Below are 228,488 nucleotides of genomic sequence, written 5' to 3' on the forward strand. Positions count from 1 at the left end.
GGAAGGTAAAAGCTGGGCAAGGGTTGTGCGCGGGCGGGGGCGGACGGCGGCGGGCGGGTGGCCGGCGGCACGCCGACGCAGCGAGCCGCCCGCAAAGATTCCTTCGCCCATTCGTAGGGACTCCACAAAGAATTGACGATCCGCTGGACGTCACGACGGCGAGACCTAAGCCACACCGGGACTCTAGTCGGAGCCCAGGAATCCGGGCCTACCCTGGGATACCAGGGGACTTAGGTTCCTCACTGGCGCCCCGAGCACACTCCGTGTGGGCAAGCTCACCCCAGGGAACGGGTCGGCACGCGGTGTCGCCAGTCCCTAAAATCGCCGCATCCATTTGTTACGGCGAAGCGCCAAGGAAGGACCCATCGTGCGCAAGGTGCTCATCGCCAACCGTGGCGAAATCGCTGTTCGCGTTGCCCGTGCATGCCGGGACGCGGGGATCGGAAGCGTAGCCGTCTACGCCGACCCCGACCGGGACGCACTGCACGTACGCGCGGCGGACGAGGCGTACGCCTTGGGCGGTGACACTCCTGCCACCAGTTACCTGGACATCGCCAAGGTCCTGGCTGCCGCCGCCGATTCGGGCGCGGACGCCGTCCACCCGGGGTACGGCTTCCTGTCGGAGAACGCCGAGTTCGCGCAGGCCGTCCTGGACGCGGGGCTGACCTGGATCGGGCCGCCCCCGCAGGCCATCCGCGACCTCGGCGACAAGGTCGCGGCCCGGCACATCGCCCAGCGCGCCGGTGCGCCGCTGGTCGCCGGCACGCCCGACCCGGTCTCCGGTGCGGAGGAGGTCGTGGCCTTCGCCGAGGAGCACGGCCTGCCGATCGCGATCAAGGCCGCCTTCGGTGGCGGCGGCCGCGGGCTGAAGGTCGCCCGCACCCTCGAAGAGGTCCCCGAGCTGTACGACTCCGCGGTGCGCGAGGCGGTGGCCGCGTTCGGCCGCGGCGAGTGCTTCGTCGAGCGTTACCTGGACCGCCCCCGGCACGTCGAGACCCAGTGCCTGGCCGACAAGCACGGCAACGTGGTCGTGGTCTCGACCCGTGACTGCTCGCTGCAGCGCCGCCACCAGAAGCTGGTGGAGGAGGCCCCGGCCCCGTTCCTGACGAAGGAGCAGAACGCCGAGCTGTACCGCGCCTCCAAGGCCATCCTCAAGGAGGCCGGCTACGAGGGCGCGGGCACCTGCGAGTTCCTCGTCGGCCAGGACGGCACGATCTCCTTCCTGGAGGTCAACACCCGTCTGCAGGTCGAGCACCCGGTCACCGAGGAGGTCACCGGCCTGGACCTGGTCCGCGAGATGTTCCGGATCGCCGACGGCGAGAAGCTCGGCTACGACGACCCGGCGGTGCGCGGTCACTCGTTCGAGTTCCGTATCAACGGCGAGGACCCGGGCCGCAACTTCCTCCCGGCCCCCGGCACCGTCACCAAGTTCGAGGGGCCGGCCGGTCCCGGTGTCCGGCTGGACGCGGGTGTGGAGTCCGGCAGCGTCATCGGCCCGGCCTGGGACTCGCTGCTGGCCAAGCTGGTCGTCACCGGCGCCACCCGTGAGCAGGCGCTGCAGCGTGCCGCGCGGGCGCTGGCGGAGTTCACGGTCGAGGGCATGGCCACCGCCATCCCCTTCCACCGCACGGTCGTCGTGGACCCGGCGTTCGCCCCCGAACTCACCGGTTCGGCCGACCCCTTCACGGTCCACACCCGCTGGATCGAGACCGAGTTCGTCAACGAGATCCCGCCGTTCGTGGCGCCGGGCGCGGACGAGGCCGAGGCCGACACCCGCGAGACGGTGGTCGTCGAGGTCGGCGGCAAGCGGCTGGAGGTCTCGCTGCCGTCGTCGCTGGGCATGCCGCTGGCCCGCGCCGCGGTCGCCGGTGGCGCCAAGCCCAAGCGCAAGGCCGCCAAGAAGTCCGGCTCCGCCGCCTCCGGCGACGCGCTCGCCTCCCCGATGCAGGGCACCATCGTCAAGGTGGCCGTCGAGGAGGGCCAGCAGGTCACCGAGGGCGAGCTGGTCGTCGTCCTGGAGGCGATGAAGATGGAGCAGCCGCTCAACGCGCACCGCTCCGGCACCATCAAGGGCCTGACCGCCGAGGTCGGCGCCGCCCTCACGTCCGGCGCCGTGATCTGCGAGATCAAGGACTGACGCGACGGCGATCCGCCCGCAGCGTGAGGGGCTCCCGGCACCGGCCGGGAGCCCCTCACGCGTCTCCGCCCGGCCGGAACACCCCCCGGGCCCGGCCGGGACGCCCCTGGGGGTTGCCCATCACGTCCTCTAGGAGTTGCCCACCACGTCCTCCGGGAAGCTCAGCGACCGGCTGATCCACTGGAGCGCGGCGGGCAGCTCCCGCCGCCAGGTGGCGAAGTTGTGGCTGCCGTGGGCGAGGACGATCGAGTCCGCCGTCATCGGCGGCCGGACGGCCGCGAGGAAGTCCCGGGCCGCCGGGTAGTTCTTCTCGCCGGTCCGGCTCGTGCCCACCAGCACGTTCACCCGCGGCGCGGGCAGATGCCGCAGACGCCACATCAGATCGTGTTCCTGGCGGCGGCGGACCCGGTCGCGGCCGTCGCCGAACAGGTCCCCGGTCGTGGGGTCGTTGCTGGCCTTGTAGTCGGGCGAGAGGGCGGCCGCCGCGGTGTACGTACGGTCGTGCCGCATGGCGAGCTGGAGGGCGCAGCTGCCGCCCGAGGAGTAGCCCAGGACGCCCCAGCCGCCGGGGTCGTGGCCGACGCGGTAGCGGGACCGGAGGGCGTCGGGCACATCCCGGGCGAAGAAGGTCTCGGCCTGCGGGCCGCCCGGCACGTCGACGCACTGGGTGTCGCGCGGCGGCGCGATGGTGGGCCGCAGCATCACGATGACCGTCGGCTGCATCCGGCCCGCCCGGATCAGCCCGGCGGCGGTCTGCGGCAGCCGCAGGTGCTGGGCCAGCAGGAAGGTGCCGCCCGGATAGCCGCTGAGCGCCACGACGACGGGGAACCGCTGGCGGGCGTACTGCGGCTGGAAGTACTGCGGCGGCAGATAGACGTACGCCGGGTCCACCGCCCGGGTCCGCTTGCCGACGATCCGTACGGACTCGACCTTGCCCGCCAGCGACGGGGCCCCCTTCGGCAGCCCGTGCACCTTGTCCAGCCCGTCCGCCCCCGAGGGCTGCACCAAGCCCTTCGACGGGTCCCCGGCGGGCCCGGCAGTCCCGGCGTCGCCCCACTTGCCGACGGCAGCCGGGGCGTCGTCGTACAGGCCGAGCAGCTCGTGCCAGGAGGCGTAGAACTGGAAGTTGGCGTTCACCGCGAGCCCGAGGGCCGCCACGATGGTCAGCTGGGTCGCGGCGATCGCCCCGAGCCGCCCCAGCAGCGCCCGCGGCCCGCGCCCGGCGAACCGCGGCCACAGCCGGAGCGTGAGCCCCACACAGACCACGGCGACCGCGGCCACGGCGTAGAGCAGCGAGCGGCTGGTCAGTCCCATGAGTCTTCCCCAGATGTTCCGCACCGCGCACCGCTCCCCCGGCGGCCCGTCACGGCGCATTCCCAGGCCCCCCGGAACACCCCGGAAGACCTCATTGCGCCTGGTTTGATGCCTTCGCACGGCACGGCGTTGCCGACCGACCGAGGAGTTCGACCGCACGACCACCGGGGTATGCCGGGGCTTCACGCCCGGTCCGCCGGACGGTCACCCGGCGGACGGCGGGGCGGCCGGCGGGCGCCCGGGGAGCCGTATCGCCCCCCCGCGCGCACCCGGCACCGGCACACCCCCCGAGGCCGCAATGGCATCCTGGAGCCACCGGGCCGCGACCGGCCCGGTCGAGGGAGGACGGCGATGGCGACCGACACGGCAGGGCAGCGGCAGTCGACGCAGGGGCCGGTGGCGACCGCACCGGCGCGGACACCGGACGCCCGGCCCATGCGGGCCGATGCGCGCCGCAATTACGAGCGGCTGCTGACCGAGGCCCGTACGGCCTTCACCGAGCACGGCACGGACACCTCACTGGAGGACATCGCGCGCCGCGCGGGCGTCGGCATCGGCACCCTCTACCGGCACTTCCCCAACCGGACCGCCCTGATGGGCGCGGTCTTCCAGGGGGAGGTGGACGCTCTGCTGGCGCACGCCAAGCAGCTCGCGGACGCGCCGCAGCCGTGCGCCGCGCTCGTCGAATGGCTGCGCGCGATCATCACCCACGCCAGCACCTACCGCGGGCTGTCGCGCGCGCTGATGACGGCGTCGGCGGACGAGAGCTCGGGGATGGCGCGGTGCAGCGTGCCGATGCGGGAGGCCGGCGGCGCGCTGCTGGCCCGCGCCCAGCAGGCCGGCGCCGTACGCACCGATGTGAGTATCGGCGATCTGATGCAGCTGACCAACGGCATCGCCCTGGCCGCCGAGGAGTCCCCGGACGACCCACGGCTCGCCGACCGGCTGCTGACCCTCACCCTGAGCGGGCTCAAGGGCGGGGAGCGCAACCGCTAGGACGCGCCCCGAGGGCTCCGTACGGCTGCTCGCCGGTGGCCGGCGCGGCGCGCCCCGGGTGGCGCGCCTCCGGCTCCTGGGGTCAGCGCCGTCGGGGGGCGAGGTCGGCGACCCGGCCGCCCGCGGCCTCGGACAGCGGGGTGGCCGAGCGGAGCTGTGGCCCGCCGGCCCCGCCGCCCGGCGCATGGCTGCGCCGCTGACCCGGCAGCGGGACGTCCCGCCGGGGGCCTCTGCGCTCCCCGGCGCCGTCCATCCCGGGCTGCCCCGGGCCGCGGCCCGCGCCCGAGCCGCCGGCGACGGCGATCTGCACGCCCTGGTCGGCCAGGGCCTGCAGCTCGGTGGCGGCGCGGTCGTCGTGGCCCGGCGGCTCGTCCGTGACGAGCCGCGTGATCACATCCGTCGGCACGGTCTGGAACATCGTGTCGGAACCGAGCTTGGTGTGGTCGGCGAGCACCACCACCTCCCCCGCCGCCTGCACCAGCGCCCGGTCGACGCTGGCGGAGAGCATGTTGGAGGTGGACAGCCCGCGCTCCGCGGTCAGGCCACTGCCCGACAGGAAGGCACGGGAGACCCGCAGGCCCTGGAGGGACTGTTCGGCACCGCTGCCGACCAGCGCGTAGTTGGAGCCGCGCAGGGTGCCGCCGGTCATCACGACCTCGACGCGGTTGGCATGGGCCAACGCCTGGGCGACCAGCAGGGAGTTGGTGACGACGGTCAGTCCGGGCACCCGGGCGAGCCGGCGGGCCAGCTCCTGGGTGGTGGTTCCGGCGCCGACCACGATGGCCTCGCCCTCTTCGACGAAGCCGGCCGCGAGATCGGCGATGGCCGTCTTCTCCGCGGTCGCTAGATGGGACTTCTGTGGGAATCCGGATTCGCGAGTAAAGCCTCCCGGCAGGACCGCACCGCCGTGACGGCGGTCGAGCAGCCCCTCTGCCTCCAGCGCCCGCACGTCCCGCCGTACGGTTACTTCGGAGGTCTGGACGACGCGGGCGAGCTCCCGGAGCGATACGGCTCCATTGGCGCGCACCATTTCAAGGATCAATTGGCGACGTTCTGCAGCGAACACGAAACTGACAGTAACGCCAACGACCGTCTGTTTTCAGCAGGTTGCACCAATTAACGGAAGTTGTGCGCACAGCGGAGCGTGACGTGGTATGCGGTGTGCATATGACGTACGGATGTCGAACTGCCGGGCGGCGCGACCCGCTTGCCACCTGGTCAGCCGCCGTGCGCGGCCCGTACGGCGGCGCTCCGGCCGGGCGGACGGGACCCCGGCCGGCGCAGGGACGTTTCATCCCCAGTGCTCACCGCTGGCACAAAGTTTCCCATCGCCCGACCGCGGTCGGTCCGTTTATCGCCTGATCGCCGGTTACTCTCCGGCAGTCTTGCGGACGTGCAGCTGGCGGGCGACCTCGGCGAGCGAACCGGACAGCGACGGGTAGACCGTGAAGGTGTTGGCGATCTGCTCGACCGTCAGGTTGTTGTCGACCGCGATCGAGATCGGGTGGATCAGCTCACTGGCGCGCGGGGAGACGACCACACCGCCGACGACGATGCCGGTGCCGGGACGGCAGAACAGCTTCACGAAGCCGTCGCGGATGCCCTGCATCTTGGCGCGCGGGTTGCGCAGCAGCGGGAGCTTGACGACCCGGGCGTCGATCCGGCCGCTGTCGACGTCGGCCTGGGAGTAGCCGACGGTGGCGATCTCCGGGTCGGTGAAGACGTTCGCGGAGACCGTCTTGAGGTTCAGCGGCGTGACCGCGTCGCCGAGGAAGTGGTACATCGCGATCCGGCCCTGCATCGCGGCGACCGACGCCAGCGCGAAGATGCCGGTGCAGTCGCCGGCCGCGTACACGCCGGGGGCGGTGGTGCGGGAGACCTTGTCGGTCCAGACGTGGCCGGACTCCTTGAGCTTGACGCCGGCCGCTTCCAGGCCGATGCCCTCGGTGTTGGGGATGGAGCCGACCGCCATCAGGCAGTGCGTGCCGGAGATCGTCCGGCCGTCGGCGAGGGTGACCTCGACGCGGTCGCCGACCCGTTTGGCGGACTGGGCGCGGGAGCGCGACATGACGTTCATGCCGCGGCGGCGGAAGACGTCCTCCAGGACGGCGGCCGCGTCCGGGTCCTCGCCCGGCAGCACGCGGTCACGGGAGGAGACGAGGGTGACGCGGGAGCCGAGCGCCTGGTAGGCGCCGGCGAACTCGGCGCCGGTGACACCGGAGCCGACCACGATCAGCTCTTCGGGCAGCTCGTCGAGGTCGTAGACCTGCGTCCAGTTCAGGATCCGCTCGCCGTCGGGGAGCGCGTCGGGGATCTCGCGGGGGTGCGCGCCGGTGGCGATCAGCACCGCGTCCGCGATCAGGCCCTCGGTCGTGCCGTCGGCGGCGGTGACCGTCACCTTGCGGGAGCCGTCCGGCGCCTGGCCCGGCTCCAGCCGGCCGCGGCCGCGCATGACCCGGCCGCCGGCGCGGGTCACGGACGCGGTGATGTCGTGCGACTGGGCGAGCGCGAGGCGCTTGACACGCCGGTTGACCTTGCCGAGGTCGACGCCGACGACCCGGGCGGGCCGGTCCTTGTAAGGGGTGTCGTCCTCGACGATGATGCCGAGCTCTTCGTACGACGAATCGAAGGTGGTCATCACCTCGGCCGTGGCGATGAGAGTCTTCGACGGCACGCAGTCGGTCAGCACCGACGCCCCGCCCAGACCGTCGCAGTCGACGACGGTCACCTCCGCGCCGAGGGAGGCGGCCACCAGGGCCGCTTCGTATCCGCCGGGTCCGCCACCGATGATCACGATCCGAGTCACGTACTCCATTGTCCCGCACGCCCGTACGTCGCTCTCCCCCGGGGGCGTCGCGGGCGCCCGGGGCGCGCCCGGCCTGGCCTCTTGCACGAACCTCCGTCACCACGAGCCCGGCGGGCTTCCTCCCGTACCCTCGGAACCATGTCGCTCTACGCCGCGTACGCCGGCAACCTCGACGCGCGGCTGATGTCCCGCCGCGCACCGCACTCGCCGCTGCGCGGCACGGGCTGGCTCAACGGCTGGCGGCTGACCTTCGGCGGCGAGCAGATGGGCTGGGAAGGCGCGCTGGCGACGATCGTCGAGGCCCCCGCCTCGCAGGTCTTCGTCGCCCTCTACGACATCGCGCCCATGGACGAGGAGTCCATGGACCGCTGGGAGGGCGTCGGCATGGACATCTACCGCCGGATGCGGGTGCGGGTGCACACCCTCGACGGCGACGAGGCCGCGTGGCTCTACGTCCTCAACGGCTACGAGGGCGGTCTGCCGTCCGCCCGCTATCTGGGCGAGATCGCGGACGCGGCGGAGTCGGCGGGCGCCCCGCACGACTATGTGATGGAGCTGCGCAAGCGGCCCTGCTGACGGCCGGCCGCGGCGGGCCCCGCGCCGCGCGCACCGCCGTACGGGTGTCGCGACGCGCCCGGGACGACATGTTCGGCAAAACCCACAAGACGACGATCCCAGGACCGTGAGCGGCGACATCTACGCGCGTAGGGGAATACCGGCTACCCTCGTCCGCGTGAACGCATCTGTTACCCCGGACATCGCGCGCGACCCGCAGGGTGCCGCCGCCGACGCCGCCGCCCGTCTGCGCGAGCTGACCGGCGCCGAGACCCACGACGTGGCCCTGGTCATGGGCTCCGGCTGGGCCCCGGCCGCCGAGGCCCTGGGCGCGCCCGAGCACGAATTCCCCGTCACCGAGCTCCCCGGCTTCCCGCCGCCGGCCGTCGCAGGACACGGCGGCACGATCCGCTCGTACCGGGTCGGCGAGAAGCGGGCCCTGGTCTTCCTGGGCCGTACGCACTACTACGAGGGCCGCGGGGTCGCCGCGGTCGCGCACGGCGTCCGCACCGCCGTGGCGGCCGGCTGCAAGACCGTCGTGCTCACCAACGGGTGCGGCGGCCTGCGCGAGGGCATGCGCCCCGGCCAGCCGGTCCTCATCAGCGACCACCTCAACCTGACCGCCACCTCCCCGATCGTCGGCGCGAACTTCGTCGACCTGACGGACCTGTACTCGCCGCGGCTGCGCGCGCTGTGCAAGGAGGTCGACCCGAGCCTGGAGGAGGGCGTCTACGCCCAGTTCCCCGGCCCGCACTACGAGACCCCGGCCGAGATCAAGATGATCCGGACGCTGGGCGCCGACCTGGTCGGGATGTCCACGGTCCTGGAGGCCATCGCGGCCCGCGAGGCCGGCGCCGAGGTGCTCGGCCTGTCGCTGGTGACGAACCTCGCCGCCGGCATGACGGGCGAGCCGCTCAACCACGAAGAGGTGCTGCAGGCCGGCCGCGACTCCGCGACCCGGATGGGCAGCCTGCTCGCCCAGGTGCTCGGCAAGCTCTGAAGCGCCGAGGCACTCCGGTGCCGCTGGGGCCTGTCTCCACCGTCGCGTCCCCCGGCCCACGGGCGGACGGGGCGGTGAAGACAGGCCCCACGGCACCGGCCCCGGGACGACGACGGGCGACGGCCGCGGCGGACGCACACCACCCGCCGGGCCGCCCCGCCGCCGTCCCACCGCACCGGCCGGGCCGCCGACCGGCCCGGCCCGCCGCGCGGCGCCGCCGTCCCCGCCCGCTGCCGTCCGGTGGCATTGGCCGGTTCTGCGGCTCCTCTCCCGCGCGCACGGGGTATGCGTGACGAGCCGGGAGGGGTCTCCCCCGGCCGCCGCCCCCGGCGCGCCCCCACCCGCATCCACCGTCAGGAGCATCACGTGGCTACCGATCCCGCGGAGCTGATCAACCGGGCCCAGGCATGGCTGGCCGAGGACCCCGACCCGGAGACCAGGGAAGAGCTGTCCAAGCTCATCGAGGCCGCCGGCGACGAGGAGATCGCGGCCGAGCTGGCCGCCCGGTTCGCCGGCACCCTCCAGTTCGGCACCGCCGGGCTCCGCGGGGAGCTGGGCGCGGGCCCGATGCGGATGAACCGCGCGGTGGTCATCCGGGCGGCGGCCGGTCTCGCCGCGTACCTCAAGGCACGGGGCGACGGCGCGGGGCTGGTCGTCATCGGCTACGACGCCCGCCACAAGAGCGCCGACTTCGCCCGCGACACGGCGGCCGTGATGGTCGGCGCCGGGCTGCGCGCCGCGGTGCTGCCGCGCCCGCTGCCCACCCCGGTCCTGGCCTTCGCGATAAGGCACCTGGGCGCGGTGGCCGGCGTCGAGGTCACCGCCAGCCACAACCCGCCGCGCGACAACGGCTACAAGGTCTACCTGGGCGACGGCTCGCAGATCGTGCCGCCCGCGGACGGCGAGATCGCCGACCGGATCGCCGCGGTCGGCCCGCTGGCGGGCGTCCCCCGCCCCGAGGCCGGCTGGGAGACCCTCGACGAGGCCGTCCTGGACGCCTACCTGGCGCGTACCGACGCGGTGCTGACGCCGGGCTCCCCCCGGGACACCCGGGTCGTCTACACGCCGATGCACGGCGTCGGCCGGGACACCCTCGTCGCCGCCTTCGCACGGGCCGGGTTCCCGGCCCCGGCCGTCGTCGCCGAGCAGGCCGAGCCGGACCCGGACTTCCCGACGGTCGCCTTCCCCAACCCGGAGGAGCCGGGCGCGATGGACCTCGCGTTCGCCACCGCCCGGAACACCGCCGGCACCGACATCGTGATCGCCAACGACCCGGACGCGGACCGCTGCGCCGTCGCCGTCCCCGCCCCCGGCACCCCGGACGGCTGGCGGATGCTGCGCGGCGACGAGGTCGGCGCGCTGCTCGCCGCCCACCTGGTGGCCAAGCGCGCGTCCGGCACCTTCGCGACGACCATCGTCTCGTCCCAGCTGCTGTCCCGTATCGCGGCCGCCTCGTCGCTGCCGTACGAGGAGACGCTGACCGGCTTCAAGTGGCTGGCCCGGGTGGACGGCCTGCGGTACGCCTTCGAGGAGGCGCTCGGCTACTGCGTCGACCCCCAGGGCGTGCGCGACAAGGACGGCATCACCGCCGCCCTGCTGATCACCGAACTGGCCGCGGAACTCAAGCAGTCCGGCCGCACCCTCGCCGACCTGCTCGACGACCTCGCCCTGGCGCACGGCCTGCACGCCACCGACCAGCTCTCGGTCCGCGTCGAGGACCTGTCCCTGATCGCCGATGCCATGCGCACCCTGCGCGCGCAGCCGCCGGCCACGCTGGCGGGCCTGACCGTGACCCGCGCCGACGACCTGGACCGGGGCACGGAGACGCTGCCGCCGACCGACGGCCTGCGCTACTACCTGTCCGGCTCGGCCGAGGCCGGCATCGAGGCCGCCCGCGTGGTGGTCCGCCCCAGCGGCACCGAGCCGAAGCTCAAGTGCTACCTGGAGGTCGTGGTCCCGGTGGCCTCCCGCGAGGCCCTGCCCGAGGCCCGGACGAAGGCCGCCGCGGCCCTGGCGTCCGTCAAGCGGGACCTGGCGGCGGCGGCCGGGATCTGAGCCGAGGGGCATGCGGCGACGGGGCGCCGACGGCGCTCCGTGCCGACGGGCCGGGCGGTGAGGCCGGCTCGTCGGCGCCCGCCCGTCGGCTTCGGGCCATCGGCACCGGGCGGGCGGCGTGCGCCTGTTGGCGTCGGCTCGTAGGCATCAGCGCGTCGGCGTCTGCCCCTTGGCGTCGGCTCGTAGGCACCGGCCCGTAGGAACCGGCCGGACAGCACCGCCCCCGGGGCGTACCGCCCGCGCTACAGCACCGCCATCACGATCAGCCCGACCGCGCCCACCACCATCGGGGCGAGGGTCTCGTACGACCAGCGGACCACCGGCTCGCCCTGGGCGCCCTCGCGGTCCGCGGCGCGCTCCTTGACCTCGCGGAGCTCGACGAGGGCCTGGTCGGCGACGGCCCGCTGCACCGAATCGTCCTCACCGGCACCGGCGTGCGGCCCGAACCGCGGCCCGGAGCCGGCCCCGCGGCGCGCCTGCCTGCTGGCCTTCTTGCGCTGCCGCAGCGAGACCGGGATCGCCCACAGCTGGTAGGTCGTGCCGTCGCTGCTGACCACCTCGGTGGAGAACGCCGCGCGCAGCGTCTCGACCGCGCCCCACGGCAGCGTGACCGTGCGGAACGGGTTGCGCACCGTCAGCCGGTCCGCGCCCGCCCGCACCAGCGGCCGCAGCGTGTAGGCGATCACCAGCGGCACGCCGAGGAGCAGCGCGAACACCGCCATGAGCTTGGTGTGCGCGACGCCCTGCAACAGCGCGTCGCCGCCGAGCCAGCCGCCGAGCGCGAGGAGCAGCACGCCGCCGGCGAGGGCCGCCGGCGAGCGGTAGCTGCGGTCCGCGTACTGCTGCTGGGGCGGGGTGGACCGGTCCTGGGTCGTCATGCCGCCGATTCTGCCTGACCGTCCGGATGCCGGACATTGCGTTACGGCATCATTCGCCCGCGGGCCGGAGGCCGCCCGCGGCCCGGGGACGGCCGCGTCCGGGACCCGGGACCGGGCACGACGTCCCGCCGGCGGCCGCGTACCGGCCGGATTAGGACGGCCGAAGGGGATGACATGGCGCTACGCGCGTAGATATGCTCCCCTCGTGACCATGCCCATCACTGTTCCCGCATACGGCAAGGAAGCCGCGGGGCGTCTGGCGTCAATGGCGGACGTGACCGCCGACGACGGTGCGCTGCGCCGCTTCCTCCACGGCCTCCCGGGCGTCGACGCGGTCGGCCTCGAGGCCCGCGCCGCCACCCTCGGCACCCGCTCGATCAAGACGACGGCGAAGGCGTACGCCATCGATCTCGCCATCTCGATGATCGACCTGACGACCCTCGAAGGCGCGGACACCCCGGGCAAGGTCCGGGCGCTGTGCGCGAAGGGCGTCCACCCCGACCCCACCGACCGCACCAGCCCCAAGGTCGCGGCGATCTGCGTCTACCCGGACATGGTCGCGACGGCCAAGGAGGCGCTCGCCCTCGCCGGCAGCCCCGACGTTCACGTAGCGTCCGTCGCCACGGCCTTCCCGGCCGGCCGCGCCGCGCTGCCGGTCAAGCTCGCCGACACCCGGGACGCGGTCGCGGCCGGCGCCGACGAGATCGACATGGTGATCGACCGGGGCGCCTTCCTCTCCGGCCGCTACATGGACGTCTTCGAGGAGATCAAGGCCGTCAAGGAGGCGTGCGCCCGCCCTGGGGGCACCTCCCAGTCGGAGACTGGGGGAGGGAGCGCCGCGCACCTCAAGGTCATCTTCGAGACCGGTGAGCTCCAGACGTACGACAACGTCCGCCGGGTCTCCTGGCTGGCGATGCTCGCCGGCGCCGACTTCATCAAGACCTCGACCGGCAAGGTCGCCGTCAACGCCACCCCGCCGGTCACCCTCCTGATGCTGGAGGCGGTCCGCGACTTCCACGCCGCGACCGGCGTGCAGGTCGGCGTGAAGCCGGCCGGCGGCATCCGGACGACCAAGGACGCGATCAAGTACCTGGTCATGGTCAACGAGACCCTCGGCGAGCCCTGGCTGACCGCCGACTGGTTCCGCTTCGGCGCCTCCAGCCTCCTGAACGACCTGCTGATGCAGCGCCAGAAGCTCAGCACCGGCCGCTACTCCGGCCCCGACTACGTCACGGTGGACTGAGGCTCCCATGACCTTCGATTACGCACCCGCACCCGAGTCCCGCGCGGTCGTCGACATCGCGCCGTCCTACGGCCTGTTCATCGACGGCGAGTTCGCCCCGGCCGCCGACGGCAAGGTCTTCAAGACCGTCTCCCCGTCGACCGAGGAGGTCCTCTCCGAGGTCGCCCAGGCGAGCGCCGACGACGTCGACCGCGCCGTGCGGGCCGCCCGCAAGGCGTTCGAGAAGTGGTCCGCGCTGCCCGGCGCCGAGCGCGCCAAGTACCTCTTCCGCATCGCCCGGATCATCCAGGAGCGCTCGCGCGAGCTGGCCGTGCTGGAGTCGCTGGACAACGGCAAGCCGATCCGCGAGTCCCGGGACGCCGACCTGCCGCTGGTCGCCGCGCACTTCTTCTACTACGCGGGCTGGGCCGACAAGCTCGACCACGCCGGCTACGGCCCGAACCCGCGCCCCCTGGGCGTCGCGGGCCAGGTCATCCCCTGGAACTTCCCCCTGCTGATGCTGGCGTGGAAGATCGCCCCGGCGCTGGCGACCGGCAACACGGTCGTCCTCAAGCCCGCCGAGACGACCCCGCTGTCCGCCCTGTTCTTCGCGGACATCTGCCGCCAGGCGGGCCTGCCCAAGGGCGTCGTCAACATCCTCACCGGCGACGGCTCCACGGGCGCCTCGCTGGTCGGGCACCCGGGCATCGACAAGGTCGCCTTCACCGGCTCCACCGAGGTCGGCAAGGCCATCGCCCGTACGGTCGCGGGCACCGACAAGAAGGTCACCCTGGAGCTGGGCGGCAAGGCGGCGAACATCGTCTTCGACGACGCCCCGCTGGACCAGGCCGTCGAGGGCATCGTCAACGGCATCTTCTTCAACCAGGGCCAGGTCTGCTGCGCGGGCTCGCGCCTGCTGGTCCAGGAGTCGGTGGCCGACGAGCTGCTGGACGCCCTCAAGCGCCGGATGCGGACCCTGCGCGTGGGCGACCCGCTCGACAAGAACACCGACATCGGCGCCATCAACTCCGCCGAGCAGCTGGCCCGGATCACCGCGCTGGCCGACGCGGGCGAGGCCGAGGGCGCCGAGCGCTGGTCGCCGTCCTGCGAACTCCCCTCCTCCGGCTACTGGTTCGCCCCGACGCTGTTCACCGGCGTCACCCAGGCGCACCGCATCGCCCGGGAGGAGATCTTCGGCCCGGTGCTGTCCGTGCTGACCTTCCGCACCCCCGCGGAGGCCGTGGAGAAGGCCAACAACACCCCCTACGGCCTCTCCGCCGGCATCTGGACGGAGAAGGGTTCGCGGATGCTGTGGATGGCGAACAAGCTGCGCGCGGGCGTCATCTGGTCCAACACGTTCAACAAGTTCGACCCGGCCTCGCCCTTCGGCGGCTACAAGGAGTCGGGCTACGGCCGCGAGGGCGGCCGGCACGGTCTGGAGGCGTACCTCAATGTCTGAGACGACTGGCCGACTCGCCGTCTTCAAGACCTACAAGCTGTACGTCGGGGGCAAGTTCCCCCGGTCCGAGAGCGGGCGGGTGTACGAGGTGACCGACTCCAAGGGCACATGGCTCGCCAACGCGCCGCTGGCCTCCCGCAAGGACGCCAGGGACGCGGTGGTCGCCGCCCGCAAGGCGTTCGGCGGCTGGTCGGGCGCCACGGCCTACAACCGCGGGCAGATCCTCTACCGCATTGCCGAGATGCTGGAGGGCCGTCGCGAGCAGTTCACCGCCGAGGTGGCCGCCGCCGAGGGCCTGTCCAAGGCGAAGGCCGCGGCGCAGGTGGACGCGGCGATCGACCGCTGGGTCTGGTACGCGGGCTGGTCCGACAAGGTCGCCCAGATCGCCGGCGGCGCCAACCCGGTGGCCGGCCCGTACTTCAACCTGTCGTCTCCCGAGCCGACCGGTGTGGTGGCGGTCCTGGCCCCCCAGGACTCGTCGTTCCTCGGCCTGGTCTCGGTGATCGCCCCGGCGATCGTCACCGGCAACACGGTGGTCGTGGCGGCCGCCGAGAACGCCCCGCTGCCCGCCCTCTCGCTGGCCGAGGCGCTCGCCACGTCCGACCTCCCGGGCGGCGTGGTCAACATCCTCTCGGGCCGCACCGCGGAGCTGGGCGCCCCGCTCGCCGCCCACCAGGACGTCAACGCCCTCGACCTCGCGGGCGCCGACGAGGAGCTGGCCAAGGAGCTGGAGACGGCCGCGGCCGACAACCTCAAGCGGGTCCTCCGCCCGGCCGCGCCGAACTGGACGGCCGACCCCGGAACCGGCCGCCTGCTGAGTTTCCTGGAGACGAAGACGGTGTGGCACCCGATGGGCGTTTAGCCCTGCTCTGGCGGCCTTATGACAGGCCGTCACCAATGCCCCAGCGGGGCCTCGCCGAACGGCGGGGCCCCGCACGGCTGTCCGATCCTTTAACTACGATTGACCTCACAGCACGCCATCGACGTTAAACGGGGGAGATTTCGTGCCGGAGCAATTCAGCGCTGCCCAGGAAGCGCTGCACAAGTTCGCCAGGAGTGCCGATCAGCGGGCCGAGAAGGTGCGGTCGATCCGCAGCAGCCTCGCCTCCCACTCCGTGCACCGCGAGGCTTTCGGCAAGCTTCCGGAATCGGAGGAGATCAGCAAGGACTACGAGGAGCGCCAGGAGGACACCCTGGAAACCCTCGAGGACATCGCCACCTTGCAGGAGAAGATCAGCGAGGGCGTCACGACCACCGCGCAGTCCTACCAGGACAGCGATGACGAGACCGTCCAGGCGTTGAACAGCGTGCACCACGGGGGTGGCAACCGATGAGCGGGCCCGCATCGACGGCGGTCGACGCCTACAACAAGGTCAACGACTGGATGAGCGGGATGAGCGGTCTCGTGGACGAGATCATGCGTCCGCTCGTCGAACCGCTCGCAGACCAGCTGGAGTTCGTGACCGGCGACCCCGAGACGCTCAAGGAAGCGGCCAAGCTGTGGCGCGACAAGGCCGCCGACCTCCGGGACGTCGTGGCCGACCAGCGCCGCGACCGTTCGGATCTCGCGCACGAGTGGACCGGCGAGGCCGCCGAGGCCCTCCAGAACTACCTGGCCGAGCTGGAAACCGCCATGGAGGCGGAAGCCGATGACATGGACAAGACGGCCGAGGTCCTGGAGGGGGCTGCCGAGCAGGCCCAGTTCGCCCAGGAGATGGTCGAGGCCATCATCCAGGAGCTCATCGAATGGGCCCTGATCACACTGGCCGCGGCGTTGGCCCTGACCGTCGTGACCGCGGGTCTCTCATGGGCCGGCGAGGCCGCGATGGCCGCGACCGAGGCCAGCGTCGCCACGAGCCGTATCGCCGAAGTGGTGTACAAGCTCGGCAGCAACCTCAAGTCCCTCTCCAACATTCTGAAGTTGCTCAAGCGGGCGAAGAATCTGACGAAGCTCTCCAAGGTCAAGAAGATGAAGCCCTGGACCTGGAAGCACATGAGCGACCCGGCGCAGAGGGAGGCGTTCCTGATGGGACAGGGCGCCAAGAAGGCGCTCAAGGCCATCAAGAGCCCGCTGAAGGCGGGCGCCGCCATCGGGATGGGCGGTCTCGGTTTCAGCGGCACCCCACTGGGCGCCGCGGCGGGAGTCGCCGTCGATCACGCGGCCGAGAAGGTCGATGAGTTCCTGACCGGCGACAAGTCCTCCTCGTCCGGCGACAACAGCTCGCCGCTGCCCGACTTCGGCTCGCCCCGGCCCGCGCACAGCGAGGTGCATCTGCCGCCCGCGCCGGACTTCGCCCCCTCGCGCGACGTCCAGGAGCCGGTCTCCCCACTGGGCGGCGGACGGCCCACCGCCCCGGACCCGGGGTTCGCGTCGCTGCCCGACCAGCCCGTCGCCCAGGACCCGCTCAGCCGCTACCGAGAACCGGCCGTCGAGGAGAATCCCGGAGTGACCACCATGCCGGCGCCGGCCCGGACGACCGCGCCCCGCGATCCCGACAACCCGTTCGGCTGAGCCGCACACCAGACGAGAGGAGCGGCACCGGATGAAGCCGTTTTACCGCGACTGTTTCCCCCCTTTCCTCCAGCCGGGGGAAAGGCTGATCATCGCCTCGGACTACTGCCACAATTCGGCGCTGCCCTTCGTCCCTGCCGGGCTGCGCACCCCGCGCCCCCCGTCCCCTCTCGAACAGCGGGTACGGGGCGCGCTGGGGAACGCTCTGGGCAAGGTGACGAAGCCGCTGGGCCCGGCGATCAGCAACCGACTGGCGAACAACCCCGTGACGCGGGCCGTCAGCGGGTCCGCCGGCAACAGCGCGCCGCGGCCCGTCGGCAAAGAGGGGGAATCCGTCGCCACGTATGCCGCCGGAGACTTCGGCAGCAACGGCGGGAGGCGGCCGGACCGCGACCTCAGCGAGGCGGTGTTCGAAATTCAGGACACGATCGAGGACGCCGCGTCCGACGCCATCGAGCACATGATGTACGGCAAGGTCATGGAGGGCGGCTGGTCGAGCATGGCCGGGCGTTTCCTGGTCGATCTGACGAACGCGGGCGACGAGCCCAGGTTTCAGGCGCTGACCGACCGCCGGCTGATCGTGCTCGTGAACCGCAACAAGAGCTGGCTGGACGGCACCCCGAAGTGTGATCTCGGGGTGGCGGTGCCCCGTACGAACATCGCCCGGGTCACCGCGCATTCGAAGGCCGTCACCAAGGGACGGTTCGACGTCACCTTCACCGACGGTTCGTGGATCGCCCTGGGCAGTCTGCACCGCGAGAACATGGAGGGCGTTGTCGCCGCCTTCCACCAAGGCGTCTGATCACGTGTTCCAGGGAAGCTGACCGCGTGCCGAAGACGGACCATGCGACGCCCTGCCGCCAGTTCCTCCACCCTGGCGAAGTACTACGGGAGGCCCGGGACTACCACGAGTACCCGGATCTCCCGCCCGTGCCCGCACACCTTCGGGCGCCCCGTAAGCGGCCGCCGCGCGCCAAGGGTCTCCTGGGGAAGCTGAGCGACATCCTCGACAAGGCGTCGCAGCCGTCCGCGGGTGCGGTCACCCCCGGCCGGCCGTCGGACAGCCGCCTGCTCAACAACAGGCTGATCGACAACCGGATGACGCGCGCGGCCGGAAATGTCGCGGAAAACCTGAACGAGGCCCAGGACAACATCGAGGACGCCCTCGACGACGCCGCGAACCGCGCTTTGTTCGGCAAGACCATGGAGGGCGACTGGTCCAGCATGGCCGGCCGGTTCCTCGTCCAGGTCAGCAACGCGGGCGGCTCGCCCCGGCATCAGGCACTCACCGACCGGCGGCTGTTCGTGCTGACGGACCATGCCACGGGGTGGCGGGAGCGCGAGCCGGAGCTGGAGGTCGCGGCGCCGATACAGCTGTCGAACATCGCGGAGCTGCGGCCCAGGCCGCGTATGACGTTCCCCCGCGGCCGCTTCGACCTGGTCTTCGTCGACGGCTCGTGGCTGGCGCTGTGCTGTTCCTTCCAGGAGGACATGCAGGCGCTGGTCACGGCCTTCCACGGGCGCTGAGCCCGGAGGGCGGGGCGGCGGGCGCGACAAGCCCGGTGGCTGAGGAGCCGCCGGGCCGGCGCCCGCCGCCGCCCCGGTCTCACCCCGGCAGTACCCGCGTCAACGTGCCCACCAGCGGCAGGTCCTTGAGTGCGCCGCCGTTCGAGAGGGCGCCGGTCAGGAGCGTGGTGCCCACCGGCTTGAAGTCGGCGATCTGGGTGCTGACGGCGTTGGCCAGCGGGTCGACGGGGGTGTTGGCCAGCGGGTCCACCCGGAGGTTCTTGACGGGGGCGAGTCCGCCGCCCGCGGTGTTCAGCAGGGCGCCGGTCAGGGCCGAGGCCGTCGCGCCGGTGTCGCTGCCGCGCTGCGCGGACGCGGGGGCGGCGGACGCCGTGGCCGCACCGCCCGTCGCGAGCGCGGCGCCCGCCGCGGAGATCACCAGCCCCGCCCGCAGCAAAGTGCAGGGAAAGCGGCTGGGCTTGGGACGTGCGTGGGAGGGCATGGGCACCTGCCTGGGGTCGAAGAGGGTCGAAGCGCTGTGCGAGCGAGAGCAGTCGGGTAATCGATTGACTGCGTAGCGTAGTTGAGTCGGAGGGGGTCGTTCCACCTCGCGCGCCAGGGGTACCCCACACGGCCCCATACGCGACAATGGCTGCCCGTGAGCTCCCACTCCTGCCCCCCGCCGCCCTCCACTCAGCTCTCGACGCCGCGCGAGCGGGGAGGCGGCCCCGCCCGGGGCATCCTGCTGACCGGCCCTTCGGGTTCCGGCAAGACGTCGCTGGCCGAGCGCAGCGGACTGCCCGTCCTTCGTCTCGACGACTTCTACAAGGAGGGGACGGACCCGACGCTGCCGCAACTGCCCGACGGCGGCGGGGCCGACTGGGACGCGCCGCTGTCCTGGGACGCCTCCGCCGCGGTCGCGGCCATCGACGCCCTGTGCCGCGCGGGGCGCACCGAGGTCCCGGTCTACGACATCGCGGCCAGCGCCCGGGTCGGCGTGACGGGGCTCGACCTCGGCGGCGCCCCGCTGTTCATCGCGGAGGGCGTCTTCGCGGCCGATGTCATCGAGGACTGCCGGGCGGCGGGCCTGCTGGCCGACGCGCTGTGCCTGCGCGGCCGTCCGACGACCACCTTCCGGCGGCGGCTGGCACGGGATCTGCGCGAGGGCCGCAAGTCGGCCCCGTATCTGGTCCGCCGGGGGCTGCGCCTGCTGCGCAGCGAGCGGTCCATCGTGGCCCGGCACACCGCGCTGGGCGCGCACCCCTGCGCCAAGCCGGAGGCACTGGCCCGGATAGCGGCGGCGCGGGCGGTGGACGCGGTCGGCGCGGCCGTCCGTTCCTGAGCACCCTGCGGCACCGCCCCGCCGCCGTTTCCCGGCGGACGCGAGGAAGCGGGTTCGGGCAGACCCCCCGGCCGCCCGAACCCGCTTCCTCTTTCCCCGTTATCCCCCGTATCCCCCGATACGTCCGGCTTTTTCGGAATGCTCCGCTTCCGCCGGTTCCCCCGTATCCCCTTTTCCCCTGTTCCCCTCGGGCGTCCCCCCTGGTCCCCCCTCGGGCCCCCGATCCTCAGGCCACCAGCTCGCCGAAGGACTCCTCCTGGTCACGGCCGAAGCTGAGGACCTCGTCCTCGCGCAGCCGGCGCAGGGCGCGCCAGATGCTGGACTTCACCGTGCCGACACTGATGTCGAGAATGTCCGCGATCTCCGGGTCCGTACGGCCCTCGTAGTAGCGCAGCACCAGCATCGTGCGCTGCGTCTCGGGCAGCCGGACCAGCGCCTGCCACAGCACGGCGCGCAGCTCGGTGCCGCGCATCGCGTCCACGTCGCCCGCCGTCTCCGGCAGCTCCTCGGTCGGGTACTCGTTGAGCTTGCGCCGACGCCAGGCGCTGATGTGCAGGTTGGTCATGGTGCGGCGCAGGTAGCCGCCGAGCGCCGCCTTGTCGCTGATCCGGTCCCAGGCCCGGTAGGTCGAGAACAGCGCGCTCTGCAGCAGGTCCTCGGCCTCGTAGCGGTCACCGGTCAGGTGGTAGGCGGTGGCGAACAGGGAGGCGCGGCGCTCCTGGACGTAGGCGGTGAAGGCCGCTTCGGCCTCCGCCGTCTCCGCCGGGGAACGCCGTTCCCCCGTGGCCTCCCCGTACTCCGCTCCCCCGTTGTTCCCCCCGTGGGCGGCGTTGCCCCCGTGCCCCCCGTTGTCCCCGTCGGTCCCGTTGACCGTGACCGTCGTGGCGTCGATGGCCACCATGTACGGCGGCCGCTGGCGCCCGATGCCGCGGGCGCAGCCCCGAAGGGAGCCGCCCCCGGTGACACCGGACTTCTCGCCGGTCCTGACGACGTCGTGGAGCCGCGTGATAACTGCGCTGTTCTTGGTGCCGTGCAGTGTGTTCATCTCGCGCCCCCCGTCGTAGAGCCAGCTCGTTCGGTGTGTCGGGGTGTTGATCTCTCCCGATGCCCCAAAGACTGCCAACCCAGTTTCATCGCGTTGTCCGCCGACTGTCACAGGCCTGTCACAGGGGTGGGTGCGGCGCGTCGCGGACGGCCCGCGGGTGCGGGGCTTGTGTACGAGAGCGCCACTGGTCGATCTCCAGGCGTCCCATGGGCCAGAATGGCGAGGTGCCTTTCCTGTTGCTGATCGAGGACGACGACGCCATCCGCACGGCCCTCGAACTCTCGCTGTCGCGCCAGGGCCACCGTGTGGTGACCGCGGCGACGGGCGAGGACGGCCTGAAGCTGCTGCGCGAGCAGCGCCCGGACCTGATCGTGCTGGATGTGATGCTGCCGGGCATCGACGGTTTCGAGGTGTGCCGGCGGATCAGGCGAACGGACCAGCTGCCCATCATCCTGCTCACCGCGCGTAACGACGACATCGACGTCGTGGTGGGCCTGGAGTCCGGCGCCGACGACTATGTCGTCAAACCGGTGCAGGGGAGGGTGCTGGACGCCCGTATCCGGGCCGTGCTGCGGCGTGGCGAGCGCGAGTCCAGCGATTCGGCGACGTTCGGCTCGCTGATGATCGACCGGTCGGCGATGACGGTCACCAAGAACGGCGAGGACCTGCAACTGACCCCGACCGAGCTGCGGTTGCTGCTGGAGCTGAGCCGCCGGCCCGGCCAGGCGCTGTCCCGCCAGCAGTTGTTGCGGCTGGTGTGGGAGCACGACTATCTGGGCGACTCGCGCCTGGTGGACGCGTGCGTCCAGCGGCTGCGCGCCAAGGTGGAGGACGTGCCGTCCTCACCGACCCTCATCCGTACGGTCCGTGGCGTCGGCTACCGGCTGGACTCGCCGCAGTGAGGGAGCGTGCCACGAGCGGCGCGGCGGCGGACGGCGGTGCGGACGGCGGGACCGGGGACGCCGGCGCGGCCGGGGACACCGGCAGGCCCTCGGCGGGGCGGCGGATGCTGCGGATGCTGGGCCGCCCCTCGGGGCTGCTGCGCTGGACCAGTCTGCGGCTGCGGCTGGTCGTGGTCTTCGCGCTGGTGGCGCTGACCGCCGCGGTCTCCGCCTCGGGCATCGCCTACTGGCTCAACCGCAACACCGTCCTGGACCGCACCCAGAACGCCGTCCTCAAGGACTTCCGCAAGGCGCTGGAGGACAGCACCCGGTCGCTTCCGCTGCACCCGCGGTGCGCCGAACTCCAGGACGCCGCCCGGCAGATGGCGGGCGGGCCGCAGAACTACGCGGTACTGCTGATCGGGGTGGACCGCGAGGGCAAGGACTGCGCCGCCACCACCGACAAGGACCTGCTGACGCTCGGGAACGTCCCGGTGCCGCTGCGCAAGGCGGTCAACGAGGTGCGCCCGGTCGACGACGCCAACCGCTACCCGCACCACCTCTACTGGCAGCGCAAGCAGATCGAGGACACCCCCTACCTCGTCGCCGGGGCGAAGGTGATCGGTGGCGGGCCCACCGGCTACATGATGAAGTCGCTGGCCGCCGAGCGGCAGGACCTCAACTCGCTGGCCTGGTCGCTGGGGATCGCGACGGCGCTCGCGCTGGTCGGCTCGGCGCTGCTGGCACAGGCCGCGGCGACGACGGTGCTGCGGCCCGTCCAGCGGCTGGGACACGCCGCGCGGCAGCTCGGCGAGGGGCGGCTGGACACCCGGCTGCGGGTGACCGGCACGGACGAACTCGCCGACCTCTCCCGGACGTTCAACCGTACGGCGGAGCGGCTGGAGCAGCGGGTCGAGGAGCTGAGCGGGCGCGAGGCGGCCTCCCGGCGGTTCGTCGCGGACATGTCGCACGAACTGCGGACGCCGCTGACCGCGATCACCGCGGTCTCCGAGGTGTTGGAGGAGGAGGCCGACGCCCTCGACCCGATGATCGCGCCGGCGGTGCAGCTGGTGGTCAGCGAGACCCGGCGGCTCAACGACCTCGTGGAGAACCTCATGGAGGTCACCCGCTTCGACGCGGGCACGGCCCGGCTCGTGCTCGACGACGTCGATGTCGCGGACCAGGTGACCGCCTGTATCGACGCGCGGGCCTGGCTGGACGCGGTCGAACTCGACGCGGACCGCGGCATCGTGGCCCGGCTGGACCCACGGCGGCTCGATGTGATCCTGGCGAACCTGATCGGCAACGCCCTCAAGCACGGCGGCTCGCCGGTGCGGGTCTCGGTGCGCACGGAAGGCGTGCCGGACGGCGGCGGGAGCGGCCGGACGGGCAGCACGGCCGTCTCCGCCGGTGGCGGCGCGGCCGGGGCTGCCCCGGCCGACACGGCGGCGGCCGGGGCGGCGGACGACGGGACGCAGGAGTCCGGGCGCGCCCCGGACGAGGGGCGGTCCGGGAGCGGGGAGCTGGTGATCCGCGTACGGGACCACGGTCCCGGCATCCCGGAGGAGGTCCTCCCGCACGTCTTCGACCGCTTCTACAAGGCGAGTGCCTCCCGGCCGCGGTCGGAGGGCAGCGGGCTGGGCCTGTCGATCGCCATGGAGAACGCACACATCCACGGCGGGGAGATCACCGCGGCCAACTTCCCCGAGGGCGGCGCGGTCTTCACCCTGCGGCTGCCGATGGACGCCTCCCCGCTGACGGACGGCGACCGGCCCGGCGGCCCGGCCGGTGAGAGCACGGAGGGCGGGCGATGACGCCGACCAGGCGGAACGGACGGCGCGCCGCCGCCGCGGCGGTGCTCGCTCTCGCCGTCGCGGGCTGCGGGATCCGGGGCACGTCCGTACCCGTCGACGCGGGCGGCGCGCCCACCCGGGTGAGCTGCAAGGCCCCGGCGATCCCGGCCCGGCCGGACGCGTCCGGCGAGAGCACCTCGACGATCGTGTACCTGGTGTGCGGCTCGGCGCTGGCCCAGGTCGAGCGGGCGGTGCCCCCGGCCAAGGGCGCCGATCCGCGGCTGCCGACGGCCCGTGCGCTGCTGGACGAGCTGCGGCGCAAGCCGTCCGCCGACGAGGAGAAGGCCGGTTTCAGCAGCGCGCTCCCCCAGGACCTGAAGGTCTCGGGGCCGCGCGACGGCGATCCCTCGGACGCGCTGCGGCTGAGCATCCGGCCGGACGACCTGCCGTCGTTCGCACTGGCGCAGCTGGTGTGCACCTACGGCGCGAGCACCGCGCTGGGCCGCACCCACGCGGCGGTGCTCGGCGGTCCCGGCGACGACACGGCGCACCGCTACGACTGCTCGGCGGACGTGCTGGCCAATCCGGACATCGCGGAGAACGCCGGCTGGGGCGACCCGCTGTCGGAAGAGAGCTGAGACGGGGCGCCGCTGCGGGGCCGGCGGCGCTCCCGGAGGGGCCCGTCGGGGCGGAGCGAGACGGGCGCGACCGGGCGGAACCGCGGCCACCGCTCCCGGCGTCCTGGCCTGTGTGCAGCCCCATGGCCCCGGCGCGACCGCCGGCCCCCGTATGCGCGTCACCGGACTTCTCCTCCTCGTGGCGCATCTGTCGATCGTCGGCTGGCTGACACTGCGTCCCCGTTCGGTGCCGTGGGTGCCCGCCGCGAACCTCGAACCGCTGGCGACGATCCGGGCCGAGCTGGCCCGCGGCCTGTCGTGGGAGGTCGTCCAGCACCTCGGCGGCTCGGTGCTGCTGCTGGCGCCGCTGGGCGTGCTGCTGCCGCTCTCGGCGGGCCGCCTGAACGTTTCGCCCCTGGTGTCCCTGACCCGTACCGCCTTCGCCGGGGCGATGATCGCGCTGGCCATCGAGCTGCTGCAGTCAGGGGTGCCCGGCCGGGTCCCGGACATCGACTCGGTGCTGCTCGGCACCCTCGGGGTGGCCGTGGTGCACCTGGCGGTCGTCCCCAGGGCCCGCCGCCGGCTACGCCGCAGGTACCGGCATCTCGGGGCCGCGACCCCGAGAATCCCCAGGGTCGGACTGGCCCCGCAGGCTGACGCTCTCTCCGGCAGCCGGACCTACCTTTGAGACATCGGGGTACACGCCCCACGAAGTCGAGAAGGAGTCGCCCTCATGGCCGCCGCACTGGTCCGCCCCCGCAACAACCGAATGATCGCCGGAGTGTGCGCGGGCCTGGCCCGTCGCTTCGGTACGACCCCGACCACGATGCGCGTGATCTTCGTGGTGTCGTGTCTGCTCCCCGGCCCGCAGTTCCTGGTCTACCTGGCGCTGTGGATACTCCTCCCGTCGGAGGACAAGGCCACCGGCGCCGCCTGGTGACCCTCCCGGGGCGGCCGCCCGGCGCGCACCGCTGATCCGGTGCTCCGCCCGCCCGCGCCCCGGCTCCCCGTCCGCAGATGACGGTGCCCCGTCCGTACGCGAGGGCGTACGGACGGGGCACGGCGCAGCGCCCGTCCCGGGGACGGGCCGCGTGTCAGCCGCCCAGGAGGCTGCCGGGCTGCAGGCCGCCCAGGAGCTTGTTGCCCTGGGACTTGACCTTGGTCTTGACGTCGTGGCCGGCCGGCTTGGCCTTGGTGAGGCCGGAGACGGTCTTGGCGGCGTCCTTCACCGGCAGGCTCTTCAGCACCCCGGTGGTGTCGGTGCCGACCGCCGGGGCCGCGCTGGCGACACCCGCGGCGGTGACGGCGAAAGCGGCACCGAGCGCGACGGTACCGAGAGTCTTGATGGTTCCCTGCTTCATCGAATTACGTCCTCGTGATGGGGGCTTGACCGGCAAATCAACCTAGTGATGCGGCAACCGGCGCCGCAAACAGCCACGAGGAAGGAAAAAACGGCCGGTGGACATTCCACCGGCCGTTGCGCTATAAGCTCGCACTGTTCCCTTACGCAGAGTCAGAAGCCCTGCTGGCGGGGGCGGTTGCACCCTGCGGACGGAACAGCCATTCGGCCCGCAGTTCCGCGTAACCAGGCTTGATGACGTCATTGATCATGGCCAGACGTTCATCGAAAGGAATGAACGCTGATTTCATCGCATTGACTGTAAACCACTGCATGTCGTCGAGCGTGTATCGAAATGTCTTGACCAGGTGCTCGAATTCCCGGGACATGTTCGTGCCGCTCATCAGCCGGTTGTCGGTGTTGACCGTGAGCCGGAACTGCAGTCGGCGCAGCAGGCCGATGGGGTGCTCCGCGTAGGAGGGAGCGGCGCCGGTCTGCAGGTTGGAGGTCGGGCACATCTCCAGCGGGATGCGCTTGTCCCGGACGTACGAGGCGAGCCGGCCGAGCTTGACCGAGCCATCGTCGGCGACCTCGATGTCGTCGATGATCCGGACACCGTGGCCCAGCCGGTCGGCGCCGCACCACTGCAGGGCCTGCCAGATGGACGGCAGGCCGAAGGCCTCACCGGCGTGGATGGTGAAGTGGTTGTTCTCCCGCTTGAGGTACTCGAACGCGTCGAGGTGGCGGGTGGGCGGGTAGCCGGCCTCCGCGCCCGCGATGTCGAAGCCGACGACGCCGGTGTCGCGGTAGCGGTTGGCGAGTTCGGCGATCTCCAGGGCGCGGGCGGCGTGCCGCATCGCGGTCAGCAGCGCGCCGACCCGGATGCGGTGACCGTTCTCCCGGGCCCGCCGCTCGCCCTCGCGGAAGCCCTCGTTGACGGCCTCGACGACCTCTTCGAGGGTCAGCCCCTTTTCGAGGTGCTGCTCGGGCGCGTACCTGACCTCGGCGTAGACGACACCGTCCGCGGCCAGGTCCTCGGCGCACTCGGCGGCCACCCGGACCAGGGCGTCGCGGGTCTGCATGACGGCGCAGGTGTGCGCGAAGGTCTCCAGGTAGCGCTCCAGGGAGCCGGAGTCGGCCGCCTCGCGGAACCAGACCCCGAGCTTCTCCGGGTCGGTCTCGGGCAGGCCCTCGTAGCCCGCATCGCGGGCCAGGTCGACGACCGTGGCCGGCCGGAGCCCGCCGTCGAGGTGGTCGTGGAGCAGCACCTTGGGGGCACGGCGGATCTGTTCACTGGTCGGGAGTGTGGTGGTCTCGCTCGTCATTTCGGCACTCTAGCCCCTACGCGCGTAGATCTCATCGAACGATACGTAACAGTGACCCGTCCACGGGGTGGCGCGCACGCCGCCTTCTGCCATCGTTCTGGTCATGGCTCAGCAAGCACTGCCGGTGCGCGAGGCCCGGCTGGGAAAACCGCTGGGAACGGCCGGCAAGGAGGGGGCGCGCGAGGCGCTCCGGTGGCGGAGTGGCGGCGGTCGGAGCACCGGCCGGGAGGTGAGCGGGGTCGCTCTTCTACTGCCCGGAGGCGGCCCGACCGGGGTGCGGCGCCCTTCGCCGGTGGCGGCACTGGCGGTGCGCCCGCTGGCGGTCCGGCTGGCGAAGGCCGGGCGCCCCGAGGGCCTGACGGCCCATGTCGTCCGCTACCGCTGCAACGGCTGGAACGGCCCCGACGCCCATCCGGCACGTGACGCGGCCTGGGCCCTGGACGAGGTGGTCCGGCGCTACGGCGATGTGCCGGTCTGCCTCGTCGGCACGGGCATGGGCGCCCGCGCCGCCCTGCACGCCGCGGGCCACCCCGCGGTCAACTCCGTCCTGGCACTGGCCCCTTGGCTGCCCGGCCCCGGCCGGGACGACGAGCGGCCCGACCCGGTGAAACAGCTCATCGGCCGGCAGGTCCTGCTGGTCCACGGCACCAACGACGAACGCACCGACCCCGACCTGTCCTACCGCTACGCCCAGCGCGCCAAGAAGGTCAACCGCGACACCTGCCGGTTCGAGGTGCACTCCGACGGCCACTCCCTGCACCAGCACCGCGCCGAAGTCCTCGCCCTGGCCGCCGACTTCATGCTCGGCTCCCTCTTCGCCCGCGACTACGCCCGCCCCGTGAAGGACGCACTGGCCGCCCCACCGCCGCTCGGCCTCCGCATGCCCCTGGCCGCGGGCTTCGGGGCGTCGTTGCGGCATTGAGGGTGGGCGCTGAGGGCGAGGCGTGGAGGGGAAGAGGTGCCGGGGGCCAAGGCGTCGAGGAGCGGAGAGGTCCAGGTGCCGGGCGTCCAAGTCGGGCGTCGAGGAGCGGAGAGGTCCAGGTGCCGGGCGTCCAAGTCGGGCGTCGAGGCGACGGCGCGCCGCACCTCCCCCCTCCCTCCGCCCGCTCCCCTCACCGCGGCAGCAGCTTCCCCCGGCGGCCGAGCAGGAACTTCTTGAAGGCGGCGACCGGTGGGGTGTCGGGATGGCCGTCCAGCCAGGCGACGCCGATCTCGCGGACCGCGCGGGGCGCCGTCACGGTCAGTTCGGCGACGCCGGGGCGGGGGACGGCCGGCGGTGGGAGCAGGGCCACGCCCAGCCCGGCCGCGACCAGCCCGCGCAGCGTCTCGGCCTCCTCCCCCTCGAACGCGATCCGCGGCGTGAAGCCCGCCTCGGCGCACAGCGCGTCGGTGATCCGGCGCAGTCCGTAGCCCGGTTCCAGGGTCACGAACAGCTCGCCGGCGGCCTCCGCGAGCCGGATCCGCTTACGGCCGGCCAGCGCGTGGTCGTCGGGGACGACGAGGCGCAGCTTCTGCTCGTCGAGCCGGCGGGCGACCAGGTCCGGATAGTCGGGCACCGGCGACGTCAGGCACAGATCGAGGTCGCCGGCCCGGAGGCGTTCGATCATGGCCTCGCCGTAGTTCTGGACGAGCTGGAAGCGGACGCGCGGGTGGTCGGCGCGGAAGCTGCGGATCAGGCCGGGCACGGTCTCCGAGCCGAGGGTGTGCAGAAAGCCGAACGCCACCTTCCCGGCGGCGGGGTCGACGTCGGCGCGTACGGACTCCGTCGCCCGTTCCAGGTCCGTCAGCGCCCGCTCGGTGGAGGCGAGGAAGGCGCGGCCGGCCGGGGTGAGGGAGAGCGTGCGGCCGTGCCGGGCGAAGAGGGCGACGCCGAGGTCCTCCTCCAGGCGGACCAGCGCGCGGCTGAGCGTCGGCTGCGGCATGCCGAGTTCCAGGGCGGCGCGGGTGACGTGTTCGTGCCGGGCGACGGCGGTGAACTGGGCGAGCCGCGGGGCGAGGAGCACCGCCCAGGAGTCGCCCCCGAGCTCGGCCGGCTCCCCCGCCTCCGCGCTCCGCGGCGCTCCGGCAAGATCTTTTCTGTTGCGACCTTGCAACAGCGGCCCCTGCGACCTCGGATCATGTGTCACAGCATCGATTATGCCGTTTCTATGCATTGGACGCATGAAACCTGGCGGCCTACGTTCGAAGCATGCCTCCCGCTGATACCGGGGCGTCCGTCACCGTCCGTGCGGCCGCCTCTCCCCAGTCGTCCACTGACACTTCTCCTTCCGCCGCCGCCCCCGACCCCGAGTCGGGCAAGCTGCGGCCGGGCGGCCCCGGCTACCGCCGGATGAGCTTCGCCCTCTTCGCCGCCGGAGTCGCGACCTTCGCGCTCCTCTACTCCACGCAGGCGCTGCTGCCCGCGATCTCCACCGACCTCGGGGTCAGCCCGGACCAGGCGAGCTGGACCGTGTCCGCGGCCACCTTCGGCCTGGCCCTCGGCGTCATCCCGCTGAGCGCGGTCTCCGAGCGCTTCGGGCGGCGCACGCTGATGACCGTGTCCCTCTCGGTGGCCGCGCTGATCGCGATGCTGGTGCCGTTCGCCCCGTCGCTCGGCGCGCTGATCGCGCTGCGCGGCGTCCAGGGCGTCGCGCTGGCCGGGCTGCCGGCGTCGGCGATGGCCTTCCTGGCGGAGGAGGTACGCGCCAAGGCGCTGGTGGCGGCCATCGGACTGTTCGTGGCGGGCAACAGCATCGGCGGCATGTCCGGCCGGATCGTGACCGGCTGGGTCGCCCAGGCGTGGGGCTGGCGGGCCGCGCTGGCCGCGGTGGGTGTGCTGGCTGTGGTGTGCGCGGTGACGTTCCGGCTGCTGGTGCCCAAGGCCCGGCACTTCGCGCCCCGTTCGGTGGGCCCGCGGGCGCTGGCCCGTACCCTCGGCGGCCACCTCGCCGACCCGCTGCTGCGCCGCCTGTACGCCATCGGCGGGCTGTTCATGACGGTCTTCGGCGCGGTCTACACGGTCATCGGCTACCGCCTGGTCGCCGAGCCGTTCAACCTCCCGCAGGGAATCGTCGGTTCGATCTTCGTGGTCTACCTGGTCGGTACGGTCTCCTCGGCCGCGGCCGGCAAGCTGGTCGCCCGCACGGGCCGCCGCGGCGCCCTCTACCTGGCCGTCGGCACCACCTCGACCGGTCTGCTGCTCTCCCTCTCCGACTCCGTGTACACGGTGCTGGCGGGGCTCATCCTGATCACCGCGGGCTTCTTCGCGGGCCACGCCGTCGCCTCGTCGTCGGTCAGCCGCACCGCCAAGACGGCCCGCGCGCAGGCGTCGGCGCTGTACCAGTGCGCGTACTACATCGGCAGCAGCCTGGGCGGCGCGCTCGGCGCCGCCGCCTTCCACGCCGTCGGCTGGGAGGGCACCGTCCTCCTCGGCCTCGTCGCGATGCTCGGCGCCGCCTCGATCACCCTCTACGCCACCCGCAAGGCCGTGGCCGAACGCCGCCTCCTGCACCTGGAGAAGGCCGCGTAACCCCCGCAGTCCGAAGGGCCCGTCCCGCCACCTGACCTGGTGGGGCGGGCCCTTCGTCGTCAACCGACGCGAAAGAGCCCCGTGTCGACGGTCAGACCGAACGGCTCGGGGAGGCGGAGCGGGACCCGCGGCGGTCCGCAGGTCCCGTTCACCCGTACGAGGAAACCGCAGGTCAGGAGATGCGTTCCAGCACCACCGGGGTGGCGGCGAAGGCGGCGTCCTCGGGGCCGACGAGGACGCCGCCGTCGAGGGCCTCCAGGGCGTAGGGGAACTTCTCGGGGGTGTCGGTGTGCAGGGTCAGCAGGGGCTGGCCGGCGGTGACGGTGTCGCCGGGCTTGGCGTGCAGTTCGACGCCCGCGCCCGCCTGGACCGGGTCCTCCTTGCGGGCGCGGCCGGCGCCCAGGCGCCAGGCGGCGAGGCCGACGGCGTAGGCGTCGAGGGTGGTGAGGGTCCCGGAGGAGGCGGCGGTGACGACATGCTGTTCGCGGGCCACCGGGAGGGCCGCGTCGGGGTCGCCGCCCTGGGCGGTGATCATGCGGCGCCAGTGGTCCATGGCGGAGCCGTCGGCCAGCGCCTTGGCCGGGTCGGCGTCCTTGAGGCCGGCCGCGTCGAGCATCTCGCGGGCGAGCGCCAGGGTCAGTTCGACGACGTCCTGGGGGCCGCCGCCGGCCAGCACCTCGACGGATTCGCGGACTTCGAGGGCGTTGCCGGCGGTCAGGCCGAGCGGGGTGGCCATGTCGGTGAGCAGCGCGACGGTCTTCACGCCGTGGTCGGTGCCCAGCTCGACCATCGTGGAGGCCAGTTCGCGGGCGTTGCCGAGGTCCTTCATGAAGGCGCCGGAGCCGACCTTGACGTCCAGGACGAGAGAGCCGGTGCCCTCGGCGATCTTCTTGGACATGATCGAGGAGGCGATCAGGGGGATGGACTCGACGGTGCCGGTGACATCGCGCAGCGCGTAGAGCTTCTTGTCGGCGGGGGCCAGGCCGTCGCCGGCCGCGCAGATCACCGAGCCGACGTCGCGCAGCACGTCCAGCATCTCGGCGTTGGACAGGCTCGCGCGCCAGCCGGGGATCGCTTCGAGCTTGTCGAGGGTGCCGCCGGTGTGGCCCAGGCCCCGGCCGGAGAGCTGCGGGACGGCCGCACCGCAGGCGGCGACGAGCGGGGCGAGCGGCAGCGTGATCTTGTCGCCGACGCCGCCGGTGGAGTGCTTGTCCGCGGTGGGGCGGGGCAGCGACGAGAAGTCCATGCGCTCGCCGGAGGCGATCATCGCGGCCGTCCAGCGGGCGATCTCCGTGCGGTTCATTCCGTTGAGGAAGACGGCCATCGCGAGGGACGACATCTGCTCATGGGCGACCTCGCCCCGGGTGTAGGCGTCGATGACCCAGTCGATCTGATCGGGGGTCAGCTCACCGCGGTCGCGCTTGGTACGGATGACGGAGATGACGTCCATGGACGGTTCCTTTCGAACGGGTAGGTCCGTTCTACACGCATAGACGCCGGGGTGGCCAGGGGCGCCGGGCGGCGGCCCCTGGGGTGGCGCACCGCATCGAGTCGCCGGTGTCGGCTACCGCCCCAGGGATGGTTCCGGCCGGGTCGGATCAACCGAACGCCTCCGCCGGAAGCCGCGGACCGCTTCCTTCGTCGCCGATGTTGTGGTCGCCGGGATCTTCATCGGCTTCGGGACCGTCAACGTCCGACATGGTCAGGCGCGCGCCTCTGCTCTTCGCGACCCGGTGCACATCGGTGAGGGAACTGGTCAGCTCAACTGCCAGCAAGTGAAGCTCTCCGGGCGTCCACGTCCGGGCGTCAAGGAGATGGCGTGCCTCCTTGATGAGTCCGGCGGCGGAGTCCAGCTGCGCTTCCTCCATCTCGTCGGCGATCCGGGACACGTAGCCGGTCCCGTCGCCCACGAGGAAGCACGGGTTTCCGTCCGGGCTCGACCAGGGCAGGAGGCGGGCGGTGTCGGTCGTACTCATCGGGCTGCCGCCTCCAGTCCGTGAATCCAGCGCGGACCGGAATCGAGTCCATACGCCGCGAACCACAGCGCTCGCCGCCGCCCGTACTGCGCGCGTCGCTCCTGCCGCTCCTCCGGGGTGAGGACATACGGACGGACCAAGGCTGCGTCCTCGCCCCGCAGCATCCCCTCCCTCCCGCCGGGCATACGGGCAAACCTGAGTGTCGGCGCCTCCTCACACGTCACGGCGGGGAGAGCGCCGAAGGGGCGGTGACGCCCCCGTGCGGGCAGTAACAGACGCAGCAGCGATTCGAAGATCCTGGCGATAGTCTTCGCCATGTCGTCAACCTCCCAGGGGTTGAGGGCCACGCCCCCGGGCCGTTCGCGCGGTCGCGGGGGTCTCTTGTACGGCGTTTGTTCAACGGTCTTCTGCTCGTTTGCCGTGATGGTGTGGTGCCTCACCAGTGCACAGCCTCGGGAGCCTCCGCGGGCGCCCGAAGACCGGACATTTGGCCGGACGCTTTCGGGCGCGGGCTGGTGCTTTCGCCGTCGAGGTATGGGCGAAGTCGCTACGGTGAGAAGAGACTCCGGGCACAGAAGGAGACATGCATGGCGGTAGAGACGTGAGCACGCTCGGTCGGGTGCGCAAGCAAGCCGGGTACACGCAAGAGACCTTCACTGCCGCGTTCCCCCGAGAGGCTGCACGTCTGGGGATCAAGGCTTCGGTGAGCGTCCGCCAGCTTCGCCGTTGGGAAGGCGAGTCACCACCGCCGTTGCCGCATCCGAGTCAACAGGCTGTGCTGGAAGCGATGTTCGGCCTTCCGCTCTGCGAGATGGGATTCGACGTACCGGCGCACAGAGCCGCTACTGTCCAGCGGATCGGTGACGATGGAGATGTGAAGCGTCGAGCATTCGTCACCGGTACAGGGGCGGTCGCGGCAGCGGCCGTGCTCCCTGACCGGCATGGTCCGCGGATCGGCGCGAGCGACATGACAGCGCTCCGAGCCGACCTGGCCGACCTGTACGCAGTCGACCACCAGACCGGCGGGATTCCTGCCAAGGTGCGTGCGAAGCAACTCGAACGACGCCTCACGCAGACACTGAAAGACTCCGTCTACACGACCAAGATCGGCCGTGATCTTCAGGCAATGCTGTCTGAACTACACAGCAATCAAGCTTGGTACGGCTACGACGGTGGCCCAGTCAGCGCGGCACGCGCGGATTCCTTAGAGGCCCTGACTGCTGCCCAGCTTATTGGCGACGAACTGTTGCAAATTTCAGCACTGGAAACGCTGGTGCTGATCGACATCAAGGCAGACCGGACGTGGGAAGCCGCGTCGGCCGTCGAGACCGCCTATAGCCTGGCCGGCAAATCTGGCGCCGGGCCTGCCGTTCATCTCGTGATTGCGCTTCGCGAAGCGAATATCAGCACACATGTCGGAGATACGGCTGCCGCCCGCCGTGCACTCAGCCGCGCACTCTCCTACCAGAGTCGCAACGAAGCAAAGGGAGAGATTCCCGATTGGGCGCGCTTCGCCGGCCCCGTGGAAGTCGACTACGCCACAGCGGACATGTACGTGAGAGCAGCAAATCCCCGGCGTGCAGTGCCATTCTTGCGCGCTGCCGTGGATGGCCTCGGAGGCAGTTACGCGCGTAATACGGCGTGGTACAGGTCCAAGCTGGCTTGCACCCTTCTGGATGCCGGCGAGGTCGAGGAGGCATGCACCGAAATGGCGGGCGTACTCGAATCGTGCGGAGAGATCGGCTCCAGTCGCCTCACCAGCCGTATCCAGGATTTCCGAAAGACCCTCCACGCTTTCGACACCACCGCGGCCCGCGACGCCTCGGAGCAAATCCAAGAAGCTATGCGAGGGGGCCACACATGACCACGCCAGAGGCGATCACCGTCGAGCCCTTGGATGGCCCGGCCGCAGCACGGTCCGAGTCCGCAATCAGGCTCGTCTACGCCGAGGTCTTCGCTGAGGCACCGTACGAGGAAGGACTGGAAGCAGTAGAGGCGACCTTCCGCCGGTTCCGGTCCCAGGCCCGCAAGTCCACTTTCCGCGCTGCGCTGGCCCGTACCGCCGGCGGTGAGCCGGTGGGCATCGCGTACGGCTATCCGCTCAGTGCCGCGACGGGTTGGTGGGACCATCTGGTAATTCCCGCCTCGGCCGATCTGCGGCGAGAAGACGGGCAACGCACTTTCGGCCTCATGGAGTTCGCGGTGCGAAGGCGCTGGCGCCGGCACGGGGTCGGCCAGCGGCTGCACGAGGCGCTGCTCGCCGGTGGGAACGAAGAGCGCGTACTGCTCAACGCGCTACCAGAGGCCGAGGCGGCACAGTCGGCTTATCGGTCCTGGGGTTACCGCAAGGTGGGCGAGGCTCGTCCTTGGGAAGGTGCGGCACTCCATGACGTGATGCTCCTCCAAATCCGTTGAGAACTCAGCCCGATGGCGTGGTCGTCTCCAGCCAGTGAAGATACGCTTCCGCCCCCGCAACGATCGGAGCTGCGGAGACTTCCGGATTCTGCCAAGGGTGGTGCTTGAGCAGATGCGCCTCGGCCTCGTCGTACCGGTCGGCGCGGGTCTTGCGGACGAGCTGCCATTCCTCGCCCGAGCCGAACTGGCCCTGGTGCCAGAACGCGGAGCCGACCGGCCCGACGATCTGCGCCCTGGCCGCAAGCCGTGCGGAGACGACCGACTCCCGCCCCTCACCCCTCCAGATGCCCCGCCCCGAACGCGTCCGGCAGCAGCTCCGACAGCGGGCGGATGCCGGCCGCCGTGTCGACGAGGAGGTCCGGGCCGCCGTGTTCCCACAGGAGTTGGCGGCAGCGGCCGCAGGGGACGAGGAGGTCGCCCGCGCCGTCGACGCAGGTGAAGGCGGTCAGCCTGGGTGCCGGACCGTCGTTGGTGGACCGGCCCGCGAAGAGGGCGGAGATCAGGCCGCATTCGGCGCAGAGGGCGAGGCCGTAGGAGGCGTTCTCGACGTTGCAGGCGGCGATGGTGCGGCCGTCGTCCACGAGGGCGGCGGCGCCGACGGGGTAGCCGGAGTACGGGGCGTAGGCCCGGGACATCGCGTCCCGGGCCTGCGCGCGCAGTGCGGTCCAGTCGACCGGCACTGGTGGTGTCATGTGCCTTGTCCTCGGCGGTAGGGCCTGCCGTTCGCCTTCGGGGGCCGCAGTCGCTGGGCGGAGAGGGCGAGGACGAGCAGGGTGGCGATGTACGGGCTCGCCTCGACCAGTTCGAGGGGAACGGTGTCGGCCAGGAAGTACCAGCCTATGAGGACGACGGCGGCCACCGCCGACAGCGCGGCCTGGGTGCGCTTGGCGGCGCGGAACTTCAGCAGGGCGATCACCGCCAGGAGCGCGGCCAGGCCCAGCAGCAGGGCGTGGACGGTCGGGCCGCCGCTGCGCAGCTGCATGGCGTCCATGAAGCCGAACAGGCCCGCGCCCATCGCGACGCCGCCCGGCCGCCAGTTGCCGAAGATCATCGTGGCGAGGCCGATGTAGCCGCGGCCGCCGGTCTGGCCGTCCTGGTAGAAGTGCACCCCGATGGAGAGGAACGCGCCGCCGAGGCCGGCCAGGGCGCCGGAGACCAGAACCGCCGCGTACTTGTACGAGTAGACGTTGACGCCCAGCGACTCGGCCGAGATCGGGGCCTCGCCGCAGGAGCGCAGCCGCAGGCCGAAGGACGAACGCCACAGCACGAAGAAGGTGCCGACGAACAGCGCGATCGTCAGCAGCGTCAGCCACGAGACGTTGGTGACCGCGGCGCCGAGGATGCCGGCGAGGTCGGAGACCAGGAACCAGTGGTGCGCCTCCAGGGAGTTCAGCGCGTCCGACAGGCCGGGGACGGTGAAGCTCGGCATGTCGGCCATCGGCGGGGACTGCTTGTCGTTGCCGCCGGCCAGCATGGCCGCGCTGCCCTCCTGGCCGAACCACAGGGTGGCCAGGTACTGGGTGGCGCCCAGCGCCAGGATGTTGACCGCGACGCCGGAGACGATGTGGTCGACGCCGAAGGTGACGGTGGCGATGGCGTGGATCAGGCCGCCGAGCGCGCCGCCGATGATGCCGGCCAGCGCCGCCGCCCAGGGGCCGTGCTGCCAGCCGACCCAGCCGGCCGCGAACGAGCCGAGCATCATCATGCCTTCGAGGCCGATGTTGACCACGCCGGCCCGCTCGGACCACAGGCCGCCCAGACCGGCGAGGCCGATCGGCACGGCGGCGCTCAGCGCGGCGCCGAACTGGCCGGTGGAGGTGAGGTCCGCGGTGCCGGTGACGGCCCGCAGGACGGAGAGCGCGACCAGCGCGCCGGCGATGATCAGCAGGATCCAGGGGTAGGTCAGCTTGCGCCGCCCGCCCTTCCCGGGGACCGCGAGCTTCGTCGCGGTCTTGAGGTCCGTACTCACGCCGACACCTCCGGCTTGTCGCTCTTGTCAGACTTGTCGGCGTTGGTGGTGCGGGACAGGGCGGCCAGCTCCTCGCCGACCTTGCGCTGCTGCAGGCGCAGCCCGTAGCGGCGCACGATCTCGTAGGCGATGACGACGCAGAGCACGATGACGCCCTGGATGACGCCGACGATCTCCTGCGCGTAGCCCTCGAACTCCAGGCGGGAGCCGGTGCGGTCGAGGAACGCCCACAGCAGGGCGCCGAAGGCCATCCCGACGGGGTGGTTGCGGCCGAGCAGGGCGATGGCGATGCCGGTGAAGCCGATGCCGGCCGGGAAGTCCGTGCCGTACTGGAAGGACTCGCCGAGCAGGGTGGGCATGCCGACCAGGCCGGCCGCGGCGCCCGACAGCAGCATGCTGCTGACGACCATGCGCTTGACGCTGACGCCGCTGGCCTCGGCGGCCGACTCGGAGGCGCCCACGGCGCGCAGGTCGAAGCCGAAGCGGGTGCGGTTGATGCCGAACCAGTACAGCGCGCCCGCCAGCACCGCGATCACCACGAAGCCGTAGACCGGCTTGGGGTGGGTCGGGAAGGAGAAGAAGTGGCTGGATTCCGGGAGGAACTTGGTGTGCAGGAGGTTGCCGTCCTTGATGGCGAGGCGGCCGTCCTGCAGGAAGTAGCCGATGACCGAGGCGGCGATGGCGTTCAGCATGATCGTGGTGATCACTTCGCTGACGCCGCGGGTGGTCTTCAGCAGACCCGCGATGCCCGACCAGATCGCGCCCACCAGCATCGCGATGACGATGAGCAGGATGATCTGGATCGCGCCGGGGAGGGCGATGGCCCCGCCCACGGCCGCGGCCGCGAAGGCCGCCAGGCGGTACTGGCCGTCGACGCCGATGTTGAAGAGGTTCATGCGGAAGCCGATGGCGACCGCCAGCGCCGAAAGGTAGTACGGCACCGCCTTGTTGATGATCCAGACCTGGCTGTCGCTGTAGTGGCCGTAGTCGGCCATGATCCCGTAGGCCCGGAAAGGGTTCTCGCCGGACGCGAGGAAGACCAGCGACGAGATCACTATCGCGGCGACGATGGCCAGGACGGGCGCGGCGATCGCGAGGATCACCTTGTCGCGGGTGGCGCTCCGGGCGATGGCGTCCACCGCGGGGTTCTTGGCGGGGCTCTTGGCGGAGGTGGTCACTTCTGCTCACCGCCCTGCTCGCCGGCGCCGTTCGGCGCGGCCTTCTCGGGCGCACCCGTGCCGGGCGCACCGCCTTCCTGCGCGCCGTCCTCCGGCGCGGTGAGGTGGCCGCTGGCGGCACCGGTCATGGCGGAGCCCAACTCCTCCGGGGTGATGACGGCGGGGTCCGCGTCCGCGACCAGCCGGCCCCGGTACATCACCCGCAGGGTGTCGGACAGCCCGATCAGCTCGTCCAGGTCGGCAGAGATCAGCAGCACCGCCAGGCCCTCGCGGCGCGCCTCGCGGATCTGTTCCCAGATCTGCGCCTGCGCGCCGACGTCCACGCCGCGGGTGGGGTGGGCGGCGATCAGCAGCTTGGGCCGGTGGCTCATCTCGCGGCCGACGATCAGCTTCTGCTGGTTGCCGCCGGAGAGCGAGGACGCGGTGACCTCGATGCCGGGGGTGCGCACGTCGTACTCGGCGACGATGCGCTCGGTGTCCTTGCGGGCACCGGCCAGGTCGAGCAGCCTGCCCTTGCTGTTGGGCCGCTCGGTGACGTGGCCCAGGATGCGGTTCTCCCACAGCGGGGCTTCCAGCAGCAGGCCGTGGCGGTGGCGGTCCTCGGGGATGTAGCCGACGCCGCCCTCGCGCCGGGCGCGGGTGGAGGCCCCGGACAGGTCGTCGCCGTCCAGGACGACGGTGCCGTGGTCGGGGGTGCGGGTGCCCATGACGGCCTCGACGAGCTCGGCCTGGCCGTTGCCCTCGACGCCGGCGACGCCCAGCACCTCGCCCTTGTGGATGGTGAAGGAGATGCCGTCCAGGACGGTGCGGACCACGCCGTCGGAGTCGGTCGCGGACAGGTGGAGATCGCGCACGCGCAGCATCTCCTCGTCCGTGACGGTGGACTCGCGGGTCTCCGGCGAGGGCAGTTCGCTGCCGACCATCAGCTCGGCGAGCTGCTTGGGCGTGGTCGCGGACGGCTCGACGGACGCCACGGTCGTCCCGCGGCGGATGACGGTGATGTCGTCGGCGACCGAGAGCACCTCGCCCAGCTTGTGCGAGATGAAGATGACGGTCAGGCCCTCGGACTTGAGCTCGCGCAGGTTGTCGAAGAGCGCGTCGACCTCCTGCGGGACCAGGACGGCGGTCGGCTCGTCGAGGATCAGGGTGCGGGCGCCGCGGTAGAGGACCTTGAGGATCTCCACCCGCTGGCGGTCGGCGACGCCGAGGTCCTCGACGAGGACGTCGGGCCGGATGTTCAGGCCGTACGCGTCGGAGAGTTCCTTGATCTTCGCGCGGGCGCCGGCACCGATGCCGTGCAGCTTCTCCGCGCCGAGGACGGTGTTCTCCAGGACGGTGAGGTTGTCGGCCAGCATGAAGTGCTGGTGGACCATGCCGATGCCGCGGGCGATGGCGTCGCCCGGGGTGTGCAGGGCGACCTGCTCGCCGTCGAGCGCGATGGTGCCCTCGTCCGGCTTCTGCATGCCGTAGAGGATCTTCATCAGGGTGGACTTGCCGGCACCGTTCTCGCCGCAGAGGGCGTGGACGGTACCGCGGCGCACGGTGAGGTGGATGTCGTGGTTGGCCACGACGCCGGGGAACCTTTTGGTGATTCCGCGGAGTTCTACAGCGGGGGCGTCCGGGACGGCCGGGCCACTGCGCGTGGATGCTGCGTTGATGGCGCACTCCCCTCGGGGATGACGGTGCGGAAAGGACGAAGAGCGGGAAAGCGGGACCGGAAGGTCACAGGGGGACGCGGGGACCGCCCCCGGGGCCGTCGCTGCGGCTCCGGGGTGGATCGTCGTCCCTGGCTACGGCGTCTGACTACGGCGTCTCCTTGACCTTCACCTTGCCCTCGATGATCTTCTTCCGGGCCGCGTCGATCTGCGGCTGGATGTCCTTGATGAAGCCGCCCGAGGTGGCGAGCGAGACGCCCTTGCGCTTGAGGTCGTAGGCGTGGATGCCGGTCAGCGGCTTGTGGTCCTCGTAGCTCTTGATCAGGTCGAAGACGGCCACATCGACGTTCTTCACGACCGAGGTCAGGATGTGGTCCTTGTACTTCGCCAGGCCGGGCTGCTGGTACTGGTCGGAGTCGACACCGATCGCCCAAACGCCCTTGTGCCTGCTGACCTCCTCGATCGAGCCGGCGCCCGACTGCCCGGCCGCCGTGTAGATCACGTCGATTCCGCTGTCGGTCATGCCCGCGGCCTTGGCCTTGGCGGCGGCCGGGTCGTTGAAGCCCTTGTCGTTGTTCGGGTAGAGGTACTGCGAGACGACCTTGGCCTTCGGGTCGGTGTCGCGTACGCCCTGCTCGAAGCCGGCCTGGAACTTCTGGATCAGCGCGTTGTTCACACCACCGATGAAGCCCACCTTGTGGGTCTTGCTCTTCAGCGCCGCGGCGACGCCCGCCAGGTAGGAGCCCTCGTGCTCGGCGAAGACCATGGCGTCGACGTTCTTGCCCTGCGGCACGGCGTCCACGACACCGAAGCTGGTGTCGGGGAAGTCCTTGGCGACGTTCTGCACGGACTGGCTGTAGGCGAAGCCGACGCCGATGACCGGGTTGTATCCGGCCTCGGCGAAGGACGACAGCCGCTGCTCGCGGTCCGCCTCGGTCTCGCCGTTCTTGGCGGTGAGCATCTTGACCTTGACGCCCAGCTTCTCCCGGGCGTTCTCGGTGCCGCGGGCGGCCGCCTCGTTGAACGAGTGGTCGTCCCGCCCGCCGATGTCGAAGGCCAGTCCGACGCCCGCGTGCTTGGCGCGATTGGCCTCGGCGAAGCTCTGTCCGCACGCGGTGGCGGTGAACGCGAGACAGCTGGTGGCGGTAGCCGCGGCGGCAATCCTGATGACCCGACGCACGGGGCCTTCCCTTCGCTCTAAGCGCCCCCTTTGGCGCTGGCTTGTGGGAGATTAACGCGCGTAGACCTGGCGCAAAACCCTCCACTGCGCGGACGTTATCGATTCGAGGCGTAGGGCACATGGGGGAAACATGGCCGGGCGAATTGCGAAGCCCGTCCCGGCTGGCTGCCGAAACGGGCCTATATGCGTTCTTTACGGGCATCGCCCGCTATATGAATTCGGTCTTCAGTGGCCTGCGGGGAGCCGCGCGGCCCCCGGAGTTCAGTCCGCCAGGTCCCCGTCCAGCAGCGCGCACGCCGTGAAGAGTTCCGCGCCCACCTTGATGGCCTGTTCGTCGACGTCGAAGTCGCCGCGGTGCAGGTCGCGGCGGGTGGGGTCGGCGGGCGGGTGGACGCCGAGGCGGGCCATGGCGCCGGGGACGTGTTCGAGGTACCAGGAGAAGTCCTCGCCGCCGAGGGACTGGTCGGTGTCCTCGACGGCGCCCTCACCGCGGCGGGCGGCCATCGCGGAGTGCAGGAGCTGGACGGTGACCGGCTCGTTGACCACCGGCGGCACCCCGCGGACGTAGGTGATCTGCGGCTTCGCGCCGTGCAGTGCGGCCACCTCGTCGATCGCCGCGTGCACCAGGTCGGGGGCCTTGCGCCAGGCGTCGAGGTCGAGGCAGCGGACCGTGCCGGAGAGTTCGGCGTGCTGCGGGATCACGTTGCAGGCGTGGCCGGAGGCCAGCCGGCCCCAGGTGACGGCGAGGCCGGCGCGGGCGTCGACCCGGCGGGACAGCAGCGCCGGGACGTCCACGGCGACCCGGGAGGCAGCGGTGACCATGTCGGTGGTCAGGTGCGGGCGGGCGGTGTGGCCGCCGGGGCCGTCCAGTTCGACCTCCAGGCGGTCGCAGGCGGAGGTGATCGGGCCGGTGCGGAGCCCGATCCGGCCGGCGTCGACGCGCGGATCGCAGTGGACGGCGAGGATACGGCCGACGCCCTCCAGCACGCCGGACGCGATCGCGTCGGAGGCGCCGCCGGGCAGCACCTCCTCGGCGGGCTGGAAGATCAGGCGGACCGGGCGCGGCAGGGCGCCGGCGCGGGCGAGTTCCGCCAGGACCAGTCCGGCGCCGAGGACGACGGCGGTGTGCACGTCGTGGCCGCAGGCGTGGGCGCGGCCGGGGACCGTCGAGGCGTAGTCGACGGTCTTGGTGTCCGGGATGGGCAGGGCGTCGATGTCCGCGCGCAGGGCCAGCAGGGGGCGGTCGGGGTCCGCGGCGAGCGCCTGTCCGTCGGCCGTCGCGTCCGGGGTGCCGATGTCACAGACCAGGCCGGTGCCGACGGCCAGTACCCGGGGCCGCAGGCCGGCCCTCTCCAGCCGTTCCTTGAGCGCCGCGGTGGTGCGGAACTCCTGGTTGCCGAGCTCGGGATGCATGTGCAAGTCGCGGCGGAAGCGGCCGAGTTCGGCGCGCAGCGCCTCGGGGAGCGCGCCGGGGAGCTGGTCCCCGGCGGGAGTACGGGCGGTGCCGGCATCGCGGGAGATCGAGTGGTTCACCCCTGGAAGGTTAGGGCCCTCCATGGGGCAACTGTCCCTCGATCAACAAAAGTTCAGCCCGTTAGGGGAAGGAAATCTAGGCCGCTCGGCGCATGGACGGCTGAGGCGACGGGTATGCACTAGGGCTTCCCGCGCACCCGTCACCCGGTGGCCATCCGCTGGGTGAACGGCAGTCGCTGCACGTCACGGGCGGTGCCGGTGACTCCGTCGAGGAAGCCCTGGGCGCGCGGTGAGGCGTGGGCCGTCAGCCACTCCGGGTCGATGTCGCAGACCGCGACCTTGACCTCGGTGCCCAGCAGGGCGAGCGGCAGGGTGTGCACGACGGTGGAGGGGAAGCTGACGATCAGCCGCCCGATCGGGCCGCGCCTGGCGATCAGCTCCAGCGGCAGGTCGGGGCGGACGATCTCCAGCCCGGTCTCCGCCACCAGCCGGCGCAGCTTGTCGGCGCTCTCCTTGCGGTGCGCGAAGTAGCGGGTGGCGCCGTGCGTACGGGCCAGCGCGCCCACCGCCGCCAGGTAGCGGTCCTCGTCCACGACCCCGGTCTCCACCAGCGAGGTGCCGACGATGTCGGCGGCGCGGGTGAGCCGGGGCGGGCCGAAGCGGCCGCGGGTCCAGGCGAACTCGTTGGCGGTGACCTCGACGCCCGGCGGCGCCTCGACGGGCATCGAGCTGAACAGGCCGACGCTGCGCCGGCCGCCCTCGGGCTGCGGGGTGAGCCGGCGGCGGGCGGTGGCGGAGAACGGCGCGAAGACCAGGTCCCGGGCGCCGCGCCCGCTGCCGTTGCGGTGCCAGCGCACCAGGCGTTCGCCGCGGGCGAGTTGGGAGATGAACTCCATGGTGGCGGTGCCGTCGTCGACCACGACCAGGTCGCGCGCCCGGGTGAGGGTCAGCAGCAGCTGGACGTAGCGGGAGAACGGGTCGCCGATCACGATGCGGCGGGCGCGGCGCAGCAGCGGGGTGAGCCCGCCGATGGTGCGCATCGGCGCGGTGGGGCCGCCGCGGGCCTCTTCCCAGCGCACCGTGTGGCCTTCGTCGCGGGCGAGTTCGGCCATCCGGCGCAGCTGTCCGCGGGTCATCGGGTCGTGCGGGGAGAGCACGACGACGGTGAGCGAGGTGGCCTGTGCCGTGTGCGCCCATTCCAGGACGTTCAGCAGCTGCACCGGGCTCTCGACGAACGCGAGGGTGCCGGTGCCCCGGGCGGGGGCGTCCGGTCCGGCGCCGGTCCGTGCGGTCCGGGGCCGCTGCCGTGGCACCCCCAGGAGACGACGGGCGGGAGAACCCGTCGTCTCCTGGGGCGGGGCCCCGGCGCCAGGTGTGACGGACCCGGCGCGGGCCCCTTCGGGTGAGCTCACCATCGCTCCCGTCGGTCGGGCGGCCCGGCCGTCAGACCGCCGCCGGCTCGGCGCCGGCCTCGGCCTCGGCCTCGGCCACCACGCCGGCGACCCGGCGCAGCTTCTTCATCGGGCCGAGCTCGCTCTCGTAGACCTTCTTGACGCCGTCACCGAGGGACTCCTCGATGGTGCGGATGTCGCGGACCAGGCGGGACAGGCCGCCGGGCTCGACGGAGGCGGCCTGGTCGGAGCCCCACATCGCGCGGTCGAGGGTGATGTGGCGCTCGACGAAGGTGGCGCCGAGGGCGACCGCGGCGAGGGTGGTCTGCAGGCCGGTCTCGTGGCCGCTGTAGCCGATCGGGACGTTGGGGTACTCCTCCTGCAGGGTGTTGATCATGCGCAGGTTGAGCTCCTCGGCCTTGGCCGGGTAGGTGCTGGTGGCGTGGCAGAGCAGGATGTTCTCGCTGCCCAGGACCTCGACGGCGTGCCGGATCTGCTTGGGGGTGGACATGCCCGTCGAGAGGATGACGGTGCGGCCGGTGGCGCGCATGGCGCGCAGCAGGTCGTCGTCGGTGAGCGAGGCGGAGGCGACCTTGTAGCAGGGCACGTCGAACTTCTCCAGGAAGGCGACGGACTCGACGTCCCACGGGGAGGCGAACCAGGCGATGCCGCGCTTCTTGCAGTACTCGTCGATGGCGCGGTAGCCGTCCTCGTCGAACTCCACGCGGTGGCGGTAGTCGATGTAGGTCATCCGGCCCCAGGGGGTGTCGCGCTCGATGTCCCACTGGTCGCGCGGGGTGCAGATCTCCGGGGTCCGCTTCTGGAACTTGACGGCGTCGCAGCCGGCGTCGGCGGCGGCGTCGATCAGCGCGAAGGCGTTCTCCAGGTCGCCGTTGTGGTTGATGCCGATCTCGCCGGTGACGTAGACGGGGCGGCCGGGGCCGGCCTCGCGGGAGCCGAGGGTGCGGAGACGGGAGTTGCTGCTCATGGGGAGATTCCTTCGTGTCGATCAGGGGGTGTGCGGGTGGATCTGGGGTGTGCGGGGGTCGGTGCGGGTTACAGGGACGGGCCCAGCAGCCAGCCGGCGATCTCGCGGATCGCGCCGCTGCCTCCGGGCGTCGCGGTGAGCGCGCGGGCCGCGCCGCGCACCACGTCGTGCGCCCCGGCGACCGCCACGGGCCAGCCGACGAGGTCGAAGCACGGGAGGTCGTTGACGTCGTTGCCGACGTAGAGCACGCGCGCGGGGTCGACGCCCGCTTCCTCGCACCACTGCTTGAGGGCGAGGTCCTTGCGGTCGATGCCGTGCAGGACGGGCACCCGCAGCTTGCGGGCCCGGGCGGCGACGACCGGGTTGGTCTCCGTGGACAGGATCAGCAGCTTCAGCTCCGCCCTGCGCAGGGCGGCGATGCCGAGGCCGTCGCCGCGGTGCACCGCGACGATCTCCCGTCCGTCGGCGTCGATCAGCACCCGGTCGTCGGTCTGGGTGCCGTCGAAGTCGAGGACGACGGCGTCGATGTCGTCGAGGGTCGGCAGGGCGCCGGGGCGCTCGGCGTCCAGCAGCGGCGCCAGCGCGCGGGCGCGGGCCAGGTCGTGCGGGTCGTCGATCTCCAGCACCCGGGCGGGGTCGGTGCGCACCAGCTCGGTGCGGCCGAAGAAGCGGTGGCCGCCGGCGCGGAAGCCGGCCGCGTCCATGGCGTAGGCGGCGCCGGTCTCCAGCAGGTCCTGGGGGCGGTCCTGGCGGCGCGGCCGGAAGGACTTGTCGTGGTTGACGCCGTGGCCGCCGTCGGCAGCGGTCGCGCCGCCCACCGCGGGTTCGGCGTCGCGCCAGACGAAACCGTGGAACGGGGCCACGGTCAGCGCGCTGTCGGCGCCGTCCTCGACGACCGCCGCGGCGACGCCGTCGATGTCCTCGCGGGCGAGGAACGGGCTGGTGCACTGGACCAGCAGCACCGTGTCGACCCGGGTGCCGTGCTCGGCCTCGTAGGCGTCCATGGCGTGCAGGACGGCCGCCTCGCTGGTGGCGGTGTCGCCCGCGATGTCGCCGGGGCGCCGTACGACGACCGCGCCGGCGCCACGGGCCGCGGCCGCTATCCCGGCGTCGTCGGTGGAGACCACGACGTCGGTGACCAGGCGGGCGGCGCGGCACTCGCGGACCGCGCGGGCCACCAGGGGCACGCCCCCGACGGCGGCGAGGTTCTTGGCGGGCACGCCCTTGGATCCGCCGCGGGCGGGGATGACGGCCACCACGGTCGGGGGGCTGCTCTGCGGGTTCGGCGGCATGTCGGGCTCCTTCGGGGGGCCGTACGGGCCCCGGGGGCTGACGGGCGGCGGGAGGGTCACAGCTGCCCCCAGCGGCGGATGGCGGGGGCGACGCGCTGGACGCCGTGGCGGTAGGCGCCGCGGGCGGCCTCGCGGACCGTCTCGCGGGCGACCCGGCGCAGTCCGCCGGTCTCCTCGGGGGCGTCCGCGTGGCCGGCGAGCGGCTCGCCGTGCGGGTCCAGGCCGTGCCGGGCGAGGATGCCGGGGAGGTAGCCGGGGGCGGTGCGGGGTGTGTAGTACGGGGTGATCGGCGGCAGCCGGTCGGCGGTGCGCAGCGCGGTGACCCGGGTGCGGGCGGCGTCGAAGGCCCGCTCGTACTCGCCGTCGGCGGCCACGCCCTGCCGGGCGAGCCAGTCGGCGTCCGGCTCCGGGCGGTGTCCGGCGTCCAGCTCGTCCCAGGAGGCGAGGCAGCCGGAGCCGAGGAAGTGGTGGTTGCCGAGGACCTCGCGGACGCCGAGGTCGGTGAGGACGGCGGTGGGGATGCCGCGGTGCAGCGACTCCAGGGCGGCGGTCGAGCTGACCGTCACCATCAGGTCGGTGCGGTCCAGGACCTCGCCCATGTTGCCGTACACCAGGCGGCAGTTGGCGGGCAGCGGGCCGGGGGCCTTGGCGGCGAGCTTCTGGTAGGGCAGTTCCTCGATGTGGGTGGTGTGCTCGCCCGGCTTGCTGCGGAGCTTGACCAGCACCTCGCGGTCCGGGTGCTTGCGGGCGTGCTCCACGGCGCGGCGCAGCAGGTACGTCCGGTCGGCGCGGCTCTCCGGGACGGAGGGCTGGGCGGCGAACACCACGGTGTACGGGCGCGGGGTGCCGGTGGCGCCGTCGGCGCGGTAGCGGTCGCCGCCGAGGAACGGCAGGGCGCACTCGACGACGCTGCCGTCGTCGGCGCCGACGCCGCGGTAGACCTCGCGGAACCGGTCCGCGTCGTGCCGGGAGTTGGCGAGGACGACGTCCGCGCCGTGCCGCAGCAGCAGCCCGTCCGCGAGCTTCTCGTAGACCACGCCGACGTAGCCGGTGACGACGACGGGGCGGGTCGCCGCTCCTCGCCAGGCGCGGGCGAGGCCGTGCAGCATCGCCTGCACCGCGCCGCCGACGCAGGCCAGCACGACGACGTCGTAGCGCGTACGGTCGACGGACCGCACGAAGTCGACGCCCCGGATTTCGCGCAGCGAGTCCGCACGGGCGCCGACCTCGTCGAGCTGGCGGACCGTGGGGGTGGCGCGGCCGCGGAGGAGGTAGCCGTCGAGCCGGATGTCCGATTGGATTCGGTACGCTGTCAAAGCGCCCCATTTCCATCGGGTATCCGAGTCGGCGAGTACGGCGACCCGCGGCGAAGAGTGGGTACGTGATGGCACGTCCAAGACGCTAGGAAGCCATTTGGTTTGTCGGGCCAACTGGGTCGCAACAAAGGGTTAACAGCGGGTCGACGAATGGCTAACCGGCCCGGCGGCCGACCCGGTTAACCATCCCGCCATTCTTCGTTCACCTTCAGGTCCGCACCCGGTAAAGACGAATGCCGCCTCCGCACCTAACGTCACCCGGGTGGTTAAGCTCTCCGTCATCGTGCCGTTCTACAACGTGCAGACATACGCGCCCGACACCCTGAAAAGCCTGGCGGCCAACGCCCGCGACGACTTTGAATTCCTGCTCGTCGACGACTGTTCCCGCGACGAGACCCCGGAGATTCTCGCGCGCGCCGAGCGCGAGCTGCCGGGTGCCAGACTGCTGCGGCACGAACGAAACGGCGGCCTGGCCACCGCCCGGAACACCGGCCTGGACGAGGCCCGCGGCGAATACGTCGCCTTCCTCGACGGCGACGACTGGCTCACCCCCGGCTATTACCCCCAACTCCTGCACACCATCGAGGAGTTGGGGTGCGACTTCGTCCGCACCGACCATGTCCAGTGCACCGCCCGCGCGCGCACCGTCCACCGCGTCCCGCACGGCCGGCGCTCGGTGGTGATGGACCCGCGCGAGGTGATCCTGCCCGCCGACCGCTCCACCTCGGTCGACTACGCCTACGCCTGGGCCGGGATGTACCACCGCAGGCTGCTGGACGAGGGGGTGCTGCATTTCAAGGACGGGCTGCGCACCGCGGAGGACCGCCCGTGGATCTGGCGGCTGCACCGCGAGGCGAAGTCCATGGCGGTGGTCGGTCTGCTCGGTGTTTTCTACCGGCGCGGCGTCGCCTCCTCGCTCACCCAGATCGGAGACGTCCGGCAATTGGACTTCATTCGCGCATTCGACCAGGTGATCGAGGAAACGGCGCAGGACCGCGATGCGGCTCTGCTGCTGCCGAAGGCGGTGCGCACCTATTGCGCGATCATTTCCCACCACCTCGGTTCGATCGAACGTTTCGAACCGCAGGTCGCCCGTAAATTGCGTTCGATGAGCGCCGCGGCCATGAAACGCATGCCGCAGGACGTACTGAAGGAAGCCCTGGATTCGATGGATGTGCAGCGTGCGTCCCGGCTGCGGCGGCTGCGCCGCCGTCCCTCCTCCACGGCGGAGGTCGCGGCCTGATGTCCACCCGACCGCGTACCCAGATCTTCCTGGCGTCCACGCTCTACGGTGCGGCGACGCTCGCCGCCGCGCTGGACGCCGACTGCTTCGCCCCGGCCGACCGCCGGCTGCTGCTGCTCAGCAACAACGCGGCGACCCCGGAGACCACCGCGTCGCTGGACACCATGCCCGGCTTCGAGCGGCTGCGCGGCCGCTTCGGCCGGGTGCTGTCGTGGAACGAGACGATCAGCCCCTTCCACCCCGGCGGCTGGTCGCCGCGCGCGGACGACGCCCCGCTGTGGGAGCGGCATCTGCGGCTGCTGTGGGGCCTGGGCGACGACCAGGTCGAGCTGATCGTGGAGTCCATCCAGGTCAACCCGGCGCTGGCCCTCGCCCAGCTGTTCCCCGACGCGCCCATCGACGTCTACGCCGACGGGCTGATGAGCTACGGGCCCACCCGCAACAAGCTCGACCCCCTGATCGGCACCCGGATCAACCGGCTGCTGCACCTGGACCTGGTGCCGGGCCTGACGCCGCTGCTGCTCACCGAGTTCGACGTCCCGGCGCACACCGTGCCGACCGACGCCTTCACCAAGGTGCTCGCCGAACTCTGTGACGCCAGTGGCGAGGTGGCGGTGCCGGAGGGCGGTGCGCTGCTGCTCGGCCAGTACCTGTCCGCGCTGGGCATCCTCACGCCCGAGGAGGAAGAGGAGCTGCATGTGCGGATGGTGCGCGGCGCCGCCGAGCGCGGCCACCGCGAGATCGTCTTCAAGCCGCACCCGTCCGCGCCGGCCCGCTGGTCGCGGCTGCTGGAGCGGGAGGCCGAGAAGCTGGACCTCGCGCTGACCGTGCTGGACACCCCGGTGCTGGCCGAGGTCCTCTACCAGCGGATGCGGCCCGCGCTGGTCGTCGGCTGCTTCTCCACCGCGCTGCTGACGGCGGCCACCTTCTACGGCCTGCCGACCGCGCGGACCGGCACCGGCCTGCTGCTGGAGCGCCTCACGCCGTACCAGAACAGCAACCGGGTCCCGGTCACGATCGTGGACGCGCTGGTGCCCGACCTGGGCGACCGCAGCGCCCACCCGCGCGCCTTCGCCACCGCCGAGAGCGTCGAGGGCCTGGTCACCGCGGTCGGCTACGCGATGCAGCACCAGATCTACCCGCAGCTGCGGCCGGCCGCCGAGCGCTACCTCGCGGCCCATCTCGACCAGGTCACCTGGCGCTACTTCAAGCGCCGCCGGCTGACCGCGCTGGCACTGCCCGGCGCGATCCCCTCCCAGCTGTCGTTCATTCCCCGCAACCCCACCGTCCGCAAGGTCGCGCGCCGGGCACGGGCGGTGCAGCGGCGGCTGAAGAAGCGGGCCGCGTTCGGATGAGCGCGCCCCAGCTGGCGCCCGGCGCGCCGCCCGGCGCGCCGGATCCCGCCACCACCGCCCCCCGGGCCGCGATACCGGGGCGCGGCCGCGGAGGACCCTCGCGGCTGCGCGCCCTGGACGGGCTGCGGCTGCTCGCCGCCCTGATGGTCGCCGCGTACCACTTCGGCGGCCGCAACGGCGAGATATCCCAGGCCTGGGGCGGCTCGCCCGCCCATCAATTCCCCACCGCCGCCCCGCTGTTCGCCTACGGCTGTCTGGGCGTGCAGATCTTCTTCGTGATCAGCGGCTTCGTCATCTGCCTCAGCGGCTGGGGCCGGACGCTGCGCGCGTTCACCGCGTCCCGCGTCTCCCGCCTCTATCCGGCGTACTGGGCCGCGATCCTGCTGGTGACCGCGGTCTTCGCGCTTCCCTGGGTCGCGTACAAGGCGCTGCCGCCCAGCGAGGTGCTGACCAATCTGACCATGCTGCAGCAGCCGTTGGGCGTGGACCGGGTGCTCGGGGTGTGCTGGACCCTCTGGGCGGAGCTGCGCTTCTACGCCCTCTTCGCGCTGTGCGTGGTGCTGCCCGGCGCCACCCGCGGCCGGGTGGTGCTCTTCTGCGCGGGCTGGACGCTGGCGGCCGCGCTCGCGCAGGCCGCCCACCAGCCCTTCCTCGACACCGTCCTGATGCCCGAGTACGCCCCGTTCTTCATCGGCGGGGTGGGCCTGTACCTGCTGCACCGCTACGGTGCCCGCGATCCGATCGGCTGGGCGATCGTGCTGGTCAGCTGGCTGACCGGCCAGCACTACGCGGTCGCCGGGCTGTGGCACGCCCCGTCGGCCGACGCGTTCTCCTACCGCTCGACGGCCGGCATCATCGCCGTCGTCACCCTCGGCTTCGCCCTGGTCGCGGCGGTCGCGCTGGGCAGGCTGCGGTGGGCGAACTGGCGCTGGCTGACCGTGGCCGGCGCGCTGACCTACCCGTTCTACCTCGTGCACGAGCACCTGGGCTGGGTCGTGGTGCGGGCGCTGCACCACGGCCTGGGGCTGCCCTCGTACGCGACGCTGCCGCTGACCGTCGCGCTGATGCTGCTGCTCGCGTGGGTGCTGCACCGCTTCGTCGAGCGCCCGCTGACGCCCGTCCTGAAGCGGTCGATCGACCCGCGGCACTGACGCCGGGCGGCCGGCGCCCGCGACTCCGCGGGCGCCCGCCCCTCGGCGCTCAGCCCCGCGCGTCCGGGCCCATGGTGACCTCGATGCCCGCGACGATGATCCGCAGCCCGGCCTCGAAGCTCGCCTCCAGATCGCCGAACATCGTCCGGCCGGCCTGCGCCGCCAGCGGAAACTCCCGCCCGAGCTGCCGCTCGCGCTCGGACTCGTCGTAGGCCGGGTCGCGGATCTCGCGCTGTCCGGGCACCGGGTGGACCGACTGGTCCTCGATCACCGCGCCCACGGTGAAGTTGTACGCGGCCCACCAGGCCCGCACGGCCTCTTCCAGGGTGAAGCCCGCCGCCGTCAGGCAGGCCATCAGCGAGTCGAGCGGCCCGGCGGCGGAGCCGTCGGTCATCCGCGTGCCGCTGAAGACCTTGCCGCCGTCGCGGTAGCCGAGCAGCTCGCGGCGCACCGTCCGGCAGGCGCCGACGAGCATTTCCTGCCAGGTGCCGGTGCGCGGGTCCGCGCCGGACCCGCCGCCGTCCAGATTCCCGGCCATCCGCCGGATCATCTCGGTGGCCATCTCGTCCAGCAGTTCCTGTTTGTTCTTGAAGTGCCAGTACAGCGCGGGGGCCTGGACGTTCAGCTCCTTGGCGATACCTCGCAGGGTGAGCCCGTCGAGGCCGACCTCGTTCAGCAGCCGCAGTGCGGTGTCCACGACCTTTTTCCGGTCGATGCGCGAAACCATGTTGACAACTTAACACCGTTAAGCCCATCCTCGGGACATGGCACTTAACAACGTTAAGGAAACCTTTGGCGCCGCTCTGCCCGACAACGGCACGGCGGTCGACGTCCTGATCGTCGGCGCGGGCCCGACCGGCCTCGCTCTGGCGATCGACCTCACCCGGCGCGGCGTGCGCACCCTGCTCGTCGAGCGGCAGGAGCGGCTCTCCCCCGGCGCCCGCGGCAACGGCATGCAGCCGCGCACCCAGGAGGTCTACGACGACCTCGGGGTGATCGACGCGGCCTTCGCGGCCGGCGGCCTCTACCCGCCGACCGCCCGCTGGGAGAACGGCGAGATCGTCGAGATCACCGAGATGATCGAGCGGGTCGAGCCGACCCCCGACAACCCGTACTCCAACGCCCTGATGGTGCCGCAGTACCGCAACCTGGAGGTGCTGCACGCACGGCTGCGGGAGCTCGGCCAGGACGTGGTCTTCCACACCGAACTCACCGCGTTCGACCAGGACTCCACCGGTGTGACGGCCCGTCTGCGCCACACCGACGGGACGGAGCGCACCGTGCGCGCGGCCTATCTGGTCGCCTCCGACGGCGGGCGCAGCACCGTACGCCGCGCGCTGGGCGTCAAGATGAGCGGCCCGGAGCTGGAGCCGGTCGGCGTGCTGCTCGCGGACGTCCGGGTGGACGGCCTGGACCGCGACCACTGGCACCGCTGGGAACTGCCCAACGGCGGCTTCGTGGGCATGCTCCCGCTGGCCCGCACCGACCGCTTCCAGACCATGATCGCGTCCTTCAACGGCACGACGGACACCTCACCCGAGACGATCCGCGCCGAACTCGCGGCCCACACCCACCTCGACGCCGAGCAGATCCGCGAGGTCGTGTGGTCCTCCCTCTTCCGCCCCCGGGCGGGCCTGGTCGACAGCTACCGCACCGGCCGCGTCTTCCTGGCCGGCGACGCCGCGCACATCCACTCCCCCGCCGGCGGCCAGGGCCTGAACACCAGCGTCCAGGACGCCTACAACCTCGGCTGGAAGCTCGGCCAGGTGCTGCGGCACGGCGCCCCCGACAGCCTCCTCGACACCTACGAGACCGAGCGCCGCCCGATCGCCGAGAGCATCCTCGACACCAGCACCCGGCTGCACCGCTCCCGCGAGCTGCGCCGCGGCCGCGACCTGCACCAGCTCGGCATCGGCTACCCCGACAGCCCGCTGACGCGGGAGCTGCGCACGGATCTCCCCGAGGGCGTCCCCGCCGCCGGCGACCGGGCCCCCGAGGCCCCCTGCACCACGGCCGACGGCACGCCCACCCGGCTCTTCGACGTCTTCCGCGGCCCGCACTTCACCGTGCTCGACCTGGGCGGCACCGGCATCGACGCCGGCGCCCTGCCCGCCGACCCGGCCCTGCTGCGCGTCGTCCGCGTCGGCGGCCCGGCCCCGGACCTCATCGACTCCGACGGCCACATCCGCGACGCCTACGGCGCCGCCCCCGCCGTCCTCCTCATCCGCCCCGACGGCTACCTCGCCCTCGCCACCCCGCCCGAGAACGCGACGGCACAGGTGACCGCGGCCCTGGAGACGTACCTCGGCACGGGCACGGAAGCGGTACCGGCGACCCGGTGACCGCGGGCGGCCGGCGCGGGGCCAACGTCCCGACGGCGGCCGAGTCCCCGCAGCCGCGTCCCCGCGAGAAGCCGCCCCCACACCCGAGGCCGTACCAGCGGACATCCGCTCGTACGGCCTCGCGCCGGGGACGAACGGGCCGGCTACAGAACCAGCGACAGCAACAGCACGCACCCGATCCCGACGACCGAGATCAGCGTCTCCATCACCGACCAGGTCTTCAGCGTCTGGCCGACGTTCATCCCGAAGTACTCCTTCACCAGCCAGAATCCGGCGTCGTTGACATGGCTGAAGAACAGCGAGCCGCACCCGATGGCCAGCACCAACAGCGCGGCGTGGGTGGTGCTCATGTCCGCGGCGAGCGGGCCGACCAGCCCGGCGGCGGAGATGGTGGCCACCGTCGCGGAGCCGGTCGCGAGCCGGATGGCGACCGCGATCAGCCAGGCCAGCAGGAGCGCGGAGATGTGCCAGCCCTGGGAGACGTCCAGGATCATCTGGCCGACGCCGGAGTCCACCAGCGTCTGCTTGAAGCCGCCGCCCGCGCCGACGATCAGCACCACGCCGGCGATCGGGCCGAGCGACTTCTCGACGGTGGCGGCGATCCGGCCGCGGGTGAAACCGGCCGCCCGGCCCAGCGTGAACATCGCGACGAGCACGGCGGTGAGCAGCGCGATCAGCGGCGAGCCGACGACGTCGAACACCCTCTGGACGGTGTGCCCGGGATCGTCGACGACGATGTCCACCAGCGCCTTGGCCAGCATCATCACCACCGGCAGCAGCACGGTGGCCACGGTGATCCCGAAGCCGGGCCGCTGGTGGAGGTCGTCGGAGGCGCGCTCGGGCACCATCTTCTCCGGCGGCTGGATGTCCACCCAGCGGGCCGCGTAACGGGAGAAGACCGGACCGGCGATGATCGCGGTCGGGACGGCGACGACCACACCGAGCGCGAGGGTGACCCCGAGGTTCGCCTTGACGGCGTCGATCGCGGCGAGCGGGCCGGGGTGCGGGGGGATCAGCCCGTGCATGACGGACAGGCCGGCCAGGGCGGGGATGCCGATCCGCATCAGCGAGAAGTTGCCGCGCTTGGCGACCAGCAGCACCACCGGGATCAGCAGCACGATGCCGACCTCGAAGAAGATCGGCAGCCCCACGATCCCCGCGATCAGCACCATCGCCCAGGGCATCGCCCGCCCGCCCGCCTTGGCCAGGATCGTGTCGACGATCTGGTCCGCGCCGCCCGAGTCGGCGAGCAGCCGCCCGAGGACGGCGCCGAGCGCGATCAGCACGCCGGTGCCCGCGACGGTCGTGCCCAGCCCCGTCGAGAAGCTGGCGATGGCCTTGTCCAGCGGGGCGCCGGCCACCGCGCCGAGCACCAGCGAACCGATGATCAGCGACAGGAAGGCGTGCAGCTTGAACTTCGTGATGAGCAGGACGATGACGGCTATGCCGGCCAGGACGGCGATGCCCAGCTGCGCGTGACCGGCCGAGGTGATCGGCTCGATCGCGTCCGCTGCGAGCATCTCGACGCTGAGATGTGTCACGGCGATTCCCTTGGTTGGACGGAGGGGGCAGGGAGGGAGAGGCGGAAGGGTGTGCTGCGGTACAGGTCCGTGTGCGGGGCGGGCCGTCAGGCCGGGGCGGTCATCGCGCGCAGGGCGGCCACCGCGCGCCCGGCGATCTCCTGCGGGCTGCCGGACACGTCCACGGCGACGCCGGTCTCGCCCGGCCCGAGGGGTTCGAGCGTGGCGAACTGGGAGTCGAGCAGCGCCGTCGGCATGAAGTGGCCCGTGCGCCCGGCCATCCGCTCCCCGATCAGCGCGCGGTCCCCGGTGAGGTGCAGAAAGACGACGCCGGGGGCGGCGGCGCGCAGCCGGTCGCGGTAGGCCCGCTTGAGCGCGGAGCTGCTGACGACCCCGCCGTGCCCGGCCCGCGCGTGGGCCCAGGCGCCGATGGCGTCCAGCCACGGGCCGCGGTCGGCGTCGTCCAGCGGGATACCGGCGGACATCTTGGCGATGTTGGCCGGCGGGTGGAAGTCGTCACCCTCGGCGTACGGGACGCCCAGCCCGGCGGCCACCAACGGGCCGATGGTGGTCTTGCCGGTGCCGGCCACGCCCATCACGACGATCACGTCGGGGGTGCTCATCCCGTGGTACCTCGCTGTCTTCATCGACCTCGTGCGGCCCCCACTGAAACCCATTAGGTACGACGTATTCAAGAGCCTGTGACGCAAACGTCATACTTAATTGGCCGGGGTGCGGGAACGTAGGCTTGCCCCATGGAAAACGAGGGGAAGGGACTGCACGCCCGTGTACTGGAGTCCCTGGGGCCCGCGATCACCGCGGGCGACTACCCTCCGGGCACGGTCCTGCGCACGGACGAACTGGAGCAGCGCTTCGACGTCTCCCGCACGGTCATCCGCGAGGCGGTCCGGGTACTGGAATCCATGCGGCTGGTCGCCTCCCGGCGCCGGGTCGGGGTGACCGTCCGCCCCACCGAGGAGTGGAACGTCTACGACCCGCGGGTGATCGGCTGGCGGCTGGCCGGCCGCGACCGCCCCCGGCAGCTGCGCTCGCTGACCGTGCTGCGCTCGGCGATCGAACCGGTCGCCGCGGGCCTCGCCGCCCAGCACGCCACCCCCGAGCAGTGCGCCGAACTCACCGAACAGGCCATGGGCATGGTCGCCACCTCACGCGGCCAGCAGCTCGACGCCTACCTCGTCCACGACACGGCCTTCCACCGCGTCATCCTGACCGCCTCCGGCAACGAGATGTTCGCCCGGCTCGGCGATGTGGTCGCCGCCGTCCTGACCGGCCGCACCCAGCACCACGTGATGTTCACCGACCCCGACCCGGCAGCGGTCACCCTCCATGTCCAGGTCGCCGAGGCGGTACGCACCGGCGACGCGGCGCGCGCGGAATCCCTGACCCGCGAGATCACCGCAGGCGCGATGGCCGAACTGGACGTCCTGGCACCGTAGTTGCCCCCGCCCGGACGACGCACCCACGCCGCCACCGGCCCTGCGCCCTACGCCCTCCCCGACTCAGAACAACGGCTGCTGCCCCGGAAACGGCGGCTCCTCCGGATCGAACAGCTTCTCCGCCGGCGCCATCATCGGCGCGATCCTGCGCGACCCCGGGCAGGAGACCAACTCCAGCACCGTCCGCCGCCCAGGCGGATCATGACGAGCGAAGCGCCCGCCGACAACGGCGATCTCTCGAGTACACACGGGGCACGCACGGCGGGGTGACGACATACCCACAGTCTGACGCAGCCCCACGCGGCGGTCACAAGCTCCCGTCCCGTCCGGCGCCGGCGCGGCGCCCCGGCCACCCGCCGTGCCGGGGTACCACCCCCGCAACTTCCCCCTCAGAACGCATTAGTGGGCACATAAGTCCCCCACACCCCCCGCAGCGCATCGCACACCTCGCCCACCGTCGCTCTCGCCCGCAGGGCCTCGCGCAGAGGGTAGAGGACGTTGTCGGTGCCCTCGGCGGCCTTGCGCAGGTCGTCGAGGGCGGCGGTGACGGCGCGGGTGTTGCGGCGGTTCCGGAGTACGGCGAGGCGTTCAACCTGTTGGGCCTCGATCGCCGGGTCGACCCGCAGCGGCTCGTACGGCTCCTCCTCGTCGAGCTGGAAGCGGTTGACGCCGACGACGACCCGCTCGCCGGAGTCCGTCTCCTGGGCGAGGCGGTAGGCGTTGCGCTCGATCTCGTCCTTCTGGAAGCCCCGTTCGATGGCGGCCACCGCGCCGCCCATGTCCTCGACCCGCCGCATCAGCGCCACGGCCGCCTCCTCCACCTCGTCCGTCATCGACTCGACGGCGTAGGAACCGGCGAACGGATCGACGGTGGCGGTCACATCGGTCTCGTGGGCGAGCACCTGCTGGGTGCGCAGCGCGAGCCGGGCCGACTTGTCGGTGGGCAGGGCGATGGCCTCGTCGAAGGAGTTGGTGTGCAGCGACTGGGTGCCGCCGAGCACGGCGGCGAGCCCCTGGAGGGTGACCCGGGCGAGGTTCACCTCCGGCTGCTGGGCGGTGAGCTGCACCCCCGCGGTCTGGGTGTGGAAGCGCAGCATCAGCGACTTGGGGTTCTTCGCGCCGAACTCCTCCCGCATCACCCGCGCCCAGATCCGGCGCGCGGCCCGGAACTTGGCGACCTCTTCGAGCAGCGTCGTACGGGCGACGAAGAAGAAGGAGAGCCGGGGCGCGAAGTCGTCGACATCCATGCCGGCGGCGACGGCGGTCCGCACATAGGCGATGCCGTTGGCGAGGGTGAAGGCGATCTCCTGCGCGGGCGAGGCGCCGGCCTCCGCCATGTGGTAGCCGGAGATGGAGATGGTGTTCCAGCGCGGGATCTCGGCGCGGCAGTAGCGGAAGATGTCCGCGGTCAGCCGCAGGGAGGGCTCCGGCGGGAAGATGTAGGTGCCCCGCGCGATGTACTCCTTGAGCACATCGTTCTGCACGGTCCCGTTGAGCCGGTCCGCGGCCACCCCTTCCTCCTCCCCCACCAGTTGGTAGAGGAGCAGCAGCAGCGCCGCGGGCGCGTTGATCGTCATCGACGTGGACACCTTGTCCAGCGGGATGCCGCCGAACAGCACCCGCATGTCCTCGACGGAGTCGATGGCCACCCCGACCTTGCCGACCTCGCCCGAGGCGATCGGGGTGTCGGAGTCGTGGCCCATCTGCGTCGGCAGGTCGAAGGCGACCGACAGGCCCGTGGTGCCATGGGCGATCAGCTGCCGGTAGCGGGCGTTGGACTCGCGGGCGGTGCCGAAGCCGGCGTACTGCCGCATCGTCCAGGGACGTCCGGTGTACATCGACGGGTACACCCCGCGGGTGAAGGGGTAGCTGCCGGGAGCGCCGAGGCTGCGCTCCGGGTCCCAGCCGTCCAGCGCCTCCGGCCCGTACACCGGTTCGACGGGCAGCCCGCTCTCGTTGTACCGCTTCCCGCCCGACTCGTGCGCCATGGGGTTACGCCTCCCGCTGGGTTGACCGGCACCGGGGATACGCCGTGCTCACAGCATGCCCGCAGGTTCGCCGCCCCGCAGCCCTGGGAAGAGTCTCCGAGGGCCGGTCGGGCCGCTGAGATCCGGGGGTTGCGCATGCAGCGGAGCAGTGGAAGACGTACGGCGCCCGCGGTGGCCGCCGTGCTGGTGGCGGCGGCGCTCGTGGTGGGCTGCCGCCCGGTGACGGTCACCGGAGCCGGTTCGCCGCACGCCGGGGCGAGCCGCTACGCCCCCACCACCCCCGCTCCCCCGCCGCTGGGCCATCAGGCGCCACCGGCCCCGGCCGGGCACACCGCCTCGCCGCGTCCGCACCGCTCCGTCCACCCCTCGCCCCGGGCCCGGCGCGCGCTCATGGCGGCCGGGGCGCGCGGTGCGCGGGTCCGCGAACTCCAGGCGCGGCTGGCCCAGCTGGGCCTCTTCGACCACGCCCCGACGGGTTACTACGCCTCGGTGACCGCCGCCTCGGTCCGCGCCTTCCAGCAGCGGCAGGGCCTGCCGCGTACGGGCAGCGTGCAGCCCGCGGCCTGGCGGGCGCTGCGGTCCCATACCCGCCGGCCCGCGCACGACGAGCTCTACCCGCCCACCGCCAGGCCGGTCGGCGCCCCCGACCCGCGCTGCATGACGGGCAGGGTGATCTGCATCAGCAAGCGGAGCAACACCCTCACCTGGCGGGTCGACGGCCGGATCGTCTCGGCGATGGACGTGCGCTTCGGCTCGCAGTACACCCCCACCCGCGAGGGCGTCTTCACACTCACCTTCAAGAGCCGCCACCACGTCTCGACGCTGTACCACACGGCCATGCCGTACGCGATGTTCTTCAGCGGCGGCCAGGCCGTCCACTACTCCGCGGACTTCGCCGCCCGCGGCTACCGCGGCGCCTCGCACGGCTGCGTCAACGTCCGCGACAGGGCCAAGATCGCCGCTCTCTTCGAAACGGCGAAGAAGGGAACCAAGGTGGTGGTCTATCACTGACCCGCACACCCGCCATGGATCCTCGGCCGCGCTCTTCGTTCTCTGACGGAAGAGACACTTGGGCCACCCCCACCCACGGATCCCGCTCCGCGAGAGCGGCGCCGGCTTGGGCGCAAGAGAGAGGGCGCGGGCAGGGCCGGGGGAACGTGCCCCGCCCGCGCCGATGCGCTGAGCCGCAGGTACGGGGGGAACCCCGGCTCGTCGCGCAGCCGATGACCAGTCGGCTCACTCATTACTGCGCCGGGGGTTCGAAAAACGTCACACCCGGGGTCCGCCGCCGGGATCAGGGCGCATCCGCGGGCGGGGTCCGGCGCCGTGGAGCGCACTGCGGCGGAGGGGGAGGAGGGTGGAGCAGGGTGGCGGAGGGAGTCAGGGCGGAGTGACGGCGACGCCCGTGGCAGCCGGCGGCTGCGCCGCGTGGCGCGGTGCCCGGGGCGTGCGAGTCCGGCCTGGATTCCGACGGGGGGTTGCAGCCGCCCGTGACGAGGAGCCCTAGCCGCCCGTAGTGGCACTCGGCGTGGCTTTGCCCGGGTTCGGGGCGGTGGCCGAGGGGGTGGGGGCCGGAGCGGGGGTGCTGGAGCCGGGGGTGGTGCCGGGCGAGTGGGAGGGGTGGCCTTCGTCGTCCTCGTCGCCGCCCGACCCGCCGCTGCTCTGGCCGGATCCGCCGGTGTCGCCGGCGCCGCCGACGAAGCCGTCACCGCCGCCCGAGCCGCCGAGGTTCTGGTACCGCGCCAGGTAGGCGCGGCAGAAGACGTGCACCTTGTCCGCGCCGCCGGCCTTGCGTTCGAGGCTCCGCAGGGTGTCGCGGTCCATGGCGTCGCGCTTGCCGGACTCGTAGTTCCGGCAGAGGGCGAGCAGGAGGTTCTTCTGGCCGCCCTGGCCGGGCAGGGTTCCGCCGCCGGGCGTGCTGTGATCGTGCCCCTTGCCGCCGCCGGGGGTGCTGCCGGGCGTCCTGCCGGCGCCGGGGCTGCTGCCGGGGGTGGGCTTCTCGCCGGGGGACGCGGTGTCCCGTCCGCCGGGGGTGGCGTCGGGGGTCTGCGCCGTGGTGCCGTCGGTCTGGGCGCCGGGCTCGCCGGTGCGGAAGGGGCCGGGGGTCTCGTCGGCGGAGACGCTGGAGGCGGGTGCCGGGTCGCCGCCCCGGAAGGGGTCGGGCAGGACGCCGGTACCGGCCGCGACGGCGACGCCGCCGATGGCGCAGGCGGCGAGGGCCACGGCGAGGCCGCGCCGGATGGGGCGGGCGAGCCGGGTGCGTTCGGTGCGGTCCGCGGCATGGGCGGTGTGCCCGCCGGTCACGACCGGGTCGGCGGCGGCGCCGCGGGCGCCGGCGCCGTGGGCGGCCCGGTGGAATGCGGCGACGGCCGCCTCTTCGCCGGGCAGCTCGACGGTTTCGGGTGTCCTGGCGGCGACCGCGGCGGCGGCCGCCAGGAGCTGTGCGAGCTCCTCTGCGCCGTGGCCGCGCCGGGCACTGACCGGCTCACCGCGCAGCAATCGCTCCGCGGTGTCCTTGTCGAGCCAGTTGTACCGGTCGTCGGCCATCACATGTCCTTCTGCGTTCGTGCGGCCGTTTCCGTCACACCCGGTACGTACGATTCCGCCACGCCGTCGCGGCGTCTTCTGCCCTGAACAGGCACTCCGTTCACCGTTCCGCCACCTCCGTACCGGCCCGTACCGGGCCCGCCGGAGGGGGCTTCGCCACCGTGGCCGGCGCCGTTGCCGCCGCCGTCCCGGCTGTTGTCCTGATGTCCGTCCCGGCCGCCGTCCGGCTCGTCGTCGAGCAGTTCGGCGAGCCGCCGCAGCCCGCGGTGCGCCGCGGTGCGCACCGCGCCGGGCCGCTTGCCGAGCACCTGCGCGGCGTTCTTGGCGTCGAGTCCGACCACCACTCGCAGCACCACCGCCTCGGCCTGGTCCTGCGGCAGCCGGGCTATCAGCCGCATGGTGCGGCCGGTGCCCAGGGCTTCGAGGGCCTCGCCCGCGGTGTCGGAGGCCCCGGGGGTGTCGGCGAGTTCGCTCTCGTCGCCGCCGATCGCCGGGCGGCGGCCGCGCATCCTGATGTGGTCCAGGGCCCGGTTGCGGGCGATGCGGGCGGCCCAGCCGCGGAAGCGGTCGGCGTCCCCGCTGAAGCGCGCGAGGTCGCGGGTGATCTGGAGCCAGGCCTCGGACGTGACGTCCTCCACGTCCGGTTCGCTCACCAAGGTCCGTACATATCCCAACAGCCGGGGATGTACGGCGCGGTAGACGGTACGGAACGCCGCCTCGTCACCGTCCTGTGCCGCCTGCACGGCCACCGTCAGCCGACGGTCGTCCGGCTGAATGTCGTCCCCTCGCACGGGTCCATCCTGTCGCACGCGGAATGTCCGCCGCCCGGTCCTTGCTGCATTGCTGCTTCGCTCGACCGCGCCACCGGCCCTGATTCCCGTTCCCTGCATCGTCCGGGCGGGCGGCACCCCGCCGTTCGGCACCGGAACCGGAGCGGCCACCGCCCGCCGCGGCAGGCCGGAAACCGTCGGTAACCCGGATCTTCCCGCAGACCGTATCCCGTGTGGGCAAACGATCAGAACCCGGGAGGCGGGCGCCGTCCGCCACGGCGGAGCCCCCGAGGCGGGGACGCCGGACCCGCGACGCGACGGCCGGGCGCGTGCCCGGACGCGTGGGGACCTCCCGGCGAGGAGGGCTTGCCCGCGTCGCGTCCGGCGGCCCGAAGATCGCTGTGACCTGCGTGGACGTGCACGTTACGGGCCCGTGCCCGGCCGCGTCCAGACCACGAGCCGTACCCCTTCCCGTACCCCGTGTGACGCTTTCGCGTCGTCTGGCGCTGTACGGATTGAGGGCCGTCACCGGCCCTTCGCGAAGACGGCCGGGGCCTCTCCTGTGGGGGGTGGCGGCCCCGGTCGTCCTCGTTCTCTCACTCGTTTCTTACCGGGCCGTCACTGCCCCACCCGGTTGGCCAGCGCCTTGAAGTCCGACCAGGACAGGGCGGGCGTCCCCGGGTCCCAGGTCTTCTGCGCCAGTGCCGCCAGCGGCAGCCGGATGCCGGCCGCCACCTGCTCGACCGTCTGCGCCTGCGCCCGGTCGCACCAGATCGCGAAACGCGCCCCGGGAATCCGGTCCGGGCCGGTCATGCCGGCGGGCACCGCCACCGGCCGGGTCCCGCGGATCACCCGCGGGGTCCAGCTCTCGTAGATCCGCTGGCCGGTCGGGTAGACGAACTGGTTGGGCTCGCCGAGCACGTAGTAGAGGTACTCGTCGTTGAAGTTCATGACGTCGCGGCCCTCGCGCAGGAAGTCCGCGGGGTCGCGCTTGCCGGCTTCCTTGCCGGTCCAGTAGTCGACCATCCGGTTCTTGTCCGCGCTCACGACGCCGCCGGTGAAGAACCCGTCGTTCCAGGCCTCCACCCGGTTCTTGCCCTTGGCCTCCACGGTCTTCTGCCGGTCGTTGAGCCAGCCGGTCGTCAGGTCCTCGATGGTGCCGCGGGAGCCGTACTTCTTCTGTGCGGCCCGCGCCAGCTGCGGATACGAGGTGGCCGGCGAGGACGCCATCAGCGCCTGGTACTCGTCGCCGCCCAGGTGCCAGTACGCCGGGGCGCCCTTGGGGTTGGTGAACAGCTCGGCCATTTCCTTCAGCAGCGAGTCGATGAGCGGGGCCGACTTGGGGTTGGAGATGTCGATCGCGCCGGAGATCACCCGGCCCCGGGCGTTGCGCAGCTGCAGGTCGGGATAGTGGTCGAGGACGGCGCCGAGGTGGCCGGGCGAGTCCAGCTCCGGGACGACGGAGATGTGCAGGGTGCGCGCGAGCGCGATGATCTGGCGGACCTGGGCCTTGCTGAGGTGGTCGGGGGAGACGATCTCGGGGTGGGTGTCGCTCTGGATGCGGAAGCCCTGGTCGTCGGAGAAGTGCAGCTGGAACTGGTTGAGCTTGAGGTCGGCGATCTCCCTCAGCCGGGCCTCGATCCAGTTCTGGGAGAACGGCTTGCGGGCGTTGTCCAGCGACATGCCGCGCTGCGGGCGGTCGGGCCGGTCCTCGATGGTGCCCTCGGGAAGCCCGCCGGCGGCGCGGACGGCCTGCTTGACGGTGCGGGTGCCGTAGAAGATCCCGGCGTCGGTGGGGGCCGTGAGGGTGAGCTTGGTGCCGGCGGCGGTGAGGGTGTACGCCTCGTCGGCGGCGCTCTTGACGGGGACGTTGTTGTCGCTGTTCTTGCCCGTCAGCTTCACCTCGACATCGCCGGGGCGGACCTCCTGGTCGCCGTAGACGAGGCCGAGGCCGAGGTCGTTGGCCATCCGCTGGGCCTCGTCGGCGACATTGCTCTTCTCGCCGGCCGGCACCACCACGCGGGCCCCCTTGGACGGGCGCCAGCCACGTCCGTCGGCCTGGCGGAACTCGCGGACGGCCGGGACGACCTGCGGCTTTCCGGTCACCGGCGCCCAGCTGGGGGTCGCGGCGGAGGAGGGGTTCATCTTGGCGCTGGTGCTTCCGGGCGGCTCCGTGTCGGCGCCGCCGGAGCAGCCGGCGAGCAGCAGCGCACCGGCGAGCGCGACGGCCGGCAGGGCGGCGCGGGCCGCGGGGCCCGGGCGCGTCCCCGGTGTCGTCAGGGGGCGCGGGGAGGCCGAGGGCCGCGGGGCGCGCGGCGGCCGCATCGGATTCGACATCGTGCAATCCTCACTTTTCGGGGCGAAGGTATTGCCAGGTGTGCGGAGCCGGTCGTCCACCGAACGCACGAAAGCTCTCTCATCCGGGTGAAATTCGCGCATCCATCGGACAGCGAACGACAAGCATCGTTAGCGTGGCGGTTCCAGTCGTCACCCCCTTCACAGGGCCTCCTGGAACCGCCGGATACCACCGGGGTGTCGTGCCATCCGCACCACCGTCACACCTACCATCGCTTCCTGCGCGTCCCGGCTTCGGTCCGTTTCCCCCAGCTTCCTTCAGTCGTCCGTCCCGCACCCGTCGAACCGATCCATTCGCACCCGTCCGAGGAGCCCACGCTGTCCGGTGACACCCCGGCCGCCCGGCCGACGACGCTGCCCATGCCGCAGCCCCCGCGGTGCGGCATATCTGCACGGGCCGCCGGCTCCGCCCTGCCCCGCCCCCGCCGCGAGGAGCTCGGGCTCGCCCGCTTCAACGCCCTCACCCGCGGCGACACCCTCACCGCGCTGCTGAGCTGCTGCGGCAGCCGCCGCTGGGCCGAGCGGGTGGCCGCGCACCGCCCGTACCCGGATCCGGAGTCGCTGCTCGCCGCCGCCGACGAGGCCTGCTACGACCTGACCGCGGCCGAACTGAACGAGGCGCTCGCCGAGGAGTCCCTCTCCCCGCAGCCGCTCGTCGGCGCCCGCGGGCCCGGCACCCTCGCCGCCCACACCGCGCTGCGCGCCGCCCACGCCGAGTACGAGCGGCGTTTTCGTCATGTCTTCGTCATCTGCCTGGACGGCTACCGCGACGACGAGCTGCTCGACCAGGTGCTCTCCGCCCTCCGCACCCGGCTGGGCAACGAACCGGACGAGGAGCGGGCGATCGCGGCGGACGAGCTGCGGCGGCTGGCCCGGGGCCGGCTGGCGCGACTGCTCAGCACCGGGCCGTAGCGAATCGCGACTTTTGCCCGGAAAACCGCCTTTTCCTGCTGGTGTGATAGCCCGTTGGTGCCTGTTTGATCACACCTAAGGACCCCCGCGCGAGGAACCGACAGCTCGTCGATACGATGACGAGCGGCCGGTGGACCGTACCCGGCCGGGCCCGACCGACAGAGAAGCCGGCTGGCGCCCCAATCCCCGCTCCCGGAGGGTTATTCCGTGCCGGCTGGAACGCTGTACCGCGGCCGGGAAGGCATGTGGTCCTGGGTGGCTCACCGAGTCACCGGCGTCCTCATCTTCTTCTTCCTGTTCGTACACGTCCTCGACACCGCTCTCGTACGCGTCTCCCCCGAGGCGTACGACAACGTCGTGGCGACTTACAAGACGCCGATCGTCAATGTGATGGAGTACGGCCTGGTGGCCGCCATCCTCTTCCACGCGCTCAACGGCCTGCGCGTCATCGCCGTGGACTTCTGGTCGAAGGGCCCGAAGTACCAGAAGCAGATGCTGTGGACCGTTGTCGGCGTCTGGGTCGTACTGATGGCCGGTGCCTTCTACCCCGTGCTGCAGCACACCCTGCGCACGCTGTTCGGGAGCTGACGCGAGATGTCTGCTGAAACCACCTCCGCAGGTACCACCGCGGCGGGCGCGTCCGACGGCGTCTCGCTCTACGACGTGGACCACCCGGCTCCGGTCATCGAGGCGCCGCGCAAGCGCACGAAGAAGACCGGGCGTGCGTCCCGGGGCAACTTCGAGCTGCAGGCCTGGCTGTTCATGCGGCTGTCCGGCATCGTGCTGGTCGTCCTGGTCCTGGGCCACCTGCTGATCCAGCTGGTCCTCGACGGCGGCGTCTCCAAGATCGGCTTCGCGTTCGTGGCCGGCCGCTGGGCCTCGCCGTTCTGGCAGGTCTGGGACCTGCTGATGCTGTGGCTCGCCATGCTGCACGGCGCCAACGGCCTGCGCACGGTCATCAACGACTACGCGCAGCGGGACAACACCCGCTTCTGGCTGAAGATGCTGCTGTACACCGCGACGGTCTTCACCGTCCTTCTGGGCACGCTGGTGATCTTCACCTTCGACCCGAACATCTCCTGAAGCCGGGGCTGACTGGAACCATGCAGATCCACAAGTACGACACCGTCATCGTCGGCGCCGGTGGCGCGGGCATGCGCGCGGCCATCGAGTCGACCAAGCGCAGCCGCACCGCGGTCCTGACGAAGCTCTACCCGACCCGCTCCCACACCGGCGCCGCCCAGGGCGGTATGGCCGCCGCCCTCGCGAACGTCGAGGAGGACAACTGGGAGTGGCACACCTTCGACACGATCAAGGGTGGCGACTACCTGGTCGACCAGGACGCCGCCGAGATCCTCGCGAAGGAGGCCATCGACTCGGTCCTCGACCTGGAGAAGATGGGCCTGCCGTTCAACCGCACGCCGGACGGCACGATCGACCAGCGCCGCTTCGGCGGTCACTCCCGCAACCACGGTGAGGCCCCGGTCCGCCGGTCCTGCTACGCCTCGGACCGCACCGGCCACATGATCCTCCAGACGCTGTACCAGAACTGCGTCAAGGAGGGCGTGGAGTTCTTCAACGAGTTCTACGTGCTCGACCTGCTGCTCCAGGACGTCGACGGCGTCAAGAAGTCCGCGGGCGTCGTGGCGTACGAGCTGGCCACCGGCGAGGTGCACGTCTTCCAGGCGAAGTCGATCATCTTCGCGTCCGGCGGCACCGGCAAGTTCTTCAAGGTGACCTCCAACGCGCACACCCTGACCGGCGACGGCCAGGCCGCGGCCTACCGCCGCGGGCTGCCCCTGGAGGACATGGAGTTCTTCCAGTTCCACCCGACGGGCATCTGGCGCATGGGCATCCTGCTGACGGAGGGCGCCCGTGGTGAGGGCGGCATCCTCCGCAACAAGGACGGCGAGCGCTTCATGGAGAAGTACGCGCCCGTCATGAAGGACCTCGCCTCGCGTGACGTCGTCTCGCGCTCCATCTACACGGAGATCCGCGAGGGCCGCGGCTGCGGTCCGGACGGCGACCACGTCTTCCTGGACCTGACCCACCTGCCGCCGGAGCAGCTGGACGCCAAGCTCCCGGACATCACCGAGTTCGCGCGGACCTACCTCGGCATCGAGCCCTACACGGACCCGATCCCGATCCAGCCGACCGCGCACTACGCCATGGGCGGCATCCCGACCAACGTCGAGGGCGAGGTGCTGGCCGACAACACCACCGTCGTGCCGGGCCTGTACGCCGCCGGCGAGGTGGCCTGTGTCTCCGTGCACGGCGCCAACCGCCTGGGCACCAACTCGCTCCTGGACATCAACGTCTTCGGGCGCCGGGCCGGCATCGCGGCGGCGGAGTACTCGGCCACGGCCGACTTCGTCGAGCTCCCCGAGGACCCGGCCAGGCAGGTCGTCGACCAGGTCGAGCGGCTGCGCAACTCCAACGGCACCGAGCGGGTCACCGAGATCCGCAAGGAGCTGCAGGAGTGCATGGACGCCAATGTGATGGTGTTCCGCACCGAGCAGACGATCAAGACCGCGGTCGAGAAGATCGGCGAGCTGCGCGAGCGCTACCTGAACGTGTCCGTCCAGGACAAGGGCAAGCGGTTCAACACCGACCTGCTGGAGGCCATCGAGCTGGGCAACCTGCTCGACCTGGCCGAGGTCATGGCGGTCTCCGCGCTGGCCCGCAAGGAGTCCCGCGGCGGTCACTACCGCGAGGACTACCCCAACCGCGACGACGTCAACTTCATGCGGCACACCATGGCGTACCGCGAGGTGGGCGCAGACGGCGCCGAGTCGATCCGCCTCGACTACAAGCCGGTCGTGCAGACCCGCTACCAGCCGATGGAGCGTAAGTACTGATGAGCACCCCGACTCTCGACAAGAACTCCGCGGCGCCGGCCGCGGCCGAGGACGGCGCGTCGCACCTGATCACGGTCACCTTCCGGATCCGCCGGTTCAACCCGGAGATCTCGGAGGAGGCCAGCTGGGAGGACTTCCAGCTGGAGATCGACCCCAAGGAGCGCGTCCTGGACGCCCTCCACAAGATCAAGTGGGAGCTGGACGGGTCGCTGACCTTCCGCCGCTCCTGCGCCCACGGCATCTGCGGCTCCGACGCCATGCGCATCAACGGCCGCAACCGCCTCGCCTGCAAGACGCTGATCAAGGACATCAACCCCGAGAAGCCGATCACCGTCGAGGCCATCAAGGGCCTCACGGTGCTGAAGGACCTTGTCGTCGACATGGAGCCCTTCTTCCAGGCGTACCGGGACGTGATGCCGTTCCTCATCACGACCGGCAACGAGCCGACCCGTGAGCGGCGCCAGTCCGCCGAGGACCGCGAGCGCTTCGACGACACCACCAAGTGCATCCTGTGCGCCGCCTGCACGTCCTCGTGCCCGGTGTTCTGGAACGACGGCCAGTACTTCGGCCCGGCGGCGATCGTCAACGCGCACCGCTTCATCTTCGACTCGCGCGACGAGGGCGGCGAGCAGCGCCTGGAGATCCTCAACGACAAGGACGGGGTCTGGCGCTGCCGGACCACCTTCAACTGCACGGACGCCTGCCCGCGCGGTATCGAGGTCACCAAGGCCATCCAGGAAGTCAAGCGGGCGCTGATCACCCGCCGCTTCTGAGCCCTGCGGCGATCCGGGTCCCGACCCGGCCGCCGAGCAGAGCCGGCACGTCCCGAAGGGCCTCTCCTCCGTATCCCCGGAGGCGGGGCCCTTCGGCCTGTCCGTCCGCCGTCTCCCGCGCCGGGTAGACCAGCACCGGCGGCAGCGCGTCGTCCACCAGCGCCAGCGGGTGGTCGCAGCAGAAGTACGAGGGGACGAAGACCAGCCCCCGGCCCTGCAGGTGCAGGTCCCGCTCCACCGGATAGCCGACCTCCAGCACCGGCGGCCGCCAGCGCATCGGCGCCCCGAACGTCCGCAGCATCGCCTCCACCCCGGACTGCGCCACCGCGTGCCTGCGCAACTCCCGGTCCGCGCCCACCCGTTGGGCGATCCGCTCCCAGGCCGGCGCCACCGCCAGGTGGTGGTACGTCCGCAGGCTGCGCGCGAGCTGCCGCAGCGCGGCCGGCTCGCCCTCGCCGATGCCGCGCGCCCACCCCGGCAGCGCCCGGTGTCCCGACAGCCGCGTCACCTCGGTCCGCAGCCGCTGCCGCGGGGTGCTCATCACGGCCTCCAGGCCCGGCTCGACCCCGTACTGGGACGCGGCCGGGGTGAGGAAGTCCGGGAAGTAGCCGTACGGCGGGACCAGCGCGAACAGCGTCCGCAGCGGCCCCGGCCCGTGCCGCACGGCGTGCTGCCGCCAGGCCGCCAGCGCCGGATCGCCCCGGCTCTCCCGCAGGGTGTGCAGGCTCAGCACGGTCTCCCAGAGCGGATCGGCCCCGTCGGCCACGCGCGTACGCGCCAGATCCTGCGCGGTGAAGTGCACTCGCAGCACATCGTCCCCCTGCTTCCGCTGCCGCCGCGCCGCCCTGCCCCGGCGGCGTGGACACGAGGATCTGTCCGACGCGTACACGGAGGCAAGCGGAACCGGTGGGTAGCATTGGGGAGTTTGGGGTGCGGGCGGTTCGTGGGGCGGGAGAGGAACGATCCCTTGGGGGGCGGGAGTTGGGTGGGCCTTGCTGGGGCGGTTGTTGAATGATCCTTTGGTGGGGCGGGTGTTGAACGATCCCGCTCCGGTCCGGCCCGCTACCGCTCCCCCTCAAGGACCTTGTCCAGGAAGGCATCCAGGTTCCGCACGGTACGGGCGATCCGCTCCTCCAGCGGCAGCGTCTCCTCGTGCCGCCCGGCGAGCTGGGACTTCTTGCGGCCCCGTACGTAGAGGGAGCAGGCGAGGTCGGCGCACAGATACGTCCCGACCGTGTTCCCCTGCCGCCCCGAGGGACCGGCCCGGCGCGCGGCGAGCAGGCTGACACCGGACCCCGGGTGCCCGGTCACACAGACCGAGCACACCGTCGTCTTCGTAAAGCTCCGCCGCACGCCCTGCGGCACCCGCAGCGTCACCCCGACCAGCGCATCGCCGCGCGGCGCCACCAGATAACTGCGGTCCGGCGCCCCCGGATCACGCCAGCCCAGAAAATCCAGCTCCCCCCAGGGGAGTTCGGACAGCCCCACCGGCAGATGAATCCTGCTCGCCTCCCCCTTCGAACAATTCACAAAGGAGGCGCGTATTTCTTTTTCACCAACGGGGTCCATGATCTGGGAAGTTAACAGCGGGGACACGGGGACGTCATCCCGTTATTTGCTGCCGGGCCCCTGAAGGCGGCATTCGTGCTGGTCTCAGGCGCCCGACCGCATCATCACGGCGTGCTTCGTCCTGTCTGTGAGCTTCGCCTGCTGTGCCCGTGCGAGGCGCTCAGGGCCTGCCTCGTCACGACCGCGTGCTGTCTTGTCCCAGTCCGCCGGCTTCAGGAAGAACATCTCCTTGCCTCCCGGCATCACCATGACGCCGCCGAAGGGCAGGTCGCCGGCGAGCCACACACCCGCTTCCGTGCTCTGCGGCCAGCGGCGGCGGCCGGTCGCGTTGACCGCCAGCATCAGTGGCGCCCCGTGCTGTCCGCGCGTCGTCACACGGATCTCGAAGACGTTGCCGTACCGGGTCCGCCGCTCACTCTTCTTGACGACCCGTGGATGGAACACCATCGGATAGGCGCGAAGTACTCTCGCGCACTGGAACACCCGCAGCCCGTGAGCGAAGCGGTACACCGTGTAGATGAAGAGGAACACCCCGGGAACGATGGGCACGGTGAGAATGACGGAGTTTGACCCGGTCGCGCGGGACAATGCGACCGGGATTGCCACCAACAACGCGGTGATCAGAAGACGCAGAGCAAAGAGCCCGATCAGGGCACGGTAATTAGCCTTCAGCACCTGCACCACGTCCGGAGCCTCGGGTGGTGCCGGTGTGCGCGCGTCGTACGGCATGACATTCTCCTTCTGGATCAGCCCACAGCTATCCGAACGGGTTCTTCGTCGTATCGGCCGCGGCGCCCGAGCCCGTAGCACCGGCCCCATCCGCCCTTTCGGCAGGCGACGGGTCTGTGAACGACACCGTATGCCCGACACCCAACAGCACATCCCGGTATTCGTCGGCCAGTTCCAAAGCTGGCGTGACCAGCTGCACCACGACGATGTCGGACGTGCCGGGGCCGGATACCGCGATCGTGCCCTGCCAGACCGGCTCCTCGGAGAAACTACCGTCCTCCTCGGGAGGCCTACCCGGCGCGACAGTGCTGCGAGTCTCGACAGCGAGGAAGCCCGTGCCGCACGGAAGCTCCAGAGGCTGCGTCCTTGTCCGGTTCCTGGGCGGCCGCCACCGCCAGGTCGGCCAGCGCCAAGGTCGCGTTCACGCCCGACGCAGATACGGTGGAGAACGTCAGAACGGACTGGGCGAAACCGCACTCGTCATCGGGGTGCACCCCGATAGCGCAGCCCTGAACGTCATGAAAATTCAGCGCCGTCACCACACCGGCGTAGAGCCGGAGCACGCGCTCTGCCTCGCCCCTGGTCTCCTCAGGCAGGGCGAGGATGTCGTTCACCAGCGCCGTCAGCTTCTCGATCGGAGGATCGAGGTCCAACGGCATGTATCCGTGTGGAAGCCCGTACCAGTAGACCGGGGGCAAGCTGGTCGTCGGTTCCATAGGGAGTTCAGTCACTACCGCATTTCACCTTTCGAGGAGGGCATCAACCCGGCTCACAGCAAGCCGAACAAGCCGGCGATGTCATGCGCTGTAGCGGCCGCCTTGGTGCTCTCCGCGGAATTGTGGCCCGCCCCTTCCTCCGGAAGGACTCCCAGACTCTCCATGGACGACATCATGTTGGCCCCGACGTTCAATCCGCCGGCACTGAGGGCGCCCATCATTTTGGCGGAGCCGCTGGCGGACGCACGAGCCGCGTCCCACGCCTCGGTTGCCTCGGAAACCGCGTTCGACTTGAAGGCCGGGACAATTTCCCTGCAGAACGCTGCTCCCTTTTCAGCGCCCGTCACCCCTACCCCCAGCCGTCCGGCCAGACCCACACCGTCGGCGACTTCCCGCCCCGCAGCAGCAAGTGCCGACCCTCCGGGGATCATGCCAACGGTGTCTCCGGCCATCGAGGCATACGCCGAGAAGATCTCCATTCCGCTCCCCTTGAACATCAAGGCGTCTCTGAATTCAGGATCGGAGAGGTTCTTGGTCATGGACGCCGCGCTCGCCACCACCGCAATGCCGGCGAAGAGCGGGGTCAGCGGCGTCGGAAACAGCGCCAGCAAGCCAGCGATTGCCCCGATGGTCCCGGCATGCTCATACAGGAAATCGCCGACTTCTTTGATGCCGTTCCAGATCGCGTCGACGGCCTTGCTCAGCCAGTTCGGTTCCTTCGGGGCAAGCTTGTCCGTGGCGCCGTCGAGCTCGCCGGCGACCGTGCCTGCCTGATCCGCGTGGGTGGTCTCCAGGGTTCGGGCCTTGGAGATGACGTCGCTGTACGACTCATTGGCCTTGTCCAGCTCGGCGGCCGCCGCATTGAGGTTGTGTTCCGCCGTCCGGAGCCGTTCCGTAGCCGCGTCAGCCTCGGCCTGGGACGGGAACTCCTGGCCGGCGATCCTGAGGTCCGGGTGCTGTGCGGCCTGGGCGTGCTTCGACTTGGCGTGCTCCACCGCGGTCTTCTTCTCGGCGGCCGCTTCGTCGTACTTCCGCGCCAGATCGCGGTTGGAGGAAAGGTGCTCGTCCCAGTTCTTCAACTGGACTGCGGCCTTCTCCAATGAGCGGGCCGCGTTCTTGATGTACGTCGGCAATTCGCCGTCGAGGGCATCACGGAACGCTTCCGCCGCGTCGCCCTGCCAGTAGCTGCTCTCGCCTATGAGCTTCTGGATCTGCTGGTGGCAGCTGCGCAGTGCGGTCGCCGCAGTGCTGACCTTGTGCTGCAGCGCGCCGACTTCGGCGGGCACACCGGGCACCGGGCACCGGGCACCGGGTTCCACCCAAGATGCGTGTATGGGTTCTGCGTCATTACTTTGCAGCCCCACCGGAAGTTTTCTTGGCGATCTGTGTGAGCGTCTTCTCCAAGGCGTCCTCGACCTCTTGATAGTTCTGTTTGGTCGCCTTCACACCCTCGCTGATGGCATCGATCATTTTCTTGGTCTGCTCGGACCCGTACTTCCAGCGCTCCTGAAATCCGTCGCACGCTTCGTCGAGCCGATCGGTGCCAATCTGGTCGGCACGTACATGCGCCAAAGCCGAACGAGCTTCATTGAGTTCACGGACACAGCCCTCAAGCGTGGTGAGGAACTGTCCCAACTGGTTTACGTCCGTTGCAAATTGCTTTCCCATGAAGCTCAATTCCCCAATTGATGTAGCTACTGCATGTTCGATGCGTGTCCGAGGCATGCGCCGCGGCCAGTTGGGAGCGGACGACCGTGGCAGCGCTATGTCCCGGGCTCAGCCCCAGGCCTGGTTGCGGGGGTTGTTGCGGCGGCGGACGGCGACCACGACGCCGATGATGATGCCGGCGACGAGGACCACGCCGAGGCCGATACCGCCGTAGAGCATGATGGCCTGCTTGCCGCCCATGGGGGGGTCGGGGTCGAAGTTCTGGCCGGCCGGGTTCTGGGTGGAGTCCTTGGCATCGGGCATCGGCAGCGGGCCCTGCGCCGGGCCTGCCGGGATGTCGCGCCGCAGGGCCGGGCCGGGCTGGATGAAGCCGTAGCCGTAGTGGGTGTCGGGCAGCTTGAGGTTCTTGTCCTTCTCGGCCTGTGCCAGTCCGGCGGTCTTCACCAGGCGGTTGGCGATCTGGCCCGGCGTGAGATCGGGGAACTTCTGCTTGAGGAGGGCCGCGGCCGCGGAGACGTAGGCCGTGGCGGCGGAACTGCCGTCTGCGGACGTGCGGTAGTCGGAGTCGCTCTTGCCCATCGCCACGGGGACCTTCACGCCGGGGGCGAGCAGGTCCATGTCCGAGTTGTAGTTGTTGTCGTCGGAGGCTTCGCCGTACTCGTTGACCGAGCCGACACCGATCGCCCCCTTGCAGCCCACCGGGTAGCTCTTCCGGGACCAGCCGTCGTTGCCCGCGGCCGCCACGACCACGGCACCCTTCTGGAGGGCGTACTGGATGGACTCGCACGTGTCACCCTCCATGTCCCCGCCATAGGACATGTTGATGACGTCCGCACCGTGGTCCACGGCCCACCGGGTGGCCTGTCCGCTGTTCTTGTACTCCGGGACGGGAAGGATCTTCGCGTCCGGCGCCAGCCCCTTGACGCCCTCGGAGCCGTTCGGGCCGTGTCCGTGCCCCGCGATGATCCCGGCCATGGCGGTGCCGTGGTCCCGGATGTCCTCACTGCCGGAAAGATGCTTGGCGCCCTCGGCTTCCGTCGCCTTTCCGAAGTCCGGCCCGGGAAGGAACTGGCCCTTCAGGTCCTGGTGGGTCGTGCGGAAGCCGCTGTCGAGCACGGCGACCGTCACGCCCTTGCCGGTGGCGTCCTTCCAGAGCTGCTGGGCCCCGAATGCCTCCAACGGCCACAGATCCTTGCGCACCTGGTCTGCGGAAGCCGTACCGCCCGAGGCAAGCAGCAGCGCTCCGGTCAGCGCAGCACCCACCGTCGCGCGCAGTGTTCGGGGGACCCTCATCCTTCGCTCCTTCTTGCCGTGCTGTCCGAGCGGCATTTGTTCCGTCTGAGGAAAGGCCCCGCACACGTGGGAGTGCGGGGCCGTGCCTCTAGGCCGCAGGTGACGTTATCGCCGCCTCATTCGATGACGCGAGGGGCCACATTACGTTGCGGGGTCCAGGTCTCCTCGTCCTCGACGAGGTAGTCGGGGCGCTGTCCGGTGGTGCGCTCCTTGTCCCCCTTGCCCTTGCCCTTCGCGCCGGCGGCGCCTGCCATACCGGCCTGGTTGCCGCCGCGGCTGCGGTGCAGCCCGGAGCCGCCCTGCTTGGTGCCGCCCGCCGGGCCGCCCGGCTTGCCGACCAGTCCGCCACGGGTACGTGCCTGCGGACCGCCACGGCCGGCCGCGCCGGCGGCGCCCGCCTTGCCCGCACCGAGCCCGGCACCCGGCATACCGCCGCCGCGCATACCGCCACCGCCGCGCATACCGCCGGCGCCGATGGCACCCGCCGCGCCGATGGCCCCGGGCCCCAGCGCACCGCCGGGGAAGCCGCCGCCGGTACCACCGGACACACCGTGACTGCCGCCGGTCATCCCGCCGTTGATGGCACCGGGACCCGTCGACGGAGCGAGGGTGCCGCCCTGCACGCCGTCCAGCCCCGTCGTCACCGGCACCTCGGGCCGCGTCACGTGGTGCGGGCTGTCGAAGCCCTTCGGAACGGCGTGGCCGCCCGCGCCGTTGGGCGTGTCCGAGTCAGACGACGACTTCTTCGGGTGGGTGCCGCCGACCACCGGCATCCGCACGGGAGGCGGCGGCGGGGTGGAGGACGGCGGCTTCGGCCAGTCGTCCCCGGGACCGCCCGGCTCGATCCCCTCGTTGAGCCGCTTGCCGTGCCCCTCGTAGTGCGCCGCCAGTTCGTCCATGACGATGACCGCCTCAACCTGACGCTCCTTGCTCAGGGACAGGTTGTCCCGGTTGAGCTCCAGCGCCATGCGGGTGTCCATCTTCGGGTTCTGCATGTCCCGCTTGAACTGGCTGTCGTCGCCGCTGTCGTCCTTGGCCCGGTCCATGAGACCCGGGTCATGGATCTTTGACATGGTCTGCTTGGCCTGGCGCAGGTTGTGCGCGACACCGACCTCGGGGCCCGAGGAGCGCGAACCGATGAGCGTGGACTCGACGTTGCGGGAGTGCTGGTAGGTCCGGTCGATCTTCTCCAGGACCTTGCCGGCCTCCCTGCGGAAGGCCTCGGCCGCCGAGCCCTCCCAGTGCGCGGTGGCGTGATCGACGGCGTCCATGAAGGACTTGCGGATGCCGCCCTGGCCGTCCTGGCCGCCGAGCCGGTCGGCGGAGGCGCGCCAGTGCTGGCCGGAGGTCTCGATCGCCTCGGGGTTGGCGTTGGCGATCATTGCGCGGAGTGCGTTGATGCCGTGGTGATGGAAGTCGGAAGGCGAACGGGGGGTCAGATGCTGCCCCTTGAACGACTTCAGCCGCTCTTCACGCTCCTGGTTCTTGCGCTGCTGCTCCATCGCCTTGGCGTTGTCGTACTCCTGCTTGGCGTCAACCATGCAGGCCCCCCTTCATCTCAGCTCCGTCTCTCGTCCGTGCGTCCAGCGACCAGGTCAGCCGTTCATCGACGTCTTCGTCTCGTGCTCCTGGTCCTCGTAAGCGCCCCGGCTTGCTTCCGTCTTCTCACCGAACTTGTGGATGAGGTCCTGGAGCGCATTGATGACCTGCGACATGTACTCCTGCATGCCGTCATGGGCCTGGGCGAGGCTCCCCGCCTCCAGGAAATCGACGCCGAATGCCGACTTCGGGATCGTCGTGCTGTATTTCACCTTCTGGCTGGGTTCATCCATATCGGCCCGAAGGTGCCGGAGCTGGCGCACCACGCCGTCCAGTTCGTCGAGATCGACCTTGAACCGCTCGCTCATTACCGCTCTCCCCGTTCCCCGATCGCCCCGCCCGCACTGCCCTGCAGAGCCGTCACGCCAGGGACAATATGAAGTCAATAAATACTAGGGAGTTGGCCGCTGTCGCTGCAAGATCGAATGTCGGTATCTGTCCGGATTAACGCAGGATGGCGCCGCACTTTGTAGAGGGGTTGTTACCTTCACGGCGCAACCGATCCATTCGGTGATCACCGTAGCGATCACGCCCGCAGCGAGGCCAGTTCGACCACCGTCACGTCCGGTGGGGCGCCCAGACGTACCGGGGGTCCCCAGGCGCCGGCGCCGCGGGTGACGTAGAGCTGGGTGTCGCCATAGCGCTCCAGGCCGGCGACGGTGGGGTTGGTGGCGGCGGCGATGTAGGTGAAGGGCCACATCTGGCCGCCGTGGGTGTGGCCGGAGAGCTGGAGGTCCACGCCGAACCGCACGGTGTCGTGGATGGTGACCGGCTGGTGGGCCATCAGGACGACGGCGCGGGACGGGTCCCGGCCGGACAGGGCCTGGTCGTAGTCCGGGCCCGCCTGTTCGGTCTGGCCGGTGACGTCGTTGACGCCGGCGAGGTCGAAGCCGGGGAGTTCGGTGCGGGCGTTCTCCAGCGGGTGGATGCCCAACTCCCTTACGTGGTCGACCCAGGAGCCGGCGCCGGAGTAGTACTCGTGGTTGCCGGTGACGAAGTAGGCGCCGTGGCGGGCGCGGAGGCCGCGCAGGGGCTCGGCGGCCGGGGCGAGGTCGGCGACGCTGCCGTCGACCAGGTCGCCGACGATGGCCACCAGGTCGGGGTTGGTGCGGTTGATGGTCTCGACGACCCGCCGGGTGTGGGCGCGGCCGAGGATCGGACCCAGGTGGATGTCGCTGACGACGGCGATCCGGAACCCGTGGGCACTGCGCGGCAGCTTGGCCAGTGGCACGGTGACCCGCTTCACGACCGGCCCGGCGAGGGTGGTCGCGGTGCCGTAGCCGACGGCGGCCGTGGCGGCGAGCGAGGCGCCCGCGGCGACCGCCCGGGAGAGGAAGAGCCGGCGGGGCGGCGGGGCGGTCGGCGGCAGGGCGGGGGTGCCCGCCGGGAGAAGCGTGGGAGAGGGGGAGGGGGACGGGCAGGGGGAGGGAGACGAGGCCGGAGACGGGGCCAGGTCCTCGCGGGCGGGGGCCCGTGTGGCGGGCGGCGGCGGTGTCGGTTCGGCCGGCTCGCGGGTGCGGAGGAGGCGGAGGCCCGCCGCCCGGACCGCCTCGCCCGCCAGCAGCGCGAGTGTGAGGTAGAGCACCAGCGCCAGCCAGAGGTAGCCGGGCCAGGCCAGTGCCCGCTGGAGGGGGAAGGGCGCGCCGGCCCGGCCGGCCAGCAGGGCGGCGAGGGTGAGCACGGGGAGGACGAAGGCGGCGGCGGTGCCCGCGCGGCGGGGGCGGCTGCCGGGCGTGGTGGTGTCGCGGACGAGCCGGCACCACAGGTAGCGGTGCACGCCGAAGAACAGTCCGAGGACCGGGATCACGATCAGGGCGAAGATCACGGCGTCTCCCCGTGCCCGGGGTCAGGAGGCGGACGAGGTGGGGGCGGGGGGCTGGTCGGACGTGCCCGGTGCGGCCTCGCGGCGCAGGGCCCGGACGCCACGGAACCCGATCACGCCGATGGCCGTCCCCAAGAGAAAGGAAGCCACCGCGAGCGCGAGATGCACCCAGAAGTAGGCAGTCGGGTCACCCGCAGCATCGAAGGCGAGGCCGCTCCCGTCCTTCCAGAGGTTTTTGACGAAAGTGATCCAGATGAACCAGCTCCACACCCCGAAGGCGAGCAGGAACCAGGACACGGGGCGAGAGAGCTTCATACATCCCAGTATGGGCAGCGGCTCCATCCGGCGGTCGGCAGGGGCACTCTTCCGTGGGGTGCTGTCGGCGTCCCGGACAAAGACGGGTACGTTCACCGACGTGCCGACGACCTTCTGTGCTTCCACGGCTTCCACCGATCCGACCGCCCCCACCGCATCGGCTGCCCCGGCCGCGGCCGGCCGTGCGGCGCGCACCGGCCTCCCCCTGCGCACCGCCGCCGCGCTGGCCGCCTCCGGACTGCTGGCCTCCCCGCTGCTGGCCGGCACCGCGCACGCCGATCCCAAGACCCCCGCGCCGCCGGCGAAGATGTCGCAGATCGGCGGTGACCGGCTGGGCACGCCCGGCGTCCAGGTGGCGCCGCGGCCCGGCTCCCCGAAACTGCCGGGGCCGGACGAGCTCACCGCCCGCTCGTGGATCATCTCCGACGCCGCCTCCGGCAAGGTGCTGGCCGCCAAGAACCCGCACTGGCAGCTCGCGCCCGCCAGCACGCTGAAGATGCTGTTCGCCGACACGGTGCTGCCGAAGTTCCCCAAGGACCAGAAGCACACGGTCAAGCCCGCCGACCTGGCGGGCATGGGCGCCGGCAGCAGCCTCGTGGGGATAAAGGAGAACCTGAGCTACACCGTCCACGACCTGTGGCTGGGCGTCTTCCTGCGGTCCGGCAACGACGCGGTGCACACGCTCTCGGCGATGAACGGCGGCACCGAGGCCACCGTCCGGCAGATGCAGAAGCACGCGAAGGAACTGAACGCCAACGACACCCATGTGGTGACGCCGGACGGCTACGACGCGCCGGGCCAGGTCTCCAGCGCGTACGACCTGAGCCTGTTCGCCAGGTCGGGGCTGCAGAACGCCGACTTCCGCGAGTACTGCTCGACGGCCAGCGCGCAGTTCCCCGGCGACAAGGGCAAGGGCGGCAAGCGGGCGACGTTCGGCATCCAGAACACCAACCGGCTGCTCAGCGGCGATTACGACATCAAGCCGTACCCGGGGATCGCGGGGGTGAAGAACGGCTCCACCACCAACGCGGGGTCGACCTTCACCGGTGTGGCCCACCGCGGCGACCGCAAGCTCCTCGTCACGGTCATGAACCCGGAGAAGAAGGAGCACAACGAGGCCTACCGGGAGGCCGCCAGGCTGCTCGACTGGGGCTTCGCCGCGGCCGACAAGGTGGACCCGGTCGGCCGGCTCGTCGGCCCCCGGAGCGAGGACGACGGCACCGGCGCGGTGAGCGCCAAGGGCAAGGGCAAGGGCGCGGACAAGAGCACCCAGGCCGCGCTGAACGGCACCGGCGGCGCGGGCGGCGCCTGGACCGCGGTGGGCATCGCCAGCGCCGTGCTGGCGGTGCTGGGCGTCGTGGCGTTCGCCGTCCGCCGGCGCCGGCCGCTGCGGGGCGGTCAGTCCCGGAAGTGAGCGAGGGGGCGGTACGGGCGGGAGGCGGGCCCGGCCGGGTGCCCGCCCCCGTACGGGCCCGGCACGGTCCCCGTACGAGCCCCGAAGGCGGCCGGTCTCAGGCCGCCCGGGGCCGCTCCCGCCCCTCCGGTCGCTCGGGCCCCTCCGGCCGGTCCGGCTCGTCCGGCACCTTCAGCTCCGTGTCCTGCTCGTGTTCCTCCCCCTCCGTGGCCGTCCAGGAGGCGCAGTACACCAGCAGCTTGGCGGTGAAGTTGATCCACAGCAGGAGTGCGATCGGGGTGCCGAAGGCGCCGTACATGCTGCGCGAGGCGACGCCCTGGAGGTAGCCGCTGAGCAGCAGCTTCAGCAGTTCGAAGCCGACGGCGCCGAGCAGGCCGGCGATCACGACGGCGCGGCGCGGCGGGTGGACGCCGGGGAGCCTGGTCAGTATGTAGGCGAGCAGCAGGAAGTCCGCGAGGACGGCGATGACGAACCCGGCGGCCGAGAGCAGGATGCTGCCGATGCCGTTCTCCGGCAGGCCGATCGCCTCGGCCACCTTGCCGACCGCGGCGCTGGCGAAGGTCGAGCAGGCGAGGGAGAGCACGGCGACGCCGCCCACGCCGAGCAGCAGCACGCCGTCGCGGAGCTTGCCGACGAAGAAGTTGGCCTTCTCGTTGTCCTTCTCCCATACGGCGCGCAGGCAGTCGCGCAGCGACTCGACCCAGCCGATGCCGGTGAGCAGCAGCGCGGCAGCGGCGACCAGGCCGATGGTGGTGGCGTTGTCGACGAGGGCGGCGATGTCGAGCTGTCCCGAGATGCCGGGGAGCTGCTCGGCGATCTTGTCTTCCAGGGTGTGCAGCCGGGCGTCGCTGAGCAGGGCCGCGCCGATCGCGGCGGCGACGGTGAGCAGCGGGAAGAGCGCGACGAAGCTGGTGAAGGTGATCGCGGCGGCGAGCCGGGTCCAGTGCACCCGGAGCATCCGCTCGTAGGCGTGCCACAGGTGCGTGGTCATCAGCCAGCTGACGGCCGGTCCGATCACCGGCAGTTTGCTCAACCAGTCCATGGCGTTCCCCTCGTGCGGTCCCAGGCGTCCGGTGCCCTGGTGACCTTGTGCCCGCCGGTGTGTGCAGGATGTCAGGCGGCCGGCCGGGCCGATCGGAAGGACGCGCCCTGACCTCCGGGTATCCGGGCAGCGGGGCGCCCGTACGGGAGCGGGGGGGGGCGCCGCGGCAGACAGTACGGGCGACGAGCCGGCCGCTCCACGGGCAGCCGGCACCGCTCAGCCGTTCAGCCGCTCAGCAGGACGGGGCAGGCGGCCGGGAGAGGTCCACGGCCTGGCGCGGGACGGCGGCGGTCTGCGGTCCGAAGGGGTACTCCCGCTCAAGGCGCCACACCGCGTCCGGGCCCTGCTCGTAGAGCGCGAAGCCGCTTATCGTCCAGGTCGCGCAGAAGTCCCTGAGGCCGGCCTGGGCGCGGTCCATGGACTCCTCGTCGGTGCCGTGGGCGACCGTCACATGCGGGTGGTAGGGGAACTGCAGCTCCCGTGCGCAGGGGCCGGACGCCGTGCGGATCCGGGCCTGGAGGGCGGTGCAGCCCGTCACGCCCTCGGTGACCTTGACGTAGACGACCGGGGAGAGCGGCCGGAAGGTCCCGGTGCCTTCGAGGCGCAGCGGGAAGGGGCGGCAGCCGGCCGCGACCTCGGAGAGGTGGCGTTCGATGCCGGGCAGCGCCTCGGTGCGGACCTCGGTCGGCGGGAGGAGGGTGATGTGGGTGGGGATGCCGGGTGCGGCCAGGTCCCCGAAGCCCTCGCGCTGCCTCTGGAGGAAGCTGCCGTACGGCTCCGGGACCGCGATCGAAACGCCCAGCGTTACGGTCCCCACGGCGTTCTCCCTCCTGACGTATGGGCGGCGCGCTCGCGCACCTTCTTAGTGTGCCGGGTGCGCGCCCCTCGCGGGGAGCGTCCTCGGCCGTCTTGTGAGCGGACGCAGGAGCCGCCGCGGGTGGGGGCCCCTGGTCCGGTGGCGTCCACGCGGCCCGGAGCGGCCCGCCTCAGGGGTGCTCCGGGCCGTGCGCCGACGGTCGGCTCAGTGCTTGGCCGGCAGCAATCCGAGCCGGTCATAGGTGGTGGCGAGGGTCTCGGCGGCGACCCCGCGGGCCTTCTCCGCGCCCTTGGCCAAAATCGCGTCCAGGGTCTCGGGGTCGTCGAGGTATTCCTGGGTGCGGTTGCGGAACGGTGTGACGAAATCGACCATCACCTCGGCGAGATCCGTCTTCAGCGCGCCGTACATCTTGCCCTCGTAGGACCGCTCCAGGTCCGGTACGGAGGTGCCGGTGAGCGTGGAGAGGATCGACAGGAGGTTGCTGACGCCCGGCTTCGCCTCGCGGTCGAAGCGGATGACGGTGTCGGTGTCCGTCACCGCGCTCTTGACCTTCTTCGCGGTGACCTTGGGGTCGTCGAGCAGGTCGACGATGCCCTTGGGCGAGGAGGCGGACTTGCTCATCTTGATCGACGGGTCCTGAAGATCGAAGATCTTCGCCGTCTCCTTGACGATGTACGGGTTGGGGATGGTGAAGGTGTCGCCGAAGCGGCCGTTGAAGCGGTCCGCGAGGTCGCGGGTCAGCTCCAGGTGCTGGCGCTGGTCCTCGCCGACCGGGACCTGGTCGGCCTGGTAGAGGAGGATGTCGGCGACCATCAGCACGGGGTAGGTGAACAGGCCGACCGTCGTGCCCTCCGCGCCCTGCTTGGCGGACTTGTCCTTGAACTGGGTCATCCGCGACGCCTCGCCGAAGCCGGTGACGCAGTTCATGACCCAGGCGAGCTGGGCGTGCTCGGGCACATGGCTCTGGACGAAGAGCGTGCAGCGCTCCGGGTCGAGGCCCGCCGCCAGCAGCTGGGCGGCCGCGATCCGGGTGTTGCGGCGCAGCTCCGCCGGGTCCTGCGGGACGGTGATCGCGTGCAGGTCGACCACCATGTAGAAGGCGTCGTGCGACTCCTGCATGGCCACCCACTGGCGCACCGCGCCGAGGTAGTTGCCGAGGTGGAAGGAGCCGGCGGTGGGCTGGATGCCGGAGAGCACGCGCGGACGATGCTGCATGGCGGAGCCATTCCCCTGGGGCTGGTGATGGGCGACGGACGGGCGATCAAGAGCCATGGCACCGATTGTCTCAGGTCGGCAAGGGGGCCGGGGCGCATGGTGGCGCAAGCCCGCGGCAGGGGCGCGCGGACGGGGTGGGCGCGGCCTCGCGGCGGCGCGGCGGCGGCCTGTTCGAGGCGGGCGGGAGCTGGGATCGTGGGCCGTGCGTCGTGGTCCGCACCGTGCGGGCCGGTGCACCGCCCCGGATCTCCGCCCCGATCTGTGAGGACCGCCGATGACCGACGACCGCCGCCCCGCTCCCCCGTCCGGTGGCGCCGCCTGCCCCGCACGACCGGGTGGGGCGCCGCACCGGCTCGCCCCCGGAGGCGCCGGCCGGGCCGCGGCCGACGCGCGGCTGCGGGCCGCCGGGGCGGTGGTCCCGGTGCTGCTGCCCGGGGACGTGCCCGCGGTCGCCGTCACCCGTCACGAGGTGCTGCGCGAGGTGCTGGCCCACCCCGAAGTCGCCAAGAACGCCTGCCACTTCACGGCCCTGCACGACGGCACCGTGCCGCCCGGCTGGCCGCTGGCCACGTTCGCCACCGTCGAGGGCATGACCACGGCCGACGGGGACGATCACCGGCGGCTGCGCGGCCTGGTGACCCAGGCGTTCACCGCGCGGCGGGTGGCGGCGCTGCGGCCCCGGGTGGCGGAGCTGACGGCCGGGCTGCTGGACGGGCTGCCCGCGGCCGCCGCGGCCGACGGCACGGTGGAGCTGCGCCGGCACTTCGCCTATCCGCTGCCGATGGCCGTGATCTGCGAACTCCTGGGGGTGGAGGCCGCGTTGCGCGACCGGCTGCACGAGCTGTCGAACCTGATCGTCGGCACGGCGGAGGGCGCGCAGGCCGCCCACCGCGAGATCATCGCCGTCCTCACGCAGGTCGCCGAGGCCCGGCGGGCGGACCCGGGCGACGACCTGACCAGCGCGCTGCTCGCCGCCCAGGAGGAGGACGGCGACCGGCTGAGCGCCGGGGAGCTGGCCGGCACCCTGCTGCTGATGATCATCGCCGGGCACGAGACCACGCTCAATCTGATCACCAACGCGGTCCGGGCGCTGTGCACCGACCGCGGGCAGCTGGAGCTGGTCCGCGGCGGGCGGGCGACCTGGGACGACGTGGTCGAGGAGACCCTGCGCCACGACAGCCCCGTCGCCCACTTCCCGTTCCGCTACCCGGTACGGGACCTGGAGATCGGCGGCACCCTCGTCCCCCGCGGCACCCCGATGCTGGCCTCCTACTCCGCGGCCGGCCGGGATCCGGAGGCGTACGGGCCCGGCGCGGACCGGTTCGACGTGACCCGGCGGTCCGCCGCCCGGCACCTCTCCTTCGGCCACGGGCCGCACTACTGCCTGGGCGCGCCGCTGGCCCGGCTGGAGGCCACCGTCGCCCTGGAGGCGCTCTTCGCCCGCTATCCGGCGCTGGACCTCGCCGTCCCGGACGCGGAGCTGCCGCCGCACCGGAGCTTCATCGGCAACAGCACCCACGTCCTGCCGGTGCGGCTGGGCGGCTGAGCGGGGGGACGGGGCCGGGGGCGGGGCCAGGGTCGGGGCCGGGAGCCACGGCTCCGCCCTCCCCGGCCCCACCGCCGTCAGGTGACCGGCAGCCCCGGCGCCGGGTAGCCGGCCATCAGGTCCGCGACCTCGCCGCGGATCACGGTCAGCGCCTCCTCGTCCCCCTTGGCCGCGGCCCGGACGCTGCGGTCGATCCACTCGGCGACCAGCGGCATCCGGTCCGTCCCCAGCCCGCGGGAGGTGAGGGACGGGGTGCCGATGCGGATGCCGGAGGGGTCGAAGGGCTTACGGGGGTCGAAGGGGACGGTGTTGTAGTTGACGACGATGCCGGCCCGGTCCAGGGCCTTCGCCGCGGCCTTGCCCGGCACGCCCTGCGCGGTGAGGTCGATCAGCACCAGGTGGTTGTCGGTGCCGCCGGAGACCAGGTCGTAGCCGCGGACCAGCAGCGCCTCGGCGAGCGCCTCGGCGTTGGCGACGACGGCGTGCGCGTAGTCGCGGAAGGACGGGGCGGCCGCCTCGCGCAGGGCGACCGCGATGGCGGCGGTGGTGTGGTTGTGCGGACCGCCCTGCAGGCCGGGGAAGACGGCCTTGTCGACGGCCTTGGCGTGGCTCGCCCGGGACATCAGCATGGCGCCGCGCGGGCCGCGCAGGGTCTTGTGGGTGGTGGTGGAGATGACGTCCGCGTGCGGGACGGGCGAGGGGTGGGCGCCGCCCGCGATCAGGCCCGCGATATGGGCGATGTCGGCGACGAGGACGGCGTCGACCTCCCGGGCGATCTCGCCGAACGCGGCGAAGTCGATGGTGCGCGGGACGGCGGTGCCGCCACAGAAGATGATCTTCGGGCGCTCCTTGCGGGCGAGGTCGCGCACCTCGTCGAAGTCGATCAGCGCGGTGTCGGGGCGGACGCCGTACTGGACGCCGCGGAACCACGTACCGGTCGCCGAGACGCCCCAGCCGTGCGTGAGGTGGCCGCCCATCGGCAGCGCCATCCCCAGCACGGTGTCGCCGGGCTCGGCGAAGGCGAGGTAGGCGGCGAGGTTGGCGGGCGAGCCGGAGTACGGCTGGACGTTGGCGTGCTCCACGCCGAAGACGGCCTTGGCCCGCTCGACGGCCAGGGTCTCGACGCGGTCGATGTTCTGCTGGCCTTCGTAGTAGCGGCGGCCCGCGTACCCCTCGCTGTACTTGTTCTGCAGGACGGTGCCGGTGGCTTCCAGGACGGCGGCGGAGACGTAGTTCTCGCTGGGGATCAGTCGCAGCGTGTCGGCCTGGAGCTGCTCCTCGGCGCCGACCAGCGCGGCGAGTTCGGGGTCGGCGGCGCTCAGCGCGGGATGCGGAAGGGGCCGGGACGTGCGGGACTGGGACATGCTGTCCTCCGGGGCGGTCGATCGGTGGTCCGGTCGTGGTCCCGGGGTGCCCAGGCGGGGCGGCACCTCGTGATGGTGGCCGCACACCGCTTCCTCGAGGTTGCTTCCTCGTACGCCAGTCGCGGTGCGCACCGCTGAGTCTAGGACACCCTCCGGCGCCTTCCGGCGGATCTTCGCAGGCCGGTGGCGCGGGGCGGGGCGCGACAATGGAAGGGGACGCGGCACCGCCCGCGCCCCACGCTCTACCGAACGGAGTCACCGGTGACGTCCACGGAACGCGGCATCGCCGCCGCCGAGGCCCACAGCGCGCACAACTACCACCCGCTGCCCGTCGTCGTGGCCACCGCCGAGGGCGCCTGGATGACGGACGTGGAGGGCCGGCGCTACCTGGACATGCTCGCCGGGTACTCCGCGCTCAACTTCGGGCACGGCAACCGCCGCCTGCTCGACGCGGCCAGGGCGCAGCTGGAACGGGTCACCCTCACCTCCCGCGCCTTCCACCACGACCGGTTCGCCGACTTCTGCACCCGGCTCGCCGAGCTGTGCGGGATGGAGCTGGTGCTCCCGATGAACACCGGCGCCGAGGCGGTCGAGACGGCGGTGAAGACGGCCCGCAAGTGGGGCTACGAGATCAAGGGCGTCCCCGACGGCCGGGCGAAGATCATCGTCGCGGACAACAACTTCCACGGCCGGACGACCACCATCGTCTCGTTCTCCACCGACCCCGAGGCGCGCGCCGGCTTCGGCCCGTACACCCCCGGCTTCGAGAGCGTCCCGTACGGCGACCTGGCCGCGATGGAGGCCGCCCTCGACGACACCACGGTCGCGGTGCTGCTGGAGCCGATCCAGGGCGAGGCGGGGGTGCTGGTGCCGCCGCCGGGCTACCTGGCGGGCGTACGCGAGCTGACCCGCGGCCGGAACGTGCTCTTCATCGCCGACGAGATCCAGTCGGGCCTGGGCCGCACCGGCCGGACCTTCGCCTGCGAGCACGAGGGCGTGGTCCCCGACATGTACGTGCTGGGCAAGGCGCTGGGCGGCGGTGTGGTGCCGGTGTCGGCGGTGGTCTCCTCCCGCGAGGTGCTCGGCGTCTTCGCACCGGGCGAGCACGGCTCGACCTTCGGCGGGAACCCGCTCGCCTGCGCGGTGGCGCTGGAGGTGCTGGCGATGCTGCGGACCGGCGAGCTCCAGCAGCGGGCCACGGAGCTCGGCGAGCATCTGCACGGCGAGCTGGGGCTGCTGGTGGGCGGCGGCGCGGTGGACGCGGTGCGCGGCCGCGGCCTGTGGGCCGGGGTGGACATCAACCCGTCACGCGGCACCGGCCGGGACGTCTCCGAGCGGCTGATGGAGCGCGGCGTGCTGGTCAAGGACACCCACGGCGCCACGATCCGGCTCGCACCACCGCTGGTGATCAGCAAGGAGGACCTGGACTGGGGGCTGGACCAACTGCGCGGCGTGCTGGAGGGATGAGGCGGAGACCGGGAGGGATGAGGCGAGGCCGGACGCGGGCTTCCCTCGTGCGCCGCCCCCCCGCGAACGGCTGCCCTGTGAGCGACTCCGATGTGCCTGCGGATGCCGTGAGTTCGGCCAGTGACCGGTGAGGTCGGTGAGGTCGTACGGGGGTTCCGGACGCCGCCGCCGTCTACCGTCGCTCACCGGCCGGTGGTGTCAGGCACCCTCCCGCTCCTTCGTCTCGCCGCTGGCTGCCGCCCGGCTGCGACGACGGCCGAGCAGAGTGCTTCCCACCACCACCAGGCCGATGGCGATGACCTTGGCCGCCCCGTAGTAGCCGGACGCCGGCTCGTCGGGGGTACCGGGCAGCCGGAAAAACACCCATGCCGCCACGAGCCCCCCGAAGACGATCAGCCCGACGGCCCCCCACGTCCCGAGATCCCCCCACCAGGGCCCCGGGCCGTAACCCCGCTCGTCGCTCTGCTCAACGTCCTTGTCGGCCATGGTTCGTTCTCCCCGGCAGGTGGTCGCGATCGCGGGGAAAGACGCGGGCCCGGCACGGAAGGTTCACCGGGGCGTGCGGTCCTCGATCGTGACGCCGCCTGCCGCATGGCGACTCGTCCGCTCCACGCACCGCGCTCCTGCTCCGGCCGGGTGCCGGAACAGGAGCGCTTCTGCCCTTACCGGCGTGGGCTACTTGCCGTTCCCGCCCTGCGGCGACGGTTCACGCGGAGCCTCCGGGGGCATCGGGCCGCCATCGTGTTTGCCGCCGTCCTCCTCCATGTCCGCCGGGTGGCGGAAGGGCACACCGCGCCAGCCTTCGGGGTCGGGCGTGCGCGTCTCGTAGGTCTCGACGCTCACCACGCTCATTCAGGCTCCGACCGCGGCCGGTGAGATGTGGGCGGCCCACAGGCCGGTCTGTTCTTCCGTCATCGTGTGTCCGTGGCCGCAGAGCATTCGCTGATGTCCGATAGCCGTCCGTCCAGCGGCAGTTCAACGGGCGGTCGCTGTACCGAATGGGGCTTGTCATCACGTCTCCGCGGGGTGAACGACTTGTCTTCCCGACGGTAGGGAGAGCTCCATCAGGAAGGCGAACCGGCGCCCTCCCGTGTACCGGACACATTGGCGCTCCATTCGTGCTGCGACGGCCTCGTCGGTGTCGCCGGGAGTGTCCCTGACGGATGCCACCGTGTGGAGAATGGCGTGTGTGTAGTGAATCTTCCCATCAAGCGGGTGGAACCCGGCGAGCAGGAACCTCGAAGACGAGTTCACGACCGTCCTCCTCATCCCACTGCTCTCCGACTTCAACGAAGCCGAAGCCCGAGATCGTGGCCAGGGATGCCACGTTGTCGGGGCTGATCGTCGCCCGCACAGTCGTGACTGCGGCTTCAGCCGCTGCCCGGTGGAGCAATTCGATCAGTGTGGATCGGGCGTATCCCTGGCGACGGAAGTCGGGAGCGACGGAGTAGCCGATCTCGACCATGCCGACCTCATCAGGCGGTCCGTGGAACCCGGCATGTCCGACGACGAGACCGTTGTCGCCGACGACCGCTTGTCGCACCATCCACCGCGCCTGGCCGGGATCGGCGGCCATCTGGTTGAGCCGGAACCGCCATAGCCACCGTGCTCTGTCGGTCATGAAGTACCTGGTCAGCGAAACCCCAGCCACCCTGCTGGCTTCGGACAGGTCACCATCGAGCAAAGCGGACATCGCCCCGCCGGACAGCTCGACAAAACGTACGCACCTCGGGCTCCGCGTGAACGGTCCCCCGTAATCGGCTTCATCTGTCACCTACGGATGCTCGCTGACTGACCCAAAGGGCGTCCAACGATTTCGGAGCAGCCCAACAGCTACCCCGCGACGTCATCCACCACCACGCCCCCACCCCGGTGAACCTTCGCGGTCACAGCACTAGCCGCGGATCACATGCGGCAGGAACCGCGCGTACTCGTCGGTGACCGGGCCCGCCGATTCGCGGATGCCGAGGCCGGCCGCCTCGTTTTCGACGACCCAGGCGCCGAGGACGACGCGGTTGCCGTCGAAGTCCGGGAGCGGGGCCAGTTCCTGGTAGCAGCAGGGGTCCTTGGGGGCGCGCGGTGCCGGTTCGGCGCCGGGCTGGTGCAGGGTGACGCCGGCGCCCTCGCGGCCGAGGAGTGGCTTGGCGGCGTAGCCGCGGGTGTGGGCCAGTTCGCGCGGGCCGTCGAGGTAGGCGGGCAGCAGGTTGGGGTGGCCGGGGTAGAGCTCCCACAGGATGGCCAGCAGTGCCTTGTTGGAGAGCAGCATCTTCCAGGCGGGCTCGATCCACAGGGTGGTGCCGGTGCCCCCGCCGTTGTCGAGGGTGTCCAGGACGTGCGGGCCGAAGTCGTCGGTGGCCAGCCACTCCCACGGGTAGAGCTTGAAGCAGGCCCGGATGAAGCGCAGCCGCTGGTCGACGAAGCGGCCGGACAGCCGGTCCCAGCCGATCTCCTCCACCGGAATGGCGGCCGTCTCCAGGCCCGCCTGCCGCGCCGTCTCCTCCAGGTAGGCGACGGTCATCAGGTCCTCGCCGAGTTCGTCGTCCGCGGAGTGCGCGAAGTGCAGCGGGGCGCCCGGCGGCAGCAGCGGGGCCTGCCGCTTCCAGGCCGCCACCAGCCGCTCGTGCAGCGAGTTCCACTGGTCGGCGCCGGGGAAGCGCTCCTCCATCCAGAACCACTGCGGTCCTGCCGCCTCGACCAGCGAGGTCGGGGTGTCGGCGTTGTACTCCAGCATCTTGGCCGGGCCGCTGCCGTCGTAGTGGAGGTCGAACCGCCCGTAGAGGGAGGGGAGTTCGTCCCGGCGGCGCCAGGACTCGGCGACCAGGCGGGCCAGGCGCGGGTCCTCGATGCCGAGGTCGGCCAGGCGGTCGTGCTCGACGAGGTGCGCGGCCGCGGCCAGGCACATGCCGTGCAGCTCCTCGACGACGTCCTCCAGGGCCTCGACCTCGGGGAGGGTGAAGGAGTAGTAGGCGCTCTCGTCCCAGTAGGGGCGCAGCGAGTCGTCCGGGTAGCGGGTCAGCGGGTAGATCAGGCCCTGTGCCTCGACGGTCTGCTGCCAGCCGGGGCGGGGCTCGATGAGGTGGCGTTCCATGCCGTTCCGGTCCGCTCAGCCGCCGTAGGAGCCGTGCCGGCCGCCGCCCGAGCCGGAGCAGCCGAAGCCGCCGCGGTTGACAGCCGTGGTCTTGCTGAAGGTGCCCTGGTCGGCGTACTTGCCGCCGGCGTTGTCCGGGTCGTAGTACCACTGGCCGTCGACGGGCTTCTTGCCGAGCCCGCCGCCGCGGCCGGACGTGCCGCTGCCGCCGGTGCCGGTGCTGCCGGAGGACGAGCTGCCGCCCGCCGAGCAGTTCGTGGAGTCGACGATGCGGTAGCCCTTGAGGGCGTCGTAGCTGTTGCGGTCCACGCAGCGCTTGTCGGGCTCGGAGCCGCAGGACGTCAGCGCGGCGGCCAGGGCGCCCATGCCGCCGAGTATGACCGTGCTGGACCGCAGCCGCCGGCGTGCTTTCTCTGCCATGTCGTGCCTTCCCCCGTGAACATCTGTTGGAGCGGGGCCAGCGTAGACGGCACCTGTGGGGCCGCCGCAAGGCGGGAGGCCCGGTCCGGCGGGGGACGCGCCGCGGGCCTGCCGGCCGGCCTGCCGGCGGGGCGCGTGCAGGCGCCGGGCCGCCCTCGGGGAGGACGGCCCGGCGGTGTGGGTGCGGGGTGGGGGACGGCGGATCAGGGGCCCGCGAGGACCGTCTGGGTGTCGGTGTCGGTGGAGCCGGTGAAGTTGGTGTCACCTCCGTAGACCGCCGTGATGGTGTAGACGCCGGTGGTCAGCGGGGTGCTGACCGCGGCGACACCGGAGCCGTCGAGCGTGCCGGTGAGGCTGATGGTGGTCACGCCGTCGGTGACGGTGAAGGCGACCGTCCCGGTCGGGATGCCGCTGCCCGGCGCCACCGCCGAGACGAACGCGAGGATCGCGACGTTGTCGCCGGAGTTGGACGGGTCGGGGAACGAGGTGGCCGTGATGGTCGTGGCCGCCTGGCTGACGGTCTGGGTGTCCGTGCCGCTGGAGCCGCTGAAGTTGGCGTCGCCGCTGTAGGTCGCGGTGACGTTGTGGACTCCGGCGTCGAGTGTGCTGGTGGTGACGGTCGCGACGCCGCCGGAGACGGTGCCGGTCAGCGTGCCGCCCCCGCCGCCGTCGATGACGAAGACGACCGAGCCGGTCACCGTCCCGGCGCCCGGGGGGACCGGGGTGACCGTGGCGGTGAAGGTCACCGTCTGCCCGAAGACCGACGGGTCGGGCGCGGACGTGACGGTGGTGGTGGTCGACGCCGCCGTCACCGTCTGGGTGTCGGTGCCGCTGGAGGCCGCGAAGTTGACGTCGCCGCTGTAGGTCGCGGTGACGGGGAAGGTGCCCGCGTTCAGCGCGCTGGTGGTGACGCTGGCCGTCCCTCCGGAAAGGGTGCCGGTCAGCGTCGGGCCGCCGCTGATGGCGAAGGTGACCGTGCCCGTCGGGGTGCCCGTCCCCGGCGCGACCGGCGCCACGGTGGCCGTGAAGGTCACCGACTCGCCGACCACGGACGGGTCCGGGGCCGAGGTCACCGTGGTGGTGGTCGACGCCTGCCCGACCGTGTGGGTGTCCGTGCCGACGGAGCCCGTGAAGTTGGCGTCGCCGCTGTAGGTCGCGGTGACCGCGTACGCGCCCGCGGTCACCAGGCCGGTGGTGCTGACGCTGGTGGTGCCGCCGCTGAGCGTCCCGGTCAGCGTCACCGTCGTCACGCCGTCGGTGACCAGGAACACCACCGTGCCGGTCGGGGTGCCCGCCCCCGGCGCGACCGGCGCCACGGTGGCCGTGAAGGTCACCGACTCGCCGACCACGGACGGGTCCGGGGCCGAGGTGACGGTGGTGGTGGTCGCCGCCGCCGTCACCGTCTGACTGTCCGTACCCACCGAGCCGTTGAAGTTGGTGTCGCCGCTGTAGGTCGCCGTGACGGAGTACGTCCCGGCGGTCGCCAGGCCACTGGTGCTGACGCTGGTCGTACCGCCGCTGAGCGTCCCCGTCAGCGTCACCGTCGTCACGCCGTCGGTGACCACGAACGCCACTGTGCCGGTCGGGGTGCCCGCCCCCGGCGCGACCGGCGCGACCGTGGCCGTGAAGGTCACCGACTCGCCGACCACGGACGGGTCCGGCGACGAGGTCACCGTGGTCGTCGTCGACGCCTGGCCGACCGTCTGGGTGTCCGTGCCGCTGGAGGTGGCGAAGTTGGCGTCGCCGCTGTACGTCGCGGTGACGGTGTACGCGCCGGCGGTCACCAGGCCGCTGGTGCTGACGCTGGTGGTGCCGCCGCTCAGCGTCCCCGTCAGCGTCACCGTCGTGACCCCGTCGGTGGCCACGAACACCACCGTGCCGGTGGGCGTGCCCGCTCCCGGCGCGACCGGCGCCACGGTGGCCGTGAAGGTCACCGACTCGCCGACCACGGACGGGTCCGGCGACGAGGTCACCGTGGTGGTCGTCGCCGCCTGCCCGACCGTGTGGGTGTCCGTGCCGACGGAACCCGTGAAGTTGGCGTCGCCGCTGTAGGTGGCCGTGACGGTGTACGCGCCCGCGGTCACCAGGCCGTTGGTGGTCACGCTGGTGGTGCCGCCGCTGAGCGTCCCGGTCAGCGTCACCGTCGTCACGCCGTCGGTGGCCACGAACGTCACCGTGCCGGTCGGCGTCCCCGCGCCCGGCGCCACCGGAGCGACCGTCGCCGTGAACGTCACCGTTTCCCCGACCACGGACGGGTCCGGGGCCGACGAGACCGTGGTCGTGGTCGACGCCTGGCCGACCGTCTGGGTGTCCGTACCGACCGAGCCGGTGAAGCTGCCGTCGCCGCTGTACGTCGCCGTGACGGTGTAAGCGCCCGCGGTCACCAGGCCGTTGGTGGTCACGCTGGTGGTGCCACCGCTGAGCGTCCCGGTCAGCGTCACCGTCGTCACGCCATCGGTGGCCACGAAGGTGACCGTGCCGGTCGGCGTCCCCGCGCCCGGCGCCACCGGCGCGACCGTCGCCGTGAACGTCACCGTTTCCCCGACCACGGACGGGTCCGGGGCCGACGAGACCGTGGTGGTCGTGGCCGCCTGGTTGACGGTCTGGGTGTCGGTGCCGCTGGAGCCGTTGAAGTTGCCGTCACCGCCGTAGGTCGCTGTGACCGTGTGCGTCCCGACGCTCAGGGCGCTCGTCGTGACGGTCGCGACGCCGCCGGAGAGGGTGCCGGTCAGGGTCGGGCCGCCGGTGATCACGAAGGTGACGGTGCCGGTCGGCGTCCCCGCGCCCGGCGCCACCGGAGCGACCGTCGCGGTGAACGTCACCGGCTGTCCGACCACCGACGGGTCCGGCGACGACGTCACCGTGGTCGTCGTCGACGCCTGGTTGACCGTCTGGGTGTCCGTACCCACCGATCCCGTGAAGCCGGCGTCGCCGCTGTAGGTCGCCGTGACCGTGTACGTCCCGGCGGTCACCAGGCCGTTGGTGGTCACGCTGGTGGTGCCGCCGCTGAGCGTCCCGGTCAGCGTCACCGTCGTCACGCCGTCCGTCGCCACGAACGTCACCGTGCCGGTCGGCGTGCCCGCACCCGGCGCGACCGGCGCCACGGTGGCCGTGAAGGTCACCGGCTGCCCGGTCACCGACGGGTCCGGCGACGACGTCACCGTGGTCGTGGTCGCGGCCTGCCCGACCGTCTGCGTGTCCGTACCCACCGATCCCGTGAAGTTGGCGTCGCCGCTGTAGGTCGCCGTGACCGTGTGCGAGCCGACGCTCAGGGCGCTCGTCGTGACGGTCGCGACGCCGCCGGACAGGGTGCCGGTCAGGGTCGGGCCGCCGCTGATGACGAAGGTGACCGTGCCGGTCGGGGTCCCCGCGCCCGGCGCCACCGGGGCCACCGTCGCCGTCAACGTCACCGGCTGCCCGGTCACCGACGGATCGGGCGACGACGTCACCGTGGTCGTCGTCGCGGCCTGGTTGACCGTCTGGGTGTCCGTACCCACCGATCCGGCGAAGTTGGCGTCGCCGCTGTAGGTCGCCGTGACCGTGTGGAGGCCGGCGCCCAGCGCGCTGGTGGTGACGGTCGCGACGCCGCCGGACAGGGTGCCGGTCAGGGTCGGGCCGCCGCTGATCACGAAGGTGACCGTGCCGGTCGGGGTCCCCGCGCCCGGCGCCACCGGGGCCACCGTCGCCGTGAACGTCACCGGCTGCCCGGTCACCGACGGGTCCGGCGACGACGTCACCGTGGTCGTGGTCGCTGCCTGGCCGACCGTCTGGGTGTCGGTGTCGCTGGAGCCGGTGTAGTTCGCGTCCCCGCTGTAGGTCGCGGTGACGGTGTAAACCCCCGCCGTGACCAGCCCGTTGGTGCTGACCGTGGCGACGCCGGCGCCGTCGAGGGTGCCGCTGAGGGTCACGGTCGTGACCCCGTTGGTGATGACGAAGCCGACGGTTCCGGTCGGCACCCCGCCGCCGGGGAACACCGGCCCGACGAAGGCGGTGAAGTTGACCGTCTGTCCCGTCACGGAGGGGTCGGGGAAGGACGTGACCGTGGTGGTCGTGGCCGCCTGGTTGACGGTCTGGGTGTCGGTGCCGCTGGAGCCGTTGAAGTTGGCGTCACCGCCGTACGTCGCCGTGACCGTGTGCGTACCGGCCGACAGCGCACTGGTGCTCACGCTCGCCGTGCCCCCGGACAGGGTCCCGGTCAGCGTCGGGCCACCACTGATCACGAAGGTGACCGTGCCGGTCGGCGTCCCCGCACCCGGCGAGACCGGGGCCACGGTGGCCGTGAAGGTCACCGACTGCCCGACCACCGACGGATCGGGCGACGACGTCACCGTGGTGGTCGTGGACGCCTTGTTGACCGTCTGGGTGTCGGTGCCGCTGGAGCCCGTGAAGTTGGCGTCACCGCCGTACGTCGCCGTGACCGTGTGCGTACCGGCCGACAGCGCACTGGTGCTCACGCTCGCCGTGCCCCCGGACAGGGTCCCGGTCAGCGTCGGACCGCCACTGATCACGAAGGTGACGGTGCCCGTCGGCGTCCCCGCACCCGGCGGCACCGGGGCCACCGTCGCCGTGAACGTCACCGGCTGGCCGACCACCGACGGATCGGGCGACGACGTCACCGTGGTCGTCGTCGCCGCCTGCCCGACCGTATGGGTGTCCGTGCCGCTGGAGCCGTTGAAATTGCCGTCGCCGCTGTAGGTCGCGGTGACGGTGTGCGTACCGGGCGAGAGCGCGCTGGTGGTGACGCTCGCCGTGCCGCCCGAGAGAGTGCCGGTCAGGGTCGGGCCGCCGCTGATCACGAAGGTGACGGTGCCGGTCGGGGTCCCCGCGCCCGGCGCGACCGGGGCGACCGTCGCCGTGAACGTCACCGGCTGGCCGACCGCCGACGGGTCGGGCGCCGAGGTCACCGAGGTGGTCGTGGACGCCTTGTTGACGGTCTGGGTGTCCGTGCCGCTCGACCCGGCGAAGGTGCCGCTGCCGCTGTAGGTCGCCGTGACCGTATGGGAGCCCACGCTGAGACTGCTGGTGGTGACGCTCGCCGTGCCGCCCGAGAGGGTGGCCGTCAGCGTGGGGCCGCCGGAGATCACGAAGGTCACCGTGCCGGTCGGGGTGCCCGAGCCGGGCGGTACGGGGGCGACCGTCGCCGTGAAGGTCACCGCCTGCCCGAAGACCGACGGGTCCGGGGACGAGGTGACCGTGGTGGTCGTCGGCAGCAGGGTCGCCTGCACGGTCTGGGTGTCGGTGCCGGAGGACGGATTGAATTGGGCATTGCCGTTGTAGGTCGCGGTGATGGTGTGGTTGCCGACGCTGAGACTGCTGGTGGTGACGGTCGCCGTGCCGCCGGAGAGCGGGGCCGTCAGGGTGCCGCCCCCGCCGCCGCTGATGACGAAGGTGACCGTGCCGGTCGGGGTCCCAGCCCCCGGTGCGACCGGGGCCACCGTCGCCGTGATGGACACCGGCTGGCCGAAGGTCGACGGGTCCGGCGAGGAGGTGACGGTCGTGGTCGTCGACGCCTTGTTCACGGTCACGGAGGCCAGGCCGCTCGATGGCGAGAACAGGGCGCTGCCGTTGTAATTCGCGGTGATGGTGTGGAAGCCGACACTGATGTTGCTGACGGTGACGGTCGCGGTGCCGCCCACGAGCGTGCCCGTCACGGTGGGCCCGCCGGTGATGACAAAGGTGACGGTGCCGGTGGGGGTTCCCACACCCAGCGGGATGACCGTGGCGGTCAGGGTGACCGGCTGGCCGAAGACTGCCGGATTGGGTGAGGCCGACGCCAAGGTGAAGGTGGGTGCCATGAAATGGCCCTCCGAAAGGTATGAGGGTGGCGGGCCGTTCAGCTCCCCGTCGTGCGTGACGCTCTGCGGGAAGTGGGCATCACCTGGGGAGCGAGCACGACAGCAACAGCCGACGCCCATGCGCCGCTGTCTGCCGCGGTCCTCCGCCAGGTGGGCAACCCGCCGGTCGATAGCATCAGTAGGCGCGCAGATCAGGCCACCACGCCAGAGCCGGTTCGCGCATTTGCCCTGAATGGCGCAGCGCGCGGCGGCTCGCGCGACATCACGCGGCGCACCCTGCGGGGCGCGGCCGTGCGGGACGTCGGCACGGGTGGCGGACGCCCGGCACGCGCCATCCCCGCGAGCCGCTGCCGCGCCACGGTCAACATCTCCGCACAACGGCGCAGTTGGGGAGCGGGAGGCGCACCATGGGATCTCGGGGACGGCGTCGCAGGGAGCGCCGTAGGGCAGAACCGCAGGCCGGGGTGCCCGTCAGCCCGCCGCACGGAGGAGGCAGACCATGACCGAGCGCACCCACGTACCGGGACAGCTCCCCGGCGATCTGACGCTGCGGCATCCGGCGCCCGCGGACCACGCGCGGCTCCAGGTGGCTCTGGTCGGGTGGTGGGACGGGCTGGGCGGTGAGGCGGGCGCGCTGCAGCGCCGGTTGCTCGTACCGCGCCTGTTCCTGCAGCACTTCGCCGACACCAGCCTCCTCGTCGAGCGCCCGGACCGGACCCTGCACGCCTTTCTGATCGGCTTCCTCTCCCAGTCGGACCCCGCGACCGCGTACATCCACTTCGTGGGCGTCTGCCCCGAGGGCCGGGGGGACGGCGTCGGCAGCGCCCTCTACGAGCGCTTCTTCGCCGTGGCCCGCGCCGCCGGCCGCAGCCAGGTCCGCTGCATCACCAGTCCCGACAACCGCAACTCCGTCGCGTACCACCGGCGCATGGGCTTCCGGCTGGAGCCGGGGGACCGTACCGACGCCGAGGGCGTGCCGGTGCACGAGGACTACGACGGGCCGGGGCTCGACCGGGTGTCGTTCGTACGGGAGTTGTGAGCCGGGGCACCGCAGGTGGGCACGGTAGGCGCCGGTAGATGCGTGGGCACCGGTGGGCACATAGGCATGGGTAGGCACCGGTCCGCTCGCCCGCCGGTGCGCGCCGCCCGCTCCCCCGCCCGCACGCCCCCGCTACTCCCCCGGCGGCAGCGCCCCGAGCAAGGCGTCCAGGGCGCCGGCGAAGGAGTGGTCGGGCGGCGTGCCGTACGCCACCACCAGGGCGTCGCGGGTGGCCGGTGGGGCGGTCGGGTCGTGGAAGCGGTGCAGGCCCTCGAGGGCGAGGCCGTGCCGGCGGGCGGTGTGCAGGACGGACTGCTCGGTGCCGGGCGGGAGTTCCAGTACGGCGTGCAGGCCGGCGGCGATACCGGAGGCCCGGACCTGGGGCGCGCGGTCGGCCAGGGCGGCCACCAGCTGATCGCGGCGGCGCCGGTAGCGCAGCCGCATCCCGCGCAGATGGCGGTCGTAGGCGCCCGTGGACAGGAACTCGGCGAGCGTGAGCTGGTCCAGCGCGCCGGACTGCCATTCGCCGGTGCTCTTGAGGGCGAGCACCGGATCGACGAGACGGTCCGGCAGCACCATCCAGGCCAGCCGCAGCGCGGGGGCGAGGCTCTTGCTGGCGGTGCCCAGGTAGACGACGTGTTCGGGGTCCAGGCCCTGGAGGGCGCCGACCGGCTGGCGGTCGTAGCGGAACTCGCCGTCGTAGTCGTCCTCCAGGATGAAACCGCCGGTGGCGCGCGCCCAACCGACCGCGGCGGCCCGGCGGTCGGGGTGCAGCGGTACGCCGGTGGGGAACTGGTGGGCGGGGGTCAGGAGGGCCGCGCGGACCTCGTCGAGGGCGGTCAGCTCCTCGGTGCGCGCGCCGCGTTCGTCGACGGGGAGCGGGACGGTGCGCAGGCCGGCGCGGGTGATCACGGCCCGGTGGAAGTCGAGGCCGTACGACTCGACGGCCAGCCGGCCGGGGCCCAGGGCGCGGCTGAGCAGGGCCAGCCCCTGCATGAAGCCGGCGCAGACGACGATGCGCTCGGGGTCGGCGCGGACGCCGCGGGCGCGGGCGAGGTAGTCGGCGAGGACGGTGCGGAGTTCGGGGCGGCCGCGGGAGGTGCCGTAGCCGAAGGCTTCGCTGGGGGCGGCGGTCAGGGCGCGGCGGGCGGCGGCCAGCCAGGCCGTGCGGGGGAAGGCGGAGACGTCGGGGGTGCCCGGGGTGAGGTCGAAGCGCGGCCGGTCGGCGCGGTCGGCCGGGGCGGGGGCGCGCCGGGCGGCGGGCGTGGCACGCGGCGTCGCGCTCCCCCGGGCACCGTCGGGGAGGTGCACCCAGGCGACGCGGGTGCCGGAGCCCTGGCGGGCGCTGAGCCAGCCCTCGGCGACGAGTTCGGCGTAGGCGTCGGCGACGGTGTTACGGGCCAGGCCGAGGTCCGCGGCGAGCGAGCGGGAGGACGGCAGGCGGGTGCCGGGGGCCAGCCGCCCGGACCGTACGGCCTCCCGCAGCGCCCGCAGCAGCGCGGCGCGCAGCCCGCCGGGACCGGTGAGGTCCAGATGCAGATCACGGCCGAAAGTGGCCCACGAATCCTCCATGGAAATGGACCATACCGCTGCGCCATTTCCGTCGTAGCGTCGAAGGCATGACGACACGGACATCACAGAAGACGCAGGTCACACCGACAACGCAGGCGACGGCGTCCGGGACGGCTGCGGCTGCGGCTCCGGGAGCGGCGCACCGGCACGGCCCCCGCCTGCCCTGGTCGAAGCTCGCTCCGGAGGTCTACCAGGCCATGCTGGCGCTGGACGCGGCGGCGACGCAGGGCCTCGACCCGACGCTGGTCGAGCTGGTGAAGATCCGGGCGTCGCAGCTCAACCACTGCGCGTTCTGCATCGACAAGCACATCAAGGACGCCCGGAAGGCCGGCGAGACCGAGCAGCGGATCTACCTCCTCGACGCCTGGGAGGAGGCCACCGGCTTCTACTCCCCCGAGGAGCAGGCCGCCCTCGCCCTCACCGAGGCCGTCACCCTGCTCACCGAGGGCTTCGTGCCCGACGCCGTCTACGACCGCGCCGCCGCCCGCTTCGGCCCGGCGGAACTGGCCCGGCTGCTCGCGCTGATCACCACCATCAACGCCTGGAACCGCTTCGGCGTGTCCACCCGGATGACCCCGGGCCGGGCATGACCGCCACGGACCGCGCCCCGGCCGCCGCCGCGCTGCGCGCCCTGCACCACGGGCCCCGCCTGCCCCTGGTCCTGCCCGGCCCGTGGGACGCGGCCAGCGCCCGGGTCTTCGCGGACGCCGGCTTCCCGGCGCTCGCCACACCCAGCGCGGGCATCGCGGCCTCCCTCGGCTACGAGGACGGGCGGACGCCGGACGACGAGATGTTCGCGGCGATCGCCCGCATCGTGCGGTCCGTGGACATCCCGGTCTCGGCCGATGTGGAGGCCGGATACGGGCTGCCCGCACGGGAGTTGGCGGGCCGTCTCGCGGACGCGGGGGCGGTGGGCTGCAACCTGGAGGACACCGACCCGGCCACCGGCGCCCTGCGGGACCCGCGGGAACAGGCGGACCTGCTGGCCGCGGTGCGGGCCGAGGCGGGCGAGGGGCTGGTGATCAACGCCCGGATCGACACGTATCTGCACGGCGACAAGGGCATCGAGGAGACGGTCCGGCGCGGCCGGCTGTACGCGGCGGCGGGCGCCGACTGCGTCTATCCGATCCTCGCCCCGCCGTCGCTGCTGGCCGATCTGGCCGCCCGGATCGGCCTCCCCGTCAATGCCGTGGTGACCCCGGACGGCCCCACGCCCCGCGAACTCGGCGCCCTCGGCGCGGCCCGGATCACCTTCGGCCCCGGCCTCCAGCATCGCGCGATGGCCGCGGTGACGGGGATGGCGGAACGCTTGCGGGAGGAGCTGGCGGCGGAGGGGTGAGGGCCGAGCGCCGGCGGCCGGCCCGCACGGGCGCCGGGGAGGAGGCTGGGCCCGGCGGCCGACCCCGCTCCCACTCCCCGGCCCCCTACCGCTCGTCGGTCCCCGGCACCTTCCCCGTGCTGAGCGCGACCCGGTTCCAGGTGTTGATGGTGAAGATCAGCGCCAGCAACTGGGCCAGCTCCGGCTCCTCGAAGTGCCGGGCGGCGCGCTCGTAGACCTCGTCCGGCACCCCGCCCCGGGCGACCAGCGTCACGGCCTCGGTCAGCGCCAGCGCCGCCCGCTCCTTCTCGGTGAAGAAGTGCGCCGCCTCCTGCCAGACCGCGACCATGTGCAGCCGCTCCTCGCTCTCGCCGGCCTTGCGGGCGTCGGAGGTGTGCATATGGAGGCAGTACGCGCACTTGTTGAGCTGCGAGGACCGGATCTGGACCAGTTCGACCAGGGCCGGGTCCAGGCCCTCGCGAGCCGCGGCGTCGAAGCCGATCAGCGCCTTGAACGCCTTCGGGGCGGACCGGGCGAAGTTGACCCGGGGGCTGCGGGGCGCCGCCCCGTCCGCCGCGGTCGTTTCCCTCGTCGTGTGCGTCGTGTTCCCCGTGCCGGCTGCGTCGGTCCGTGCGGTAGCTGTCTGCGTCATGTCTCAAATCTAGAAGCCCGTGCGACCGGCTGTAGGGTGCATTTCCATGCCGGAATCATGGGTCAATCTCGCCGAGAGCCTGGGCGCCGATCTGCATCTGGAGCTGACCGGCGCCGGCAGCCGCCGCGCGGTCCTCATCCGGGCGCTGCGGGACGCCGTACGGTCCGGACGGCTGGCCCCCGGCACCCGGCTGCCGCCCTACCGCTCGCTCGCCGCCGACCTCGGCCTGGCCCGTAACACCGTCGCCGACGCCTACGCCGAACTCGTCGCCGAGGGCTGGCTCAGCGCCCGCCAGGGCTCCGGCACCCGCGTCGCCCGCGTGCACCTCCCGGACGGCGCCCGGGAGCGCGCGGAGCCGCCGGCGCCCGCCCGCGCCCCGGCGAGCCACCCCGCGCACACCTTCCTCCAGGGACAGCCGGACGCCGCCTCCTTCCCCCGCACCGCCTGGCTGGCCGCCGCCCGCCGCGCGCTGACCGCCGCCCCCCACGACGCCTTCGGCCCCGGCGACCCGCGCGGCCGCCCCGAACTGCGCCGCGCCCTCGCCGACTACCTGGCCCGCACCCGGGGCGTCCGCACCGACCCCGAACGCATCGTCATCTGCTCCGGCGTCGCCCACGCCCTGCGCCTGCTGCTGCCGGCCGTCCTCCCCGGCCCCCTCGCCGTCGAGGCGTACGGCCTGCCCTTCCACCGGCAGCTCCTGACCACGGCCGGCATCCGCACCCACCCCCTCGACGTCGACGAACACGGCGCCGGCACCCCGCGGTTGACCGCCCTGGACGGCGTGGGCGCGGCCCTCCTCACCCCCGCCCACCAGTTCCCCACCGGCGTACCGCTGCACCCCGACCGCCGCACCGCCGCCGTCAACTGGGCGCGCGCCACCGGCGGCTTCCTCCTGGAGGACGACTACGACGGCGAGTTCCGCTACGACCGCAAACCGGTCGGCGCCCTCCAGGGACTGGACCCCGAACACGTCCTCTACCTGGGCTCGGTCAGCAAGAGCCTGTCGCCCGCGGTGCGCCTGGGATGGATGGTGCTCCCGGACCGCCTCGTCGACCCCGTACTGGCGGCCAAGGGGGAGCGCGAGGGCTGGGCGGGCGTCACCGACCAGCTCACCCTCGCGGAGTTCCTCACCCACGGCGCCTACGACCGGCACATCCGCCGGATGCGCCAGCGCTACCGCAGGCGCCGCGACCAACTGACCGACGCGGTGACCGGCCACGCCCCGCACCTGACCGTCACCGGCCTCTCCGCCGGCCTGCACGCCGTCCTCCAACTCCCCGACGAGGCAACGGAGTCGGACGAGGACCGCGCCCTCGACGCCGCCCGCCGCCAGGGCCTGGCCCTCGACGCCCTCTCCGGCTACCGCCACCCCGCCGCCACCGCACCGCCCCGCCACGGCCTGGTCGTCGGCTACGCCGCCCCCACCGACGGCGCCTTCCCGGCCGCCCTGGAGGCCCTGCGCCGCGCGCTGACCCGGGGAGCCGGGGGCTGACCTCTCCCGGCCTACTGGCCCGCGAACTTCCGGCTGATGTCGTGGAAGACGCGCTCCGCCTCGGGACCCAGGTGCGGGCCGGCGAGCCAGGTGTGGGTCTTGGAGCTGATCGAGGTGTTGGACACCAGCGTCAGCTTGCCGCCGTGGTTGACGAACCAGCCGCCGCCGGAGGTGCCGCCGGTCATGGTGCAGCCGATGCGGTTCATGGCGGGCGTGCCCTGCTGCATGACGAGGCGGCCGGGGCGGGCCGGGCAGTTCATCATGCGCGCGCCGTCGAACGGGGGCGCCGCCGGGTAGCCGAAGGCGTCCAGCGAGCCGATGCGGTCGGCGGAGGGGGTGTCGAACGCGACCCGGGCGGCGGCGCCCACGGTCTCCTGGAGCGATTTTCCGCTGCCGTTCTCCGGCTTCACGTGCAGCACCGCGAAGTCGTAGGCGGAGCCGCCGTTTCCGGTGTCCTCGCTGCCCATGTTGATCCACTCACCGGACGTGGTGATCCAGTCGGCCCAGAACCGGCCGTAGGGGGTGACCTGCTGGGAGGGGGTGGCGCCGACCTGGTTCATCGGCACGCCGTTGTCGTTGTAGGACGGCACGAAGACGATGTTGCGCATCCAGCCGCCCCGCTTGCCGGAGTGCACACAGTGCCCCGCGGTCCACACGAGATTGGACTTGCCCGGGTGCGCCGGGTCCTCGACGATCGTGCCGGAGCAGACCATCGGGCCCTTCGGACTGTCGAAGAAGATCTTCCCGACCGGCGCCATGTGCTGGTGGTACGGGCGGGCGACCTGCTCGGCGGTGACCGGCTGCGGCTCGGGGTCCGTGGCGTCGAACTCGCTTCCCGCGCCGGTGGCCTGCACCCCGATCTCCGGCGAGTTCTTCGCCTCGGCCAGCCGGTCCGCCTTCCAGTGGTCCTTGATGACGGGGTTGGCGAAGTCCGAAGCCCTGCGGGCCCACTTGTCCCAGTTCTGCCAGCCGCCGTCCTTCCACTTCTTCAGATCGTCCAGGCCGGTCGGCATGCCCTTGGGGATCTGCAGGCCCTGCTGGTCGGCGGCCCCCGAGGCGGCCGCCTTGTCGTCACTGGGACCGCAGGCGGTGACGGTACCGGCGAGCAGCGCGACCAGTGCCGCGGCCGTGGCGGTGGAGCGGCGGATGGATGGCATGGAGCGCGGTCCCCCTGATACGTGACGGCGCCGGGCGAGCGGCGATCCGTAATTGTCATGTCCCTCATCGGACTGCGCCCTACTATGCCGTGACGCCACGCCCGCCGGGCAACCAGGTCCCGGCGCCCCGACGGACAGAACGGGACGTACGCGATGCCCCTCTCGCCGCCCTCCTTCCGGACGGAACGGCTCCTGCTCCGCCGGTTCACCCCGCACGACGCCGAGTCGCTCGTCGCGCTGCACGGCGACCCCGACGTGATGCACTTCATCGACACCGGACGCCCGGTGCCGCGCACCCACGTCCTGGAAAAGACCCTGCCGGACTTCCTCGGCGCGCCCGAAGACGCCCCCGAAGGCCACCCCGACGACCGTCCCGGAGGCCACCCCGGCAATCGCCCCGAAGACCACCCCGCCGGACTCGGCGTCTGGGCCGCGGAGGTGACCGCCACCGCCGCGTTCATCGGCTGGTTCGCCCTCCTGCCGACCGCCCCCGGCCGCACCGACGAGGCGGAACTCGGCTACCGCCTGCACCGCACCGCCTGGGGCCACGGCTACGCCACCGAAGGCGCCCGCGCCCTGGTGGACCGCGCCTTCACCACCCCGGCCGACCCGCCCCTGCAGCGCATCACGGCCACCACCATGACGGTCAACCACGCTTCACGCCGCGTCATGGAAAAAACCGGCCTCCGCCACCTCCGCACCTTCTTCGACCCATGGCCGGACTACATCGAGGGCGCCGAACACGGCGACGTGGCCTACGCCCTGACCCGCGAGGAGTGGGCGGCCACCGCCGCATAGGCGCTCGGCCCCGCCCTACCCCTCCTCGCGCAACACCAGGCCGAGGAGGCCGGGGAAGCGGGTGTCGAATTCTTCGCGGCGGAGGCGGTTGAGGCGTTTGGGGCCCCGGTCGCGTTGTTCCACCAGGCCGGCGGCGCGGAGGACGGTGAAGTGGTGACTGAGGGCGGCCTTGCCGACGGGTACCTGGAAGCTGCCGCAGCTGTGCGACCAGTCGGCGGCCGCGGCCAGCTCGCGTACGAGCTGGAGGCGTACGGGGTCGGCGAGGGCGGCGAGGGCGGTCTCGACGGGGACGTCCTCGGGGTGGGTGTGCGCCGGCAGGGCGCGGTGGCTGCTGCGGTCCGGCATTTCTCGGTCCCCCTTGCAGAGTGTTCGATCCAGATCTTACAGTCGGAGTGTTCGCATTTCATTGAACACTCATGAGGGGGCGTGTGCCGTCATGCATGCGGTGGAGTTCCAGGAGTACGGCGGTCCCGAGGTGCTGCGGGTCGTGGCGGCCGAGGTGCCCGAGCCGGGGCCCGGACAGGTGAGCATCGATGTCGCCTACGCGGGGGTGAACTTCGCCGATCTCAAGGCGCGCGCCGAGGGCTACCGCGTCCCGCGGCTGCCCTTCCGGCCGGGGCTTGAGGTGTCCGGGCGGATCCGCGCGGTCGGCGCCGGGGTCGAGGGGCTGCGGCCCGGGCAGGAGGTCGCGGCGCTCACGGACGGCGGCGCGTACGCGGAGACCGTCGTCGCCGGCGCGGCGACCGTGTTCCCGCTCCCGCCGGGGGTCGGCCTGCGCACCGGGGCCACCCTGCCGACGGTGCTGCCCACCGCGCACGCCCTGGTGCACGAGGTGGGCCGGTTGCGGGCCGGCGAGACGGTGCTGGTGCAGGGCGCGGCGGGCGGGATCGGCACGGTCGTGGGCCAGTTGGCGAAGGCGGCGGGGGCGGGCGCCGTCCTCGGTGTCGTCTCGGACGCGTCGAAGGCGGGGCACGCGCGCGCCCACGGCTACGACGAGGTGTTCGTCGGCCCGGACTTCGACGAGGAGGTGCGGCGGGCGACGGGCGGACGGGGCGTCGATCTCGCGCTGGACCCCGTCGGCGGGGAGACCTTCCGGCGCGGCATGGACGCGCTCGCCGTCTTCGGGCGGCTGGTGTCGTTCGGCAATGCGAGTTCCGCCGCGCCGTGGCAGGTGGGGCAGCCCGAGCTGTATCCGCGGGGGCACGCGGTCGCCGGGTTCTCGATCCTGTCCCTGGCGCAGACGGCGCCCGAGGCACTGCGGGCGCTGGCCGGGCGGGCCTTCCGTACGGTCGCCGAGGGCTCCGTGCGGCTCCCCGTGACGGCGGAGTTCCCGCTCGCCGAGGCCGCGGAGGCGCACCGGCTCCTCGGCAGTCGCAGGAGCACCGGCAAGCTGCTGCTGCGGGTGGGCTGACGGCGCGCTACGCACGGAGGACGGGCCCGGACGGAGGGCGGGCCCGGACGGCATACGCCCCCGTCGCCACCGCGCTACCGCCGCCCCGCCCTGGGGTCCCGGTGGGCGGGTGCGTGGGGGCGGCCGGGCCGGGCGTAGCGGTAGTCCTGGAGTTGTTCGGCGGTGGGGTACCACTGCTTGCCGCAACGGCCGCACCACCAGCGCCAGTTGTCCCAGTCGGTGTTGGTGTGCGTGGTGTCCTTCCAGAGCACAGCGTCGCAGTCGGGGGTGGGGCAGGTCGGGGGCGGCGGCATGGCGGGCCTTTCGTCGGCGGGGCAGCCCAGCCTGGTGGGCCCGCCGACGCGCCGTGCGGCAGTCGGCCCGCCGCCACCCGAACGGGGTCGTCCGGCTCCGGACGGCGGAAAACGGCCGCGGGCCGCCGCACGTGCGGTGCGACGGCCCGCGGACCGCCGGCAGGAGCCGGGTGGGGTGGTCAGCCGCTGACCCGGTCGTAGTAGCTCCTGGCGGTCTTCCGGCACTGCCGGCGCTCCGCTTCCGTCTTGTGCGGCTGGACGGCGCACTGGTGGTTCATGTCGAACAGGAAGGCCTTGTCGATGCGGCGCTCGTGCGTGGAGTGCCGGAACGCCGTCTTCCCCATCATTTTCTTGTAGTTGCGGTAGCCGAAATCATGTCGTGCACATGACATCTTGAAGTTGAAGCCGCCCGGCTTGTCCACGAGCCTGGTGCACCAGTCGGTGCTCCAGACGAAGTCCCAGCGGTCGATGCCGGACGTGGCGAGTGCGCGCGTATGGCGCCAGTCCTCGACGCTCGTCGTCGTCGAGCGGGTCAGCTGGTAGAGCCGCTGGTACTTCGCCTGCCTGCTCGGACCGGCCTTCGCCGCGGCGGCGCCGTCGGCGGCGATGGCCGCGCCCGGCCCGGCCAGCAGCACGCCGGCCGCCATGGCCGAGGCGAAGATCCCTCGCGTGATGAGCATGTCGTCCCCGTTCTCTTTTCAGATGTAGCCCTGATCGCGCCGGCGGAAGCAGGGGCGATCAGGGAGGCGACACCATCATCCGGCGCGGGCTCGCGGCGCCGCCATCGTCTCTTGGGGAGGTGTCCGCCGGGACAAGGTCACCGGCTCCGGCCGGGCAGAGCACGCCGTGGTGGATGACCGCGATGCGGTGCGCCCGCCCGGCACCACGCACGACGAGGTCCTGTCGTCATGCTGCCGCCGTCGCCCGGGAGCGACGGCGGCAGCATGACGACAGGACCTCGTCGGTCACGCGATGTCAGTACTTGCTGATGCAGGAGAGCGTGACCCGCCCGGTCTGGGCGTTGGGGATGCCGTGCTTGATGCTCCAGGCCTCCACCCGCCACTTCACCGCACGCATCTCGGTCGGCGTCGCACGGTCCGTCACCAGGACCTGCTGGGAGCCGCCGAAGTTGTGCGTGTGCAGCGCGCCGCCGCTGGTCGACTTGAACACGTGCTTGATGTTGCCGATGCCGCCGGAGGAGATGTAGACCGTCTTGCCCGCGGGGCAGCGCTTGGTGCCGGACTTCTTCTGGCTGAGCTTGTCCGACGCCTTTCCGACCCGCCACCCCTGCGTGCTGCAGTAGCCGTACACCTTGCTGAGGTTCCGGCCGTTCCCGTAGGTCGAGGTGACCTTCCACTTGACGGACTTGCGCCAGGTGGGGACGGTGCGCGTCGAGATGCCGTCGGGCGTGTGCCGCCACACCCGGGACACCAGGTGACCGCCCTTGGGCTTCCACGACACCCGTGAGGCACCGGCCGCCGAGTCCCAGATCCAGGCGGTCTCGCCCTTCTTGCGGCAGTTGAGGGTGCCGCTCTTCGAGTGGAATCCGCCGGCCTTGACGACCACGGCGTGCTGCTTCGCGGCGGCCGGGGCCGCGTTCACGGAGCTGGCCTGCGCCGACTCGTTGCCCAGCACCGGCGTCAGGACAGCGGTACCGACGGCGAGCGCACACGCCGACGTCACCACTCGACGGGAGAGTCCCATACACGTCCAATCTCTTGCGGATCTGTCATGTCTGTCATGAACACCGCTCACAGTAGGGCGCGCTTTCAGGCCCCGCTATTGGCCGAAAGGGCAACGCCGAGCCCGTCGCGGGGCTTCGGCGCAGGCGCCCGTACCGTCCCTTCGGACAATATCGGTGCGCCGCCAAGTGCCTTACTGTCTGCGGGAGTTGGTTGCAGGAAACCAGGTAGGCACCACCCACGGAGGTAGTCAGCACGTGTTGAAGCAAACGGGGAAGGCGCTCCTCGTCGGCGCCACCGCGGCGCTCGCCGTCACGACCGCGGCGCCGGCCCACGCCGGGACCGGGGCCCAGGACGCGGCCGCGGCCGCGAGGATCAGCAAGCACCAGGAGGTCCGCTGCGTCCAGCACAGCGGCCGGGCCTGCACGTACTCGGCCTCCTTCTTCTACTGGAACAAGAAGGGCTCCGGCTCGCGCGGCCTGAACTACCTCCAGTCGGCGCGGTCCCCGTACAAGGCCGGCAAGGCCCGCTGGCTGTACAAGCAGCCGGGCGGCCGGACCCATGTCGGCCAGAGCTGGCGCAGGGCCCACCAGGTTCCGCGCGGCAACGCCGCCGAGGTCGAGTGGGGCAAGGTGGGGGCGGCCTCGGGGCCGAAGCTCCGCAAGGGCACGCTGGTCTGCGTGCAGTGGGCGCATGTCGCGAAGAAAGCGTGCCACACGCTCAAGTAGCGGTCGCCGAGGGGCGGTCGACGCAAGGAGAAGGGGGGTGCCGCACCAGGTGCGGCACCCCCCTCACGGGTCGCGGGTCAGGCCGGGACGGCTACTTGGGCAGCCATGCCTGCCACGTCGACTTGTGACCCTTGATCCACTTCTTCGCCGCGTCCTCGGGGGACATCTTCTTGTCGGCGATGTCGAGGGCGACCTCGTTCTGGTCGGCCTGGCTCCACTTGAAGTTCTTCAGGAAGGCCGCGGCCTTGCCGCCGTGCTTCGCGAAGTTGGTGTTGAAGTACTTCTGCAGCGGCGTGTGCGGGTACCCGCACTTGATCTTCTTCGGGTCGGCGTCGCAGCCCTCCTTGTACGCGGGCAGCTTCACCTCCGTCATCGGGACCTTATCGAAGAGCCACTGCGGCTTGTACCAGTACGTCAGGAACGGCTTCTTCGCCTTGGCGAACTGCTTGATCTGGGTGATCTGCGCCGCCTCGGAGCCCGCGAACACGACCTTGTAGTCCAGGCCGAGGTTCTTCACGAGCGCCTTGTCGTTCGTGACGTACGACGGGGAGCCGTCCATCAGCTGTCCCTGGCCGCCGCTCTCGGCGGTACGGAACTGCTTGGCGTACTTGTTGAGGTTCTTCCAGTTGGTGATGTCCGGGTGCTTCTTCGCGAAGTACGTGGGGACGTACCAGCCGATGTGGCCGGTCACGCCGACACCGCCGCCGGCGGTGATCGTCTTCTTGTCCTTGACGTACCGCTGTTCCTGCTCCGGGTGACCCCAGTCCTCCATGATCGCGTCGACGCGGCCCTGGCTGAGGGCGTCCCAGGCCGGGACCTCGTCGATCTGGACCCGGTCGACGCGGTAGCCCAGCTCGTGCGTGAGCAGGTACTCGGCGACCGACACGTCCGCCTGGGCTCCCACCCAGCTCTGGACGGAGAGCGTCACGGTCTTGGCGCCCGCCGCGTTCGCGTACGGGGACGCCTGCTTGGTCATGTCGGCGGCGCCGCACCCGGAGAGGGCCAGCAGGGCACCGACCGCGGTCATGGTGCTCACTGCACGCGTGCGTTTGCGCATGTCACGCTCCCTTCGTCGAGCCGGATTCGCGGCGGGCCGTGGGCTGCGTCACCCGGTCCAGCACCAGACCGAGGCAGACGATGGCGACGCCGCCCACCATGCCGGTCGCCAGGTCGCCCTGGGCGATGCCGAACACGACGTCGTAGCCGAGCGCGCCACCGCCGACCAGGGCGCCGATGACGACGACGGCCAGGACCAGGACGACCGCCTGGTTCAGGGCGAGCAGCAGCGCGGGGCGGGCCAGCGGGAGCTGGACCTGCCGCAGCTGCTGCCAGTTGGTGGCACCGAGCGACTGCGCGGCCTCCATCGCACCCGCGTCGACCTGGCGCAGGCCCTGCGTGGTGATGCGGATGACGGCGGGCAGCGCGTAGACGACGGCCGCGGCGACCGCGGGGGCGCGGCCGATGCCGAAGAGGGCGACGACCGGGATCAGGTACACGAACTGCGGCATCGTCTGGAAGATGTCGAGCACGGGGCGCAGCAGCCGTTCGAGACGGGCGCTGCGGGCGGTCGCGATGCCGATCGCGAAGCCGAGGACGACGGTCACGGCGACGGCCGCGAGGACCTGCGCGAGGGTGTCGAGGGACTTGTCCCAGACGCCCAGGACGCCGATGCCGGCCATGGCGAGGACGGCGGTCAGCGCGGTCTGCCAGGTGCCGATCAGCCAGGCCAGGGCCGCGACCACGAGCAGCACCGACCACCAGGGCAGGCCCTGCAGTCCGTCGCGGACCGGGTTGAGGACCCAGGTGGTGAAGTGCGCGGCCCAGTCGGCGGTGCCGCCGACGACGGGCACGCCGGTGTAGAGGTGGTCGACCATCCACTCCTTGGCGGTGTTGACCGGCTCGACGATGTCCACCGTCCAGCCCGTCGGCCAGTCCAGGAGCCCGGCGAACCGCGCGGCGAGCGCCACGACGACGGTCGCCGCACCGGCCAGGGACCAGCCGCGCCAGCCGCGCAGCACCGAGGTGTCCTCGGCGTCGGCGCCCAGGCGCTCGCCCGCGGCACCCGTGACGCGGTCGAGGACCACGGCGAGGAGCACGATCGGGATGCCGGCCGCGAGGGCCGCGCCGACGTCCACGGAGCCGAGCGCCTGGTAGACGCGGTCACCGAGACCGGCGCCACCGATCATCGACGCGATGACGGCCATGGAAAGCGCCATCATGATCGTCTGGTTGAGGCCGAGCAGCAGCTCCTTGCGGGCCAGCGGGAGGCGGGCCGAGAACAGGCGCTGGCGGGCGGTGGTGCCCAGCGAGGTCACGGCCTCCATCACGCCGGCGTCGGCGCCGCGCAGGCCGAGCGCGGTGAGCCGGGCCATGGGCGGGGCGGCGTAGATGACGGTGGCGAAGACCGCCGCGGGGACGCCGACGCCGAAGATCAGGGCGACCGGCAGCAGGTACGAGAAGGCCGGCAGGACCTGCATAGTGTCGAGGACCGGCCGCAGGATGCGGAAGACCCGGTCGCTGAGACCGGCGGCGAGCCCCATGAGCATGCCGAGCACGACCGACGCGACGACGGCCACGACCATCAGGGCCAGCGTCTGCATCGTCGGCACCCACATGCCGAGCAGCCCGCACAGGCCGAACGAGGCCACGGTCAGGACCGCGAGCCGCACGCCCGCGACCCGCCAGGCGATCAGCGCGGCGCCGGCCACGACACCGGCCCAGCCGAGCGCGAGCAGCAGCAGGTAGACGGCGCGGACGGAGATCACCACGGCGTTGCTGAGGTGACCCAGGAAGTAGAGGAACAGCCAGTGGCTGTCGCGGTTGTCGATGATCCAGTCGCTGGCCTTGCCCAGCGGGCCGGAGAGGTCGACTGTCAGGGCGTGCGGCCACAGGGTGCTGGGCCACTGCGCGTGGACCAGCGGGACCAGGACCGCCGCGATGACGGCGAGCAGCAGGAGCTTGGCGAGGCCGCGGCGGCGCAGCAGGGCCTGCACCGGTCCGGTCTTGGTGTCGGTGCCGAGCGGCCGGGGCGTGGTGGCGGGGGCGGTGGTGCTCATGCGCGCCCCCGCTTCACGGTGCCGGTGGGGATGTTCAGGGCGGCGCAGCGCTGGGCCTCGCGCCAGTGGCGCAGCAGGCCGGCGCGCAGCCGGGCCCGCGGGGTGGCCGCGGGAGCTCTGGAGCCGACGGCGCGCACGGCGCCGCGGTGGGTGGTGGCGGCGTACATCATGCGGCCACCTCACCGTGCGGGGCGCCGTCGAGCCGGGCGACCACGTTCAGCAGGCACGCGTGGTCGACGATGCCCAGGCAGCGGCCGCCGTCGACGACGCGGGCCGCGCCGCCGGAGCGGGCGACCGCCTCGATGGCGTCGGAGATCAGGGTGTCGGGCCCGAGCGCGGGGCCCTCGTCGGCCTCGCCGTCCTCGGCCGGACGCATCGCGCGGCGGACGGTCAGCACCTGCTCGCGCGGCACGTCCCGGACGAAGTCGCGGACGTAGTCGTCGGCCGGGGAGCCGACGATCTCCTCGGGGGTGCCGAGCTGGACGATCTCGCCGTCGCGCATCAGGGCGATGCGGTCGCCGATGCGCAGCGCCTCGGCGAGGTCGTGGGTGATGAAGACCATCGTCCGGCCCTCCTCGCGGTGCAGGCGGACGACCTCCTCCTGCATGTCGCGCCGGATGAGCGGGTCGAGGGCGCTGAACGGCTCGTCGAAGAGCAGGACCTCGGGGTCGGCGGCGAGCGCGCGGGCCAGGCCGACGCGCTGCTGCTGGCCGCCGGAGAGCTGGCCGGGACGGCGCTTCTCCATGCCGGCCAGGCCGACCTTGTCGACCATCTCGTTGGCCTTTTCGCGGCGCTCCGCCTTGCCCATGCCCTGGATCTCCAGGCCGTAGGCGACGTTGTCGACAACGGTGCGGTGCGGCAGCAGGCCGAAGTGCTGGAAGACCATGGCGGCGCGGCGGCGGCGCAGTTCGCGCAGCGCGTTGCGGTCCATGGCGCAGACGTCCTCGCCGTCCATCTCCACCTCACCGCTGGTCGGCTCGATCAGCCGGGTCAGGCACCGCACGAGGGTGGACTTGCCGGAGCCGGACAGGCCCATGACGACGAAGACCTCGCCCTTGTGGACGTCGAAGGAGACGTCGCGGACGGCGGCCACACAGCCGGTCTGCTCACGCAGTTCCTGGACGCTCAGTTTGGCGACCGAGGTGTCCTCGGGTATGCGCTCGGCCTTGGGGCCGAAGACCTTCCAGAGGTGACGGACGGAGAAGACGACCTCGCGGCCGTCCGCTGCGGAAGCGGACTCGGGCGTGCGGGCGTTGGGTATCTCGGATGCGCCGGCGGCGGTGGTAGCCATCACGCATCACCTCCTTGGGTCGGAGCCTTCTGAAGCAGTTCGGCGCACTTCTCCCCGACCATGAGCACGCCCAGCATCGGGTTGACCGCGGGCATCGTCGGGAAGACGGAGGCGTCGGCGATGCGGATGCCGGACAGGCCGCGGATCTTCAGCTCGGGGTCGACGACGGCGAGCCGGTCGTCGGCGGCGCCCATCTTGCAGGTGCCGGCCGGGTGGTAGACGGTGTGGGCCGCCTTGCGGACCAGCTCGCTGATCTCCGCGTCGTCGGTGACCTCGGGGCCGGGGAAGACCTCGCGCTTGAGCCACTTCTTGAACGGCTCGGCCTGGGCGACCTTGCGGGCCAGCTTGATGCCGTCGACGAGGGTCTGTCCGTCGTAGTCGCCCTCGTCCTCGAAGTACTTGAAGTCGAGAGCGGGCTTGGCCTCCGGGTCGGCGGAGGTCAGGTAGAGCCGGCCGCGGGAGCGGGACTTGGGGATGTTCGGCGTCATCGACACCCCGTGCTCGGGGCGCTCGTAGCCCAGCCGCTCGGGGTTGTCGGTGAACGGGATCTGGTAGAAGTGGAACATCAGGTCGGGGCCCTTGTGCTCCGGGTCCCGCTTGACGAAGAGGCCCGCGTCGGAGTCCATCGCGGAGTTGCCCGGGATCGGTCCCTTGGTCTCCCAGACGATGACCGACTCGGGGTGGTCGATGAGGTTCTCGCCGACGCCCGGCAGGTCGAGCACGCAGGGCAGGCCGAGGGCTTCCAGGTCCTTGCGCGGCCCGATGCCGGAGTGCATCAGCAGCCGCGGGGTGTCGACGGCGCCGGCGCAGACCAGCACCTCGCGGGCGGCCTCGACGTAGACCTCCTCGCCGTCCTTCGTGCGGACGTGGACGCCCTTGGCGGTGGTGCCGTCCAGCTCCAGCTTGTGCGCCCAGGTCTCCAGCATCAGCGTGAGGTTCGGGCGGTCGCCGGCCTCGATGTGCGGGTGGAGGTAGGCGACGGAGGCGGAGGAGCGCTTGTTGTTCTCCGGGTGGTAGGAGAGGTCGAAGAAGCCGACGCCCTCCTCGAAGGGCCGGTCGTTGAAGCCGACGACCTCGGGGACGCCGAGGGCCGTCTTGGTGGCCTCGATCCAGTCGCTGGCGATCTCGTTCTGGTCCTTCTTGGCGACCCGCACGATGTTGTTGCGCAGCTTGCCGAAGTAGGGGTCCATCTCGCGGGCGTTCCAGCCGGTGGCGCCCGCCTCCTCCCACTCGTCCCAGTCGGACGGCAGCGGCTTGAAGGAGATCAGCGTGTTGTGGGAGGAGCACCCGCCCAGGACCTTGGCGCGGCTGTGCAGGATGTGCGAGTTGCCGCGCGGCTGCTCGGTCGTCGTGTACTCGTAGTCGAGGTCCCCGCCGAGGAGGCCGAGCCACTTGCGCAGCGTCAGGACGTCCTCGCGGTCGATGTCGGTCGGGCCGCCCTCGATGACGGCGACCGTGACGTCCGGGTCCTCGGTGAGGCGGGAGGCGATGACGGAACCGGCGGTGCCGCCGCCGACAACGACATAGTCATACACAGGCATTGGGGGTGCTCCTTCTTACAACGTGCGTGGTGCGGGTGGTGCTGTGACGGGGGCGGGTGTCAGCCCGCGAACCAGCGCACCGGCTCCGGCCGGAGGTTTTCGTAAATGTGCTTGCTCTCGCGGTACTCGTCCAGACCTGCGGGGCCCAATTCCCTGCCTATGCCGGACTTGCCGAAGCCGCCCCACTCCGCCTGCGGGAGGTAGGGGTGGTAGTCGTTGATCCAGATCGTGCCGTGCCGCAGCCTCGCTGCGACCCGGCGGGCGCGCGCGGTGTCGCCGGAGAAGACCGCGCCGGCCAGGCCGTACTCGGTGTCGTTGGCGAGCGCCACGGCCTCGTCCTCGGTGGTGAAGGTCTCGACCGTCAGGATCGGCCCGAAGGTCTCCTCGCGGATCACCTTCATCTCACGGTGGCAGCCGTCGAGCACGGTCGGCGCGTAGAAGTAGCCGGTGGCCGGGCGGACGTCGGACGGCTCGGGGCGGGCGCCGCCGCAGCGCAGCTGGGCACCCTCGGCGAGCGCGGAGGCGACGTACGCCTCGACCTTGTCGAGCTGCTGCTGGGAGACGACCGGGCCGCACTCGACGCCGTCCTCGGTGCCGCGGCCGAGCTTGATCTTCTCGGCGCGGCGGGCGAGTTCGGCGACGAAGCGGTCGCGCACCGACTCCTCGATGATCAGCCGGGCGCCGGCCGAGCAGACCTGGCCGCTGTGGATGAAGGCCGCGTTCAGCGCCTGGTCGACGGCGGTGTCGAAGCCCTCGTCGGTGGCGCAGGCGTCGGCGAACACCACGTTGGGGTTCTTGCCGCCCAGCTCCAGCGCGATCTTCTTGGCGCCGGCCACCGCGGCGGAGCCCGCCTTGGTCCCGCTGACCAGGCCGCCGGTGAAGGAGAACAGGTCGACGTCCGGGTGCTCGGCCAGCCGCTGGCCGACCGGCAGGCCCGCGCCGGTGACGAGGTTGGCGACACCGGCCGGCAGTCCGGCCTCGACCAGCAGCTTGATCAGGTGCACGGTCGACAGCGGGGTGACCTCGCTGGGCTTGATCACAAAAGTGTTGCCGGCCACGAGGGCCGGCGCGATCTTCCAGCTTGCCTGCAGCAGCGGGTAGTTCCAGGGCGTGATGAGCGCACAGACACCGACCGGCTCGTGCACGACGACGCTGTGCACATCGGGCGATCCGGCGTCCACGACCCGGCCGCCGCTCTCGTTCATCGCCAGGTCGGCGAAGTAGCGGAAGGCGTTGGTGACGTCGTCGACGTCGACCCGGCCCTCCTCCAGCGTCTTGCCGGTGTCCCGGCTCTCGATGAGGGCGATCTCCTCACGGTCGCGCTGGAGCAGGTCGGCGACCCGGCGCAGCAGCGCGGAGCGTTCGGCGACGGCCGTGCGGGGCCAGGCGCCCGCGCCGTTGTCGAAGGCGCGGCGGGCGGCCTCGACCGCGGCGTCGGCGTCCTTCGCACCGCCCTCGGAGACCAGCTGGAGCGTCGTCGCGTCGGCGGGGTCGAGGACCTCCCGCGTTTCGCCGGATGCGGCCGGGAGCCACACCCCGTCTACGTGAATGGTCTCGATTGACGACACGTCGTTCTGCCTTCCGGTTACCGATCTGTTCCCACTGGTGCAACCACTGGTGTCACCAGCAACGGGGACCCCTCCCCTGAAGCCGCGTATCTATGCCCACAGCTTCATGGAAAGTGACTCGACTCACTGAATGTGCGGCGGAATGTCCCGGAACGTACCCTGAATAGCCGTATGTACTTGCCGGACTGTCCCCTCGGGACCGGAGGTACCGAGATGACCAGCAGACGGCGTGCCGCCGGCATCACGGCGGCACTGACCTGCGGCGTTGCCGTCATCGCCGGATTCGCGGGACCGGCCGCCGCGGCGGCCCCGGCCTCCGACGGCGGCGAAGGCGACCTCGCGGACAAATCCGCCCAGCAGATCTCCGACGAGTCCCTCCGGCAACTGCTCACCGCGCAGTCCCTGCGGTTGCGCACCGAGACCAGTGCCGATCCCACCAAGCTCGACCTCACCCTCGACCGCGCCGGCAACTGCACCGGCTCCGTCAGCAAGGGCGAGTTCGGCCGCGTCGACCTCGTCAAGCGCGGCGAGCAGGTCTGGATGAAACCGGACGCGGCCTTCTGGAAGACCCAGTTCCCCGGCAGGAAGGGCGACGACGCCGCACAGCGGTACAAGGACACCTATCTGCACGGCACCACCAAGAACGCGTTCCTGCGGGGCGTGACCGCCGCCTGCGACCTCAAGGCGTTCCAGAAGTCGGCCACGGGCTCCGGGAAGCCCTCGTCCGGCACCCCCTCCCCCTCGCGCTCCGCCCCCCTCACCAAGGGCCGCCCGACCACCGAGGACGGCGCCCGCGTCCTCCCGGTCGTCAAGAAGGCCCACGGCGCCGTCCAGACCCTCTACGTGGCCATCGACGGCAAGCACTACCCCCGCAAACTCACCGCCGAGGTCGACCACGAGACCGGCACCATCCTCCTGAGCGACTACGACACCCCCGTCTCCACCAAGACCCCCGCCCCCGGCGAGACCGCCGACATCTCGGCCCTGGAGGACCTGATGAAGGGCTCGCAGGGCGCGTGACCGGCGCGCACGGTACGTAACCGTTCGTACATACGTATCGTTGAACCGTGCGGCTTCCCGCGCCCGCGCGGCAGCGGGGAGGAGCGGCACGGTGACCATCGCACTGACCGACAGGACCGAGATGGCCGAGAGCGGCGAGAACGGCGAGCTGGACGACCTGTTCGAGCGCCTGGAGCAGATGCACATCCCCGAGGGCTACAAGGTCGAGATCGTCGAGGGGACCATCTACATGGCGCCGCAGCGGGGCACGCACTGGGAGACCATCGCTGACATCTACGAACAGCTCCGCGCGCGGTATCCAAGGAAGCGCGTGCTGTCCGACGTGCGCATCGACTTTCCCGGCCATCTGAACGGGTTCGCCTCCGACCTGGTGGCGCTGGCCGAAGAGGCCACCAAGAACGACAAGAACCAACCGCGTTACCAGGACATCGAATTCGTCGCCGAGGTCATCTCCCAGAGCACCGGCAAGAACGACTACGGCCCGAAGAAAACCGCTTATGCGCTCGCCGAGGTACCGGTCTACCTGATCGCCGACCCCTACCTCGGCCGGTGCCGCGTGTTCACCGACCCGCAGGACGGCGACTACAAGATCGACCTCACCGTCACTTACGGCATGCCCATCGACCTCACCCACACGGTCGTCGGCCTCACCCTCTCCACCGAGGAATTCCCCCGCGACTGACGCCGGCGGCCGCCCGGTGGCGTCACCCGCGCTGCCGAACCGGAGGGGACGGGGGCGGTGGGGCGGATGAGAATGCAGGCATGGGTGACACAGCGGTGAAAGCGGTGCTCGAAGGCGGTCCCGAGGAGCTTCCCGAGCGGATCGTGCCGGTCGATCCGCCCGGGGGCGAGCTCAAGATCCCGTTCCGGAACGGCTACGAGCACTTCCGGGCCACCACCCGGCAGCAGCACACCGCCGAGGGGCCCCTGCCCGTCTACGAGTGGTGGGAGCGCACGGAGCTGCCCGGATAGGGACACCGACCCCGCCCCCGATCCCGCCCCCGTGGGCCCGGCCCGGCCGGGCAACGCGCGCGCTCAGTTGCCGGGAACGAAGCTCCGCAGCATGTTCTGCTGGGTCCATTCCTGGTCCGGCCAGTCGGCCTCGGGGCCCAGGACGAGGAGGGCGAACTGGCGGCCGTCGCCGACGGTGAAGGCGCAGTCGACGACCTTGACGCGCTCGTCGAGGCGCTCGCTGTCATAGGCGTAGACCAGTTGGGTGGCGTCGGTGCCCGGCCCGGGGAAGCCCAGCGGCCCGAGGCTTATTTCCTTGTATCCGGGGTTGCCCGCCAGCCCCCGCGACGCCGTCTCCAGCGCCTCGTACGGGGTGGTGTCCGGTTCGCTGATCTCGAAGATCTGCACCAGCTTGCGGTCGTCCGGCGACGTGTAGAAGACCCCGGTCTTGCGCTCGCTGCGCTTCCAGGTGCGGGGCACCACGAGCGTGAAGCCCTTGGTGTCGTGGACGAGGCGGTAGCCGCTGGGGATTTCGGTGGAGAGAGGGCCGGGGGACGTGGTGCTGGCCGTGGCGCCGGTGGGTGCGGCGGTGGTCGGGTGCTGCGCGGCGGAGGTCTTGGTGCGGGCCGCGGGGCGGGCGGCGGCCGGGTCGTCGCCGGAGTGCCCCCACAGCAGATAGCCCCCGCCCACGGCCGCCGCGATCACGGCCACCGCCGCACCGGCGACCAGCCCCGTACCGCGGCGCCGGTAACCCGGCATGGGCACGGGATCGGCGTACGCCCCGGGGTCGTACGTCCCGGGGTCGTGGAACCAGTCGGCGGGAGGCTCGGGGAGCGCTGAGTGCGGGTCGGCGCCGCGGGCCGGGCCGAAGTGCGGGTCAGGGGAAGGCGGCGGGTCGGAGGAAGGAGGCGGGTCGGTGGCGGGAGGGGAGGCGGAGGACGGTGAGGCGGAGGACGGTGAGGCGGAGGACGGGGGCTCGGTGGCGGGCCGGGGGACGGCGCCGCTCGGCGTACCGCCCGCCGACGGCGTGAAGTTCGGCCGGGGCGGCGTCGGGCCCGTGTAGGGCGCGGGCGGCGGGCTGCCGTCCTCCCAGCTCTGGGTCTCGTCGTTCCAGCGGGCCTGGCCGCCACGCGTCATGGTCAGCCTCCCGCAAGGGCCGCGACCGCCTGGCTCACCGCGGCACCGGAGGCCAGCAGGCCCACTACGGCACCGGCGTCGGCCAGCGCCGTACGGAGCCGCGCCAGCCGGCCGGGACCCGCCGCGCCGCGGTCCGCGATCTCCGTCTCGGTCTCGGCGAGTTCCCCGCTCAGGGCCGTGATCTGCGGGCTCTCCACCGCCCGGGACAGATCGTCGCGCAGCGCCCGGACGGCGCGCAGCAGCTCTTCCTGCACCGGGTCCGCGGGGGCGGACCCGCCCTCGTAATGAGTCACGGTGTTGTGGTCGCCGATGGCGAAGGCACCCCGGACGCTGCCGATGTGGATGCCGTTGCCGCGCTCGTCAGCCGTTGCCACGCTGGGTACTTCCCTTCTAATCGGAGTCGCGATGGGGCGTGTTGTGGGTGATCGTGTTGTGGTCGCCGACGCCGACGGCGCCCTGTGCGGACTCGATGTAGACGCCGCCCTCGGCGACATGCACCACCCGCTGCTCGAACTCGGCGGTCTGATAGCCCGCCTCGCGCAGCGCCGTGGTCACCCCGGCCACCACCCGCTGCTGAACGGTCCCCAGATAGCGGGCGACGTCCATGTCCTGGAAGAGCGACGACTCACCGAACGAACCCAGCTCGCGTACGGAGGCACCGGGGCCTTCGGGGAGCGCCACACCATGTCCCGCGGTGCCCAGCTGCCAGCTCGGCAGCAAGCCGCGCAGCAGCGTGAGGGGGGCATTTCCGGCGGAGCGCGGGGTGTGGGACAGCGCCCACACCGCCTTGCCGAAGCGGTCGTGGTGCCGGTACTGGTGGGCGAGCCGGTCGGCGTCCTGGAAGAGCTGCCGCAGCGGCAACAGCACATGCGGTGCCACCTCCAGCATCAGCATCCCGCCCTGCGTGTGCACCCGTACGAAGAGCGTGGTGACGATGCCCTCGTCCCAGCCGCCGATCCGGATGCGCAGGAAGTGCCGGCGAGTCTCCCCGCCCTCCTCCACCGCCGCCGCGCGGTGCCCCTCGAACTCCGCCGGTGCGTACGGCGCCGCAGCGCGGGTCGGCAGCCCCTCGGCCGGCAGGAAGACGCACTCGTCGATCTCCAGCGCGCGCAGTCGGTCGCGCACCGCTGCCGCCCCCGGCGAACCGTGCGGTGACGGCACCCGCAGCGCCGCCACCAGCGGGATGATCCGGGCCAGGATGGCGCCGTTGTCCAACGGTTCGGGATCGCGGTCCGCCCGGGGGTTCAGCTCCACCGCCAGCGACCAGGTCTTGTACGGGTATCCGGCGCCGCAGAACGGGTGGGCGGCCCGGTACATCACCAGCGGCCCGTGCTGCTCGACCCGCACCCGCTCCCGCAGCCGCCGGGAGCGGTGGCTCCGGGCCCGTTCGGCAGGGTCGGACATGACGTCGGGGAAGCGTTCTCTGGACAGTTCGTGCGCCAGCGCACGGGCGAACTGGCCGCGTTGCAGCGCGACGATGACAGCCAGCGCCAGCGGCAGCAGCAGCGCGATCCACACCGGCAGCAGGGTGGTGACGCCAATGCCGCCCCCGAGTGCGGAGGCGACCATTCCCTGGCTGAGGGCGCCCTCCGACGGCGAGCTGCCGTACGAGCCGGAGCCGTCCGGGGCGCCGCTCGTCAGGGGGTTGAGGGCATCCGGGAGGGGCAGGAACATCCAGTCCACGTTCACGTTGGCCCCGCCGCACGCCACCACCAGCAGCGACAAGCAGTAGAGCGTCAGCGACAGCCGTCCGTACCAGCACAGCACGAAGGCGCACAGCACGGCGAGCCAGCGCGGAATCGGTGCCCGGCGGACGGCGCGGCCGAGTGCCATCAGGACGATGGGGAACAGGTAGAGCACCACGAGGCCCGCGGACAACGGGATGGCCGCGATCCATAACAGCAGGATCGCTGCCGCCCAGCTCAGTTCCAGCCGCCGGGCGCGCAACGCATGGGCCAGGACCCGGGCGGCGTCGATGCCCAGGGAGGGCGCGGCGAACCGCTCCTCGTGGATGTACAGCTCGTCGATGACGGTGTCGCGGAAGGTGTCGTCCAGGTAGGCGCCGGCGCACAGCAGCCGGGTGGCCTCGCTGGCACCCGGCGGGGTCGGCGGCAGCGGCGGGGGCCCGGCGCCCTCCGGTGTCCGGTCCGACCGCCGGGGGCCGTCGGGCTCTCCTTGCTGCTGAGGCACATCCGTACGAGCCATCACCCTCCCCCGGAACACCAACTGACCGCCCCCGTGCCGGAGTTGGCGAGCGAGCTGCCGGTGGCCGGGCACAGGACGGCGCGAAGCCGCAGCATAAGCGAGCGGAGCGCTCCGTGTCAGCGCGATAACGCAAAGTTGCTCCGCGGCCTGCGGACCATCCGGCTGCGCGCCTTCCCTGCGGGGGTCAGATGGCCGCGGGGAACTCCCCGTCCTTGAGAGCCGCGACGAAGGACGACCAGCCGCCCGTCGGGAAGACCAGCACGGGGCCGTGGGGGTCCTTGCTGTCACGGACGGGGACGACGTCGGGGATACCGGGGGCTATTTCGATGCAGTCCCCGCCGTCGTCGTGGCTGTGGCTGCTCTTCGTCCAGGGGAGCGACGCTTCGAGGCAGTTGCCCCCGTTGTTGTCGCTGTAGCTGCTCTTCATCCAGGTGAGCGACACCTCGATGCAGTTGCCGCCGTCGCGGTCGCTGTAGCTGCTCTTGGTCCATATCGCTGTGCTCAGCCAGTGCTTGTCCATGGTCCCCGTACCCTTCCATGAAGTCGCCGATCAGAGCGGCGGATTCGGAGGCTGACAGAGCATCCGCCCTGAGCACATCATAGGTCTGGCTATGGCGGGCATAGACGGCCGGATCGTCGTGGAAATGGCCGCGGTCCAGCGACTCCGAGTAGACCCACTGCTCCCCGTCCGGCAGGACGATCAGAGTCATGGAAGTTTTGGGCCGGATGAGTTCAGGACGGTGGGCCGGGGCGATCTGGATGCGGATGTTGGGGCGCTGCCCCACGGCCAGCAGATGTGCGCACTGGCCACGCATGACGTCTGCGCTCCCCACCACGTTACGCAGGCAGCTCTCGTCCAGGACCGCGACGTACAGGGGGCCGCCACGACCGAGGTAGCGCCCCTGTCGGCTGAGTCGCGCCCTGACCCGCTCTTCCGCCTTGTCGCTGCTCTCCAGGTCGGCGAACAGCCCCCATGCGTACTCTTCCGACTGCAACAGCCCCGGCATGACTTGCGCTTGATACTCCCGCAGGGCCACCGCCTCGGCATCCATCTCCGCCCGCCGCTCGAACCAGTCCGGATGCTGCACCTCCGGGTACCAGTCGATCCGGCCCCATAACCGCAGCAGCACTCCGCCCGTCTGGAGCAGCTCGTCGCACTGCCTGGCGAAGGATTCCTGCGGTACGCGCGTGCCCGCCTCCACGCGGGCCACCTGTGAACGGTCGCACGGGATCTTGCGCGCCAGCTCCTCCTGCGTGTACCCCGCCGCCTCCCGGAAGTGCTTCAACACCTCCCCGAACACGGCGGCATTGGTGGCTGCCGGTCCACTCGCGGCGTTGCGTCGTCGTCGGCTCACCGCATCCCCCTTGGTGCCAGATCGTGGGTGTCACGCGTCCGACGTTGCGGTCCCGCACTACGGGGCGCAACGCTTAACACACCCAACGTAACGGGTCGTCCGGCCGACTGTGCCGCCTTCTCGACCAACCAACCTTTGGGAGTCATTGAGCATGAGTTACGACCGGGATGCCGCCCCTATGTGGCCGGGGCTGCGCCTGCTGCCGTGGGAGGGCGAAGGCGGGAAGCCGTGCTTCTTGTCGGCGGACGGGGCCGGGGGTGTGCTGTCGCGGCTGGCCGACGAGATCGAGGCGGAGCAGCTGTGCGACGGTGCCGACGTCCTCAAGGGCGCGGTGGCCGTACTGGACGACGGCAAGGCCGGGGAGCATGCGCTGCGGCTGGCGTTGCGGGCGACCACGCAGTCCTTTGGCAACGTGCTGCGGGTCGCCGACAGCCGGGGCGCGCGTCTGCCGGTGGCGTCGGACGGTGACTGACCGGGCCCATACGACCGAGCCCGCACGGCCGTTGCAGGCCGTGCGGGCTCGTAGGTGCTGCGGTGCCGCCCCGCGTGGGGCGGCCGCGGCGGTGGGTCAGCCGAGGAGGCCGAGACCGCGGACGGCGTCGCGCTCCTCCGCCAGCTCCTGCACCGACGCGTCGATGCGCTCGCGGGAGAAGTCGTTGACCTCCAGGCCCTGGACGATCTCGTACTTGCCGTCCTTGGTGGTGACGGGGAAGGAGGAGATCAGGCCCTCCGGGACGCCGTAGGAGCCGTCCGAGGGGATGCCCATCGAGGTCCAGTCGCCGGCGGCGGTGCCGTTGACCCAGGTGTGGACGTGGTCGATGGCGGCGTTGGCGGCGGAGGCGGCGGAGGACGCGCCGCGGGCCTCGATGATCGCCGCGCCGCGCTTGGCGACGGTCGGGATGAAGTCCTCGGCCAGCCACTTCTGGTCGTTGACGACCTCGGCGGCGTTCTTGCCCGCGACCTCGGCGTGGAAGATGTCGGGGTACTGGGTGGCGGAGTGGTTGCCCCAGATCGTCAGCTTGCGGATCTCGGAGACCGGGGTGCCGGTCTTCTTCGAGAGCTGCGACAGCGCGCGGTTGTGGTCCAGGCGGGTCATGGCGGTGAAGCGCTCGCGCGGTACGTCCGGCGCGGCGGCCTGGGCGATCAGGGCGTTGGTGTTGGCGGGGTTGCCGACGACCAGGACCTTGATGTCGTCCGCGGCGTGGTCGTTGATGGCCTTGCCCTGCGGCTTGAAGATGCCGCCGTTGGCCTCCAGGAGGTCGCCGCGCTCCATGCCCTTCGTACGGGGGCGGGCGCCGACGAGCAGCGCGACGTTGGCGCCGTCGAAGGCCGCGTTCGGGTCGTCCGAGATGTCGATGCCCTGCAGCAGCGGGAAGGCGCAGTCGTCCAGCTCCATGGCGGTGCCCTCGGCGGCCTTCAGACCCTGGGGGATCTCCAGGAGGCGCAGCTTGACCGGCACGTCCGCGCCGAGCAGATGACCGGAAGCGATGCGGAAGAGGAGTGCGTAACCGATCTGGCCGGCGGCGCCGGTCACGGTCACATTGACGGGAGTGCGGGTCATGGCGATCTCCTGCGCGGTGTTTTCCGGGGGCAAGCCCCTGGACCACCATGGTTGGCGGTGGGTGTCCCTGCCCGGCTATCGAGGTCTCTTGGTATCGAGAGACCCGGCCGTCAGGCTATCGGAACCCCGCCCGGCACAGGCGACGGGCCGGTGTGGAACACCTCACCGGGTGCTTCGGGGCGTCCGTACGGCCGCCCGTGGCACAGCCGTACGCAGTCTCGGCCGGCCCGGCATGCGGGCAGTGCGGGTGGTGCGGGAAAGGGGCGGCGGCCGCCCGCTCAAGGAGGGGGGAGTGCGGGCGGCCGCCGAGTTGTGCCACACCCGTGGGGGGAGTAACCGACGCCTGCCCGGGATCCCGGAGGGCATGCCCCCTGAATTTCGGACACTCTCCGGGGAGGGCGGTGGGGGTCCGCGCGGTGGGGCGGGCGCGGGCCGGGAGCGGGACGGGAGCGGGACGGGAGCGGGACGGGAGCGGGACGGGCGGGCCCCGGCCGGGCGGGCCCCGCGCCGACCCGCTGCTGCATCAGGGAGCAGTTCGCCGATTCTCCTTGAGCTCAGCCAGCACCTTCCTGCTGGCAGCCGTGAAAGGATGGTCAGCTCCGAGGCTGTTGGTCCGCCTTTCCACGACGTCATTCATCAGGCCCACCGCCGCCTCGAAGTGTCCGAGGCCATCTTGAATTCGGGCGTATAGCTGTTGCGCCGAAAGCGCGATGGGATAATCGGGCCCGAATCGACGTTCATACGTGTCCGCGACCAGCCGAATCTCCTCATCGGCCTCGCCAAAGCGCCCGAGTACGTAAAGCGCCCAGGCATGGTTGTGTCGTGCTCCCAGCGTGACTGTGTGCTCCGGCCCCAGGTGCCGCTCGCATTCCGAGGGCTTTGCTATTAGTCCAAACCGCGGACCACCAAGGCCGTGAGGACCGTGCGCCAACTCAAGGTCAACATCGTTGCACCATCAAACTGAACAGACAAGCGACCCTCGATAAAATTTTCCCCTGGCATATGCCATCGTCCATTTTTCCTGCGTAGCACCAGCGTTTGCTCTGGCCGCATCGAGCTTCAGGCGTTAAGCTCCAAAAGCCCTGGTAACACCCGAAGGAGAGGAGTGCCTGTGACCAGGCCTTGGGAAGCTGACCCTACAACGCGGTTCAAGAGGCGGCTGGGAAAATCCCCACAGGAGTTAGGGCACACCACGGACAATCCCGACTGTCCCGATATCTGGGAGCTGGAAAATGGGGATGTCGCCATCATCGGCAGGGATCTGACAGGCTCGCTCGGTAAAAATCTTCCGGCAGGAGTATCGGTGGGCGACGACGAACGACTCGTGGTCATCCCGAGGAGCATGATGGTCGCGGCGAAGCCGGATATCCCAAGTGTTTGAGTCGTTCCAGCGAACTACCTCAGAGTATTTGGATCGGCCAAGCTACCACAAGGACTTTCGTCGCCATCATGAGAGCGGCATCCGCTTCTTGAAAAAGCTTGAGCGTGGGCAGAATTTCAAGGAGCGAGGGTTTCCCAGCTGGGAAGCCTTTGCGGCCGGCGAGTGGAATAGAGCGCTCTCCCTGATTGAGGAGAAGCGTGAAGTCTACGCCGCTCAGTTCCAGAAGGCTGCTGGGCTCGGAATTCTGGAGCGTCGGCTTCGCGTAGTGGAGTTCCCTGTTACACCGTACGTACAGTGGGAATTGTTCGTACTTCGCCTACGGGTAGAACTGGGCGACAACATCCGAGTGATGGATGCCCGCAATATCTCAGATATCGAAGTCGATCACCTCGTGCCGGAAGTCGTGATCCTTGGCGACGAGGTCATGTATGAGGTGGTTTACGACGACGATGGGAATGCGGCGGGAGCCAATCGGATCGCGGACCGGATGACGATTGAAGAAACTTCCGCCGGCTTCGATGTGCTTTACGGCCAAGGGGAAGATTTCACAGAGTTCTTCAATCGGGAAATTGCGCCACTCGATCCTCCGATGGTCGTTCATTGAGTGCCTCCTCCGAGGCGGAGATCCGCTTACGCAAGGACACTCGCCCCATTGGGGAAGACGGGCGCTCCGCAGAGTCTGCGGAGCGCCCGGCCCGGTTTGGTGGCCGCCTGGTGTCGTCCCGGGCGGACTAGGCGAGCCGGAACGTGCGCGGGAGGTTGCTCACCTGCTCGGCGCTTCCGTGGCGGAGCCGGACCGGCCGGTCTGCCCGGCCTGGCCCGGCTGCCCGGCGGGTGTGGTCGGCGCGGCGGGCGTGGCCGGAACCGGACGGGCGCAGCTCTTCGTGCCCGCCATGGTCGTCTGGCAGGCCGCGACCTTCGCCGGGTCACCGGACACCGCGACCATCGGGGTGTAGGCGTCGCCGCCGCGTTCGGCGCGCGCGGTGGCGCTGTGGCCGCCGGCGCTGACGGTGGCCTGATCGCCCCGGGCCGCGCGGCTGATCCGCGCCCAGGCGGTGTGGCAGACGGCGCTGTAGCGGACCTCGATCACCGAGCGGCCGGCCACACCGCGGGACGGGGTGGTCGCGTGCGTTCCGCCGCAGCCCATCTTCTCCGGGTCCTTGCCCACGCAGCCGTCGCCGGTGCAGCGCACGCCCGTCGGCAGTGTCGGCTGCGCGCTCGGCGCGGCCGCGGGGGCCGCCGCGGCCGACACCGGCTTCGCGGGACCGGTGGACGGCTTCAGCAGCAGGACGGCGCCGCCGGCCACCAGCAGGGCGCCGATCGCGCCGGCGGCGAAGACGGCGGTCCGGCCGCGGCGGGCCCGTCGGGCGGCGGGCGGGGCCGGGGCGGGGGCCGCGGCCGCCTGCCACTCGGGGAAGTCGGTGCTCGACGGGGCGTGAGGGAACCCCTCCTGCGCCGGCGGTCCGTCCGGCGCCGCGGCCTGGGCGGCCTTCGCGCCCTTGCCGGCCTTCGCCGCTGTCTTCGCGGACTTCTGCGCGGGCCCGGTCTGTGCCGGGGCGGTGTCCAACTCGCCCAGGGCGGCGCGCGCCTGGGCGACGCTGATCGCCTCCATGGTGACGTCCTGCCGCATCTCGGCCCGGCTCCAGGCCCGTTCGGCCAGTTCCCACAGCGTGGTGAGGTGCGAGGGCTGGGCGCCGGTCGTCTCGGCGAGCGCGACCACCGCGCGCAGCGGCGGCAGCAGCCGCCCGTTGAGATAGCGCTCCCAGGACGTCTTGCTGTAGCCAGTTCGGTCCGCGACGGTGGCCACACTCAGCCCGCTGCGGTCCACGAGCCTGCGCAGCTGACCGGTGAACTCCCCCACCTGAGGGTCGAGTTCTTCCGGCAGCGCCTTCCAGCGAGGCATTGCCTCCCCCTACTCCCCCGCATACGTGCGACAGCGCGGCTCCCCCGGCCCGCGCTCCTTGCTCCCCGCACGGTTTGCCCCCGGTCAGGGCGACAGGGTCCGTGCAGGGGCGCACGGCGGCATCCGGGCAGAGGTCACCCGCCCGTACACGCCGTGGCCCCTGCAGTGTCGCATTTCGACCGGACTGCTTATGGGTTCCGTACGTTTTCTGACAAGAACAGCCCACGCACCCCTCTCGGTGGCCTACCGTGCGAAGCACTCCCGTGTCCCGCCGCCCGCCGGATAGAGACACAGCCTGATGCCCTCGGGCCCGCGCGCCGCCGCCATCGGCGTGACGAGGTACGCCTCGGCGTCGAACCGGTCCACCACCCGCACCGACCGCGGCCGCGCCCCCGGCACCGACACCTCCAGCCGGTCCCCCACCCGGCCGTTGCGGAGCCGCCCCCAGGCCGCGCCGCACGCCCTGCCGTAACGGAGCTGAACGTGCTCCCCGCGGGCGGCAGTTCGCTCCACGGGCGTAAGCACCAGGTCCGGGAGTTCGCAGAACATCGACTCCGGGTCCTTGCCGTCGCAGCCCGCCGCCCGGCAGCCGGTCACCTCGGACGGCGTGGGCGCGGCCTCCTGCGGCCGCCCGCTCCCGGCGGCCTGCTCCCCCGCCCAGAAGGCCAGCGCGACCACGACCGTCACCAGACCCGCACCGGCACCGGCGGCCACCGCCACCACCCGCCGCGACGGCCGCGACGGCCGCGGCGGGGACGGCGACGGCCGCGTCGGGACCGGCGACGGCTGCGGCGGGGCCTGCGGCGACCGTGGCGGTGGCGGCGGTTGCGGCGGGGGCGGCGGCCGGTGCTCCCGCCGGGCCGGGGCCTGCCCGCCGGTGTCCGGCCGGGCGCGTCCGCTCCAGGCCGCGTCCGCCAGTTCCCACAGCGCCAGCAGCCCCCCGGACGGCTCCCCCGCCAGCAGGCACAGCGCCTCGACCGCGTCGCGCGGCGGCAGCTTCTTCGCGTTGAGGTAACGCTCCCAGGACGACTTGCTGTACGGCGTCCGCTCGGCGAGCCCGGCCAGGGTCAGCCCCGTACGCCGCCGCAACTCCCGCATCCGCTCGGCCAGTCGGGCGCCCTCGACACCGTCCCGCGGCTCCCTCGGCCCGCCGCCCGGCGCGTTCACCGGCGCAGCACCTTCCAGGTGTCGGGGCCCACGATCCCGTCCGTCGGCAGCGCGGCCCCGGCCTGCAGACGCTTGACGGCGCGCATCGTCCGCCCGCCGACGATGCCGTCCACCGCGCCCGGGTCATAGCCCTTGCGATGCAGCAGGCACTGCGCCTCGACGACGTCCCAGCCCGTCGCGCCGCTGCCCAGGACGGCGGTGTCCGTGCGGCTGTGCCCGGCGGAGAGGGCGCCCGCCCGGCGCGCGACCGAGCAGCCGAAGACCTCGCCCGGCCGGTGGGTGAACGTCGGTGCGGCCCCGGGCGCGGCGGCGGCCGGGGCGGTGCCCGGGGCGCTGCCGATGCCGGTGGCGTCCTGCCAGAGGCGCACCACCAGCAGCGCCGCACCGGCCATCACGAGCGCCGCCAGCGCGCCCAGCGCCAGCGGCCCGAGGGGAAGCCGGCGGCGGGGTGGTGGCGGCGGCGCGGGAGTGGGTGCCGCAGGCGGGGCGGTTTCGGCGGGCGGGGCCTCGTCCCGGCCGGGTGGCCCTGGCTCCGGTCCCGGTCCCGGCCGCCCGGCCCCCGGGTCGGGCCGTTGGGCGCGCCAGGCCGTCGCGGCGACCTCGTGCAGCGCCAGCAGCCGGGGCGCGTCGGCGTCGCAGAGCCGCGCCAGCGCCGCCACCGCCTCGCGCGGCGGCAGTTTCTTGCCGTTGAGATAGCGCTCCCAGGACGACTTGCTGTACGAGGTCCGCGCGGCGAGCGCGGTCAGGCTCAGCCCGCTGTGGTCCTTCAGCCGCCGCAGGTGGACGACCAGATGCCGCACCCGGTGGTCCAGCGATGCGGGCAGCCCTTTCCAACGCGACATGTCCCACCCCGTACGCGTGCGGTGTCCCCCGAGGCGATGGCCCCCTGTGCCGCCGATGATGGCGCGGATACGGCCTCCGTTTTCCGGTTTTTACCGTTTCCACGCGGCATCCGGACCTCCTCGCCACCTTGGCCGGCGTCCCACCGGGGCGTCCCTCCCGGTCACGTCCCCGCAGGTCACAGCCGGGACGTCCCACGGGATCCGCATCCGGCGGCGGACGGATCGGGGCACCGGCGGGCGGGCGCACGGCCGGTGGCGCGCCCCCGACCGCACGGCCCGCCCCGCGCCGCCCGTGCCGCGGCCCGTGCGCCGCCCGCCCGCCGCGTACGACGCCCGGCGCAGCACGACGGCGGCCCGCCCGCTCCTGGAGGAGCAGACGGGCCGCCGAGCGGGCGCCGTGGGCCGGGTGGCTACCAGACGGTGAAGTGGACGATGTCGTCCAGGAACGGGATGTGGATCCACGGCTTGGGCTGCACCATCAGCGCCAGCATCACGATCACGAAGCCGAGCCCCCCGTAGGTGGCCATGTCCGTGAAGCGGGAGCGCACGGCCAGCATCCCGACCGACGGCAGCGCCCACCGCAGCACCGCCCCGGCCAGCAGGGAGAGCCCGATCACGATCGCCCCCCAGCGGAAGGCGTCGAGCGCCTCCAGCAGCAGCCCGAACGCGACCCCGCTCATGACGCTCAGCAGCGGCCACTGCCGGGCGGGCGCGGGAAAGTCGCCCGAGGCGGCCCGCCCGCCGCCTTCCGGCCGGGCGGTGTCGCGGGTCAGCGTCGGGAAGCGGCGCGAGGAGCGCTGCGGCTCGGAGGCCCCGTCCGAATGCGCTTCGGCACCCATGGCTGGCAGTCCCTTCCGGTGTCCGGATGCGTCTGTCTCTTCGAGACCGGAGGTCTCTCGGGACCAGACTCTCAGATCTCGCGCGCTCAGCCCGCCGCGCGCTCGGCGGCCTCGACCACATTGACCAGCAGCTGGGCGCGGGTCATCGGGCCGACACCGCCCGGGTTGGGGGCCACCCAGCCCGCCACCTCGGCGACGCCCGGGTGCACATCGCCGACGATCTTGCCGGCCTCGTCCCGGCTGACGCCGACGTCCAGGACCGCCGCGCCGGGCTTGACGTCCTCGGGCTTGATGATGTGCGGCACACCGGCGGCGGCGACGATGATGTCGGCCTGCTTGAGGTGCGCGGACAGGTCACGGGTGCCGGTGTGGCACTGGGTGACCGTGGCGTTCTCGGACTTGCGGGTCAGCACCAGCGGCATCGGGCGGCCGATGGTGATGCCGCGGCCGACGACGACCACGTGCGCGCCCTTGACCTCGACGTCGTGGCGGCGCAGCAGCTGGACGATGCCGTACGGGGTGCACGGCAGCGGGCCCTCGATGCCGAGCACCAGGCGGCCCAGGCTCATCGGGTGCAGCCCGTCGGCGTCCTTGGCCGGGTCCATCAGTTCCAGGACACGGTTGGCGTCGATGCCCTTAGGGAGCGGGAGTTGGACGATGTAGCCGGTGCAGGCCGGGTCCTCGTTCAGCTCGCGGACGACCGCCTCGATCTCCTCCTGGGTGGCGGTCTCCGGCAGCTCCCGCTGGATCGAGGCGATGCCGACCTGGGCGCAGTCGCGGTGCTTGCCGTTGACGTACCAGCGGCTGCCCGGGTCGTCGCCCACCAGGAGCGTGCCCAGACCGGGCTGCACGCCCTTGGCCTTGAGCGCCTCGACGCGGGTGGTCAGCTCGGACTTGATAGCGGCTGCGGTGGCCTTGCCATCCAGGATCTGGGCAGTCATACCCCCCATCTTCCCGGATGGGGGTGGCCGCGTTCCAATCAGGGCATGCCCCGCGCGCATGGCCGGAATTGATCATTGCACTTGCACAACAGCTGTGGGCCTTGACTGGACAGAGTGAATGCGCAACTAGAAGGATTGACGCACAGTGCCGCAGGCTATGTCGGGGGGTGGCCAGTGAATCCTGTTTTTCCTCCGCGTCACGCCGCGTCGCGCGACAGTCACCCAACGGAGGAAAACAGCAGATGAGTTTCGGCGACCCGAACAACCCCTACGGCCAGCAGCCGCAGGCGCCGCAGGGCCCGTACGGTCAGCAGCCGCCGGTCCCCCCGCAGGGCCCGTACGGCCAGCAGCCCCCGGCCCCGCAGCAGGGTCAGCCGGGCTACGGCTACCCCCAGCAGGCCCCGCAGCAGCCGTACGGCTACCCCCAGCAGCAGGTCCCGCAGCAGGGTTACGGCTACCCGCAGCAGGCCCCCTACGGCCAGCCCGGCATGCCGGGCATGGGCATGCCGACGGGGTACGCGAGCTGGGGCGCGCGGGTCGGCGCCATGCTCATCGACGGCCTGATCATCGGCGTGGTCCCGAGCATCCTGTACGGCATCGCCATCGGGATGGCGGCGAGCTCCGCGTCGGACTCCGCGGCCTCGATCCCCGACACGTCGGCCTGTGCGCCCGGTGACACCCAGTGCGTCACGGACGCCATCAACGCGGCGTCGTCCACGTCCAGCAGCAGCGCCATGCCGGTCGCCGCGCTCATCCTGATCACGCTCGCCGGCCTGGTCACCTTCGGTGCCGCCCTCTTCCTGTGCGCCAAGGAGGGCAAGACCGGCCAGACTCCGGGCAAGAAGGCCCTGAACATCCGGCTGGTCAAGGAGACGACCGGTCAGCCGCTCGGCTTCGGCATGGCCTTCGTCCGCAAGCTGTGCCACGCCGTGGACGGCCCGCTGTGCGGTCTCGGCTACTGGTGGCCGCTGTGGGACGAGAAGTCCCAGACGTTCGCCGACAAGATCGTCGGCACCGTGGTCGTCAAGACGCAGTAAAAGGACGCCACTCGTGAGCTACCCCAACCAGAACCCTTACGGTCCGCCGCAGGGCCAGCAGCCCGGTTACGGCTACCCCCAGCAGCCCCAACAGCCGTCGCCGTACGGCCCCTACCCGGGCGGCGGCGGGATGCCCGGGCAGCAGATGCCCTACCCGACGGTGATGCCCGGCGGTCCCAAGGCCGCCCGGGTGATGCTGTTCGTCCTCTCCGGCCTGAACCTCATCGGACTGGTCCTCGCCGTGATGGGGCTGGGCGGCGTCAGCAAGGCGTCGCACAACGTCTCGCCGTACACCACCGCGGACAGCATCACGGCGATGAACGTCGGCAAGGGCGTGCTGATCGCGGTGATCGTGGTCATCGTGGCCTTCACCGCGACCGCGATCACGCTGGCCCTGCAGTTCGCCAACGGCGGCAGCGGGGTGCGGGTCGGCACCATCGTCTTCGGCGTCGGCACCATCATCCTGAGCCTGTTCAGCTTCCCCATCGGCCTGGTCCACACGATCCTGGGCATCCTGGTCGTGGTCTTCGTCTCCAAGGACGAGAGCAACGCCTGGTTCAACCGGCCGCGTTACTGAACGCTCCGGACACCGCGAAGGGCCGCACCCCGGCAGGGTGCGGCCCTTCGCGTCGGTGCCGGCGGCTCAGTGGAAGAAGTGCCGGGTCCCGGTGAAGTACATCGTCACGCCGGCCTTCTCGGCGGCCTCGACGACGAGCTCGTCGCGGACCGAACCGCCCGGCTGGGCCACGGCCTTGACGCCGGCCTCGGCCAGCACCTCGAAGCCGTCGGGGAACGGGAAGAAGGCGTCGGAGGCGGCGTAGGAGCCGCGCGCCCGCTCCTCGCCCGCCCGCTGCACCGCGAGCTTCGCCGAGTCCACGCGGTTGACCTGGCCCATGCCGACGCCGACCGTGGCGCCGTCCTTGGCGAGCAGGATCGCGTTGGACTTCACGGCCCGGCAGGCGCGCCAGGCGAAGGCCAGCTCGGCCAGCTCATCGGCGGACAGCGCGGCCCCGCTGGCCAGCGTCCAGTTCGCCGGGTCGTCGCCCTCGGCCTGCAGCCGGTCGGTCTCCTGGAGCAGGGCGCCGCCGTCAACGGGCTTGACCTCGACGGGGTTCGACGGCGCGTCGGGACAGCGCAGCACCCGGATGTTCTTCTTGCGGGCGAGGATCTCGACCGCGCCGTCCTCGTAGCCGGGGGCCACGATGACCTCGGTGAAGATCTCGGCGACCTGCTCGGCCATCGCCACGGTGACCGGGCGGTTGACGGCGATGACGCCGCCGAACGCGGAGAGCGGGTCACAGGCGTGCGCGTTGCGGTGCGCCTCGGCGACGTCCGCGGCGACCGCGATGCCGCAGGGGTTGGCGTGCTTGATGATCGCCACGCACGGCTCGGCGTGGTCGTACGCGGCCCGGCGCGCGGCGTCGGTGTCCGTGTAGTTGTTGTACGACATCTCCTTGCCGTGCAGCTGCTCGGCCTCCGCGAGCCCGCCGCTGCCGTCCACGTACAGCGCGGCACCCTGGTGCGGGTTCTCGCCGTAGCGCAGGACGTTCTTGCGGGCGTAGGTGGCGCCGAGGAACTCGGGGAAGGCGGAGTCGTCGGCCGGGGCGTAGCCGTCGGCGAACCAGGAGGCGACGGCCACGTCGTAGGCCGCGGTGTGCTGGAACGCCTCGGCGGCCAGCCGCTTGCGGTCGGCGAGCGCGAAGCCGCCGTCGGCGACGGCCGCCAGCACGTCGGCGTACCGGGCCGGGTTGACGACCACGGCCACCGACGGGTGGTTCTTGGCGGCGGCGCGGACCATCGAGGGGCCGCCGATGTCGATCTGCTCCACGCACTCGTCGGGGGTGGCGCCGGAGGCGACGGTCTCCCGGAACGGGTAGAGGTTGACGATCACCAGGTCGAAGGGCTCGACGCCGAGATCGGCCAGCTGCCGGCGGTGGTCCTCCAGGCGGAGGTCGGCGAGGATGCCGGCGTGCACCTTCGGGTGCAGGGTCTTGACCCGGCCGTCCAGGCACTCGGGAAAGCCCGTCAGCTCCTCGACCTTGGTGACCGGCACCCCGGCCGCGGCGATCTTCGCGGCCGTCGACCCGGTCGAGACGAGCTGGACGCCCGCCGCGTGCAGCCCCTGCGCCAGCTCCTCCAGCCCGGACTTGTCATAGACGCTGACCAGCGCGCGGCGGATGGGCCGCTGCGTACCTTCGGTGGCGGTCACGAGATACGTACCTTTCGTCCCTCAATGCGGTAGCCGTGCCGGGCCAGACGCCCCACGACCTCGACGAGCAGCGATCGCTCGACTTCCTTGATGCGCTCATGCAGCGCGGATTCGTCGTCCTCGTCCCGGATCTCGACCACGCCCTGGGCGATGATCGGGCCGGTGTCGACCCCGTCGTCGACGAAGTGGACGGTGCATCCGGTGACCTTCGCGCCGTACGCGAGCGCGTCGCGCACGCCATGGGCACCGGGAAAACTCGGCAGCAGCGCCGGGTGGGTGTTGACCGTGCGGCCGCCGAAGCGGGCGAGGAACTCCTTGCCCAGGATCTTCATGAAGCCGGCCGAGACCACCAGATCGGGCTCGTGCGCGGCGGTCGCCTCGGTGAGCGCCGCGTCCCAGTCCGCCCGGCTCCCGTAGTCCTTGACCCGGCAGACGAAGGTGGGCAGCCCGGCGGCCGCGGCACGCTCCAGGCCCGCGATGGCACCCCGGTCGGCCCCGACGGCCACGATCTCGGCGCCGTACTCCGCCGGACCGAGATCGGCGATGGCGTCCAGCAGCGCCTGCAGATTCGTCCCGGAACCGGAGACGAGAGCGACGATGCGGGCCGGCCGCCCCGTCGGGGTCACGCCCGGTACCTGGGGGGCGGAGGGCTGCTGGGCGGGGGGTGGGGAGGAAGCCACGGCGGGGCTCTTTTCCGATCTCGCGTGCTTTGTGTGGTCGTACAAGACTGCGGGTGCCGCAGATCCGGGGAACCCTACGAAGGCGCCGACCGTCAGCAACGATACCGGCACACCGCGCGGCCCCCACGGGACGGGGGCGGGCACGGGAGGTAGCGTCGGGCGTAAGACTGCATGCAGTTCGTGATAACCCGGCGCCGGCGCGAAGGCCCGCGCGCGGACGAGACAAGGGGAAGACGCACTCCTGATGACGGACCGACGCCGCCGCGCGGCCCTCCTGCTCCCTCAGCCCGCGACCGCCCCCGGGGCGGTGCTGCTGCGCGACCGCAAGTCGTCGTCCTCGTCCCCGGAGCCCGCCGCACCGGACTCCCCGAACGCCGACCGGGACGACAACCCGTTCGCCCCGCCGCCGCCCGACGCCCCCGACCAGGAGTGGCGCCCCCGCCGCCCCGCGCAGACGCCGGAGCACCACGACGGCGACGAGGGCGAGCCGCGGCAGGACGAGTCGACGCCGCGCTGGGGCAGCCAGTGGAGCCCCCGGCAGCCGGGCCGGCAGAGCGGCGGCTTCGGCACCCGCCCGGGCGGCCGCAACGGCCAGCAGGGCGGCGGCACCGGCAACTCCGGCAACTCCGGCGGGCTGCGCTGGGACCCCACCGACCCCGCCCAGCGCCGGGCGCGCTTCGCGCTGCTCGCGGGGATGTGGGCATTCTTCTGCGTGCTGTTCAGCCTGCCGGAGCTCGCCCTGCTGCTGGGCGCGCTGGCGCTCTACTGGGGCATCAGCTCGCTGCGCGCCAAGCCGAACACCGCGAAGGCCGACGCCGCGGCCACCACCGCCGCCATAGAAGGCCGCCCCGCCCCGGACGCCCGGCCGGGAGGCGCCCCCACCTCGCCGGGCAGCACCCGGCCGCAGGTCACCGCGGCGATCGCGGGCCTGGTCACCGCCTCCCTGGCGCTGATGATGGTCGCCGCCACCTTCACCGTGCAGATCGTCTACCGCGACTACTTCACCTGCGTGGACGACGCCCTCACCCAGTCCGCCGGAAAGTCCTGCGAACAACTGCTGCCGCGCGAACTGCGCCCGCTGCTGAGCACGGGTACGGAGCGGTAGGGCTCGCGTTCGGGCTCGCGGTAGGGCTCGCGTGGGGGCAGGGCTGTGGTGGGGCCGTGGTTCCGTGGGCCGTGGTTCCGTGGGCCGGGAGGGGTCTCCTGCTTGCCGTGGATGCGCCGGTCCGGCTGAGTCCGGCCGTGCGGTAAGGGCCGGACTCAGCCGTTCGGGGTGACGGGGGTGGCGGGGGTGGCGACCGGTTCCCCGGTGGAGGGTTCGGGGACGGCCGGGATCGCCGCGGCGGACGATTCCACGGCGGACGGTGGTGCGTCTGCCGGGTCGGCGGCCGGGAGGGCGTCGTCGGCGGGGGCGGTCTCGTCGGCCCTGGGGACGGTCTCGTCGCTGTTCGGGGCGGCGGCGTCGGCTCGCGGGGCGGCAGCCTCGGCGGCAGGGGGCGTCGCGTCGCCGTCGTCCGTACGGTCGGCCTTGCCCTCGCCCGAAGCCCGGCCATCGCCCGTGGTGGCCTGACCCTTGCCGCTGCCCTTGCCGGGGCAGGTGTCCTCGTCCCGCGGTCTCCGTCGGCCCGTGTGCCGGTGCCAGGCCCGTAGTCCGATCGCGCCGGGGATGCCGGTCAGGGCGGTCCAGGCCGCCGCCGCGAGGCCCGTGCGCCACCAGCTCGGGCCGAAATCGGCGAGCGCGCCGGTGCCCAGCGCACCGCCCGAGAGACCCGCGAGCACCGCCGCGATCACACCGCAGAGGCCGGCACCCAGGGCCGCCGCGCAGGCGGTCGTCCACCACGTCCAGGGGAGTTCCGGGGCGTCGGGCGCCGCCGTCGCGGGACGGGTCACGAAGCGGGCGACCGAGCGGGCCAGCAGCGCCCCCGCGACCAGGGGCACCACGACCGCCGCCCAGGTCAGCGGGTTTCCCGGGCCGGCGTCCGGCAGCCCCCCGAGCAGCGGCAGCTGCGGCAGCGCCGGGTGGGCCGAGGTGCCCAGCGGGCCGACCGCACTGCCCGCGCCGACCGTGAAACCCGGGCCGAGTCCGTAGGCGGCGCCCCAGACGGCCGCGTTCGGGAGCAGGACCAGGCACAGCAGCAGGACCGTGGCGCGGCTCGCCCAGTCGGGCGCCAGCTGGAGCAGGTCCTGACGCACCCGGCCCGCGTGCAGGCCGAGGGAGAGCAGGGTGAGCAGGGCGCCGGAGACCAGCAGGCCGCCGAGCGCGGCACCGGCGGCGCGCTGCGCGGCGGCGAACCGGGGGCCGGCGAAGAGGCCGCGGACCCCGTCCGGCACCGCGGCCACCGCGCGCAGGGCCCAGGCGGGCAGCAGGTCGGCGCCGGGGTGCCGCAGCAGGTACCAGCCCGTCCCGCCGAGCGTGGCGACCGCGGTGGCCGGGACGAACGCCAGCGCGCTCAGCGGCTCGGCGCTCAGCTCCCCGGCGGAGGCGTAGATCAGCACCGCGGCCGCGATCAGCAGGTAGCCGGTGAGCAGTGCGCCGAGCAGGGTGCGCGGCACGACCGCCGGGACGGGTCCCGTACCGGCGCCGAGGTCCGGACCGGGGGCGGTGCGGCCGTCCGTCGCGGTCGCCAGGGTGTGGCGGGCGGCTCGGTGGAGCAGCCAGACCGGGAGGGCGGCGAGCAGCAGCGGGGTCACGGCGACCGGGGCGGCGAGGCGGCCCGTGGTGCGTACGAGGTCCCCGCCGTGCGCCATCAGCCACAGGTCGGCGGCCAGGTGGAGGGCCCGTGAGGGGCCGCTGTCGGGGGCCGGGGAGGCGACCCACAGCAGCAGCACGGCGACCGCCAGCGCGCCGAGGCCGAGTCCGGCGGCGGTCACGCCGCCGAGGAAGGCCGCGCCGATCGCGGAGGAGCGCTGCGCGGCGGCTCGGCCGTGCGAGGAGAACGTAGGGCCACGATCGGTCGGCTGGCTCACGCGGCCATGCTGCCAATAACTGACGTTTCATCCCCGCACTGGCGATATGCCCGACGTGTCGCGCCGGATCCCGTGACGCGGTTTTCCACACTGCTGTGTATGACCCAGCGCGAGCAGGCCGCCGCCGCCTTCGACGACCTCCACACCCGGCACGCAGCAGCGCTGATGCGGCAGACCTACCTGCTCACCGGGCGGCCGTGGCTCGCCCGGCGGGCCGTGGAACAGGGCTTCCGGCTGGCCTGGCAGCGCTGGCCGCAGGTCGCGGTGGACCCCGATCCGGCCGGGTGGGTGCGGGCAGCCGCCTACGAGTACGCGCTGAAACCGTGGCACCGGCTGTGCCCGGGGCTGCGGACCGCCCGCACGCCGCGGCAGTTCGCGGCGACCGGCGACCCCGCGGACCGGGCGCTGCTGCGCGCGCTGCTGAGCCTGCCCGCCCCCTACCGGCGGGCGCTGCTGCTGCACGACGGGGTCGGGCTGGGGCTCTACGAGACCGCCGCGGAGATCGAGGCGAGCACGCCGGCCGCGGCCGGGCGGCTGACCCATGCGCGCGAGCGGATCGCCGCGCGGCTGCCGGAGCTGGGGCTCGACGGGCATCCGCCGGTGCGTCAGGGGGAGCTGCTGCGGACCCGGTTCACCGCACTGACGGCCGCTCAGCAGGTGACGCCCACCGCCGCGGAGCGGGTACGCAGCGACGCCGAACGCAGCGGTCTGCGGACCACGCGGGCGGGGTTCGGGCTGGCCGGGGCGTTCGTGCTGGTGCTGCTGGTGATGATGATCGCGACGCCGGACCACTACACGCCGTCGCCGCACAAGCCCCTGGCGACCGCCCCGCAGATCCGCGTCTCACCGTCCGGGCGCCGTGGCACCCACGCGGACTTCGAGAAGACGGACACCGGGAAGGCGGACGTCGGCAAGGCGGGCGCCAGGAAGGCGGACGCCAGAAAGACGAGCCGCAGGAAGCCGCCCCGCAAGAAGCACCGCGACGCCGGCGTGCGGAAGCTGCTGCGTGAGCTCCGTGAGGCCCGGCTGGCGCCCGACGTCCGGTAGGCGGGCCGGTCCCGCCCCGGAAACGCGACACCGCCGGACCCTGGCGCCACGAGGGCGCGGGTCCGGCGGTGTCGAGGGCGGTGGCCGTCAGGAACGGGGTACGTCCCCTTCGGCGCGGGCGCCGGGAGGCAGTCAGCCGCCGAGGATCTCGCGGGCCAGCCGCGCGGTCTCCGACGGGGTCTTGCCGACCTTGACGCCGGCGGCCTCCAGGGCCTCCTTCTTCGCCTGGGCGGTGCCGGAGGAGCCGGAGACGATGGCGCCGGCGTGGCCCATGGTCTTGCCCTCGGGCGCGGTGAAGCCCGCGACGTAGCCGACGACCGGCTTGGAGACGTTGGCCTTGATGAAGTCGGCCGCACGCTCCTCGGCGTCGCCGCCGATCTCACCGATCATCACGATCAGGTCGGTGTCGGGGTCCGCCTCGAACGCCTGGAGGGCGTCGATGTGGGTGGTGCCGATGACCGGGTCGCCACCGATGCCGACGGCCGACGAGAAGCCGATGTCGCGCAGCTCGTACATCATCTGGTAGGTCAGCGTGCCGGACTTCGACACCAGACCGATACGGCCGGGCTTGGTGATGTCGCCCGGGATGATGCCGGCGTTGGACTGGCCGGGGGTGATCAGGCCGGGGCAGTTCGGGCCGATGATCCGGGTCTTGTTGCCCTTGGCCTTGGCGTACGCCCAGAAGGCGGCGGAGTCGTGCACCGCGATGCCCTCGGTGATCACGACGGCCAGCGGGATCTCGGCGTCGATCGCCTCGACGACGGCGGCCTTGGCAAAGGCCGGCGGCACGAAGAGGACGGACACGTCGGCGCCGGTCTTCTCCATCGCCTCGGCGACGGAGCCGAAGACGGGCACGTCGGTGCCGTCGAAGTCGACGCTGGTGCCGGCCTTGCGCGGGTTCACACCGCCGACGATGTTGGTGCCGTCACCGAGCATCAGCTTGGTGTGCTTCATGCCAGTGGCACCGGTCATGCCCTGGACGATGACCTTGCTTTCCTTGGTCAGGAAGATAGCCATGGTTGTTGTGTCCTCGTCCTTTACTTAGCAGCCAGCTCGGCGGCCTTGTCGGCCGCGCCGTCCATGGTGTCCACGCGCTGCACCAGCGGGTGGTTGGCCTTCGACAGGATCTCGCGGCCGAGCTCCGCGTTGTTGCCGTCGAGGCGCACGACCAGGGGCTTGTTGACGTCCTCGCCCTTGGACTTGAGCAGCTCCAGGGCCTGGACGATGCCGTTGGCGACCTCGTCGCACGCGGTGATGCCACCGAAGACGTTGACGAACACGGACTTGACGTCCGGGTCGCCGAGGATGATCTCCAGGCCGTTCGCCATGACCTCGGCGGAGGCGCCGCCGCCGATGTCGAGGAAGTTGGCGGGCTTGACGTTGCTGTGCTTCTCGCCGGCGTAGGCGACGACGTCCAGGGTGCTCATGACGAGACCCGCGCCGTTGCCGATGATGCCGACCTGGCCGTCGAGCTTGACGTAGTTCAGGCCCTTGGCCTTGGCAGCGGCCTCGAGCGGGTTGGCCGCGTCCTTGTCCTCCAGGGCCTCGTGCTCCGGCTGGCGGAACTCGGCGTTCTCATCCAGGGACACCTTGCCGTCGAGGGCGATGACGTCACCGCTGGCGACCTTGGCGAGCGGGTTGACCTCGACGAGGAGCGCGTCCTCGGCGACGAAGGTCTTCCACAGCGTCACCATGACGTCGGCGACCTTCTCGGCGACCTCGGCCGGGAACTTCGCCTGGGCGACGATCTCGCGGGCCTTCTCGATCGTGACGCCCTCGTTGGCGTCGACCGGGACCTTCGCGAGCTCGTCGGGGCGGGTCGCCGCGACCTCTTCGATGTCCATGCCGCCGGCGACGGAGGCCATGGCCAGGAAGGTGCGGTTGGTGCGGTCGAGGAGGTACGAGACGTAGTACTCCTCGGCGATCTCCGGAGCGGTCTCGGCGATCATCACCTTGTGGACCGTGTGGCCCTTGATGTCCATGCCCAGGATCTGACCGGCCTTCTCGACCGCGTCGTCCTCGCTGGTGGCCAGCTTCACGCCGCCGGCCTTGCCGCGGCCACCGACCTTCACCTGCGCCTTGACGACCGACTTGCCGCCCAGCCGCTGGGTCGCCTCGCGCGCCGCCTCAGGCGTGTCGATGACTTCACCGGCCAGCACCGGTACACCGTGCTTGGCGAAGAGGTCCCTCGCCTGGTACTCGAACAGGTCCACGCGCGTCCGTCCCTTGTCTTCTCAGAATCGCCGTAGTGATCGCGGTTCGTTCGTCTGCGATGGGCGTGCCGCGAAGGGCAACGTGACGGCGCTGTCACTGAGGGAGGCGTACACGGTGACCGGATACGCGGCATGTCCGTCCCGCAGGTTATCGCCGCTGGACGTGCGGCCCTAAATCGCAGATCACACTCCAGCGGTGATTACCATCACAGATCTTTTGGCCAAGTTACGCCTTCTCGGGATTTCTGCATGTCGTCGGCCGGTTTGTCGTGAGGTGGCTTGTCCGGGGCGGGATTGTCCGGAGGGGTGCCCCCCGGGGGGCCGGAGGGTGTCCGGGGGGGGGACCGGAGGGCGTCCGGGGGCCGGGGTGCCCGGGGGCCTGGGCGGTTGCGGGCGGTGCCGGGCGGAGGGCGTCGGGACGTACCGCCCGTGGGCCGTCGGCCGGACGACGACCCGCGGGCGAGGGCCCGGCCCGGCGAAGACCCCGACACCCCGCGGCCCGTTGTCACTCGGCGGACGGGCTCACGTCGCGCATCCGCCGCGATCTCCTCCCGGTACGCCTCTGTGCGCCCCGGCTCCGGCGATTCCGGTTCCGGTGGCGCGGGAATCCGTAAGGGCAGGGGAATCCATGGGGTCACGGGAATCCGGGGACGCGGGAATCCGTAGGGGCACCCGAATCGCGCCGCACCGAAATCCACGGCGCCGTCGCCTCGCCCCGCACCCAGCGGGCCTCCGCAGGCGGGTCGGAAAGACCGCTTGACCCTTCAACTTCGCGCTGCAGACACTGTCTTGACCATCCACGGGTACACAGGCACCAGGAGCCACACCCACTTCAGGCACTGCCGGCTTCGTCCCGCTTCCCCCTTTCTCGCTTTCCCGGACCCCTCTCACCCGGCGCCGGGAGCGACCTACGGCGCGGCGGGTCCGGCGCCGGGCAGGGCACAGACCACCGCGGCGGCCGAAGCCGCGGTCGACGTAGGAGGTACGGCCGATGGCCACTCCCCTGACCGCGAGCAAGCTGATCGCGGCGCTGCGCGACGAGGGCCTGGTGGTCCACGAGGTCCGCGACTGGCGCGAGCACAACCGGAACTCCAAGGGCCCCTGGGGACCGACGCACGGCGTGATGCTGCATCACACCGCCACCCAGGGCACCGACAGCTCGGTGAACCTGTGTTACGACGGGCGCTCCGACCTGCCGGGGCCGCTGTGCCACGGCGTGATCGACAAAGCGGGCGAGGTCCACCTCGTCGGCAACGGCCGCGCCAACCACGCCGGACTCGGCGACGCCGACGTCCTGCGCGCGGTGATCAACGAGGACTCGCCCCTGCCGCCGGACAACGCCGCGGACACCGACGGCAACCGCTACTTCTACGGCTTCGAATGCATCAACCTCGGCGACGGCAAGGACCCTTGGCCCACGGAGCAGCGGGTCGCGATGGAGAAGGCCGCGGCGGCGATCTGCCGGGCGCACGGCTGGACCGAGCGCTCGGTGATCGGGCACCTCGAATGGCAGCCGGGGAAGGTCGATCCGCGGGGCGCCGGAGTCGGGATGGACGACCTGCGGGGCCGGATCAAGAAGCGGCTGGCGAAGCCGCCGGAGGGCTCGCCGGAACCGCAGCAGCCGGCGTACGAGCCCTTCCCCGGCCAGGCGTTCTTCCGGACCGGGGCCCGCAGTCCGGTGATCACGGCGATGGGCGAGCGGCTGGTGGCCGAGGGCTGCGGCCATTACGAGGTCGGCCCCGGCCCGGAGTGGACGGAGGCGGACCGGACGTCGTACGCGGCCTGGCAGCGCAAGCTCGGCTTCCACGGCAAGGACGCGGACGGGGTGCCGGGGAAGGTCAGCTGGGACCGCTTGCGGGTGCCGAAGTCGTAGGCGGGGGTGCCGGATTGGCGTGGGGTGTGGGGTGTAGGACGTGGGGCGGGCGTGGGGCGTGGGGCTGGTGCCGTCCGGCAAGGGGGCGGTCCTGCGGTCCGGGCGCTGCTCCGCACGGCCGTGGCACGGAAAACACCAAAGCCGGGCGGTCCTCCCCCACAGAGGACCGCCCGGCTGTTCATGGGTGTTCCGGCGTCGGCCGCCGCCGCGGCCGATCGACCGGTGGTGTCGGCCTGGGGCCTCAGACCGCCTGGACCGGCAGGGCCGGGAGCGCCGGCAGGGCCGGGATGTTGGCGGCGTTGGTCAGGTCGGCCAGGTTGGCGGGCACGGCCGGGGCGGCGACGGCGTCGGCCAGGCGGGCCGGGACGGCGTCGGTCACGTGGGCCGGGACGACGTCGGTCACGTGGGCGGGCACGGCGGGCACGGCCGGAACCGCGTCCGTCACGTGGGCCGGAACCGCGGGCACCGACGGAACGGCCGGGACGGCGGGGACGGCCGGGACGGCGGGGACTGCGGGAACGGCCGGGACGGCCGGCAGGGACTTGACCGGGGTCAGGCCCTGCACGCCGGCGACGGCCTTGCCTGCGGTGCCCTGGGCGTCGGTCGCCACCACGGCCGTCAGGCCCTGCGCGAACGGGGTGACGTCGGCGGCGGCGCCCCCGGCGAAGGCCACGGCGTCGGTCGCCCTGCCCTGCACGAACGGCACCGCGTCGGCGGCCACACCCTGGGCGAACGGCACCGCGTCGGCTGCGGCACCCCGCACGAACAGCTGCGCCTGGCCGCCGACCGTGAGCACGAACGGGGTCGCCTGGCCGGCCGCGTCACCCGCGAGGTGACCGGCACCGCCGACCGCGCCCTGCGCGACCGGAACGACCTTCACGACGACCCGGCGGGCGACGGGCGGCAGCACGTCGGAGGCCGCCTGGTCCACGGCCGGACGGGCGGTGGCCAGGGCACCCTGCGCCTGCTTCGTCAGCTGCTCGGGGCGTACGCCCGCACCGGCGAGACCGGCGAGCAGGTTGTCGGCCGAGCCCGGAGCCTTGGGCAGCGCGGGGGCCTTGGGCAGCGCCGGGGTGGCGGGCAGGCCCTGGGGCAGGCCGCCGGGGAGGTGGGCGGAGGGGACGCCGGGGGTGGCGGGCAGCGACGGAACGGCGGGCAGCGTGCCGTTCGTGAGGCGGCCCGCGGTGCCGAGGTCCGCGGTCTTCGCCGCCTTCTTGACGGTCTTGACGGCCTTCTTGGCCTTCTTCAGGCCGGCGGCCTTCCGCACCTCACCGGTCTTCGGCAGGCCGGCGCCGTGGGCCTGCTTCTGCACGCCGTCCACCGCACCGGTGACGTCGCCGACCTGCGGCAGCTTGCCGGTGGGCAGGTCCTGGGCGGACACGTCGCCGCCGAGCGCGCCGGTGGCCTTGCCCGCCGTCTCCTTGGCGGTCGTGGTGACGGACTTCGCCGTCTTCGTCACGGTGCCGGCCACGCCACCGGCGGGCAGCTGCCCGGCGGTGTCGGTCACCGTCCCGGTGGCCGGCAGGTCCGAACCGACGGGCAGCTCGGCGGCGTTGGCGGCGACGGAGCCGAGGGCCCACAGGCCGGTGGCGGCAGCGGCGACGACGATGGAACGGCGGATGTTGGAGCGCATGGAGGTGAAGTCCTTCGAATTCAAAAAGGGGTGAAAGGGCAGACCTGTCCCGCCCCCGCGCGGCAGGTCAGTTACAGACGCGGAGCGGTCTGCCCTAGCCCGGGAATTCGAGGATGTCTTCGGCACGCCGACGCGTCGGAGCGCCATCGGCCGTGCGGACGCCACCGGGCAGCAGCCGGAAGCGCAGGGAGTCCGCCGGGGAGGCGGCGTGCTGGTCCCCGGCACGGGGACCGTGGCCGTCGCCGGCGGTGTGCGGGGCAGGCGTCATCGGGGCCTGCGGGCACGGGCCCGGAAGGCCGTCATGGCCCGGGGCGTGCTGCTCGTGGGCGGCGGCCGAGGGGTGCCCGGCGGCCGGCAGGGCCAGGCCCTCGACGAGGTGCGACGGCTGGGCGGCGGGCGCGTCGGCAGCCTGGCCAGCGGTGCGCTGACCGGCCGTCGGGACGTCGCCCTGCGCACCGCCGTGCTGGTGCCGCTCGCCGTCTCCGGGGCGCGTGGTGTCCGCACCGGACGGGAGGTGCACGGGCAGCGCGGCGCCTGCCGAGTCCCCGACCTCCCGCACGACGCGGCTCACCGGTCCGGTGACCCGGCCGGTGACCGGCGCGGCCTGCTCTGCGGCGGGCCGTACGGTCTTCGCCACCGCGCCGGACGCGGCGTGGGTGCGCTCGGCGAGCTTCGCGCCGGACGCCTTGCCCCGCCGTTCGAGGGCGGAGCCGGAGCCCCGCAGGCGGGTCGCCGCCCCGTCCCGGGTGGCGGCCCGGTCCGGGGTGGACGCCTCGGCCGCGGCCTTGGCCGGGGCGGAGGCCCCGGTCAGGTCCGCACTCCGCGTGCGGTCCGCGGCATGGGCGCCGGGACCGAAGGCGAAGCCGAGGGCGACAAAGCCCACCAGGAAGAGCCCGGCCAGCAGCGCACGCCGCGCGACCACCGTGCGCGACAGGCGCACGGCGGCAGGCAGGGCGAACACAGCAGACAAGGAGGGACCTTCCCCTACGGACGGGGACAGCCGGGCCAGGCGGCCTCGGCGTCACGCGCGTCGCGGGCGATCGAGCGATGGCCTGATCCTTGCACGAGGTGCCAGGTGCCGCGCAACTCCCCCCGGGGGTCCTGTCACCGTTGCTCCGCCATGTCCGGTATGGGCAGCGGCCGCTTCTCGATCGCGGCCGCCATCACGTCGGGAAACAGGTCCGGGGTGCAGGCGAACGCCGGTGCGCCCAGGGCCGCGAGGGCCGCCGCGTGGTCCCGGTCGTAGGCGGGCGCCCCCTCGTCGGAGAGGGCGAGCAGCGTCACGAACTGCACGCCGGACGCCTTCATCGCCGCGACCCGCTTGAGCATCTCGTCCCGGATGCCGCCCTCGTAGAGGTCGCTGATGAGGACGACGACGGTTTCGGTGGGGCGGGTGATGCGGGACTGGCAGTAGGCGAGCGCACGGTTGATGTCCGTGCCGCCGCCGAGCTGGGTGCCGAAGAGGACGTCGACCGGGTCGTCCAGTTGGTCCGTCAGGTCGACGACCGCGGTGTCGAAGACGACGAGCCGGGTGTCGAGGGCCCGCATGGAGGCGAGCACCGCGCCGAACACCGAGGCGTAGACGACCGAGGCGGCCATCGAACCGGACTGGTCGATGCAGAGCACCACGTCCTTCTTCACCGACTGCGCCGCCCGGCCGTAGCCGATCAGCCGCTCGGGCACGACCGTGCGGTACTCGGGGAGGTAGTTCTTGAGGTTCGCCCGGATCGTGCGGTCCCAGTCGATGTCGCGGTGGCGCGGCCGGCTGATCCGGGCGGAGCGGTCCAGGGCGCCGGTGAGGGTGGCGCGGGTGCGCTGCGCCAGCTTCTTCTCCAGCTGCTCGACGACCTTGCGGACGACGGCGCGGGCGGTCTCCTTGGTGGTCTCCGGCATGACCTTGTTGAGCGAGAGCAGGGTGCCCACCAGGTGCACATCCGCCTCGACGGCCTCCAGCATCTCCGGCTCCAGCAGCAGCACGGACAGCCCCAGCCGGTCGATGGCGTCGCGCTGCATCACCTGCACCACGGACGACGGGAAGTACGTACGGATGTCGCCGAGCCAGCGGGCCACCCCGGGCGCCGAGGCCCCGAGCCCCGCCGACCGCCGGCCGCCGGTCCCGTTGGCGCCGTTGGCCTTCTCCCGGCCGTAGAGCGAGGCCAGCGCCCCGTCCATCGCCGCGTCCCGCCCCCGGAGTTCACACCCCGTCCCGTCCGCCCCACCCCCACCGAGCACCATCCGCCACCGCCGCAGCCGCTCGGGGTCGGGGGTGGGGGCCGGGGCAGTGGTCGCGAGGGTGGTGGTCGGGTCCGGTGTCGTGCGGGTCATGTCCGTGCCCCCGTGAGGTCGTCGGCCGGTCGGTTGGTGTCCGGGTGTGCGTCAGGCGGGGCGTGGCCGGGCTGGTCGCACGGGCCGAGCGGCGCGTGGCCCGGCGCGGCGCCGACGCGATGGGGCGCGATGCCCGATCCGTCGCCCGGTGCGTCACCCGGCCTGTCGCCCGGCCTGTCGCCCGGGGCGTCGCCCGACACCTCGGCAGGCTCGTCGTCGAAGCCGTGCGCTCCGATGCCCAGGAGCATCCGCAGGGTGGGCAGGACGGCGGCGGCGCGGTCGCGGTCCAGGCCGGGGCCGAAGCCGGGCGCCGCGGCGTCCGGCGGGTCGCCTGCCGGGTGGCGGGACGGGGCCGTGGGGCCGCGCCGGACGAGTTCCCCGAGGGTGCGCCGCACGCCGGTTTCGTACTCCGCGAAGGTCCGGCGCAGCAGCGGCAGGACGTCCGTGAACGCGGCGTCCGGCACCCCGGTCAGCCAGCCGTCGACCAGCGTCAGCAGCCGTGCGTCATGGACCAGCAGCATGCCGCCGTCCCCGCCGCCGACGAACCCCTCGATCCAGCCGGCGGCGTCGGTGGGCGGGGTGCCCGGCGAGAGGGCGAGCCGCATCAGGCGCTCGGCTCCGCCGTCGCCCAATTCGCCCTCGTCCAGCAGGAGTCTGGCCGCCCGTCCGCGGATCAGACCCGGTACCGCGTCGCGTGCGCTCACCGCCCGCAGCACCCCGGTCCACCGCGCCCGCAGGTCCTGGGGTCCGGGGCGCTGCCCGGCCTCCGGCCGGCCGAGGAGGCCGACGGCCTGGTGGGTGGCGTCGAGATGAGCGCGCCTTTCGGCGGCCCCGTCGGCGTCCAGGCCCAGGCAGGCGGGCGGCAGTCCGACGAAGACCCGCTCGGCCAGGCCCGTCGCCACCTCGCGCAGCGCCGCAGCGTCCGTGCCGCGCACATCGCCGTAGCGCACGGACCGGACGAGGGCGGGCAGCGCCTGGGCGAGGTGCCCCACGTCCGCGTCGAGTGCGGCGCGGTCCGACAGGGCCCGCATCACCACCACGAGGGCGTCGGGGAGTCCGGCCAGCAGGCAGCGCTCGGCGAGCGCCGTGACCCCGGCGAGCGCGGCCGCCTCCGACGCCTCGGACGCGGCCTTGGCCGTGGCGGCCGCCCGTACGGTCGTGCCCCAGATGCCGGCTTCCGCGACCCGCACCGAGAGTTCGGGCTCCCAGCACAGCCGCCAGGTCTCCCGGAAGGTGCCGGTGCTGCCGCGGGAGTGGCAGGGCTCGCCCCAGGGGATGCCGAGCAGCCGGAGGCGGTGCAGCAGGCGGCTGCGGCCGGCGTCGGTCTCCTTGCGCAGGTCCAGCTCCAGTTCCCGTTCCCGGGCCTCGGGCTTGAGCCGCAGGGTGCGCTGGCTGCGGGCGATGTCCCGTTGCAGCGGCACCGCGGGGGCGTCCTCCGGGACCTCGCCCAGCACCTCGCCCACCACCAGCCGGTCGTGGATCAGCGAGGACGGCGCGTCGGTGCCGTCCCCCATGACGGCCCGGACGGCGTCGTCGAGTTCGGTCAGCCCGGCCAGCGGGCGGCCCCGTACCGTGGCCAGCCCCTCGGCGAGCCGCACCGCTTCGATGACATGCGCCGACGAGACGGCGTAGTCCTCCTCCCTGAGCAGCCCGGCGACCTTGGTCAGCCAGCGTTCCACGGGGCGGTCGGGGGCGCTGAAGAGGTGGCCGTACCAGCCCGGTGAGGCGATGCCGGCGCCGTAGCCGCTGTGGCGGGAGAGCCGCCGGTGCGTCCAGGGCACCCAGGTCACCGCCACCTTCACCTTCGGCAGGCCCTTGAGGAGCCGCCGGTCGGCGGCCATGGTGGTGCGCCGCGCCAGGGCGGGTACATGCCAGGCGCCGCACACCACGGCGATGTCGTCCCCGAACTCCCGCCGGGCGGCGCGCAGTCGCAGCCGCATATGGGCCTCGCGCACCGGGTCGCGGTCATGTCCGCCGTCGCCGTACGCCTCGCGCAGCGCGCCCATGGCCTCGGCCAGCGCCGCGAACGGGGCCAGCGCATCGGTTCCGGAACCCTCTCCGGCCCCGCCCCCGCGGTGCTCGACGACGTCCTCCCACCAGCGCTCGGGATCGTCGTACCCGGCCGCCTCGGCCAGCGCCCGGATCGGATCGACCCGCACATCGGCCTCGCCGGGAGCTTCGCCGGCAGCCTCATCAGGAACCGCGTCCTGCTCCTGCCCGACAGCCCCCTCCCCCTTGTCTGCCTTATCTGCCTTGTCTGCCTTGTCTGCCTTGCCCGTCTCCCCCGTCTCTTCCGTCTCTTCCGTCTCCCCCTTCTCGTCCTTCCCGTCCTTCCCGTCCTTCTCCTCCGCCGCCAAGGAGTGCGCCGCGGGGAGGTCGATGAAGCGGACGGGGACGCCGTGCTCAAGGGCCCAGCGCATCGCCACCCACTCCGGGGAGAACTCGGCCAGCGGCCAGAACGCCGCGCGGCCGGGGTCGTCCTGCGCATGGGCGAGCAGGGCGACGGGCGGACGCATGTCCTCCTGGGCGGCCAGCGGCACCAGCGCGTCCGCCTCCGGGGGCCCCTCGATCAGGACCGCGTCCGGGGTGCTCTGGTCGAGGGCGGCGCGCACCGCCCGCGCCGAGCCGGGGCCGTGGTGCCGCACCCCGAGCAGCACCGGCCCGGTCATGCGCTCACCTCACGGCAGGCGCGGTAGAAGTCCTTCCAGCCGTCGCGCTCGCGCACCACGGTTTCGAGGTACTCCTGCCATACGACCCGGTCCGCCGCCGGATCGCGGACCACGGCTCCCAGGATGCCCGCGGCCACGTCGCCGGAGCGCAGCACACCGTCACCGAAGTGGGCGGCCAGCGCCAGCCCGTTGGTCACCACCGAGATGGCCTCGGCCGTGGAGAGGGTGCCGGAGGGCGACTTGAGCTTGGTACGGCCGTCGGACGTGAGGCCGGCCCGCAGCTCTCGGAAGACCGTGACGACGCGGCGGATCTCGTCCAGCCCCTCCGGTCCGCCCGGGAGGTCCAGCGAGCGGCCGATCTGCTCGACCCGGCGCGAGACGATGTCCACCTCTTCGTCCGGGGTCGCGGGCAGCGGCAGGACGACGGTGTTGAAGCGGCGGCGCAGGGCGCTGGAGAGTTCATTGACCCCGCGGTCGCGGTCGTTGGCGGTGGCGATCAGATTGAACCCGCGGACGGCCTGCACCTCCTGCCCCAGCTCCGGGATGGGCAGGGTCTTCTCCGACAGGACCGTGATGAGGGTGTCCTGGACGTCGGCGGGGATACGGGTCAGTTCCTCGACGCGCGCGGTCATGCCCTGTGCCATCGCGCGCATCACCGGACTGGGCACCAGCGCCTCGCGGCTGGGGCCGTTCGCGAGCAGCTGGGCGTAGTTCCAGCCGTAGCGGATCGCCTCTTCGGGGGTGCCGGCCGTGCCCTGGACGAGCAGGGTGGAGTCGCCGCTGACGGCCGCCGCCAGGTGCTCGGACACCCAGGTCTTCGCGGTGCCGGGTACGCCGAGCAGGAGCAGGGCGCGGTCCGTCGCGAGGGTCGTCACGGCGACCTCGACGATCCGGCGCGGGCCGACGTACTTGGGTGTGATGACCGTACCGTCCGCGAGCGTGCCGCCGAGGAGGTAGGTCGCGACCGCCCACGGCGAGAGCCGCCAGCGCTCGGGCCGCGGCCGGTCGTCGGCCGCCGCGAGGGCCTTGAGTTCCGTCGCGAAACTGTCCTCGGCGTGCGGCCGCAGCGCGTCGGCGCCGGTGGTGTGCGGCGTCGTCCCACCGCTCGGATTGATCTCGTCGTCCGTCGTCGTGAAGCTCTTCTCGGACATGGTTCCCCCTCGTCGCAACATGTGCGGCCGGACCCGGAAATCCCTGCGGCCGCTTGCGATGACAAGCCTGCACCACGCCACTGACAATCCCCCGAAAAACCCATCCTGAGCTGCGAGTTCACCGTCGGCGACGGCGATTGTCAGTGGGGCGCCGTAGCGTCGGTGACATGAATCCGCAGGGGGAACGCTGGACGACGGATCAGGTGCTCGCACTGGCGCCTGACGAGGCTTCGCGCAAGGCGGGCGGCAAGCTCGCGGCGCCGGGACCGTGGTCGGAATCGGGCGCGGACGCGAGCGCGGTGTGGGGACAGTGCAAGGGCAGCGGCAAGAAGCCGTACCACACAGTCGTGGATCTCAACGGTCCCGCCTTCAAGTGCAGTTGCCCGAGCCGCAAGTTCCCGTGCAAGCACGCGCTGGGGCTGCTGCTGCTCTGGGCGGGCGGCGGCCCGGAGGTGGCGGCGGGGGAACCGGCGCAGTGGGCGGCCGAGTGGCTGGCCGGGCGCCGTGCGCGCGAGGAGCGGTCCGCCGGCCCGGCCCCGGGCGGCGGCGCCGCGTCGCGCGCGCCGGCCGACCCGGAGGCGGCGAAGCGGCGGGCGGAGCGCCGGATGCAGCGGATCGGCGCCGGTGCGACGGAACTGGAGCAGCGCCTGGAGGATCTGCTGCGGTCCGGGCTGGCCGCGGCCGGCCACGCCGGCGGCGGGCTCTCCCGGCCGGGCGGCGGCCCCGGCGGCTCCTGGGACGAGACGGCCGCCCGCATGGTCGACGCCCAGGCACCCGGGCTCGCCTCGCGCGTGCGGGAGCTGGGGGCGGCGGTGGCCTCCGGTCCCAACTGGCCGGCCAGGCTGCTGGAGGAGTGTGCCCTGCTGCACCTCCTCGACCAGGGGTTCCTCGGCATCGAACGGCTGCCGGCGCCCCTCGCGGCGACGGTCCGCTCGCGCGTCGGGCTGACCACGGACGCGGCGGATCTGCTGGCCGGCCCCGAGGCGACGACGGTCCGGGACCGCTGGCTGGTGCTCGCCCAACAGGACGCCGACGACGGCAGGTTGCTCACCCGCAAGATCTACCTGCGCGGCGAGCGGACCGGCCGGATGGCGCTGCACCTCTCCTTCGGCGCCAACAACCGCCCTCTGGACCTGGCCCTGCCGCCGGGCCTGGTGCTCGACGCGGACCTCGCCTACTACCCGGGCGCCCGCCCGCTGCGCGCCACCCTGGGCGAGCGGCACGCCCCGGCGGCCCCGGGGCCCGTACCGCCCGGCTGCGGCGTCGATGCCGCCCTGGCCGCGTACGGCGACGCGCTGCGCGACGACCCGTGGCTGGACTCCTGGCCGGTGGTCCTCTCCGAGGTCACCCCGGTCCCGGGCCCCGACGGCGAGAGCTGGCAACTGGCCGACGCGGACGGCGAGTCGGCGCTGCCGCTGGACCCGCGCTGCCTGGGCCGTACGAGCCTGTGGCAGCTGGCCGCCATATCGGGCGGCGCGCCGATCACGGTCTTCGGTGAATGCGGCCACCGCGGCTTCCTCCCGCTGACCGTATGGGACCCGTCCCCGGTGTCCCTGTGATCCAGGACCCCGCCGCCCCGCCGGCCACGGCCTCCCGCCACCCGCACACGCCGTCCACCACCGAGCCACCGAGGAAGGGCATGACGACCACCACCACGCCCACGTCACCCACGTACACCGGCCCCATCAGCCCGGCCGCGCCTGACAGTTCCGCCCCCACTCCGCCCGCCCCGACCTCCCCGGCTCCCTGGGACGAGCTGGTGAGCGCCGCGCTCCTCGGGACCGAGCGGCGCACGCCCCCGGTGGCGGTGCGCTCCGGGCAGGGCGCCGCGGCCGCACTGCTCGACGCGGCCGCGGTGAGCACGGTGCGCCGGCGCGCCGCGCTCCGCCCCGCACCCGCAGGTGAGCGCCCCGCCCCGGCCCCCGCCGACCCGCGGCCCCCGTTGCCGCCCGCCGCGCGCCGCCGGCTGTCGCTGCTGCTCGCCGACCGCGGCGGCGGTGGAGGCGGCAGCCGCCGCGGCACCGCCCCCGACCTCACCGAGCTGCTCCCCCAGTGGCTGGCCGCCGCCGGCGAGTACGGCTATCGCGCCCCCGAGGCGCTGCTGCCCGCACTCCTCGACGCCGCCCGCGCCCGTACGGACCTGCGGCCCGCCGCGCTGGCGCTGGCGGGGCCGCGCGCCCTGTGGCTGTCGCGGCTCAACGCCGAGTGGAAATTCGCTCTCCGGGGGATCGGCGGCCCGGCCGAGCTCTCCGGCGACGAGAGCCCCGACGGCGTGCAACGCCACTGGGGGGAGGGCTTGTTCGCCGAGCGGGTCGCCCTGCTGACCGCGCTGCGCCGCCAGGACCCACGGACCGGCCTGGCACTGCTTTCCACGACCTGGTCCACGGAGCGGGCCGAGGACCGCCTGATGTTCCTCGACTCGCTGCGCGAGGGCCTCTCCGCGACCGATGAGCCCTTCCTCGAACAGGCCCTGTCCGACCGCAGCCGCAACGTCCGCGCCACGGCCGCCGAGCTGCTCTCCACGCTCCCCGGGTCCGCCCTCGCGGCCCGGATGGCCCAGCGTGCGCGCACCTGCGTCGGCCCGGACCGTACGGCGGGTGCGCCGGCGATCACCGTGGAGGCGCCCCACGAGTGCGACGCGGGCATGCAGCGGGACGGCATCGCGCCCAAACCGCCCGCCGGGCGCGGCGAACGGTCCTGGTGGCTGGGCCAGTTGGTGGAGGCGGCCCCGCTGGACGGCTGGCACGGCCGGTTCGGGGGCCGCGACGCGGCGGCGATCGTCGCGCTCCCGGTGGGCGACGACTGGCGGACGGAACTGCACGACGCCTGGTGCCGCGCCGCCGTGCGCCAGCGCAACGCCGACTGGGCGCGGGCGCTGCTAGGCGCGCCGGGCGCACCGTCCCAGGCCGCCGAGGTCGCGCCGGCCGGCTCGTCGCGGGACCTGACGAAACTGCTGACCGTGCTGCCGGACGCCGAACGCGCCCGGTGGGTGGCGGAGTTCATCGCGGTCCACGGCCTGTCGGAGGCGTTCCGGATGCTCGGCGTGTGCGCGGTCCCCTGGGCCGAGCCGCTGGGCGGCGCCGTCGTCGACGCGCTGGACATCGCCCGGGACGCGGGCAGCTACCCCTGGAGCTTCAGCGGGGTGATGGGCCTGGCCGAACGCTGCCTGGACCCGGCCGCGGCGGACCGTCTCGACCTGCTCACCGCCGTCACGGACGAGCCCGAGGGCGCCTCACCGGGCTCCGGCGGCTACTGGGCCGAGTCCTTCCAGCGCCTCGTCGGCACCCTGCGCCTGCGCGCCACCATGCACGCGGAACTCACCGCCCCCTCACCCACCGGCCACAACGCCCCGGACGACCACGACCCGCTGGCCGCCCCCGCCGACGCCCACACGAACCCCCGGACCGGGCCCGGGGCCGGGACCGGCGGCGAGGCCGCTGCCCCACCCCGCCCCACCCGACAGCCCCTGGCCCCATGACTGTCCGCTCCATGATCGTCCGCCTCATGACGAGACCCCTGCCCCGCGCCCCAGCCACCCCATCGGCGTCGGAGCCAACGCCCATGCCAACGCCAACGCAGGCGCCGACGCCCGCCTCAGGCGTCCCCGCCGCCTCAGACCGCCAGCGACCGGACGTTCGCGTTGACCCACTCCACGATCGAGGCCGTCGTCGCGCCCGGCGTGAAGATCTCCGCGACGCCCTGTGCCTTGAGCGGGGGGATGTCGGCCTCGGGGATGATGCCGCCGCCGAAGACCTTGATATCCGCGGCGTCGCGCTCCTCCAACAGGGCGATGACCTTCGCGAAGAGGGTGTTGTGCGCGCCGGAGAGGATGGACAGGCCGATCGCGTCGGCGTCCTCCTGGATCGCGGTGTCGACGATCTGCTCCGGGGTCTGGTGCAGCCCGGTGTAGATCACCTCCATACCGGCGTCGCGCAGCGCCCGCGCGATGACCTTGGCGCCCCGGTCGTGCCCGTCCAGGCCCGGCTTGGCCACGACCACACGGATCGGACCCGACCTGCCCGCCGCGCCCTGGTTCCCCGCCTGCGCTCCGTCATGCCGAGCCACACTCATCACTGCCTCCAAGCCATGCACGGCACTGTGGTGCCGCCGAGCCGACAATCGATCGCGCGACCGCGATCCGGCGGCCACGAGCGTGAACGAACGTTATCGCCAGCATCGCGTACCCAGCCGTTTCGTGACATCCGGGGAGGGGGAAATCACACACGGGACACGTTCGCTACGCGCCGTGTTCCGCGTGTCGTGACGCCATGGCCGGGCGGATCCGTACGCGCGGGGCGGGCGCTCGGGGAGTCGCAGCCGGGCCACCGCGCCGCCGGGCGCGCATCAGGGCGGGTACGCCGCATGTCCGCCGTCGCTGCGCATGGCTTCCCACGAGGGCATACGGGGGTCGAAGCCGCCTCCCGCGTGCCGTTCGGGAGGTCGGCCATGCAGGCCCTGCCCTTTCTCTCCGCACCCCTGGTGTTCGCGCGCCTCTTCGCCGAGCCGCTCCGGCGCGCCCGCCGGCTCCCCACCCGCACCCCTTCCCTGCTCGTGCGCAGCACGGTCGTGGAGCTGGCGGTGCTCGCCGGTCATCTCCTCCTCTACCCGACCGGCATCTCCCAGGAGCGCCCCGCGCCGGGAGCCGCCCCGCACCCCGCGACCGGCCCCCCGGAAGGGCACCCGGCGCCACAGCCCGTGCCGTCCGCGCCCGGCACACCCGGCACGCCCGGCGTGCCGTCGATGCTGCCGACGGAGGGCCGGGCCCATCCCCCGGTCCTCCTGCTCCACGGCTTCATCGACAACCGCTCCGTCTTCCTGCTGCTGCGCCGCTCGCTGCACCGGCACGGCTGGCGCCATGTCGAGGCGCTCAACTACTCCCCGCTGACCTGTGACCTGCGCAAGGCGGCCGAGCTGCTGCGCCGGCACGTGGAGGAGGTGTGCGCCCGGACCGGCCATCGCCGGGTGGACATCGTGGGCCACAGCCTGGGCGGTCTCATCGCCCGCTATTACGTGCAGCGGCTCGGCGGCGACACCCGCGTCCGTACGGTGATCACACTCGGGACCCCGCACTCCGGGACGGGCGTCGCGCCCTTGATGTCGGCGCACCCGATCGTCCGCCAGATGCGGCCCGATTCCGAGGTGATTGCGGAGTTGTCGCTTCCGGCGCCGCATTGCCGGACGCACTTTGTCGCTTTCTGGAGCGAGGAGGACCGGGTGATGGTTCCCGCCACTACGGCCAGAATCAATCACCCGGATTTGCATGCGTTCAATGTGCATGTCGCCGGTGTCGGACATCTCGCCCTGCCGGTCAACGGCACCGTCGCCGCGGGCATCCGCGACGCGCTGGCCTCGGCGGATCCGGCCGAAGGGGCCGCGGACGTCATATCGGTGGCCTGACGCCGCCACGGAACGGGCGGCCCGGTCATGCCCCTGCGCGCCGCCGGAACGGCGCCGCGGGACCGTTCCGATCATGGCGCGTTGCCGAACAATCCTCGAACGGGGTGCCAAGAGCTCGCATGGGACTGCCGAAAGGCGGCCAAATGCCCGGTCCGGCCGAACCCAAAACCTGTGGAAGATTGTCGCCGCCGCGTACCGCCGGGTACAGTCGCCGCTAATTCTCCTGCTGCCGAGGCGAAAGAGAAGTTGGTGAACGACCGTCACCCATCGGGGGCCCCGCTCCCGACCGGATCTGCTTCTGACGCCTCGTATGCGCATTATCCGGCCTACGACACCTACGAGCAGCAGCATTCCCCCTCGGGCAGCGCCGAATACGGCGATGGCGACCCGCTCTTCGGCTCGCTCCCCGGCTCGTACGAAACCGGCATGTACGACACCGGCTGCTATGACACCGGGACGCACGGCGCGGTTGCCCACGGCATGAGCGCCTACGGCACGGGCACCTTCCACACCGGCGGGTACGACACGGGGACGTACGACGCGGCGGGCTACGGCACCGGCGCCTACGACACCGGCGGCTACGCCCCGTCGCAGTGGGACACCGGCGCCTACGAGACGGGTGCCTACGACAGCGGCGCCTATCCCGCCGCCGACCCGCACGCGGCCGCCCCGGGCTACGACCCCTACGCGCACACCGCGTACGACGCCCCGGCGCAGGACGCGACCGCCTACGCGTCCCACGGATACGACACGGCGGCCTCGTACGAGACGACCGGCTACGAAGCCACCGCCTACGGGCACGGCGGGTACGACACCGGGAGCCACCCCACCGGCACGTACGACACCGGGAGTTACGCCGCCGTCGGATACGACACCGCCGGCGCCTTCGACACCGGCGGCCACCAGGCCACCGCGCTCCAGGAGACCGCCGACCACGAGGCCACGGCGATCTGGACGACCACGGACCGGAACCTCATCGCCGGCATCCCGGCCCAGGCCGGCCCGCCGCCCGAGGACACCGTCCTGTGGGACTCCACCCCCTGGAACGACACCGCGCACACCGACGCCGGCCGGCACGACGGCGAGCAGTTCGACGCCGACGTCTTCGAGGCCGGCCGGCCCGGGACCGACGGCACCTCCCCCGACGAGGGCGGCTTCGGCCACACCGGCGGCTTCGACAACGCCGCCCGCGCCGAGGACGGCGAGGCCGCCGCCGTGGCGGAGGCCATGACGCAGGCCATGCCGGTCACCCCTCCGGCCCCCAGCAGGCGGCGGGTCGCCGGGCCGGACGCCGGCACGACCGTCCGCGGCCGGGGCCGCAAGCGCCCGGTGAAGCGGTCGGCGCTGCTGACCGTCGCCGTCCCCTCGGTCGCCGCCATGGGCGTGTGCGCCGTGGCAGCCGCCGCCGTCACCGGATTCACCGGCGACGACAAGGGCGACGCGACCGCCCAGGCCGCGCCCGACCCGGGAGCCGTCAAACCGTCGGCGGCCAACAACAAGCTCGACACCCAGCTCGCCGGACTCAGCGCCAGCGCCGACGACTTCCGCGACCGGGCCAGCCGTACCCAGGAGCGGATCGACCTCAAGCAGCGCCAGGATCTGGAGCGCAAGCGCAAGGCGGAGGAGGCGGCCCGCAAGGAGGCCGCCCGCCCCAAGTTCGTGCTGCCGGTCACCCAGCACGGCCTGAGCGCCACCTTCGGCCAGGCCGGGGTGAACTGGATGTCCGTGCACACCGGCATCGACTTCCCGGTCAGCTACGGCACCCCGGTCATGTCCGCCACCGACGGCACCATCCGCACCCAGTGGAACTCCGCCTACGGGAACATGGCGATCGTGACGGCGCCCGACGGCACCGAGACCTGGTACTGCCACCTGAGCAGCACCAAGATCCGTTCCGGGTCGGTCAAGGCCGGGGACCAGATCGCCTATTCGGGCAACTCCGGCAACTCCACGGGACCGCACCTCCACTTCGAGGTGCGCCCCGGCGGCGGCGCGGCGGTCGACCCGCAGCCCTGGCTGCGCGACCACGGCCTCAACCCGAACTGACCGGCGCACCGCCGGGTGACGGAGCCCGTCACCCGGCCCGCGCGGCTCCTACAGCTTCTCCACCGGCGCGTACCGCAGCAGCAGCCGCTTCGGCTTCTCGCCGCCGAAGTCGATCGTCGCCTCGGCGTTGTCGCCGCTGCCCTTGACGCCGACGACCGTGCCCAGCCCGAAGCTGTCGTGGGTGACGCGGTCGCCGACGGCCAGGGAGACCACCTGGCGGTCGCCGGAACGGCGGGTCGCGAAGCCGCTCGGCCCCTTGGCGCGCGACGACAGGGCGGAACCGAAGCCGCCGCCTCCACCGCCCGCCGACATGCCGCCCATCGACGCGGAGGGCGTCGCCTGGCCCGTGCGCTTCCACTCCAGGTAGTCGGCCGGGATCTCCTCCAGGAACCGGGAGGGCGGGTTGTACGAGGGCTGGCCCCAGGCGCTGCGCATCGTCGAACGGGTGACGTAGAGCCGCTCGCGGGCGCGGGTGATGCCCACGTAGGCGAGCCGGCGCTCCTCCTCCAGCTCCTTGGTCTGGCCCAGCGAGCGCATGTGCGGGAAGACGCCGTCCTCCAGGCCGGTCAGGAAGACGACGGGGAACTCCAGGCCCTTGGCGGTGTGCAGCGTCATCAGCGTGATCACGCCGCTGCCCTCTTCGTCCTCGTCCGGGATCTGGTCGGAGTCGGCGACCAGCGCGACCTGCTCCAGGAAGTCGGAGAGGGTGCCCGGATTCTCCTCCCCTCGGTCCTGCTCGAACTCCAGGGCCACGGCGGCGAGTTCCTGGAGGTTCTCGATCCGGGTCTCGTCCTGCGGGTCGGTGCTGGCCTGGAGTTCGGCGAGGTAGCCGGTGCGCTCCAGGACGGCTTCCAGGATCGTGGCGGGGCCGGCGCCGGACTCGACGATGGTGCGCAGCTCCTCCATGAGGACGTTGAAGCGCTTGACGGCGTTGGCGGAGCGGGCCGCCATGCCGTACGCCTCGTCGACCCGGCGCAGCGCCTGCGGGAAGGTGATCTTCTCGCGCGCCGACAGGGCGTCGATCATCGCCTCGGCGCGGTCGCCGATGCCGCGCTTGGGGACGTTCAGGATGCGGCGGAGCGGGACGGTGTCCTCGGGGTTGGCGAGCACCCGCAGGTACGCGAGGACGTCGCGGACCTCCTTGCGCTCGTAGAAGCGCACCCCGCCGACGACCTTGTAGGGCAGCCCGACCCGGATGAAGATCTCTTCGAAGACACGGGACTGGGCGTTGGTGCGGTAGAAGACCGCGACGTCGCCGGCCTTGGCGTCGCCGGCGTCCGTCAGCCGGTCGATCTCGTCGGCGACGAACTGCGCCTCGTCGTGCTCGGTGTCGGCGACGTAGCCGGTGATCCTGGGGCCGGCGCCCGCCTGCGTCCAGAGGTTCTTGGGGCGGCGGTTCTCGTTGCGCTCGATGACGGCGTTGGCGGCGGACAGGATCGTCTGCGAGGAGCGGTAGTTCTGCTCCAGCAGGATCGTCGTCGCGTCCGGGTAGTCCTCCTCGAACTGGAGGATGTTGCGGATCGTGGCGCCGCGGAAGGCGTAGATCGACTGGTCGGCGTCGCCGACGACGCACAGTTCGGCGGCGTCCTCGGCGGGGCCGACCAGCTCGCGGACGAGGGTGTACTGGGCGTGGTTGGTGTCCTGGTACTCGTCGACGAGGACGTGGCGGAAGCGGCGGCGGTAGTGCTCGGCGACGTCCGGGAAGGCCTGGAGCAGATTGACCGTGGTCATGATGATGTCGTCGAAGTCCAGGGCGTTGGCCTCGCGCAGCCGCGCCTGGTACATCGCATACGCCTCGGCCAGCGTCTTCTCGAAACCATCGGCAGCCGTCCCGGCGAAGGTCTCCTCGTCGATGAGCTCGTTCTTGAGGTTGGAGATCTTCGCGCTGAAGGACTTGGGCGGGTAGCGCTTGGGGTCCAGGTCCAGATCGCGGCAGACCAGGGCCATCAGGCGCTTGGAGTCGGCGGCGTCGTAGATGGAGAAGGACGAGGTGAAGCCCAGCTTCTTGGACTCGCGGCGCAGGATGCGGACGCAGGCGCTGTGGAAGGTGGAGACCCACATGGCGTTGGCGCGCGGGCCGACCAGCTCCTCGACGCGCTCCTTCATCTCGCCGGCGGCCTTGTTCGTGAAGGTGATCGCGAGTATCTGGCCGGGGTGGACATGGCGCTCGGCCAGCAGATGAGCGATGCGGTGGGTGAGCACCCGGGTCTTGCCGGAGCCGGCGCCGGCGACGATCAGCAGCGGGCCGCCGGTGTGCACCACGGCGGCCTTCTGCTCGTCGTTGAGCCCCTCCAGCAGCGCCGCGGGGTCGATGGCGGGGCGGGCGGCGCCGTCGCGGTAGTACGCCTCCTGGGGCGGGGGCGCGTCGAACCTCCCGCCGAAGAGGTCGGCGGGGATCTCCTCCGGGGCCGGGCCGTGCTCGTCCTCGGGGGGCGGCGGGGGCTCCCCCTCGTCCTTGTGGCCGAGGTCCGCCAGGAAGCTGTCGTCAAAGAGGCTGCTCATCGCCCACCGAGTCTAGGCCGCCGCACCGACAGCCCGCCGCTGAGTCGCCCGATGCGGGCCGCTCCGGGGGCGGGCCGTGGCACCGCGGCAGGTCAGGCGGCCGGGAGGTGCGCGGACCGGTCGGCGGCTCGTCTACCCGAAACCGACATCTGTCACGACAACCCCCGCATCGCGTTCAGGTCACGAAAAGGTTTCGGGCATATCGAACATCAGCCTTCACAGGAGCCACACGAGTTGGCTAACGTCCTCGCTCAGGCAGCCCGCCTCCCCGTGGACGACAGGTCCGCACGGGCCGCCCACGCCGAGTCCGGCCCTGCCCTCGGGCACCCGGAGCCGGGGACCCACCAGCACCACCGGGGTGAATCGGTCCGGACAGCCGCCGTCCGCGGACATCCGGACCGTAGGGCAAGCCTTCCGTCAGCGACACCGCCCGAACCCGACAGCTAACCCGGTAGGCGGTCCACGGAAGGAGTCGCCGGCCTTGGCGTCGCATCGCAAGCCGCGCACCAGCATTCTCACCTCGCCCGGAGGACGACGAACGGCGGTCGGGCTCACCTCCGCCGCCCTCGCCTCGGCCACGCTGCTCTCGCAGTCCGCCGACGCGGCCCCCCGGGCGCCCAAGCCCACCATCGAAGAGGTCAAGCAGAAGGTCGACGGCCTCTACCGCCAGGCCGAGGTGGCCACCCAGAAGTACAACGCCGCCAAGGAGCGGGCCGAGACCCAGCGCCACACCGTCGACAAGCTGCTCGACGCCGCCGCCAAGCGGGCCGAGGAGATGAACGAGTCCCGGCGCCGGCTGGGCACGTTCGCCTCGGCGCAGTACCGCACCGGGGGCATGAACCCGACGGCGCAGCTGATGCTGGCCAAGGACCCGCAGCAGTTCTTCGACCGCAGCCACCTCATGGAGCGGCTGACCGGCCGGCAGAAGCAGGCCGTCTCCGACTACCAGGAGCAGCAGGCGGCGGCGGCCCGGCAGCGGGCGGAGGCGACCCACAGCCTGGAGCGGCTGCAGACCTCGCAGGCGTCCCTCAAGGAGTCCAAGCAGTCCGTCCAGGCGAAGCTGGCCGAGGCCCGGCAGCTGCTGTCCCGGCTGACCGCCCAGGAGAAGGCGCGGCTGGCGGAGCTGGAGCGCAAGAAGGAGGCCGCGGCCAAGCGCAAGGCCGAGGAGGAGGCCCGCAAGCAGCAGGAGCGCGAGCGGCAGCAGCAGCACGACGGGGGCGGGCAGAGCGGTGGCGGCGCCGACGACGGCTCGTCCGCCGGACCGTCGTCGAGCCAGGCCGAGAAGGCGCTCGCCTTCGCCCGCGCCCAGATGGGCAAGCCGTACGTCTGGGGCGCGACCGGGCCCAGCTCCTACGACTGCTCGGGGCTGACCCAGGCCGCGTGGAAGGCCGCCGGCGTCAGCCTGCCGCGGACCACCTGGGACCAGGTCAAGGTCGGCCAGCGGGTCGCCACCAAGGACCTCAAGCCCGGTGACCTGGTCTTCTTCTACGACGACATCAGCCACGTCGGCATGTACATAGGCGGCGGCAAGATGATCCACGCACCGCACCCGGGCGCCAGTGTCCGGGAGGAGTCGATCTACTACATGCCGATCTACGGGAGCGTCCGCCCGGGCTGAGCCCCGGCCCCGCGCCCCCTCCGAACCACCCCCCACGGCCACCCCCCACACGCCACCGCGCGGCCCCCGCCCTTCCGGCGAGGAGGGCGAGGACCGCGCGGTGTGCTGTGGCGGGGCCGTCCGCCCGGCGGCCGGAACCCGGCCGGCCGCCCACCGCGCTCAGGTCCAGAGCACGGCGATGAAGATGTTGGCCACCGTCAGCGCGCCGACCGCGCCGAAGAGCGGCGCGTCGACCTTCTCCTCGTCGCGCTTGACGTAGACCAGCGCCAGGATGACCACCAGAACGGCCATCTTGATGCCGAGCTTGACGGTGTTGAGGCTGTGGCCCTCGGCCTGGTTGAGGCCGACCAGCACGATGCCGGTGACCAGCATCGTCAGCGCGCCGTGCAGCATCGCCGGCACGAAGCGGGCGGTGCCCGCGCCCATCGCCTTCATCTGGGTCAGGAAACCGCCCAGCAGCGAGGCGATGCCGATGATGTGCAGGCCGACGAAGATATTGATTACTACGTCCATAGTGTCGGATCGTAGCCGCCGCATAGCACGGCCCTTCCGGCAGGGCGTCCGCAATCGCCGCTTCGGTCAGGCCGGACCCGCTCCCGGCCGCGTGACCACGGCGCCACGGTCACCCACGCACCATCCACGGTCGAAAGCGAACAATCCCGGGCAAGGGGACTCGTCGCCGCGACCCGCAGGCTTAGCGTCCTCCTCCAGGCGGCCGACTCCCCGCCCTCGCCGGGCTCCCACCGGCGTCCTGTCGGCCGCCCCGCCGAGAGGTGCGGCGGCGGTCCGTTCCCTCGTTACGGACCGCCGCCGGGCCCACGGCTCGAAGGGAAGGAAGTGACGGCCACCGTGGCCTCGCACCGCAAGCCCCGGCAGCATCCGCTCGCCGCGTTCACCGGCGGCTCACGCAGCGCACGCACCGCCCGCGCGGCCGCCACCCTGGCCCTGGCCGGCGCGGCCACCGCCACCGGCTTCGACGGCACCGGCCAGGCCGCGCCCCAGCTCACCCCCGCCCAGGTCAAGGACCGGGTCGACGCGCTGTACCAGGAGGCAGAGGTGGCCACGCAGAGCTACGACGGCGCGAAGGAAGCCGCCGGCACCGCACGCGAGGAGCTCGGCAGACTGCAGGACGAGGCCGCCCGCAGGACCGCCCGACTCAACGCCGCCCGCACCGAACTGGGCACCATGGCCGCGAGCCAGTACCGCTCCGGCGGCGTCGACCCGACCGTACGGCTGCTGCTGTCCGCCGACCCGCAGCGCTATCTGGACGGCGCCGCGGTCCTGGAGCGGGCGGGCAGCCACCAGGCGACCGCGGTGGCCGGCTACGCGCGCCGGCTCGGCAGCGTACGGCAGGTGCAGCGGCGCGCCGAGGACACCGCGCAGCGGCTGGCGCAGACCGAGGCGGCGCTGAAGAAGCACCGGGTCACCGTCGTCCACAAGCTGGGCGCCGCCGAGCAGTTGCTCAACCGCCTGACCGCTGAGCAGCGGCAGCGGATGGCGGCCCGGGGCGGCGCACACGGCGGCGCGGCGCACCGCGCGGAGCGCGCCGCGGGGCACGGGGACGGCGTCGCCGAGGCGGCCCGCACCGGCGCGGGAGCCGCCGCGGCCGCGGCGCAGGCGCCCGACTCCCGGGCCGCGCGGGCCGTCGCCTTCGCCTACGCCGCCCTCGGCAAGCCGTACGTCTGGGGCGCGACGGGACCCTCCGGCTACGACTGCTCGGGGCTGACCCAGGCCGCCTGGCGGTCGGGCGGTGTGTCGCTGCCCCGTACGACCTACACCCAGATCAGCTCCGGGCCGCGGGTCGCCAGGTCCCAACTCGCCCCCGGCGACCTGGTGTTCTTCTACTCCGGCATCAGCCACGTGGGGATCTACGTCGGGGACGGCAAGATGATCCACGCGCCGCACCCGGGGGCGCCGGTGCGGATCGCGCCGATCGACCAGATGCCGTTCGCGGCGGCGACCCGGCCTGCCTAGGGGGTGTCGGCCATGGTCCGAACGGCACTCCCTAGCTTCCGTGCTGGGCGCTGGGGCGCTGAGGCTCGGCCCTGAGCTGGGTCCCCAGCCACTGGAAGACCTGCGGCACCTGCTGCTTCCACACCGCCGTGGTGTGGCCGCCGGCGCCCGAGATCTGCTGGACATCCACCGTGGTCGGGAACCGCGCCAGCTGCCGAAGACCGAGACCGGCCTGGTAGCCGTCGCCCGCCGCGCCCGTCACGTACAGGGCCGTGCGCGGCGGCCGCCCCATCGCGTTGGCGGACTTCAGGATGTGCATCGGGTTGGACTCGATGCGCAGCTTGGGGTCCTTGCCGGCCAGGGAGTCGCGTTCGAGGGCCGGGTCGTTGTAGCCGGACAGGGAGACCGCGGCGCGGTAGCGGTCCGGGTGGGACAGGGCGAGCTTGGTGGCGCAGTGGGCACCCGCCGAGTAGCCGGCCAGGGCCCAGGAGTCCGGCTTGTCGCCCGCCCGGAAGTTGTCGATGATCATCTTGCGGACGTCGACGGTCAGCCAGCTGTCGGCGTTGACCTTCCCGGGGAGGTTGACGCAGCCGGTGTCCGCGCCGGGCAGGAGGTTGGTCCGCGGCGCCACCAGGATGACCGGCCTGATCTGACCGCGCTGCATCAGCGGCTGGAGCTGCTCGGCCACCCGCAGCGAGCCCATCCAGGACTTCGCCGACCCCGGGTAGCCGGGCAGCAGCTCGACCACCGGGAACTTCTTGTTCCGGTAGGCCGGGTCGTTGTACTGCGGCGGCAGCCATACGTACACCTCGCCCGCCACGCCCGAGATCCGGCCCCTGAGGTCGGTCATCTGGACCCCCGGGCCCACCTGGGGGTCGTCGGCGGGGCGGAAACGCTGGAGCTGCTTGGGCTCGTTCCTGATCTGCTGCCCGCCCATGCCGTCGGGGCCGAGGTCCCGGGCCGCCTCGACATGGCTGCCGGTGCCGAGCAGGTCGTCCCAGGTGTCGTAGAGGTTGTTGGCGTTGTTGACCATGACGAAGACCACGGTGATGGCCGTGACCTGGGCGAACAGCAGCATCAGCAGCCGGGCGAGGCCGCGCAGCAGGGGCGGCCCGGCTATTCGGCCCCACAGGGCGAACGGCAGCACGAAGGCGACGATCAACAGCGTGACCGAGGTGAGGAAGAAGGGCGTGCCCGTCAGGCTCATCGGGATCTCGCTTCCAGGACAAACTACGCGAAGGACGTGGGGATGGTTCCGCCCCCGCCTTCGGCAGTGAGCCTCTCCGCGCCCTTAGATGGTGATCCGCGTGGTCCTGGTTGCCCGTCTTCAGCCGTTCTTTACGTTCCGCCCCGCGGCGGCCGCCTCATCCGGCCGCCGGACGGCCCTCGCAGGTCAGACCAGCCGCCGGGCGGCGGCCCAGCGGGTCAGCTCATGGCGGTTGGAGAGCTGGAGCTTGCGCAGCACCGCGGAGACGTGGGACTCCACGGTCTTCACGGAGATGAACAGCTGCTTGGCGACCTCCTTGTACGCGTAGCCGCGGGCGATCAGCCGCAGCACCTCGCGCTCGCGCTGGGTGAGGCGGTCCAGGTCCTCGTCGACCGGCGGGGCGTCCGTCGAGGCGAAGGCGTCCAGCACGAAGCCGGCCAGCCGCGGGGAGAACACCGCGTCGCCGTCGGCGACCCGGAAGACCGCGTTCACCAGGTCCGTGCCGGTGATGGTCTTGGTGACATAGCCGCGGGCGCCGCCGCGGATGACCCCGATGACGTCCTCGGCCGCGTCCGAGACGGAGAGCGCCAGGAAGCGGACCGGGCGCTCCGTGTCGCCCATCATCGCGGCGCTGCGGCGCAGCACCTCGACACCGCCGCCCCCGGGGAGATGGACGTCCAGCAGGACGACCTCGGGGCGGGTGGCCGTGATGACCGTGAGCGCCTGGTCGACGTCGGCCGCCTCCCCGACCACCTCGACGCCGGTGCGCGCGGTCTCGCCGATCTCGGCCTGGACGCCCGTACGGAACATCCGGTGGTCGTCGACCAGCACGACCCGTACGGTCCGGCCCCCGGCCGTCCCGCCGCCGGCCGCTTCGTCGCCGGCCCGGTCCTGCTGTGCGCCCTCGCTGCTCATCTCTTCCGCCCGTCCCTCGGTGTCTGCCCCGTCATCATCCCGTGCTCCCGCCCGCGGTGCCGCCACCGGCCGTCGCCCGCCCGGCCCGGTCAGGTGCCGCTCTCCGCCGGGCGTTCCATCTCCAGCTCGACGACCGTGCCGCCCTCGGGGGCGGAACGCAGCCGGGCCGTACCGCCGTTGCGCTCCATGCGGCCGATGATGGACTCCCGTACGCCCATCCGGTCCTCGGGGACCGCGTCCAGGTCGAACCCGGGGCCGCGGTCGCGCACCGAGACGAAGACCGTACGGCCCTCGACCTCGGCGTACACCTGCACCGCGCCGCCCTCGCCACCGTACTTGGCGGCGTTGACCATCGCCTCGCGCGCGGCCTGCATCTGGGCGCCCAGCGCCTCGTCCAGCGGGCAGTCGCCGACGACCACGACCTCGATGGGGACGCCGTGGTGGTCCTCCACCTCGGCCGCGGCGGCGCGGACCGCCTCGGCGAGGGTGGCCGGTTCCTCGTCCTCGTCCTTGCCGCGGCCCTCGGGTTTGTAGAGCCAGGCGCGCAACTCCCGCTCCTGGGCGCGGGCCAGCCGTGCCACCTCCCTGGGGTCCTCGGCGTTGCGCTGGATCAGGGTGAGGGTGTGCAGCACGGAGTCATGGACATGGGCGGCCACTTCGGCGCGCTCCTGGGCGCGGATGCGCATCAGCCGTTCCTCGGAGAGGTCCTGGGTGATCCGCACGAGGTACGGGCCCGCCAGCAGCGCGATGCCGACGACGACGGCCAGCGTGGCCTGCAGCACCGAGCCGAGATGGCGCACCGACCCCTGCAGCACGACGATGCCGGTCACCCCGACGCCGACCAGCAGCACACCGGCCGCGCCGCGCAGCACCGGCAGCACGCCCTTGCGGCGGCCGAGCTCCAGCCACTGCGCACGGCGGGAGTTGTCGGCCTGGCGCCACACCAGCGCGACACCGGCGCCGATCAGCAGCACCGGCCAGACGTAGCCCCTGGCCTGGCCCACCTGGAATCTGGAGGCGACGACCGCGGCGCCGATGAGCAGCGCGATCAGCGCGAAGACCTGGCCCTTGTCGGGCTTGTGCCGCCGCAGCCGCTTGCCGCCGGCCGCGGCGGGGTGCCGGTGGTCCACTCCCCCGACGCCGAGCGGAACGAAGAACCAGAACGCGGCGTACAGCAGCGCGCCCATCCCGTCGGCCAGGAACAGGGCGACGAACACGATCCGCACCCAGGAGACCGGCAGCCCCAGATGCCCCGCCAGACCGCGCGCGACACCGCCGAGCATCCGCCCGTCGGCGCTGCGGTACAGCTTGCGCACGGGCGGCTCGTCAGGGTCCGGCGCCGGGGCATAGGTCGTCTCGGCGCGGCGCGGAGCGGTGGTCATGCCCCCGATCGTCACACGACGCCGGGGCCCGGGACATCAGGGGCGACCCTGAATACATCCCTGACGTTTCGGGTCAGCTCTTCGGGTCGGTGCGGCGGAAGCCGTCCTTCACCACCGCGAAGACCTTCTCGAACTTGGCCCAGTCGGCTTCCGGAGCGGAGACATAGAGCGCGTACTCCTTCGCGCCCTCACGACCGAAACCGAGGTCGATCCCCCGGAACGTGCGGGCCCGGCCTCCGAAGGTGAATTCCCAGATCGCGGCGGGGTCGCCCTGGAAGGTCGTGGGCTGCATCCGCAACTGCTTGTAGACGGGGTAGAGCTTCTTGAAAGCCACCTCTACAGCCTTGAAGTGCTCCACCTGATCGGGCGAGGAGAAGTCCAGAGCACTCAGGGTCAGCCGGGCGCGCTCGGGCTCGGAGGCATAGACGATCTGCCGGCCGCCGTCCTCGACCTTCCGCGTCCAGCCGTCGGGCACCGGAAGGGTCACCCCCACCCCGGCCTCCGTGACCTTGTGGTAGCCGTCGGGGAGCGCCGGTGGCGGTCCGATGCTGCTGGCGGGGCGGTTGGGAACCGGGGCGCCCTTGCCGGAGGCCTGCTGGGACACGCCGTCGGCATCCTGGTGCATCAGGTACCAGGCCGCGCCGGCACCGCCGCCGGCGAACAGCATCCCGGCGGCGCTCCAGACCAGGACCCGCACCACACGCCGCCCACGGGACATGGTCCCTGCCTGCGTCTCCGTACGGTCCCCCGCGGCCGTGCCGCCGCCGGCCGTGTCCGCGAGGGACAGGGGACCGGTCTCGGCGGCGCCGATGCCCGTACCCGTGCCCGTTCCCGAGCCCGTGTCGGAGTCCGTGCCCGCGGAACTCCCGGCGCCGGTCCCGGTCCCGGTGCCCGTCCAGGTGCGGCCCGACGCGGTCGCCGTCCCGTTGGCGTGCGGCACCGCACGGGTCGGCGCCTCCGTCTGCCCGGTCTGGCCGCCCGTCCCGGTCGCTTCCTTGTCCCCGCGGCCGATCGTGCCCAGAGCCAGCGTCGGCCAGCCGAGCAGCGCCGTTTCCGCCTCGGCCTCGACGGCCCGCAGGGCCTGCTCGACGACCTCGGCCGTCGGGCGGTCGGTCGGCTCCTTGGCGAGCAGCGCCTCGATCAGCGGGCTCAGCGAACCGGCGTTGCGCGGCGCCTCCAGCGGGTCCATGGCGATCGCGTACGCCGTCTCGACCGCGGTGTCCTTGCGGAACGGGGGCTTCCCCTCCACCGCCTGATAGAGCGTCGCACCCAGCGCCCACAGGTCGGAGGCGGGACCGGGGCTGCCGCTCCTGACCCGCTCGGGCGCCAAGTAGTCGATGGAGCCGACCAGTTCGCCCGTCTTGGTGAGCGTGGAGGTGCCGCTGGCGACCGCGATGCCGAAGTCGGTGAGCACCACCCGGCCGTCCTCGCCGAGCAGTACGTTGCCGGGCTTGACGTCACGGTGCAGCACACCGGCGGAGTGCGCGGCACGCAGCGCCGCCACCATGCCGCGTCCGATCCGGGCGGCCTCCCGCGGGGGAACCGAACTGTCCTGCCGGGCCGCTTCCTTGATGAGGTCCCCGAGGGTCGTCGAGGGGACGTACTCCATCACGATGCACGGCATCCCGGCGTCGTCCACGACGTCGTGCACCCCCACCACATTGGGGTGGTTGATGCGCGCCGCGGCCTGCGCCTCGCGGGTGGTGCGCTCATAACGCCTCGCCAGTTCGTCCGCGTCCAGATGCGGCGCCACATGCAAACGCTTGATCGCGACCTGGCGCCCAAGGACTTCGTCCCGGGCACGCCAGACGGTGCCCATACCGCCCTGGCCTATCCGCTCAACCAGGCGATACCGCCCGGCGACCAGTCGCCCCTCGTCCACCGACGCCGCCTCCGTCACCGCACGCCCCTCCGGAAACCCGTACGTATCCAGGGCGCAACGATAGTCGCCCCGGCCGGCGGAAAGCCCTCCCCCCACCGCGCGCCCGCGCAGGTGTTCGTGCGCGAGCCGGAGGCGCCGGGGCATATGCGAAGCCACGAGGGGTTTCGGGACCCCCCTGGGGCATCTCGGGGCCGCCGGCGGAAAATCTCAGGGATCTGCCAGGGTTTCCACGGATGCCCCACCTCCCCGGCCCAGGTCACCATGGGTCCATGAACGATGCAGCCCCCGGCGAGGAGCCGGCACCCGCCGGCCCCGCCGACACCCCCGCGCCGCACGCCCCGCTGCGCCGCAGCCGGCGCCACAAGGTGATCGGCGGCGTGTGCGGCGGGCTCGGCCGCCAGTGGGATCTCGACCCGGTGATCTTCCGGATCGTGCTCGCCGTGCTCTCCGTCGGCGGCCTCGGCCTCATCGCCTACGGCTTCGCCTGGCTGCTCATCCCCCTCGACGGCGAGGACGAGAACGAGGCCCGCAGGCTGCTCTCCGGCCGCGTCGAGGGCTCCGCGCTGACGGCCCTGCTCTTCGCGCTCGTCGGCTGCGGGCTGTTCCTGACGACCCTCGCCAAGGGCAGCATGCTGTCGTTCGCCATCATGCTGACGCTGGCGGCGGCCGGTTCCGCGTACTGGTCGCGGCGGCGCCGGGAAGTCGAGGCCAAGGGGCCGGAGTCGGTGGACGCCGCCACCGCCCAGGCCGTCGCCGACGCCCCGCCCGAGACCACGGCACCCCCGGTGCCGACCGGCCCGTCCTGGTGGCGCAACCAGCACTCCAAGGGCGGTCCGCCCTATCTGTGGGGGCCCGACAACACCCCGCTCCCGCTGGACATCACCTACCGCCACGAGCACGGCGCGGGTGCGCCGGCGGACGGCCGGCCCCGCGCCCGGTCCGACGCCGGCGGCCCGCCCGGCCCGTCCCCGGAGGGCGCCCCCTCCGCCCTCTCGCCCCGGGCAACTCGCCGCAGTGGCCACCCGATCGGCGGCTGGACGTTCCTCCTCGCCCTGCTCGCCGGCGGCGCCACCGCCTCGACCGTGTTCCACCAGGAGGGCTTCGTCCCCTCCCTCCAGGCAGGACTGGCGGCCGCACTGGTCGTCTTCGGCCTGGGACTCGTACTCAGCGCCTGGTGCGGACGGACCGGCGGCGGCACGGTCTTCATGGTGGTGCTGACGGCCCTGCTGCTGGCGGGCGCGACGGCGGTGCCCGACAACCTCACCACCGACTGGCGGAAGAACACCTGGTCCCCCACCACCCTGGCCGCCGTCCGGCCGCATTACGAGGTCGGCTCCGGAGAAGGGACGCTGGACCTCTCCGGCCTTCCCCTCAAGGGCGGCCATACGGTCCACACCAGCGCCGAAGTGGGCTTCGGCCGCCTCCAGGTGACGCTGCCACGCGGTGTCACCACCCGCCTGCACATCTCGCTCGGCCTCGGCGACGTCCAACTGCCCGGCGAATCGCCGCACGACGTCAACCTCTCGGCGGGCGGCGAGAGGACCCTCACGCTGCCCGCCGACGGCCTCAAGAAGGGCGAGAAACCACGCGGCTCGCTGGTGCTCGACCTCCACATCGGCGCGGGCCAGGTCGCCATCGAGCGCCCGACACCGTCCTCCGCCCCCACGACGCCCGCCGCCTCCACCCCCACCCCCGCGGCGCCCGACCCGGCCACGCCCACACCGGAGATACCCGACGCGGCGACCCCCACCCCACCGACACCCGGCCCGGCGGCGCCCGCGCTGCCGACCGCCCCGACCCCCGAGGGAGCCCCCGAGTGAAGCGCCACCGCTTCGAACCGGCCCGCCTGATCTCGGGCCTCACCGCCCTCACCCTCGGCACGGGCTACGGCCTCGACGCCCTCGGCCACTGGCACGCCCCCGGCCTCTGGCTCTTCCTCGCCCTGCCCGCCGGCCTGCTCCTCTCGGGCCTCACCGCCGCCATCCGTGCCACGACCCGCCGCGACACACCGCCGCCCACCGAACCGCCGCCCGCGCCCCACACCTGACGCGCCGGGACGAGCCCGGACGCACCGACACGGCCCGACGTCGCCGCCCTTGACGCCTGTCCCGGCGCGCTCCTGAGCGGCAGGACCGACGAGGCGGGAAGGAGCCCGGGGCCGCCACATCCAAGAGGTGCCGTGCCCACCCAAGAGGTGCCGTGCCCACCCAGGAGGTGCCACGCCCAGAAAGTGCCGCCCAGGAAATGCCAAAGGCAGCCTGCCCCCAGCCGAAGGGAAACCCGCCCCCAACCGAACAGCCGCGCCCGTCCGAACAGCCGCGCCCAGCCCACCAGCCAGGTCCGTCCGAACGGCTGCCGCCGGCCGGACGGTCGCCTCTAGCCGAACAGCTGGGTCCCGTGGCGCCTGCGGCGGTGTGACCAGGCCGCGTCGAGGGACAGCATCGGGGTGCCGGCCAGGATGAGCGGGACCCAGGCCATCAGGTAGGCGAGGTCGTTGCCGTAGTAGTACGGCGTGGTCGCCCAGCTCACGGTGAGCCACAGCGACAGCGAGATCAGTGCACCGCCCAGGGCCGCCAGCCGCCCCAGCAGTCCCACGAGCGTCCCGAGGCCCACTGCCAGTTCACCGGCCGCGATCGCATAGCCGAAGCCCACCGGGCTCTTCTGCGCGAGGTCCACGAGCTGGGGCAGCGCCGCCGTGTCGTGGACCTGGCGCAGCATGTCGCCGATCGACCCGGAGCCGCTGGGTGCCAGGAACGCCGGGTCCAGCAGCTTGTCGATGCCGGCGTAGAGGAACGTGGCGCCCAGGAACAGCCGCAACGGGAGCAGCGCATGACGCCCCAGTCGGCCCCGCGCCCCGGCGGAGCCCTCGACGGCCACCCCTCCCAGTTCGGCACCGATCGTGCGATTCGCGTGAACCATGACGTCCGCCTCTCCGTTGCCTCCGGGCGCAGACGATTGTGCCCCCGGCCACGCCTCCTGGGGAGATACGTACGCACGTGCGCGAGAGGTTCAACGAAGCGACGCACTTCCGGCGGCGGGGGCACACACTTTCGTCACGCGGCGGCGGCCGACGACGCCCGAAGCCTCCGGCGCCCTGCCCACAGCCCCTCGCCCCGAGCCCGCCGCCCGCACCTCCCGATCACCGCGCCGCACCTCCCGGCCACCGCGCCGCACGATCCCGGCCGGAGCCCCCTCCCCCGACCACCGCGCCCACACTCCCGACCGCCACCCTCCCGGCCACCGCGTTCCCGCCCCGCCGGGCGCCGCCCTCAGTCCAGGACGTCGACGGGGTAGCCGTTCGACTCCACACCCGCCGCGGTGATCACCCGGACCGTGACCCGGCCCGGCTCGACGTCGACCGGCACCGGCACGGTCAGCACCCCGTCCGTGGGGTTGGCGAAGCCGCCGGCCACCGGCACCAGGGGGACGGGGACATGGACATCGCCGATCCGCACCACGGTCCGGGCGAGCCCGTCGGGGGACCCGGCGCCCGGCGGGACGAAGCCGGCGCCGCGGATCTCGATGTCATCGCCGGTACGGACCGGCGCGGCGAGGTCGCCCAGCTCTCGGGAGCGGACGACCGAGAGGATCACCGGCCGTCCGCCCACCACGGCCTTCCCCCACAGGGAGGTCGCCCCGGAGAGCGCCAGGAGCACCACCAGGCCCCAGGGCAGTTGCGGCACATGCCCCGGCTGCCCGGCCAGCCGCACCAGGGCGTACACCAGCACGGACGCGTTCACCAGGACGTACTGCACGTCCAGGAGGCTGCCCCGGCCCGCGTCGTCCGCCAGCAGGTCGGCGGCCCGCGGCCGCCCGGCGGGAACCTTCTGCAGCCGCCCCGACCGCACCCGCGCCGACACCAGCCCGTACGCCACCACGGCCACCCCGCACCCGATGGCGAGCACCGCCAGCAGGGAGCCGGAGCGGGCGAGTTCCAGGTCCCGGAGCAGGGCGCTCCGCTCGTCCGGCGCGGCGGTCGCCGCCAGCTGCACGACCGTCGTCAGCACGATGTAGAGCACCGCGGCCGCCCAGCCCGTCGCCACCGTCCGCGAGGTGGACAGCCGCCCGTCCTCACCGATCAGCGGCGCCAGCACCCCGCCGTGCGCGCGGTGCCACCAAGCGGTCGCCGTCAGCAGCAGCGCGAGCACGACGGCCGCGAGCAGCCCCGCCGTACGGGTCACCGTCCAGCCGCCGCCGAGGGCGGTCAGCGCCTGCCCGAGCAGCAGCGCGATCACCGCGCCCCAGACGACCAGCAGGGTGCGCTTGCGTACGGACGTCAGCCAGGTGGTTCCCTCGGCGGCGCCCCGCTTGGCCACCTCCCGGGCGGACAGCGTCAGCTCGTCGGAGACCCACTGCCGGGCCGCGCCGGCGGAACGGGCGAGTCCGGCCGGCACCCCGTGCCCGGCGGCGAAGTCCTCGCGCAGCGCTATGAACGCGGCGACCGCCTCCCGGTGCCCCGCACGCGCCCCGTGCGGGCACTGTCCGCACCGGCACTCGCCGCCGGCGGCGCGCTCCGCGCCGTCCCCCGGCTCGCCCGCTCCGGCCATCCTGCCCGTCGCCTCAACCGACACGTCCGTTACCGCCCCGCCGCCGCTCGCCGCCAACTTGTTGGGTACAGAGGCGAATTGTGCCCCAACCGGCCGGGGCGGATATCAAACGTCCTGCTGGCGGCGGGTGGTGGGCGCATCGGCGCGTTGACGTACGCGAAGCGGCAGCCACGGCCGTCACACGCGCCCCACTGGATACGCACCGATGTACGCAGGGTTCCGCACATCTGACCGGCCCCCGACCAGGAAGTCCCGGCGTTTCCCCTATTCGGGCGAACCGGGGCACGGCGACGGCTGAGCGCCCCGCGCGCTGCGCAAGCTCCCGCCGTGTGCCAAATACACCGGACTCTCGCCTGCCATCACCGCGTTGACCTGGACGAACCATCGGCCCCGGACAGCCGTACGCAACCGCCCGGATGCCACGAACCCGGCGGACGCCACGAACCCGGCGGACGCCATGCGCTCGACGGACCCCATGAACGCAACAGGACCTACGCACTCGACGGCCCTCATGAACGCAACAGAGCCCATCCGGCGGCCCGGCCCCCTCAACACCCCGCGGCCCGGCGCCGCCCCCGTCCCCTGCATTCCCCACCTCCCCCGCGTCCCCGCACCGTCCTCCGGCGCCTGGGGGCCGGGATTCTGGCGGCCGTCGCCTTCCTGCTGCTGAGCGGGGCGGCCGCGCTGCTCGTCGGCGTGCCGTCGGCGACCGCCCAGGACCGGTACCGCCGTACGCCGGACGGCGACAACTGCGCCTACGCGGGTACCGCGCCCCCGGTGGACGTGCCGACGGGCTTCCCCATGCCCCGCCACTGGCACTTCCCCTGCACCGGCAAGAAACCCCCGCCGTCCCGCACACCGGCTCCTCCCCCACGGAGCCCGAAGCCCGCACCGCCACCACCACCGCCACCACCCGCCCCCAGGCCCAAGCCGACACCACCACCCCCACCGCCCCCACCGCCACCGCCGTCCCCAACTCCCCATATCCGCCCCGCGGCGCCGCCGCCCGAGCCGAAGCCCAGGCCCAGGCCCACGCCCTCCGTCCGCCGTCCGTCGCCTCCGCCCGTCCTGCCCCGCAGCTACGCGCCGGTGTCCCACAAACCGCGCGCCGGGCGCTCCGTGGTGACCACGACCTTGCTGATCACCGCGCCGGCCGTGCTGGCCGGCGCCGCCCTCCGTCCCCGTTCGAGCTCCTCGTCCGGTTCCGCCGGGCGCCGTTCCTCGTAGGAGGTCCCATGTCGCAATGGCTGGTGCTGACTCTCGCCATGGTCGTCGCCTGTGGCGTCGTCCTGACCATCACCGTCCTCAAGGAGCGCCGGATCAGTGAGGACGACGACCCGACCGAGACACCCGATGTGATCGAGTACCTGACGATGATGGTGGGGGTGGTGTACGCGATCGTGCTGGGCCTGGCCATCGCCGGTGTGTGGGAGGCCAGGAGCGCGGCCGAGGACACCGTACGGACCGAGGCCCAGGCGCTGCACGAGGTCAGCGCGCGGGCGCGGGCCTACCCCGCGCCGGTGCGGGACCGCATCCGCTCGGACGTCGACGCGTACGTGTCCTACGTCGTGCACAAGGAGTGGCCGGTCATGGCCGAGAAGGGCGAGTTGACCGACCGCGGCACAACGCTGCTGACGAAGGTCCGGGCGGACGTCACCGACTACCACCCGCGCAACGACTTCGAGGGGCAGTCCTACCAGCCCCTCGTCGACCAGGTCGCGGTGGCCGACGGCGCCCGCTCCGCCCGTGCGGACGCGGCCGATTCGACGCTGCCGGGCGTGGTGTGGTTCGGGCTGATCATCGGTGGCGCGATCTCGGTCGGCGTCATGTTCACCCTGCAGATCCGGCGCTCGGGGCGGGAGTTGCTGATGGCCGGGCTGTTCAGCGCGTTGATCGCCTTTCTGCTGTTCCTGGTCTGGGACTTCGACGCGCCCTTCAGCCGGGGCATCGCCGCGACCGCCGCACCGTTCGTCGACCTGTTCCCGCATCCGTGAGACGCGCCGGGGACCGGGGAACGGCCATCCGTCCCCGGGCCCCGGCCGGCCAAGGGATGCCGCCCCCGGCACGCCCGGAAGGTGCCGTCCGGTACGCCCAGAGGCGCGCCCCCTAGCCGAAGAGATCCGGCTCGCTGCGGGCGATCTGCTGGTACAGCGGCTGGTAGTTGATCCAGGCCACCAGGTCGTTGCCCAGCTGTTCGCGGGTGCGGACGGCGTCCTGGTGGTCGATCAGGACCGGCTTGCCGGCGGCCTTGGCGGTGAGCTGGACCTGGCAGGAGCGTTCCATCGTCAGGAACCACCACGCCGCCGCGTCCACCGAGTCGCCGACCGTCAGCAGGCCGTGGTTGCGCAGGATCACGGCCTTGTGCGGGCCGAGGGCGGCGGCGATCCGCCGGCCCTCCGCCTCGTCCACCACCACGCCCGTGTAGTCGTCGAAGAGCGCGTGGTCCTCGTAGAACGCGCAGACGTCCTGGGTGATCGGGTCCAGCAGCTCGCCCAGCGCGGCGAGCGCCCTGCCGTACGTGGAGTGGCTGTGGGCCGCCGCGACGACGTCGGGACGGGCCCGGTGGACCTGGGCGTGGATGGCGAACGCCGCCTGGTTGACGTGGTAGCGGCCCTCGACGACCTTGCCCTCCGCGTTCACCAGCAGCAGGTCGCTGACCATGATGTGCCGGAACGACATCCCGAAGGGGTTGACCCAGAAGCAGTGCGGGAACTCCGGGTCGCGGGCGGTGATGTGGCCCGCGACGCCCTCCTCGAAGCCGTGGTGCCCGAAGAGGCGCAGCGCCGCGACCAGGCGTTCCTTGCGATGGCGCCGCTCGGCCTCCACGGTCTGATGCGTCGGCGGCATCGCGAACTGCAGCTGGTCGGTGGGTATGGGGGTCGGCTCGGGCATCGCGGCTCTCCTCCTGGCACGTACGGCTCTTGATGCTCGATGCGGAAGCTACCTTCCACTACCGCAGGTAACCAGGGCCGGGGACGAGGGGAATGCCCCGGCCCGCGGGACGCGGACACGACGAAGCCGCCGCCCGGTCGGTCCGGACGGCGGCTTCCTCAAGCGGTCGCACGGGGTCGCTCCCCCGCGACGGGCGGGATCACCCGGCGAACGGGATCACCCCGCGGGCGGGATCACTCCCACTCGATGGTGCCCGGCGGCTTGCTCGTGACATCGAGGACGACGCGGTTGACGTCGGCGACCTCGTTGGTGATGCGGGTCGAGATCCGCGCCAGCACGTCGTACGGCATCCGGGTCCAGTCCGCGGTCATCGCGTCCTCGGAGGACACCGGGCGCAGCACGATCGGGTGGCCGTAGGTGCGGCCGTCGCCCTGGACGCCGACCGAGCGGACGTCGGCGAGCAGGACCACGGGGCACTGCCAGATCTCGCGGTCCAGGCCGGCCGCGGTCAGCTCCTCGCGGGCGATGGCGTCGGCCTCGCGCAGCAGGTCCAGGCGCTCCTTGGTGACCTCGCCGACGATGCGGATGCCCAGGCCGGGGCCGGGGAACGGCTGGCGGTGGACGATCTCGTCCGGCAGGCCGAGCTCCGAGCCGACCATCCGGACCTCGTCCTTGAACAGCTGGCGCAGCGGCTCGACGAGCTGGAACTCGATGTCGTCGGGGAGTCCGCCGACGTTGTGGTGCGACTTGATGTTGGCGGTGCCCGTGCCGCCGCCGGACTCGACGATGTCCGGGTAGAGCGTGCCCTGGACCAGGAAGGCGACTTCCTCGCCCTCGGCGCCGGCCTCGGCGACCAGCTCGGCCTGGGCCTGCTCGAAGACGCGGATGAACTCGCGCCCGATGATCTTCCGCTTCTGCTCGGGGTCGCTGACCCCGGCCAGCGCGGTCAGGAAGCGCTCCTCGGCGTCGACGACCTTCAGCTGGACGCCGGTGGCGGCCACGAAGTCCTTCTCGACCTGCTCGGACTCGCCCTTGCGCTGGAGGCCGTGGTCGACGTAGACGCAGGTCAGCTGGTCGCCGATGGCCTTCTGCACGATGGCGGCGGCCACCGAGGAGTCCACGCCGCCGGACAGCGCGCAGATGGCGCGCTTGGTGCCGACCTGGGCACGGATCGCGGCGACCTGCTCCTCGACCACGCTGGTGGTGGTCCAGCTGGGCTCGATGCCCGCGCCGCGGTAGAGGAAGTGCTCCAGGACCTGCTGGCCGTGCGTGGAGTGCATGACCTCGGGGTGGTACTGGACGCCGTAGAGCTTCTTCTCGTCGTTCTCGAAGGCGGCGACGGGCACCACGTCCGTGGACGCGGTGACCGTGAAGCCCTCGGGGGCGGCGGAGCAGGCGTCGCCGTGGGACATCCACACCGACTGCTCGGCGGGGGTGCCCTCGAAGAGGGTGGATCCGGGGCGGGAGACGGTCAGCGGGGTGCGGCCGTACTCCCGGGCTCCGGTGTTGTCGACGGTGCCGCCGAGGGCGGTCGCCATGAGCTGGAAGCCGTAGCACATGCCGAAGACCGGGACACCGGCCTCGAACAGCGAGCGGTCCAGGCGGGGGGCGCCGTCGGCGTAGACCGACGAGGGGCCGCCGGAGAGGATGATCGCCTTCGGGTTCTTCGCGAGCATCTCCGCCACCGGCATGGTGGACGGCACGATCTCGCTGTAGACCCGGGCCTCACGGACTCGGCGGGCGATGAGCTGGGCGTACTGCGCGCCGAAGTCGACTACGAGGACGACGTCCGGGGCAGCGGCAGGGGGCGCTGATGGCACTTCGGCGGCCTTCCGGCGGTGTGGAGCAGGGGTTGGACTTTCGATTCTAACGGGCTCATACTGAGCCCCATGTCCAAGCAGCTGACCTTCGTCTTTACCTATGGCACCGGCCCGTCCGGCTGCCATGGTCGTGCTGCTTGATCCACTGACGAGCAACTTCCCAGGCGCCCCGGGCCGACAAGGTCCGGGGCGCCTGCGTCTGTCGGGACCGATCGTCGGCTCCGGGGCCCGCACACCCCAGGAGACACGGACATGAGCCCGCAGACCACCACCCCCTCCACCGGCGCCCGCACCCCGGAAGCGGCCGGGATCATCCAGGACGCGCGGCAGCGGATCGATGATCTCGACGGCCGGATCATCGGCCTCGTGCAGGAACGGATGGCCGTCTCGGCCGTCATCCAGCGCGAGCGCCTCTCCTCCGGCGGCCGCCGGGTGAACCTCTCCCGCGAGATGGAGATCCTCGCCCACTACCGCGACCAGCTCGGCAAGCCGGGCACCGCGCTGGCGATGACGCTGCTGGAGCTGTCCCGGGGCCAGATCTGAGGCGGGCGGAGTACGGGGCGGCCGCCGCCCTGTCGGGGCCGCCTCGTGGCTGATTCTGGACGGTATGCGGTCGGTTTCCGGGGGGCCGGGGCGCGTGGTGCTACGCGTGCGCCCCGGCGCAGCTGCCGGATCTGCGTTCGGTTGCCGACTCACCCGTACGGCGCGTGACCGGCCGCCGCGAGGCTTCGTTGTTCCCGGTGCCACGCCAGCCAGGCGCGGCCTGCAGGACTACGCGTAGACGCCGCCTCACGGGCGGAACCCGGAGCGATGAGACGCCGGCCGCCAGCCGCGGCCCGCGTCGTGGGACCTCGCCCCGGTGCCGTGACCGGTCAGCAGGGGACAGCAGCCCGGTCACATCCGATGGGGTGGTCGGTCCTGGGGACGCCCGGGACCGACCGCATCCGGTCGAAACGGTTGCGCCAGGTGAGGCGTATCCAGGACGATGCTTGACGAACGACCTGCCGCTTCCGGTACGGACCCGGGCACGACCACGGGCACGGCCGGCGCGGACATTCGCACCCCCCATGCACCACCCGAGAGCCAGCGGCGCTACCCCCCCCCAGCGCCGCCCCTCGGTGCCGGCGCCGCCCTGACGCCGGCACCGAAAGCAAAGGGCCCCGTGGCCGTCCGCACACCCCCCTCGCGGACGGCGTCCGGGGCCCTTCGCATGGGGTGGTGCGCCCGGCGCACGGCCCTCGTGGAGGCCGTCCCGCGCGCTGCCGCCGCGGCTTCCTGTGGGGAAGCTGTGAGACCCCTGTGACGGATGTGACCGGCATCACGACAGGCTTTCTTGTTGAGCAGGCAACCTTTTTCGGCCATGGCTGGTCATGTACCTGCAATCGCACGGCCCTACCGCGCCCCACCGCGACGGCCCGCTGCCCACGTGTGCCCCCCACGGCACTTCGGCCCCGAGAGGTCTTCCCGATGAAGCTTCGCCGTGCCCTGACGGCTGCCGCCGCGACGGCCGTCATCGCCCCTGCCGCCCTCCTGGCGGCCCCCGCCGCGTTCGCGACCGGCCCCGACACCGGGACGAGCGCGAGCGCCGAGCCGACCCCCGGCACCCCCGGCCCGGAACACTCCGACGACACCACGACGCAGCCGGCGGCCCCGGGTGCCGGTGACGGGAGCACGCCGGGCGACGACACGGCCGGCGACGGCACCACGACCGGCGAGGAGGCCGGGACGGGCGACGGGACCGGGAGCGGGACCGGGTCCGGGACCGGCGAGGACTCCGGGGACGGTGACGGCACCGGGTCGGCCGGGCCGGCCGGCCCGGCCGACGCCACCAAGCCCGGCGGCGCCACCGAGCCCCCGGCCTCGGGCAAGCCCACCGAGCCGGGCGAACCCGGGGACGCCGACTGCACGGTCGACGACGCCGCCATCAAGGTCACCGTCGCCGGCCTGCCCTCCAAGCTCGTCGCGGGCGGCGGCTGGCAGGGCTTCCGCGTGCACCTGGCCAACACCACGGACCGCACGCTGGACGAGGTCTACCCGGTCCTCTACGCCGTGCCGACCGGGAACATCGACCACCCCAGGTCGCAGCTCGACCTGGAGTACCGGAACCCCGATACCGGCACCTGGACCTCGTTCGACGAGTGGACCGACGGCGAGTACTTCGGCTGGTTCCGGCTCGACGCGCACCAGACCGCCGAACTCGAACTGCGTATCCGCGCCGACAAGGGCGCCACGGCCGGTGACGGCTTCGCGCTGGTGGCGGGCGACTACCAGAACGAGGACGGCTCCTGCGGCTGGTCCGAGGAGCAGTGGTACGACTTCACGATCCTGCCCGCCGGCAGCAAGCCGGGGAAGATCCCGCCGGCCGGGCCCGGCAAGCCCGGCAACAAGCCCCGTCCGCAGGGCGGCGGGAAGCCCGTGAGCGCCGCCAAGCCGAAGGCCGGCCTGGACAAGCTGCCGGTGACCGGCAACCTCGCCGAGACCGGCGCCTCCTCCGCGCTGCCGGCGCTCGGCCTGGCGGGCGCCGCCGCCGTGGCCGTCGGCGCGGGCGCCGTCTTCGTCGTCCGCCGGCGCAGGGCGGACGGCGGCGCCGCGTAACGGCGGGGCACTGAGCTGAAGGGCCGCACCCGGGGACGGTGCGGCCCTTCTTCGTACCCCCTGGGACTTCGTCCCCCTGGGTCAGGACTTCTTCGGCGGCACCGTCGGGACGGCCAGGAACGGGAGGTTCAGCGCTCCGAAGGCCCTCGCGGGGACGGCGGGGCTCACCGGCTCGACGGGCGCCAGCCGCCGGTAGGGCCGGCCCTGGGCGGGGCGCGGGTCCGGCTCGCCCTTGTTGGGCCACAGCGACATCGCGCGCTCGGCCTGGGCGGTGATGGTCAGGGACGGGTTGACGCCGAGGTTGGCGGAGACCGCGGCGCCGTCGACCACCGAGATGCCCGGGTGGCCGTAGAGGCGGTGGTAGGGGTCGATGACGCCGGTGTCGCCGGAGTCGCCGATCGGGCAGCCGCCGAGGAAGTGCGCGGTGAGCGGAGTGCCCATCAGTTCACCGATGTTGGAGCCGGCGAAGCCGTTGATCTCCTCGGACAGCAGGGTCGCCGCCCGGGTGGCCTCGGGGATCTGGTTCGGGTTGGGGGCCCCGTGCCCCTGGCGCGCGGTGAGCAGGCCCTTGCCCAGCCCCTTCGGCTTCCGGTACGTCGTCAGGGAGTTGTCCAGGGACTGCATGACCAGGCCGATGATGGTCCGCTCCGACCAGCGGCGGTTGGACAGCGAGCGGAGCGCCAGCCAGGGGTGCCGGGCCACGTTGCCCAGCCAGCCCGCGACGCGTCCGGCGGGCCGGTAGGGGACCTGGAGGATCGTCATGCCCCCCATCGCGTTGGAGCCCTTGCCGTAGCGCACCGGCTCGATATGGGTGTTCTCGTCGGGGTGGATCGACGACGTGATCGCCACGCCCTTGGTGAAGTCGGCCTTCGCCGCGCCGTGCCGCTTGCGGTAGCGGCGGTTGTCGGTCTGCGCGCCCACCAGCGCCTCGGAGTTGGTCCGGGTCAGCGAGCCGAGCCGGCCGGAGAGGTGCGGGAGCCGCCCGCTGTCCTTCATCCGGTGCAGCAGGCTCTGGGTGCCGTAGGTGCCGGCCGCGAGGACCACGCGCCGGGCCGTGAACGTCCGGCCCGCGCCCTTCTTCTTGTTGTCGGTCGGCAGCGTGCCGACGGCGAAGCCGCCGCGGGAGTCCTCGGTGAGCGTGACGACGGAGGTCATCGGGTGGATGACGGCTCCGGCCCGTTCGGCGAGGTGGAGGTAGTTCTCGTTGAGGGTGTTCTTCGCGCCGTGGCGGCAGCCCGTCATGCACTCGCCGCACTCGGTGCACGCCGTGCGGGAGGGGCCCGCGCCACCGAAGTACGGGTCCGCGACCTCTTCCCCGGGCGCCGCCTTCGCGGTCCCGTCCCCCTCGTCGCCGACGGCGTCCCGGCCGTCCCCGAAGAAGACGCCGACCGGCGCCATGTGGAAGGAGTCGCCGACGCCCATGGCCTGCGCGGTCGCCTTCAGGTGCACGTCGGACGGCGTCATCGTGGGGTTGAGCCGTACGCCCAGCATCCGCTGCGCCTGGTCGTAGTACGGCTTCAACTCCTCCTGCCAGTCGGTGATGTGCTTCCACTGCGGGTCGTCGAAGAACGGCTCGGGCGGGACGTAGAGGGTGTTGGCGTAGTTCAGCGAGCCGCCGCCGACCCCGGCGCCCGCCAGGACCATGACGTTCCCCAGCAGGTGGATGCGCTGGATGCCGTAGAGGCCGAGGGCGGGGGCCCACAGGTAGTTCTTGAGGTCCCAGGAATTCTTCGGGAGCGTCTCGCGGGTGAAGCGGCGGCCGGCCTCGAGGACGCCGACGCGGTAGCCCTTCTCGGTCAGCCGGAGGGCGGAGACCGAGCCGCCGAAGCCGGAGCCGATGACGAGCACGTCGTAGTCGTATCCGTCGGCGCGGGCGTCCCGCGGCTCCGGGGCGTCCCGGGTGCCGGGGGCGTCCCGGGTGCCGGGGGCGTCCCGGCCGCCGCTCCCGTCCTGGCTGCGGGCAGAGTTCTCCTGGGGCACTGGCTCTCCCTGCTGAAGTGTTAGCGGAGTCGGAACGCCTTCATCGCGCGCAGGCTGCGGGTCATGAACTCGGCGTACTTCTCGTCGGTCATCCCGAAGGCCGGCGCCAGCGGCATCAGGCGCTGGTGGGCGACGGTCTGCGCCTCGGTGTACTTGAGGATGCCCTCGGAGCCGTGCCGGCGGCCCAGGCCCGAGTCCCCCATGCCGCCCATCGGCGCCTGCACGCTGGCGTACCCGGCGGCGTAGGACTCGTTGACGTTGACCGTGCCGGTGCGCAGCCGGGCGGCGACCGCGCGGCCGCGGGGACCGTCCTTCGTCCAGACGCTGGAATTGAGCCCGTACGGGGTGGCGTTGGCGAGCGCCACCGCCTCGTCCTCGTCGCGGAAGCGGTAAATGGAGACGACCGGGCCGAAGGTCTCCTCGTCGCAGACCGCCATCGGGGCCTGGACGCCGTCGAGGATGGTCGGCTCGTAGAAGAGCGGGCCGATGTCGGGGCGGGGGCGGCCGCCGGCGACCAGCCGGGCGCCCTTGGCGACGGCCTCCTCGACGTGGCGGGTGACGGTCTCCAGCTGCCGCTCGCCGACCAGCGAGCCCATGTCGGCGCCGTAGGCGAGGGAGTTGCCCAGCCGCATCGCCTTCGTACGGGCGGCGAAGCGCTGGAGGAAGTCGTCGGCGATGGACTCGTGGACGTAGAGCCGCTCGATGGAGATGCACAGCTGGCCGGCGGAGGCGAAGCAGCCGCGGACGGCGCCGGCGGCGGCCTTCTCCACATCGGCGTCCTCCAGCACCAACATGGCGTTCTTGCCGCCGAGTTCGAGCGAGACGCCGACCAGCCGGGCGGCGGCGCCCTGGGCGACCTCGCGGCCCGTACGGGTCGAGCCGGTGAAGGAGACGTAGTCGGCGTGCTCGACGACGGCGGGGCCGACGACCGGGCCCTCGCCCAGCACGACCTGCCAGACGTCCTCGGGCAGCCCGGCCTCGATGAGCTGCTCACGGGCCCACAGCGCGGTCAGCGCGGTCTCCGTGTCGGGCTTCATGACGACGGCGTTGCCCGCGACGAAGGCCGGCAGGGCGTCGCCCACGGACAGCTCGAAGGGGTAGTTCCAGGGGGCGATCTGCCCGACGACGCCCCGGGGCTGGCGGAGCTCGGTGACCTTGGTGAGGGTCGGTACGACGCCGGTGCGGGCCTTGGGCTTGAGGTAGGCGTGGGCCCGGCGGCCGTAGTGGCGGGCGGTGACGGTGACCGCCTGCACCTCCTCGTGGGCGTGCAGCCGCGCCTTGCCGGTCTCCAGCTGGATCAGGTCGAGCACCTCGGCCTGCCGGCGCAGCACCAGGTCGTGGAAGCGGAGCAGGACCGCGGCGCGCTGCTTGACGGGGACCTTGGCCCAGCGCTCCTGGGCGGCGCGGGCCCGCTCGAAGGCGGTGGCGACGTCCTCGGGGGTGGACTCGGGCAGGTCGGCCAGCTTCTCCCCGGTGAACGGGCTGTGGTTGGCGGTGCGGCCGGTGCCGACCACGCCACGGGTGAGCCGGGCGGCGACCTCGGGGGTGACCACGTCGGCGGCGGTGCGGGCGCCCGCCGGCGCGGGGGCGACCGGGTTGCCGCCCTCGGGCGCCCCGGGGGCCTCGGCGGTGGCGGTGGCCGCGGGGGCGTCGGCGGGGGCCTCGACGGGTGCTTCGGCGGGGGCCTGGGCGGCGGTGGAGGCGGCTGTTCCGGTGTCCTGCGAGTCCGTCATGTCGGCGAGCGTATGCCTCCCCGGACGCTTTGTGTACCCGGCAGTAATGAGTTTTCACGCGGCACGCACAATCGTGCCAGCGTCCGCTGGCCGCAAGGGGGCTGGTCTGGGGCGACCGGCGCCCCGGGGTCACGCCCCGGTCAGCCGGAACGCGTCCAGCGCGGTGTGGAGGTGGCGTGCGGCCTCGGTGCGCGCGCCGACCGGGCAGGAGATCCACACGTCGACCGTCCGGCCGCCCTCGTCCCAGCTGAGGTCGTCGGTGTACCGGGGGCCGCCGTCGGCCGCACCGCCGTCCCAGACGAACTCCCAGCGCCCGGCCCGCAGCCCGTGGCGGGTGGTCCCGGTGACCCGCCCCCGGCGGTAGCCGCGGTAGTGGGCGGGCCCCTGGGCGTCCGCCGTGCGCATCGCCCCCAACGGCCCCTCCGGCAACCGCCGCTGCACCTGGACGCCGATCCGGATGCGCCGGCCCCGGGAAGCGTAGTAGACGCGGCCGTTCTCGTAGGAGCGGGAGAAGCCGTCCGGTACGGCGAGCACGAAGCCGACGGGGTCGCGGACGAGGCGGTAACCGGCGGGGAGCGTGGCGGTGGCCCCCGGGGCGGGCGGCGGGGTGACCGTGACGGTGGGCCGGGCACTGCCGGGGGCCGGGCGCCGCGCCGTCCCCGCGCCGGAGGCCCGCGGGGAGGGGCCGCCGGTGCCGTCGCCCGTGCCGTCGCGGTGCGTCAGCAGGAGGGCGACGCCCGCGCCCGCGCCGCCGATCACCAGCGCGGCGAGCGCCACCAGCACGGCGGTGCGGAGGCGGCCGGTGTGCGGGCGGACGGCCGCGGCCAGCGCCCGGTCGTCGAGCGCCGCCGGGATCGGCAGTCCGGGCGCCCGGCCGCCCGCGCGCCCGCCCTGGCCTCCGCCGCCGCTCCTGCTGGGGGCGGCGGCCAGGGCGGGGTCGGTGGGGGCCGTGGGCGGGGCGCCTGAGGGCAACGGGGCCTCGGGGGAAGGGGGTTCGCCTGAGGGAGGGTCGCCCGGGGGACGTTCGGCGGGCCGTGGTTCGGCGGGCCGCGGGAGGCCGGTGGGTGGCGGGTCGCCGGGTGACGGGTCGCCGGACGGGGGTTCGCTCGGCGGGTGTTCGCTGGGCAGGTCGTCGCCGGGGCCGTCGTGCGGGGAGTCGTGGGCGTCGGGGGCGGGGTGGCGCGGCGGGTGGTGCGGTCCGGCGCCGGGGCGGGGGCCGGCCGGGCCGCCGGGCGCGCCCGCCACCGCCGCCGCTTCCCCCTCCGCCACCGCTGCCGCGGGCCCCCGCTGGTGCCCCCGCTCCGGAGCCCGCCCCGACCGCAGATAGCCGCGCAACAGCCGCTCCGTCTCGGCGATCCCGAGCCGGCGCTCCGGATCGCGCTCCAGCAGCCCCGCCACGACGGCGTGCAGCGCCCGTGCGGCCTCCGGGAAGGCGATGTCCTCATAGACGACGGCGTGCAGCACCCCGCCCAGCGAGTCGCGGTGGAACGGCGAGGTGCCGCTGAGCGCGGCGCACAGCAGCACCCCGAGCGACCAGAGGTCGGCCTCGGGCCCCGTGCCACGGCCGGACATCCTTTCCGGCGCGGTGTATTCGGGCGAGCCGACGAAGCCGCCGGTGTCGGTCAGCGTGGGGACGCCGGGGACCTGGGCGATCCCGAAGTCGGTGAGCACGACCCGGCCGGTGCCCGACTCCAGCAGGACGTTGGCGGGTTTGAGGTCACGGTGCAGCACCCCGCGGGTGTGCGCGGCCCTCAGCGCGCCCAGCAGCGCGATCCCGATCCGGGCGGCCTCCCGCGGCGCGACCGGCCCGCCGCTGCGCAGCCGGTGGTCCAGCGACGGCCCCTCCACCAGCTCCATCACAATCCACGGCCGCCCGTCCTGCTCGACCACGTCGTGCACGACGATCACATTCGGGTGCTTGATCCCGGCGACCGTCCGCGCCTCCCGCATCGCCCGCTCGCGCTGCACCCGCGGCCCCGGCCCGGCCGGCTCCTCGCCGTCGTCCTCGTCCACGTGCAGTTCCTTGACGGCGACCTGACGGCCCAGCAGCTCGTCGGTGGCGCGCCAGACCGTCCCCATGCCGCCGCGGCCCAGCCGCGCTTCCAGGCGGTACCGGCCACCGATCAGCCGGCCCTCGCCCCCGAAGATCCCCATGTCCCCATCTTTCCGGCACCGGCCCCCCTCCGGAAGGGCGGCACCTCAGGACCGGCCACGACCGCGCCTCCCCCGCCGCAGGGACCAGTCATGGCCGCCCCTCCCCTGCCGCCGCGCCAAGCCGCCGTGATCCACTGCCCCCATGGAGGCAGTTGTTGCGAGCGTGGTGGCCGTCGTCGGCACCCTGCTGGGTTCCGGCGTCACCCATTTCTTCCAGAGCCGGGCGGCCGAGCGCAGCGAGCAGTTCGCCCGCGCCGAGCGGCTGCGGCAGGAACGCATCGACGCGTACTGCGCGTACGCGGGGGCGCTGCTGGACTACCGGCGGGTCCTCGTCCACCGCTGGTTCGTTCTCCACGAGGAGGACCGCTGCGACGAGGACTCCCCCGAGCTGCGCGAGGAGGTGTACAAGACCCGCTACACCGCCCAAGAGGCCATGTTCCGGGCCCAGATGGTGACCGACGACCCCCGGATACTCGAACGCAGCGAGCAGGTGATGGCCGAGACCACCGAGCTGCACTGGGCCCCCGACCGGGAGGCCCTCACCGCGCTGCGGGCCACCACCCGCCAGGGCATCCGCGACTTCATCGCGGCCACCGCCCGGCAGGTGCGCTGACCACCCGGAAGCCGGACCACACGAGACACGGGGTGGAACCTCCACCGGCTCCCCCACCGTCCTTGACACAGTGAGGCTGTCGTACGGGAACGACCGGTGCGGCGGCTACGAGAGGCGGATCGGGGGTCGGTCATGGTGATGCAGGACGGCGGAACGGTGGACGTCCGCCCGGACGCCGATCCCGGCCGGGCCGCCCCGGAACACGGCGGCGCCTACCTCGCGACCGCGCTGTCCCTGGCCCTCTACTCGTGCGTCCTGGTCGCCTGGACGCTCTACGGACTCGCCCAAGGGGAGGGCAGCGTCTGGGACTTCCTGGAGGGCCTGTTCAACCCGGGCGCCTCCCCCGCGACGCAGATCCTCGGACCGTACGAATGGGCCTTCTCCGTCGGGTTCCTGGTGATCGCCGGACTGGCGCTGGCCCGGCGCCGGGTGGCGCGCTCCGCGGCGCTGCTGACCGGATGCGTCCTGCTCGCCGTCTCCCTCCGGGAGGCCGTGGGCCTCTTCGACGCCGCCTACCGCGATCAGTACCGCCTCGACCCGCTGGGCGGGTGGGTGCTCGCCACCCGCGGGCTGGGGCTGGTGGTGGCGCTGGTCGTCCTCTTCGCGCTCTTCCCGGCCACCGAGCGCCGGGACGGGCACCGGTCCGCCCCCGGAACGGCCGGCCCGGACGGCTGGCGGCTCCGCTCGTCCCGGATCTGCGGGGTGCTGTTCCTGCTGATGAGCCTGGCGCGGATCGGCTGGACCGTCTTCACCGTGGCGGCCCCCGAGGTCGACGCGCGCCGCTATCTGCGCGGAGTGGTCGACGGCTCGCTCCTCGGCACCCTCGACCTGGCCGCGCCCGGCGATTTCACCACCGTCGGCTCGGTGCTCGTGCTCCTGGTCCTGGGCGTCCTGGCCTTCCGCGGCCGGCGGGACGTGCGCGGGGCGCTCATGATGTTCGCGGCGCTGGAGCTGTACATGACGGTGCGGACGGTCGTCATGCTGACCGTCACGGACTTCTTCAACCGCTCCTTCGAGACCCCCGAGGGCGCTCTGTCCCTGGCCACGACCGCCTACGCCCTGGCGGCCATGACCTCGGTCGTCGTCCTGACCACCACCCGCGGCTCCACCCCGTACCCCGGCCTGCGCACGGAGGGGGTCCGGGCGGCGGCGGTGGGGCGGGGCGGGGGGTTGTAGGGACGGGTCCGCGGCGCACGGGCGTAGCGTGGTCGGTACGTCCTTCTCGCGGGGGTGGCCATGGAGTTGTCCGAGGAACCCGGCATCGGTGAGCGCATCGCGCGGCTGCGCGCCCGCCGGAAGCTGACGCAGGAGGCCCTCGCCGAACGGGCGGGCCTGTGCGTCGACATCGTCCGCAAGCTCGAACAGGGCGTGCGCCGCACGGCGCGGCTGACCACGCTCAACGCGCTGGCCAGAGCCCTGGACGTGGAGCCGTCGGCCCTCGTCGGACAGCCCGCCACCTTCGAGGGGCGCACCGAGGGCGAGCAGCCCTCCGTCCTGGCGCTGCGCCAGGCCGTGGCGCCGGTGTCCGACCTGCTGGGCGACGATCCCGACCCCGAGGACCCGCCGGGCATCGCGGCGCTGCGGGCCTCCCTGCGGTCGACGGAACGCATCCGCCGCGACGGGCGGATGGCGGAAATCGGCGCGCTGCTGCCGCAGTTGATCAGGGATGCGAAGGCCGCCGCCCGCGCCACCACCGGCGCCGAGGCCGCCGCGGCCCACTCGGTCCTGGCCGAGGCGTACCAGGTCGCCGCCACGACGCTGACGGCGCTGGGCAAGGAGGACGCCGCCTTCACCGCCCTGGAACGGTCGATGTCCGCGGCGGCCCAGGGGGACGACCCCCACCTGGAGACCGTCGGCTTCTCCAGCCTCGCCTGGGCGCTGACCAAGCAGGGGCGGCTGGCCGACGCCGAACGCGTCGCGCTGAGCGCCGCCGAACGCATCGAGCCGGGCTTCCGCTCGCCGCCGCTCGAACTGGCCCTGTGGGGCATCCTGCTGCTGCGTGCGGCGACGGCCGCGGTCCGTCTGGAGCGGCGCGACACCGTACGGGACCTGCTCGCGATGGCGAGCGCGGCCGCGGCCGGCATCGGCACGGACCGTCTCGACTACGCGACGCCGTTCGGCCCGACGAACGTCGGCGTGGCCCGGGTCAACTTCCTGGTGGAGATGGAGGACAGTGCCGAGGCACTGCGCACCGCGCGCACCGTACCCGAGCTGCAGACGCTGCCCCCGACGTGGCGTGCGCGCTTCCACGTGGACCGGGCCCTGGCCCTCGCCGATCTGCACAAGGACGACGGCGCGCTCCAGGCGCTGCTGACCGCCGAGCGCACCGCCCCGGAGTGGATGCGCTACCACTCCACGAGCCGCCGCCTGGTGGCCGACCTCCGCCACCGCGAACGACGACGCACCTCACCGCTCACGGAGCTGGCCGACCGCCTCGATCTCGACGGGTAGGACAGGGCGTCCCAGCAGGGGCGGAAAGTGGCACAGCGCGTCCCTGTCGGGGGCGCCGGCCCTTCCCTAGCGTGGCCGCGCCGTCAGGACGACGGCCCCGGCGGCCGCCGCGAACGGCCCCGGGCCACGCCACCCCGCGAAAGCAGGCCCCCGTGCCCGACGTTCCCCCGGCCCGCAGCCCCCTCCGCACGCCCCCGCGGACCGCACAAGCGGAGGGCGCCCGATGAGCACACCCCCCACGCCCCGGCTGCTCCCCTGGGCCGGTCCGGACGGCAAACCCTGCTATCTGCTCACGGACCGGGACGACAGCCTTCTTTCGGAGCGGGCCGATCAGGTGGAGGCGCTGCAACTGCGGATGGGGGCCGGGTTACTGGAGCACGCCCGGGTTCTGATCGACGATCCGTCGGTGGACTCGCGGCAGTTGCGGTTTTTGTCGGCCCAGCTCAGCGCGGCGCTGGGCGACGTCCTGCGCGTCGCACAGAGCCGCGGCGCGCGCTCCGGACGCCAGGAAGAGGCGCCTGACCAGGTCTTTTGAGGGCGCACCAGAGGACTTTCGCCGCGTGCGGGAGAGATCCCCCTCCGAACCGCCCCCGCACGCGCGAAGCGGCCGCCGCGTGTGGGGGTCGCGGCGGCCGCCGATGTGAACTGCAACGCGTACTGGGCCTGTGGCCTCTTCAGTGGTGCAGCATGTGAACAACTCTGCCCGTGGGGGCTTCCCCGCGGCATCCTCCAGAGGTCGCGGGATCACCCCCGCCGCTCGGCGGGGGTGCGGGTCCGCCGCAGGGCGGTCCCGGGGGACAGGGAAACGGAATCGCGCGGCGCAGGGCGGTTCCGCAAGCTCGGGCGGTGCGAAGGAGAAAGGGGCGGCCGGTGATCCGTGTCGCTGTGGTGGACGACGAGCGGCTCGTCAGGTCCGGACTGCGGATGATCCTGGGGACCGCCCCGGACATCGAGATGGTCGCGGACTGCGGCGGCGCCGAGGCCGTGGAGACCGTGCTGCGCTGTGCGGCCGACGTCGTGCTGCTGGACATCCGGATGCCGGACGTGGACGGGCTGACCGTGCTGCGCCGGCTGCGGGCCGCCCCGGAACCGCCCGCGGTGGCGATGCTGACCACCTTCGACGCCCAGGAGTACCTGACGGCGGCGCTGCGCGAGGGGGCGGCCGGGTTCCTGCTCAAGGACTCCGATCCGGAACAGCTCGTACGGGCCGTGCGGACGCTGGCGGCGGGCGGCAGCGTGCTCGACCCGGGCGTCACCCGCGCGGTGATCGGCGGCTATCTGACCGCCGAGGACCAGGCGTCCGCGAACCGGGCGGTGGACGGGCTGACCCCGCGCGAGTCGCAGGTGCTCGCCCTGCTCGGGGAGGGCCTGGGCAACGCCCAGATAGCCGACCGGATGGGGCTCGCCCCCAGTACGGTCAAGGACCATGTGCGCGCCCTGCTGGGGAAGTTGGGCGGGATCAACCGCATCCAGGCGGCCATCGTCGCCGACCGCGCCGGCCTGGTGACGGGCGACCCGCGGGGTGCGTGGTGAGCGCCGCGTGGGTGCGGTGGCTGCGGTACAAGGCCGCCCCGCTGGCGGTCCCGGTGCTGCTCGCGATCGCCGACGCGATGCTGGTCAACGGCATCGACCTCGACCTGGAGGTGGGCGTCTCGATGGGGGCCGCGGCCGCCCTGCTGGTGCGCCGGCGCTTCCCTCTCCTCGTCTTCCTCTTCACCCTTCCCGGGCTCTACATCGGCTACATCTGGTTCGCGCCGATGATCGCGCTCTACACCCTGGCCGCCCGCCGGCCGGGCCGGGCCCGGCTCGTGATCTGTGCGCTGCTGCTGATCGCCGCGCACTTCCTGCCGTATCCGATCTCCGACTTCGAACTCACCGCGTACCGGGAGAACACCCTGGTGCTGATCGACGCGAGCGTCACCTCGGCCGCGCCCATCGCCCTGGGCCTGCTGATGCGCACCCGCAGGGAACTGGCCTCCCGCGTCGAGGACCTGACCCGCAGTCTGCGCCGGGAGGACCGGCTGCTCGCCGACCGGGTCAAGACCACCGAACGCGCCCGGCTCGCCCGCGAGATGCACGACGTGGTGGCCCATCAGGTCAGCCTGATCAGCCTCCAGGCGGGGGCGGTGCAGGTCAGCACGGACGACGCGGAGGCACGGGCGGGCGCCCGGACCATCCGGGAACTGTCCGTGCGGACGCTGGAGGAGCTGCGGCACATGGTGGGCGTGCTGCGGGCGGACGGCGGCGAGGCGGAGGCCCGCGACCTGGCGCCCCAGCCGGACCTGGAGGAGCTGCCGCGGCTGATCGAGATGAGCGCGCTGGATGTGACGTACGAGCGCGGCGTGGTGGCCGGCGCCGGCGGGGCGAACGGCGCCAAGACGGTGGAGCGGGCTGCCTTCCGCACGGTTCAGGAGGCGCTCACCAACATCCGCAAGCACGCGCCGGGGGCGCGGGTGCGGGTGCGGGTGGACCCGGTGGACACGGTCCGGGGTGCGGACGGGGCCCACGGGCCGGAGGGGGCGGACGGTGCGGAGGCGGCCGAGGAGGGCCGTACGGCGCACGGCCTGCGGGTGGAGATACGCAACGGACCGCCGGACGCGACGGCGCCGGTCCCCGGGCTGCCCGGAGGCGGACACGGGCTGGTGGGGCTGCGCGAGCGCGCCCAGAGCCTCGGCGGGACGCTGGAGGCGCGGCGCACCTCGGACGGCGGCTTCGTCGTACGGGCGGAGTTCCCGTACGCGGCGGGGTGAGTCGGCGGACGAGCCGGATGGCCGTACGGGGCGCGCGGCCGGGCCAGGGGTGCATCCCGGCGTGGGTGTCCCGGCGGGACCGACAGGGGTGTCCCGGCGGGGTGGTGCGGAGGTGTCAGGCGGAGAGCGGTGCGGCGGCCTCGTCGACGGCGGTGCTCAGGTCCGGGTAGACCTCGAAGAGCCGGCGTACGCCCAGCGCGGCCAGCACCCGGTTGACGTGCGAGCCGTCCACGGCGCCCTGGGCGGGGAGGATCAGCCGCAGCCGCCCCTGACAGGAGCGCATCAGCCGGCGGGCGGCGATCAGCACGCCGACGCCGCTGGAATCGCAGAACCGCACCTCGGAGAGGTCGAGCACCACAGATCTCCGGCCGTCCGCCACCGCGTCGTGCACATGCTGGCGCACCGCGGGTGAGGTGACCAGGTCCATCTCACCGGACACCTGGAGCACGGCCCATGGGCCCTTCTCGTCCTCTGCCACCTTCAACGACACGCGCTCGAAGCCTTTCGCTCGCTTTCGTACCGGATGAACCGGGGCGGTATCCGGAACTCGCCCTTCCCCGCCTCGACTGCCCGGCCCCTCTCCCCTGAAACTCTTCCGAATCCTTGGCGCACCAGGCCGTCCGCCTAAGGCTATGCCCCGGCGGGCGCAGCTCTTGGCCGACATCCGGTCACACACGGATAACACATGGCCCTATGTGCGCAGGAACGATCCGCATCGATCCGCTGTGATCGGGCAGTATCGCCACAAAGCGCGGGCACCGGCCCGTCAGGGCTTTACCATCCCCGTACCCCTCGGGGATCGGTTTGCCGCAAAGGCGCGTGCGGTGTCGGACCCTCGCATTACATTCGAGGGCACGACGGGTGCTGTGAGAGTGCGCACAGGTCCGGACAGGCGCAGGTGCAGGTGCAGGAGTGACGGCCGAGGTGTGAGCCCGGAGGCGACGGGCAGGGATGGGGATCCGATGGGACACGACGCCCCACCGCGGTGGGACAGGCGGATGCAGCAGCGGCTCGCCCACGGCGAGGCGGCGGCGCTCGGCGAGCTCTACGACCGCTTCGCCTCCCTCGTGCACAGCCTCGCCCACCGCGTCCTGGACGACGAGGACGCCGCCGACCGCGTCACCCGCGAGGTCTTCGGCTACATCTGGGAACACCCGGACTCCTACGACCCCAAGCAGGGCCCGCTGCGCTCCTGGGTCGCCGGCATCACCCGCCACCAGGCCGTCCAGCGCCTGCGCCAGACGGAGGCGGCCTCGGCGCGCGACTGCGGACCCGACGCCCCCGCGCCCGCCGAGATAGAGGAGAAGATCCGCGAGGCGTCCACCGCCGCCCGCGCCGACTTCATCGTCACGTCCATGCCCGCGCCCCTGCGGGCCGCCCTGGAACTGGCGTACTTCCAGCGCCGGGACTACCGCCAGACCGCCGCCGACCTCGGCGTCACGGAGGACGAGGCCCGGCGCCGGCTCCGCCTGGGCCTGCAGCTGCTGTCCACCGCCCACAACCACCAGGCCCTGCCGCCCGCCCACCGCACGGCACCCGCCCCGCACTCCGCCCCCGGCGCGACCCGTGCGCCGCACGCTCCCCGCGGGCCGCGCCCGTCGCACACCCAGCACACCCAGCACACCCAGCACACCGGCCAGGGGACCTCCGCACCGCCCGGCGGCCCTGGCCATGGGCGGTCCCGGTGAACGGCCCGGACGAGTGGGACGACCACGAACTCCCCAGCAGCCCCGGCGAACGCCCGCGCATACCGTCACCGCGCACCGCGGCCGAGGACCTCGGCCCGCTCCCGGACGCCCAGCCGGCCCCCGTCCGCGACCCGGTGCAGGACACCGGCGGCGGCCCCCGCGAACCGGAAGCCGAGCCCGTGACCGAGCTGCCCGCGTCCGTACCCCTCCCCGCGTCGGCGCCCGCCCCGCCGCACAAGGTCCTCAAGTCGCTGCTCGGCGCCTGGGCCCTGTCGGCCTGCTCCGCCGAGGAGACGGCCGCGGTCGAGGCCCATCTGACCGACTGCAGCCTCGTGCGCGGACGAGGCGCTGCGGCTGCGCGACGCCGTCGGACTGCTGCACCCCGCCGACAGCCTCGACCTCGACCCGCTGCTGCGCTCCCGTGTGCTGGAGGGCTGCCTCGGCCGCCGTCCGGCCCGTATCCCGGTGCCCGAGTGGGCGACGCCGTACGACGCGGAGACCGCCAAGCTGGACGCGCTGCTGCGTGACATGGGCGAGGCGGAGTGGCGCGCGCCGGTGCGGCTGCGCTGGTTCGAGGGCGAGCGCCCGGTCGAGCGGGAGACCACCGTCGCCGGTGTGATGGGGCATCTGATGGCGGTGGACGGCTTGGTCGCGACGGCCCTCGGGCTGCCCGACCCGCTCGGCACGGCCGCCCCGCCGGGCACCCCCGACCCCCTCATCCGTACGGAAACGTTCTGGCGGACGCCGGAGGGCGAACCGAACCCGCTCGCCCTCCGCGCACCGTGGCGCGACCAGAGCTACGCGCTGATACGGCAGGTGTCGTTCGCCGGTGACCGGGTCGCCGAACTCGCCGTCCCGTACGGGGAGTTCCGGCTGGCGCTGCGCGACTCGTTCCTGGACCGCGCCTTCGAGTGCTGGGTGCACGCCGGGGACATCGCGGAGGCGGTGGACTATCCGTACGAGGCCCCGGCGTCCGGGCACCTCCACCAGATGGTCGACCTCGCCGCCCGGCTGCTGCCCAGCGCGCTGGCCGACCGCCGGCGGGCCGGGCTGGCCGCGCCGCCGCAGCGGCTGGTCGAGGCGGGCGCCCCGGGCCGGACGCTCCATCTGGAGGTCGAGGGCAACGGCGGCGGCCACTGGTACATAGCGCTGGACTCACCGGCCGCGCTCGGCACCCCGGAGCGCACCGTCGCCCACATCGCCCTGGACAGCGCCGAGTTCTGCCAGCTGGCCGCGGGCCACATCTCTCCCGAGGAGGCCGCGGCCGGACAGAACGGCGAACGGGACGCGATCCGCGAGGTGCTCTTCGCGACCGCGTCGCTGTCCCGGCTCTAGAGGGCGGGGGCTCGGGGGGCCGGGCCCGGGGGCGGGCCCCCTCGCCCGTAAGGGGCGGTCGAACGAGTCCCGTAGGGGGTCCGAGCGCCCCTTCGGGGCCACAACGCGGGAGGCGCGGAAGGTATTCCGCGGCGGAGGCACTCCGCGCCGGAAGGCGCTCCCGCAGCGGAAGGCGTCGCGCGGCAGAGCGCGCTCCGCCGCGCCTGGACGACGCCCTACGCGAAGACGACCGTCCGGCTGCCGTTGAGCAGCACCCGGCGCTCGCTGTGCCACTTCACCGCGCGGGCCAGTGCCTGGCACTCGACGTCCCGGCCGATGGCCACGAGCTGGTCCGGCGTGACGTCGTGCCCCACGCGCTCGACCTCCTGCTCGATGATCGGGCCCTCGTCGAGGTCCGCGGTGACGTAGTGCGCGGTGGCGCCGATGAGCTTCACGCCGCGGGCGTGCGCCTGGTGGTACGGCTTGGCGCCCTTGAAGCTCGGGAGGAAGGAGTGGTGGATGTTGATGATCCGGCCGGACAGCGCCTTGCACAGATCGTCGGAGAGCACCTGCATGTAGCGGGCGAGCACCACCAGCTCGACGTTCTCCGCCCGCACCAGCTCCAGCAGCCGCGCCTCGGCGTCCGCCTTGGTGTCGCGGGTGACCGGGATGTGGTGGAAGGGGATGTCGTACGAGCCGACCAGCTCGGCGAAGTCCGTGTGGTTGGAGACCACGGCCGCGATCTCGACCGGCAGCGCGCCGATCCGGGAGCGGAAGAGCAGGTCGTTGAGGCAGTGCCCGAACTTGGACACCATCAGGACGATCCGCATCTTCTCGTCGGCCCGGTGGATCTGCCAGTCCATGCCGAAGGAGTCGCCCACCGCCGCGAAGCTGGCCCGCAGCTTGTCGACGCTCACCGAGGCGTCCGCGCTGAAGTGGACCCGCATGAAGAACAGCCCGGTGTCGTGGTCGCCGAACTGCTGGCTGTCCTCGATGTTGCAGCCGGTGATGAAGAGGTAGCTGGAGACGGCGTGCACGATCCCCTGCTTGTCCGGGCAGGACAGGGTGAGGACGTACTGATCGTTCCGATCGTGCTGACCGGGCTGGGTGGGCTGCGACTCGCTCATGACCTCATAGGGTCGCACACCCGCCGGGCAGGTCAGGCCGGGGCGTCCGCCTGACCGGTCATGATGGCCAGCACCTCCAGCGAGCGCGGCGCGGCGTCGGGGTCCTCGCCGTCCGCCGTCGCCAGGTGCACATGGGCCTCCCGGGCCGCGCGGACCGCCTCCGGCCAGCCCTGGTGCTCCATGTACGCGGTCACCGGAGCGTCCGCGCCGACCTGGTGCATGATCCTCAGCACGCGGAGGACGGCGGCATCGACGAGCTGCGCCTCCTGGGAGTCCCGGAAGATCGTGCCGACGTACTTCTCGGCGGACCAGTTGTCGAGCCAGGTGTCCTCGACGAGCCGGTAGACGGCGTCGGTGACGTCTCCGTACCCGGGCACTCCGGCCAGCCACGCCTCCTGCTGGAAGCCGGGGTCGGAGAGCATGTGCAGCGCGGAGCGCACATTGCTGCGCCAGCGCCACCACGGCATGTCGTTGAGTGGCATACCGCCCATGGTGGTCGAGCGGCGGCCGCGACGGGAAGACTTCTCCGAACCTTGCACAGCAGTCGATCGTACGTTCTTCACCAATGATCTCAAGCCGCCCCCCGGAGTTCACCTCTGCGTCACCATCCATTGCCTCCTCGTCACCAGCCCGTTCCGGGCAGGACGGAAGGCTGCGGTGCCATGACCGGACGGCGCCGCTCCCTTCCCCGCCCCCTTTCCTCCGCCCCCGTGGTCCCGGCCGCTTCGGCGGCGGTGTGTACGGCGGTCCTCGCGTCCCTGCTCTCGGGCTGCGGCTCGCTCGCCGGGGCGGCGGACTCCGGGGAGAAGGCCCCGGTCACGGTGATGACCTGGGCCCCCGAGGGCACCAGAGCGACCAATATGCCGGGCATGCCGGCCATGGCGCAGGCCTACGCCCGCTGGGTCAATTCCCGCGGCGGCATCCGGGGCCACCACCTGAGGGTGCTGACCTGCAACGAGCACAACGACTCGGTGACCGCGGCGCACTGCGCCCAGCGCGCGGTGGACGAGGGCGCCGTCGCCGTCGTCGGCTCGTACAGCCAGTTCGGGCGCTCGTTCATGTCGCCGCTGGAGGTCAAGGGCATCCCCTTCATCGGCGGCTACGGCGCCTCGGACGAGGAGTTCGAGAGCCCGCTGTCCTACCCCGTCAACGGCGGGCAGGCCTCGCTGCTCGCCGGGAACGGCCGGCAGCTGGCGCGCGACTGCAGCCGGGTGGCGCTGGTCCGGCCGGACAGCATCCAGGGCGACCAGATGCCGTCGCTGCTCAACTCCGGCCTGCAGAGCGGCCATCGGCACCCGGTCAAGGACATCAAGGCGCCCGAGGACGGCACCGACTACTCCTCCGCGGTGAACCGCGCGCTGGACGGTGTGGGCGCCGACCCGGCCGTCTTCGGCACCTCGGCGAACGGCGGCAAGGCGCCCGGCTCCTGTGTCACGGCCTCGCTCGGCGATCACACGGACGCGTTCTTCGACTCGTTCCGGCGGCTGCAGGAGGACAGCCCCAAGGTGCGGGTCGCCTCCGTCCTGGGCAGCGTCGGCCAGTCGCTGCTGAACCGTACGGGCGGCAGCGCCGGGCCGCTGGAGGACGCGGACATCACCGGCTGGTACCCGGTCGCGCACGATCCGCGCTGGCAGCCGATGCGCAAGGTCATCAACGACTTCGCCTTCGACGACAACCGCATCGACCCGGCCGACCAGGGCGTCCAGACGACCTGGATCGCCTACACCGTGCTGCGCGCCCTGATCGGGCAGCTCGACGACGCGGGCGTCGACGACATCACCCCGCACGCCCTGCAGACGACGCTGGACCGCGGCGACCGGGCCATCGACACCGGCGGGCTGACCCCGAAGCTGCGCTGGCGGGACGACGACCTGCTCGCCGTCCAGGACTTCCCGCGCATCGTGAACGCGATGGTGACCTACCAGGTCGTCAGGGACGGCGAGCTGACCGCCGCCAAGGACGGCTTCGTGAACGTCACCAAAACGCTGGAGCGGCGGCGCACCGACGACGGCTGAGCCGCGCGGGCCCGGACAGCGGGCGGGCGGGGCGTGCGGCAAGGTGGCGCCCGCCCCCTGGGCGGCTCAGAGCTGTTCGGGGCGGCGCTCGGTCAGCCCGTACTTCTTGGCGAGCGGGTTCCACAGCTGCGCCGCCTGCCGCTTGGCGGTGGTGGCCTGGCCGCTGGCCGCGTTGCCCTGGGCGGTCTGCCTGCTGAGCCGGGCCTTGCCCTTGTGGCAGCCCTTCTTGCTGCCGACCTGGCCGGCCCAGGCCGCGTAGTGGTTGTCCGCGGCCGCCGAGGACTGCCAGGCCTTGGTCAGCGCGGCGGTCAGCTGGTCGTGCTGCGGGATCTTGTCGACGGGCAGCTGCTGCAGCCGCTTGACCAGGTCGTTGCGCTGGCCGGCCGCGGCCCGCAGGTCCTTGGCCGCGCCGCCGAGGTTGCTGCAGGTCTTGATGCCGTTGACGGCGCCGATCACCGAGGCGCGGCTGTTGTTGCTGTCGCCGAGCAGCGCGTCCAGGCCCTTGGCCTGCTCCTGCGCCGGGTCGGTGGAGGGCTTGGGCTGCTCCGGGCTCTTGGCCGCCTTCGTCGTGCCGGACCCGGCGTCCTGCTTCTTCGCGGCGTCGTCGCCGCCTCCGCCGCTCAGCGCCCAGCCGAGGCCGAGGCCGGCCCCCGCGAGCGCCACGATGACGATGCCGACGATCACGGCCGGGGCGAGCTTGCGGCGGCCGCCGCCGTCGCCGCCGTCGTACGGGGCCGGCTGGTCGTAGCCGCCGCCGGGCGGGAACTGCTGACCGGGCGCCTGGCCGTACGGCGGGCGGCCCGGGTCCTCGAAGCGCGGGAGCTGGGCGGTGGAGTCCGGGGCGGCGGCCTGGCCGGGAGTGCCCGGTCCGTCGCGGAACAGGCCGTCGAACTCGGCGGGGGTGGCACGGTCGCCGGGCGCGCCGGGGCGCACGCCGTACGGGGGGCCGGGCGGCGGGGGCGGCGCGCCGGCGCCGACCGGCGGGATGAGCTGGGTGGCCTCGGCGTCGCCCGCGCCCTGGGCGCCGGGCATCGGCGAGGAGTGCGGCTGCGGCATCGGCTGAGCCTGCGGCCGCTGCTGGTTCGGCTTGATCGCGCGCAGCATGGTGGTGGACTCGTCGGGCGTCTCGGGCCGCGAGGCCGCCTCGGGCGGCAGCGGCACGGCACCGGTGCCGCCGGACTGCGCGCCGATGGGGGGTATGAGCGCGGTGGCCTCCGCGTCGCTCGCGGCGGGCGGCAGCGGCGCACCGGTCTGCGGGGTGGCCCGCACCAGCGCGCCGGACGCGTCCTGCGGCTGCTGGCCGTAAGGCTGCTGGGTCTGCTGAGGCTGCTGGGGCTGCTGGCCGTACGGCTGCGGGGACTGCTGGCCGTTGCCGTACTGCTGGCCGTTGGGGTACTGGCCCTCGGGCGGCAGTGCGCCGGGCGCGCCCTGGCCGTCGGGCGCGCCGTGCGGCAGCAGCGCCGTCGCCTCGGCGGCCGACTCGGCCGGCGGCAGCGGCGCGCCCTGCTGCGGGGACGCCTGCTGCGGCGGGGCGGGCGGGGCCGGCGGCGGGCCCTGGGGCGCCGCGGGGAAGCCCTGGCCGCCCTGCGGCTGCTGGGGCAGGGCGGTCTGGGTGGGCTGGGACGCCTGGGACGCCTGGGTCGAGTGGTACGGCGCCTGGTCCGGGGCGTACCCCTGACCGCTCTGGCCGTAGCCCTGCGGCTGGCCCTGGCCGTACGTCTGGGACGGCCCCTGCTCGTAGCCCTGCTGTCCGGCGGGCGCCCCGTCGTACGACTGGGGGGCGGGGGCGGCCTGCTGGCCGGGGCCCCAGGGCTGGCCCCACGGCTGGCCGGCCGGCGGCGCGGCCTGCTGCTCGGGCACCCACGGCTCACCGTTGGCGGGCAGCACTATGCCCTCTCGCGCGGGACCGGCCGCAGAATTCTGCGGGTCGTGACCCTGTCCGCTCTGCGTCACCGTGACTCCTACCAACGTGCAGACCTACGGAATCGTCGGCTGCACGCTACCGGGTCGCAGCAACGTTCGACCACGTCGCCTGGTCACCACCCCCGCCCGCCCCCGCAACGCACCGGGCGGGCCCTGCCCGCGGCCCGCCCGGCCCCGTACGACAAACCCGACGCCGTACGACAAAGCCCCCGTTGTCCTCGCCCGCCCCCCACGGGGCCCCGCGGCGAGGCGTTGTTCACACCTCCCCGGACCGGCTCAGGCCGCCGTGGCCCGCAGCTCCAGCCGGGCGCTGAACTCGCGCACCACCGGCTCGTCCCGGAAGGGCTCCAGGCGCAGCTGGAAGTCCTCCAGATACTCCGCGCCGCGGTCCGAGCGCAGCCCGCTCAGCAGCTCCACCGCCTGGGTGCCGGTGTGGCAGGCCGCTTCCACCTCGCGTTGCTGCACCTGGGCGCCGGCCAGCAGCAGCAGCCCGATGGCCCGCCGCCGCGCCCGGCCCTCCGGGTGGCCGTCCAGCGCCTCCTGCGCACGCTGCGCGGCGGGCCCCGGCTGCCCCAGGTCTCGGTGGCAGTGGGCGAGTTCGTCGGCCAGATACGCCTGGTCGAAGTGGGCGATCCAGACCGGGTCGTCGCCCGACTCGGCCGTCGCGTCGGCGCGCTCCATCGCGGCGACCGCCCGTCCGGCCACCGCCTGGAAGGCCCGGCCGTCGCCCATCAGGGCGTGTCCGCGCGCCTCCGCCGCGCAGAACATCGCCTCCGCGCGCGGGGTGACATGGCCGCGGGCGCCCTCCTGCGCGGCGCGCGCGAGCTGGGCGATCTCGCGGGGGTTGCCCAGCGAGGCGGCGAGATGGCTCATGCTCGCGGCCAGGACGTAGCCGCCGTAGCCGCGGTCCCCGGCCGCCTGGGCCAGCCGCAGCGCCTGGATGTAGTAGCGCTGGGCGAGACCGGGCTGGCCGGTGTCGACGGCCATGTAGCCGCCGAGTTCGGTCAACCGCGCGACGGCGGCGAAGAGTTCCCGCCCGACGGACTCGCGGTACGAGCCGGCCAGCAGCCCCGAGACCACGCTGTTGAGGTAGTGCACGACGACCGGCCGGACGTGGCCCGCGCCGAAGCGGTGGTCGAGTTCGCCGAGCGCCGTGGTCATCGCGCGCACCGCCTCGACGTCCGAGATCCCGACCCGGGCGCCGGCGTTCCGGGCGACCTGGCTGTCCGCGCCGGTGATCAGCCAGTCGCGGCTGGGCTCGACCAGCGCCGAGGCCGCGACCGTCGAGCCGCTGAGGAAGTCGCGCCGCCCGACATCGCTGCGCCACAGCTCGCAGACCTGCTCGATCGCCCCGAGGACGGTCGGCGAGAACTGCAGCCCCACCCCGGACGCGAGGTTCTTGCCGTCGGCCATCCCGATCTCGTCGATGGTGACCGTGCGCCCCAGCTTGCGCCCCAGCGCCTCCGCGATGACGGCCGGCGCCCGGCCCCGCGGCTGCTGTCCGCGCAGCCATCGGGCCACGGAGGTCTTGTCGTAGCGGAGGTCGAGACCGTGCTCCGCGCCGCACATGTTGACGCGGCGGGCGAGCCCCGCGTTGGAACAGGCGGCTTCCTGGATCAGCGACTGCAGCCGTTCGTTGGGCTGCCGTGCGACGAGTGGCCTGGCGGCCATGCTTGTACCCCCTGTGTACCGCGGCGCGTTCACCGGCGAACGCCGTTCCTCGTGATCGATTCCCCGTGAATATGCCGGATATCCGAGAGATCCGGGATATGCGCGATAGGAGAGATCGGAGTGATACGCACTTTGCAGCGGATGCTCGGTTGTGAGCGTTTTGGGGCCTGTCCGGAGCATCCCGGTGCGAAGCGCTCGTTCACGAGGAGGGCGGGTGCGCGGTGCCGTGCACGGATCACGGCGCCGCCGTGCCCGGCTCCCCCCGGGTGCACTGCGGGCTGCCGCCGGGCGGCCTCTCCGCCCGTCACGCAGGTGGCTACCCGCTCCTCGGGCCCCGCCCGCACACGCGCCCCCGCCGGTGCACCCATGCGCCCCACGTGCGAGAACGATGCGCCGGGGGTGCGGCCGCCGCCCCGTAACCCTTGGTGACGGCGGGAGTTGTCCCGTGCGTGGAAGAGACCATCACCGTCACAGGAGCCCCGCAGATCCCCCAGCAGCGCGGCGAACAGCTGCTGGACACCGCGGTGCGTTACGCGGAGGAACGGCACTGGGACGTGTTCCCGGGCGCATGGCTGGAGCACGACGGGAGGACGCCGCGCTGCTCGTGCGGCGCCGGTGACTGCGCAGCGCCCGGCGCGCACCCCACCGTCCCCGACTGGGCCGGGCAGGCCACCGGCAGCGCGACCGCCGTCCGCCGCATGTGGAGCGCGCAGCCGCGGGCCTCGATCCTGCTGCCGACGGGCCGGTCGTTCGAGGCGCTGGACGTCCCCGAGACCGCGGGCTGCCTGGCACTGGCCCGGATGGAGCGGATGGCGCTGCCGCTCGGGCCGGTGACCCGCACCCCCGGCCGCCGGATGCTCTTCCTCGTCCTTCCCGGCGCCTCGGTGAAGGTCCCGGCGCTGGTACGGAGCCTGGGCTGGGTGCCGGCCGCGCTCGATCTGATCTGCCGCGGCGAAGGGGAGTACCTCGCCGCGCCGCCGACCCGGGTGGGGGCGCACGGCTCGGTGCAGTGGGCGCGCCGCCCCACCGCCAGCAACCGCTGGCTGCCGGACGCCGAGGAGCTGATCAGCCCGCTCGCGTACGCCTGCGCGCGGGACGCGGCCGCGGTACGGGGACGCTGACCCGGACCGTTCCGCTCCCCTTGTTCCCGGGGCCGCCGACCGCCCGGCGTCCCGTCTCCCCCGGTCGTATCGTGGGGCCGGACGGGGGTCAGGACGGCCTCTGCGGGGACGTCGGAGGGCAGCACCGGTGGCGAACGAACCGGAAGACATCGAGCGGCGGGACGAATCGGCGCCGCCGCACAGCCGGGCCGCCGCTGCGGGCGGCCCGGTCTCGGCGGCCCCCGGGGGCTCCCTCGCGGGGCCGCCCGCCGTACGCGTCCAGGGCCTGTGGAAGAGGTTCGGCGAGCAGATCGCCGTCAACGGCATCGATCTGACGCTGCCCGCCGGCCGCTTCATCGGACTGGTCGGCCCCAACGGCGCCGGCAAGACCACCACCCTCTCCATGGTGACGGGCCTGCTGCGGCCGGACGCCGGGCTGGTCGAGATCGGCGGGCACGACGTGTGGCGGGACCCGGTGTCGGTCAAGTCCCGCATCGGGGTGCTCCCCGAGGGGCTGCGGCTCTTCGAGCGGCTCTCGGGACGCGAACTCCTCGGCTACATCGGGCGGTTGCGCGGCCTGCCGGGCGCCGAGGTCGACAAGCGGGCCGGGCAGCTGCTGGACGTGCTCGACCTGGCCGGCTCCCGGAACAAGCTGGTGGTGGACTACTCCACCGGTATGCGCAAGAAGATCGGGCTGGCGGCGGCGCTGCTGCACAACCCCGAAGTCCTCTTCCTCGACGAGCCCTTCGAGGGCGTCGACCCGGTGTCCGCCCAGACCATCCGCGGGGTGCTGGAGCGCTACACCGCCTCCGGGGCGACCGTGATCTTCTCCAGCCATGTGATGGAGCTGGTCGAGTCGCTCTGCGACTGGGTCGCGGTGATCGCGGCCGGGCGGATCCGCGCCGACGGACCGCTCGCCGAGGTGCGCGGCGCGGCGCCCTCGCTGCAGGACGCGTTCCTCGAACTCGTCGGCGCCCGGGGCCGCGGCGCGGACGCCGACCTCGACTGGCTGGGCGGTGGCGGCGCCCGATGAGCACCGAATCCGCCACGGCGGCCGCCCCTCGGGGCGCCGCACCGTCCCTGACCGGCGTCTTCGTCCGGCTGAAGCTGTCGCTGCTGCGCAACGGGCTGCGCGGGTCCACCGGCCGCACGCTGGCGTACGTCGGATCCATCCTCGTCGGCCTGCTGTTCACCACGGGCGCGATGCTGGGGCTGCTCGCGCTGCGCGGCACCGCGCACGCCGGCGCGCTGGTGGTGCTGCTCACCGGCATCCTCGCCCTGGGCTGGGCGGTGCTGCCGCTGTTCTTCCCCACCGGCGACGAGACGCTCGACCCGACCCGGCTGGTCATGCTGCCGCTGCGGCCGCGGCCGCTGATCCGGTCGCTGCTGGTTGCCTCGCTCGTCGGCATCGGCCCCTTCGTCACCCTCGCGCTGGTCACCGGCTCGGTGATCGCGGTCGCGGACGGGGCGGCCGCCGCGGCCGTGGGCGTGGTGGCGGTCGTCCTGGTGGTGCTGGTGTGCGTGTCGCTGGCGCGCGCGGTCGCCACCGCCTCGGTGCGGCTGCTGACCAGCCGCCGCGGGCGCGATCTCGCCGTGCTGGGCGGCCTGTTCATCGCCCTCGGCGCCCAGGGCGTCAACATCGCCGCCCAGAAGCTGGGCCGGCCGGACGGCCTGTCCGTACTGGAGCCGGTGGGCACGGTGCTGCGCTGGGTGCCGCCGGCCTCGGCGGTCGGGGCCGTCGAGGACGCCGGACACGGCGCGTACGGGCGGGCGCTGGCCGGTCTGGCGCTGACGGCGGTGGCGCTGGTCGGGCTGTTGTGGTGGTGGCAGCGCACCCTGACCACCCTGATGACGGCCCCGGACTCCTCGACCCTCCAGGCGGTGGAGAAGGACAGCGCACGCGGGGCCGGCAAGGAGGAACGCGGACTCGCGCGCCTGCTGCCGGACGGGCGGACCGGCGCGGTCGTGCTCCGTACGCTGCGCTACGCGTGGCGCGACCCCAAGTCGAAGATGGCGTGGGCGACCGCGCTCGGCGTCGGCCTGCTGGTGCCGGTCGTCTCGGCGGCGCAGGGCAACGGCAGCATCTACAGCTCCTTCTCGGCGTCCGCGCTGCTCGGAGCGCAGATGTACAACCAGTTCGGGCAGGACACCTCGGCGTTCTGGATGGTGGCCTCGACGATCGCCACCCCGCGGGACGCCTACGAGGAACTGCGGGCGCGCGCCCTGGCGCTGGCGTCGGTGGCCGTCCCGTTCGTCACCCTGGTCGTCCTCGGCAGCGCCGCCGTCATCGGGCCCTGGTCGGACTTCCTGGAGGTCTACGGGCTCTCACTGGCCGTGCTGGGCGCGCTGCTGGCGACCGGGGCGCTGTCGTCGGCGCTGTTCCCCTACTCGATCCCCTCGGAGAGCAACAAGAACGTCGCGCCGGGGCAGGGCGCGATCGCCTGGTTCAGCCTCTTCGGCGGGGTGCTGGTGGGCGCCGTGCTGTGCGCGCCGCTGCTGGGCCTGACCATCTGGCTGCACGTCGCCGGTCTGCACCACCTGCTGTGGGTGCTGCTGCCGGTGGGCGCGGTCTACGGCGCGGGCGCCGCGGAGCTGGGCCTGCGCATGGCGGCACCCCGGGTGGCGCGGCGGCTGCCGGAGATTCTGGTCGCGGTCAGCAAGGGCTGAACCGACGGACACCGGCGCGCCGGGCGGCACCGCCCGCGCGCCGGACCGGCGGACGGCGGGGGATCTCAGCCGGGCATCGTGGCCGTCCGGAGGAAGGGTTCGATGGCGGCGCACCAGGCGTCGGGCTGTTCCCACGGGAGCAGATGGCCGGCGTCGGGGATCTCGGCGTACGCGCCGCGCGGCAGCACCCGGACCATCTCCATGGCCTCGGCGCGGCCGAGTTCGGCGTCGAGGCCGCGGACGACGAGGGACGGGCAGGACACCTGGGCGAGTTCCTCCCAATGGGCGTCATGGACCCAGGTCTCGCGGGCGGTGAGCATCTGCCGGCGGGAGAAGACGGGGCGCCAGCCGTCGGACCGCTCGGCCATCACCTCGGCGAAGAACTCCCCGCGGGCGGGTCTGGGCCGCTCCAGCGTCGGGTCGTCCTCGCCGAACCACCTGCGGACGTCCGCGAGGGTGGCGAACGGCACCGGCCAGGACCGGAACCACTCGGTCCACTCGCGCTGCGAGGCCGCGCCGAGCGCCGAGGCCCGCATGTCGCAGATGACCAGCGCGCTGACCAGATCCGGTCTTCGGGCCGCTAACTGCCACGCCGTCAGGGCGCCCATGGCATGCCCGACCAGCGCGACCGGGGCGAGCCCGAGCTGCTCGACGGCCGCGATGGCGTCATCGACATACGCCTCGCGGTCGTACGGCCCGTCGGCGGGCTTCTCGCTGCGGCCGTGGCCCCGCTGGTCCAGCGCGACGGGGCGATGGCGCGCGCTGAGGCGGCGCGCGGTGGCCGCCCAGTGCGAGGCGCGGCCCATCAGGCCGTGGAGCAGCAGGACGCCCGGTCGCCGCTCGCTCTCCTCCAGCCCGCCGCCGATCTTGGGCGGGTCGGTGAATTCCCAGGCGGCGAGGCCTACGCCGCCGACTCCTGTGACATCGATGCGCTGCACCATGTGCCCTGGCACCCCCAATCGTCCCTTGAGCAGCTCCACACTATCGAACCTCTATTCGAACGCACCGTTCCGGCGCGCAATACCCCTCGTTCGAGTGACCTCACTCAAGGATTGGCCGCGCCCGCCACGGGGAGACATCTGCCGGGAGGCGGGCCCTACCGGGAAGGGGGCCCGTGGGGGAAGACCCTGGGAGCTCGGGGCTCCGGGTCTTGGGTGGGGGACATGGGGAGGCAGGGCCCCGGCTGCTCGCAGCGCCGGGGCCCTGACCGTCTCCGTATGACGTGGATGCATCCGAGCCCCCTCCCGGCCAGGACAGGCCGATGCATGGCCATGCGTCAGGGTGGCACGGGACCGGCTGTATCGCACGGATTCGCACAAGTCCGTTCAACCGGAAAGAACGTGCCGAGCCCGCCGAGATGCGCGTCGGCGCAGCTCAACGGGCTCTTGGGGAGGGTTCCGCCGGACGTGCGGAAAAGAATGCGGCTGAAACTGCTGTCAGCGCTTGGCGACAAACACATGGGCGGCGATCTCGGAGTCCAGTTCCGCGGCCTCGCCGCTGCTGCCGACCAGCACCCCGGCCGGCGACTCCGTCACGCTCACCACGGCGCCCGGCTGCACCCCGGCCCGCCGGAGGGTGTACATCAGCTGGGCGTCCGCCTGGATCGGCTCGCCGATGCGGCGCACCACGGCCGTCTTGCCGTCGGCCCCGGCGTCCAGATCCATCAGGCTCACCATGCCGGCGTCCAGGAACGGGTCGCCCCCGGCCGTCTCGCCCAGCTCCTCCAGCCCCGGGATGGGGTTGCCGTACGGCGACTCCGTCGGGTGCCGCAGCAGCTCCACGACGCGGCGCTCGACCGCCTCGCTCATGACGTGCTCCCAGCGGCAGGCCTCGGCGTGCACCTGCTCCCATTCGAGCCCGATGACGTCGACGAGCAGGCATTCGGCGAGGCGGTGCTTGCGCATCACCCGGGTCGCCAGCCGGCGGCCCTCCTCCGTCAGCTCCAGATGCCGGTCACCCGCGACCGTCAGCAGCCCGTCCCGCTCCATGCGCGCCACGGTCTGGCTCACCGTCGGGCCGCTCTGTTCGAGCCGCTCCGCGATGCGGGCGCGCATGGGCACCACACCCTCCTCTTCCAGTTCGAGGATGGTGCGGAGATACATCTCCGTGGTGTCGATCAGTCCGGACATGCGTGCCCCTTGATGTGTGGTGCGGTGGCCCTGGACTCAATTCTGACGCATCCCACCGACAACGGAGCCGCCTCGTCGGTGCGCGCGACCCTCCCGGCCGTATTGACAGGGCACAGGTCCAGACCGCAACGTGATCCGCGCCACTGATCAGATACGACGAGATACGACTGATCCGACGAGAGGGGCCCGCGTCCATGGCTCAGAGCGACCGGAGCGACCGGCCGGCCGGGAAGTTCTTCGACGCCGCGATCGACCTGCTGCGCCAGGTCCGCGACGAAGAGGGCGACCGGATCACCGCGGCCGGGCACCTGATCGCGGACACCGTGGCGGCGGGCGGCCGGGTCTTCTCCTTCGGCGCCGGGCACTCCTCGCTCCCCGCACAGGACACGGTCTACCGCGCGGGCGGCCTGGCGATCATGAACCTGCTGTCCGTCCCCGGCGTGGTCGGCGTGGACGTCCGGCCCGCGACCCTCGGCAGCGCCCTGGAGCGGGTCGACGGACTGGCCGGGGCCGTCCTGGACACCAGCCCGCTGGAGGCGGGCGACGTACTGGTGATCATCTCGCTCTCCGGGCGGAACGCGCTGCCCGTCGAGATGGCGAAGCACGCCCGCGCCCTCGGTATCAAGGTCATCGGGGTGACGTCGGTGGCGTACGCGACGGCGACGACGTCCCGGCACGCCTCGGGCGGCTTCCTCAAGGACCACTGCGACCTGGTGCTGGACAGCCGGATCCCGGTCGGCGACGCCGAGTTGACGCTGCCGGGCATCGACGCGCCGTTCGCCCCCGCCTCCACGGTCGTCACCAGCGCGATCATGCAGGCCGTGGTGGCGACGGCCGCCGGCACCCTCGCCGACCGGGGCATCGACCCGCCGCTGCTGCGCTCGGGCAACGTCGACGGCGGGCACGACTGGAACGCCCGGGTGATGAGCGAGTACGCGGACCGGATCTTCTACCGGCAGTGAGCGGCGGCCGGCCCGGGAGCGAGGGCCTGTCTCAGAGGGACGCCGCGCCCGCGAGGTCGAGGGCCGTGGCGATCCGGGCCGCGACCTCCTCCGCGTAGTCCGCGTCCGCCCGGTCGAAGGGGCGGCGCGCGGGCGTCCGCAGAAAGGTCGCGACGCCGAGCGTGCGCCCCCGGCTGCGCAGCACCACACACAGACCGTGGACGGTGCCGTCCGGCCAGTTGCGGGCGGCCGCCCAGCCCTCGGGCGAGGCCGGACCGGCGCTGCTGCGCACCGAGCCGCGCCGCTCGTACGCCTGGATCGCCGGATGCCCCGGCACGTACGGCGCGGGGATGCCGGTCGCCGCCACCACCTTCGAGGGCCCCGGGGACCCGGCCGGCGAGGCCAGCGCCCGCACCAGCCGCGGCACCGACCGCCGCGGTCGGGGGGCGGCCTCGGCGCCGGAGGGGTCGGACGGGGCGGCCGGGCCGGGCGGGCCGGAAGCGGAGGGCGCCGGGTCGCCCGTGTCGGCCGCGTCCTCCGGGCCCGCCCCGTCGGGCGCGCCGGAGCCACCGGAGGCACGGGAACCCTCCGCCCCGCCGGGCGCCGCCCCCCCTTCCTCCCCGCCCGCCCCGCCGGGCCCGGCGCCCTGCGCGGCCTCACCCCCGGCCGCCTCCTCTTCCCCGACCGCCTCGCCGTGTCCGACGCCCTCCTCCACGCCGTCCTCCACGCCCTCCCCGACGCCTTCTCCGCCGTCGTAGCCGGAGCCGTACGCCTCCCCGTAGCCGGGGCCGTACGCGTCGCCGTACGCCTCGCCGCCGTACGCGTCCTCGTAGACGTCGTCCTCGGCGACCGTGCCGTACGGCTTCGGGGCGGGGGGCATGGCGAGGTCGACCAGGCCGTGGTCGGCGAAGCCCGCCAGGGCGAAGTCGAGGTGGACCGCGGCGGCCTCGGCCGGGTCGGGGCACTCCGCGGCCGCGCGGCCGGCCCGGTGCAGCTGACGGGCGCGGAAGCGCAGCAGGGAGCCGTCCTGCTCGGCGCGCTTGGTGTCCGTGACGTCCTGGAAGAGCCAGGCCACCCCCAGCGGCACCGGCTCCTCCGCCAGCGGGGAGGCCAGCCGCACGAAGCCGCTGCGCCAGCACCGGCGCGGCAGCTCGGCCTCCTCGGCGCGCAGCGTCACCCACAGCTCCGCGACGGCCGGCGGCGCGCCCTCGGCGAGGACGTGCTGCAGGGCGCACTCCACCTCCTCGACGCCCTGCGCCAGCAGCTCGCCCAGAGGGCGGCCCAGCAGGGCGGTGCGCCCGACCCCCAGGGCGCGGGCGGCGTGGGCGTTGACGACGGCGGGCCGCAGATCGGCGTCGATCAGCATGACGCCCCACGACGCGTCCTCGAACAGGGCCTCGCTGAGCGCGATGGACCGCTCCAGGTCCATCTGCGTGTGCACCTCGCTGAAGGCGCAGTACACCCCGGCGACCCGGCCGCCGGGGCCGCGGACCGCGGAGGCCTGGGTGCGGACCAGGACGCGGTGGCCGTCCTTGGTCAGCAGGGCGAACTCCTGCACCTGGCGGCCCGGTGAGCGCATGGCGGCCGTGAGGGCGGCGTCGATCTCGTCCGCGTCCTCCTTGCGGACCGCCCAGCCGGCCAGGCCCGTACGGCCGACCGCCTCGGTGGTGGTCCAGCCCAGGATGCGTTCGGCCTCGTGGTTCCAGTGGGTGACCGTGCCGTCCGCGGCGAAGGCGACGAGGGCGGCGTCCATGCCGTCCAGGAGCGCGGCGAGCAGACCGGAGTCGTCGCGCTCGTCGGCGGAGCAGCGCGCCGCCGACGCGGAAGAAGCTGACGAAGCAGTCACTGGCACCCCTCACGAACGCGGCCGCACGTGCTCCACCTGGGAACATTCAACTGGAACGTGACACACCACACAGCCGATTCGCGGAAATCGTTGCTCTCGGGAAATTCCCTTGTGTGCGGCCGGACGGCTTCCTAGTGTGTGGAGCACACGAGAAGGGAGGTGGTTCGGCAGATGATTTCGCACCGGACGCGTGAGGTGGCTGCGGGCTAGCGGCCCGTCGCTTCACCCGAAGTGCAGCGCCGGACCAGCGCATACTGCAGATGCGCAGCCGGCCAATCCCAAGCAGTCACCCGACCCGCGGGCTGCCGGTTCGTCCGACCGGCCCTCTGCGCCACCGAGCGCGGGGGAAGCAGCCCGCGGGTCGTCTGCGTGTTTCCGCCCCGCCGCCCGTCATGATCTGCTTCTGCACACGACGGGCCGCCGCCGCGGCCGGATACGCGCCGTTCGGGTGCCGCGCCCCCGCCGTCAGGGCGCCAGGCGCTCCACCCGCCACGACCCGCTCTCGCGCACGTACCGCAGCCGGTCGTGCAGCCGGTTGAGGCGGCCCTGCCAGAATTCGATCGTCTCGGCGGCGATCCGGTAGCCGCCCCAGTGCGGCGGCGCCGGCACCTGCTCGCCCTCCGGGTAGCGGGCCGCCAATTCCTCGTACGCCTGCTCCAGTTCGTCGCGCGAGGCGACGGGGGCGGACTGGTCGCTGGCCCAGGCGCCGAGCTGGGAGCCGTGCGGGCGGGTGCGGAAGTAGGCGGCGGACTCGTCCCGGCCGATGCGCTCCGCGGTGCCGGTCACCACCACCTGGCGGGCCAGCGGGTGCCACGGGAACAGCAGCGAGACGGCCGGATTTTCGGCCAGTTCCCGCCCCTTCCGGCTGGTGTAGTTCGTGAAGAACACGAAGCCGCGGTCGTCGAACGCCTTGAGGAGCACGGTCCGCGAGCTCGGCCGGCCGGCGGCGTCCGCCGTGGAGACGACCATGGCGTTCGGCTCGTGCAGCCCGGCCACCGTCGCGTCCTTGAACCAGCGCGCGAACTGGTCGTAGGGGCTGGCGGCGAGGTCGGACTCGACGAGCCCCTCGGCGCGGTAGTGCGCGCGCATCGAGGAGGGATCGGGGGTCTCGGCATGAGGCGCGTCGGCGGGGTGCACGGCCTCATCTTGCAACATCGCCTCCGGCGCGGTCAGCCAGGAGGGGCGGAAGTCTGCCCCTCGCCGCCCTGCCGTAACCCTCCCGTCGGCAGATCGCCGCCTGTGCGGAGTCTCACGCCTCCGCGCAGGTGAGAGACCCGCCAAAATGAGGAGGCGGGCCACTGTGGGCTCCGCACAGGGAGAGCTATCGTGTCCGTCCGGCCTGGAGGACGCACCGCACGGGCCCGCCCGCGGTCCGACCCGCCGCGGGGCAAGACCGTCGCGTGGCCCGCGCCCTGGCGGGGCATCACCCGCGTGACCGGTACGGACCGCGAGCTGCCCGGCGCAGCCGCGTAACCGCACCGGCCGCGCACCGCACACCGAGGACTCGACCGCACGGCAGCCGGTCACGGACCGTTTGCCGTCCCCATCTTGAGGAGCTGCCTGATGTCCGACTTCGTACCCGGACTCGAGGGAATCATCGCGTTCGAGACGGAGATCGCCGAACCGGATAAGGAGGGCGGCTCGCTCCGCTACCGCGGGGTCGACATCGAAGACCTCGTCGGGAAGGTGTCCTTCGGCAACGTCTGGGGACTGCTGGTCGACGGGGCGTTCAACCCCGGCCTGCCGCCCGCCGAACCGTTCCCGATTCCCGTGCACTCCGGCGACATCCGGGTCGATGTGCAGTCCGCGCTCGCCATGCTCGCGCCCGTCTGGGGCCTCAAGCCGCTGCTGGACATCGACGAGGCGACGGCCCGTGACAACCTCGCCCGTGCCGCGGTGATGGCCCTGTCGTACGTCGCCCAGTCGGCGCGCGGGCCGGGCCTGCCGATGGTGCCGCAGAAGGAGATCGACACGGCGCAGACCGTCGTCGAGCGCTTCATGAAGCGCTGGCGCGGGGAGCCCGACCCGCAGCACGTCAAGGCCGTCGACGCCTACTGGACCTCGGCCGCCGAGCACGGCATGAACCCCTCCACCTTCACCGCCCGGTCCATCGCCTCCACGGGCGCGGACGTGGCGGCCGCGCTGTCCGGCGCGGTCGGCGCGATGTCCGGACCGCTGCACGGCGGCGCGCCGTCCCGCGTCCTCGGCATGATCGAGGAGATCGAACGGTCCGGCGACGCCGCCGCGTACGTCCGGCGGGCCCTCGACAAGGGCGAGCGGCTGATGGGCTTCGGCCACCGCGTCTACCGCGCCGAGGACCCGCGGGCGCGAGTGCTGCGGCGCACCGCCCGGGACCTCAACGCACCCCGCTTCGAGGTCGCCGAGGCCCTGGAGAAGGCCGCCCTGGAGGAACTCCGCAGCCGCCGCCCCGACCGGGTCCTCGCCACCAACGTCGAGTTCTGGGCCGCCATCGTCCTGGACTTCGCCGAGGTCCCGGCGCACATGTTCACCTCCATGTTCACCTGCGCCCGCACGGCGGGGTGGAGCGCGCACATCCTCGAACAGAAGCGGACGGGCCGACTGGTGCGGCCGTCGGCCCGCTACGTGGGCCCCGCGGCGAGGAGCCCGCGGGAGATCGCGGGGTATGCGGATATCGCGCCGCGATAGGGGCTTCCCACGTTTTCGGCTGTCCCGCCGTGGGGGTTTCTCGCCGTTTCGCCTGCGGCGGGCGGGGTCCGCTGCGCGGGGCTGTGGGTGCGGTGACGGGCCTCCGGGGCGGGGGTGTGGGACTGCTTCGCTTTACGTCCCACACCCCCGCCCCTCCGGCCCGTCCCCTCCCGTGGGGGAGTGAGTAAAGGTGGGTGGGGGCGGGCGTCGATCACTGCAATTCCCCGCGCCGCAGCCCTTTCCCGATGCCCACGGCCGTTTCCCCACGTCCACAACGCGCACCGGACCACCGAGATCCACCCCCACCGGCCCTCTTCCCACCCACCCGCGGGAGGGGACGGGCCGGAGCGGGTGGGGGTGTCCGGACGTAAAGCGAAGCAGTCCGGACACCCCCACCCGCGCAGGCCCGGCACCGGCACCCGAAACGCCCCGCGCAGCGGACCCGGCCCGCCGCCAGGCGCAACGGCGAGAAACCCCCACGGCGGGCCAGCCGGAAACGTAGGGAACCCCTACGGAGAACCCGACAGCTCCGCGTCGATCAGCTTCGACCATTGCGCGACCACCCGGTCACGGCGGGCCGTGTCGTCCGTGAGGAGGTTCGCGAGGCCGAGGCCGCGGGCCATGTCGAGGAGGCCCTGGACGGTCTCGCGGACGCCGGGGACGGACTCGTCCGCGTCGAGGAGGGCGACCGCCGTGCGATGCGCCTCGCGGCCGACCTTGGCCTCCAGGGCGGTGACCCGGTCGCGGAGTTGTTCCTCGTCGGAGGCCGCCACCCACAGGTGCAGCGCGGCGCGGAAGAGGGGGCCGGTGTAGAGGCCGACGAGTTCCTCGACGATGATCCAGGTGCGGGCGACGGAGCCGGCCGGGGGCAGGTTGCGGGCGACCGCCCGCACCGCGCCCTGGCGTTTTTCGGCGACGTGTTCGACGGCCGCGGTGAAGAGGTCCTCGCGGGTGCGGAAGTGGTGTTGGGCGGCGCCGCGCGAGACGCCGGCCCGTTCGGCCACCACGGAGACCGTGCTGCCGCTCCAGCCGCGTTCGGCGAGGCAGGAGACGGCGGCCTCCAGGAGTTTGAGGCGGGTGGCGCGGCTGCGTTCCTGCTGGGGCTGTTTGGGGCCGCGGGCGGGGGTCAGCGCGCCCATGCGGGGGCCCGCCGTTCCAGGAAGGCGGTCATGCCCTCGCGGGCCTCGGCGGAGCCGAAGAGCCGCGCGGACTGTTCGGCCAGGGCCTCGGTGTCGCGGTCGAAGGCGGCCAGCACGTCGGCGGTGACGAGCTTCTTCGACTCGGCCAGGCCCTGGGGCGAGCCCTTGCGCAGGCCGTCCAGTACGGGTGCGAGGCCGGCGTCGACGTCGTCGGCCGCGAGGGTGACCAGGCCGATCCTGGCCGCCTCGGCCGCGTCGAACTTCTCGCCGGTCAGGTAGTAGCGGCCCGCGGCGCGCGGGTCCAGGCGCGGCAGCAGCGGCAGGGAGATGACGGCGGGGGCGAGGCCGAGGCGGGCCTCGGTGAAGGCGAAGGTGGTGGCCGGTCCGGCGACGGAGATGTCGCAGGCGCCGAGCAGGCCCAGGCCGCCGGCCCGGACGTGCCCGGTGACCCGGGCGACGACCGGTTTGGGCAGTGCCACGATGCCGCGCAGCAGGCGCGCCAGGCCGAGCGGTCCGTCCTTCGCCGAGCCCGCGGTGGCCTCGGAGAGGTCCGCACCGGCGCAGAACGTGCCGCCGGTGTGGGTGAGGACGACGGCGCGGGTGGCGTCGTCGGCGGCGGCCTCGTCGAGGGCCCGGCCGAGTTCGGCGACCAGGCGGGTGGAGAGGGCGTTGCGGTTGTGCGGGGAGTCGAGGGTGAGGGTGGTGATGCCGTGCTCGTGGGAGCGCGGGACCAGGGTCGTGGCGGGTGCGTCGGTCATCGGGGCGTCGAGCTCCTTTCCCTGGCGCGCAGTTCGCGCCGCAGGATCTTTCCGGTGGTGGCGCGCGGCACGCTCTCCAGGAATTCCACGCGGCGCACTTTCTTGTACGGGGCGACCTGCCCGGCAACGTACGCGATGACCTCGTCCTCGTTCAGGCGGGCCCCCCGCTGCCGGACCACGAACGCCTTGGGCACCTCGTTGCCGTCCGCGTCGGTGACGCCGATGACCGCGGCGTCGGCGATGGCGTCGTGGGCGAGCAGCAGCGCTTCGAGGTCGGCCGGGGCGACCTGGTAGCCCTTGTATTTGATCAGCTCCTTGACGCGGTCGACCACGTACAGCCAGCCCTCGTCGTCGGCCCGCCCGATGTCGCCGGTGTGCAGCCAGCCGTCGGCGTCGATCATCGCGTCGGTCTCCGCGGGCCGGCCGAGGTAGCCCTTCATGACCTGGGGGCCGCGGATGAGGATCTCGCCGCTCTCGCCCGGCGGCACGTCCGCGCCGGTCTCCAGGGACACCAGGCGCATCTCGGTGTTGGGGATCAGCTTGCCGACGGCGCCGGGCGGCGGGTTCGGGGCGTCGAGGGGGACGCAGTGTGTGCCCGGACTCAACTCGGTCATGCCGTAGGCCTGGAGGACCGGGGGCAGGCCGAGGCGCCGGGAGCAGGCGGCCGCCAGGTCGGCGTCCAGAGGTGCGGCCGCGGAGACCAGATAGCGCAGACAGGACAGGTCGTAGTCGGCGACCAGGGGGTGTTTGGCGAGGGCGAGGACGATCGGGGGCGCGACGTAGACGGCGGTGATGCGGTGCTTCTCGATGGCGGTGAGGAACTGCCGCAGGTCGAAGCGGGGCAGCACGACGACGGTGGCGCCGTTGCGCAGGGGGGCGTTCATCAGGGCGGTCAGCCCGTAGATGTGGAAGAACGGGAGGACCGCCAGCACCCGGTCGTCGGGGCCGCTGGAGACCAGCGGGGTGAGCTGGGCGAGGTTGGTGGCGATGCTGCGGTGGGTGAGCATCACGCCCTTGGGGGTGCCGGTGGTGCCGGAGGAGTAGGGCAGGGCGGCGAGGTCGTCGGCCGGATCGAGGGCGACGAACGGTTCCGGGTCGGTGCAGGCGAAGAGGTCCTGGACCGAGCGGTGGCCCTCGGCCCGGTCGCAGACGAGGATCTCGGTGATGCCGCCGGCCTGCCGCGCCGCCGCGCGGGCAGTGTCCAGCAGTGCCGCCACGGTCACGATCCAGCGGGCCCCGGAGTCCGCCAGCTGTTTGGCGAACTCGCCCTCGGTGGCGAGCGGGTGGACGGTGGTGACCGCGGCGCCGCAGCGCGAGGCGGCGTAGAAGACGACGGGGAAGAGCACGCTGTTCGGGCTGTGCAGGGCGAGCACCTCGCCCTTGCCGACCCCGGCCGCGGCGAGGGCGGCCGCGAGCCGGCGGCTGTAGTGGTCGAGCCGGTCGTAGCCGAGGGTGGTGCCGTCGAGGCCGTCGATCAGGGCGGGCCGGTCGCCGTACTCGGCCGCCCGTCCGAGGACGGCCTCGTGGATCGGCAGCTCGACGGGCGCGACGTCGGGGTACTCGCTGCGGAACACATGGGATGCGCGGGGCGCGTGGGACACCATGCCGGGGCCTTCCCTTCGACGGTGGGTGCGGCGGGGCGGTGCGGGACCGGCCGGCCGGGCGGGCGCCGGCCGGCACGGGCAGCATGGCGCGTTCAGTACGACTTGGGCAGTCCCAGGGTCTGGTGCGAGACAAAGTTGAGGATCATCTCGCGGCTGACCGGCGCGATCCGCGCCACCCGGGCGGCGGTGATCAGCGAGGCGAGGCCGTACTCCTGGGTGAGGCCGTTGCCGCCGAGGGTGTGCACGGCCTGGTCGACGGCGTGGACCGCGGCCTCGGCCGCCGCGTACTTGGCCATGTTGGCGGCCTCCCCCGCGCCCATGTCGTCGCCCGCGTCGTAGAGGTGCGCGGCCTTCTGCATCATCAACCGGGCGAGTTCCAGCTCGATATGGGCCTGGGCGAGCGGGTGGGCGAGGGCCTGGTGGGCGCCGATGGGCTCCTTCCACACCTGGCGGGTCCGGGCGTAGTCGACGGCCCGGCCCAGGGCGTAGCGGCCCATGCCCACGGCGAACGCGGCGGTCATGATCCGCTCCGGGTTGAGCCCGGCGAACAGCTGGAGGAGTCCGGCGTCCTCGTCGCCGACCAGCGCCTCGGCGGGCAGCCGCACCTCGTCCAGGGTCAGCTCGAACTGCTTCTCCGGAGCGGCCAGTTCCATCGCGATCGGGCTGCGGCGGAAGCCGGGGGTCTCGCGCGGCACGATGAACAGGCAGGGCTTGAGGCGGCCGGTCCTGGCGTCCTCGGTGCGGCCGACGATCAGGGTGGCGTCGGCGATGTCGACGCCGGAGATGAAGACCTTGCGGCCGTTGAGGACCCAGTCCGCGCCGTCCTTGCGGGCGGTGGTCGTGATCCGGTGCGAGTTGGAGCCCGCGTCCGGCTCGGTGATGCCGAAGGCCATCTTGCGGGAGCCGTCGGCGAGTCCGGGCAGCCAGGTCCGCTTCTGTTCCTCGGTGCCGAACCGGGCGAGGACCGTGCCGCAGATGGCGGGCGAGACGACCATCATCAGCAGCGGGCAGCCGGCCGCGCCCAGCTCCTCCAGTACGAGGGAGAGTTCGACGATGCCGCCGCCTCCGCCGCCGTACTCCTCGGGGAGGTTGACGCCGAGGTAGCCGAGCTTGGCGGCCTCCGCCCAGAGTTCGTCGGTGTGGGTGCCCTCGGCCGCGACGCGGGTGGCGTAGGCCCGGCCGTAGCGGTTGCCGAGGGCGGCGACGGCGTCGCGCAGGGCGCGGTGTTCGTCGGATTCGAGGGTCGGGACGGGCATCGGGGCTCCTCGGGGGTCGTGGGTCGCGGTGCTCTTTTCGGTGTTGCGCCGTTTCCGCCTTCGGCGGGGAGGGGTGGCCGGGGTGGGCCCGGGTCCGGGTCGTCTGCGGGTCGGTGGGCGCGGCCCCCGGGCCCGGTGTGCGGGCGGTCGGTGCCGGGGCCTCCGGGGCGGGCACCTTGCGTTGCGTTGCGGGCTCCACCCCGGTGGGGGGGGCGGTTCCAGCCCAGTGGAGTGGAGGGGTGTGCGAGGGGGTGGCCGTCGGGGGCCGTCAGTCCGTGACGACGGCCAGGAGGGTGCCCACCTCGACTTGTTGGCCGGGGCGTGCGGGGAGGGTGGTGAGGGTGCCGGCGGAGGGGGCGGTGATCTTGTGTTCCATCTTCATCGCCTCCAGCCAGAGGAGGGGTTGGCCCGCCTCCACCCGGTCGCCCTCGGTGAGGCCGTCCGCGATCCGGACGACCGTGCCGGGCATGGGGGCGAGCAGGGAGCCGGGTTCCGTGCGGGCGGTGGGGTCGGGGAAGCGGGGCAGGGCGGTCAGGGCGCGGGAGGCGGTGGGGTGCGCGCCGGGTGCGTCGACGTGGACGCGGTCGCCGTAGCGGGCGACGGTGAAGCGGCGCCGGAGGCCGTCGACGTCGAGGACCACCTCGTCCGGGGCCAGCGCGAGGAGCCGGACGCCGGGGAAGCCCTCGGCCGACAGGCCGTCGCGGTCGAGGCGGTAGCGGATCTCGTGCTCGGTGCCGGCGCAGGCGTAGGTCTTGACCTGCGGCCTTGAGGGGACGTTGCGGAAGCCGCCGAAGCGGGAGCGGCCGTGGGCGTCGGCGAGGGCGGCGGCGAGCGCGAAGAGGGCCGCGTCGCCGTCGGCGGCGGGTGCGGTCAGCGCGGGGAGGTTGCGGTCGTAGAAGCCGGTGTCCAGGGCGGCGGGGTCGGTGAACTCGGGGTGGCGCAGGGACCGTACGAGCAGGTCGCGGTTGGTGACCGGGCCGTGGACGCGGGCCCGTTCCAGGGCGCCGGCGAGTTTGCGTACGGCCTCGTCGCGACTCGGGGCCCAGGCGATGACCTTGGCGAGCATCGGGTCGTAGTGGACGCCGATGGTGTCGCCGTCGGTCACCCCGGAGTCCAGGCGGACGCCGTCGGGCACCTCCAGCCGGTGCAGGGTGCCGGTCTGCGGCTGCCAGCCGGCCGCCGGGTCCTCCGCGTACAGCCGCGCCTCGACGGCGTGGCCGTGCGGCCGGGGCGGTGCGGCGTCCAGGGGGCGGCCCTCGGCGATGCTGAGCTGGAGGGCGACGAGGTCGAGGCCGTGCACCGCCTCGGTGACCGGGTGTTCGACCTGGAGGCGGGTGTTCATCTCCAGGAAGTACGCGCGTCCGTTGCCGGAGACCAGGAACTCCACGGTGCCGGCGCCGCGGTAGTCGATGGCGCGGGCGGCCTGTTCCGCGGCCCGGTGCAGGGTGGTGCGCAGTTCCTCGGAGAGCGCGGGGGCCGGGGCCTCCTCGATGACCTTCTGGTGGCGGCGCTGGAGGGAGCAGTCGCGGGTGCCGAGCGTCCAGACGGTGCCGTGCGCGTCGGCGAGGATCTGCACCTCGACGTGGCGGCCGCCCACGACGTACGGCTCGACGAACACCTCGCCGTCGCCGAAGGCGGCCGCCGCCTCGGCCTTCGCCGCCGTCAATTCCTCGTCCAGGGCGTCGAGTTCGGTGACCAGGCGCATCCCGCGGCCGCCGCCGCCCGCCGCCGCCTTCACCAGCAGCGGCAGGTCGGCCTCGGTGGCCGCCGCGGGGTCGACGGGGGCCAGCAGGGGCACTCCGGCCCCGGCCATCAGCTCCTTGGCCCGCGTCTTGGAGGCCATGGCCTCGATGGCGGCGGGCGGCGGGCCGATCCAGGCCAGGCCCGCGTCGGTCACGGCGGCGGCGAAGGCGGCGCTCTCGGAGAGGAAGCCGTAGCCGGGGTGGACGGCGTCGGCGCCCGCGGCCCGCGCGGCCCGCACCAGCAGGTCGCCGCGCAGGTAGGTGTCGGCGGGGGCGTCGCCCGGGAGCCGTACGGCGGTGTCGGCCTCGCGGACGTGCGGGGCGCCGGCGTCCGCGTCGGAGTGCACGGCGACGGTGGCGATGCCCAGCTCACGGCACGTGCGGAAGACCCGCCGGGCTATTTCGCCGCGGTTGGCGACGAGTACGGAACGGATCACTTCTGCCTCACATCCGGAAGACGCCGAAGCCGCCCCGTGCGCCCTCGACCGGGGCGTTGTGGAGGGCGGACAGGCACAGGCCGAGGACGGTTCGGGTGTCGCGCGGGTCGATGACGCCGTCGTCGTAGAGCCGTCCCGACAGGAACATCGGCAGCGACTCGGACTCGATCTGCTGCTCGACCATGGCGCGCAGCCCGGCGTCGGCCTCGTCGTCGTAGGGCTGCCCCTTGGCCGCGGCGGAGGCGCGGGCGACGATCGAGAGCACCCCGGCCAGCTGCTGCGGTCCCATGACGGCGGACTTGGCGCTCGGCCAGGCGAAGAGGAAGCGGGGGTCGAAGGCGCGGCCGCACATGCCGTAGTGGCCGGCGCCGTAGGAGGCGCCCATGAGGACGGAGAGGTGCGGGACCTTCGAGTTCGACACCGCGTTGATCATCATCGCGCCGTGTTTGATGATGCCGCCCTGCTCGTACTCCTTGCCGACCATGTAGCCGGTGGTGTTGTGGAGGAACAGGAGGGGGATGTCGCGCTGGTTGGCCAGCTGGATGAACTGGGCGGCCTTCTGGGACTCCGCGCTGAACAGCACGCCCTGGGCGTTGGCGAGGATGCCGACCGGGTAGCCGTGGAGTTCGGCCCAGCCGGTGGTCAGGCTCGTCCCGTAGAGCGGCTTGAACTCGTCGAAGTCGGAGCCGTCGACGATCCGGGCGATGACCTCGCGCGGATCGAACGGGGCCTTGAGGTCGCCGGGGACGATGCCGAGCAGCTCCTCCTCGTCGTACTTCGGCGGCGCCGCCGGACCAGGATCGGGCTGCGTCTTGCGCCAGTTGAGGCGGGCGACCACCCGCCGGGCCCGGCGCAGCGCGTCCGGCTCGTCCACCGCGAAGTAGTCCGCGAGCCCGGAGGTGCGGGCGTGCATCTCGGCGCCGCCCAGCGACTCGTCGTCGCTCTCCTCGCCGGTCGCCATCTTCACCAGCGGCGGGCCGCCCAGGAAGACCTTCGCGCGGTCCTTGACCATGATCACGTGGTCGGACATCCCGGGGACGTACGCGCCGCCCGCGGTCGAGTTGCCGAAGACCACGGCGACGGTCGGGATGCCGGCCGCGGACAGCCGGGTGAGGTCCTTGAACAGCGCCCCGCCCGGGATGAAGATCTCCTTCTGGCTGGGCAGGTCGGCGCCGCCGGACTCGACGAGGGAGATCAGCGGCAGCCGGTTGGCGAAGGCGATCTCGTTGGCCCGCAGCGCCTTCTTCAGCGACCAGGGGTTGCTGGCGCCGCCGCGCACCGTCGGGTCGTTGGCGGTGATCAGGCACTCCACGCCCTCGACGGTGCCGATGCCGGTGACCACCGACGCGCCGACGGGGTAGTCGCTGCCCCAGGCCGCGAGCGGCGACAGCTCCAGGAACGGGGTGTCGGGGTCGAGCAGCAGCTCGATCCGCTCCCGGGCGAGCAGCTTGCCGCGCTTACGGTGCCGGGCGACGTACTTCTCCCCGCCGCCCGCGGTCGCCCTGGCGTGTTCCGCCCCGACCTCCGCCAGTTTCGCGAGCATCGCTTCGCGGCGCTCCGCGTACTCGGCGCCCGCCGGGTCGAGCCCGGTTGCGAGCACGGTCACTCCCACACCTCCGGTATGTCCATGTGGCGCGAACGCAGCCACTCCCCCACGGCCTTGGCCTGCGGATCGAATCGGGCCTGTGCCGCGACGCCCTCGCCGAGCAGTCCGTCGACGACGAAGTTGAGCGCGCGCAGATTCGGCAGTACGTGCCGGTCGACCGGCAGGCCGGCGGTCTCGGGCAGCAGCTCCCGGAACCGCTCGACGGTCAGCTCGTGCGCCAGCCACCGCCAGGCCCGCTCGCCGCGGGCCCACACCCCGACGTTCGCCGAGCCGCCCTTGTCGCCGCTGCGGGCGCCGGCGATCCGGCCGAGCGGCCCGCGCCGGGTGGGCCCGGCGGGCAGCGGCTCGGGCAGCGGCGCGTCGGGCAGCCGGGCGAACTCCCGTGTCGCGGGGGCCGGTGGGATGCCGACCCGGGTGCCGTCCGGCAGGACGGCCACGTGCGGCACCTCGGGCGCGCCCACCGCCACCGCCTCGAAGACCCCGTACGGGGTGCCCTTGCCGGGCGGCGCGGTGACGTGGAAGCCGGGATAGCTGGCCAGAGCCAGTTCGACCGCGGCGCCGCTGACCACCCGCCCCACCGCGTCCTGGTCGGGGTCGCGCACCACCAGCCGCAGCAGCGCACTCGCCTCCTCCTGGACCTCCGCGTCGTCGTGGTCGGTGCGGGCCAGCGTCCAGCGCACCTCGGCCGGGCGGTTGCCCGTCGCGGCGAAGGCCGCCTCCATCTGACGGCGGACCAGTACGGCCTTGGCGGTCACGTCCAGCCCGGTCAGGACGAAGGTGACCTCGTTGCGCCAGCCGCCGAGGCGGGTCAGCCCGGTCTTGAGGGACGGCGGCGGCGCCTCACCGCGCACCCCGTCGATCCGGACCCGGTCCGGCCCGTCCTGCGCCAGCCGCACGGTGTCCAGCCGCGCCGTCACCTCGGGCCCGGCGTAGCGGGCGCCGGCCGTCTCGTACAGCAGTTGGGCGGTGACGGTGCCGGTGGTGACGGCGCCGCCGGTCCCCGGGTGCTTGGTGATCACCGAGCTGCCGTCGGCGGCGATCTCGGCGAGCGGGAAGCCGGGCCGCAGCAGGTCGTGGTCGCCGAAGAAGGAGTAGTTGCCGCCGGTGGCCTGGGTGCCGCATTCGAGGACGTGCCCGGCGACCACCGCCCCGGCCAGCTGGTCGAGGTCTTCGGGCCGCCAGCCGAAGTGCGCCTGGGCCGCGCCGCTGACCAGCGCGGCGTCGGTGACCCGGCCGGTCACCACCACATCGGCACCGGCCCGCAGGCAGGCCGCGATGCCCCCGCCGCCCAGGTAGGCGTTGGCGGTCAGCACGCCGTCGCCCCACCCCCCGCGCGCCAGCAGGTCGTCGCCCTCGACATGGGCCACGCGGACGGGCACCCCGACCTTGTCCGCCAGCTCCCGTACGGCGTCGGCGAGTCCGGCCGGGTTCAGTCCGCCCGCGTTGGCGACGAGGCGCACCCCCCGCTCGACGGCCAGGCCGAGCCCGTCCTCCAACTGCCGCAGGAAGGTCCTGGCGTAGCCGCGCGCGGGGTCCTTCAGCCGCTCCCGGCCGAGGATCAGCATGGTCAGCTCGGCGAGGTAGTCGCCGGTCAGCACGTCGAGGGGCCCGCCGGTGAGCATCTCGCGCAGCGCGTCGAAGCGGTCGCCGTAGAAGCCGGAGGCGTTGCCGACGCGGAGGACGGCGGGGTCGGCACCGATCGGGCGCACGGACTCCGGGTGCGGGGCGAGGGCCGGGTCGTCGGCGGGGCGGTGGCCGCTCATGCGGCGCCGCCCTTCCCGGACGGCTCCCGGCCCTTGCCCGGCGGGCCGGCGAACGCCTGGGCGATCTCCAGCCACCGTTCCGCGTCCGCCCCTTCGGCCCGCAGGGACGGCAGGTCGGCGCGGTGCGCCCGCTGGGTCACCAGCAGGCAGAACTCCAGCCCGTCCCCGGTCACCCGCTGCCCGGCGTCCGGCGGCCCGTACTCCCACACCGTGCCGTCCGGAGCCCGCAGCTCGACCCTGAACTCCTCGCCGGGCGGGGTGAGTTGGTGCGTCAGGTAGGCGAAGTCGCGGGTCCGCACCCCGATCCGGGCGATGTGCCGCAGCCGGTCGGTGGGGCGCCGGACGACCCCCAGCGCGTCGGCGACGTCCTGCCCGTGCGCCCAGGTCTCCATCAGCCGGGCGGTGGCCATCGACGCCACGCTCATCGGCGGCCCGTACCAGGGCAGCTTCTCGCCCGTCGGGCGGTCGGCGAGCGCCCGCAGCAGCTCCTCGCGGCCGGCCCGCCAGCCGGCGAGCAGCTCGGCCGGCGGCACCTTCGCCCCCGCCTCGGCGGCCTCGTCGACGAAGGTCAGCGGCGCGGCGAGCGCCGCCTCCGCGGCCCGCGCGAACCCGTCCGGGTCGGTGGCGGAGAGCAGCGCCTGCCGGTCGGTCCAGGCGAGGTGGGCGATCTGGTGGGTCACGGTCCAGCCCTCGGCCGGTGTCGGGGCGGCCCAGCGCTCCGCCGGCAGCCCGGCGACCAGCGCGTCCAACTCCTCGCTCTCCGCCCTGAGATCGGCCAGTACGGCGCCGGGATCGGACACGCGACACTCCCCTCATCGACCCGACTGCCGTGACAGCAGGGCGCGTTGGCATGCGGCGACGGCCGCGGCGGAGGGCGGCGGCCGGTCGGTGCGGTGTGGTGCGGGTGCGCCTCGAAGCGTGGCAGCGCCGACAGAAACAATCAAGCACGCCTGCATGATCTTCTGTCCGGGCGAGGCCGTTGACCGCCGCGGCAAGGCACCCGACAGCTGCCCGGAGGGGCTTCAGCCGCGCGGACCGATCATCGGCGGACGTCTACGAGCCGGTCACCCCGAGCGGGGAATCCGGTGGCGGCAATCCAGTGGTCCGCCGTCGCCGCAGACGCCGCCGAGTGCCCCCTACTGCTCGGGAGCACGGCGGTGGGCGAGGACACCGGGGTCGATGTCGATCGGGAAGGGACGTTCGACGGCGGTTGTCTCCGCGGCCTGGACGAGGCGGTCGAGATAGCAGCCGTTCTCCAGCTCGCCGAGGTAGAGGCGCGGTGCGGGCTCCAGTTCCAAGCGCCAGTAGTGGGCGATGCCCGCCGCGGCGTAGAGGGCCGGCTTCATTTTGCGGTCGGTGACCCGGGTGGACGGCGAGGCGATTTCCACGACGAGGAGCACGTCGTGCGCAGACACGGTGAGGCCGGCGTCGGCTGCGGCATCAGCGTCACAGACGGCGATGTCGGGGATCAGCAGCCCGTCGGGCACGACGAGGTTGATGGCCTCCAGGATCTCCACGGGGGCGCCCGCGGCGTCGGCGGCCGCTTCCAGGAGGGCGGCCAGGCGGCGGGAGGCCCTCTGGTGAGGGACACCGGGGCTGGGGCTCATCACCAGGCTGCCTCCGACGAGCTCGATACGGGAACGGGTGTCCTCGGGCAGGGCCAGGACATCGTCAAGGGTCCAGGGACCCTGGTGGTCGGCGGCTGCAACGCTCATTCCTCTCACCTCCTCGGCTATGGCCAGTGTGGCCCGGCTGAGGGGCGGATGTCGCCCCCGCAGGCAGTCGGGAGGCGTCAGGTCGTGCACCTGTCCTTGGTGCAGGTGCGCCTGGACTCCGCCGGTCCGACGGTTTCGGTCCGCCGCTTTTGAGGGCCGGCCGGGGAGCCGGTGGCGCGGCGGAACGCCAGAGAGGCCCGCCCCCCTCAGCGCGACCCCACCCCCGCGCTCAGTGCCCGCCTGACCCCGCGCTGCGCACCGCCCCCACGCTCGCGATCACGACCAGCCCGATCGCCGCCACCTCGGCCCAGCCCAGCGCCTGGTGCAGCACGAGGAAGCCGGCGGTGGCCGCGACGGCCGGCTCCAGGCTCATCATCACGGCGAAGCCGGCGGCCGGGAGCTTGCGCAGGGCGAGCAGTTCCAGGGTGTAGGGCAGGACGGACGACATCAGGGCGACGGCGGCGCCCAGGCCCACGGTGACCGGGTCGAGCAGGGCGGTGCCCGCGCTGACGATGCCGAACGGCAGGCTGAGCAGCGCCGCGACGGTCATCGCCACCGCCAGCCCGTCGGCCCGCGGGAAACGCGCCCCCGTACGGGCGGAGAGCAGGATGTAGGCGGCCCACAGCCCGCCGGCGGTCAGCGCGAACGCGGCACCGGTGAGGTTGAGCCCGTCGAAGCCCTCGCGCCCCAGCAGCACCACACCGCCCAGTGCCAGCGCCGCCCACACCAGGCTCAGCAGCCTGCGGGAGGTCGCCACCGACAGGATCAGCGGCCCCAGGAACTCCAAGGTGACCGCGGCGCCCAGCGGGATGCGGTCGATCGCCTGGTAGAACAGCGAGTTCATACCGGCCAGGGCGACGCCGAAGGCGAGCACCGTGGCCCAGTCGCCCCGCGTGTAGCCGCGCAGCCTGGGGCGGCAGACGACCAGCAGCACCAGCGAGGCGACGACCAGCCGGAGGGTCACCACGCCCAGCGCACCGGCCCGCGGGAAGAGCAGCACCGCCACCGACGAGCCGAACTGCAGCGAGACGATCCCGCCGATGACCAGCGCCACCGCCCCCAGCCGTCCGCGGGCGCCCGCCGCCCCGGCGGTCCCCGCCTGCGCCTCCGCCGTCAGCACCTCGGGCGAGGGCGGGACGGGATGCGGAATCTCGCCGTCACCGGCGGGCAGGGTGGGCGCGGCAGGGGTCGGCGCGGGGCCATCGGGGTTCTCGGGCGATGCATTCACGCCACCACGCTACGGGGGGTTCTTCCGGTCCGTGAAATGCGTTTTCCCTTGTTGTTATGCTCCCCGCGCATGAGCATCGAGCTGCGTCATTTCCGCTGCTTTCTCGCCATCGCCGACACCCTCAGCATCACCCGCGCCGCCGAGCGCCTGCACCTCACCCAGCCGGCCGTCTCCCGCACCCTGCGCCAACTGGAACAGGAGCTGGGCCTGCGCCTCGTCGACCGCTCCACCCACCACCTCGCGCTCACCCCCGACGGCCTCGCCTTCCGCGACCGGGCCGCCGTCGCGGTGACCGCCTTCGACCGGGCGCTCGGCGCCGCCCACCACACCGCCTGGCCACTGCGCCTGGGCCACGCCTGGTCGGCCGCCGGTACGGACACCACCGCCCTGCTGCGCCGCTGGCACGAGGAGCACCCGCGGACCCCGCTCGAACTTCTCCGCATCGACGACCGCACGGCCGGCCTGGCCCGCGGCGACGTGGACGCCGCCCTGCTGCGCGGCGAGGTCCGCGCCCCGGGCCTGATCACCGAGCAGCTCACCACCGAGCCCCGGGTCGCGGGCCTGCCCGCCGACGATCCGCTGGCCCACCGCGCCACGCTCTCCCTCGTCGAGCTGGCCGACCGCACCATCGCCCTCAACACCGTCTCCGGCACCACCACCCTCGACCTGTGGCCGGCCGCGGCCCGCCCCGCCTCGACGATCACCATCGGCAACACCGACGACTGGCTGGCCGCCATA

General features: G+C 72.7%; 197 protein-coding genes, 3 pseudogenes and 2 riboswitches (1 of these 202 running past the window's edge). Of the genes and pseudogenes, 80 read left to right on the plus strand and 120 right to left on the minus strand.

The annotated features are described in order from the left end of the window. Positions 1-367: 367 nt before the first annotated feature. Positions 368-2,137, plus strand: a complete 1,770-nt coding sequence (locus K7396_RS13750; RefSeq protein ID WP_086717855.1) for an acetyl/propionyl/methylcrotonyl-CoA carboxylase subunit alpha — start codon at positions 368-370, stop codon at positions 2,135-2,137. Between the two features lie 129 nt (positions 2,138-2,266). Here K7396_RS13750 and K7396_RS13755 read toward each other — a convergent pair whose 3' ends face one another. Next, the gene (locus tag K7396_RS13755; protein WP_086717853.1) at positions 2,267-3,451 is read right to left on the minus strand and encodes an alpha/beta hydrolase; all 1,185 of its coding nucleotides are present in this window, start codon (positions 3,449-3,451) and stop codon (positions 2,267-2,269) included. A 351-nt stretch (positions 3,452-3,802) separates the two neighbouring features. Here K7396_RS13755 and K7396_RS13760 point away from each other — a divergent pair, with 351 nt between their 5' ends. Next, positions 3,803-4,447, plus strand: a complete 645-nt coding sequence (locus K7396_RS13760) for a TetR/AcrR family transcriptional regulator (RefSeq protein ID WP_223659935.1) — start codon at positions 3,803-3,805, stop codon at positions 4,445-4,447. Between the two features lie 82 nt (positions 4,448-4,529). On the opposite strand, the gene K7396_RS13765 is transcribed toward K7396_RS13760, so the two are convergent. Both K7396_RS13765 and K7396_RS13770 read right to left on the minus strand, forming a co-directional pair. Then, positions 4,530-5,513, minus strand: coding sequence for a DeoR/GlpR family DNA-binding transcription regulator (locus K7396_RS13765; RefSeq protein ID WP_086717851.1), 984 nt, complete (start codon positions 5,511-5,513; stop codon positions 4,530-4,532). A gap of 303 nt (positions 5,514-5,816) precedes the next feature. Continuing rightward, positions 5,817-7,262 (minus strand): NAD(P)H-quinone dehydrogenase, encoded by a 1,446-nt coding sequence (locus K7396_RS13770; protein WP_086717850.1) that lies wholly within the window; start codon positions 7,260-7,262, stop codon positions 5,817-5,819. 129 nt (positions 7,263-7,391) lie between these two features. On the opposite strand from K7396_RS13770, the gene K7396_RS13775 reads away from it, so the two are divergent. The 3 genes from K7396_RS13775 (at position 7,392) to K7396_RS13785 (ending at position 10,863) form a co-directional block, all read left to right on the plus strand. Further along, entirely contained in the window at positions 7,392-7,829 is a 438-nt protein-coding gene (locus tag K7396_RS13775; RefSeq protein ID WP_086717848.1) for a gamma-glutamylcyclotransferase, read from the plus strand. Positions 7,830-7,986: 157 nt separating this feature from the next. Continuing rightward, positions 7,987-8,808: a purine-nucleoside phosphorylase gene (locus K7396_RS13780; protein ID WP_152104679.1), complete on the plus strand. Its 822-nt coding sequence runs from the start codon at positions 7,987-7,989 to the stop codon at positions 8,806-8,808. Between the two features lie 366 nt (positions 8,809-9,174). Then, positions 9,175-10,863 (plus strand): phospho-sugar mutase, encoded by a 1,689-nt coding sequence (locus K7396_RS13785; RefSeq protein ID WP_152104680.1) that lies wholly within the window; start codon positions 9,175-9,177, stop codon positions 10,861-10,863. Positions 10,864-11,105: 242 nt separating this feature from the next. Here K7396_RS13785 and K7396_RS13790 read toward each other — a convergent pair whose 3' ends face one another. After that, positions 11,106-11,741, minus strand: a complete 636-nt coding sequence (locus K7396_RS13790) for a PH domain-containing protein (protein WP_086720618.1) — start codon at positions 11,739-11,741, stop codon at positions 11,106-11,108. Positions 11,742-11,952: 211 nt separating this feature from the next. Between K7396_RS13790 and deoC the strand changes: the two genes are divergently transcribed. From deoC to K7396_RS13825, 7 genes are all read left to right on the plus strand, one after another. Next, a complete protein-coding gene (gene deoC / locus K7396_RS13795; RefSeq protein ID WP_174886946.1) occupies positions 11,953-12,984 on the plus strand; it encodes a deoxyribose-phosphate aldolase in 1,032 nt (343 codons plus the stop codon). Between the two features lie 7 nt (positions 12,985-12,991). Next, on the plus strand, positions 12,992-14,422 hold the full coding sequence (locus K7396_RS13800) for an aldehyde dehydrogenase family protein (protein ID WP_086720616.1): 1,431 nt from the start codon (positions 12,992-12,994) through the stop codon (positions 14,420-14,422). Continuing rightward, positions 14,415-15,284, plus strand: a complete 870-nt coding sequence (locus K7396_RS13805; RefSeq protein ID WP_086720615.1) for an aldehyde dehydrogenase family protein — start codon at positions 14,415-14,417, stop codon at positions 15,282-15,284. Before K7396_RS13800 ends, K7396_RS13805 begins: the two co-directional genes overlap by 8 nt. Positions 15,285-15,426: 142 nt before the next feature. Next, entirely contained in the window at positions 15,427-15,756 is a 330-nt protein-coding gene (locus tag K7396_RS13810) for a hypothetical protein (protein ID WP_086720614.1), read from the plus strand. Continuing rightward, on the plus strand, positions 15,753-16,934 hold the full coding sequence (locus K7396_RS13815; protein ID WP_086720613.1) for a WXG100 family type VII secretion target: 1,182 nt from the start codon (positions 15,753-15,755) through the stop codon (positions 16,932-16,934). The genes K7396_RS13810 and K7396_RS13815 overlap by 4 nt, the downstream gene beginning before the upstream one ends. A gap of 31 nt (positions 16,935-16,965) precedes the next feature. Then, positions 16,966-17,736, plus strand: a complete 771-nt coding sequence (locus K7396_RS13820) for a hypothetical protein (RefSeq protein ID WP_086720612.1) — start codon at positions 16,966-16,968, stop codon at positions 17,734-17,736. Positions 17,737-17,762: 26 nt separating this feature from the next. Next, positions 17,763-18,461, plus strand: a complete 699-nt coding sequence (locus K7396_RS13825) for a hypothetical protein (RefSeq protein ID WP_086720611.1) — start codon at positions 17,763-17,765, stop codon at positions 18,459-18,461. 79 nt (positions 18,462-18,540) lie between these two features. On the opposite strand, the gene K7396_RS13830 is transcribed toward K7396_RS13825, so the two are convergent. Beyond that, positions 18,541-18,942, minus strand: a complete 402-nt coding sequence (locus K7396_RS13830) for a hypothetical protein (protein WP_086720610.1) — start codon at positions 18,940-18,942, stop codon at positions 18,541-18,543. A gap of 156 nt (positions 18,943-19,098) precedes the next feature. Between K7396_RS13830 and K7396_RS13835 the strand changes: the two genes are divergently transcribed. After that, a complete protein-coding gene (locus K7396_RS13835; protein ID WP_373866931.1) occupies positions 19,099-19,782 on the plus strand; it encodes a nucleoside/nucleotide kinase family protein in 684 nt (227 codons plus the stop codon). A 226-nt stretch (positions 19,783-20,008) separates the two neighbouring features. Here K7396_RS13835 and K7396_RS13840 read toward each other — a convergent pair whose 3' ends face one another. Beyond that, positions 20,009-20,827, minus strand: coding sequence for a SigE family RNA polymerase sigma factor (locus K7396_RS13840; protein ID WP_086718840.1), 819 nt, complete (start codon positions 20,825-20,827; stop codon positions 20,009-20,011). Between the two features lie 224 nt (positions 20,828-21,051). Here K7396_RS13840 and afsQ1 point away from each other — a divergent pair, with 224 nt between their 5' ends. The 5 genes from afsQ1 (at position 21,052) to K7396_RS13865 (ending at position 25,058) form a co-directional block, all read left to right on the plus strand. Continuing rightward, positions 21,052-21,729, plus strand: coding sequence for a two-component system response regulator AfsQ1 (gene afsQ1 / locus K7396_RS13845; protein WP_048830120.1), 678 nt, complete (start codon positions 21,052-21,054; stop codon positions 21,727-21,729). Further along, positions 21,726-23,522: a sensor histidine kinase gene (locus K7396_RS13850; RefSeq protein WP_373866932.1), complete on the plus strand. Its 1,797-nt coding sequence runs from the start codon at positions 21,726-21,728 to the stop codon at positions 23,520-23,522. The genes afsQ1 and K7396_RS13850 overlap by 4 nt, the downstream gene beginning before the upstream one ends. Beyond that, positions 23,519-24,139 (plus strand): hypothetical protein, encoded by a 621-nt coding sequence (locus tag K7396_RS13855; RefSeq protein ID WP_086718838.1) that lies wholly within the window; start codon positions 23,519-23,521, stop codon positions 24,137-24,139. Before K7396_RS13850 ends, K7396_RS13855 begins: the two co-directional genes overlap by 4 nt. A gap of 112 nt (positions 24,140-24,251) precedes the next feature. Continuing rightward, the gene (locus tag K7396_RS13860; RefSeq protein WP_167392778.1) at positions 24,252-24,806 is read left to right on the plus strand and encodes a VanZ family protein; all 555 of its coding nucleotides are present in this window, start codon (positions 24,252-24,254) and stop codon (positions 24,804-24,806) included. Between the two features lie 45 nt (positions 24,807-24,851). Further along, positions 24,852-25,058, plus strand: a complete 207-nt coding sequence (locus K7396_RS13865; protein ID WP_086718837.1) for a PspC domain-containing protein — start codon at positions 24,852-24,854, stop codon at positions 25,056-25,058. Positions 25,059-25,212: 154 nt separating this feature from the next. On the opposite strand, the gene K7396_RS13870 is transcribed toward K7396_RS13865, so the two are convergent. Together K7396_RS13870 and K7396_RS13875 are read right to left on the minus strand one after the other, a co-directional pair. After that, complete coding sequence (locus tag K7396_RS13870) at positions 25,213-25,479, minus strand: hypothetical protein (protein WP_086718836.1); 267 nt, start codon at positions 25,477-25,479, stop codon at positions 25,213-25,215. A 142-nt stretch (positions 25,480-25,621) separates the two neighbouring features. Next, positions 25,622-26,782, minus strand: a complete 1,161-nt coding sequence (locus tag K7396_RS13875) for an adenosine deaminase (protein ID WP_086718834.1) — start codon at positions 26,780-26,782, stop codon at positions 25,622-25,624. Between the two features lie 103 nt (positions 26,783-26,885). On the opposite strand from K7396_RS13875, the gene K7396_RS13880 reads away from it, so the two are divergent. Continuing rightward, entirely contained in the window at positions 26,886-27,704 is an 819-nt protein-coding gene (locus tag K7396_RS13880) for an alpha/beta hydrolase (protein ID WP_086718833.1), read from the plus strand. 190 nt (positions 27,705-27,894) lie between these two features. On the opposite strand, the gene K7396_RS13885 is transcribed toward K7396_RS13880, so the two are convergent. Further along, entirely contained in the window at positions 27,895-28,785 is an 891-nt protein-coding gene (locus tag K7396_RS13885; RefSeq protein WP_373866938.1) for a LysR family transcriptional regulator, read from the minus strand. A 185-nt stretch (positions 28,786-28,970) separates the two neighbouring features. Between K7396_RS13885 and K7396_RS13890 the strand changes: the two genes are divergently transcribed. Beyond that, a complete protein-coding gene (locus tag K7396_RS13890) occupies positions 28,971-30,290 on the plus strand; it encodes an MFS transporter (protein ID WP_086718829.1) in 1,320 nt (439 codons plus the stop codon). 172 nt (positions 30,291-30,462) lie between these two features. Here K7396_RS13890 and K7396_RS13895 read toward each other — a convergent pair whose 3' ends face one another. Both K7396_RS13895 and K7396_RS13900 read right to left on the minus strand, forming a co-directional pair. Continuing rightward, positions 30,463-31,740, minus strand: a complete 1,278-nt coding sequence (locus K7396_RS13895) for a thymidine phosphorylase (protein ID WP_086718827.1) — start codon at positions 31,738-31,740, stop codon at positions 30,463-30,465. Between the two features lie 148 nt (positions 31,741-31,888). Further along, the gene (locus K7396_RS13900) at positions 31,889-32,266 is read right to left on the minus strand and encodes a hypothetical protein (protein ID WP_086718825.1); all 378 of its coding nucleotides are present in this window, start codon (positions 32,264-32,266) and stop codon (positions 31,889-31,891) included. Positions 32,267-32,867: 601 nt separating this feature from the next. On the opposite strand from K7396_RS13900, the gene K7396_RS13905 reads away from it, so the two are divergent. Both K7396_RS13905 and K7396_RS13910 read left to right on the plus strand, forming a co-directional pair. Continuing rightward, positions 32,868-34,130, plus strand: a complete 1,263-nt coding sequence (locus tag K7396_RS13905) for a helix-turn-helix domain-containing protein (RefSeq protein ID WP_086718822.1) — start codon at positions 32,868-32,870, stop codon at positions 34,128-34,130. Next, entirely contained in the window at positions 34,127-34,681 is a 555-nt protein-coding gene (locus tag K7396_RS13910; protein WP_086718820.1) for a GNAT family N-acetyltransferase, read from the plus strand. The genes K7396_RS13905 and K7396_RS13910 overlap by 4 nt, the downstream gene beginning before the upstream one ends. 4 nt (positions 34,682-34,685) lie before the next feature. Here K7396_RS13910 and cutA read toward each other — a convergent pair whose 3' ends face one another. From cutA to K7396_RS13965, 11 genes are all read right to left on the minus strand, one after another. Continuing rightward, a complete protein-coding gene (gene cutA / locus K7396_RS13915) occupies positions 34,686-34,967 on the minus strand; it encodes a divalent-cation tolerance protein CutA (protein WP_086718843.1) in 282 nt (93 codons plus the stop codon). After that, on the minus strand, positions 34,954-35,373 hold the full coding sequence (locus K7396_RS13920; RefSeq protein WP_086718819.1) for a cytidine deaminase: 420 nt from the start codon (positions 35,371-35,373) through the stop codon (positions 34,954-34,956). Before K7396_RS13920 ends, cutA begins: the two co-directional genes overlap by 14 nt. Beyond that, a complete protein-coding gene (locus K7396_RS13925; RefSeq protein ID WP_086718817.1) occupies positions 35,370-36,650 on the minus strand; it encodes an ABC transporter permease in 1,281 nt (426 codons plus the stop codon). The genes K7396_RS13920 and K7396_RS13925 overlap by 4 nt, the downstream gene beginning before the upstream one ends. After that, the gene (locus tag K7396_RS13930; protein WP_086718842.1) at positions 36,647-37,789 is read right to left on the minus strand and encodes an ABC transporter permease; all 1,143 of its coding nucleotides are present in this window, start codon (positions 37,787-37,789) and stop codon (positions 36,647-36,649) included. Before K7396_RS13930 ends, K7396_RS13925 begins: the two co-directional genes overlap by 4 nt. A 35-nt stretch (positions 37,790-37,824) precedes the next feature. Then, positions 37,825-39,486, minus strand: coding sequence for an ABC transporter ATP-binding protein (locus K7396_RS13935; RefSeq protein ID WP_373866939.1), 1,662 nt, complete (start codon positions 39,484-39,486; stop codon positions 37,825-37,827). A gap of 145 nt (positions 39,487-39,631) precedes the next feature. Beyond that, on the minus strand, positions 39,632-40,663 hold the full coding sequence (locus K7396_RS13940; RefSeq protein ID WP_086718814.1) for a BMP family lipoprotein: 1,032 nt from the start codon (positions 40,661-40,663) through the stop codon (positions 39,632-39,634). A 261-nt stretch (positions 40,664-40,924) separates the two neighbouring features. Then, on the minus strand, positions 40,925-42,196 hold the full coding sequence (locus K7396_RS13945; protein ID WP_086718813.1) for an amidohydrolase: 1,272 nt from the start codon (positions 42,194-42,196) through the stop codon (positions 40,925-40,927). Positions 42,197-42,336: 140 nt separating this feature from the next. Beyond that, a complete protein-coding gene (locus tag K7396_RS13950; protein WP_086718811.1) occupies positions 42,337-43,449 on the minus strand; it encodes a hypothetical protein in 1,113 nt (370 codons plus the stop codon). Between the two features lie 130 nt (positions 43,450-43,579). Next, positions 43,580-44,515, minus strand: a complete 936-nt coding sequence (locus K7396_RS13955) for an N-acetylneuraminate synthase family protein (protein ID WP_086718809.1) — start codon at positions 44,513-44,515, stop codon at positions 43,580-43,582. Between the two features lie 68 nt (positions 44,516-44,583). Continuing rightward, complete coding sequence (locus tag K7396_RS13960; RefSeq protein WP_152104681.1) at positions 44,584-45,807, minus strand: acylneuraminate cytidylyltransferase; 1,224 nt, start codon at positions 45,805-45,807, stop codon at positions 44,584-44,586. 56 nt (positions 45,808-45,863) lie between these two features. After that, positions 45,864-47,198, minus strand: coding sequence for a DUF6716 putative glycosyltransferase (locus K7396_RS13965; RefSeq protein WP_308686904.1), 1,335 nt, complete (start codon positions 47,196-47,198; stop codon positions 45,864-45,866). 187 nt (positions 47,199-47,385) lie between these two features. On the opposite strand from K7396_RS13965, the gene K7396_RS13970 reads away from it, so the two are divergent. Genes K7396_RS13970 through K7396_RS13980 form a run of 3 tightly spaced genes read left to right on the plus strand, consistent with a single transcriptional unit; the run spans position 47,386 to position 50,872 of the window. Continuing rightward, the gene (locus tag K7396_RS13970; protein ID WP_086720663.1) at positions 47,386-48,366 is read left to right on the plus strand and encodes a glycosyltransferase family 2 protein; all 981 of its coding nucleotides are present in this window, start codon (positions 47,386-47,388) and stop codon (positions 48,364-48,366) included. Next, the gene (locus K7396_RS13975; protein ID WP_086720662.1) at positions 48,366-49,721 is read left to right on the plus strand and encodes a polysialyltransferase family glycosyltransferase; all 1,356 of its coding nucleotides are present in this window, start codon (positions 48,366-48,368) and stop codon (positions 49,719-49,721) included. Before K7396_RS13970 ends, K7396_RS13975 begins: the two co-directional genes overlap by 1 nt. Further along, on the plus strand, positions 49,718-50,872 hold the full coding sequence (locus tag K7396_RS13980; RefSeq protein ID WP_086720661.1) for an acyltransferase family protein: 1,155 nt from the start codon (positions 49,718-49,720) through the stop codon (positions 50,870-50,872). The genes K7396_RS13975 and K7396_RS13980 overlap by 4 nt, the downstream gene beginning before the upstream one ends. 49 nt (positions 50,873-50,921) lie before the next feature. Here K7396_RS13980 and K7396_RS13985 read toward each other — a convergent pair whose 3' ends face one another. Continuing rightward, positions 50,922-51,599, minus strand: a complete 678-nt coding sequence (locus tag K7396_RS13985; protein WP_086720660.1) for a TetR/AcrR family transcriptional regulator C-terminal domain-containing protein — start codon at positions 51,597-51,599, stop codon at positions 50,922-50,924. A 37-nt stretch (positions 51,600-51,636) separates the two neighbouring features. Between K7396_RS13985 and K7396_RS13990 the strand changes: the two genes are divergently transcribed. Next, positions 51,637-53,214 (plus strand): FAD-dependent oxidoreductase, encoded by a 1,578-nt coding sequence (locus K7396_RS13990; RefSeq protein ID WP_086720659.1) that lies wholly within the window; start codon positions 51,637-51,639, stop codon positions 53,212-53,214. 143 nt (positions 53,215-53,357) lie between these two features. Here K7396_RS13990 and K7396_RS13995 read toward each other — a convergent pair whose 3' ends face one another. Together K7396_RS13995 and K7396_RS14000 are read right to left on the minus strand one after the other, a co-directional pair. After that, a complete protein-coding gene (locus K7396_RS13995) occupies positions 53,358-54,755 on the minus strand; it encodes a GntT/GntP/DsdX family permease (RefSeq protein ID WP_086720658.1) in 1,398 nt (465 codons plus the stop codon). 86 nt (positions 54,756-54,841) lie between these two features. Continuing rightward, the gene (locus K7396_RS14000) at positions 54,842-55,357 is read right to left on the minus strand and encodes a gluconokinase (protein WP_086720657.1); all 516 of its coding nucleotides are present in this window, start codon (positions 55,355-55,357) and stop codon (positions 54,842-54,844) included. 132 nt (positions 55,358-55,489) lie between these two features. On the opposite strand from K7396_RS14000, the gene K7396_RS14005 reads away from it, so the two are divergent. Then, positions 55,490-56,191 carry a FadR/GntR family transcriptional regulator gene (locus K7396_RS14005; protein WP_086720656.1) on the plus strand — a complete coding sequence of 234 codons (702 nt, stop codon included), beginning with the start codon at positions 55,490-55,492 and terminating at the stop codon, positions 56,189-56,191. A gap of 63 nt (positions 56,192-56,254) precedes the next feature. Here the strand turns inward: K7396_RS14005 and K7396_RS14010 are convergent, their stop codons facing one another. Together K7396_RS14010 and K7396_RS14015 are read right to left on the minus strand one after the other, a co-directional pair. Beyond that, positions 56,255-56,467 carry a hypothetical protein gene (locus K7396_RS14010; RefSeq protein WP_030284618.1) on the minus strand — a complete coding sequence of 71 codons (213 nt, stop codon included), beginning with the start codon at positions 56,465-56,467 and terminating at the stop codon, positions 56,255-56,257. A gap of 113 nt (positions 56,468-56,580) precedes the next feature. Then, a complete protein-coding gene (locus K7396_RS14015; RefSeq protein ID WP_152104682.1) occupies positions 56,581-58,179 on the minus strand; it encodes an acyl-CoA mutase large subunit family protein in 1,599 nt (532 codons plus the stop codon). A gap of 135 nt (positions 58,180-58,314) precedes the next feature. Here K7396_RS14015 and K7396_RS14020 point away from each other — a divergent pair, with 135 nt between their 5' ends. Then, the gene (locus tag K7396_RS14020; protein WP_152104683.1) at positions 58,315-59,190 is read left to right on the plus strand and encodes a L,D-transpeptidase family protein; all 876 of its coding nucleotides are present in this window, start codon (positions 58,315-58,317) and stop codon (positions 59,188-59,190) included. Between the two features lie 492 nt (positions 59,191-59,682). Here K7396_RS14020 and K7396_RS14025 read toward each other — a convergent pair whose 3' ends face one another. From K7396_RS14025 to K7396_RS14035, 3 genes are all read right to left on the minus strand, one after another. Beyond that, positions 59,683-60,726, minus strand: coding sequence for a hypothetical protein (locus K7396_RS14025; RefSeq protein WP_152104684.1), 1,044 nt, complete (start codon positions 60,724-60,726; stop codon positions 59,683-59,685). Then, positions 60,726-61,517 carry an RNA polymerase sigma factor gene (locus tag K7396_RS14030; RefSeq protein ID WP_373866933.1) on the minus strand — a complete coding sequence of 264 codons (792 nt, stop codon included), beginning with the start codon at positions 61,515-61,517 and terminating at the stop codon, positions 60,726-60,728. Before K7396_RS14030 ends, K7396_RS14025 begins: the two co-directional genes overlap by 1 nt. A gap of 597 nt (positions 61,518-62,114) precedes the next feature. After that, positions 62,115-63,833 (minus strand): beta-N-acetylhexosaminidase, encoded by a 1,719-nt coding sequence (locus tag K7396_RS14035; protein WP_174886941.1) that lies wholly within the window; start codon positions 63,831-63,833, stop codon positions 62,115-62,117. A gap of 378 nt (positions 63,834-64,211) precedes the next feature. On the opposite strand from K7396_RS14035, the gene K7396_RS14040 reads away from it, so the two are divergent. From K7396_RS14040 to K7396_RS14060, 5 genes are all read left to right on the plus strand, one after another. Further along, positions 64,212-64,763, plus strand: coding sequence for a 2-oxo-4-hydroxy-4-carboxy-5-ureidoimidazoline decarboxylase (locus tag K7396_RS14040; protein WP_223659937.1), 552 nt, complete (start codon positions 64,212-64,214; stop codon positions 64,761-64,763). Between the two features lie 207 nt (positions 64,764-64,970). Beyond that, complete coding sequence (gene sdhC / locus K7396_RS14045) at positions 64,971-65,351, plus strand: succinate dehydrogenase, cytochrome b556 subunit (protein WP_030066793.1); 381 nt, start codon at positions 64,971-64,973, stop codon at positions 65,349-65,351. 6 nt (positions 65,352-65,357) lie between these two features. Continuing rightward, entirely contained in the window at positions 65,358-65,846 is a 489-nt protein-coding gene (locus tag K7396_RS14050) for a succinate dehydrogenase hydrophobic membrane anchor subunit (protein ID WP_086720443.1), read from the plus strand. A 20-nt stretch (positions 65,847-65,866) separates the two neighbouring features. Beyond that, positions 65,867-67,621 (plus strand): succinate dehydrogenase flavoprotein subunit, encoded by a 1,755-nt coding sequence (sdhA, locus tag K7396_RS14055; protein WP_086720444.1) that lies wholly within the window; start codon positions 65,867-65,869, stop codon positions 67,619-67,621. Continuing rightward, complete coding sequence (locus tag K7396_RS14060; protein WP_086720445.1) at positions 67,621-68,394, plus strand: succinate dehydrogenase iron-sulfur subunit; 774 nt, start codon at positions 67,621-67,623, stop codon at positions 68,392-68,394. The genes sdhA and K7396_RS14060 overlap by 1 nt, the downstream gene beginning before the upstream one ends. Here K7396_RS14060 and K7396_RS14065 read toward each other — a convergent pair. From K7396_RS14065 to K7396_RS14120, 12 genes are all read right to left on the minus strand, one after another. Beyond that, positions 68,378-69,205, minus strand: coding sequence for a hypothetical protein (locus K7396_RS14065; protein WP_223659940.1), 828 nt, complete (start codon positions 69,203-69,205; stop codon positions 68,378-68,380). The two genes, K7396_RS14060 and K7396_RS14065, sit on opposite strands and share 17 nt — an antisense overlap. Positions 69,206-69,456: 251 nt before the next feature. After that, positions 69,457-69,963: an FBP domain-containing protein gene (locus K7396_RS14070; protein WP_086721290.1), complete on the minus strand. Its 507-nt coding sequence runs from the start codon at positions 69,961-69,963 to the stop codon at positions 69,457-69,459. 84 nt (positions 69,964-70,047) lie between these two features. Then, on the minus strand, positions 70,048-70,692 hold the full coding sequence (locus K7396_RS14075) for a hypothetical protein (protein WP_086721289.1): 645 nt from the start codon (positions 70,690-70,692) through the stop codon (positions 70,048-70,050). A gap of 28 nt (positions 70,693-70,720) precedes the next feature. After that, positions 70,721-70,894, minus strand: a complete 174-nt coding sequence (locus K7396_RS14080) for a hypothetical protein (protein ID WP_158101197.1) — start codon at positions 70,892-70,894, stop codon at positions 70,721-70,723. Positions 70,895-70,982: 88 nt separating this feature from the next. Next, complete coding sequence (locus K7396_RS14085) at positions 70,983-71,351, minus strand: hypothetical protein (protein WP_143589258.1); 369 nt, start codon at positions 71,349-71,351, stop codon at positions 70,983-70,985. 110 nt (positions 71,352-71,461) lie between these two features. After that, on the minus strand, positions 71,462-72,694 hold the full coding sequence (locus K7396_RS14090) for a putative T7SS-secreted protein (protein WP_223659941.1): 1,233 nt from the start codon (positions 72,692-72,694) through the stop codon (positions 71,462-71,464). Positions 72,695-72,755: 61 nt separating this feature from the next. Further along, positions 72,756-73,076 (minus strand): hypothetical protein, encoded by a 321-nt coding sequence (locus tag K7396_RS14095; protein WP_086721286.1) that lies wholly within the window; start codon positions 73,074-73,076, stop codon positions 72,756-72,758. Positions 73,077-73,184: 108 nt separating this feature from the next. Continuing rightward, positions 73,185-74,369 (minus strand): S8 family peptidase, encoded by a 1,185-nt coding sequence (locus K7396_RS14100; protein ID WP_086721285.1) that lies wholly within the window; start codon positions 74,367-74,369, stop codon positions 73,185-73,187. A 116-nt stretch (positions 74,370-74,485) separates the two neighbouring features. After that, positions 74,486-75,910 (minus strand): WXG100 family type VII secretion target, encoded by a 1,425-nt coding sequence (locus K7396_RS14105; protein ID WP_086721284.1) that lies wholly within the window; start codon positions 75,908-75,910, stop codon positions 74,486-74,488. Between the two features lie 54 nt (positions 75,911-75,964). Then, entirely contained in the window at positions 75,965-76,276 is a 312-nt protein-coding gene (locus tag K7396_RS14110) for a hypothetical protein (RefSeq protein ID WP_086721283.1), read from the minus strand. Positions 76,277-76,494: 218 nt separating this feature from the next. Further along, the gene (locus K7396_RS14115; protein ID WP_152104685.1) at positions 76,495-77,793 is read right to left on the minus strand and encodes a metallophosphoesterase; all 1,299 of its coding nucleotides are present in this window, start codon (positions 77,791-77,793) and stop codon (positions 76,495-76,497) included. 21 nt (positions 77,794-77,814) lie between these two features. Next, positions 77,815-78,105 carry an SCO4848 family membrane protein gene (locus tag K7396_RS14120; protein WP_086721836.1) on the minus strand — a complete coding sequence of 97 codons (291 nt, stop codon included), beginning with the start codon at positions 78,103-78,105 and terminating at the stop codon, positions 77,815-77,817. A 10-nt stretch (positions 78,106-78,115) separates the two neighbouring features. Between K7396_RS14120 and K7396_RS14125 the strand changes: the two genes are divergently transcribed. After that, positions 78,116-79,519: a D-alanyl-D-alanine carboxypeptidase family protein gene (locus K7396_RS14125; RefSeq protein WP_086721835.1), complete on the plus strand. Its 1,404-nt coding sequence runs from the start codon at positions 78,116-78,118 to the stop codon at positions 79,517-79,519. A gap of 97 nt (positions 79,520-79,616) precedes the next feature. Here K7396_RS14125 and K7396_RS14130 read toward each other — a convergent pair whose 3' ends face one another. The 3 genes from K7396_RS14130 to trpS form a co-directional block, all read right to left on the minus strand. Next, positions 79,617-80,561: a YihY/virulence factor BrkB family protein gene (locus K7396_RS14130; RefSeq protein ID WP_086721834.1), complete on the minus strand. Its 945-nt coding sequence runs from the start codon at positions 80,559-80,561 to the stop codon at positions 79,617-79,619. A gap of 232 nt (positions 80,562-80,793) precedes the next feature. Further along, entirely contained in the window at positions 80,794-81,378 is a 585-nt protein-coding gene (locus tag K7396_RS14135) for a 2'-5' RNA ligase family protein (RefSeq protein ID WP_086721833.1), read from the minus strand. Between the two features lie 204 nt (positions 81,379-81,582). After that, positions 81,583-82,593 carry a tryptophan--tRNA ligase gene (gene trpS, locus K7396_RS14140; protein ID WP_086721832.1) on the minus strand — a complete coding sequence of 337 codons (1,011 nt, stop codon included), beginning with the start codon at positions 82,591-82,593 and terminating at the stop codon, positions 81,583-81,585. 274 nt (positions 82,594-82,867) lie between these two features. On the opposite strand from trpS, the gene K7396_RS14145 reads away from it, so the two are divergent. After that, a complete protein-coding gene (locus K7396_RS14145) occupies positions 82,868-84,139 on the plus strand; it encodes a cytochrome P450 family protein (protein WP_152104686.1) in 1,272 nt (423 codons plus the stop codon). Between the two features lie 77 nt (positions 84,140-84,216). Here K7396_RS14145 and K7396_RS14150 read toward each other — a convergent pair whose 3' ends face one another. After that, positions 84,217-85,503, minus strand: a complete 1,287-nt coding sequence (locus K7396_RS14150) for a serine hydroxymethyltransferase (RefSeq protein WP_152104687.1) — start codon at positions 85,501-85,503, stop codon at positions 84,217-84,219. 41 nt (positions 85,504-85,544) lie between these two features. Then, positions 85,545-85,636, minus strand: a riboswitch (ZMP/ZTP riboswitch). A 128-nt stretch (positions 85,637-85,764) separates the two neighbouring features. On the opposite strand from K7396_RS14150, the gene rocD reads away from it, so the two are divergent. Continuing rightward, a complete protein-coding gene (rocD, locus tag K7396_RS14155) occupies positions 85,765-86,970 on the plus strand; it encodes an ornithine--oxo-acid transaminase (RefSeq protein WP_152104688.1) in 1,206 nt (401 codons plus the stop codon). A gap of 198 nt (positions 86,971-87,168) precedes the next feature. Here rocD and K7396_RS14160 read toward each other — a convergent pair whose 3' ends face one another. The 6 genes from K7396_RS14160 to K7396_RS14185 form a co-directional block, all read right to left on the minus strand. Next, entirely contained in the window at positions 87,169-87,456 is a 288-nt protein-coding gene (locus tag K7396_RS14160) for a hypothetical protein (RefSeq protein WP_152104689.1), read from the minus strand. 189 nt (positions 87,457-87,645) lie between these two features. Then, positions 87,646-87,822 carry a hypothetical protein gene (locus K7396_RS14165; RefSeq protein ID WP_167392820.1) on the minus strand — a complete coding sequence of 59 codons (177 nt, stop codon included), beginning with the start codon at positions 87,820-87,822 and terminating at the stop codon, positions 87,646-87,648. A gap of 355 nt (positions 87,823-88,177) precedes the next feature. Next, positions 88,178-88,663, minus strand: coding sequence for a GNAT family N-acetyltransferase (locus K7396_RS14170; RefSeq protein WP_086720507.1), 486 nt, complete (start codon positions 88,661-88,663; stop codon positions 88,178-88,180). Positions 88,664-88,864: 201 nt separating this feature from the next. Further along, entirely contained in the window at positions 88,865-90,058 is a 1,194-nt protein-coding gene (locus tag K7396_RS14175) for a glutathionylspermidine synthase family protein (protein ID WP_086720508.1), read from the minus strand. A gap of 15 nt (positions 90,059-90,073) precedes the next feature. Continuing rightward, the gene (locus tag K7396_RS14180; protein WP_086720509.1) at positions 90,074-90,478 is read right to left on the minus strand and encodes a hypothetical protein; all 405 of its coding nucleotides are present in this window, start codon (positions 90,476-90,478) and stop codon (positions 90,074-90,076) included. Positions 90,479-90,681: 203 nt separating this feature from the next. Further along, entirely contained in the window at positions 90,682-96,273 is a 5,592-nt protein-coding gene (locus tag K7396_RS14185; RefSeq protein ID WP_223659942.1) for an Ig-like domain-containing protein, read from the minus strand. 499 nt (positions 96,274-96,772) lie between these two features. Between K7396_RS14185 and K7396_RS14190 the strand changes: the two genes are divergently transcribed. Then, entirely contained in the window at positions 96,773-97,312 is a 540-nt protein-coding gene (locus K7396_RS14190) for a GNAT family N-acetyltransferase (protein WP_086720510.1), read from the plus strand. Between the two features lie 132 nt (positions 97,313-97,444). Here K7396_RS14190 and pdxR (K7396_RS14195) read toward each other — a convergent pair whose 3' ends face one another. Next, positions 97,445-98,884, minus strand: coding sequence for a MocR-like pyridoxine biosynthesis transcription factor PdxR (gene pdxR, locus K7396_RS14195; protein ID WP_152104690.1), 1,440 nt, complete (start codon positions 98,882-98,884; stop codon positions 97,445-97,447). Between the two features lie 47 nt (positions 98,885-98,931). Here pdxR (K7396_RS14195) and K7396_RS14200 point away from each other — a divergent pair, with 47 nt between their 5' ends. Together K7396_RS14200 and K7396_RS14205 are read left to right on the plus strand one after the other, a co-directional pair. After that, positions 98,932-99,474 carry a carboxymuconolactone decarboxylase family protein gene (locus K7396_RS14200; protein WP_086721838.1) on the plus strand — a complete coding sequence of 181 codons (543 nt, stop codon included), beginning with the start codon at positions 98,932-98,934 and terminating at the stop codon, positions 99,472-99,474. Then, positions 99,471-100,223: an isocitrate lyase/PEP mutase family protein gene (locus K7396_RS14205; protein ID WP_086721837.1), complete on the plus strand. Its 753-nt coding sequence runs from the start codon at positions 99,471-99,473 to the stop codon at positions 100,221-100,223. The genes K7396_RS14200 and K7396_RS14205 overlap by 4 nt, the downstream gene beginning before the upstream one ends. An 85-nt stretch (positions 100,224-100,308) precedes the next feature. Here the strand turns inward: K7396_RS14205 and K7396_RS14210 are convergent, their stop codons facing one another. Then, positions 100,309-100,854 (minus strand): carboxymuconolactone decarboxylase family protein, encoded by a 546-nt coding sequence (locus K7396_RS14210; RefSeq protein WP_223659943.1) that lies wholly within the window; start codon positions 100,852-100,854, stop codon positions 100,309-100,311. A gap of 46 nt (positions 100,855-100,900) precedes the next feature. Between K7396_RS14210 and pdxR (K7396_RS14215) the strand changes: the two genes are divergently transcribed. Continuing rightward, entirely contained in the window at positions 100,901-102,346 is a 1,446-nt protein-coding gene (pdxR, locus tag K7396_RS14215) for a MocR-like pyridoxine biosynthesis transcription factor PdxR (RefSeq protein WP_152104691.1), read from the plus strand. An 11-nt stretch (positions 102,347-102,357) separates the two neighbouring features. On the opposite strand, the gene K7396_RS14220 is transcribed toward pdxR (K7396_RS14215), so the two are convergent. Further along, positions 102,358-103,503 carry a trypsin-like serine peptidase gene (locus tag K7396_RS14220; protein WP_086721381.1) on the minus strand — a complete coding sequence of 382 codons (1,146 nt, stop codon included), beginning with the start codon at positions 103,501-103,503 and terminating at the stop codon, positions 102,358-102,360. 153 nt (positions 103,504-103,656) lie between these two features. On the opposite strand from K7396_RS14220, the gene K7396_RS14225 reads away from it, so the two are divergent. Further along, positions 103,657-104,301 (plus strand): GNAT family N-acetyltransferase, encoded by a 645-nt coding sequence (locus K7396_RS14225; protein WP_086721382.1) that lies wholly within the window; start codon positions 103,657-103,659, stop codon positions 104,299-104,301. 15 nt (positions 104,302-104,316) lie between these two features. Here K7396_RS14225 and K7396_RS14230 read toward each other — a convergent pair whose 3' ends face one another. After that, the gene (locus tag K7396_RS14230; RefSeq protein ID WP_086721383.1) at positions 104,317-104,646 is read right to left on the minus strand and encodes an ArsR/SmtB family transcription factor; all 330 of its coding nucleotides are present in this window, start codon (positions 104,644-104,646) and stop codon (positions 104,317-104,319) included. A gap of 91 nt (positions 104,647-104,737) precedes the next feature. On the opposite strand from K7396_RS14230, the gene K7396_RS14235 reads away from it, so the two are divergent. Beyond that, positions 104,738-105,712, plus strand: coding sequence for a quinone oxidoreductase family protein (locus K7396_RS14235; protein ID WP_152104692.1), 975 nt, complete (start codon positions 104,738-104,740; stop codon positions 105,710-105,712). Between the two features lie 74 nt (positions 105,713-105,786). Here the strand turns inward: K7396_RS14235 and K7396_RS14240 are convergent, their stop codons facing one another. The 3 genes from K7396_RS14240 to K7396_RS14250 all read right to left on the minus strand — a co-directional run bounded on the left by K7396_RS14240 (position 105,787) and on the right by K7396_RS14250 (position 107,709). Further along, the gene (locus K7396_RS14240; protein ID WP_152104693.1) at positions 105,787-106,005 is read right to left on the minus strand and encodes a hypothetical protein; all 219 of its coding nucleotides are present in this window, start codon (positions 106,003-106,005) and stop codon (positions 105,787-105,789) included. Positions 106,006-106,184: 179 nt separating this feature from the next. Continuing rightward, the gene (locus K7396_RS14245) at positions 106,185-106,685 is read right to left on the minus strand and encodes a phospholipase A2 (RefSeq protein ID WP_143589267.1); all 501 of its coding nucleotides are present in this window, start codon (positions 106,683-106,685) and stop codon (positions 106,185-106,187) included. A gap of 295 nt (positions 106,686-106,980) precedes the next feature. Continuing rightward, on the minus strand, positions 106,981-107,709 hold the full coding sequence (locus tag K7396_RS14250) for a hypothetical protein (RefSeq protein WP_143589268.1): 729 nt from the start codon (positions 107,707-107,709) through the stop codon (positions 106,981-106,983). 235 nt (positions 107,710-107,944) lie between these two features. On the opposite strand from K7396_RS14250, the gene K7396_RS14255 reads away from it, so the two are divergent. Then, the gene (locus K7396_RS14255; protein WP_086721360.1) at positions 107,945-108,415 is read left to right on the plus strand and encodes a hypothetical protein; all 471 of its coding nucleotides are present in this window, start codon (positions 107,945-107,947) and stop codon (positions 108,413-108,415) included. 91 nt (positions 108,416-108,506) lie between these two features. Here K7396_RS14255 and K7396_RS14260 read toward each other — a convergent pair whose 3' ends face one another. Genes K7396_RS14260 through K7396_RS14285 form a run of 6 tightly spaced genes read right to left on the minus strand, consistent with a single transcriptional unit; the run spans position 108,507 to position 115,871 of the window. Next, entirely contained in the window at positions 108,507-109,472 is a 966-nt protein-coding gene (locus K7396_RS14260; RefSeq protein WP_086721359.1) for an ABC transporter substrate-binding protein, read from the minus strand. Between the two features lies 1 nt (position 109,473). After that, positions 109,474-111,471 (minus strand): ABC transporter permease, encoded by a 1,998-nt coding sequence (locus K7396_RS14265; protein WP_086721358.1) that lies wholly within the window; start codon positions 111,469-111,471, stop codon positions 109,474-109,476. Then, positions 111,468-111,641 (minus strand): hypothetical protein, encoded by a 174-nt coding sequence (locus tag K7396_RS14270; RefSeq protein WP_158101198.1) that lies wholly within the window; start codon positions 111,639-111,641, stop codon positions 111,468-111,470. Before K7396_RS14270 ends, K7396_RS14265 begins: the two co-directional genes overlap by 4 nt. Beyond that, entirely contained in the window at positions 111,638-112,762 is a 1,125-nt protein-coding gene (locus K7396_RS14275) for a quaternary amine ABC transporter ATP-binding protein (RefSeq protein ID WP_086721357.1), read from the minus strand. The genes K7396_RS14270 and K7396_RS14275 overlap by 4 nt, the downstream gene beginning before the upstream one ends. Further along, complete coding sequence (locus K7396_RS14280) at positions 112,762-114,303, minus strand: GMC family oxidoreductase (protein ID WP_086721356.1); 1,542 nt, start codon at positions 114,301-114,303, stop codon at positions 112,762-112,764. Before K7396_RS14280 ends, K7396_RS14275 begins: the two co-directional genes overlap by 1 nt. Before the next feature lie 59 nt (positions 114,304-114,362). Next, positions 114,363-115,871 carry an aldehyde dehydrogenase family protein gene (locus K7396_RS14285; protein ID WP_086721355.1) on the minus strand — a complete coding sequence of 503 codons (1,509 nt, stop codon included), beginning with the start codon at positions 115,869-115,871 and terminating at the stop codon, positions 114,363-114,365. Between the two features lie 213 nt (positions 115,872-116,084). Here K7396_RS14285 and K7396_RS14290 point away from each other — a divergent pair, with 213 nt between their 5' ends. The 3 genes from K7396_RS14290 (at position 116,085) to K7396_RS14300 (ending at position 117,863) form a co-directional block, all read left to right on the plus strand. After that, positions 116,085-116,891 carry a hypothetical protein gene (locus K7396_RS14290; RefSeq protein WP_086721354.1) on the plus strand — a complete coding sequence of 269 codons (807 nt, stop codon included), beginning with the start codon at positions 116,085-116,087 and terminating at the stop codon, positions 116,889-116,891. Positions 116,892-116,982: 91 nt separating this feature from the next. Next, positions 116,983-117,573, plus strand: coding sequence for a Uma2 family endonuclease (locus K7396_RS14295; protein WP_223659944.1), 591 nt, complete (start codon positions 116,983-116,985; stop codon positions 117,571-117,573). 80 nt (positions 117,574-117,653) lie between these two features. Beyond that, complete coding sequence (locus K7396_RS14300) at positions 117,654-117,863, plus strand: DUF5988 family protein (protein ID WP_170314286.1); 210 nt, start codon at positions 117,654-117,656, stop codon at positions 117,861-117,863. A gap of 63 nt (positions 117,864-117,926) precedes the next feature. Here the strand turns inward: K7396_RS14300 and K7396_RS14305 are convergent, their stop codons facing one another. From K7396_RS14305 to K7396_RS14325, 5 genes are all read right to left on the minus strand, one after another. Next, the gene (locus K7396_RS14305; protein ID WP_152104694.1) at positions 117,927-118,979 is read right to left on the minus strand and encodes a hypothetical protein; all 1,053 of its coding nucleotides are present in this window, start codon (positions 118,977-118,979) and stop codon (positions 117,927-117,929) included. 2 nt (positions 118,980-118,981) lie between these two features. Next, positions 118,982-119,353: a hypothetical protein gene (locus K7396_RS14310; protein WP_086719867.1), complete on the minus strand. Its 372-nt coding sequence runs from the start codon at positions 119,351-119,353 to the stop codon at positions 118,982-118,984. A gap of 16 nt (positions 119,354-119,369) precedes the next feature. Beyond that, positions 119,370-121,184, minus strand: coding sequence for a hypothetical protein (locus K7396_RS14315; RefSeq protein WP_167392807.1), 1,815 nt, complete (start codon positions 121,182-121,184; stop codon positions 119,370-119,372). 184 nt (positions 121,185-121,368) lie between these two features. Further along, positions 121,369-121,512: a DUF397 domain-containing protein gene (locus K7396_RS35955; RefSeq protein ID WP_359489247.1), complete on the minus strand. Its 144-nt coding sequence runs from the start codon at positions 121,510-121,512 to the stop codon at positions 121,369-121,371. Further along, complete coding sequence (locus K7396_RS14325; protein WP_086719869.1) at positions 121,469-122,485, minus strand: helix-turn-helix domain-containing protein; 1,017 nt, start codon at positions 122,483-122,485, stop codon at positions 121,469-121,471. The genes K7396_RS35955 and K7396_RS14325 overlap by 44 nt, the downstream gene beginning before the upstream one ends. A 205-nt stretch (positions 122,486-122,690) precedes the next feature. On the opposite strand from K7396_RS14325, the gene K7396_RS14330 reads away from it, so the two are divergent. Beyond that, a complete protein-coding gene (locus K7396_RS14330; protein ID WP_086719870.1) occupies positions 122,691-123,011 on the plus strand; it encodes a hypothetical protein in 321 nt (106 codons plus the stop codon). A gap of 96 nt (positions 123,012-123,107) precedes the next feature. On the opposite strand, the gene K7396_RS14335 is transcribed toward K7396_RS14330, so the two are convergent. Then, a complete protein-coding gene (locus K7396_RS14335; RefSeq protein WP_086719871.1) occupies positions 123,108-124,100 on the minus strand; it encodes a malate dehydrogenase in 993 nt (330 codons plus the stop codon). A 523-nt stretch (positions 124,101-124,623) separates the two neighbouring features. After that, positions 124,624-125,031, minus strand: a complete 408-nt coding sequence (locus tag K7396_RS14340) for a tetratricopeptide repeat protein (protein ID WP_308686905.1) — start codon at positions 125,029-125,031, stop codon at positions 124,624-124,626. A gap of 180 nt (positions 125,032-125,211) precedes the next feature. On the opposite strand from K7396_RS14340, the gene K7396_RS14345 reads away from it, so the two are divergent. Together K7396_RS14345 and K7396_RS14350 are read left to right on the plus strand one after the other, a co-directional pair. Continuing rightward, positions 125,212-125,481, plus strand: coding sequence for a hypothetical protein (locus tag K7396_RS14345; protein ID WP_086721447.1), 270 nt, complete (start codon positions 125,212-125,214; stop codon positions 125,479-125,481). After that, on the plus strand, positions 125,474-126,085 hold the full coding sequence (locus K7396_RS14350) for a DUF6879 family protein (RefSeq protein ID WP_086721446.1): 612 nt from the start codon (positions 125,474-125,476) through the stop codon (positions 126,083-126,085). Before K7396_RS14345 ends, K7396_RS14350 begins: the two co-directional genes overlap by 8 nt. Before the next feature lie 159 nt (positions 126,086-126,244). Here K7396_RS14350 and K7396_RS14355 read toward each other — a convergent pair whose 3' ends face one another. From K7396_RS14355 to K7396_RS14375, 5 genes are all read right to left on the minus strand, one after another. After that, complete coding sequence (locus tag K7396_RS14355; RefSeq protein ID WP_086721445.1) at positions 126,245-127,384, minus strand: helix-turn-helix domain-containing protein; 1,140 nt, start codon at positions 127,382-127,384, stop codon at positions 126,245-126,247. A 243-nt stretch (positions 127,385-127,627) separates the two neighbouring features. Then, entirely contained in the window at positions 127,628-128,551 is a 924-nt protein-coding gene (locus K7396_RS14360; protein WP_223659947.1) for a helix-turn-helix domain-containing protein, read from the minus strand. Next, positions 128,548-129,393, minus strand: a complete 846-nt coding sequence (locus K7396_RS14365; protein WP_152104695.1) for a helix-turn-helix domain-containing protein — start codon at positions 129,391-129,393, stop codon at positions 128,548-128,550. Before K7396_RS14365 ends, K7396_RS14360 begins: the two co-directional genes overlap by 4 nt. A gap of 410 nt (positions 129,394-129,803) precedes the next feature. Next, entirely contained in the window at positions 129,804-130,232 is a 429-nt protein-coding gene (locus K7396_RS14370; RefSeq protein ID WP_086720998.1) for a DUF3017 domain-containing protein, read from the minus strand. Between the two features lie 86 nt (positions 130,233-130,318). After that, entirely contained in the window at positions 130,319-131,173 is an 855-nt protein-coding gene (locus K7396_RS14375) for a bifunctional methylenetetrahydrofolate dehydrogenase/methenyltetrahydrofolate cyclohydrolase (RefSeq protein ID WP_086720999.1), read from the minus strand. Positions 131,174-131,415: 242 nt separating this feature from the next. Between K7396_RS14375 and K7396_RS14380 the strand changes: the two genes are divergently transcribed. Together K7396_RS14380 and K7396_RS14385 are read left to right on the plus strand one after the other, a co-directional pair. Continuing rightward, positions 131,416-132,210, plus strand: a complete 795-nt coding sequence (locus K7396_RS14380; protein ID WP_086721000.1) for an RDD family protein — start codon at positions 131,416-131,418, stop codon at positions 132,208-132,210. A 13-nt stretch (positions 132,211-132,223) separates the two neighbouring features. After that, entirely contained in the window at positions 132,224-132,787 is a 564-nt protein-coding gene (locus K7396_RS14385) for a hypothetical protein (RefSeq protein ID WP_086721001.1), read from the plus strand. A gap of 66 nt (positions 132,788-132,853) precedes the next feature. Here K7396_RS14385 and purH read toward each other — a convergent pair whose 3' ends face one another. Together purH and purN are read right to left on the minus strand one after the other, a co-directional pair. Further along, positions 132,854-134,419 (minus strand): bifunctional phosphoribosylaminoimidazolecarboxamide formyltransferase/IMP cyclohydrolase, encoded by a 1,566-nt coding sequence (purH, locus tag K7396_RS14390; RefSeq protein ID WP_086721002.1) that lies wholly within the window; start codon positions 134,417-134,419, stop codon positions 132,854-132,856. Next, entirely contained in the window at positions 134,416-135,099 is a 684-nt protein-coding gene (gene purN / locus K7396_RS14395; protein WP_373866934.1) for a phosphoribosylglycinamide formyltransferase, read from the minus strand. Before purN ends, purH begins: the two co-directional genes overlap by 4 nt. 244 nt (positions 135,100-135,343) lie before the next feature. Between purN and K7396_RS14400 the strand changes: the two genes are divergently transcribed. Next, entirely contained in the window at positions 135,344-136,204 is an 861-nt protein-coding gene (locus tag K7396_RS14400) for a hypothetical protein (RefSeq protein ID WP_152104696.1), read from the plus strand. Between the two features lie 155 nt (positions 136,205-136,359). Here the strand turns inward: K7396_RS14400 and K7396_RS14405 are convergent, their stop codons facing one another. After that, entirely contained in the window at positions 136,360-138,066 is a 1,707-nt protein-coding gene (locus K7396_RS14405; RefSeq protein ID WP_223659949.1) for a cell division protein PerM, read from the minus strand. A 99-nt stretch (positions 138,067-138,165) separates the two neighbouring features. On the opposite strand from K7396_RS14405, the gene K7396_RS14410 reads away from it, so the two are divergent. Continuing rightward, positions 138,166-139,113 carry an RNA polymerase sigma factor gene (locus tag K7396_RS14410; protein WP_086719788.1) on the plus strand — a complete coding sequence of 316 codons (948 nt, stop codon included), beginning with the start codon at positions 138,166-138,168 and terminating at the stop codon, positions 139,111-139,113. A gap of 132 nt (positions 139,114-139,245) precedes the next feature. On the opposite strand, the gene sucD is transcribed toward K7396_RS14410, so the two are convergent. Together sucD and sucC are read right to left on the minus strand one after the other, a co-directional pair. Next, positions 139,246-140,130: a succinate--CoA ligase subunit alpha gene (gene sucD, locus K7396_RS14415; RefSeq protein ID WP_030082896.1), complete on the minus strand. Its 885-nt coding sequence runs from the start codon at positions 140,128-140,130 to the stop codon at positions 139,246-139,248. Between the two features lie 20 nt (positions 140,131-140,150). Further along, complete coding sequence (gene sucC / locus K7396_RS14420) at positions 140,151-141,326, minus strand: ADP-forming succinate--CoA ligase subunit beta (RefSeq protein ID WP_152104697.1); 1,176 nt, start codon at positions 141,324-141,326, stop codon at positions 140,151-140,153. Between the two features lie 991 nt (positions 141,327-142,317). Here sucC and K7396_RS14425 point away from each other — a divergent pair. Continuing rightward, the gene (locus tag K7396_RS14425; protein ID WP_152104698.1) at positions 142,318-143,199 is read left to right on the plus strand and encodes a peptidoglycan-binding protein; all 882 of its coding nucleotides are present in this window, start codon (positions 142,318-142,320) and stop codon (positions 143,197-143,199) included. A gap of 241 nt (positions 143,200-143,440) precedes the next feature. On the opposite strand, the gene K7396_RS14430 is transcribed toward K7396_RS14425, so the two are convergent. The 5 genes from K7396_RS14430 to K7396_RS14450 form a co-directional block, all read right to left on the minus strand. Next, on the minus strand, positions 143,441-144,832 hold the full coding sequence (locus K7396_RS14430; protein ID WP_152104699.1) for a hypothetical protein: 1,392 nt from the start codon (positions 144,830-144,832) through the stop codon (positions 143,441-143,443). A 94-nt stretch (positions 144,833-144,926) separates the two neighbouring features. Then, complete coding sequence (locus K7396_RS14435; protein WP_143589299.1) at positions 144,927-145,802, minus strand: hypothetical protein; 876 nt, start codon at positions 145,800-145,802, stop codon at positions 144,927-144,929. A gap of 134 nt (positions 145,803-145,936) precedes the next feature. After that, entirely contained in the window at positions 145,937-147,157 is a 1,221-nt protein-coding gene (locus K7396_RS14440) for a VWA domain-containing protein (protein WP_373866935.1), read from the minus strand. Then, positions 147,154-149,826, minus strand: a complete 2,673-nt coding sequence (locus tag K7396_RS14445; RefSeq protein WP_152104700.1) for a DUF5682 family protein — start codon at positions 149,824-149,826, stop codon at positions 147,154-147,156. Before K7396_RS14445 ends, K7396_RS14440 begins: the two co-directional genes overlap by 4 nt. Beyond that, positions 149,823-150,977, minus strand: a complete 1,155-nt coding sequence (locus K7396_RS14450) for an ATP-binding protein (protein ID WP_086721907.1) — start codon at positions 150,975-150,977, stop codon at positions 149,823-149,825. The genes K7396_RS14445 and K7396_RS14450 overlap by 4 nt, the downstream gene beginning before the upstream one ends. 167 nt (positions 150,978-151,144) lie before the next feature. On the opposite strand from K7396_RS14450, the gene K7396_RS14455 reads away from it, so the two are divergent. Continuing rightward, positions 151,145-152,536, plus strand: a complete 1,392-nt coding sequence (locus K7396_RS14455; protein ID WP_152104701.1) for an SWIM zinc finger family protein — start codon at positions 151,145-151,147, stop codon at positions 152,534-152,536. A gap of 80 nt (positions 152,537-152,616) precedes the next feature. Next, complete coding sequence (locus K7396_RS14460) at positions 152,617-154,455, plus strand: DUF5691 domain-containing protein (protein WP_223659951.1); 1,839 nt, start codon at positions 152,617-152,619, stop codon at positions 154,453-154,455. Positions 154,456-154,589: 134 nt separating this feature from the next. Here K7396_RS14460 and K7396_RS14465 read toward each other — a convergent pair whose 3' ends face one another. After that, complete coding sequence (locus K7396_RS14465; RefSeq protein WP_086719975.1) at positions 154,590-155,048, minus strand: cobalamin B12-binding domain-containing protein; 459 nt, start codon at positions 155,046-155,048, stop codon at positions 154,590-154,592. Positions 155,049-155,423: 375 nt separating this feature from the next. On the opposite strand from K7396_RS14465, the gene K7396_RS14470 reads away from it, so the two are divergent. Further along, positions 155,424-156,374, plus strand: coding sequence for an esterase/lipase family protein (locus K7396_RS14470; protein ID WP_086719973.1), 951 nt, complete (start codon positions 155,424-155,426; stop codon positions 156,372-156,374). A gap of 249 nt (positions 156,375-156,623) precedes the next feature. Then, on the plus strand, positions 156,624-158,420 hold the full coding sequence (locus K7396_RS14475; protein ID WP_086719972.1) for a M23 family metallopeptidase: 1,797 nt from the start codon (positions 156,624-156,626) through the stop codon (positions 158,418-158,420). A gap of 48 nt (positions 158,421-158,468) precedes the next feature. On the opposite strand, the gene pcrA is transcribed toward K7396_RS14475, so the two are convergent. Then, positions 158,469-160,922, minus strand: coding sequence for a DNA helicase PcrA (gene pcrA, locus K7396_RS14480; RefSeq protein WP_086719971.1), 2,454 nt, complete (start codon positions 160,920-160,922; stop codon positions 158,469-158,471). A 289-nt stretch (positions 160,923-161,211) separates the two neighbouring features. After that, a riboswitch (cyclic di-AMP (ydaO/yuaA leader) is annotated at positions 161,212-161,395 on the plus strand. Between the two features lie 8 nt (positions 161,396-161,403). Here pcrA and K7396_RS14485 point away from each other — a divergent pair. After that, positions 161,404-162,540 (plus strand): C40 family peptidase, encoded by a 1,137-nt coding sequence (locus tag K7396_RS14485; protein WP_152104702.1) that lies wholly within the window; start codon positions 161,404-161,406, stop codon positions 162,538-162,540. A 159-nt stretch (positions 162,541-162,699) separates the two neighbouring features. Here K7396_RS14485 and K7396_RS14490 read toward each other — a convergent pair whose 3' ends face one another. Beyond that, positions 162,700-163,053: a hypothetical protein gene (locus tag K7396_RS14490; protein ID WP_152104703.1), complete on the minus strand. Its 354-nt coding sequence runs from the start codon at positions 163,051-163,053 to the stop codon at positions 162,700-162,702. A 324-nt stretch (positions 163,054-163,377) separates the two neighbouring features. Between K7396_RS14490 and K7396_RS14495 the strand changes: the two genes are divergently transcribed. Then, positions 163,378-164,514: a C40 family peptidase gene (locus K7396_RS14495; protein ID WP_086720674.1), complete on the plus strand. Its 1,137-nt coding sequence runs from the start codon at positions 163,378-163,380 to the stop codon at positions 164,512-164,514. A 31-nt stretch (positions 164,515-164,545) separates the two neighbouring features. On the opposite strand, the gene K7396_RS14500 is transcribed toward K7396_RS14495, so the two are convergent. The 4 genes from K7396_RS14500 to K7396_RS14515 form a co-directional block, all read right to left on the minus strand. Continuing rightward, positions 164,546-165,700: an alpha/beta hydrolase gene (locus tag K7396_RS14500; RefSeq protein WP_086720673.1), complete on the minus strand. Its 1,155-nt coding sequence runs from the start codon at positions 165,698-165,700 to the stop codon at positions 164,546-164,548. A 186-nt stretch (positions 165,701-165,886) separates the two neighbouring features. After that, a complete protein-coding gene (locus K7396_RS14505) occupies positions 165,887-166,615 on the minus strand; it encodes a LuxR C-terminal-related transcriptional regulator (protein ID WP_086720672.1) in 729 nt (242 codons plus the stop codon). Positions 166,616-166,704: 89 nt separating this feature from the next. Then, positions 166,705-167,997 (minus strand): ATP-binding protein, encoded by a 1,293-nt coding sequence (locus tag K7396_RS14510; protein WP_086720671.1) that lies wholly within the window; start codon positions 167,995-167,997, stop codon positions 166,705-166,707. Positions 167,998-168,070: 73 nt separating this feature from the next. Further along, positions 168,071-169,816 carry a serine/threonine-protein kinase gene (locus tag K7396_RS14515; RefSeq protein ID WP_233476811.1) on the minus strand — a complete coding sequence of 582 codons (1,746 nt, stop codon included), beginning with the start codon at positions 169,814-169,816 and terminating at the stop codon, positions 168,071-168,073. Between the two features lie 332 nt (positions 169,817-170,148). Here K7396_RS14515 and K7396_RS14520 point away from each other — a divergent pair, with 332 nt between their 5' ends. Together K7396_RS14520 and K7396_RS14525 are read left to right on the plus strand one after the other, a co-directional pair. After that, the gene (locus K7396_RS14520; protein ID WP_152104704.1) at positions 170,149-171,699 is read left to right on the plus strand and encodes a PspC domain-containing protein; all 1,551 of its coding nucleotides are present in this window, start codon (positions 170,149-170,151) and stop codon (positions 171,697-171,699) included. Further along, on the plus strand, positions 171,696-171,926 hold the full coding sequence (locus K7396_RS14525) for a hypothetical protein (protein ID WP_152104705.1): 231 nt from the start codon (positions 171,696-171,698) through the stop codon (positions 171,924-171,926). The genes K7396_RS14520 and K7396_RS14525 overlap by 4 nt, the downstream gene beginning before the upstream one ends. A gap of 329 nt (positions 171,927-172,255) precedes the next feature. On the opposite strand, the gene K7396_RS14530 is transcribed toward K7396_RS14525, so the two are convergent. Together K7396_RS14530 and K7396_RS14535 are read right to left on the minus strand one after the other, a co-directional pair. Then, positions 172,256-172,798, minus strand: coding sequence for a TQO small subunit DoxD (locus K7396_RS14530; protein WP_152104706.1), 543 nt, complete (start codon positions 172,796-172,798; stop codon positions 172,256-172,258). A gap of 350 nt (positions 172,799-173,148) precedes the next feature. Next, complete coding sequence (locus K7396_RS14535; RefSeq protein WP_152104707.1) at positions 173,149-174,426, minus strand: hypothetical protein; 1,278 nt, start codon at positions 174,424-174,426, stop codon at positions 173,149-173,151. Positions 174,427-175,661: 1,235 nt separating this feature from the next. On the opposite strand from K7396_RS14535, the gene K7396_RS14540 reads away from it, so the two are divergent. After that, a complete protein-coding gene (locus K7396_RS14540) occupies positions 175,662-176,420 on the plus strand; it encodes a bestrophin-like domain (RefSeq protein WP_086718410.1) in 759 nt (252 codons plus the stop codon). A 112-nt stretch (positions 176,421-176,532) separates the two neighbouring features. Here K7396_RS14540 and K7396_RS14545 read toward each other — a convergent pair. After that, positions 176,533-177,324: pseudogene (locus K7396_RS14545) on the minus strand (class II aldolase/adducin family protein); the annotation flags it as partial. Positions 177,325-177,551: 227 nt separating this feature from the next. After that, a complete protein-coding gene (gene guaA, locus K7396_RS14550; RefSeq protein ID WP_086718408.1) occupies positions 177,552-179,138 on the minus strand; it encodes a glutamine-hydrolyzing GMP synthase in 1,587 nt (528 codons plus the stop codon). Positions 179,139-179,390: 252 nt separating this feature from the next. On the opposite strand from guaA, the gene K7396_RS14555 reads away from it, so the two are divergent. Then, entirely contained in the window at positions 179,391-179,681 is a 291-nt protein-coding gene (locus tag K7396_RS14555; protein ID WP_086718407.1) for a chorismate mutase, read from the plus strand. Between the two features lie 924 nt (positions 179,682-180,605). Next, on the plus strand, positions 180,606-181,733 hold the full coding sequence (locus K7396_RS14560) for an LAETG motif-containing sortase-dependent surface protein (protein WP_152104709.1): 1,128 nt from the start codon (positions 180,606-180,608) through the stop codon (positions 181,731-181,733). An 81-nt stretch (positions 181,734-181,814) separates the two neighbouring features. Here K7396_RS14560 and K7396_RS14565 read toward each other — a convergent pair whose 3' ends face one another. From K7396_RS14565 to K7396_RS14575, 3 genes are all read right to left on the minus strand, one after another. After that, positions 181,815-183,713, minus strand: coding sequence for a GMC family oxidoreductase (locus K7396_RS14565; RefSeq protein WP_086718865.1), 1,899 nt, complete (start codon positions 183,711-183,713; stop codon positions 181,815-181,817). Positions 183,714-183,733: 20 nt separating this feature from the next. Continuing rightward, positions 183,734-185,446: a succinic semialdehyde dehydrogenase gene (locus K7396_RS14570; RefSeq protein WP_086718864.1), complete on the minus strand. Its 1,713-nt coding sequence runs from the start codon at positions 185,444-185,446 to the stop codon at positions 183,734-183,736. Between the two features lie 129 nt (positions 185,447-185,575). After that, on the minus strand, positions 185,576-187,600 hold the full coding sequence (locus tag K7396_RS14575) for a serine/threonine-protein kinase (RefSeq protein WP_152104710.1): 2,025 nt from the start codon (positions 187,598-187,600) through the stop codon (positions 185,576-185,578). 142 nt (positions 187,601-187,742) lie between these two features. Here K7396_RS14575 and K7396_RS14580 point away from each other — a divergent pair, with 142 nt between their 5' ends. The 6 genes from K7396_RS14580 (at position 187,743) to K7396_RS14605 (ending at position 193,414) form a co-directional block, all read left to right on the plus strand. Further along, on the plus strand, positions 187,743-188,213 hold the full coding sequence (locus tag K7396_RS14580) for a hypothetical protein (protein WP_086721678.1): 471 nt from the start codon (positions 187,743-187,745) through the stop codon (positions 188,211-188,213). Between the two features lie 132 nt (positions 188,214-188,345). Then, positions 188,346-189,389 (plus strand): hypothetical protein, encoded by a 1,044-nt coding sequence (locus K7396_RS14585; RefSeq protein ID WP_152104711.1) that lies wholly within the window; start codon positions 188,346-188,348, stop codon positions 189,387-189,389. Positions 189,390-189,449: 60 nt separating this feature from the next. Next, the gene (locus K7396_RS14590) at positions 189,450-190,664 is read left to right on the plus strand and encodes a helix-turn-helix domain-containing protein (protein ID WP_086717411.1); all 1,215 of its coding nucleotides are present in this window, start codon (positions 189,450-189,452) and stop codon (positions 190,662-190,664) included. Between the two features lie 223 nt (positions 190,665-190,887). After that, positions 190,888-191,199, plus strand: coding sequence for a hypothetical protein (locus K7396_RS14595; protein ID WP_152104712.1), 312 nt, complete (start codon positions 190,888-190,890; stop codon positions 191,197-191,199). Positions 191,200-191,534: 335 nt separating this feature from the next. Then, positions 191,535-192,197 carry a response regulator gene (locus K7396_RS14600; protein WP_152104713.1) on the plus strand — a complete coding sequence of 221 codons (663 nt, stop codon included), beginning with the start codon at positions 191,535-191,537 and terminating at the stop codon, positions 192,195-192,197. Further along, positions 192,194-193,414 carry a sensor histidine kinase gene (locus K7396_RS14605; protein ID WP_086721706.1) on the plus strand — a complete coding sequence of 407 codons (1,221 nt, stop codon included), beginning with the start codon at positions 192,194-192,196 and terminating at the stop codon, positions 193,412-193,414. The genes K7396_RS14600 and K7396_RS14605 overlap by 4 nt, the downstream gene beginning before the upstream one ends. A gap of 115 nt (positions 193,415-193,529) precedes the next feature. Here the strand turns inward: K7396_RS14605 and K7396_RS14610 are convergent, their stop codons facing one another. Beyond that, positions 193,530-193,904 carry an STAS domain-containing protein gene (locus K7396_RS14610; protein ID WP_086721705.1) on the minus strand — a complete coding sequence of 125 codons (375 nt, stop codon included), beginning with the start codon at positions 193,902-193,904 and terminating at the stop codon, positions 193,530-193,532. A 472-nt stretch (positions 193,905-194,376) separates the two neighbouring features. Here K7396_RS14610 and K7396_RS14615 point away from each other — a divergent pair. Beyond that, positions 194,377-194,913, plus strand: a pseudogene (locus K7396_RS14615) (sigma-70 family RNA polymerase sigma factor); the annotation flags it as partial. 185 nt (positions 194,914-195,098) lie between these two features. After that, positions 195,099-196,437: pseudogene (locus K7396_RS14620) on the plus strand (zf-HC2 domain-containing protein). 215 nt (positions 196,438-196,652) lie between these two features. On the opposite strand, the gene purU reads toward K7396_RS14620, so the two are convergent. Together purU and K7396_RS14630 are read right to left on the minus strand one after the other, a co-directional pair. Continuing rightward, positions 196,653-197,543 carry a formyltetrahydrofolate deformylase gene (purU, locus tag K7396_RS14625; protein ID WP_086718620.1) on the minus strand — a complete coding sequence of 297 codons (891 nt, stop codon included), beginning with the start codon at positions 197,541-197,543 and terminating at the stop codon, positions 196,653-196,655. 32 nt (positions 197,544-197,575) lie between these two features. Continuing rightward, the gene (locus K7396_RS14630) at positions 197,576-198,034 is read right to left on the minus strand and encodes an SCO4402 family protein (RefSeq protein WP_086718619.1); all 459 of its coding nucleotides are present in this window, start codon (positions 198,032-198,034) and stop codon (positions 197,576-197,578) included. Between the two features lie 171 nt (positions 198,035-198,205). Between K7396_RS14630 and K7396_RS14635 the strand changes: the two genes are divergently transcribed. Next, positions 198,206-199,558 (plus strand): ABC transporter substrate-binding protein, encoded by a 1,353-nt coding sequence (locus K7396_RS14635; protein WP_086718618.1) that lies wholly within the window; start codon positions 198,206-198,208, stop codon positions 199,556-199,558. Between the two features lie 66 nt (positions 199,559-199,624). Here K7396_RS14635 and K7396_RS14640 read toward each other — a convergent pair whose 3' ends face one another. Together K7396_RS14640 and K7396_RS14645 are read right to left on the minus strand one after the other, a co-directional pair. Beyond that, positions 199,625-201,511: a hypothetical protein gene (locus K7396_RS14640; protein WP_223659955.1), complete on the minus strand. Its 1,887-nt coding sequence runs from the start codon at positions 201,509-201,511 to the stop codon at positions 199,625-199,627. A 246-nt stretch (positions 201,512-201,757) separates the two neighbouring features. Next, positions 201,758-203,152, minus strand: coding sequence for a transcriptional regulator (locus K7396_RS14645; protein ID WP_152104716.1), 1,395 nt, complete (start codon positions 203,150-203,152; stop codon positions 201,758-201,760). Between the two features lie 449 nt (positions 203,153-203,601). On the opposite strand from K7396_RS14645, the gene K7396_RS14650 reads away from it, so the two are divergent. The 3 genes from K7396_RS14650 to K7396_RS14660 all read left to right on the plus strand — a co-directional run bounded on the left by K7396_RS14650 (position 203,602) and on the right by K7396_RS14660 (position 206,919). Continuing rightward, a complete protein-coding gene (locus K7396_RS14650) occupies positions 203,602-204,273 on the plus strand; it encodes a bifunctional DNA primase/polymerase (RefSeq protein ID WP_086720286.1) in 672 nt (223 codons plus the stop codon). A gap of 127 nt (positions 204,274-204,400) precedes the next feature. Continuing rightward, a complete protein-coding gene (locus K7396_RS14655; RefSeq protein WP_174886942.1) occupies positions 204,401-205,285 on the plus strand; it encodes an ABC transporter ATP-binding protein in 885 nt (294 codons plus the stop codon). Continuing rightward, positions 205,282-206,919 carry a transporter gene (locus K7396_RS14660; protein WP_086720285.1) on the plus strand — a complete coding sequence of 546 codons (1,638 nt, stop codon included), beginning with the start codon at positions 205,282-205,284 and terminating at the stop codon, positions 206,917-206,919. Before K7396_RS14655 ends, K7396_RS14660 begins: the two co-directional genes overlap by 4 nt. Before the next feature lie 65 nt (positions 206,920-206,984). Here K7396_RS14660 and K7396_RS14665 read toward each other — a convergent pair whose 3' ends face one another. Beyond that, the gene (locus K7396_RS14665) at positions 206,985-207,860 is read right to left on the minus strand and encodes an alpha/beta fold hydrolase (RefSeq protein WP_152104717.1); all 876 of its coding nucleotides are present in this window, start codon (positions 207,858-207,860) and stop codon (positions 206,985-206,987) included. Between the two features lie 495 nt (positions 207,861-208,355). Next, positions 208,356-209,048, minus strand: a complete 693-nt coding sequence (locus tag K7396_RS14670) for a metal-dependent transcriptional regulator (RefSeq protein ID WP_086721725.1) — start codon at positions 209,046-209,048, stop codon at positions 208,356-208,358. A gap of 194 nt (positions 209,049-209,242) precedes the next feature. Here K7396_RS14670 and K7396_RS14675 point away from each other — a divergent pair, with 194 nt between their 5' ends. Continuing rightward, complete coding sequence (locus K7396_RS14675) at positions 209,243-210,010, plus strand: SIS domain-containing protein (protein ID WP_086721726.1); 768 nt, start codon at positions 209,243-209,245, stop codon at positions 210,008-210,010. 31 nt (positions 210,011-210,041) lie between these two features. Here K7396_RS14675 and K7396_RS14680 read toward each other — a convergent pair whose 3' ends face one another. Next, entirely contained in the window at positions 210,042-211,835 is a 1,794-nt protein-coding gene (locus K7396_RS14680) for a PAS domain-containing protein (RefSeq protein WP_223659958.1), read from the minus strand. A 465-nt stretch (positions 211,836-212,300) separates the two neighbouring features. Continuing rightward, positions 212,301-212,990, minus strand: coding sequence for a pyridoxamine 5'-phosphate oxidase (gene pdxH / locus K7396_RS14685; protein ID WP_223659960.1), 690 nt, complete (start codon positions 212,988-212,990; stop codon positions 212,301-212,303). Positions 212,991-213,398: 408 nt separating this feature from the next. Here pdxH and K7396_RS14690 point away from each other — a divergent pair, with 408 nt between their 5' ends. Beyond that, positions 213,399-214,502: a citrate synthase 2 gene (locus K7396_RS14690; protein WP_086720922.1), complete on the plus strand. Its 1,104-nt coding sequence runs from the start codon at positions 213,399-213,401 to the stop codon at positions 214,500-214,502. 509 nt (positions 214,503-215,011) lie between these two features. Here the strand turns inward: K7396_RS14690 and K7396_RS14695 are convergent. The 10 genes from K7396_RS14695 to K7396_RS14740 all read right to left on the minus strand — a co-directional run bounded on the left by K7396_RS14695 (position 215,012) and on the right by K7396_RS14740 (position 227,639). Beyond that, positions 215,012-215,641: a TetR/AcrR family transcriptional regulator gene (locus tag K7396_RS14695; RefSeq protein WP_152104718.1), complete on the minus strand. Its 630-nt coding sequence runs from the start codon at positions 215,639-215,641 to the stop codon at positions 215,012-215,014. Continuing rightward, on the minus strand, positions 215,629-216,399 hold the full coding sequence (locus K7396_RS14700) for an enoyl-CoA hydratase family protein (RefSeq protein WP_152104719.1): 771 nt from the start codon (positions 216,397-216,399) through the stop codon (positions 215,629-215,631). Before K7396_RS14700 ends, K7396_RS14695 begins: the two co-directional genes overlap by 13 nt. After that, entirely contained in the window at positions 216,396-218,003 is a 1,608-nt protein-coding gene (locus K7396_RS14705) for a 4-coumarate--CoA ligase family protein (RefSeq protein WP_152104720.1), read from the minus strand. The genes K7396_RS14700 and K7396_RS14705 overlap by 4 nt, the downstream gene beginning before the upstream one ends. A 92-nt stretch (positions 218,004-218,095) precedes the next feature. Then, positions 218,096-219,259: an acyl-CoA dehydrogenase family protein gene (locus K7396_RS14710; protein WP_152104721.1), complete on the minus strand. Its 1,164-nt coding sequence runs from the start codon at positions 219,257-219,259 to the stop codon at positions 218,096-218,098. Between the two features lie 268 nt (positions 219,260-219,527). Next, positions 219,528-221,438 (minus strand): acetyl/propionyl/methylcrotonyl-CoA carboxylase subunit alpha, encoded by a 1,911-nt coding sequence (locus tag K7396_RS14715; protein ID WP_152104722.1) that lies wholly within the window; start codon positions 221,436-221,438, stop codon positions 219,528-219,530. Positions 221,439-221,445: 7 nt separating this feature from the next. Continuing rightward, positions 221,446-223,044 carry an acyl-CoA carboxylase subunit beta gene (locus tag K7396_RS14720; RefSeq protein ID WP_086718580.1) on the minus strand — a complete coding sequence of 533 codons (1,599 nt, stop codon included), beginning with the start codon at positions 223,042-223,044 and terminating at the stop codon, positions 221,446-221,448. Further along, positions 223,041-224,807, minus strand: coding sequence for an acyclic terpene utilization AtuA family protein (locus K7396_RS14725; protein ID WP_223659964.1), 1,767 nt, complete (start codon positions 224,805-224,807; stop codon positions 223,041-223,043). The genes K7396_RS14720 and K7396_RS14725 overlap by 4 nt, the downstream gene beginning before the upstream one ends. Further along, positions 224,804-225,607: a TIGR03084 family metal-binding protein gene (locus K7396_RS14730; protein WP_086718581.1), complete on the minus strand. Its 804-nt coding sequence runs from the start codon at positions 225,605-225,607 to the stop codon at positions 224,804-224,806. The genes K7396_RS14725 and K7396_RS14730 overlap by 4 nt, the downstream gene beginning before the upstream one ends. A 336-nt stretch (positions 225,608-225,943) precedes the next feature. Next, entirely contained in the window at positions 225,944-226,522 is a 579-nt protein-coding gene (locus K7396_RS14735; protein WP_086718582.1) for a Uma2 family endonuclease, read from the minus strand. Positions 226,523-226,751: 229 nt separating this feature from the next. Continuing rightward, positions 226,752-227,639, minus strand: a complete 888-nt coding sequence (locus K7396_RS14740; protein WP_223660392.1) for an EamA family transporter — start codon at positions 227,637-227,639, stop codon at positions 226,752-226,754. A 180-nt stretch (positions 227,640-227,819) separates the two neighbouring features. Here K7396_RS14740 and K7396_RS14745 point away from each other — a divergent pair, with 180 nt between their 5' ends. Next, positions 227,820-228,488, plus strand: partial view of a LysR family transcriptional regulator gene (locus K7396_RS14745; protein ID WP_223659966.1) — the 5' portion only. Its footprint extends 276 nt past the window's final position; 669 of the gene's 945 nt are visible here — the first part of the coding sequence; its start codon is at positions 227,820-227,822; the stop codon falls past the right edge of the window.

The organism is Streptomyces angustmyceticus (assembly GCF_019933235.1).
In the GTDB taxonomy this organism is placed as follows: domain Bacteria; phylum Actinomycetota; class Actinomycetes; order Streptomycetales; family Streptomycetaceae; genus Streptomyces; species Streptomyces angustmyceticus.

Bases quoted from the DNA above. Each gene is read 5' to 3' on its own strand.
- K7396_RS14265 (WP_086721358.1), bottom strand. From the start codon at position 111,471: ATGAGCACCACCGCCCCCGCCACCACGCCCCGGCCGCTCGGCACCGAC.
- K7396_RS14570 (WP_086718864.1), bottom strand. From the start codon at position 185,446: ATGACGGACTCGCAGGACACCGGAACAGCCGCCTCCACCGCCGCCCAG.
- K7396_RS14535 (WP_152104707.1), bottom strand. From the start codon at position 174,426: ATGGCCGGAGCGGGCGAGCCGGGGGACGGCGCGGAGCGCGCCGCCGGC.
- K7396_RS14555 (WP_086718407.1), top strand. From the start codon at position 179,391: ATGAGCCCGCAGACCACCACCCCCTCCACCGGCGCCCGCACCCCGGAA.
- pcrA (WP_086719971.1), bottom strand. From the start codon at position 160,922: ATGAGCAGCCTCTTTGACGACAGCTTCCTGGCGGACCTCGGCCACAAG.
- K7396_RS14690 (WP_086720922.1), top strand. From the start codon at position 213,399: ATGTCCGACTTCGTACCCGGACTCGAGGGAATCATCGCGTTCGAGACG.
- K7396_RS14300 (WP_170314286.1), top strand. From the start codon at position 117,654: ATGGGTGACACAGCGGTGAAAGCGGTGCTCGAAGGCGGTCCCGAGGAG.
- K7396_RS13855 (WP_086718838.1), top strand. From the start codon at position 23,519: ATGACGCCGACCAGGCGGAACGGACGGCGCGCCGCCGCCGCGGCGGTG.
- K7396_RS14225 (WP_086721382.1), top strand. From the start codon at position 103,657: ATGCCCCTCTCGCCGCCCTCCTTCCGGACGGAACGGCTCCTGCTCCGC.
- K7396_RS14305 (WP_152104694.1), bottom strand. From the start codon at position 118,979: ATGACGCGTGGCGGCCAGGCCCGCTGGAACGACGAGACCCAGAGCTGG.
- K7396_RS14630 (WP_086718619.1), bottom strand. From the start codon at position 198,034: ATGGGCGGTATGCCACTCAACGACATGCCGTGGTGGCGCTGGCGCAGC.
- K7396_RS13910 (WP_086718820.1), top strand. From the start codon at position 34,127: ATGACCACGCCAGAGGCGATCACCGTCGAGCCCTTGGATGGCCCGGCC.
- K7396_RS14010 (WP_030284618.1), bottom strand. From the start codon at position 56,467: ATGTCGTCACCCCGCCGTGCGTGCCCCGTGTGTACTCGAGAGATCGCC.
- K7396_RS14190 (WP_086720510.1), top strand. From the start codon at position 96,773: ATGACCGAGCGCACCCACGTACCGGGACAGCTCCCCGGCGATCTGACG.
- K7396_RS14245 (WP_143589267.1), bottom strand. From the start codon at position 106,685: ATGCTCATCACGCGAGGGATCTTCGCCTCGGCCATGGCGGCCGGCGTG.
- K7396_RS14515 (WP_233476811.1), bottom strand. From the start codon at position 169,816: ATGGGCACCGTCTGGCGTGCCCGGGACGAAGTCCTTGGGCGCCAGGTC.
- K7396_RS14445 (WP_152104700.1), bottom strand. From the start codon at position 149,826: ATGACCGGGCCGGTGCTGCTCGGGGTGCGGCACCACGGCCCCGGCTCG.
- trpS (WP_086721832.1), bottom strand. From the start codon at position 82,593: ATGCAGCATCGTCCGCGCGTGCTCTCCGGCATCCAGCCCACCGCCGGC.
- K7396_RS13830 (WP_086720610.1), bottom strand. From the start codon at position 18,942: ATGCCCTCCCACGCACGTCCCAAGCCCAGCCGCTTTCCCTGCACTTTG.
- K7396_RS14330 (WP_086719870.1), top strand. From the start codon at position 122,691: ATGAGTTACGACCGGGATGCCGCCCCTATGTGGCCGGGGCTGCGCCTG.
- K7396_RS14460 (WP_223659951.1), top strand. From the start codon at position 152,617: ATGACGACCACCACCACGCCCACGTCACCCACGTACACCGGCCCCATC.
- K7396_RS13805 (WP_086720615.1), top strand. From the start codon at position 14,415: ATGTCTGAGACGACTGGCCGACTCGCCGTCTTCAAGACCTACAAGCTG.
- K7396_RS14490 (WP_152104703.1), bottom strand. From the start codon at position 163,053: ATGGACGTAGTAATCAATATCTTCGTCGGCCTGCACATCATCGGCATC.
- K7396_RS13960 (WP_152104681.1), bottom strand. From the start codon at position 45,807: ATGCCGCCGAACCCGCAGAGCAGCCCCCCGACCGTGGTGGCCGTCATC.
- K7396_RS14110 (WP_086721283.1), bottom strand. From the start codon at position 76,276: ATGAGCGAGCGGTTCAAGGTCGATCTCGACGAACTGGACGGCGTGGTG.
- K7396_RS14240 (WP_152104693.1), bottom strand. From the start codon at position 106,005: ATGCCGCCGCCCCCGACCTGCCCCACCCCCGACTGCGACGCTGTGCTC.
- K7396_RS14355 (WP_086721445.1), bottom strand. From the start codon at position 127,384: ATGCCTCGCTGGAAGGCGCTGCCGGAAGAACTCGACCCTCAGGTGGGG.
- K7396_RS14660 (WP_086720285.1), top strand. From the start codon at position 205,282: ATGAGCACCGAATCCGCCACGGCGGCCGCCCCTCGGGGCGCCGCACCG.
- K7396_RS14500 (WP_086720673.1), bottom strand. From the start codon at position 165,700: ATGAGCCTGACGGGCACGCCCTTCTTCCTCACCTCGGTCACGCTGTTG.
- K7396_RS14290 (WP_086721354.1), top strand. From the start codon at position 116,085: ATGACCAGCAGACGGCGTGCCGCCGGCATCACGGCGGCACTGACCTGC.
- K7396_RS13900 (WP_086718825.1), bottom strand. From the start codon at position 32,266: ATGAGTACGACCGACACCGCCCGCCTCCTGCCCTGGTCGAGCCCGGAC.
- K7396_RS14575 (WP_152104710.1), bottom strand. From the start codon at position 187,600: ATGGGGATCTTCGGGGGCGAGGGCCGGCTGATCGGTGGCCGGTACCGC.
- K7396_RS14375 (WP_086720999.1), bottom strand. From the start codon at position 131,173: ATGACTGCCCAGATCCTGGATGGCAAGGCCACCGCAGCCGCTATCAAG.
- K7396_RS14015 (WP_152104682.1), bottom strand. From the start codon at position 58,179: ATGGCGCACGAGTCGGGCGGGAAGCGGTACAACGAGAGCGGGCTGCCC.
- K7396_RS13840 (WP_086718840.1), bottom strand. From the start codon at position 20,827: ATGAACACACTGCACGGCACCAAGAACAGCGCAGTTATCACGCGGCTC.
- K7396_RS13870 (WP_086718836.1), bottom strand. From the start codon at position 25,479: ATGAAGCAGGGAACCATCAAGACTCTCGGTACCGTCGCGCTCGGTGCC.
- K7396_RS14520 (WP_152104704.1), top strand. From the start codon at position 170,149: ATGAACGATGCAGCCCCCGGCGAGGAGCCGGCACCCGCCGGCCCCGCC.
- pdxR (WP_152104690.1), bottom strand. From the start codon at position 98,884: ATGGAGGATTCGTGGGCCACTTTCGGCCGTGATCTGCATCTGGACCTC.
- K7396_RS14280 (WP_086721356.1), bottom strand. From the start codon at position 114,303: ATGCCTGTGTATGACTATGTCGTTGTCGGCGGCGGCACCGCCGGTTCC.
- K7396_RS13920 (WP_086718819.1), bottom strand. From the start codon at position 35,373: ATGACACCACCAGTGCCGGTCGACTGGACCGCACTGCGCGCGCAGGCC.
- K7396_RS14710 (WP_152104721.1), bottom strand. From the start codon at position 219,259: ATGCCCGTCCCGACCCTCGAATCCGACGAACACCGCGCCCTGCGCGAC.
- K7396_RS14210 (WP_223659943.1), bottom strand. From the start codon at position 100,854: ATGACGCAGACAGCTACCGCACGGACCGACGCAGCCGGCACGGGGAAC.
- pdxR (WP_152104691.1), top strand. From the start codon at position 100,901: ATGCCGGAATCATGGGTCAATCTCGCCGAGAGCCTGGGCGCCGATCTG.
- K7396_RS14635 (WP_086718618.1), top strand. From the start codon at position 198,206: ATGACCGGACGGCGCCGCTCCCTTCCCCGCCCCCTTTCCTCCGCCCCC.
- K7396_RS13975 (WP_086720662.1), top strand. From the start codon at position 48,366: ATGTCCACCCGACCGCGTACCCAGATCTTCCTGGCGTCCACGCTCTAC.
- K7396_RS14160 (WP_152104689.1), bottom strand. From the start codon at position 87,456: ATGGCCGACAAGGACGTTGAGCAGAGCGACGAGCGGGGTTACGGCCCG.
- K7396_RS14205 (WP_086721837.1), top strand. From the start codon at position 99,471: ATGACCGCCACGGACCGCGCCCCGGCCGCCGCCGCGCTGCGCGCCCTG.
- K7396_RS14165 (WP_167392820.1), bottom strand. From the start codon at position 87,822: ATGAGCGTGGTGAGCGTCGAGACCTACGAGACGCGCACGCCCGACCCC.
- sucD (WP_030082896.1), bottom strand. From the start codon at position 140,130: ATGGCTATCTTCCTGACCAAGGAAAGCAAGGTCATCGTCCAGGGCATG.
- K7396_RS14725 (WP_223659964.1), bottom strand. From the start codon at position 224,807: ATGAGCGGCCACCGCCCCGCCGACGACCCGGCCCTCGCCCCGCACCCG.
- K7396_RS13790 (WP_086720618.1), bottom strand. From the start codon at position 11,741: ATGACGACCCAGGACCGGTCCACCCCGCCCCAGCAGCAGTACGCGGAC.
- K7396_RS14470 (WP_086719973.1), top strand. From the start codon at position 155,424: ATGCAGGCCCTGCCCTTTCTCTCCGCACCCCTGGTGTTCGCGCGCCTC.
- K7396_RS14085 (WP_143589258.1), bottom strand. From the start codon at position 71,351: ATGCCGTTGGACCTCGATCCTCCGATCGAGAAGCTGACGGCGCTGGTG.
- K7396_RS14595 (WP_152104712.1), top strand. From the start codon at position 190,888: ATGAGCACACCCCCCACGCCCCGGCTGCTCCCCTGGGCCGGTCCGGAC.
- K7396_RS14230 (WP_086721383.1), bottom strand. From the start codon at position 104,646: ATGCCGGACCGCAGCAGCCACCGCGCCCTGCCGGCGCACACCCACCCC.
- K7396_RS14025 (WP_152104684.1), bottom strand. From the start codon at position 60,726: ATGGCCGACGACCGGTACAACTGGCTCGACAAGGACACCGCGGAGCGA.
- K7396_RS14095 (WP_086721286.1), bottom strand. From the start codon at position 73,076: ATGGGAAAGCAATTTGCAACGGACGTAAACCAGTTGGGACAGTTCCTC.
- K7396_RS14270 (WP_158101198.1), bottom strand. From the start codon at position 111,641: ATGATGTACGCCGCCACCACCCACCGCGGCGCCGTGCGCGCCGTCGGC.
- K7396_RS14370 (WP_086720998.1), bottom strand. From the start codon at position 130,232: ATGGGTGCCGAAGCGCATTCGGACGGGGCCTCCGAGCCGCAGCGCTCC.
- sdhA (WP_086720444.1), top strand. From the start codon at position 65,867: ATGCAGATCCACAAGTACGACACCGTCATCGTCGGCGCCGGTGGCGCG.
- K7396_RS13895 (WP_086718827.1), bottom strand. From the start codon at position 31,740: ATGGACGTCATCTCCGTCATCCGTACCAAGCGCGACCGCGGTGAGCTG.
- K7396_RS13980 (WP_086720661.1), top strand. From the start codon at position 49,718: ATGAGCGCGCCCCAGCTGGCGCCCGGCGCGCCGCCCGGCGCGCCGGAT.
- K7396_RS14075 (WP_086721289.1), bottom strand. From the start codon at position 70,692: ATGCCGTACGACGCGCGCACACCGGCACCACCCGAGGCTCCGGACGTG.
- K7396_RS14070 (WP_086721290.1), bottom strand. From the start codon at position 69,963: ATGGACCCCGTTGGTGAAAAAGAAATACGCGCCTCCTTTGTGAATTGT.
- K7396_RS14105 (WP_086721284.1), bottom strand. From the start codon at position 75,910: ATGGTTGACGCCAAGCAGGAGTACGACAACGCCAAGGCGATGGAGCAG.
- K7396_RS13985 (WP_086720660.1), bottom strand. From the start codon at position 51,599: ATGGTTTCGCGCATCGACCGGAAAAAGGTCGTGGACACCGCACTGCGG.
- K7396_RS14440 (WP_373866935.1), bottom strand. From the start codon at position 147,157: ATGACCCGCACGACACCGGACCCGACCACCACCCTCGCGACCACTGCC.
- K7396_RS14735 (WP_086718582.1), bottom strand. From the start codon at position 226,522: ATGAGCGTTGCAGCCGCCGACCACCAGGGTCCCTGGACCCTTGACGAT.
- K7396_RS14380 (WP_086721000.1), top strand. From the start codon at position 131,416: ATGAGTTTCGGCGACCCGAACAACCCCTACGGCCAGCAGCCGCAGGCG.
- K7396_RS13775 (WP_086717848.1), top strand. From the start codon at position 7,392: ATGTCGCTCTACGCCGCGTACGCCGGCAACCTCGACGCGCGGCTGATG.
- K7396_RS13820 (WP_086720612.1), top strand. From the start codon at position 16,966: ATGAAGCCGTTTTACCGCGACTGTTTCCCCCCTTTCCTCCAGCCGGGG.
- K7396_RS14220 (WP_086721381.1), bottom strand. From the start codon at position 103,503: ATGCCATCCATCCGCCGCTCCACCGCCACGGCCGCGGCACTGGTCGCG.
- K7396_RS14335 (WP_086719871.1), bottom strand. From the start codon at position 124,100: ATGACCCGCACTCCCGTCAATGTGACCGTGACCGGCGCCGCCGGCCAG.
- K7396_RS13875 (WP_086718834.1), bottom strand. From the start codon at position 26,782: ATGACGAGCGAGACCACCACACTCCCGACCAGTGAACAGATCCGCCGT.
- K7396_RS14005 (WP_086720656.1), top strand. From the start codon at position 55,490: ATGGAAAACGAGGGGAAGGGACTGCACGCCCGTGTACTGGAGTCCCTG.
- K7396_RS14590 (WP_086717411.1), top strand. From the start codon at position 189,450: ATGGAGTTGTCCGAGGAACCCGGCATCGGTGAGCGCATCGCGCGGCTG.
- K7396_RS14700 (WP_152104719.1), bottom strand. From the start codon at position 216,399: ATGACCGACGCACCCGCCACGACCCTGGTCCCGCGCTCCCACGAGCAC.
- K7396_RS14130 (WP_086721834.1), bottom strand. From the start codon at position 80,561: ATGGACTGGTTGAGCAAACTGCCGGTGATCGGACCGGCCGTCAGCTGG.
- K7396_RS14425 (WP_152104698.1), top strand. From the start codon at position 142,318: ATGGCCACTCCCCTGACCGCGAGCAAGCTGATCGCGGCGCTGCGCGAC.
- pdxH (WP_223659960.1), bottom strand. From the start codon at position 212,990: ATGTTGCAAGATGAGGCCGTGCACCCCGCCGACGCGCCTCATGCCGAG.
- purU (WP_086718620.1), bottom strand. From the start codon at position 197,543: ATGAGCGAGTCGCAGCCCACCCAGCCCGGTCAGCACGATCGGAACGAT.
- K7396_RS14670 (WP_086721725.1), bottom strand. From the start codon at position 209,048: ATGTCCGGACTGATCGACACCACGGAGATGTATCTCCGCACCATCCTC.
- K7396_RS14185 (WP_223659942.1), bottom strand. From the start codon at position 96,273: ATGGCACCCACCTTCACCTTGGCGTCGGCCTCACCCAATCCGGCAGTC.
- K7396_RS14275 (WP_086721357.1), bottom strand. From the start codon at position 112,762: ATGGCTACCACCGCCGCCGGCGCATCCGAGATACCCAACGCCCGCACG.
- K7396_RS14150 (WP_152104687.1), bottom strand. From the start codon at position 85,503: ATGTCCCAGTCCCGCACGTCCCGGCCCCTTCCGCATCCCGCGCTGAGC.
- K7396_RS14235 (WP_152104692.1), top strand. From the start codon at position 104,738: ATGCATGCGGTGGAGTTCCAGGAGTACGGCGGTCCCGAGGTGCTGCGG.
- K7396_RS14530 (WP_152104706.1), bottom strand. From the start codon at position 172,798: ATGGTTCACGCGAATCGCACGATCGGTGCCGAACTGGGAGGGGTGGCC.
- K7396_RS13890 (WP_086718829.1), top strand. From the start codon at position 28,971: ATGCCTCCCGCTGATACCGGGGCGTCCGTCACCGTCCGTGCGGCCGCC.
- K7396_RS14560 (WP_152104709.1), top strand. From the start codon at position 180,606: ATGAAGCTTCGCCGTGCCCTGACGGCTGCCGCCGCGACGGCCGTCATC.
- K7396_RS13815 (WP_086720613.1), top strand. From the start codon at position 15,753: ATGAGCGGGCCCGCATCGACGGCGGTCGACGCCTACAACAAGGTCAAC.
- K7396_RS14035 (WP_174886941.1), bottom strand. From the start codon at position 63,833: ATGTCGAATCCGATGCGGCCGCCGCGCGCCCCGCGGCCCTCGGCCTCC.
- K7396_RS14120 (WP_086721836.1), bottom strand. From the start codon at position 78,105: ATGAAGCTCTCTCGCCCCGTGTCCTGGTTCCTGCTCGCCTTCGGGGTG.
- K7396_RS14250 (WP_143589268.1), bottom strand. From the start codon at position 107,709: ATGGGACTCTCCCGTCGAGTGGTGACGTCGGCGTGTGCGCTCGCCGTC.
- K7396_RS13800 (WP_086720616.1), top strand. From the start codon at position 12,992: ATGACCTTCGATTACGCACCCGCACCCGAGTCCCGCGCGGTCGTCGAC.
- K7396_RS14675 (WP_086721726.1), top strand. From the start codon at position 209,243: ATGGCTCAGAGCGACCGGAGCGACCGGCCGGCCGGGAAGTTCTTCGAC.
- K7396_RS13755 (WP_086717853.1), bottom strand. From the start codon at position 3,451: ATGGGACTGACCAGCCGCTCGCTGCTCTACGCCGTGGCCGCGGTCGCC.
- K7396_RS14705 (WP_152104720.1), bottom strand. From the start codon at position 218,003: ATGGTGTCCCACGCGCCCCGCGCATCCCATGTGTTCCGCAGCGAGTAC.
- K7396_RS14200 (WP_086721838.1), top strand. From the start codon at position 98,932: ATGACGACACGGACATCACAGAAGACGCAGGTCACACCGACAACGCAG.
- K7396_RS14465 (WP_086719975.1), bottom strand. From the start codon at position 155,048: ATGAGTGTGGCTCGGCATGACGGAGCGCAGGCGGGGAACCAGGGCGCG.
- K7396_RS14510 (WP_086720671.1), bottom strand. From the start codon at position 167,997: ATGACCACCGCTCCGCGCCGCGCCGAGACGACCTATGCCCCGGCGCCG.
- K7396_RS14580 (WP_086721678.1), top strand. From the start codon at position 187,743: ATGGAGGCAGTTGTTGCGAGCGTGGTGGCCGTCGTCGGCACCCTGCTG.
- K7396_RS14585 (WP_152104711.1), top strand. From the start codon at position 188,346: ATGGTGATGCAGGACGGCGGAACGGTGGACGTCCGCCCGGACGCCGAT.
- K7396_RS13770 (WP_086717850.1), bottom strand. From the start codon at position 7,262: ATGGAGTACGTGACTCGGATCGTGATCATCGGTGGCGGACCCGGCGGA.
- K7396_RS14100 (WP_086721285.1), bottom strand. From the start codon at position 74,369: ATGAGGGTCCCCCGAACACTGCGCGCGACGGTGGGTGCTGCGCTGACC.
- K7396_RS14645 (WP_152104716.1), bottom strand. From the start codon at position 203,152: ATGGCCGCCAGGCCACTCGTCGCACGGCAGCCCAACGAACGGCTGCAG.
- deoC (WP_174886946.1), top strand. From the start codon at position 11,953: ATGCCCATCACTGTTCCCGCATACGGCAAGGAAGCCGCGGGGCGTCTG.
- K7396_RS14170 (WP_086720507.1), bottom strand. From the start codon at position 88,663: ATGTCCGCTTTGCTCGATGGTGACCTGTCCGAAGCCAGCAGGGTGGCT.
- K7396_RS13880 (WP_086718833.1), top strand. From the start codon at position 26,886: ATGGCTCAGCAAGCACTGCCGGTGCGCGAGGCCCGGCTGGGAAAACCG.
- K7396_RS14145 (WP_152104686.1), top strand. From the start codon at position 82,868: ATGACCGACGACCGCCGCCCCGCTCCCCCGTCCGGTGGCGCCGCCTGC.
- K7396_RS14175 (WP_086720508.1), bottom strand. From the start codon at position 90,058: ATGGAACGCCACCTCATCGAGCCCCGCCCCGGCTGGCAGCAGACCGTC.
- K7396_RS14400 (WP_152104696.1), top strand. From the start codon at position 135,344: ATGACGGACCGACGCCGCCGCGCGGCCCTCCTGCTCCCTCAGCCCGCG.
- K7396_RS14665 (WP_152104717.1), bottom strand. From the start codon at position 207,860: ATGGTGCAGCGCATCGATGTCACAGGAGTCGGCGGCGTAGGCCTCGCC.
- K7396_RS13955 (WP_086718809.1), bottom strand. From the start codon at position 44,515: ATGAGCAGCAACTCCCGTCTCCGCACCCTCGGCTCCCGCGAGGCCGGC.
- K7396_RS13990 (WP_086720659.1), top strand. From the start codon at position 51,637: ATGGCACTTAACAACGTTAAGGAAACCTTTGGCGCCGCTCTGCCCGAC.
- K7396_RS14000 (WP_086720657.1), bottom strand. From the start codon at position 55,357: ATGAGCACCCCCGACGTGATCGTCGTGATGGGCGTGGCCGGCACCGGC.
- K7396_RS14020 (WP_152104683.1), top strand. From the start codon at position 58,315: ATGCAGCGGAGCAGTGGAAGACGTACGGCGCCCGCGGTGGCCGCCGTG.
- K7396_RS14050 (WP_086720443.1), top strand. From the start codon at position 65,358: ATGTCTGCTGAAACCACCTCCGCAGGTACCACCGCGGCGGGCGCGTCC.
- K7396_RS14040 (WP_223659937.1), top strand. From the start codon at position 64,212: ATGCCGCAGCCCCCGCGGTGCGGCATATCTGCACGGGCCGCCGGCTCC.
- K7396_RS13865 (WP_086718837.1), top strand. From the start codon at position 24,852: ATGGCCGCCGCACTGGTCCGCCCCCGCAACAACCGAATGATCGCCGGA.
- K7396_RS14260 (WP_086721359.1), bottom strand. From the start codon at position 109,472: ATGCGCAAACGCACGCGTGCAGTGAGCACCATGACCGCGGTCGGTGCC.
- K7396_RS14455 (WP_152104701.1), top strand. From the start codon at position 151,145: ATGAATCCGCAGGGGGAACGCTGGACGACGGATCAGGTGCTCGCACTG.
- K7396_RS14430 (WP_152104699.1), bottom strand. From the start codon at position 144,832: ATGCGCTCCAACATCCGCCGTTCCATCGTCGTCGCCGCTGCCGCCACC.
- K7396_RS14125 (WP_086721835.1), top strand. From the start codon at position 78,116: ATGGGCAGCGGCTCCATCCGGCGGTCGGCAGGGGCACTCTTCCGTGGG.
- K7396_RS14365 (WP_152104695.1), bottom strand. From the start codon at position 129,393: ATGTCGCGTTGGAAAGGGCTGCCCGCATCGCTGGACCACCGGGTGCGG.
- K7396_RS14505 (WP_086720672.1), bottom strand. From the start codon at position 166,615: ATGAGCAGCGAGGGCGCACAGCAGGACCGGGCCGGCGACGAAGCGGCC.
- K7396_RS14060 (WP_086720445.1), top strand. From the start codon at position 67,621: ATGAGCACCCCGACTCTCGACAAGAACTCCGCGGCGCCGGCCGCGGCC.
- K7396_RS14540 (WP_086718410.1), top strand. From the start codon at position 175,662: ATGTCGCAATGGCTGGTGCTGACTCTCGCCATGGTCGTCGCCTGTGGC.
- K7396_RS13760 (WP_223659935.1), top strand. From the start codon at position 3,803: ATGGCGACCGACACGGCAGGGCAGCGGCAGTCGACGCAGGGGCCGGTG.
- K7396_RS14180 (WP_086720509.1), bottom strand. From the start codon at position 90,478: ATGGCAGAGAAAGCACGCCGGCGGCTGCGGTCCAGCACGGTCATACTC.
- K7396_RS14410 (WP_086719788.1), top strand. From the start codon at position 138,166: ATGACCCAGCGCGAGCAGGCCGCCGCCGCCTTCGACGACCTCCACACC.
- K7396_RS14450 (WP_086721907.1), bottom strand. From the start codon at position 150,977: ATGTCCGAGAAGAGCTTCACGACGACGGACGACGAGATCAATCCGAGC.
- K7396_RS14315 (WP_167392807.1), bottom strand. From the start codon at position 121,184: ATGGCTCGTACGGATGTGCCTCAGCAGCAAGGAGAGCCCGACGGCCCC.
- K7396_RS14695 (WP_152104718.1), bottom strand. From the start codon at position 215,641: ATGGGCGCGCTGACCCCCGCCCGCGGCCCCAAACAGCCCCAGCAGGAA.